Raw genomic sequence first — 224,289 nt, 5'->3', positions numbered from 1 at the left:
AGGTATCTCATGATCACTCCTTCTCGAGGGCGCCGGCGATGAGCCGGCGGAGCACCGCACGGGTCTCTTCGGCCGAACAGCCGAGATCGCGACGCAGCAGTTTCCAGGTGCCGACGTCGGTGGCGGCGTACAACGCGGCGATGGTCTCGTCGCGGGGCGCCTCGCCTGCGGGCAGGTGAGGGTCGAACACCGTCGCCAGCCACCGGCGATGCTCCCCCCGCGCGCTCTCGAGCAGCGAGTGGAGCACCGGCTGTCGATCGGCGTCGGCGACCGTGCGCCAATTGCCGTCGCCGAACGCCTCGTAGTGCCGCATCAGCGCGTCGATCGCACCGTCGAGGTCGCCCGGCGCCACGTCGCCCCGCAGGTCGGCCACCTCGCCGGCGAAGTGGGTGATCGCGGCGGTGAGCAGGCCCTCCTTCGAGCCGAAGTGGTTGAAGACCGTCTGCACCGTCACCCCGGCCGCCTCGGCGACGCCCGCGAGGGTCACGTCGTCGTAGTGTGCGTCCGCGAACCGCACGGCGGCCGCGCGCAGGATGCGCTCGCGTGTGCGCACCGCGGATGCCGACCGCGCCGTCATGTCGTACTCGCGAGCCATGCGCGCCATACCCGAAGCATCCTCGCCATTTGATGCCGGGTCAAGTGAAAACTTGGATGGCATGCAATCGATATGCGCCCATCCGGCCGTGCGCCCACGTGCATGCGCGATCGAACGAGGATCGGAGCGTGACCGATGGTCGCTCTCGCTGTGGGCCGCAGCCTCCTTCAGGCCAACCGCGCCCGGAAGCACCGCGTGACGTACGGCACGGCGAGGTCGACCGAGCCCGCGACATCCGGATGCGTGTCGAGCAGCACCTCGAGCGCGCCGAGCATGGCCTCCTGCTCGGCCGGCGACGCGGTGATGAAGTAGCTGCGCGAGCGCACGAGTTCGAGGAACCGCTCGCGCGTCATGCGCTCGATCCAGGCGACCTCGTGCTCCTCGATCTCGCCGAACGGCGCGCCGAGGTTCACGTACGCCTCGAACGTCGCGCTCGCGTCATGGCGTTCGTGCATGATCTCACCGGCCTCGCGCAGCCAGTCGGCGCGCAGGTCACGGCTGTTCCAGACCAGGCCGAGCAGCCCCCCGGGCCTGAGTACACGCGCGATCTCGGGCAGGGCGCGGTGCGGCTCGAACCAGTGCCACGCCTGCCCGGCGACGACCGCGTCGAACGAGTCGTCCTCGAGCGGGATCTCCTCTGCGGTGCCGAGGATGCGCGGCACGCCCGGGACCGCGAGCTCGAGTTCGTCGAGCATCTCCTCGACGGGGTCGACGGCGATGACGTCGCGGTCGAGCGCCACGAGCGCCTCGGTCAGCTTGCCGGTGCCTGCGCCGAGGTCGAGCACGTCGACCGCGTCGCCGATGAGCCAGGCGACGGCCTCGGCGGGGTACCCGGGCCTGGCACGGTGATAGACGGATGCCGCGGAGCCGAACGACCTCGCCGCCGCGATCGTGCTCGCCTCGGCCGGGTCGCCGAGCGGGGGCGCGGACGCACCGGTCGGGGCAGGTTCGGTGGTCTCGGTCATGGAGCCATTCCACGCCAGCGGCGAGGCATCCGTCAACCGTCGGCGGTGCATGGCACGATGCTGACGTGCCAGTGGACTTCACCGCGATCGACTTCGAGACCGCCAACCCGTCGAGTGCATCGGCCTGTTCGATCGGACTGGTGAAGGTGCGCGGCGGCATCGTCGTCGACCGTCTGCACCGCTACATCCGCCCACCCTTCCCCCACGACGAGTTCTCGGAGTGGAACGTGCGCGTGCACGGCATCACGCGCGGCATGGTGGCGCAGGCGCCGGGGTGGGCCGAGCTGCTGCCCGAGTTCCGCGCCTTCGCCGAAGACGACGTGCTCGTCGCGCACAACGCCGGCTTCGACATGCGGGTCATCGAGAAGACGAGCGAGGCCGTCGGCGTCGAGGTGCCGAACCATCGCTCGCTCTGCAGCCTGCAGGTCGCCCGCAAGACCTATCACCTCGAGTCGTACCGCCTTCCGGTCGCGGCGATGGCCGCCGGATTCGAGGGCTTCTCGCACCACGACGCGCTCGCCGACGCCGAGGCCTGCGCGGCCGTCATGGTGCACGCGGCGCGTCGGCACGAGGCCGACGACCTCGACCGGTTGGCGCACGTGACGCGCGTGCCGTTCGGCGCGATCGGCGTGGTCGCCGCGAAGACGCGCGCCGCTTCGCACGGCCCCATGGCGCTGCAGTAGCGCACTGCCGGGCACCGGCCCGCGGCCTCGCCGGGCCGCATCGCGAGCGATGTCGGTGGCCCCTGCCACACTGAGCGACATGGAGATCCTGCTGCTCGTCATCGGCCTCGTCGTCGGCATCGCGCTCGGCGCGCTCGCCACGTGGTTCCTCGCGTCCAAGCGGGCTGCGGAGACCTCGACCGACGTCCCGGCGACCGAAGACCCCGCGCTCGTCGAGGCCCGTCACCAGGCCGCGATCGCCGCGCTCCAGGCCGGCAGCTCGGCCGAGCAGGCGCGCATCCGCTCCGAAGAGCAGCAGGTGCAGGCGCAGCTCCGCGCCGAACTCGCGGCCGTGCAGGCCACCACGGTCGGGCTCCGCGAGCAGATCGAGTCCGCGCGCACGCAGTATCGCGAGATCGTCGAGCGCCAACGGTCCGAGCAGCAGCAGCGCGAGGCCCGCGAGGCCGCAGACAGCAAGGTGCTGCAGGCCCTCGCACCCGTCAAGCAGACCATCACCGAGATGCAGGCCAAGGTCACCGAACTCGAGACGCAGCGCCACCAGCAGCACGGCGAGCTCAGCCAGCAGCTCAAGATCGCGGCCGAGAACGAGGAGCGCCTGCGGTCCACCGCCGAGACGCTCGCGTCGGCGCTGCGCTCCAACAGCACGCGCGGCGTCTGGGGCGAGACCCAGCTGCGCAGCGTCGTCGAGGCGGCGGGCCTGCTCGAGCGCGTCGACTTCGACACTCAGGCGTCCATCACCTCCGACTCGGGTGCAGGTCGTCCCGACATGGTCATCCACCTGCCCGGCGGCAAGAACATCGCCGTCGACGCCAAGGTGCCGTTCAACGCCTACCTCGAGGCCAGTCAGATCCCGGCCACGGCGAGCGGACCAGAGGCGGCTCGCCGCGAGACGCTCATGAAGCAGCACGTCAAGGCCGTGCGAGATCACATCACGGCCCTCGGCGGCAAGACCTACTGGGCCGGGCTCGGCGCCTCGCCCGAGATGGTCATCGCCTTCATCCCGAGCGAGTCGCTCGTCTCGAGCGCGCTCGAGACCGATCCCGCCCTGCTCGACTACGCGTTCTCCAAGCGCGTCGCGCTCGCCTCGCCCGTCACGCTGTGGTCGGTGCTGAAGACCGTCGCGTTCAGCTGGCAGCAAGACGTGCTCACGAAAGAGGCGAAGACCCTCTTCGACCTCAGCCGCGAGCTCTACTCCCGCTTGTCGGTCACCGCCGGCCAGATCGAGAAGCTCGGCCGCACCATCGAGCGCACCGTCAAGGACTACAACGCCTTCGTCGGCTCGCTCGAGACCCGTGTCATGCCCACCGCGCGCAAGCTCAAGGCGCTCGACGAGACGAAGGTTCTCGCGCAGCTCGAAGGCATCGAAGAGAGCCCGCGTGAACTGACCGCCTACGAGTTCACCTCGGCGGCCACGGCCGAGCCCGCGGCCATCGAGTCGGTCCCGCTCGATGAGCCGGCGGCGTCGGTCGCCGACGCCGAGCTCGACCTCGGCTCCGACGACGCGAGCTTCGTCGCAGACATCGACCCCGAGATCCGCTCGATCTGAGCTCAGTCCCGGCGCTGACCCCGCAGCGCGCGCAGCACCTCAGGGTCGACGTTGCGGCGCCTGAGGCGCACCGGTCGAGCGGTCACGGTGCCGTCGACCACGGTGAGTTCCGCCGGTGCGTCGATGCGCAGCTCCTCCGGGGCATCCGAAAACCGCAGTCGTGCCGCCCGATCGGGCCCCGCCTCCTCGCGCAGCACTCGCTCCCGTGCGGCCTCGCCACCCGCCGCCGAGAACTCGTCGTCGACGCCGACGAACGTGTGGCCGTGTACCGCACGCCCGGTGCCGGGGTCGTAGAGGATGCTGGTCTGCTGGCGCGTTTCGGTCCGATCGCTGCTCGCCGTCTCGTCGATCATCGATCCGCTCCTCACCAGAAGTTGCGGGAGACGCGCCCGCGCGCGAACGAGTTGGCCACGAACATGCGCACACTCACGCTCGTGACGCCGTCACGGGCGACCACGGGCGGGCCGCCGTCGCCGAAGTTCTCGACACCACGGTCGCTCACGATCTGCGAGATGCCGAAGCGGGCGAAGGTGCCGTCGTCGTCATCGACGCTGTTCACCGACGTCAGTGCGACCTCGACGATCGTGCGTCCCGGATGCGTGACCTGGAACGTCCACGTGTGCGTGTAGACGCCGCTGCTCGACGCCCACGGCGAGTTCAACGATTGCCCGAGCATGACTCGGGTCTACCACTGGCCGCACACGACCGGAACGGCGCTTCACTGCCCGATGAGGCTCAGCACGTTGCCCGAAGGATCGCGGAACCACGCGATGTCGGGCCCCTGGCCCGACTTCGATCCCCACGCGATGCCGCGCTCGTCGGTGCCGAACGAATGCGGATCACGGTAGATCTTCGTCTCGACTCCAGCGGCGTTCAGCGCCTCGACCGCTGCGCCGATGTCGGGAACCTCGAAGTTCAGGATCGTGAACGACGCCGGTTCGTGGTCGTCCTTCGGATACACGAACACGCCCTGGCCCGAGGGCAGGGTGAGTCGCAACCCGCCCATCGAGTCCTGGACTCCCAGCCCGAGCGTCTCGCCGTAGAACCGCCGAGCCGCCTCGACGTCGTTCACGCTGAACCCCGGAAATGCATCGGCGATATCCACCATCGGGAACCCCTCTTCTCTGATGCGGCTCACTTTCGCACACGGCGACGTCGCCGTCGAGGGGTTGTGCCACCGCAGGTTGCGACCTCGTTCAATCGCGGGGGGCCTCGCCGTCGGCGACGACCGGATGGTCCTCATCGGCCGGCGGCGAGAACCCGGCTGCAGCGCCCGCTCCGGTGACGATGCCCGGCTCGAGCGACGCCGAATCGAGCGGATGCGCGAGCTCGTCGGCCCCGAGGCGTGCGATCGCCAGCGTCGCGAACGCGATCAGCGGAGGCACGAGTCCGGCGATGAGGAAGGCGGGCGCGAGGCCGATCACCTCGCCGATCGGCCCGGCGACCGCCATCGACACCGGCATGAGCGCGAGCGAGACGAAGAAGTCGAGGCTCGAGACCCGGCCGAGCATCGACGGCGGCACGCGGCGCTGCAGCAGGGTGCCCCACACGACCTGGGCGCCATCGAAGAGCACGCCCACGAGGAACAGCGCGATCACCATGACCCAGAGCTGGGACGTGTAGCCGATGATCGCGAGCGGCACGCATCCAACGCCCCACGCGAGGATCATGAGCGTGAGGTATCGGCGGGGCAGGCGGAATGACGCGACCGACAGCGATCCGACGGCCCCGCCCACGCCGAATGCCGCAAGCGCCAGCGCGAAGGCCCCGGCGCCTCCGCCGGTCTGGTCCTTCACGGCGAACGGCAGCAGCACCTCGATGGGTCCCATGATGAGGAACACGAGGAGGATCGAGAAGACGAGTGTCGCCAGGAGCCACTTGGTGCGCACGAGGTATGCGAACCCGTCGCGCAGGTCGAGGAACGACTGCCGCACGGGGTGCAGCACGATCTCGTTCGGGTCGCGCCGAACCGGGGTCGACCGCATGGCCACGAGCACGAGGGCGGCGACGACCTGCATGAGCGCCACGGCGGCGAATGCCAGCCATGGCCCCTGCAGCGCGATGAACGCGCTCGCGAGCGCCGGGCCGGCCGCCTGCATGACGGCGGGCCGCAGCACGCCCTCGATGCCGTTCGCGGCGAGCAGCTGCGAGCTCGGCAGGATCGCCGGCAGCCAGGCGGAGTAGGCCGGGTAGAAGAACCCGTCGGCGACGCCGAGCACGAACGAGATCGCCGCGATGTGCCAGACCTCGATGACGCCCGTCGCCGCGAGCACCGCCGCGACGGCGAACGCGGCCCCGCGCACGACCTCGACCGTGATGAGGATGCGTCGCTGCGGGATGCGGTCGGCGGCTACGCCGCCGATGAGCACGGCGAGCACGAGGCCGAGACTCGAACCCACCGCCACGAACGAGAGGTCGACCGGGCTGCCGTCGAGTTCGACGACCTGCCAGACCGCGGCCACGAGCCAAGCGCCCGCAGACAGCAACGACGCCGCGAGCGCGAGGGCGAGCAGCCGGTACTGGGCATCGCCGAAGGGGCGCAGGGCGCGCGGCAGTCGCTGGGGTTCGGTCACGCTCCCATTCTCGGGCGAGCCTCCGACGCGTGCGAGCCGAGGACGGTCAACGGTCGGTGTCGACCAGCCACTTCTCGACGAGGTGGTCGGCGACGATGCGACGGATCGTGCCGGACTTGCCGCGCAGCACGATCGACTCGGTGCGCACGATCGGGCCCTTCTTGCGCACGCCCTCGAGCAGTTCGCCGTCGGTCACGCCCGTGGCGACGAAGAAGGTGTTGTCGCCTCGCACGAGGTCGTCGAGCTCGTAGACCCGGTCGCAGTCGAGGCCCGCGGCCTCGCCGCGTGCCCGTTCGGCGTCGTCCTTCGGCGCGAGCACGCCCTGCATGAATCCACCGAGCGCCTTGATCGCGCAGGCCGTGGTGATGCCCTCGGGGCTGCCGCCGATGCCGACGCACATGTCGATGCGTGACTCGTAGCGGGCCGCGTTGATGCCGCCGGCGACGTCGCCGTCGCTCATGAGCCGCGTACCGGCGCCGGCCTCGCGGATGTCGGCGATGAGCTGCTCGTGACGATCGCGGTTCAGTACGGCGACGCGCAGCTCGCTCACGTCCTTGCCCTTGGCGGCGGCGAGCGCGCGCAGGTTCTCGCCGATCGGACGACGGATGTCGACGACGCCGATGCCCGTGGCATCCGTCACGATCTTGTCCATGTAGAACACCGTGGAGGCATCGAGCATCGTGCCGCGGTCGGCCACGGCGATGACCGAGAGCGCGTTGTGGCGGCCGGCGGCGGTGAGCGAGGTGCCGTCGATCGGGTCGACGGCGATGTCGCAGGCGGGGCCGCGCCCCGTGCCGACCCGCTCGCCGTTGAAGAGCATGGGCGCGGCATCCTTCTCGCCCTCGCCGATGACGACCACGCCGTCGAAGCTCACCGTGCCGAGGAACGCGCGCATCGCGTCGACCGCGGCGCCGTCGGCGCCGAGCTTGTCGCCCTTGCCGATCCAGGGGTACGAGCGGATGGCGGCCGCCTCGGTCGCCCGCACGAGTTCGAGCGCGATGTTGCGGTCGGGATGGCGGTACAGACTCTCGGCGTCCTGGCTCATCATCTTCGAGTGATCCTCCGGTGTCGGTGCGTGCGGCCCGCGCGGCCCGGTCGGGCCGTCGGCTCCGTTCGCGCTCCTCCTCAGCCTAGGCACGACGCTTACGGCCTCGTCGAAATCCGGGACAGTGCACGCAGAAAGAACGTTGTTTCTTAACCCGCTGTCAAGTCGGCGGCCACCAGCCCGAGCCCGCCACGGCCATCGAGACCGCCGTCGACGATGACGAGCGGCGCTGCAGCGGGGGCGAGCGCGCACGGCGTGACGGGGGCGATCACGATCAGGGCGGATGCCGTGCACAGCGCCTCGAGGCCGATGCCCGCCGCACGCGCGAGGCCGGCATCGGCATCCGATCCGTCGATGCGCTCGCGCTCGGCGTTCGACTGCGGCGCGAAGCGCGCGTGCATGACACCGCCGTGCGCGCGGACGAGCGCGGCCTCGAGCAGCCCTTCGGGCGCGCCCCCGATGCCGAGCAGCAGGTCGAGCGATCCGTCGGCCGAGGCCGCGTGCACGACGCGCTCGATGTCGCCGTGCTCGAAGCCGTGCACCTGCGCGCCCGCGGCGAGCACGGTCGCCGCGACGGCCGCGTTGCGCGGCCGCGTCTGCACGGCGACCCGCAGCGACGAGACGGGGCGTCCGTGCGCCGCGGCGAGCCGTGCGAGGTTCTCGGCGACCGGGAGGTCGAGCGCGAGGCCGGCATCGCGGCCGGCGGCGGTGCGCGCGTGCACGAGCTTGTCGAGGTAGAACGCGGGGCCGAGGTCCGCGAACCCGCCCGTCGGCGCGACCGCGAGGATCGCCATCGCCCCCGGCCTACCCGATGCCGCGAGCCGCGTGCCGTCGACGGGGTCGACGACGAGGTCGAGCGACGGCCCGTCGCCGGTGCCGAACCGCTCGCCCGGGTGCAGCATCGGGGCGTCGTCCTTCTCCCCCTCGCCCGAGACGACGCGGATGTCGGCGGGCACGCCCGCGAGCGCCGTGCGCAGCGCCTGCACGGCTGCCCCGTCGACCGCGTCGCCGTCGCCGCCGCCCACGAGGGGGCGAGCGGCGTCCGCCGCGGCGCGCACGGCGGCCGCGAGCGCCTGACGAAGCTCGGGCGAGAAGGTCGCCGCGGGCTGCTCGAATGCTGAGTCGGAGGTCACCGACCCATCTTCGCCCAGTCGCGGCATCCGCTGCTCGCAGCATGCAGGGGAACCCGCACGTGAGCACTCCTCGCGACCTCGGTAGACTTCACCTGAATCCTGTTGCCTTCCGAAGGAGCGCCATGCCCATCGCCACCCCCGAGCAGTACGCACAGATGCTCGACACCGCCAAGGCGAAGGCGTTCGCCTTCCCGGCGTTCAACGTCTCGTCGACGCAGACCCTCAACGCGGTGCTGCAGGGCCTCACCGAGGCCGGCTCAGACGGCATCATCCAGGTCACCACGGGTGGCGCCGACTACTTCGCCGGCCACACGGTCAAGGCGCGCGCCACCGGCGCCCTCGCCTTCGCCGCCGCCGCGCACGAGATCGCCAAGAGCTACCCCGTCACGGTCGCCCTGCACACCGACCACTGCCCGAAGCCCGCGCTGGAAGACTTCGTGTTCCCGCTGCTCGCCGCGTCCGAAGAGGCCGTCAAGGCCGGCGGCAACCCGATCTTCCAGTCGCACATGTGGGACGGCTCGGCCGTGCCGCTCGCCGAGAACCTCGAGATCGCGCAGCAGATCCTCCCCCGCATGAAGGCGATCAACGCCATTCTCGAGGTCGAGATCGGCGTCGTCGGCGGCGAAGAAGACGGCGTCAAGCACGAGGGCTCGAACGAGGCGCTCTACACGACCCTCGACGACGCGATCTCCACGGTCGAGGCGCTCGGCCTCGGCGAGCAGGGCCGCTACATGGCCGCCCTCACGTTCGGCAACGTGCACGGCGTCTACGCGCCCGGCAACGTCAAGTTGCGCCCGTCGCTGTTGAAAGACATCCAGGACGGCCTGCAGGCGAAGTACGGCACCGGCCCCAAGCCGCTCGACCTCGTCTTCCACGGCGGTTCGGGCTCGACCGACGCCGAGATCGCCGAGGCCGTGGCCAACGGCGTCGTGAAGATGAACATCGACACCGACACGCAGTACGCCTACACGCGGGCCATCGCCGACTACATGTTCAAGAACTACGACGGCGTGCTCAAGGTCGACGGCGGCGTGGGCAACAAGAAGCAGTACGACCCGCGCGCCTGGGGCAAGGTCGCCGAGACGGCGATGGCCGCTCGCGTGGTCGAGTCGACCCGTCAGCTCGGCTCCGCCGGCAACTCCATCTCGGCGTAGGGCGCACCGCATGACGCAGGACGAGGCCGCTCGCTCGAACGCAGCCGCAGGGCAGGATTCGCCCCCACCGGCTCGGCCGATCGACGAGCGGCCTCGTCCGCGCTACGGCGAGTACGCCCCCGAGGGGTGGACCTGGCAGCCGCCGGTCGATCCGAAGGCGGTTCCGGATGCCGCGACCGACGCTTCGGCGAACGGTTCGCCCGTGGCATCCGTGGGTGCACCGGGCGGGTCGCTCGCGCCGACTGCGGGCGCTGCCGGTGCCACCCCCGTCGTCGCGCACCCGAACGACCGGCTCTGGACCATCGCACTGCTCGTCTTCGGCGCGTTCGGGGTGGTCTACAACATCCTCACGCTCGTGCAGCTGCCCGCGACGGCCCTCGAGTCCGCGAAGCTGTCGTCCTCGATGCTCGGCGTCGACGGGCCGACGACGTTCACGCCCGGTCCGGCGGTGCCCGCGATCATCGCCGTGGGCGTGGCCCTGCAGTTGATCGCCTGGGTCGGGGCCCTGCTCTGGTCGCGCGCCCGCCTGCGTGCGGGGCGGCTCACCTGGTGGGTGCCGCTGCTCGCCGGCGTCGCGGCCTTCATCGTCGTCACGATCGTCGGCGTGCTGGTCTTCGCGAGCGACCCGGCCTTCCTGACCTCGCTCAGCACCGTCCCGCGGTAGGCCCCCCTCGACGGAGGCGCAGCCGCCCTACGCGGTGCGCGTGCGCCCGCCGAGGGCCCGCTCGTCGCGGTTGCCGGCGAGGTCGCGTCGCAGCTCCTTCGGGAGCGAGAACATCAGGTCTTCTTCAGCCGTCTTCACCTCGGCGACATCGGCGTACCCGGCATCGGAGAGCGCCTCGAGCAGCTCATGCACGAGCTCTTCGGGCACGGATGCCCCGCTGGTGACGCCGACCGTCTCGACGCCGTCGAGCCACTCCTGCTTCACCTCGCTCGCGTAGTCGACGCGATAGGCCGCCTTGGCGCCGTACTCGAGCGCGACCTCGACGAGGCGCACGCTGTTCGACGAGTTCGCCGAGCCCACCACGATGACGAGGTCGGCGTCCTGCGCGACCTTCTTGATGGCGACCTGGCGGTTCTGGGTGGCGTAGCAGATGTCGTCGCTGGGCGGGTCGGCGAGGTTCGGGAACCGCTCGCGCAGGCGACGCACGGTCTCCATGGTCTCGTCGACCGAGAGCGTGGTCTGCGAGAGCCACACGACCTTGTCGGGGTCGCGCACGTCGATGTTCGGCACGTCTTCGGGGCTGTTCACGATGGTGACGTGGTCGGGCGCCTCGCCCGCGGTGCCCTCGACCTCTTCGTGGCCCTCGTGGCCGATGAGCAGGATCTCGAAGTCGTCGCGCGCGAACCGCACGGCCTCGCGGTGCACCTTGGTGACCAGCGGGCAGGTCGCGTCGATGGCGTGCAGGCCGCGATCGGATGCCGCGTGCACGACCGCAGGCGAGACGCCATGTGCGCTGAACACGATGTGCGCGCCCGAGGGCACCTCGTCGACCTCGTCGACGAAGATCGCGCCCTTGGCCTCGAGCTCGGTGACGACGTGGATGTTGTGCACGATCTGCTTGCGCACGTAGACCGGCGCCCCGTAGTGCTCCAGCGCCTTCTCGACGGCGATGACCGCGCGGTCGACACCGGCGCAGTATCCGCGGGGGGCGGCGAGCAGCACACGCTTGTGTCCGGGGACGGGGATATCCTTGAGCCGGCCGCGCAGGCCGGGCACCCGCGGCATGCCGAGGCCGATCTTGGGGGTGGTGGTCGTCACGCTCCCATCCTACGCGGGGCCGGCTGGGCGACCGCCGACCACCACCCGCACGCAGACCCGAGGAGCCGACCCATGACGGATGCCGCGCCGACGCGAGACGCGCCATGGCCGGTCTCGACCCTCTCCGGCAAGCTCAAGGAGTGGATCGACCGGCTCGGCATGGTCTGGGTCGAGGGCGAGATCACGCAGTGGGGCGTCTCGGGCGGCAACGTCTACGGCAAGCTGAAGGACCTCGAGGTCGACGCGACCGTCTCGTTCACCATGTGGTCCTCGGTGCGGGCCAAGCTCTCCGAGCAGTTCAAGCAGGGCGATCACGCCATGCTGCTCGTCAAGCCCAGCTGGTGGGTCAAGGGCGGCTCGCTCTCGATGCAGGTCTTCGACATGAAGCACGTCGGGCTCGGCGACCTGCTCGAACGGCTCGAGAAGCTGCGCAGGCAGCTGGCCGCCGAGGGGCTCTTCGAGCTCTCCCGCAAGCGTCCGCTGCCGTTCCTGCCCGGCGTCGTCGGGCTCGTCACGGGCCGCGACAGCGACGCCGAGAAAGACGTGCTGCGCAATGCCAGGCTGCGGTGGCCGGCCGTGGAGTTCCGCATCGAGTACGCGACCGTGCAGGGCGACCGCACGCCCACCGAGGTGGCCAAGGCGATCCGGCTGCTCGACGCCGACCCCGAGGTCGAGGTCATCATCGTCGCGCGCGGCGGCGGCGACTTCCAGAACCTGCTCGGCTTCAGCGACGAGCGCGTGGTGCGCGCGGCCGCCGAGGCGACCACGCCCATCGTGTCGGCCATCGGGCACGAGGCCGATCGGCCGCTGCTCGACGAGGTCGCCGACCTGCGGGCCTCCACGCCGACCGATGCCGCGAAGCGCGTCATCCCCGACGTCACCGAAGAACTGGCCCGGGTCGACGCCGTCCGCGCCCGGCTCGGCATGCGCCTGGCCTCGATCCTCACCCGCGAACGCGACCGCATCGGGCACCTGCGTGCGCGGCCCGTGCTCGCCGACGGGTCGTGGATCGTCGACCGCCGCGCCGAAGAACTCACGCGCTGGGTCGCCCGCGGCTCCGAGCTCGTCGAACGCCACGTCGAACGTCAGAGCTCGCGCATCGGCGAGCTGCGCGGGCACCTCCGGGCGCTCTCCCCGCAGGCCACCCTCGACCGCGGCTACGCGATCGTGCAGGGCGGTGACGGCCATGTCGTGCGCGGCCCGCAGGGTGCGCCCGACGGCGCCGAGCTCGTCGTGACCCTCGCCGAGGGCACCATCGGCGCCCGCTCGCTCGGTGCGGTCGCCGCCGGCGCGACTCCGCAGGCGCCAGACGAGACCGGCACCGTGTCCGCACCCGATCCCGCCGCCGCCGAACCTGTCAGCGCCGCCGAATAGAATGGCCGACATGCCCCCCACCACGGATGTCTCCGAGCTGAGCTACGAGCAGGCGCGCGACGAACTCGTGCAGGTCGTCGCAGAGCTCGAGCAGGGCTCGGCCACGCTCGAGCACTCGCTCGCCCTGTGGGAACGCGGCGAGGCGCTGGCCGCCCGCTGCGAAGAGTGGCTCGTGGGTGCGAAGGCGCGGCTCGACGCAGCCCGCGCGAGCGCGAACGCCGGCGCCGCGGCATCCGACGGGGTCCACTGATGCAGACCAAGCCGCCGCCCGTCGTCGCCGAGCTCGGCCGACCTGAGACCGCCGAAGAGACGGCCGCCCGCAAGGCGAAGAACTCGCGCAACCATCGCGAGCGCCAGACCACGCGCAATCTCGTGTACGCCCTGATCGCGAGCCTCGCCGTGGTGCTCGTCATCGTGCTCGCGGTGCCGCGCAGCAACGACGCGATCGAGCGCGACGTCGACGTCGCCGCCGTCGCCGAGCAGGCGCAGGTCGCGACCGACGAATCTCTGGCCGTGCCCGAGCTGCCAGAGGGCTGGAGCGCGAACGCGGCAGAACTGCGTCGCAGCCAGACCGACGGCATCACCGCGTGGTACGCGGGCTACCTCACGCCGAGCAATGAGTACCTCGGGGTCTACCAGGGTCTCGACGCGAACCCCACCTGGGCCGCCGAACTGCTCGCCCGAACGCTCGCGACCGGCACCGTGCAGATCGACGGCGTCGACTGGACCATCTACGACAACCGCGACTCGACTGCCGACGTGGGCAACGCCCGATACGGGCTGACCACCGAGTCGGGCGACACGATCTTCGTCCTCATCGGCACCGCGACCGATGCCGAGTTCGCCACCATGGCCGCTGCGCTGACCTCCACGGTCGAGGCGCAGCGGTGAGCCGCCGCACGTGAACCGCCGCACTCCATGAGCCACCGCACCATCTGACCTTCGTCCATACCGAGGAGCCGCCGTGACCGAACCCTCCGCTCGACCCACCACCCCGGCCGACACGTGGCGCGAACTCCGCCGCGGCAACGAGCGGTTCGTCACCGGTGCCCCGGTGCACCCCCGCCAAGACGTCGAGCGGCGTGCATTCCTCAGTCAGGGCCAGCGTCCCCTCGTGGCCATCTTCGGGTGCAGCGACTCGCGACTTTCGGCGGAGATCATCTTCGACGTCGGCCTCGGCGACGCGTTCGTCGTGCGCAATGCGGGTCAGGTGATGTCCTCCTCCGTGGTCGGGTCCCTCGAGTACGCGGTCGGCGTGCTGGAGGTGCCCCTCATCGTCGTGCTCGGCCACGACGCCTGCGGAGCGGTGAAGGCCGCCATCGACTCCCAGGCCGCAGACGCCGAGCCGCTCCCGCCCCACATCGCGGGACTCGTCGACAACATCGTGCCGTCGGTGCGTCGCGTCGCCGGTGTCGACGCCGACGCGCCCGTCGATCCCTCCGAGGTCGACGCCGCCTACGTCGGACGCGAGCACCTGCGGGGCACCGTGTCACGACTCCTCGAGGAGTCCGAGATGATCAGCGACGCGATCGCAGCGGGTACGCTGGCCATCGTGGGCGCGAACTATCGCCTCGCAGAGGGCCGAGCCGACACCGACGTCGTCGTCGGACGGATCTGACGTCCTTCGAGGCATCCGCCCCTGATCACCCGCCCGCTGCACGAGACCCACGGGCACGCGAACCGGAAGGAAACACCCTGGTGGACAACACCGCCGACTACCGCATCGAACACGACACGATGGGCGAGGTGCGGGTGCCCGCGTCCGCCCTCTACCGCGCACAGACGCAGCGCGCCGTCGAGAACTTCCCGATCTCGGGCAAGGGCCTCGAGCCCGCCCAGATCGCCTCGCTCGCGCGCATCAAGAAGGCGGCGGCGCAGGCCAACGCGCAGCTCGGCGTGCTCGATCGCGACATCGCCGACGCCATCGTCGCGGCCGCCGACGAGGTCATCGCGGGCCGCCACGGCTTCGTCGAGCACTTCCCGGTCGACACGTACCAGACCGGTTCGGGCACGTCGTCGAACATGAACATGAACGAGGTCCTCGCGACCGTCGCCACGGCGAAGCTCGGCCGCGACGTGCACCCCAACGACCACGTCAACGCGTCGCAGTCCTCCAACGACGTGTTCCCGACCTCGGTGCACATCGCCGTCACGGCCGCGCTCATCGACGAGCTCATCCCGGCGCTCGACCACCTCGCGGTCGCGCTCGAGGCGAAGGCCGAGGCCTGGTCCGAGGTCGTCAAGGCCGGCCGCACGCACCTCATGGACGCGACGCCCGTCACGCTCGGCCAGGAGTTCGGCGGCTACGCCCGCCAGATCCGCCTCGGCATCGAACGCGTGCGCACCGCGCTCCCCCGCGTCGCCGAGGTGCCGCTCGGCGGCACGGCCGTGGGCACCGGCATCAACACGCCCGCCGGCTTCCCGCAGCTGGTCATCGAGCTGCTCCAGGCCGACACCGAGCTGCCGATCACCGAGGCGGCCGACCACTTCGAGGCGCAGGCCAACCGCGACGGACTCGTCGACGCGTCGGGCGCGCTGCGCACCATCGCGGTCAGCCTCACGAAGATCTGCAACGACCTGCGCTGGATGGGCTCCGGCCCCAACACCGGCCTCGGCGAGATCCTCATCCCCGACCTGCAGCCCGGCTCGTCGATCATGCCCGGCAAGGTCAACCCCGTCATCCCCGAGGCGGTGCTCATGGTCGCCGCCCGCGTCATCGGCAACGACGCCACGGTCGCGTGGGCCGGGGCATCCGGCTCGTTCGAGCTCAACGTGCAGATCCCGGTCATGGGCACCGCGCTGCTCGAGTCGATCCGCCTGCTGGCGAACGCCTCGCGCGTGCTCGCCGACAAGGCCGTCGACGGGCTCGAGGCGAACATCGACCGCGTCACCGCGCTCGCGGGCATGTCGCCCTCGATCGTCACGCCGCTGAACAAGCTCATCGGCTACGAGGCCGCCGCCAAGATCGCGAAGCACTCGGTCAAGCAGGGCGTGACGGTTCGCGAGGCCGTCATCGAGCTCGGCTACGTCGAACGCGGCGAGCTCACCGAGCAGCAGCTCGACACCGCGCTCGACCTGCTCTCGATGACGCGTCCGCCGCAGGCGAAGTAGGCTCGCCCACTCGCGCGCACATCACTCGAACGCCCGCCACGATCTCTCGTGGCGGGCGTTCGCGTGTTCGCAGGGCGGGCACACGCCGCATCACCCGAAACCGTTCACGACTCGAGCCGGAGCGGCGGCGGCAGGATGCGGAGCGCCGCAACGATGCCCGCCAGCATGCCCATGATCGACAGGGCGACGCCGGTGCCGGCGGCGTCCCCGCCGCTCGTCGCGAATGCGTCGGCGATGGACATGCCCATCGAGAACCCGGCGAGCCAGGCGCCGAGTCCGATGCCCGCGACCGCGACGAGCGCCGCGCGTGCCATCCGGCGTTCGTCGAGCCTGCGGAGGATGCCACGCGGCCCCACCAGGCCCGCGAGCAGGAGCACCAACGCCATCAGGATCCATCCCGACGCCCAGAATGCGACCATTCCGATCGCCGACGCGGGTGATTCGCCGCGCTCGGCCATCGTGGCGTAGATCCCGGTCAGCCCGAGCCCTGGCACCTTCGCGAGCGGATTCCACACGAGCACGTGCAGCACGACCGCCGCCGTCGCCGCAAGTACCGCTGCGGCACCGAGTACACCGGTGATGCGTCGCCCCATGCGTGCCGGAAGGCCCGGCGAGGTGCTGCGCCCACCGGGCCCTGCGGAGACCGGCGCCGTCATCGCCACCGCGAGCACGATGAATCCGAGCAGGAAGCCGAGCGTGAGGAATGCGGCGATGCCGGTGAACAGCACGACGACCACGAGCAGTGGCGCCGCGATCACGGCGATCACGCCGATCCAGGTCCTTCGACCGGTGGTGGCGCTCGCGCCCCTCGCACTCTGCACGATGCCGATCACGACGAGCGCGACGGTTCCGACGAGCAGGCAGACCCGCATGACCTCGGCCGAGGCGCCGGATGAGCCCGTCGTCAGGAACGTGCCGGTCGCGAGCAGCGCGGCCACGGTGAGCGCCGTCGCCGCCCAACGCAGGCGACGCCCTCCGGCTGCCGCGGACGGCATCTGGCGCGCCTCGGCACGCCGGATGCCCACGGCCGCCCGAAGGGCACCGAGCACGACGGGCGTGCGGCCGATGCCGAGTGACGCGGCGCCTTCGAGGTCTGCCCGCCACTCCTCGCGCCGCCGACCGGTCGAATCGCCGGACAGCGCCGCCGCGGCATCGACGAGGCGCTCCGAGGCGCTCATGCGCCGACGATCCGCGGCCGGGTGATCGAGCCCGCACTCGCCGCCGCACGCGACGCCGATGCGACCGCCTGCCTCGCTGCCGCGGCTCCGTCGGCCGAGAGCGAGTAGTAACGTCGCCTCGGGCCGCTCCGCGTGTCGTCCCGCTCCCACTCCGAAGTGAGCCAGCCTGCCCGCTCGAGTCGATCGAGCACGGGATACACGGTGCCCGCCGGCCGTTGCGCCGCCCGGATCACGGCGAGGCCCCAGACCGGGCCGTCTGCATCGAGCAGCGCGCGAAGCACGTCGCGCGTGGCATCCGTCATGCGGTTCAGCGGTTCCATGCCCGTACTCTAGCTATATCGAGATAGCGACGCCAGCCCCGCAACACGGCGACCGCACCGAATCAGGACGACGTCGCCGGATCAGGACGACGGCGCCGGATCAGGACGGGTTCGCGACATCCGTCCTGATCCGGGCACCTCGGCCTGATTCCGGGCCGCCAGGCCGCGGCCGCCCGGGCCGCCGGGCCGCGGCCTACGCCAGCTCGGCCCCGTCGAGCATCTCCGACACGAGCGCCGCGATGGCCGAGCGCTCCGAGCGGGTCAGCGTGATGTGCGCGAACAGCGGGTGCCCCTTGAGCGTCTCGATGACGGATGCCACGCCGTCGTGCCGCCCGACGCGCAGGTTGTCGCGCTGCGCGACGTCGTGGGTGAGCACGACGCGGGAGTTCTGGCCGACGCGCGAGAGCACGGTGAGCAGCACGTTGCGCTCCAGCGACTGCGCCTCGTCGACGATCACGAACGAGTCGTGCAGCGAACGACCGCGGATGTGCGTGAGCGGCAGCACCTCGAGGATGCCGCGATCGACGACCTCCTCGAGCACGTTGTCGGAGACGACCGACCCGAGCGTGTCGAAGACGGCCTGACCCCAGGGGTTCATCTTCTCGCCCTGGTCGCCGGGCAGGTAGCCGAGCTCCTGGCCGCCGACGGCGTAGAGGGGGCGGAACACCATGATCTTCTTGTGCTGCTGGCGCTCGAGCACCGCCTCGAGGCCGGCGCACAGCGCGAGCGCCGACTTGCCCGTGCCGGCGCGCCCGCCGAGCGAGAGGATGCCGATCTCGGGGTCGAGCAGCAGGTCGATCGCGAGCCGTTGCTCGGCCGAACGCCCATGCAGGCCGAACACGTCGCGGTCGCCCCGCACGAGCTTGACCTCGCGCTCGCCGACCACGCGCGCCAGCGCCGAGCCGCGATCGGAGTGGATCACGAGCCCGGTGTTGACGGGCACCCCCGCTGCCTCGGGCATCGTCAGGTGCTCGTGCTCGTACAGCTTGGCCATGTCGTTCGACCCGAGGGTGATCTCGCTCATGCCGGTCCACCCGGAGTCCAGTGCCAGCTCGGCGCGGTACTCCTGCGCGTCGAGGCCGATCGAGGCGGCCTTCACGCGCAGCGGCAGGTCCTTCGAGACCACCGTGACCGCGACGCCGTCGTTCGCGAGGTTCGCGGCGCAGGCGAGGATGCGCGAGTCGTTGTCGCCGAGCTGCAGCCCGCTCGGCAGCACCGAGGGGTTGGAGTGGTTCAGCTCGACCCGCAGCGATCCCCCGTCGCCGACGGGGATCGGGAAGTCCAGGCGCTCGTGCTCGATGCGCAGCTCGTCGAGGATGCGCAGCGATTGCCTGGCGAAGTACCCGATCTCGGGGTCGTTGCGCTTGGCCTCGAGTTCGGTGATCACGACGACGGGCAGCACCACCTGGTGCTCGGCGAATCTGAACAGCGCCCTCGGATCCGACAGCAGCACCGACGTGTCGAGCACGTACGTGCGCTCATCCTGCGCGGCACCGCTCGGCGACGCGGCATCCGGTCGCTGCTTGCGCCCGGTGGAGTTGGCGACGGACTTGGAGGTTTCGGTTGAGGCCACGACCGCTCCTGCCCCGAGCGTTTCCACTCGGCTCTCGCGCCGGCCGGCGAATCCTCCTACGAGCGCTTCACGAGCCGACTCGTTCGGGCACCTTGCCCGATGTGAGTGACGCTACGTCCGCCTGGCGGATTCCGGTCGACCGACACGCGCCATCGCCGACGACGACACGCAGTGTTCACATTCGAGCGGATGCCACGACCCGGCGGCACGGCACGAGCGAGCGGATGACACGACCCGGCGGCCGATCGTCGCGGGGTCGGCGCATCGCGGCTCAGTACGTCGCGACTCAGTACGTCGCGACCGTGCCGAACGAGATGAACGCCGCCCGCAGCATCTCGAGCGTCTCGCCGCCCGTGGCCGCGTGGGCGCTGAGTCGCACCTGGCCGAGCCGCGTGGTCGCGGTGACGCCGTGGTTGTGCAGCGACGCGGTGAGCAGGGTGACCTGGCTCTCTTCGGGCGGCTCGATGACGACGATGCCGGCCCGCTCGTGCTCGTTGCGGGATGAGACGACGGCGAACGCGAACTCGTCGGCGAGGTCGACGATGCGGCTGACGTTCTCGGCCACGGCCGCGTTCACGGCGGGCACGCCGACCTCGGCGAGCTCTTCCATGCCGGCGGCGAAGCGGGCCTGGGCGATCGGGTCGGGGTTCGTGATGCGGAACGCCTTCGCGCCGTGCGCCGGCGGCGGCACGAAGCCCCAGGGTTCCTCCTCCTCAGTGCCCGAGTACCCGGAGAACACGGGCGTGAGCCGGTCGATCGCGCGCTCGGAGAGCGCCATGAACCCGGTGCCCCAACCGGAACGGCACCACTTCTGGCCGCCGGTGACGACCACGTCGGCCGCCTGCCATGGGGCATCGACGACACCGAACCCCTGGATCGCGTCGACGATGAGGAGCCGGTCGCCGATGACCTGCCGGATGCCCTCGATGTCGCAGAGGTACCCGGTGCGGGAGTCGACGAGGCTGACGGCCACGGCGACGACGCCGGTCTCGATCTGGTCGCGGATCTGGCCCGGCGTGACCTTGCCGTGGTCGGTCTCGAGCCAGACGGGCTGCACGGTGTGCAGCGCCTCCTGCGCGCGCACCGCGGCGATCGGCACGCTCGGGAACTCGTCGGGCGAGAGCAGCACGCTGCCGGTGAGGCCGAACATCGCGTGCATGAGGCCGCTCGTCGTGTTCGGCGTGAAGACGATCTGCTCCGCCGGGAACCCCGTCAGGGCGGATGCCGCGTCGCGCACGCGCGCGTCCTGCTCGGCGAAGACGCCCAGTCCGCCGTGGCGGACGCGCTCGAGCACATGCGTGAGGGCATTGCCCTCCTCGGCCGCGGCCTTCGACAGCGGACCGAACCGGCCGTAGTCGAGGTATCCGGGTTCCTCGCCGAACCCGTCGACGAATGCGTCGATGCCCATTCGTTCCTCCTTCTCCGAGCGCTATCTTGGCAGACGCGCGGGTCGCGCGGTGGTGACCGGTCTCAGTGCCTGGTCAGCCGCCGAAGCGCCGGTGCCGGCGGGAGTAGTCGCGGATCGCCCGCAGGAAGTCGACCTGCCGCAGATCGGGGCCGAGCGCCTCGACGAAGTAGAACTCGCTGTGCGCCGCCTGCCAGAGCATGAAGTCGCTGAGGCGCTGCTCGCCGGAGGTGCGGATCACGAGGTCGGGGTCGGGCTGCCCCCCGGTGTAGAGGTGCTCGCCGATGAGGTCGGGCGTGAGGCGTTCGGCGAGATCGTCGAGGCTGCCGCCCTCGGCGTGATGCGCGGCGACGATCGAGCGCATGGCGTCGGTGATCTCTTTTCGGCCGCCGTACCCGACGGCGAGGTTCACGTGCATGCCGCGCTTGTCGGCCGTGCGGTGCTCGGCCGCGTCGAGCGCGGCGACGAGCGGTTCGGGCAGGCCTGCATCGGACCCCACGTGCTGCACGCGCCAATCGCGGTAGTGCGAGAGCTCCTCGGCGAGCTCGGCGATGATCTCGATGAGCGCCGAGAGCTCGTCGGGCGCCCGATTGCCGAGGTTGTCGCTCGAGAGCAGGTAGAGCGTCACGACCTCGATGCCGAGGTCGTCGCACCACTCGAGGAACTCGCGCATCTTCGCCGCGCCCGCGCGGTGGCCGTGGGCCGCCGTGTCGTACCCGAGCTGCTTGGCCCAACGACGGTTGCCGTCGATGATCATCGCGACATGCCGTGGCAGCGCGGCCGGCTCGAGTCCGCGTCGCAGCCGACGCTGATACAGGCGGTAGAGGATGCCGCGACCGAGGGGCTGATCGCTGGATTGCACGCCGCTACACTACCGCGCCGAGGGCCCGCACACTCACAGCCGCCCGTGACCCGGCTGGCTCTACGCTGTGACCATGAGCCCTGAGCGCCGCCGCGAATCCGACGATCTCGCGCACCAGCTGAGCGAGCCCGTCGCGCCTGAAGACACGGCCGACGCCTCGATCTCGCGTGCCGATCACGGACCCGACCTGCCGAACATCCCGCTGCTCGACGACGCGATCTCGCATCCCGCAGAAGAGATCAAGCCGACCTGGCGCGGCTGGATCCACGCCGGCACGTTCCCGTTCACGATCATCGCCGGCATCGTGCTCATCGTGCTCGCCGAGGGCGCTCCCGCGAAATGGGCGTCGGCGGTCTTCACGCTCACCTCGATGCTGCTGTTCGGCAACTCCGCGCTCTACCACCGCTTCGACTGGAAGCCGAAGACGAAGCTGGTCCTGAAGCGCATCGACCACGCGAACATCTTCCTGCTCATCGCCGGCACCTACACGCCGCTCGCGATCCTCGCCCTTCCCCCCGAGAAGGGTTGGCTGCTGCTCTCGATCGTGTGGGCCGGCGCCCTCGTCGGCATCGGCTTCCGCGTGTTCTGGATCACGGCCCCGCGCTGGCTCTACGTGCCGCTCTACCTGCTGCTCGGCTGGGCCGCGGTCATGTACCTCGGCGACCTGCTCGCCGTGAGCGTCGCGATGATGGTGCTCATCGTCGTCGGCGGCCTGCTCTACTCCGTCGGCGCGGTCGCCTACGCGTTGAAGAGGCCCAACCCGTGGCCGGGCCGGTTCGGCTTCCACGAGATCTTCCACACCTGCACGGTGCTCGCGTTCATGTGCCACTGGACGGCGACGCTCATCATCGCGATGGCACCGGCCTACCACCTCGGCTGAGGGCGCAGCACCCGAGCGGATGCCGCGTGCACGGCGTGAACCGCCCGCGGGCGTCGAGCCGCGTCGGCGTTCAGCGCCCGGGGTTCTCGCCGTCGTCTGAATCCGCGCCCGAGGCATCCGCGGTGCCATCGCCCGACACGTCGGCGCCCGACAGGTCGGCGGCGGCGCGCTCGGCCTCGGCGAGCTCGTTCTCGGCGATCTCGCGCGCGAGCTCCTCGCGCACCTCGGCACGGTAGTTCGTGCGACGGATGCGGCGCGTCATGTCGATGACGAGCAGGGTCACGGCGACCATGATGCCGAACGTGATGACGAAGCCCCAGACGCCCGGCGTGACGGTGTTGGGGTCGAATTCCTTGTCTTCTGCACGCACGACCGACGTGATCGCGAGCAGGGCGGTCGCAGCGCTCACCGGCTCGACCGGCCCGAGGTCGACGACCGGCCCAAGGTCGACGGGCACAGGCTCGACCTCTGGATGGAACTGACGGACACGGAGCGCATCGGGACTCTCTTCCACCGCGATTTCGGCGTCGCGGCGCGGGTTAGGCTTGGGTTGCAATCCTAGACGATCCGACCCTCGAGGAATCCGAGTGCCCTCCCCCGCAGCAGCCCAGCCGGCCGAGCCCGAGCGGCTCGCGGCACGGTACGGCCGCACGCGCAAACGCCGCACGCGCGAACTCGCCATGCTCATCATCGCGGGCGTCGCGTTCGCCGCCGTGCTCATCTCCTGGGTCGTCTGGGCGGGCCTCGACGGGCAGCAGGCGAGCGTGCAGGCCACCGACACCGAGCACGTCGTGCACAACGACGCACGCAACGTCGAGGTCACCTGGACCCTCTCGGTTCCCGCCGGCGAGACCACGGCCTGCGCGATCAAGGCGCTCGACGACGACTTCACGGTCGTCGGCTGGACGGTCGTCGAGATCCCCGCGTCCGAGCTCAACCTGCGCAGCCTCACCGAGACCGTGCGCACCGCGCGCGATGCCGCGACGGGTTTGATTTCGAGCTGCTGGCTCACCTAACATGGGTCATTCGCCTCGACAGTCGTCGGGGCGTCACGTCTATATGGACGCGGTCTCCGGAGCGCGTCACCCGCAGGAGGGCACCATGGCGCAGGACGCCACCGTCACCTGGCTCACGCAGGACGCGTACGACCGTCTGGCCGGCGAGCTCGAGCAGCTCTCGACCACCGGTCGTGAAGAGATCGCCAAGCGCATCGAGTCCGCGCGTGAAGAGGGCGATCTGAAGGAGAACGGCGGCTACCACGCCGCCAAAGACGAGCAGGGCAAGATCGAGGCCCGCATCCGTCAGCTGAAGGAACTGCTGCGCAACGCCGAGGTCGGCGACGCGCCCGAGTCGACGGGCGTCGTCGAGGCCGGCACGGTCATCACCGCGGTCATCGCCGGCGACGAAGAGACCTTCCTCATCGGCAGTCGCGAGATCGCGGGCGACTCCGAGCTCGATGTCTGGAGCACGCAGAGCCCGCTCGGCGCCGCGATCCTCGGCCTGAAGGTCGGCGACAAGACGAGCTACACCGCCCCCAACGGCCGCGAGATCGCGGTCGAGGTCACCGGCGTCGAGACCTGGGGCGGCCAATAGGCCCCCAGCTCTGCGCACCAACGCGAAACGGCCCGGCAACTGCCGGGCCGTTTCTGCATGACCTGAGCTACTTCGAGGCTCGCGCTACTCCGAGATGAGCCGCGGTTCGTACCCGGCGCGGCGCAGCACGTCGACCACGAGGGCGCGGTGCGCCGGCCCGCGCGTCTCGACCGAGAGCCGCAGCGCGACCTCCGAGATCTGCAGCCCGGATCCGTGCCGCGTGTGCAGCACCTCGATGACGTTCGCGTTGGCCTCGGCGAGCAGTTCGGCGATGCGCGCGAGCTGGCCGGGGCGGTCGGGCAGGCCGATCTCGAGCGTGAGGTACCGATCGGATGCCGCGAGACCGTGCGCGATGACGCGCTGCATGAGCAGCGGGTCGATGTTGCCCCCCGAGAGCAGCGCGACGATCGGGCCGTCGGAGTGGATCTCCCCGCTCAGCAGCGCCGCGACGGAGACGGCGCCGGCGGGCTCGACGACGAGCTTGGCGCGTTCGAGCAGCACGAGCAGCGCCCGCGCGATGTCGTCGTCGCTGACCGTGATCACCTCGTCGACGGCCGCGCGGATGACCTCGAACGTCAGGTCGCCCGGGCGGTAGACCGCGATGCCGTCGGCGATCGTCGGCACGACCGGCACCTGCACGGGGTGCCCGGCGGCGAGCGAGGGCACGTACGGCGAGGCGTTGGCGGCCTGCACCCCGATGACCCGCACCGTGCGCCCCTCGAGCGCCGCGCGCTGCTTGATCGCGCTCGCGACGCCGGCCGCGAGACCGCCGCCGCCGATGGGCACGACGATGGTCGCGGCATCCGGAACGTCGTCGAGGATCTCGAGGCCGAGCGTGCCCTGTCCGGCGATGACGTCGGCGTGGTCGAACGGCGGGATGACGACGGCACCGGTCTCGTTCGAGAACGCCTGCGCGGCCTCGAGCGTCTCGCCGATCGAGTCGCCGTGCAGCACGACGTCGGCGCCGTAGGCCCGTGTGGCGTCGAGCTTGGGCAGCGCGACGCCGACGGGCATGAAGATGGTCGCGCGGATGCCGAGCTCGCGCGCGGCGAACGCCACGCCCTGGGCGTGATTGCCGGCGGATGCCGCGACGACGCCGCGCTCGCGCTCCTCGGCGCTCAACGCGGAGAGCCGGTTGTAGGCGCCCCGGAGCTTGTAGGACCCGGTGCGCTGGAGGTTCTCGCATTTGAGGTGCACGGGGGCGCCCACGGCGTTCGCGAGGAACCGCGAGGACTCCATGGGCGTGTGGCGCGCAACGGCCTGGACCGTCTCGCGGGCGCGTTCGAAGTCCGCGAGGGCGGGCCCGGGGATGGTGCTGATCACGCGTTCATTCTCCTCGTTGGTAGCCGGGGCGTTGCGGCACGGTGCGCCAGAGCGGCGACGTGGGCACGACCGGTGGGCCGGCGGACTGCTTCCAACTGCCACCGGCGACGAAGTTGACCATGACGTTCAGCACGGCCGCGATCGGCACGGCGAAGAGCGCGCCCGGGATGCCGGCGAGGAAGGAGCCCGCGGCGACGGCCAGCACGACCCCGAGCGGATGCACCTTGACCGCGGTGCCCATGATGAGCGGCTGCAGCACGTGGCCCTCGATCTGCTGCACGAGCAGCACGACCGCGAGCATGATGACGGCGGGCCAGAAGCCGTTGTAGACGAGCGCCACGAAGACCGCGAGCGCGCCGGTGACGACCGCGCCCACGATGGGGATGAAGGAGCCGAGGAACACCAGGATGGCGATCGGCACGGCGAGCGGGACCTGCAGGAAGAACGCGCCGAGGCCGATGCCGATCGCGTCGATCGTGGCGACGAGGATCTGCACCTTCACGAAGTTCTGCAGCGTGGTCCACCCGGCGATGCCCGCGCCGTCGACCGCGGCGCGCGCCTTGCGTGGGAAGACCCGCACGACCCAGCCCCAGATGCCGCGCCCGTCGATGAGGATGAACAGGGTCGCGAAGAGCGCGAGCAGCGTTCCGGCGAAGAAGTGCCCGAGCGTCGACCCGACCGAGAGCGCCCCACTGACGAGGATTCCGCTGTCGGCCTGTGCCGCCGACACGATCTGGTCGGCGAACCCGTTGAGCTGCGCCTCGCTGTAGTGGAGCGGTCCGTCGGTGAGCCAGGCGCGGAACTCGTTCCAGGCCACGACGGACTGGGCGGCGAGCTCGTCGAACCCGCGGACGATCTGCCAGATGCCGAGCGTGAGCAGGCCCCCGACGACCGCGAGCGCACTCAGCATCGCGACCGTGATCGCGAGCCACTTGGGCCAGCCGTGCCGCCGCAGGAGGCTCGAGAACGGCACGAGCAGCGCGGAGATGAGCACGGCGACGAGCATCGGGATGACGATGTAGCGCAGCTGGATGACGAGGAAGACGAGCACGGCGACGACGCCGCCGACGAGCAGCAGGCGCCAGGACCAGGCGGCCGCGAGGCGCATGCCGTACGGGATCGCGGCACGCACGTCGTCGACCGGCGGTTGTGCGGCCGGTTCGGCCGAGGGCCGCTGCTCCGGCGCGCGTTCGATCGCGCGTCTCCTGCCGACGAACCTGCCCCGACCCTGGCCCATCGCTCCAGTCTAGGCGCGGGGCATGCGCCGGGCGGCATGCGTTCTGTCGGTGGCCGCCGGTAGTGTTCTGGCACCATGGTCGATTCCATCAGCCCGCAGCTCGCCCGTCGCATCGCCCTCGCCGCACAGGGGTTCGGTCGCCCCGCGCCCACGGCACCAGGCACCCGCCAGGTCGGCGCCGTGCTCGATCGACTCGGCCTCCTGCAGATCGACTCGGTCAACGTCTTCGAGCGCAGCCACTATCTTCCGGTGTTCAGCCGGCTCGGCGAGTACGACCGGGGGCTCCTCGACCGGGTCACCACCGGCCGTCGCGGGCGCACGCTCGAGTACTGGGCGCACGAGGCCGCCTTCGTGCCGCGCGAGATGTGGCCGTTGTTCGAGTTCCGTCGCCGCGAGTACCTGGCGAAGGGCGAGGCCTGGGGCGGATGGCTCGGCGAGAATCGCGAGCTCGCCGACTGGCTGCGGTCCGAGCTGGCGGCGAACGGCCCGATGCGGGCCAGCGAGATCGAGCACGACGCCAACGTGCGCCGTGGGCCGTGGTGGGGCTGGTCGGCCGTGAAGCGAACGCTGGAGTGGATGTTCCGCGTGGGCGAGGTCGTCTGCATCGAACGGCGACGCTTCGAGCGCGTGTACGCGCTGCCAGAGCAGGCGCTCGAACCCGAGCTGCTCGGCACGGCGCCCGACGAGGCCGATTCGGTGCGGGTGCTCGTCGAGCGCGCGGCATCCGCTCTGGGCATCGCGACCGAGGCCGACCTCGCCGACTACTGGCGCATGAAGCGCGCGCAGGTGCAGGGCGCGATCCGCGATCTCGAAGACTCCGGGGTGCTGATCCCCGTCGAGGTGCCGGGGTGGCGCAACGGCGCGCGCCCGGCACCGACGTGGCTGCACCGCGACGCACGGCGGCCGCGGCGCATCGAGGCGACGGCCCTCCTGTCGCCGTTCGATCCCGTCGTGTGGTTCCGGCCGCGGGCCGAGCGCATGTTCGACTTCCACTACCGCATCGAGATCTACACGCCCGAGCCGCAGCGCGTGTTCGGCTACTACTCGCTGCCGGTGCTGCTCGACGACGACGTCGTGGGCCGGGTCGACCTCAAGAGCGACCGCAAGGCCCGCGTGCTCAGGGTGCAGTCCGCCTGGACCGAGACGACGGCACCCGCCGAGACGGCCGCGCGCCTCGCACCCGTGCTGCGCAGCGCCGCCGCGTGGCAGGGCCTCGACGACATCGTGGTCGCCGACCGCGGCGACCTCGCGCATGCCCTGCGATCAGAGCTCGCCACGGCCTGACCGCCACCGGCGCTGGGTTCCTAGAACGAGCCGCCCATCTGCTCGAGCCGCTTGACGCGCTCGGCGATCGGCGGGTGGGTCGCGAAGAGCCGGTCGATGACGCCGGGCTTCAGGGGATCGGCGATCCAGAGGTGGGCCATCGAGGAGTTCTGCCGCCGCATCGGGCGGCCGTACTGCTCGAGCTTCACCAATGCGCTCGCGAGGGCGTCGGGATGCCGCGTGGTCATGGCGCCCGTTGCGTCGGCGAGGTACTCGCGCTGCCGCGAGACCGCGAGCTGCACGAGGCTGGCGACGAGCGGGGCGATGAGCATCGCGACGAGGCCGACGACCATCATGACCGGGTTGCCGTTGTTGTTGTTGCGCCCGAAGAACGCCATGCGCACGAACATGTCGGAGATGAAGCCCACCGCGACGACGAGGCCGAACACGATCATCGACAGGCGGATGTCGTAGTTGCGCACGTGCCCGAGCTCGTGGGCCATGACGCCCTCGAGTTCGGCGTCGTCCATGATCTCGAGCAGGCCGGTGGTCGCGGCGACGACCGCGTGCTCGGGGTCGCGCCCGGTGGCGAACGCGTTCGGCGCCGGATCGGACACGACGTAGACCTTCGGCATCGGCGTGCCGGTGGCGATCGAGAGGTTCTCGACCGTGCGCCACAGCCGCGGATGATCGGCCTTGCTGCGCAGCTCGACCGCACCCGACATCGCGAGCGCCTGCCGATCGGCGGTGAAGTACTGGAACGCCGCGTACGCGGTGGCGATGACCACGGTCACGACGACGATCGTGAGGTCTTGATAGATCACGGCCGCGAGCCAGCCCAGGCCACCGACGATGGCGAGGAAGAACAGGATGATGAAGAAGGTGTTGCGCTTGTTCTTGGCGATCGCTCGGTACATCAGCTGCCCCTGGGGGTCTCGATACGCGCCCCGCTACGCGCGGTGCTACTCGACCTCGATCGGTGCCTGACAGCACCCATCAAAACTGCACGCGAGGCGGCTCCGCGATGGCGGCCGGCTCGGTGACCTCGAAGAAGTCCCGCTCGTGGAAGCCCAGGCTGCGCACGAACAGCGTGTTCGGGAAGACCTTGATCTTGGTGTTGAGCTCGCGCACGCCGCCGTTGTAGAACCGGCGCGAGGCCTGGATCTTGTCTTCGGTGTCGACGAGCTCGGACTGCAGCTGAAGGAAGTTCTGGCTCGCCTGCAGCTGCGGGTACGCCTCGGCCACGGCGAAGATCGACTTGAGCGCCTGCTGCATGTGGTTCTCGGCTGCGGAGGCGTCGGCCGGCCCTTGGGCCTGCAGCGTCTCGGCGCGCGCGCGGGTGACCGACTCGAAGACCGACTTCTCGTGGGCGGCGTAGCCCTTGACCGTGTCGATGAGGTTCGGGATGAGATCGGCACGGCGCTTGAGCTGCACCGTGATGTCGCTCCAGGCCTCGTCGACGCGCACGTTCAGCGTGACGAGGGAGTTGTACGTGGCCCACAGGTAGATGCCGACGATCAGCACGAGCGCGACGACGATGATGACGGGGATGAGCCATTCCATGGCGGCGGACTCCTAGCGCTCTTGCGTGAACTGTGGGTGCCCTGACATCCTATCGATCGGCTGAGAGCTCCCCCGGGGTTCCCATGAGACTCGGAGCATCCGACCGGCGGACTCCCGGCGTAGGCTCTCGCTCATGGCAGAGGGCAGGCGCCCCGGGCGCCCGGCGGGCGCCCGGTCGGGCGAGACGAAGGCACGCATCCTCGAGGCCGCGACGGCCGAGTTCGCCGAGGTCGGCTACGAGGCCGCCTCGATCCGCGCGATCGCGCGGCGCGCCGGGGTGGACCCCTCTCTGGTGCACCACTACTTCGACGGCAAGGCCGAGATGGTCGCCGAATCCGTGCGGGTGCCGCTGCGTCCCGACCGCGTGCTGAGTGCGGTCATCGACGCCCCCTCCGACGAGCTCGGGGAGCAGATCGTGCGCGCGGTGGTCACGGCGTGGGACACGACGCCCGTGCGCACCGCCGCGACGGCGGCGTTACGCACGGCGATGGGGCGCGGCCCGGTCGCCCGCACGCTCCGCGAGTTCATCCACCGCGAGATCGTGCTGCGCATCGCCGGTCGCCTCGAGGGCGAGCAGCGCGAGCTTCGGGCCGAGCTCGCCCTGAGCCAGGTCGCGGGGCTGCTCATGGTGCGCTACGTGCTCGCGTTCGAGCCGCTCGCCTCCGCCGACGTCGAGCAGGTGGTCGCCGCGATCGCGCCCTCGGTGCAGCGCCACCTCGACGACTCGCCCGATGGCGCGCACGGCACCGACCGCGCCGCCCGGGACGACACTTGACTTCGCGGCGTCCGAGGCGAAGAATTCACCACATGATGAATAAACCGGATGCCGCCGGCGCCGCCGTCATCGTCCACGACCTGCACGTGCGTCGCGGGTCGACGCAGGTGCTCGACGGCCTCTCGCTCGCGGTGCCGAGGGGCGCGATCGTCGGCCTCCTGGGCCCGAGCGGCAGCGGCAAGACCACGCTCATGCGGTCGATCGTGGGCGTGCAGGTCGTGCAGTCCGGGTCCATCGAGGTGCTGGGCCTGGCCGCCGGAACGGCTCCGCTCCGCAGGCGCGTCGCCTACGTGACCCAGCAGGCGAGCGTCTACGACGACCTCACCGTGCGCCAGAACATCCGCTACTTCCGGCGCGTGCTCGGGGCGCCGGCCTCCGACGTCGACCGGGTGATCGAGCGCACCGACCTCACCGCGGTCGCCGATCGGCTGGCCGGTTCGCTCTCGGGCGGGCAGCGCGGGCGCGTGTCGCTCGCGGCGGCCCTGCTCGGCTCCCCAGAGGTGCTCGTGCTCGACGAGCCGACGGTCGGTCTCGATCCGGTGCTCCGCGTCGAGCTGTGGCAGCTCTTCCGCAGCCTCGCCGACGAGGGCGCGACCCTGCTCGTGTCGAGCCACGTCATGGACGAGGCCAAGCGCTGCGACCGCCTGCTGCTCATGCGCGACGGCGAGCTGCTCGCCGACGACACGGTCGAGGGCCTGCTCGCGTTCACCGGCACCGACGACGTCGAGACGGCCTTCCTCCGGCTCATCGAGCGCGGCGCACCCGACCTGCGCTCGAGGGCGTCCGCGATCGGGCCGGCCGAGCCCGGCGCCGACGCCGAGCCCGATGCCGACGCCGCGCCCGGATCGGACGCGACCCGATGAACCTCGGCCGCACCTTCGCAACGGCAGGGCGCGTGCTCTCGCAGATCCGCCACGATCCGCGCACGATCGCCCTGCTGCTCATCGTGCCCAGCCTGCTCATCGGCCTCGTCGCGTGGATCTTCAGCGACACCGAGGTCTTCGACGACATCGGCCCGGCCATGATCGCGCTGTTCCCGTTCATCGTCATGTTCCTCGTGACGAGCATCGCGACGCTCCGCGAACGCCGCAGCGGCACGCTCGAGCGGCTGCTCTCGATGCCCATGGGCAAGGGCGACTTCCTGCTCGGCTACGCGCTCGCGTTCGGGCTGCTCGCGATCGCGCAGACCGCGATCGCCGTCTCGTTCGCGATCTGGGTCTGCGGGCTCGACATCACCGGCTCGATCTGGCTGCTCTTCGCGGTGGCCGTCGCCGACGCCCTGCTCGGCACCGCGCTCGGCCTGCTCGCGAGCGCCTTCGCGCACACCGAGTTCCAGGTCGTGCAGTTCATGCCGCTGCTCGTGCTGCCGCAGATCCTGCTCTGCGGCATCTTCATCCCACGCGAGCAGCTGCCCGACGTGCTCGAGGCCATCAGCGAATGGCTCCCGCTCAGCTTCGCGATCGACGCGCTGCAGGCCGTGGCCGCCGACTCCGAGAGCACCGGGTGGATCGTGGCGAAGCTGCTCGTCATCGTCGCGTGGATCATCGGCTCGATCGTGCTCGGCGCGATCACCCTGCGGCGCCGCACACCCTGAATCCGGCCGACGAGCGAACGGCCGCGACCGGCCGTCACGCCCCGAGCACGCGCTCCAGGTACGGGTTCTGGAAGCGCCGCTCGGGGTCCAGCTCGTCGCGCACCGCGAGGAAGTCGTCGAAGCGCGGATACACCTCACGAAGCGAGGCATCCGTCTGCGTGTGCATCTTGCCCCAGTGCGGGCGACCGCCGTGGGCGCGCATGATCTGCTCGACCGCGGCGAAGTACTCCGTCGGATCCTCGCGGAAGTAGCGGTGCACGGCGAGGTAGCCCGTGTCGCGGCCATGTGCGGTCGAGAGCCAGTTCTCATCGGATGCCGCGGCGCGGACCTCGATCGGGAAGCTGATGCTCCACCGCTTGCGCTCGATGAGGTCGCGCACCTCGCGGAAGGCGGTCGGCACCTGCTCGAGCGGGATCGCGTACTCCATCTCGCGGAAGCGCACCGTGCGGTTGGTCACGAACACCTTCGGCGAGAAGTCGGTGAACTCCCGGTCGCCCGTGAGGCGGTCGACCTGGCGCGCGAAGAACGGCGTGGCCTTCGGTGCGGCCCTGCCGAGCGCGCAGATGGCGCGGTAGGCGCCGTTCGCGAGCAGTTCGTCGTCGATCCAGCGCGAGACGCGGCCGAGCGGATGCCTCGGGGCGTCCGCCGCGAGTCGCGTGTTCGTCTTCGTCAGCGCGGTGTCGGTATGCGGGAACCAGTAGTACTCGAAGTGGTCGGACTCGGCGACGCGCGCCATCCACTGCTGGAGCACCGCCTCGACCGGTTCGACGCGCTCGACGGCCTGCATCACGAACCGCGGCACGAGCTGGAGCGTGACCTCGACGAGCACGCCGAGGGCGCCGAGTCCGAGGCGCACGGCCGGCAGCAGCTCGGGGCGGCTCGTCTCGCTCACCTCGAGCAGCTCGCCCGTGCCGGTCACGAGCTTCGCGGCGACGATCTGCGTGGCGAGGCCGCCGAACCCGAGGCCGGTGCCGTGCGTGCCCGTCGAGGTGGCCCCGGCGATGGACTGGCGGTCGATGTCGCCCATGTTCGCGAGCGCGAGGCCGTAGGGCGCGAGCAGTTCGGGCAGGGCGTGCAGCCGGGTGCCGGCGGCGAGCGTGACGCGGCCGGTCGCGACATCCGCGTCGATGACGCCCGTGAGGTCGGTGAGGTCCAGCTGCACGCCGGGGGCGACCGCGATGCCGGTGAAGCTGTGTCCCGCGCCGACCGGCTTGATGCGGAGCCCGGATGCCGCGGCCGAGGCCACGGCCCGCTGCACCGCACCCGCCGACGAGGGGCGCTCGACACGGAGCGGCCGCACCTGCTCGGTGCGGCCCCAGTTGCGCCACGTCGCCCCGCTCGCCGTCACAGGAACACCTTTCCCTCACCGCGGTACGTCGGAAGCTCCTCGACGATGCGGCCGTCGTCGACGAGCTGGAAACCGTTCAGGTGCTCGGAGAGCTCGCCCGACTTCGTGTGCCGGAACCAGACGCGGTCGCCGACGCGCAGACGCGCGGCCGCAGCTCCGCCGACGGGGGTCTGCACCTCGCCCGCGGCCTCGCGCGGCAGCATCGAGAGGCCCTCGGGCCAGACGATGCGCGGCAGCCGGTCGGGCGCGGGCGGCCCCGACGCGATCCAGCCGCCGCCGAGGATCGTGGCATGGCGCGGGCTCGGCCGCCGCACGACGTCCATGGCGAACGCCGCGGCCGGTGCGGGCGAGAAGTGCTCGTAGCCGTCGAACAGGTGCCCGCCGAAGAGGCCGGAGCCCGCGGCGATCTCGGTGACCGAGCCGTCGGCCGACGTCGCCTCGAGCGAGCCCGTGCCGCCGCCGTTCACGAACTCGAGGTCGGCGTGCTCGCGCACGGCCGCGACGGCCCGCGTGCGACGCTCGACGAGCTCGGGCATCGAACGCGACTGCATCCAGCGGTTCACGGCACCATCGACGGGCTTGCCCGCCGGCCGGTTCGTGACGCCGGCGATCTGCGCCTCGTACCCCATCATGCCGACGAGGCGGAACCCGGGGCGCTTGACGATGTACGCGGCGAGCGCGCCGGCGTCGGCGGGCTCGTACACGGGCGAGCGGCGCACGCCGAGGTGACCGAGCACCGGGGCGTTCCACGAGGCGTCGAGCTCGAGCGCGACGCGGATCGGCTCGCGCTCGCCCGGCGCGATGACGGCGTCGATGAGGTCGAGCTGGGCGATCGAGTCGACCATGAGCGTGATGCGCGCGGCGAGCTTCGGATCGGTCGCGAGACGGCGGATGCTTCCGCGCTCGGCGGTCGGGTAGCCCACCACGAGGTCGTCGACCGTGTCGGCCAGCCAGATCGCCTCGGCGAGCGTGTAGGCGAGCACCCCGTGGTAGCCGGGCATGCGCAGGAGCGCCTCGATGACGCCGCGCACGCGGATCGACTTGGACGCCACCCGGATCGGTCGTCCGTTCGCCCGCCGCAGCATGTCGGCGGCATTGTGCCGCAGTGCGCCGAGGTGCAGCGCGCCGACCGGCGCATCGAGGTGCGCGGTGGCCTCGGTCAGTTCGGGCCAGTACCTCGACGGGGTCGTCCAGGGCGAGGCATCCACTCTGCTCGCGCCCCGCTCGGGCATCGACAGGGACTCTGCCATGGTGAGGTCGATCATCAGCGCACACTCCGAACTCGCGAGACCGCGATCGCACCCAGGAACGCACACACGGCGCTCAAGACGAAGACCAGGACGAACGACCCGGTCATGACCACCGCGGCCGCGCCGATGAGCGGTCCGATCGCCTGCGGCACGGCCGTGGCGATGTTCATGATGCCGAGGTCCTTGCCGCGCGACGCGGCATCCGGCAGCACCTGGGTGGCGAGGGCCTGGTCGACCGAGAGGAAGCAGCCGTAGCCGAGTCCGAGGATGCCCGCGGCGACGATCGCGACGGTGAGGTCGGGTACGAGGGCGAGCATGAGCGCCGCGACGGCCTGCAGGGCGGATGCCACGAACACGAAGGCCTTGCGACGACCGAGCCGGTCGGACAGCCGGCCGCCCACGAGCGAGGCGGTGATGACGAAGACCATGTAGACGAGCGTGAGGATGATCAGGTCGTCCTCGGCGTTCTCGTCGCCGAGGCCGAACATGAGGAAGTACAGCAGCAGGCTCGTGCCGAGCGCGTTGCCGACCGAGACGAGCACGCGGCTGAGCAGCGTCCACCCGAAGTCGGGGTGCTCGCGAGGGCTGATCCAGAGGCTCGCGATGACGCCCTTCGCGGTGACGCGCGTGCGCTCGGCGGCCGCGAGCGGCTGGTCGAACCGGAGGAGGAACGGCACCGCGAGCACGACGAGCGCGACCGCGAGCAGGACGTAGCCGAGCGCCCGGTCGGTCACGAGCTCGGTCACGAGCACGAGGCCGACGATGATGCCGACCGCCTGCGGCGCCGACATCCACCCCGAGACGAAGCCGCGCTGCCCGACCGGGACCTGGTCGGAGATCGTCGCGGTCAGGGCCGCCGTCATGATGCAGAAGCCCACGGATGCCGCGACCCACGCGGCCCCGATGGCCCAGATCTCAGTCTGCAGGCCGAGGATCACGAGCGAGCCGGCGAACACCAGCGCGCCGATCAGGATCCACGGGCGGCGACGCCCGAACCGCGAGGCCGTGCGGTCGCTGGCCGCACCCGTGAGCGGGTAGGCGATGACCGTGGCGACGGCCGCGACGCCCGAGATGAGACCGAACGCGAGCACGCTGTCGACCCAGTGCTCTGGATGCAGCACGGCATCGATCTGGGCGGGCAGCAGCAGCTGGATCGGCGTGAGCTGCGCCATCCAGATCGCGAACCAGACGGTCGCGAACGAGCCGATCCAGCCGGCGGAGACCCGCCTGACCGGTTCGGCGAGCGCGGCCGGCGTGCTCTGGTGGAGGCTCGTCATCGGGGTTCGGCCATTCTCGAGAGGGCGACGGCGGCCGCGTTCGCGACCGCCAGCGAGGCGTCGTCGTCGCGATCGACGAGCCAGGTGAGGGTGAGTCCGTCGGTGAACGCCACGAGCACGCGGGCGACGCGGGCGATGGGGACCGTCCACCTCGTTCCGGTGCGCTCGGCGGCGACCGCGAGCGACTGCTCGGCGAGTTCGACGTACCTCGCGTACTGGGCCCTCGCGAGCGGGTGCCGATCGGGCGAGCGCAGTGCGTACTGGGTGAGCTCGAGCATCGCCTGCTCGTGCTCGGGGTCGGCCTTGAGGTGCTCGAAGTACCGGACGATGCCGGCCTCGAGCATCTCGACGAGCGTGCCGTCGACGAGCACCTCTGGCATGACCGCGTGGCGGGCGTGCTCGATGACGGCCGAGATGAGCTCGTCGATGAGCTCGTCGCGGGAGTCGAACGCGTAGTGGAAGCTCGCGAGGCTCATGCCGGCCTCGGCGACGATCGCGCGCGTGGTGGCCTGGGCGATGCCGTTGCGGGAGATGACGCGCAGGGCGGCCTCGATGAGCGCTGCGCGGCGCTCTGGGGCGGGGATGCGGGTCACGGCGACTCCTCTCGACGACACTGCCGACCTCCTGGGCCGACGTCTCGGACGAACGGCGGCGGGAGGAACTGGGACGGGTGACCCAGTTGCAACAGTATGCACCAGAGCGGGCCGTCCGGCACACCCCGACCTGCTTCGGGTCGCATCCGCACCGGTTCGGGGCACGTTACGCTCGCAGCATGCGCCTCGGAGTCCTCGACGTCGGATCCAACACCGTGCACCTGGTCGTGGTCGACGCCCACCCCGGCGCCCGCCCGATCCCGGCGACCTCGCACAAGTCCGTGCTGCGCCTCATGCGCTACCTCGAGCCCGACGGCTCCATCGGCGCCGACGGGGTGGAGGCCATCCTCGCGGCCGTGTCCGGTGCCGCCGCGGCGGCGCGCGAGGCCGGCATCGACGAGCTGCTCGCCTTCGCGACCTCCGCCATCAGGGAGGCCGCCAACGGCGAGGCCGTGCTCGCCCGCGTCGCCGACGAGACCGGCGTCGAGCTCCAGGTGCTCTCGGGCGACGACGAGGCCCGCCTCACGTTCCTCGCGGTGCGCCGCTGGTACGGCTGGTCGGCCGACCGCATCCTGCTCTTCGACATCGGCGGCGGCTCGCTCGAGATCGCGAACGGCATCGACGAGTACCCCGACGTGGCGCGCTCGCTCCCCCTCGGCGCCGGCCGCTCGACCATCGCGTTCCTGCCCGACGACCCGCCCGCCGCCGAAGACGTGCAGCGCCTGCGCGAGCATGCCGCCGAGGTGCTGAGCGGTGCGGTCGGCGAGTTCTCCCACCTGCCCTCCGCCGACCACGTCGTCGGGTCGTCCAAGACCATCCGCTCGCTCGCACGCCTCGCCGGGTGGACCGAGGAGGGCGTCGGCTCTGGTGAACGCAGCATCCTGCGCCGCAAGGCCCTCGACGACTGGATCCCGCGGCTCGCACGGATCCCCGCCGACGCCCGCCCGGCGCTTCCCGGCATCACGGCCGACCGCACCTTCCAGATCGTCGCGGGCGCCGTCGTGCTCTCCGAGGCGATGAAGGCGTTCGGGGTGCCCGAGCTCGAGGTCTCGCCCTGGGCGCTGCGGGAGGGCCTCATCCTGCGTCGGCTCGACCGGCTGACCTGAGGCTCGGGCTCAGCCCGGGGCGCCGCCCGGTCCAGGCTCACCCGAACCCGGCTCGATCGGCTCGGGCTCGATGGGCGCCAGGTCGTACCCGACGGTGTACCTGCGGTTCGGGTCGAGGGCGTCGATGAGCGCGACGAGCGCGCGCTGGATCTCGATCAGGCGGCGGTGATCGCCGGCGGCGACGAGCTCCATGCCGCTGTCGACCGGGGTGAACCAGCTCCGGAAGTCGCGGTCGTCGCGGAACCGCGTGGCGAACGAGGCGTATCCCATGACGTGCGGGATGCGCACGCCCGGGTCGGCCGAGGGCTCCCAGCTCAGCATGAGCTCGCCGATCGCGCGCTGCTCGGTCGTGAAGAACAGGAATCCCTCGCTGTGCTCGCTGCGTCGCAGCGTCTGCAGCACGAGATCGATCAGCCGTTGCACCGCGATGTCCCGCCCGCCCTCGCCGCTCGAGGAGAGCACCGCCTGGCGCCTCGCCTCGATCCAGCCGAAGTAGTTCGCGAAGAGGTACGCCGTGCTGGTCACCGCGTAGTCGCCGTGGCTCTTGTAGCGCTGCACGAGCGGCACCCAGCCGGTCTCGACGATGTTGAAGATGCGCGACTGCAGTTCGGCGGACGCCATGGCGAGCGGTTCGTACACGCGCTCGGCGGCCTTGATGGCGGACTGCGTCTCGAGCCGTTGCTCGCGTTCGGCATCGAGCTCGGACCTGAGCCGGGCCGTGCGGATGGAGAACAGCCCGGTGATGATGACGCTCGCGCCGCTCAGCACGAGCGCGATGATCGTCACGACGGCATCGATGCCCATACCCGATGCTACTGCCGGGGCGCGCGGTGCTCCCGCTGGGATTCGAACCCAGACTCGAGCGAGTTTAAGTCGCCTGCCTCTGCCGATTGGGCTACGGGAGCGCGCGGCATCCGCCTGGAGACGAAGGGCATGACCGGTCAGGAGGACGACGCCGCGCGTCAACCCTACTTCGCGGCATCCGTCACCAGGTGCCGACGTACTCCGAGACCTGCAGCACCGAGCTCCGGACCACCGGCACGCCGCGCGAGATCGCCTGGTCGATGCGCGAGCGCAGTTCGGGCGAGTCCACCCGGTAGTCGAGGAAGTCGGTGTCGCTCGCGTAGACGCCGATCGGCAGGGTCAGCGCCTGGAAGAACGAGAACAGGGGGCGGAACTGGTGCTCGAGGATGAGCGAGTGGCGGTCGCTGCCGCCGGTCGCGGCGAGCAGCACGGGCTTGTCGATGAGCGCGTACTGCCCGACGAAGTCGAACACGTGCTTGAAGAGCCCGGTGAACGAGGCCCGGTACACGGGGCTCGCGACGATGAGCAAGGTCGCGGACTCGATGCGCCGCAGCGCCTCCTCGGCGGCCGGCGTCAGCGCGTCGCGGCTCAGGACCCCGGCGAACTCGGGGCCGATCTCGGAGAGCTCGATGAGGTGCGTCTCGACCTCGACCTCGCTGCCGACCCCGGGTTGGAGCGCGGCCGCGAACCCGTTCAGGATCTCGCGGGCGAGGACCGTGGTCTTCGACGGTGCGTGCAGGCTTCCGGAAACGGCGACGATGGTGATGGTAGGCATGCGCCGACGCTAATCCCGATCGATCGAGTCGGAAACCCGCGCCGACGCGAGCGGTAAGCGGGCGCAACAGGGCTTCACAGTGCGTCGCCCGAGGTCACGCGGGGCGACGACCCGAGGCGCGGATGTCGCAGCGTGACGTGCGACCCGACGCTCGACCTGCGGGCGCGCCGAGCGCCCGGCCCCGACGGATTCCTCCGCGGAGCCGGGCGTTCGCCGCGAGTGCGGTGCGGCGCTCCAGCCGGTCGGCGGCTACCCCGCGGCCTTCCACGCGGCCACGAGCGAGTCCAGGCGGGAGTCCGCGCCGAAGGTGACGCCGTGCACGTCGGTGGCCGCTCCGAGGATGGAGGTGAGCTCGTGCACCGGCACCTGGTGGAACTGCGAGACGATGCGTTCCTGCGCCTCGGCCAGCACCTCGTCGCGGGCGTCGGGGTCGGGCAGGGCGAGCTGCTCCTGCAGCAGGGCCTCGAGCTCGGGGTCGTCGAGGTGCAGTCGGTCGGTGGCCGTCTTCGAGTACGTCACGCGCAGCACGTCGCCGTCGGCCCTCGAGAGGTTCTGCCACGACAGGTCGAAGTCCCCGGTCTCCTGCAGCTTCAGGAACTCCGGCACCGACCCGCCGACCAGCTCGACCTCGATGCCGACCGCCTTCAGCTGCTGCTGGATGAGTTCGAGCGAGGTCTGGTTCGGACCGAAGTTCGTGATCCACGCGAGCTGCAGCGACAGCGGCACGCCGCCCTTCTCGCGGATGCCGTCGGCGCCGACCTTCCACCCTGCCCCGTCGAGCAGGGTCGCGGATGCCTCGGGGTCGAACCCTGCGACCTCGGTTCCGTCCGTGTACCCGGGCGTGGTCGCCGCGAGCGGGCCGGTCGCGACGGCGAAGAGGTCGTTCAGGGCCGTGTCGCGCACCTCCTCGGCGTCGACGGCGTGCGCGATGGCCTCGCGCACGACGAGGTCGGAGACGATCGGACGCGACTCGTTGAAGTACACGCCGAAGGTCGCACCGGGGTTGGCTCTGGACACGATCTGCAGCCCGCTCGCGTCGATCGTCTCGACGTCGATGGGCTGCACGCCGCCGATGACGTCCACCTGCCCGGAAGCGAGGCTGCCCGTCCGGACGCCCGCCTCGGGCACGACCTGGAAGGTCACGGTGTCCAGGTGCGCGGCGCCGTCGTTGCCGAGCGGCTCCGGCGCCCACGCGTAGTCGCCTCGGCGTTCGAGCACGGTCTGCACGTCCTTCGTGTACTCGGCGAGCGTGAACGGCCCGGTGCCGACGATCGCGGAGCCGTCGGCCCGTTCGGCGTACGGGGTCTTCACGGTGGCCGCGCCCACGATGCCGAGCCCGACGCTCGCGACCGAGCTCGGGAAGGCCGCGTTGGGTGCGCTGAAGTGCACCTCGACCGTGTCCTCGTCGACGGCCACGGTCTCGTCGTATCCGACGAACGCGGTGATCGCCGAGCTCTCGGCTCCCGCCGCGACGATGTCGTCGAACGTGGCCTTGACGTCGGCGGCGGTGAGCTCGGTGCCGTCCGAGAAGGTGACGTCGTCGCGCAGCTCGAACGTGAACGCCGTGGCATCCGCATTGCTCGACCACTCGGTCGCGAGCCAGGGTTCGAGCCGGCCGCTCGACGGGTCCTGGTAGAGCAGCGAGTCGACGAGCTGGCGGGTGACGTAGAGCGTGTCGTTGCCCGAGCCGTTGCCGGACGGGTTCAACGAGATCGGGTCGTTGCCGATCGCGAAGACGAGGTCGCCGCCGTCGACGACCTCGCTCGTGGATGCCTCTGGGCTGCCGGTCGTGCCCGCGCAGCCGGCGAGCGCGAGGCTCGAGGCGGCGATCAGGGCGACCAGTGCGGTGCTGCGGTGGATGCTGGACATGGGTGCTCCGTCCTTGGTGGAAGGGTGGTGGGGTGGTCGGTCGGATCGGCCGGGATGGGCCGCCGGGATCGGTTCTGCCTCGGTCACTGCGTGGCGGCGACCCCCCGACCCGGGATCGCCTCGAGGAGCGCTCTGGTGTACGCCTCGCGTGGCGCGGTGAACACCGCGTCGATGTCGCCCTGCTCGACGATGCGGCCCTCGCGCATCACGGCCACGTCATGGGCGATGCGACGCACCACGGCGAGGTCGTGGGAGATGAACAGGTAGCTCGGCCCGAACTCCCGTTGGATGTCGACGAGCAGCGTGAGGATCTGGTCCTGGATCGACACGTCCAGCGCCGAGACCGGTTCGTCGAGCACCAGCAGGTCGGGGGAGATCGCGAGGGCGCGTGCGATGGCGACCCGCTGACGCTGGCCCCCCGAGAGCTCGGCGGCCCGGCGCCCCGCCGCCGTGCGCGGCAGCGCCACGACGTCGAGCAGCTCCGCCACGCGGGCGCGCCGGGTCGCGCGCGTGCCGATGCGGAACGCCTCGAGCGGATCGGCGATGATCTCGCCGATGCTCAGCCGCGGGTTCAGGGACGCGTAGGGGTTCTGGTGCACGAGCTGGGCGCGACGCCGGAACTGGCGGAGCGCCCGGCCGTCGAGCGCCGTGATGTCGGCGCCGTCGAACTCGATGCGCCCAGACGTCGGTTCGGTCAGGCGGAGCGCCAGTCGCGCGGTCGTCGACTTGCCCGACCCGGATTCGCCGACGACCGCGAGCGTTCGCCCGCGCCCGATCTCGAGGCTGACCCCGTCGACGGCGCGGACGCCTGCCCCGCCCGCGCCGCGAGGCGCCGCGAACTCCTTGACGAGGTCGACGAGGCGGAGCACGGCGTCGCCTTCGCCTTCGCCCGGGACGCGGTCGGCCGTGCCGGAGGCATCCGCCCGTCGACTGCGCGACACCGCACGCGGATCGTCGAGGCTCGGCGCCGCCGCGATGAGCGCCTTCGTGTACGGATGCCGCGGAGCGCCGATCACCTCGGCGGGCGTGCCGGTCTCGACGACCTCGCCCTGCGACATGACCACGATCCGGTCGGCGCGGTCCGCGGCGACGCCGAGATCGTGCGTGATGAGCAGCACGCTCGTGCCGATCTCGCGCTTGAGCAGGTCGATCCGGTCGAGGATCTGGCGCTGCACGGTGACGTCGAGCGCACTCGTCGGCTCGTCGGCGATGACGAGCGCCGGCCGGGCGATGATCGCGATGGCGATCAGCATGCGCTGCCGCATGCCGCCCGAGAGCTCGTGGGGGTACTGTTCGGCCCGCAGTCCCGGCTCGGGGAGGCCGGCCTCCTCGAGCGCGGCGATCGCACGCGAGCGGGCGTTCCGACGGTCGGCGAGTCCGTGGATGCGGAGCACCTCGCCGACCTGCGCGCCGATGCGCTGCACGGGGTTCAGGCTCACGGTCGGGTCCTGCGGGACGAAGCCGATCTCGCGCCCGCGGATGCCGCGGAGCTCCGCCTCCGACACCCGCGCGAGGTCTCGCCCGCGGAAGCGCACCGATCCCGACGCGATCGACGCCGAGGACGGCAGGAGGCGCAGGATCGCGTGCGCCGTGGTCGACTTGCCCGACCCGGACTCGCCGACGATCGCGACGGTCTCACCGGCGCCGACGACGAGGGATGCCTCGCGGACGCCGTCGATGACGCCCCCGTCGACGCGGTAGCGCACGGCCAGCCGGTCGACCTCGAGGAGCGGTGGAGCCCCGAGGCCGGCGATGGCCTCGGGCGCGGGGAGGGTCGCGATACTCATCTGGTTCGTCTCCGTTCGGTGTCGAGCGCGCGCGAGATGCGGTTGGCCGAGAGCACGGTGACCGCGATCACCAGGCCGGGCAGCGTCGTCAGCCACCACGCGACGCGCAGGAAGTCGCGTCCGCCGGCGACGAGCGCGCCCCACTCCGGCGCGGGCGGCGGCGCGCCGTATCCGAGGAAGCTGAGGGCGGACACCGCGAGGATCGCGGCCGCGAACTCGAGCGTGGCGAGCACGACCACCGGGCCCGCGGAATTGGGCAGCACGTGCCGGAAGAGCACGCGCGACCATCGATCGCCCGACGCGCGAGCCGCGTCGACGTAGACCGAGGTGCGCACCCGCAGCACCTCCGAACGCATGATCCGGGAGACGGACGCGATGCTCGCGATGCCGACCGCGACCGCCACGTTGACCGTTCCGAAGCCGAGCGCGGTGATGATCGCGAGCGACAGCAGCAGCGACGGGATGGCGAGCAGCACGTCCGCGAAGCGCATGACGCTCGCGTCGACCCATCGGCCGACGAAGCCGGCGACCAGGCCGAGCAGGGATCCGACCACGAGCCCGACGGCCACGGCGATCGCGGCGCCCTGCAACGAGAGCGCCGTGCCGTGCACCACGCGCGTGTAGAGGTCGCGGCCGAGCTGGTCGGTCCCGAACCAGTGCGCCGGCGATGGCGCCTGCAGCCGTTCGGCCGGCACGCCCGCGAGCGGATCGCCGGGGGCGAGCAGCCACGGCGCGACGGCCGCGAGCACGACGAGCACCGACCACACGATCGCGAGCACGAGCGTCGGACGCGCGAGCACCCAGCGGAGGCGGCCGGCGGCCGCGATCGCGGTGTCCGCCGACCTGGCGCGCACGGCATCGCCGAATCGTGCGTCGGCGGTGGCGGCGAACACGTCGTCCGACTGCTCGCGCGGCTCGGGTGCGAGCACGGCGGTCTCGGTCATGCGGTCACCTGTCCTTCGTGACGGGCCGGTGCGGCGGCACGGGGGCCGGTGCGTCGGCGGGTGTTCGGCCCGAGGATGCGGGGGTCGAGCAGCGGGTAGACGAGGTCGACGACGAGGTTGGCGACCACGAACGCCGCCGCGGCGAAGAGCACGACGCCGAGCACGACCGGCACGTCCTGCTGCGCCACGGCGCTCGCCGTGACCCGGCCGAGCCCCGGACGCGAGAAGACCGTCTCGGTCACCACCGCACCCGAGAGCAGGCCCCCGACGATGAGGCCGGTGATCGTCAGCGCCGGGAGGGCGGCGTTCTTCAGGGCATGGCCCAGATGCACGCGAGCCCGGCCGGCGCCCTTCGCCCACGCCGTGTCGACGTACGGTTCGGTGAGCGTCGCGGAGACGCTGTTCGAGAGCAGTTGCGCGATCATCGCCCCGGTCGGCAGCGCGAGCGCGATCGCCGGGAGCACGATCGAGGCGAACCCGGCGTCGCCGACGGCGGGGAAGAGCGGCAGCCCGAACGAGAACCACTGGATGAGCAGCAGGCCGAACCAGAACGACGGGATCGCCACGCCGAGCGGCGGCAGGCCGAGCAGCACGTTCGCGAGCCACCGGCGACGGGTGAAGTTCGCCGCGATCGCGAGGCCCGCGCCGAAGAGCACGGCGAGCAGGAGGCCGGCACCGGCGATCGCGAGCGTCGGCGGGATCGCGTCGGCGAGCACGCGGCTCACCGGAACGCCGGTCACGATCGAGGTTCCGAGGTCCCCGCGGAGCACGCCGAGCAGGTGGCCGAGGTACTGCACGAGGAGCGGTCGGTCGAGGCCGAACCGGGCACGCAACGCATCGAGCTGCTCGGGGCTGACATCGTTCGCGTCGACGCCCGCCAGCAGCGACACCGGGTCGCCCGGCAGCACGTAGAGCACGAAGAACGCGACCGTGTAGGCGGCCCAGAGCACGCCGACCGCCTGCAGCACCCGACCGCCGAGGTACCTCGCCATCAGGCTGCTCCCCCGTCGGGCGACCAGCCGAGCGCGGGCGCCACGCGCGTCGCCACGTCGTGCAGGATCTGCACGTAGTCGTCGCCCGAGAACTCGTAGGGCAGTTCGAGGCGCAGGTCGGTCACCTGTGCGACGGCGGGGTCGGCCAGCAGCCGCTCGACGAGGTCGTCCGCGCGGCCGACGAGGTCGGGCGCGAAGAGGGTGCGTCGTTCGCCGTGCGGCGCCAGCGTGCGATCGACCCGGCTCGCGCGATACTCCTCGTACCGGGCGCGGGTGCGACGATCGGCGCCGTCGGTGGGCACCACGACGCGACCGAGGGCGATCCTCGGCGCGCCTCGACCGCCGAACGCGCGGCGGTACCGTTCGAGCACGGCGACCTGGGCGGTCGCGAAGTCGTCGCTCGTCTCGCCGGAGACGATGTTGCCGGTCAGCAGGCCGAGCCCGTGCGCACCGGCCCACTCCGCCGACCCGAGGGATCCGCCGCCGTACCAGACGCGATCGCGCAGGCCGGGGCTGTAGGGCTGCAGACGCGGACGCTGCACGTTTCCCGGCGAGTGGATGACCGTGTCCTCGTCGCCGATGAAGTCGCCGCCGAGGTTGTCCAGGAGCCGTTCGATGCGCGAGTGCGAGAAGTCCTGGGCGCTCCAGTCGCCGTCGAACACCCTCTCGCCGATGAGGTCGACATGCGGTGGCCGCCCCGCGCTCAGCCCGACCTGCAACCGTCCGCCGGACAGCACGTCGGCCGTCGAGAGGTCCTCGGCCAGCCGGAACGGGCTCTCGTACCCGATCGGGATGACCCCGGTGCCGAGGGCGATCCGCGACGTGCGCTGCGACGCCGCGGCCAGGAACACCGCGGCCGAGGAGACGCCGTGCTCGAGATGCCGCTGGCGCACCCATGCGCCGTCGAATCCCAGTCGCTCGCCGGTCTCGAACAGGAGGAGCGTCTCCTCGAGGCCGACCCCGGGGCGATCGTCGTCGTAGTTGCCCGGGCTCAGGAACGCGAGGCTCGAGAGCGCCGGACGACGCCCGTCACGCGGGAGGTCGTGCACCGCCTCAGTACGTGCAGCGCGATCGGTCTCGGTGATCGAAGTCATGGTCTCCCCTGTTTCTCGGCGATTCGCGACGGGCTCGGCGGTCTTCGCGTCGGCGGCTCGGCCACACTGTTCCCGGCCGCGGATGCCCCGGGCAACCCGCGTCACGCCCTGTGACCCGGGGTGAACGAGTGTTGCGATTGCGACGACCTGTGACGTGCGGATGACGACGTCGCGAGTCCTCCGGTGAAGGCGTGTTGCGAAGAGTTCGCGTGCGTGACGACGGTCCTTGCGAGCACCGCGCCCAGGGTCGAACGTGGTCGGCATGACACGAACGACCACCATCGCCGTCGCGCTCGACGGAGCCGGCTGGCACCCCGCCGCCTGGCGAGATCCCTCCGCACGCCCGGCCGAGCTGTTCGGCCGCCGATACTGGCGCGACCTCGTGCAGGCCGCCGAACGCGCCGACGTCGACGTCGTGACCATCGAGGACGCCCTCGGCCTGCAGTCCTCGACGCTCTGGACGCCCGACGACCGCACCGACCAGGTGCGGGGCCGCCTCGACGCCCTGCTCATCGCCTCGTTCGTCGCCCCGGTCACGAGCCGCATCGGCCTCGTGCCGACCGTGACGACCACGCACACCGAGCCGTTCCACGTCGCGACCGGCCTGCAGACGCTCGACTTCGCGAGCCGGGGTCGTGCCGGCTGGCGACCGCAGCTCTCGGGCTCGCCGCACGAGGCCGCGCATTTCGGCCGCCGCACCGTGCCGACGGTCGACGTCGCGGCGCTGCTCGCCGGCGACTCGGAGCAGATCCGCGCGGGGTTCGACGAGGCGCGCGACGTCGTCGAGGTCGTCCGCCGCCTCTGGGACAGCTGGGAGGACGACGCGATCATCCGGGATGCCGCGACCGGCCGCTTCATCGACCGCGAGAGGATCCACGGCGCCGAGTTCGAGGGCGAGTGGTTCGACGTGAAGGGCGCCTCGATCGTGCCGCGCTCACCGCAGGGCCAGCCGCTCGTGGCGGTGCTCGCCCACCAGACGATCCCGTACGAGCTCGCCGCGACGAGCGCCGACCTCGTGTTCGTCACCCCGCACGACGATGCACAGTCCACGTCGATCCTCGCCGAGGTGCGCGACGCCGAGGCCCGCACCGGTCGTTCCGGCCGGCCGCTCTCGGTGCTCGCCGAGGTGCTCGTCGTGCTCGAATCCACGCCGGCGGGCGCACGTGCCGCGCTCGAACGCCTCGATGAGCAGAACGGCTCGCCCGTGGCATCCGACGCCCTCGTCTTCGCAGGGACGCCCGACCAATTGCTCGAGCGCATCGACGCCTGGACCGCGCTCGGCTACGACGGCGTGCGCATCCGCCCGGCACGCCTGCCACGCGATCTCGAGCAGCTCGCCGACTGGGTGCTGCCGTCACTCGGGCGAGCGGATGCCTCGGGGCCGACCCTGCGCGAACGGCTCGGCTTCGAGCTGCCCGAGAACCGGTACAGCACCGCACGAACGATCGAGGAGACCGCCGCATGACCAGCGCCAAGCGCCAGGTGCACCTGGCCGCCCATTTCCCGGGCGTGAACAGCACGACCCTGTGGGCCGACCCGCTGCAGCGCAGCCAGATCGACTTCACCGCGTTCGAGCATTTCGCGCGCACCGCCGAGCGCGGCCGCTTCGACTACCTGTTCCTGGCCGAGGGCCTGCGCCTGCGCGAGCACAAGGGGCAGCTGCACGAGCTCGACGTGGTCGGTCGGCCGAACGCGCTCGCCGTGCTCACCGCCCTCGCCGCGGTGACCGAGCACATCGGCCTCGTCGGCACGCTGAACGCGACCTTCAACGAGCCGTACGAGCTCGCGCGCCAGCTCTCGACGTTCGACCACCTCTCCGACGGGCGCGCCGGGTGGAACGTGGTCACGAGCTCGGATGCGTTCCATGGTGCGAACTTCCGCCGCGGCGGGTACCTCGACCATGCCGACCGCTACCGGCGCGCGACCGAGTTCGTGAGCCTCGCGAAGGAGCTCTGGGACAGCTGGCCAGCCGATGCCCTCGCCGCCGACCGCGCCGCAGGGCGGTTCCTCGCCCAGGATGCCGCCGAGGTCGGCGCCTTCGCGCACCGCGGACCGCAGTTCGACGTGCACGGCCGGTTCACGACTCCCGCGAGCCCGCAGCGATACCCGGTGATCGTGCAGGCCGGCGACTCCGCCGACGGCCGCGACTTCGCCGCGGAGCACGCCGAGGTCATCTTCTCCCGGCACAGCGCCTTCGACGAGGCGCGCACGTTCTACGCCGACGTGAAGGGCCGGCTCGCCGGCCGGGGCCGCACCGAGGACTCCCTGAAGATCCTGCCCGCGGTCACCTTCGCGATCGGCGACACGCAGGCCGAGGCCGAGGAGGTCGCACGGGCGACCTCGCTCGCCCAGGTCACGCCGCGCAATGCGATCACGGCGCTCGAACAGCTGTGGGGCACCGACCTCTCGGAGTACGACGCCGACGGCCCGTTGCCCGCCTTCGATCCGGGCGAGGGCCCGGCCGACACGGTCGCGGGCACGATCACGAAGGGCTGGGCGCCGCGCTTCCCCAATGCCGTGCAGATCGCGCGAGCCTGGCGGGCGCAGTCCGAGGCCGAGGGGCTCTCGATCCGCGAGCTCGTCATCAAGGTCGCCGGACGCCAGTCGTTCATCGGCACGCCCTCGCACATCGCCGCCGAGCTCGACCGATACGTGCAGGAGCGCGCGACCGACGGCTTCGTCATCGTCGGCACCACCTCGCCGCACGGCCTCGACGAGTTCGTCGAGCGCGTCGTGCCCGAGCTGCAGGATCGCGGCGTCCACCGCACCGAATACGAACCGGGCGCGACGCTGCGGCAGAACCTCGAGCTGCCGGAGCCCGGCGCACGGGTCGCGGCCGTTCGCGATGCCGAGGAGGTGCGCCGTGCCGGTTGAGTCGCAGGAGCCCGCCCGCCGGGTGCCGCTCGCGGTGCTCGACCTCGTGCCGATCGCCGATGGCTCGAACGCCGGCGAGGCGCTGCACCGCTCGATCGACCTCGCCCGCCGGGCGGAGTCGTTCGGCTACGCGCGCTACTGGCTGGCCGAGCACCACCTCAACCCGGGCGTCGCGGGTGCCGCGCCGCACACCTTCCTCGGCATCCTCGCCGCCTCGACCGAGCGCATCCGCGTGGGCACGGCGGCGACGATCCTCGGCAACTACGAGCCGTTGCAGGTCGCCGAGGCGTTCGGCACGGTCGCGGCGCTCTGGCCCGGCCGGGTCGACCTCGGCCTGGGTCGCAGCGGAATTCCACCAACGAAGGCAAGCGCTGCGGATGCCTCGGGCGCGGCCGTGCCCGCGACCCCGCCGTCGCCCGCGTCGCCCGTGGTGCCGCTCGGCCCCGAGGCGCCGGCGCCCGCGCCGTCCGCGGTCTCCGTCGAGGCGCCGGTTCACGCACCGGTTCAGGCGCCGGCAGCCCCCGAGTCCGGGGCCGTCGTCGCCTCGCCGGCCCCCAACGAGGTGATCGACGGGCTCGTGGTGCCGCCGCAGCGCCCGTTCCGCTTCGATCGGGTCAGGTTCGCGCTGCAGGCGAGACTCCTGGGGCGCACGGACGGCGATGCCGGCCGGTTCGCCGACGACGTCGACGCGCTGCGCGACTTCTTCGCCGGCCCCGTGCGCTACGCCGACGACAACCGGCCCGACGGCGTCACCGTGCAGGCCCAGCCCGCGACCCGCAATCCCGTGGAGCTCTGGGTGCACGGATCGAGCGCGGGCGAGAGCGCCCGCCTCGCGGGGCGGCTCGGCCTTCGGTTCGGCGCGAACTACCACGTCGCGCCGAGCGGCGTGCTGGCCGCCGTCGCCGAGTACCGCGCGCATTTCCGGCCCTCGGCCGAGCTCGAGCGGCCGCACACGATCGTCTCGGTCGACGTGGTCGTCGCGCCGACCGACGACGAGGCCCGCCGTCTCGCGAGCGGTTATGCGGAGTGGGTGCTCTCGATCCGCGAGGGCCAGGGCGCCGTGCCGTACCCGCGCCCCGAGCAGGCGAGGCCCGAGGCCGAGCTCTCGAGCATCGAACTCGACGCCGTGCAGGATCGCCTCGACACCCGCTTCGTGGGCTCGCCCGCGAGCGTCGTCGCGCAGCTCGAGACGCTGCAGCGTGCGACCGGCGCCGACGAACTGCTCATCACGACGATCACGCACGACCACGAGGCGCGGGTCGCGTCGTACCGGCTGCTCGCCGAGGCGTGGGGCGCCGTCACGTCTGGAGTCGAGACCTCTCCGGCCGACGCAGCCGTCGACCACGGCGAGCGAGCGGATGCCTCGGGCGAACGCTCCGAGCTCGCGGGCGCCGCGGTCGGCGTGTGACCGCCGCGACGCACGGCGTGCGGATCGGTGCCCGGCCCACGACGCCGAGCACCCTGCACCTGGACGCCGTCGCCCGCGAGGCCGAACGCCTCGCGGGCGCGGCGCCGCCCATCGCCTCACCGCATGACGGGGCCCCGCCCGAACTTCGCGCCGCCCTCGCCGCGGCGGTCGACGACCTGGCCCCGGCGCTCGGCGCGCTCTCCGCGCACCTGTTCGCGCTCGCCGAGCCCGCGTTCGCCGAGGTCGAGAGCGCAGCCGCCGTCGCGGAGACGCTCGCAGCCCGCGGCATCCGCTCGGAGCTCGGCGCCTTCGGGCTGCCGACCGCGCTCATCGCCGAGCTGCCCGCGGTCGACCCCTCCGTTGCTCCCGGTGCCGTCACCGGCCCGACCGTCGCCGTGCTCGCCGAGTACGACGCGCTGCCCGGGGTGGGCCACGCCTGCGGGCACAACGTCATCGCCGCGGCATCCGTCGGCGCGTTCCTCGCGCTGGCCGAGGCGAGGCGGCAGGATCCCGCCTCGGTGCCCGGTCGGGTGCTGCTGCTCGGCACGCCGGCCGAGGAGGGCGGCAACGGCAAGGAACTGCTCGCACGCGTCGGCGCCTTCGACGACGTCGACGTCGCGGTCATGGCGCATCCGTTCGGGGCCGACCTCGCCGATCCCGTCTTCATCGGCCGCCGCATCGTGCGCATCGTCTACCACGGGGTCGCCGCGCACGCCGCGGCCGCGCCCTTCCAGGGTCGCAACGCGCTCGACGCCGCGGCGCTCAACTACCAGGCGGTCGGCCTGCTGCGGCAGCACCTTCCGCCGGGCGACCGCATCCACGGCGTCGTGATCGACGGCGGCGCCCGTCCGAACGTCGTGCCCGAGCGCGCCGAGCTCGAGTACTACGTGCGCTCGCACGAGACCTCGACCCTGCGCGAGCTCTCGGCGCGCGTCGACGACATCGCGCACGGCATCGCGCTCGCGACCGGCACCGGCGTGGAGGTCAGGTGGGACCCGCAGCCGTTCAGCCTGCCGATCCGCCACAACGCGCCGCTCGCGGCCCGATGGGCGCTCGCGCAGGCCGAGCGGGGCCGACGCGTGCTGCGCGCGGCGGACGCGCCCGGCGCCCAGGCCGCATCGACCGACTTCGGCAACATCAGCCAGCGCCTGCCCGGCATCCACCCGGTCATCGCGATCGCGCCGCCCGAGATCGCGCTGCACACGCGCGAGTTCGCCGAGTACGCCGGCTCCCCCGCGTCCGTCGAGGCGGTGACGGATGCCGCGTACGGCCTCGCGGCCACCGTCGCCGACGTGCTGGTCGACGCCGACCTGCTGACGGCGGTGCGCGAGGACTTCGCGGCGACGGGCGGCCCGGTCGACGTCGAGCGCACGTTCGCATGAACACGGCCTGCCTGAGCGCGGCCGGCGCGGACACGGCCGGCGCGGGCACGGCGCGCGTGAGCACGGCGCGCGTGAGCACGGCGCGCGTGAGCACGACCGACGTGAGCATGGCCCCCGCGAGCACAGCGTGAGGCCCGCGGCATCCGCGACCCCACTGGATCGCACGTCGGGGCGTGTGCTCGCGCTCGGCGTGTCGACGGGATTCGTGACGATCATCGACCAGGCGGCGTTCCCGTTCGCGGTGCCGGGACTCCGCGACGACCTCGGTGCGGACGCCGGGCAGGTGCAATGGCTCGTCGCCGGATACTCGCTCGCGTTCGGGGCGGCGCTCCTGCCCGGAGGGCGGCTCGGCGACGTGTTCGGGCGGCGGGTGCCCTATCTCGTGGGGCTGCTGCTCTTCGCGGTCGGCGGGCTCCTCGCGGCGGGGGCCGGCGACGCGAACGTCGCGATCGTCGGACGGCTGGTGCAGGGTCTCGGCGCCGGGCTCGTGAACCCGCAGGTGCTCGGGTACTTCCAAGACCTGTTCACCGGGCCGGCGCGGGCGAAGGCGATCGGCGCGTACACGGTCTCGGCCTCGATCGCCGGACTCGTCTCGCCGCCCGTCGCCGGCTGGATCCTCGCGGCGGCCGCGCCCGGTCTCGGCTGGCGGTTCGTGGTGCTGCTCTCGGTGCCGGTCGTACTCGCGCTGCTCGTGTTCAATCTCGCGGTGCTGCCGCCTGCACCGCGAACGGGCGATCGGCGGAATGGCTTCGACCTGACCGGCCTCGCCCTGCTCATGGCGGCGATCCTCGCGCTCATGCTGCCGGTCACCGCCGGCGTGCCGGGAGGGCCGCTCTGGCTCGTCGTGGCCGCGCTCGCCGGGCTGGCGTTCGCCGGGTGGGAACGCCGACTCGCCCGTCGCCGCGGGTCGCCCGTGGTCGATCCGTTGCTCCTGCGCTCACGCGGCTTCATGCTCGGCACCGGGGTCGCCACGCTCATCTTCGGCTCCGGGCTCGGGCTCGGCATCGTCACGACGCTCTTCCTCATCGACGGCCTCGGGCTGTCGGCGCTGACGGCGGCGCTCCTGCTCGCCCCGCGCGCACTCGGCATGGCCGTCGGGAGCATGCAGAGCTGGCGGGTCGCCACGCGGTTCGGGCGCCGCGGCATCACGTTCGTGCTCGGCGCCGGCGCGGTGGCCGTGGCCGTGGAGGCCGTGCTCGTCTCCACCGGCTCGCCCCCGCTGGTGCTCATCGCCGTCGTCGTCGGATCGGTGCACGGCGTGCTTTCCGGGCTGGCCATCCCCTCCAACCAGACGCTGACGCTGGATCATGCGCCGGCGGAGTCCGCGGGCGTCGGGGCCGGTGTCCTGGCGCTGGCCCAGCGTCTCGCGGGAGCCGTATGCCTCGCCGCCGGCATCGGCCTGTTCATCGGCGGTGCGACACCCGCCGCGGGCTTCGCGACGGCCGCCGCCGTGTTCGCCGCGCTCTCCGCCGCGGCAGTGGCGATCTCGGCGTTCGATCGCAGCGCCGTGCGTGTCGGCTGAGCCGGCCGGACGCCCTCCCGCGTCGCCGACCCCCAGCACCTGCCACACCTCCTGCTCCCACCACCTCCTGTTCGCCACCCCTCCTGCTCCGCCACCCCTCCTGCTCTCGCACGACCTCCTGCTCCCGCTTTCGTTCTTCTCCTTTCACCGCGACTCGTCCTCCTCCTTTCACCGCGACTCGTCCTCCACAGGGGGCGAACTTCACGAGTTCTCCACAGGCAATAGTCCAGATCAGACGTGATATTCGCCGACTTCGAATGTCGGTGGGTCCTGCCAGACTCGAGACATGACCAACCCGACGGCGGCCCTCGACGCAGCTCTCGCCGCGCTGCACGACGAGTGGTCCGCCGCGCTGCCCGCGCATGCCGGCGATTCGCCGCCGAGCATGACGACGGATGCCTCGTGGGGGCCGCCCACGATGACCGACGCCGGGCTCGTGCGTGCGATGCAGGCCGCGGCGCAACTCCGTCGCGAGGCCGCAACCGTTCTCGCGGGGCTCGCCGCCGAGGTCGCACAGCGATCGCGGGGCGGCTACGGCACCGAGGGCCTCGCGAAGCAGCACGGGCATCGCAATGCCATCCAACTCGTCGCAGCAGTCACCGCAGAATCGCTCGCCGACGCCGGCAGGCTCGTGCGCGTGGGCGAGTCCGCACGGCCCCGCGCATCCATCACCGGCGAGCGCCTCCCTGCCAAGCGACCGCAGGTCGCCGCAGCTCTCGCGAGCGCCTCGATCTCGATCGACGCCGCCGATGCGATCGCGACCATGCTCGACCGCGTCGCCATCCGCACGAGCACCGACCGACTCGACGCGTATGAGGCAGAACTCACACGGTTCGCCATCGGCACGCCGCTCTCGATCCTCACCCGCGCCGTGCGCGCGGCCGAAGCACGGCTCGACCCCGACGGCGTCGAACCGCGCGAGGAACACCTGCTCGCACAGCGCTCGGTCACGATCACCGAAGACGCATCGGGAATGGTGCTCATCCGGGCGCGACTCGATCCCGTCACCGCGGCGCCGGTCAAGGCCGCCCTCGAGACGATCGTCACCGAGGTGCTCGCCCGCCGGCGCGCGCACCCGAACGACGGCGCCGGCCCGATGCTCGCCGACGAGCGCAGCATCCCGCAGCTCCCGGCCGACGCGCTCGCCGATGAGTGCGGCCCCGTGCTCGCTGATGAGCGCAGCATCCCGCAACTGCAGGCCGACGCGCTCGCCGACCTCGCCAGGCATGCCCTCGGCTGCTCCTCGATGCCGAACGCCGCCGCCGCGACCGTGGTCGTGAGGCTCGACCTCGCGGCGCTCACCGACCAGCTCGGCACGGCCGAGGTCGACGGACTCGATCGACCGATCTCCGCCGCCGCGGCACGCCGACTCGCCACCGACGCCGATCTCATCCCGGTCGTGCTCGACGGCGCGAGCCTGCCGCTCGATGTCGGGCGAACGAAGCGGTTCTTCACCTCGGCGCAGCGCATCGCCCTCGCCGAGCGCGATGGCGGCTGCGCCTGCTGCGGTCGCAACATCGGCTACGTCCAGGCGCACCACATCCGCTGGTGGCATCGACACCGAGGTCGCACCGATCTCAGCAACGGTGTCCTGCTGTGCTCCTTCTGCCATCACGTCGTTCATCGTGAGGGCTGGCAGATCCGCGCCTCCGCCGACGCCGTCTGGTTCATCCCGCCTCCGCACGTCGACCCCGAGCAACGACCGAGGCTCGGGGGCCGCCGACGCTTCGAACTCACGACGGCCGACGCCGCCGCATGAACACCGCACAACACGCCTCCATGACGCGCGCGGCGCGAGCCCGCGACTCAAGCGACCCGGCTCATGCGCACCCATCCACAAGGCCCCGATCTCACTCGATCACACTCACACTCACACGCACACGCACACGCACACGCCCACTCCACACGGCGCCGATTCGCCCCACGCGCCCACACTGGTCCGCGAATGCCCGCGCGGCCGATCTCGCCTTCGCGCACGGAGTTACGCCCCGTGACGCCCGCCCGAAACCTTCCGTCACGACTCCCAGAAGCCCCTTGCGACCTGCCTAGCATTCCCACATGACCGACACGCTGAGCTCCACGAACGCCACTGCCGAGACATCCGGTGCCGAGGCATCCGGTGCCGAGGCATCCGCCACGGTGACATCCGCCCCCGTGACATCGGCCGCGCCCACGGCCGCGCCCCTCGACCGCGCCGCCTTCGCCCGCGAATGGGAGGAGTGGCACCGCGACCACGAGGCGGCCCGGGCGAACGGCCATGGCTTCCTCGCCGTGACGGGCCTGCATTGGCTGGGCACCGAGCCGCAGCGCCTGCCCGGCGCACCCGGCCGCTGGTCGACGAGCGACGCGGGCCCGGTCGTCGAACTCGACGAGGGCGACGTGCTCGAGCTCGACGGCGTCGCGCTCGAGGGGCGGCACGGATTCGGCGCGATCCCAGAGCGAGGCGGCGTCACGCTCCGTTCCGGCGAACTCGCCATCGAGGTCGCCCGCCGCGGCGGCAACGACATCGTGCGACCGCGAGACCCGGCCTTCCCGTTCCTCGCGGCGTATTCGGGCACGCCGACGTACCTGCCGAACCCGCGCTGGCTCGCGCCCGGCCGGTTCGTGCCGTTCGACGAACCGCGCGAGATCACGGTCGACGCCGCCGTCGAGGGTCTCCAGCACGTCTACGAGGCACCCGGCGAGGTCGAGTTCGTTCTGCGCGGCGAGACGTTCCGCCTGATCGCCTTCAACGGCAAGGAACCCGGCAGCCTCTTCGTGCTGTTCACCGATGCCACGAGCGGGCTCACCACGTACGCCGCGAACCGCAGCCTCGCGATCGCCGCGCCCGCCGAAGACGGCACGGTCGTGCTCGACTTCAACCGCGCGGTGAACCTGCCGTGCGCGTACACCGACTACGCGACCTGCCCGCTGCCGCCCTCCGGCAACCGTCTGCCGGTCGGCGTCGAGGCCGGCGAGAAGACCCCGCTCGCGCGGGTCGAGGCGACGAGCACGGGGGCCTGAGCCATGCGATTCCAGCTGCTCGACATCGTCCCGCACGTCGAGAATCCCATCACCGGGCGACTCGTGAGCACGGCGGACCGGCTCGACCAGACCGTCGAGTCCGCCAGGCGCGCCGAGCGCCTCGGCTTCGACGCGTTCTCGGTCGGCGAGCGTCACGCCGGGCACTTCCTGTCGTCCTCGCCTACGGTGCTGCTCGGCGCGATCGCCGCGACGACCTCGCGCATCCGCCTGCACACGGGCGTCACCGTGCTCTCGGTGCTCGACCCGGTGCGGGTCGCCGAGGACTACGCGACGATCGACCAGCTCTCGCGCGGCCGCCTCGAGCTGACCATCGGCAAGGGCAACGAGGCGGCCCAGTTCCCCCTGTTCGGGCTCGAGATCGACGATCAATGGGAACTCCTCGCCGACAAGTACGCGCTGCTGCGGCGCCTCTGGCGCGAGACCGACGTCGAATGGGCGGCCACGCCCTACACGCGCGCGCAGCACGCCACGACGACGCTCCCCCGGCCCTTCGACGGGGCGCCCCGAGTCTGGCACGGCTCGGCCACGACGCTCGCCTCGGCCGCCCTCGCAGCCAAGTGGGGCGATCCACTGTTCAGCGCCAACGCGATCCAGCCGCTGCAGAACTACGCGGTGCTCGTGCGGCACTACCGAGACGAGTTCGCCAGGCACGGCCACGACCCCCGCGTCGCCTACGTGGGCGCGGGATCGGGCTCGCTCTACCTCGCGGACACGACGCAGCAGGCCAAGGAGCTCTACGGACCCGTCTACGATGCGCTGGTGGCAGCCACCAACGTCCCGGGCAACAACACGCCCTTCCGCGACATCGATCACGCGATCGCCGAGGGTCCTGCCCTCGTCGGCAGCCCCCAGCAGGTCATCGACAAGATCGCCCGGTTCCACGAGGTGTTCGGTCACGACCTGCAGTCGGTGAGCCTTCCGACGACCCTGCCCGTCGAGCAGCAGCACGAGCAGCTCGACCGTCTCGCCTCCGAGGTCTTCCCGGTGCTGCGACGCGAGTTCCCGACGACGCTCTGGGGCGAGGGCGACCCGTACGCGACCCGACCCGCCTTCGCGGGCGGCGGCCACGAGTCCCGTTCCAGCCGCCACTCGGCCGCCCCGGTGACCCCGGTGGCCGCCTGATGGCCGGGTCGACCGCGTTCACGATCCGTGTTGCGCACGCCGACGAGTACCCCGCCGTGGCCGCGCTCACCGAGCGGGCGTTCGCGGCCGGCCCGTACGGGCACCTGCCCGTGCCTCCCGAGCGACGCGCGCTCGTGAACGCCGTGGCCGACCGCGCGGCCTCAGGCGCCGTGCTCGTCGCGGTCGACGGCGGGGCGCCCGACCCCGGCACGGTCGGCAGCAGCACGCCCGACCCCGGCACGGTCGGCAGCAGCACGCCCGACCCCGGCACGGTCGGCAGCAGCACGCTCAACCCCGGCACGGTCGGCAGCAGCACGATCATCGGCACCGTGAGCCTCCTGCGCGCGGGCTCGGCGCAGTCGCGACTGGCGGTCGACGAGGAGGCCGAACTGCGCCTGCTGGCCGTCGCGCCAGAGGGTCGCGGCCGTGGCATCGGCGAGGCGCTCGCCCTCGCGGCCCAGGAGGAGGCGCTCACCTGGGGCGCTCCGGCCGTCGTGCTCGACACGGGCACGCTGAACCTCCCCGCGCAGCGGCTCTACGAACGACTCGGCTACGAGCGGTTCACGCCGTCTGCCGGTGGTCCGAGCACCGAGCCGGCGAAGGAGCCGGCCCGCGCCGATCGAGAGATCGCCGATCGAGAGAGCGCCGATCGAGAGAGCAGCGCTGATGCCGCGACATCCGACGCCCGCATCGACCACGTCGACTATCGGCTTCCGCTGCACGACCGCGACGACCTCGTGATCCGGCTCGTGCGAGACGACGAGTTCGAGGCCGTCGCCGCGCTCTCACTGCGCGCCTACGAGCACGCGTACGAGCTCTCCGACGGATACCGCGCCTCCATCCTCGACGTCGCGCCACGCGCCCGCGAGCACCAGGTGTGGGTCGGCCGATCGCGAGACGGGCGAGCTGCTCGGCAGCGTCGCCACCCCTCGACGCGGCGGCACGATCTCCCCGCTCGCCCAACGGGGCGAGCTCGACTTCCGCCTGCTCGCCGTCGATCCGCCCGCGCGTGGGCGAGGCGTCGGTGAGGCGCTCACCCGCCTGGCGATCGAACTCGCCCGACTGCGCGGCCTCGAGCGCGTCGTGATGAACAGCGGCGAGCAGATGACCGGCGCGCACCGGCTCTACGGCCGCCTCGGCTTCGCTCGACTGAGCGAACGGGAGCGAGACATCGTCGACGGCGACCGGCGCATCCGGCTGTTCGCGTTCACGATCGACGTGCCGAGCACCACACGGTCGATCGCCGCCTGAGTCGATCCCCGCCCGAGTCGATCACCGCCTGACGGGCGTCACGAGTTCGCACTCGGCCGTGCAACGAGCGGCGCCCTGGCCGGTGCACCCTGCACTTCGACGCGACGGCAGGATTCGAACCTGCGAATGGCGGGCTATGAGTCCGCTCCCTTGGACCACTTGGGTACGCCGCGATGCATCACCGTTCGGGTGCACGTGCTCAGTCCGGCCGAAGGCCGGCGGTCAGTCTCAGTCCGGCCGAAGGCCGGCGGTCATCCGGGCGAAGACGCGGTCGACGCGCCGCTCGCTGAGCCGGTGGCACCCGGCCTCGCATGTTCCGGTTCCGCCTTGGCACGCACGCACCGCCTTCGATCGAGCGGCGCTCTCCTGGGCCAACACGAGCTCCGCAGCCGGCAGCATGAACGCCGCGGTGTATCCGCTCGCGCCGAGCATCAGCATGAATCGCTCGATGTCTCCCATGCGTCTCGCCTTCCGTCGGATGCGGCCGCTCGGTCCCGGCCTCGGTCAGGTGTCGGATGCTGCGGGGCCGACCAGCACCGGTCGATCGGCCCCGCGGCATCCGTCGTTCAGGTCGTGCTCCTCGGGTCGTGCTACTCGGACTTCGGGAGCCCGGGCGGGTTGATCTCCGAAGCGTCGATGCCCTCGCTCGTGAGCGCCCACCGCTCGAGCACCTCGTCGTAGGTGCCGTCGTCGATGATCGACTGCAGTACGAGCTGCACCGACTCGATGAGGCCGTTGCCCTTGGCCGTGCCGGCCGCGATCGGCGCGGTCTCGGGCCAGCCGCCGTTCAGGGTGCCGACGAGCTTGGTCTCACCGGTCGTGGCCGCGCGGTACGCGGCGGTGGCGTTCGGACCGAAGCTCGCGTCGACGCGACCCGACGAGAGCGCGAGGTCGGAGGCGGCCTGGTCGTCGTAGTACACGAGTTCGGCCGGTGCCTCGCCGGCGTCCTCGAGCTCCGTGTTCCAGGCGAGCAGGATCTTCTCCTGGTTCGTGCCCGAGCCGACGACGATCTTCAGTCCCGAGATGTCCTCGGAGCCCGCGATCTCGTCGATGTCGCTGTCGGCCTTCACGTAGAAGCCGAGCAGGTCCTGGCGGTAGCTCGCGAAGTCGTAGAGCTCCTTGCGCTCCTCGGTCACCGTGACGTTCGAGGCGATGAGGTCGTACTTGCCCGACTGGATGCCGAGCGGCCAGTCCGCCCAGTTGACGGCGACCGGGTTGTACTCGAGCCCGAGGCCGTCGGCGATGAGCGAACCGAAGTCCGCCTCGCTGCCGATGACGGTCTTGTCGTCATCGGATGCGAGCACGCCGAGCGGTGCCGCGTACGGCGAGACGGCGACGGTGAGCTTGCCGTCTTCGATCGGGGTGAACCCGCTCGCCTCGAGCGCGTCGACGGCGGCCTGCACCGGTTCGATGCTCGGCCGGTCGACCGCGTTCTGCGAGGTGAGGTCGAACTGCGTCGCGGCCGCCACCTGCTCCTCGGTCGTGCCGGTCGTGCCGGCCGCGTCGTCGTCGGCCGACGCGGAGGCGCCGGCGCCGACGGCCCACGCGATGCCGCCGCCGACCAGGGCCACCGCCGCGACGCCCGCGACGATCACCCAGACCTGCTTCTTGTTGATTGCCATGAGGGGACTCTCCTAGTGTTGTGCTCGTCCGATGGCCGGGTCGGTTCTCGGATATCCCGGCGCGGCACCGCAGATGCCGCGCCGGGTCTTGCTCGCCCCGGTGCTCGGTCAGAGCACCTTCGCGAGGAAGTCTCTGGTGCGCGGATGCCGCGGACTGCGCAGCACCTCGGCGGGGGTGCCCTGCTCGAGGATCTCTCCGTTGTCGAGGAACACGACGCGGTCGGCGACCTCGCGCGCGAAGCCGATCTCGTGGGTCACGATGATGAGCGTCGTGCCGTCGCGGGCGAGGCCCCTGATGACATCGAGCACCTCGCCGACGAGTTCGGGGTCGAGGGCGCTCGTCGGTTCGTCGAAGAGCAGCACCTTCGGCGAGAGCGCGAGTGCCCGTGCGATCGCGACGCGCTGCTGCTGCCCACCCGAGAGCTGGCGCGGGTAGTGGTCGGCCTTGTCGGCCAGACCCACTCGCGACAGCAGAGCCTCCGCCAGTGATCGGGCCTGCCCGCGATCCTGCCGGCGCAGGGCGACCGGCGCCTCGATGATGTTCTCGATCGCCGTGAGGTGCGGGAAGAGGTTGAAGTTCTGGAACACGAGACCGACCTGCGTGCGCCGGCGCAGGATCTCGGCCTCGCGGAGTTCGTGCAGCGTGTCGCCCTTGCGCTCGTAGCCGATGTACTGCCCGTCGACGGTGATCGACCCGCGGTCGACCGTCTCGAGGTGGTTGATCGTGCGCAGCAGCGTCGACTTGCCGGAGCCCGACGGGCCGATGAGGGCGACGACCTGCCCCGGCTCGACGGTGAGCGAGACATCCCGCAGCACCTGGTTCGCGCCGTACGACTTGGAGACGTCGGTGATCTCCACGCGGCCGACGGTCGCGCGTGCCGCCGGGGCGGCGACGGCGAGCCCGTCGAACGAAGGGCTGAGGGTCGTGGCGGTCATGCGGCACCTCCGGTTCGCGTCGCGGTGGGTTCGGCTTCACGTTCGGCTTCGGATCCGCCTGGCGCCGGCCCCGCGGCATCCGCCCCGTTCGGCGCGTCGCCGAGCCGCGCCCACTGCGTGCTCACCCAGCGCCTCGCCCGCTGCAGCGGGGTCGGCGGCAGTTCGCGCACGGCGCCGCGGGCGAAACGCCGTTCGACGTAGTACTGCGCGACCGAGAGCACCGTCGTGATGAGTGCGTACCAGACCACCGCGACGAGCAGCAGCGGGATGACGCGCTGGTTCCGGTTGTAGATGACCTGCACGGTGTAGAAGAGCTCGGGCAGCGCGACGATGAAGACGACCGAGGTGCCCTTGACGAGGCCGATGATCTCGTTGAACGCGTTCGGCACGATGGCCCGCGCCGCCTGCGGCAGCGTGATGCGGAAGAAGCGGATGCGTCGGGGCAGGCCGAGTGCGCCGGCGGCCTCGATCTGGCCCTGGTCGACCGACAGGATGCCGGCGCGGATGATCTCGGCCGAGTACGCGGCCTGGTGCAGCGAGAGGCCGATGGCGGCCGCCGCGAACGCGCTGATGAGGGTCGTCGTCTGGAACTCGGCGATCCAGAAGTCGGTCGTGAACGGCGTGCCCAGCCCGATCGTCGGGTAGAGGTATCCGAGGTTGTACCAGACGAGGATCTGCACGACGAGCGGCACCGACCGGAAGAACCAGATGTACCACCACGCCGCGGCGTTCAGCAGGGGCGACTTCGAGAGCCGGAACACCGCGAGCACCGCGCCGAGCGCGAAGCCCGCGACCCCGGCGACCACGGTCAGCCAGAGCGTGAGCCACAGTCCGTTGACGACCGACGGCCCGAAGAAGTACTCGGCGAAGACGTTCCACTCCCACTTCGGGTTCGACGCGAGCGACCACAGGAACTGGAGTACGAGGAAGACGACGACGGCCGACGCGATCCAGCGGCCCCAGTGCTTGACGGGAACGACCCGCAGACCGGCGTCCGGATGAGCGGGGCCCGACGGCGTTCCCGGCTCGACCGGGTCGGCCGCGGGTCGCCCGGGAGCGGATGCGTCCGCGCCGGCGGGTCGGCTCGAGGCATCCGTCTTCTCGGCGCGAGCGCCCACGACGGCGCTCATGCGAGCACCTCCGACGAGTTGAACGCGGTGTCGGGCGTGGCGTCGCGTGCGGTGTCGAGCGCGGAGTCGAGGTGCTTGTCGAACCCGTGGATGCCGATCTCCTCGGCGGGGCGCGACGGGTCGAAGCGCGGCACGTACCCGCTCGCGAGGTAGAGCGCGACGGCCTCGGGCTGGCGCGGTCCGGTCGTCAGCGTGATGTCGCGATATCCGCGCTCGTGCGCCGCCCGCTCGAGCTCGGCGACGACGCGCCTGCCGAGGCCCTGCCCTCGGTGCTCGGGGTGGGTCCACACGCGCTTCAGCTCCGCGGTGTGCTCGTCGTAGCGGCGGAACGCACCGCCCGCGATGGGCTCGCCGTCGGCGAGGAGCAGGAGGAACGCGCCGTGCGGCGGCGCGAAGTCGGCCGCCGGGTAGCGCAGCAGTTCCGTGCTCGCCGGCTCCCCGAAGAAGTCGCCGTACCGTCCGTCGTACTCGCGCTCGAGATCCGCGAGCAGCGGCTCGGCCAGCTCGTCGTCCACGCTCACGAATCGGACGCTCACCTCGGTGGTCATCGTTCGCTCCGTCCTGCTCGTCGTTCCGACCCGGCATTCCGGGGCGGATGTCTCGAAGCTAGAGAGCCGTGGCGACCAGGGCAATCGGGTGATTCACGCGGCGACCGATATCTTCATTCCGGGTAATCCGATCGGTTCACTCGGGATTCTTGAGGGCGCGGATGACGCCGAATGTCACGCCGATCGCGACGAGGCGGGACCCGCGACGTCACACTCGCCGGCGCGTGGCGCAGCGCAGTCCGGCGGCGCAGCGCAGTCCGGCAGCCCAGCGCACTCTGCCACCGCGACGCAGCACGACACGGCACGCGGCGGCACGGCGCGGCACGGGAACGGCGCAGCCCAGCGCAGCGCAGCCCAGCGCGGCGCAGCTCAGCTCAGCTCAGCCGAGCAGGTCGCGTGCGAAGCAGTGCGACATCGGCAGCACGTCGTAGGGCGCGTACACCGGGATGGGCCGGTAGCCCAGCCATTCGTAGAGGCGGATCGCCTCGGGCTGCCGGTTGCCGGTCTGCAGGATGAGGCGCGAGCCGCCGCGCTCGACGACGAGGTGCTCGATCTCCTCGATGAGCGCACGGGAGACCCCGCGCCCGCGGTGCGACGGCAGCGTGACGACGCGCTTCAGCTCCCATTCGTCACCGAGACGCCGCAGCGCCGCATGCCCGACCGGGACGCCGTCGAACGACGCGATGAGCGTCGCCTCGATGTGCGTGGGGTCGATGGCGAGGGCGGCGGAGGTCGCGGCCACGGTCGCCGGGTCGAGGTCGGCGAGGTCGGGGGCGTACCGCGCGCCGACCTCCTCGTCCATGGCCGCGCGCAACGCGACGGCCCGGGGGTCGAACCAGTCGACGAGCTCGAGGTCGAGCACTTCGGTGCCGGTCATGGGGTACTCCGTTCGCTCATCGTCACACCCCGGCGAAGCGGCGCAGGCCGAAGACGCCCGGGGCAGGCCGGCCGTCGACGAGGTCGGCGAGGATGCGTCCGACCGCTGGGGTGAACTTGAATCCGTGCCCCGAGAACCCGGCCCCGACGGTGATCGGGCCGGCGGAGTCGAGCACGAACACCTGGTCGGGCGTCGTGGTGTAGGTGCAGCTGATGGGCGTCGCGACCTCGGCGTCGACGCCGGGCAGCCACTCGCGGGCGTACCGGCGCAGCGCCGCGAACTGCACGGGTTCGGGCTCGTAGTCGCGCAGGTCGGCGTCGACGATCGGGCCGACGCCGTGCCAGCCGGCCTTGACCCCCTCGCCAGGGGTCAGCATGCCGTAGACGCCCGAGTACCACCAGTCGTCACCGGGGCCTGGACGATGGTTGAATCCCGGCCATGGGTCGTCGCCCGAGCGCACGGCGAAATGCGCGGGCTGCTCCTGGGTCACGACGAGCCTCGGAAGCGGCACGAGGTCGCCGAGGAGCTTCGAGGTCCAGCCGCCGACCGTCACGACGACCCGCCGGGCCGTGATCACGTCGGCATCGGTCTCGATGCGCACCCGATCGGGGCCTTCCACGCGGATGCCGCGCACCGGCGTGCGGTGGCGGACATTCGCCCCGTGCGCGATCGCGGTCTGCTGCAACGCCCGCACCGCGGCATCCGCGTGCAGCCGTCCGCCGGTCGGCAGGTGCAGCACCCGCGTCTCGAAGCGGATGCCCGGCCACCGGCGACGCGCCTCCTCTGGCGGGAGGAACTCGCCGGGGATGCCGACCGAGGCCAGGGCCGCATGCACCTCGTCGTCGACCGCGCCGTCGCCTCCGTGGTTGACGAGCCCCACCTGGTCGAGCACCGAGGCCCCGGTCTCGGCCTCGAGCTCACGCCATGCCAGGTGCGACTCCACGAGCATCGCGACATGCGAGGGCTCGACGTATGCGACGTTGAAGTTGCGGGATGCCCCGTGCGAGGCGCCGTGGCGATGGCCGGGCTCGAAGCGCTCGAGCAACGTGACCTCACGGCCGCGGGCGGCGAGCTGCCACGCGGCCGCGGAGCCCATGGCCCCGCCGCCGATCACGACGACGTCGGTGTCGACGGCGCTCATGTCGGGGTGCTCATGTCGGGGTGCTCATCTGATCAGGCCGTCTCGCGTTCGAGCGGTGTCTGCTCCCCGGCCTCGACGGCGATCGACAGGCGGTTGCCCGCGGGCGGCAGCGGGCACGTCGCGTGGTCGGTGTAGGCGCAGGGCAGGTTGACGGCGCGGTTGAAGTCGAGGAGGACCTTGCCGTCGGCATCTGGTGCGGCCACGTCGAGGCTGCGGTTCGCGGCATACGTCGTGACCCCGCTCGTCGCATCGGTGAAGAGCACGAGCAGCTCCCCGGGTGCGTGGCCGTTGAACGCGATCAGGCGATGCGTGGAGCCGTCGTGCTCGAACTCGAGCTCGCCCGGCGCCTCGTAGACGTGCTGGAGCCCCTCGGCCGCCGAGCCGACGGTCACCTCCTGCGGCGCGTCGTAGGCGATGAACCGGCCGGGGGTCGCCCACGTCTCGCTGGGCGCATAGGTCGGCGTGCCCCGGAATCGAGTGAGGTACGGATGCGCGGGATCGCGGGGACGGACGATGTCCTGGCCGCCGCGACGGGCGATCTCGATCACGACGTCGCCCGAGCGCACGGACACGCCGGATCGTTCGGCGACCGACCCGAAGGCGTGGCGACCGGTGAGGGCGGTCTCGCCGGACTGCAGGTGCTCGCCGTCGGCGAGCTCGACGACCGGACCCTGCTCACTCGTGGACCAAGCCCCGGGGATCCCGTCGATGCGCACGGGCGTCTCGGTGAGCCACGTGATGCCGGTGACCGCCAGGAATCCGTGCGGGTCGGCGCGGCGCGCCTCGTGCTCGCGGTGCCACGCCTGCCACTCGCGGGAGAAGTCGGTCTGCTCGGGCTGCGTCGTCAACGTGTCGATGGTCGTCATGCCTCTCACTGTGCGCGAAGTGCGGAAGGGTCGCCAGCGCCTCGGTCACGCGCCGAAGCAGAACGCAATCTGTGGTCACACAGCTGCGCCCATGCGCTTGGAGACGCCGAACGCGACGCAGCCCCAGGGGGTTGCGCCGCGTTCGAACCGCGAATCTACTTCGCCGCGGCTGCTTCGGCCTTCGCGGCCTTGGGCGCCTTGGCGGCCTTCGGGGCAGCCTCGACCGGCGCCGGCGCAGCGGCTGCCGGCGGCTTCGGACGTGCGGCGAACGCCTCGAACGCGGCGCGCGGCTGCTGCACGGCGCTCAGCGAGACGATGTCGCGGCCGAGGAAGAAGTTGTTGATCCAACCCCAGAACACGCGGAACTTGCGCTCCCAGCTGGGCATGGCCAGACCGTGGTAGCCGCGGTGCGCGAACCAGGCGAGGAGGCCCTTGATCGCGAGCTTGCCCGACTGGAACACGCCGGAGCCGATGCCGAGACCGGCCACGGCACCGAGGTTCTTGTGCACGTACTGCTTGGGCTCTTCACCGCGAAGCACGGCGACGATGTTCTTCGCGAGCAGCTTGCCCTGTCGCACCGCGTGCTGGGCGTTCGGCACGCAGTAGCCGCCGACGCCGCCGCCGGTGAGGTCGGGCACGGCCGAGATGTCGCCGGCCGCCCATGCGTCGGGCACGAACTCGTCGTCGTCTCCGACGCGGAGGTCGGCGCGGGTCTTGATGCGACCGCGCTCCTCGACGGGAAGGTCGCTCGTGCGCACGATGGCCGGGTTGGCCATGACGCCGGCGGTCCAGACGATGAGGTCGGACTCGAAGCTCTCGCCCGTCGACAGTTCGATCTTGCCGTCGACCGCGCTCTGCAGCTGCGTGTCGAGGTGGATCTCGGCGCCGCGCTGCGCGAGGTGCTTGATGACCCAGTGGCTCGTCTCGAGCGAGACCTCTGGCATGATGCGGCCCATGGCCTCGATGAGGTGGAAGTGCGTCTCGTCGAACGTGAGCTGCGGGTAGTACTCGAGCAGCGAGCTGGCGAAGGAACGCAGCTCGGCGAACACCTCGATGCCGGCGAAGCCGCCGCCGACCACGACGAACGTGAGCAGGCGCTCGCGCTCGGGACCGGGGGGCAGGTTCGAGGCCTTGTCGAAGTTGGTCAGCACGCGGTCGCGGATCGCGACGGCCTCTTCGATGGTCTTCAGGCCGATGGCGTTGTCGGCGATGCCCGGGATCGGGAACGTGCGCGACACGGCGCCGCCGGTGACGACGACCACGTCGTACTCGAACTGCCACGGCTCGCCGACCTCGGGCGTGATCGTCGCGGTCTTCGACGCGTGGTCGATGCCGGACACCTTCGCGGTGATGACGTTCGTCTTCTTGAGGTGGCGCCGCTGGGCGACCACCGCGTGGCGGGGCTCGATGGATCCGGCCGCGACCTCGGGAAGGAACGGCTGGTACGTCATGTAGGGCAGCGGGTCGACGATCGTGACCTCTGCTTCACCTGCACGCAGCCACTTCTCGAGCTTCCACGCCGTGTAGAACCCCGCATAGCCGCCACCGACGATGAGAATCTTGGGCACGGTGAATGGACTCCTCAGTTCTGGGTGATGGCGATCACAGCTCGTGTTTTCGAGCCATCCGCCTGGTATGCCGAGCGGCACCGATGCCCAACAGCGCTGCTAGCGTACCAAATCCCGCGACCAGTGAGAGCGGCAGGGTGATGTAGGCCAGCGTCCACGGAGTCGGCAGCAGCGTCTGCGCGTCGACGTCGTGCGGCGGGGGCGGGTCGGCGATCGGCACGATCTCCTGCTCTTCTGCGGGGTCGGTGCTCACCGGGGCATCCGCTCGCCGATGCAGGGTGATCCACTCCGCGAGGCTGCCGAGCGGGTTCTCGGTGACGGGTTCGACGGTCGCCGTGAGCGCCGGAACCGGGTCGATGAGCCCCCAGCCGTACAGCGGGTCGGGCACCTCGTGCCCGTGCGGGTCCGCCGTCTTGATGACGCGCTCGATCACGTTCGCGGCGTCGAGGTCGGGGTATTCCGCACGCACGAGCGCCACGAGCCCCGACACGAGCGGCGCCGCACCGCTCGTGCCGCTCCACACCTTGTACGAGCCGTCGGGCGCCACCCCGACCAGGTTCTCGCTCGGCGCCGCGACGGCGAGCGTGATGCCCTGCGAGCTCGCGTCGAAGCTCGCGTTCTTGTCCTTGTCGACGCCGGCGACCGCGAGCACGCCGGGGATCGTCGCCGGCGCGCCGACCTCGCTCGTGCCGCTGCCGCGGTTGCCGGCCGCGGCCACGACGACGACGTCGTGCTCGAACGCGTAGGTGAACGCGTCGTCCCAGCTCTCGGGCCAGTCGCGGGTGTTGCGCGTGAGCGACATGTTGATGACGTCTGCGCCGTTGTCGACGGCCCACTTCACGGCCTCGGCGATCTGGTCGTCGTTCGACTTGGTCGCACCGGTCTCGGTGCCGAACGCGACCGACACCGTGAGCAGGTCGGCCTCGGGCGCGACGCCGATGACGCCGTTGCCCGGTCCGGTGCCGCGCCCGGCCAGGAGGGAGGCCACCATGGTGCCGTGGGTGTCGTTCTCGCCGACTGGGGTCTGGCCGTCGGGTGAACCGAGGCCCGAGACATCCGTGCCGCCCTTGACGACCCCGCGCAGCTCGGCGACGTTGCCGTTGACCCCGGTGTCGATGACGGCGACCGTCACGCCCTTGCCCTTCGTGGTGTTCCACGCCGTCGTGAAGCCGTAGTCGGCCAGCCAGTACTGGTAGTCGCGCACCGTGTCGGCATGCGCCGCCGTCGCGCCCGCGAGCGCCACGACCACGCCGACCGCGAGCGCGGCGACGGCCTTCGGGAGCGTGGTGCGAAGCTTCACGCGACGCCGGGCTCTTCGCTGCCGGACTCTTCGACGCCGGACTCGTCCACGCCGTAGTCGGGACACTGGCAGACGTCGGGCGACCAGGTGGACCGCTCGAGCGCGAGATCGCCCATGGGGTTGGCGCCCGGTCCGGCCGACAGGGAATGCGCGACGACGGCGTGCAGGCATTTCACGCGCGTGGGCATGCCGCCCGCGGAGATGCCCGCGAGCTCGGGCACGAGGCCGAACGTCTCGCGATCGTCGAGGTAGTCGCGGTGGGCTCTGGCGTACTGCGCGGCGACCTCGGGATCTTCGGCGAGCAGTTCGTTGCACTCGACCATGAGCTGCGCCGCCTCGAGGAAGCTCATCGCCGCCGTGGCCGCCGGGTGCGAGAGGTAGTAGAACGTGGGGAACGGCGTGCCGTCGGCGAGCCGGGGCGCCGTCGCGACGACCGTCGGGGCACCGCACACGCATCGCGCCGGGATGCCCACCACGTCGCGCGCCTGACGACCCAGCTGCGCCGACACGATGCGGATGTCGCGCTCGCTCACGGGTTCGAACGGCGGTCGGGTCATGGGGCGTCTCCAGCGGCGGGCGCGAGGCCCGCGGTCAGCACGGAGGAGAGGATGGTGCTCATCCAGTCCCCCTTCGATTCGGTCACATCAGCGGAGACCTCGGTCGAGGCATCCGTCTTCGCGGTCTCTGCGCGGTCGTCGATCACGAGGTAGCTCACCTCGCCCGGCATCACGTACGTCAGCCGCTCGCGCGCCTGGGTCGTGATGAACGTCTCGTCGTTCCAGCGCTCGCGCTCGTCTCGCAGGCGCTGCACCTCGGATTCCTGCGCCGAGACGTCCGCCCGCAGGGCGGCGATCTTCGCCCGCTGCTCGGCGAACGACGCGACCGTCGGTGCGAGCACCACGACCGCGAGCACGAGGACCCCCATCATGATGAGCGAGAAACCTGAGAATCGGATGCCGCCGAGCCACCCCGAGGAGGCCTGAGCGGGTCGTCGTGGCGGGCGTCCGCCCCCGGCGGAGGACGCGACGGACTTGGACGTCGCTGCCTTCTTCGACGCCGGCTTCGCCGTCGTGGACGTCTTCGCCGTGGACTTCGACACGGCGGGCTTCGACGCGGCCGGCTTCGACACGGCCGGCTTGGACGCGGCCGGCTTCGACACGGCCGGCTTGGAGACCGCCGGCTTCTTCGGCGCCTTCGTCGGGTCAGCGGGGCGGCGTGCTCGCGGCGAATCCCTGGTCATCGCCCCCTCCTCTGCTCTCCCGGCACGAGAACCTCCCTGGAAACAGAACCGGCGGGGACGGCTGCGCGGCCGCCCCCGCCGGTCGGTACCGGCTCGAGCCGATCAGGCCGTGAACCGGGGGAACGCCGAGCGACCCGCGTACACCGCGGCCTCGCCGAGTTCTTCTTCGATCCTCAGGAGCTGATTGTACTTGGCGACGCGCTCGCTGCGGGCGGGCGCGCCCGTCTTGATCTGACCCGCGTCGGTCGCGACCGCGAGGTCGGCGATCGTCGTGTCTTCAGTCTCGCCCGAGCGGTGCGAGAGCACGGCCGTGTAGCCGGAGCGCTGCGCGAGCTTGACCGCGTCGAGCGTCTCGGTGAGCGTGCCGATCTGGTTGACCTTGACGAGGATCGAGTTGCCCGCGTGCTTGGCGATGCCGTCGGCGAGGCGCTTCGGGTTGGTGACGAACAGGTCGTCGCCGACGAGCTGCAGCTTGCTGCCGAGGCTCGCGGTGAGGTCGGCCCAGCCCTCCCAGTCGTCTTCGGCCAGCGGGTCCTCGATCGAGATGAGCGGGTACGCCTCGGCGAGCTCGGCGTAGTACGCGTTCATCTCTGCCGCGGTGCGCTCCTTGCCCTCGAACGTGTAGACGCCGTTCGCGAAGAACTCGGTGGCGGCCACGTCGAGGCCGAGTGCGATGTCGGTGCCGAGCGTGAAGCCGGCCTTGCCGATCGCCTCGGAGATGAAGTCGAGCGCCGCGCGGTTGTGCGCGAAGTCGGGGGCGAAGCCGCCCTCGTCGCCGAGGCCCGTGGAGAGGCCCTTCGACTTCAGCAGGCTCTTCAGCGCGTGGTAGGTCTCGACGCCCCAGCGCAGGCCCTCGGAGTAGGTGGGCGCGCCGATCGGCAGCACCATGAACTCCTGGATGTCGACGCCGGTGTCGGCGTGCGCGCCGCCGTTGATGATGTTCATCATCGGCACGGGCAGCACATGCGCGTTCGGGCCGCCGAGGTAGCGGAACAGCGGCAGGTCGGCCGAGTCGGCCGCGGCCTTGGCGACCGCGAGGCTCACGCCGAGGATCGCGTTGGCGCCGAGGCGGCTCTTGTTCTCGGTGCCGTCGGCCTCGATGAGGGCGGCGTCGACGAGGCGCTGGTCGCTCGCGTCGAGGTCTTCGATGGCGGGGCCGAGGTCGTCGAGCACGGCGTCGACGGCCTTCTGCACGCCCTTGCCGAGGTAGCGGTCGTTGTCGCCGTCGCGCAGTTCGTACGCTTCGAACGCGCCGGTCGAGGCGCCCGAGGGCACCGCCGCGCGGGCGAGGGAGCCGTCGTCGAGGAGCACCTCGACCTCGACGGTCGGGTTGCCGCGAGAGTCCAGGATCTCGCGTGCGCCTACTGCTTCGATGAATGCCACAGTGAACTCCTCTGTGATGGGTGTGTGCGGTGGACGACTCCGTCGTGATCCGCAGGCAAGTCTAGTGATGCTCATGACCGGCCCTCAGCCACGGCCGGTCGGTCGCATGACCGACCCGGCAGCGGGTCGGTCAGGCGCCGAGGTCGCGGAAGCTCAGCGACGCGGCATCCGTCGTCTCGGCGGTCACGTTGGCCACGGCGTCGAACCCGTCGGCCGTGACGCGCTCGAAGAGGGCGCGCGCGTTCTTCACGCGGCGCTCGAAGCGCACCCGGGTTCCGGATGCCACGAGTTCGTGCTTGAGCTTCAGCAGCGTGGCGGGCTCGACGACGGGATCGTAGACGAGCACGACCGCGCGGGGCCGCCCCTCGTCGCGCACCGCGAGCAGGTCGACGATGCGCTCGAACCCGATGGAGAAGCCGCAGGCGGGCACGTCCTGACCGAGGAACCGGCCGATCATGCCGTCGTAGCGTCCGCCGCCGCCGAGCGAGTAGCCGAAGTCGGGGTGCGCGATCTCGAAGATCGTGCCCGTGTAGTAGCCCATGCCGCGCACGAGGGTGGGGTCGAACTCGATGGCCGCGTCGGGCAGGGCCTCGCGCAGCGCGAGCAGGTCGGCGTACGCCTCGAGGTCCAGCCACGAGGGCGGCGGCACGACGCCTTCGGCCAGGCGCCAGTCGGCCGCCGTCAGCGCCTCGAGTTCGGCCGCGACATCCGCCCCCTCGGAGACGATGCCGAGTTCGCGGAGCTCCGCCGCCACTCCCCCGGTGCCGATCTTGTCGAGCTTGTCGATCGTGATCAGGGCGCGCTCGCGCAGCTCGTCGGCCACGCCCCACGAGGCGAGGATGCCGGCCAGCACGCGTCGGTCGTTGAGGCGGATGGTGCAGCCGCCGAGGCCGAGCGCGTCGAGCGCGGCCACGGTCGCGGTGAGCAGCTCGAGCTCGGCGAGCGCGCCGGCCTCGCCGATGATGTCGATGTCGCACTGCACGAACTGGCGGTACCGGCCCTTCTGCGGCCGCTCGGCGCGCCACACGGGCGCGATCTGGATCGAGCGGAACACCGGGGGCAGCGCCGCGCGGTGCGTCGCGTAGAACCGGGCGAGCGGCACGGTCAGGTCGTAGCGCAGGCCGAGGTCGGCGAGCGAGAGCGCATCGCCGGATGCCGCGGCCGCCGTCAGGTCGTCGGCCGTGATGCCGCGCTTCATGACCGCGAACGCGAGCTTCTCGTTGTCGCCGCCGAGGCCGGCGTGCAGGCGCGAGGCGTCCTCCATGACGGGCGTCTCGATCTCGTCGAAGCCGTGCGACGCGTAGACCCCGCGGATCACGCCGAGCGCGTGCTCGCGACGCGCCTTCTCGGCCGGGAGGAAGTCGCGCATGCCGCGCGGAGGAGTGACGGATGCAGCCATGCCGACCATTCTTCCAGCACGGGTCGGGTCCGCCGGTACGCCCGGCCTACTCCCCCGCCGCGGCCCGCGCCCGCTCGGCCTCGCGCACCTCGTCCTCGAAGCCGCGCAGCGCGACGCGCAGCGCCCGCTCCGCATCCAGCCCCTGTGCACGAGCGGATGCCGCGAGCTCGAACAGCAGGCGGCCGAGTTCGGCCTCGGTGGGCGGAGACACCGCGACATCCGGCCGGGTCGAGGCATCCGCCCGCCCCGAGGCATCCGCCGGCCCCGAGGCATCCGCCGGCCCCGCGGCATCCGCTCGGCTCACGCCCGCGACGCCGACGCCGACGCCGACGCCGACGCCGATCTTCTCGGCCTTGCCCAGCAGTTTCTGTGCGAGGGCGAGCGCGGGCATGCCGCGCGGCACGCCGTCGAGCACGCTCGTGCGGTGCGGCTTCTCGTCGGCCTTGAGGTCCTCCCAGAACGCCACGACGTCTTCGGCCGTGGACGCCTCGCGATCGCCGAAGACATGCGGATGCCGCGAGACCATCTTGGCCGTCATGTGGCGCGCGACGTCGTCGATGTCGAAGCGCTCGCCGTCGGTGTGCGCGGCGATGTCGGCGTGGAAGAGCACCTGGTAGAGCACGTCGCCGAGCTCCTCGATCATCTCGGCGCGGTCGCCCGACTCGATGGCGTCGATGAGCTCCCAGCTCTCCTCGACGAGGTACTGCACGAGGCTCTCGTGCGTCTGGTCGGCATCCCATGGGCAGCCGCCGGGCGCCCGCAGCAGCGCGACCGTGTCGATGAGTTCGTCGAGCCCGGGGTGCGACCCGCCGTCGCCGGTTGTGCGCGTCATCGGGCCAGCCTACGAGGCGCGGCTGCCGGTGGCGAGCGGGTCGACCAGTAGTATTCCGGGAGGGGTGCCGGGAAGTCTGGTCGGCCGGCGGGAGACCGCCGCAACCGCCCCGTCGACGCCGGAACCCCGCGGCCAGCCGCGAACGACGTCGCACTCGATGAACGGAGTGCCCGTGAACTTCCTTCGATCCGAGCGCTGGTCAGCCGTGCTGCTGCTCATCGCCGCCGTGCTCGGACTCGTGCTCGCGAACCTCTCGTTCGGCCCCGCACTGATCGAGCTGAACACCGCGCACCTCGACATCCCGTGGCTCGGCCTCGACCTCTCGATCGCGCACTGGATCAGCGACGGCCTGCTCGCCGTCTTCTTCTTCATCGTCGCCGTCGAGCTCAAGCGCGAACTCGTCATCGGCGAGCTCAACTCGCTCTCCAAGGCGATGCTGCCCGCCGTCGCCGCGATCGGCGGCGTGCTCGTGCCCGCGCTCATCTTCATCGCGTTCACCGCCGGCACCGACACGGTCGACGGATGGCCCATCCCGACCGCGACCGACATCGCGTTCGCCCTCGGCGTGCTCGCCGTCTTCGGCCGGTTCATCCCGACCCGCGTGCGGGTGTTCCTGCTCGCGCTCGCCGTGCTCGACGACCTGATCGCGATCCTCATCATCGCGTTCTTCTTCACCGACGACGCGAACCTGGCCTTCATCGGGTTCGGCGTGATCACGATCACGCTGTTCGGGGCGTTCAGCCGCATGTTGAAGCCGCGTTCGGCGTGGATCCTCGCCCGCAGGCCGCAGTGGCCGATCGTGCTCGTGATGTGGGTGCTCGCCGCGCTCAGCTGGTACTTCATCTACCAGTCGGGCGTGCACGCGACGATCGCGGGCGTCGCCCTCGGCTTCGTCATGGCCAGGCGCCCCGGCGGGCGCGCGGTGCACGGGCTCGAGCCGTTCTCGAACGGCGTCATCCTGCCGCTGTTCGCACTCTCGGCGGCGATGGTGCCGGTGCCGCAGGTCAGTCCGAGCGAGCTCGACCCGGCGTTCTGGGGCATCCTCGTGGGCCTGCCGGTCGGCAAGATCATCGGCATCGTGCTGATCGGCGGTCTCGGCGTGCTGCTCGTGCGGCGCCGAACGGGGTCGCCCCTCAAGATCGGCGACCTCGTCATGGTCGGCACACTCGGCGGCATCGGCTTCACGGTCTCGCTGCTCATGAACGAGCTCGCATTCGACGGCCTTCCCGAGGTCGCCGACGAGGGCACGCTCGCCGTGCTGCTCGGTTCGGGCATCGCGATCGTGTGCTCGGCGATCGCGGTGACCATTCGTTCGCGGCAGTACCGTCGCAAGGGCGCGCTCAGCGGGCCCGGCGGGCCGTTCTCGCGCTGACCCGCCGGGACCTCATCCGGGTGCGGATGCCACGACTCAGGCCGTGCGGATGCCACGACTCAGGCCGTGCGGATGTCACGACTCAGGCCGTGCCGGCAGCCGCCGCCTCGACGCTCGGCTCGGGCAGCGGGAAGATGTTCGCGATGAGCCGGGACACCCACTCGATGAGATCGGCATCGCCCGGAGCCTCGCCGCCCGGGGTCGGGAACGGCACGAGGATGACGTCGTTCTGCGCGAAGTGCTTCGCGCCCGGGTACATGCGCTCGAGGCGCACGCGACGCGAGTCGGGGATGTTCGCGGGTGCGAGGCGGAGCTTGGAGCCCGTCGCGATGACGTCGGAGAGCCCGGCGAGCTGCGCCTGACGGCGCAGGCGCGAGACGGCCACGAGGTGCTCGACCGCGTCGGGCGGGGTGCCGTACCGATCGGCCAGCTCGTCGACGACGAGGTCGATCTGCCCCTCCTTCGCGGCCGGGCCGCTCGCGGCCGAGAGCTTCTGGTAGGCCTCGAGGCGCAGCCGCTCCGAGTCGACGTAGTCCTCGGGGATGTGCGCGTCGATGGGCAGCTCGAGCCGGAGCTCGGTCTGCCCCTCGGCCACGTCGCCGCGGAACGCCGAGACGGCCTCGCCGATCATGCGCAGGTACAGGTCGAAGCCGACGCCGGCGATGTGCCCGGCCTGCTCGGCGCCGAGCAGGTTGCCTGCACCACGGATCTCGAGGTCTTTCAGGGCGACCTGCATGCCGGAGCCGAGGTCGTTGTTGGCGGCGATCGTCGAGAGCCGGTCGTGCGCCGTCTCGCTGAGCGGCTTGGCCGGGTCCCAGAGGAAGTACGCGTAGGCGCGCTCGCGGCCGCGGCCGACGCGGCCGCGCAGCTGGTGCAGCTGCGAGAGACCGTACTTGTCGGCGCGGTCGATGATGATCGTGTTCGCGTTGGAGATGTCGAGGCCGGTCTCGATGATGGTCGTCGAGACGAGCACGTCGAACTTGCGCTCCCAGAAGTCGTTCACGATCTGCTCGAGCACATGCTCGTTGAGCTGCCCGTGGGCGACCGCGATGCGCGCCTCCGGCACGAGCTCGGAGAGCTGAGCCGCGACCCGGTTGATGGAGGAGACCCGGTTGTGCACGAAGAACACCTGGCCCTCGCGGAGCATCTCGCGCCTGATGGCCGCACCGACCTGCTGCTCGGAGTACGGGCCGACGTAGGTGAGGATCGGATGCCGGTCTTCTGGCGGGGTCGCGAGGGTGGACATCTCGCGGATGCCGGTGACGGCCATCTCGAGCGAGCGCGGGATCGGCGTCGCGCTCATGGCGAGGATGTCGACGTTGGTCTTGAGCTTCTTGAGCGCGTCCTTGTGCTCGACGCCGAAGCGCTGCTCCTCGTCGATGATGACGAGGCCGACGTCTTTGAACATGACCTTCTCGGTGAGGATGCGGTGGGTGCCGATGACCATGTCGACGGTGCCGTCGGTCAGCCCCGCGATGGTCTCGCGGGCCTCTTTGTCGGTCTGGAAGCGGCTGAGCGCGCGCACGTGCACCGGGAAACCCGCGAAGCGCTCGGTGAACGTCTCGAGGTGCTGCTTGACGAGCAGGGTGGTCGGCACGAGCATCGCGACCTGCTTGCCGTCCTGGATCGCCTTGAACGCGGCGCGCACGGCGACCTCGGTCTTGCCGAAGCCGACGTCGCCGGCGAGCAGGCGGTCCATGGGGATGGGCCGTTCCATGTCGGCCTTGATCTCGTCGATGGTCTGCACCTGGTCGGGCGTCTCGACGAACGGGAAGGCCTCTTCGAGCTCGTGCTGCCACGGAGTGTCGGGGCCGAACGCGTGACCCTTGGCCGCCATGCGCGCCGAGTAGAGCTTCACGAGTTCGACGGCGATGTCTCGCACGGCCTTGCGGGCGCGACCCTTGGCCTGGGCCCAGTCGCTGCCGCCCATCTTCGAGAGCGAGGGCGCCTCGCCGCCGACGTAGCGGCTGAGCAGGTCGAGCTGGTCGGTCGGCACGAAGAGGCGGTCGCCCGCCTGCCCGCGCTTGGAGGGCGCGTACTCGATGACGAGGTACTCGCGAACGGCCTTGGGCTGCTGGGCGATGCCGGCCCTGCGACTCGGCCCCGTGGGCCGGGAGCCGGTGGCGACCTCGCGCTGCACCATCTCGACGAACCGGCCGATGCCGTGCGTCTGGTGCACGACGAAGTCGCCGGCCTTGAGCTGCAGCGGGTCGACGACGTTGCGCCGCCTGGACGCGAGCTTGGTGTTGCGGCGCGTGTCGTAGCCGACGGCGCGCCCGTAGAACTCGGTCTCGGAGAGCAGGCCGAGCTTGACCTCGGGCACCTCGAAGCCCCTGGCCGCGCCGGCCTGCACGAGGTACGCGACGCCGGCTTCGAGGTCGGCCGGCACCGTCTCGACGATGCGGGCGGCGAGGCCGGCCTCGGCGAGCACGTCGCGTGCACGCTCGACGAGACCGTGACCGGCGGATGCCACGACGAGGCTCCAGCCGTCTCGCAGGCGCTCGGCGACGTGATCGATGGCCCCGGCGACGTTGCCGGCGAAGGTCGGCATGGCCGTGGCGGCGACGCGGACGTAGTCGGACGCGACGCTCGCGGCGAGATCGGCGCCTTCGCCGTCGCCCGCGGCCGCGACGACGGAGGCCGCATCGCCGATGTCGAAGTTCGAGAAGGTCCACCAGACGCGCTTGGGATCGGGTTCGCCCGGCGCGCTGAAGAGCGTCGCGTCGCGGAACTCGCGCAGCGTGAGGAAGTCGCCCGCGGCCAGGTCGATGGGGGCATCGGCACCCACCGTGGCGGCACTCCAGGCGGCGCCCAGGAACTCGCGGTTCGTCTCGGCGAGGCTCGCGGCGCGACCCGTGACGCGCTCGGGCTGCAGCACGGCGACGGCCGCACCGAGCGGCAGGTAGTGGGCGAACGGCACGAGCCGGTCGAGCAGGGCGGGGGCCAGCGACTCCATGCCCTCGACGGGGATGCCCTCGGCGACCTTCTCGAGCATGCCCGACAGGCTCGGGAACTCGTGCACCATCTCGCGGGCGCGCTGACGCACCGATGGTGTGAGCAGCAGTTCGCGGCTCGGCGCGAGCACCACGCGCTCGACGACCTCTGGCAGCGACCGCTGGTCGGCGACCGAGAAGGCGCGCAGCTCCTCGACCTCGTCGCCGAAGAACTCGACGCGCACGGGGTGGTCGGCGGTCGGCGGGAAGACGTCGAGGATGCCGCCGCGGAGCGCGAACTCGCCGCGCCGGGAGACCATGTCGACCCGGGCGTAGGCGAGGTCGACGAGCGTGCGCGAGATCGCGGACAGGTCGTGGCCCCGGCCGCCGGCGACGAGCTCGATCGGCTCGAGGTCGGTGAGGTTGTCGGCGAGCGGCTGCAGCGCCGCGCGCACCGAGGCGACCACGACGAGCGGATGCCGCGACCCGTCGTGCTGCCAGTCGTGCATGCGCCGGAGCGCGTGCAGTCGCCGCCCGACCGTCTCGGCCGACGGGCTGAGGCGCTCGTGCGGCAGCGTCTCCCAGGCGGGGAACTCGAGCACCTCGACCTCGTCGAGGTACGGCTCGATCGAGGCGCGCACCTGTTCGCCCTCTCGGCTCGTCGCCGTGATCACGAGCAGTGCCGGCGCGAGGCCCGCGTCGGCCCGCCGCGAGAGCAGGCCCGCGAGCAGGGGCGCATCGACCCCCTCGGGCGCGGAGAAGTCGGCGTTGCGCAGGGCCTCGGCCAGCGCAGCGTCGATCGTCGAGGCGCGCGAGAGCGCCGTGTTCAAGCCCTGCAGGATCACCACGCGAGTCTACGCGCGGCCACCGACACGACCACGTCCGTCGGCGGCGCCCGATACGATGGGCGCCGCGCACCCGACACGACGGTGCCGCACACCGCAAGCCCGAGGAGACCCGTGATCACTGCCGCCGCCGACGGATCCGCACTCGGGAACCCCGGCCCCGCCGGGTGGGCCTGGTACGTCGACGACGACCGCTGGGCCGCCGGCGGCTGGAAGCACGCGACCAACAACCAGGGCGAGCTGCGCGCGGTGCTCGAGCTGTTCCGCGCCACGTCGCACCTCGACGACGAGCTCCTCGTGCTCTGCGACAGCCAGTACGTCATCAACTGCATCACGAAGTGGATGCAGGGCTGGAAGCGCAAGGGCTGGCGCAAGGCCGACGGCAAGCCCGTGCTCAACGTCGAACTGCTGAAGGAGCTCGACGAGGAGCTCGCCGGCCGGCGCTACCGCTTCGAGTGGGTCAAGGGCCACGTCGGGCATCCCATGAACGAGGCGGCCGACATCCGCGCGCGAACGGTCGCCGAGGCCTACCGCAGCGGCGGCCCGATCCCGTCCGGTCCGGGCTGGGTCGACGAGCACGGCGCTGCGCAGACGACGACGGAGGTCGCAGCCCGCGTCGAGGCATCCGTCGGCCCGGATGTCGAAGCCGACGTCATCGAACTCGATGTCGACGCGGCATCCGCCCCCGGCCTCGGCGAGGACGACGCGCTCTTCTCGCTCGACGACGCGCCCGACGCCTGGCATCAGCTCACGGTGGAGCTCTCCACCGAGGAGCACGACCGCCTCCTGCAGCTCGCGCGCGCGGCCGGCATCTCGCCCGAGGAGTACCTGCGCGGCCTGATCTGAGGCGCACGCGCGGGAGCGACGAGCGCCCGCCGCCGACTCAGGCCGGCGAGTGGAACCTCTGCTGCGCAGCGACGAGCCCGAGATCGGCGATGGCCTCGACGGCGTCGGCAGCGTCGGAGATGAGGTTGGGCAGGGTCGCCCGCTCGGTGCCCGAGAAGTCTTTCAGCACGAAGTCGGCGGCGTCCTGCCGACCGGGAGGGCGGCCGACGCCGACGCGCACGCGCGTGAAGTCGGCGTTGTCGGTGGCCTTCAGGATGTCGCGGAGGCCGTTGTGCCCGCCGTGCCCGCCGCCGGCCTTCAGCCGAACGGTGTCGAAGGGGATGTCGAGTTCGTCGTGCACGACGATGAGCCGGTCGGGCCCGAGGCCGTAGAACTTCAGCAGCGCCGAGACCGGGCCGCCCGACGTGTTCATGTAGCTGTTCGACTTGGCGATCACGAGCTTCGGGCCGCCGGGTCGAAGGAACCCCTCGGCGACGCGCGAGGGCGTCTTGTGGGTCTTGAAGGTCGCGCCGAAGCGCGAGGCGAGCTCGTCTGCGACCATCTGGCCGACGTTGTGCCGGTTCGCCGCATACTGCGCGCCGGGATTGCCGAGGCCCACGACGAGCCAGGTGTTCGCGGCCACGGTGTGCTCGCCTTTCGGACGGGATCTGAAGAGATCGAGGAAGCCCACTGGGTCGCTCCTCTCGTGTGCAGAACAGGACGGGCGTGTGCGGAACGGGCCCGCGGCCCGCATCCGAGCGTACCCGGATGCGGTGCCGCAGGCCCGATCGCCGTGCGTGGGCTGGGACTACTCCGCGGCGGCCTCTTCGGCGGGAGCCTCGGCGGCCTCGACGGCCTCGCCCTCGGCTGCCTCGGCCTCTTCGCCGAGGTCGGCCTTCTGCGGGGTGTGCACGTTGACGATGAGCGAGTCGCCGTCGGTGATGAGCGTGGCGCCCTTGGGCAGCTCGACGTCCTTGGCGTGGATCTGGGCGCCCTCTTCGAGGCCCTCGACCGAGACGACGACGCTCTCGGGGATGTGGGTCGCCTCGACCTCGAGCAGGAGGGTGTGCGAGTCGAGGTCGGCGATGGTGCCGGCGGCGGTCTCGCCCTCGACGTGCACGGGGATCTCGACCTGGACCTTCTCGCCCTTCTTGATGACGATGAGGTCGAGGTGCTCGATGACCTGGTGCACGGGGTCCTTCTGGACGTCCTTGACGAGCGCGAGCTGGCTCTTGCCCTCGATCTGGAGGTCGAGCACCGCGTTCGCCTTGCGGATGAGCAGCTGCACCTGGTGGCCGGGCAGCGTGACGTGCTGCGGGTCGGTGCCGTGGCCGTAGATGACGGCGGGGATCTTGCCCACGGCGCGGATCTTGCGGGCAGCGCCCTTGCCGAACGAGTCGCGGAGCTCCGCGACGACCTTGTTGTCTTCAGCCATGATGTGTCTCCTTGGTGGGGGCCCGGCTTTGTCGGCGCGGCGGCCCAGATCGTGTGTCTGATGTCTTCAACTCGAACGCGCGGCATGCAAGATGCGCGGATGCGTGAGGAATAGCCGTGGAGCCAGCTCCCACCGCGTCGATCACGGATGCCTCGTGCGCGATCTCTCGCGCTGCGGGCCTCCCTCGCCGAAGTTCAATCGCCCAGTCTAGCAGCCAACTGCGCGGCCGCCTGTTCGACGAGCGTCTCGACCGGGCCGGCGACGTCGACGACGATTCCCGGCTCGTCGGGCTCGAGCGGCTCGAGGCTCGCGAGTTGCGAATCCAGGAGACTCGCCGGCATGAAGTGTCCGGTGCGGCCCTCGGTGCGGGCGGCGAGCACCTCGCGGCTGCCGTGCAGGTGCAGGAACCGTGTCGAAGGCGCCTCTGCGAGGATCGCGTCTCGATACGCGCGCTTCAGCGCGGAGCAGGCGATGACGAGGCCTGTTCCCGTGCGCGCCGCCTCGGCGAGCGTCGATCCGACGGTCTCGAGCCAGGGCCGCCGGTCGTCGTCGTCGAGTGGCACGCCCGAGGCCATCTTCTCGATGTTCGCGAGCGGATGCAGGTCGTCGGCGTCGACGAATGGCACACCGAGTTCGTTCGCCACGAGCACGCCGATCGTCGACTTGCCGGACCCGGAGACGCCCATGACGACGACGATGGGCGAGCTCGCCATCGGATCTCCATTCGCCTGATTCGGTCGGCACCAGCCTAGCCAGCGCGTGCTGTCGGCCGCCCTCTCAGCAACACCGTGCAACGGTGAGGCCGCCTCACAGTACGCTTGAGTCGACCCCCAGAAATCTCACGAGGAGTGTGTTCGTGCCTGCAACCGGATCAGCAAACATCGGCGTCGTCGGACTCGCGGTTATGGGGTCGAACCTCGCCCGCAACCTGGCGAGCCGCGAGGGCAACACCGTCGCCGTGTTCAACCGCTCCCCCGAGCGCACGCGCACGCTGGTCGACGAGCACCCCGAGGCCGGCTTCGTCGCCGCCGAGAGCTACGACGACTTCGTGGCCTCGCTCGCGAAGCCGCGCACCGCGATCATCATGGTGCAGGCGGGCAAGGGCACCGACGCCGTCATCTCCGAGCTCGCGAGCCGATTCGAGCCGGGCGACATCATCGTCGACGGCGGCAACGCGCTGTTCACCGACACCATCCGTCGCGAGCGCGAGGTGCGCGAGACGGGCATCAACTTCGTCGGCGCCGGCATCTCGGGCGGCGAGGAGGGCGCGCTCAACGGCCCGTCCATCATGCCCGGCGGCTCAGACGAGTCATGGGTCACCCTCGGCCCGATCCTCAAGTCCATCGCCGCGGTCGCCGAGGGCGAGCCGTGCGTCACGCACATCGGCCACGACGGCGCCGGCCACTTCGTCAAGATGATCCACAACGGCATCGAGTACGCCGACATGCAGCTCATCGCCGAGGCCTACGACCTCATCCACCGCGGCACGGGCAAGTCCCCCGCCGAGATCGCCGACGTGTTCGCCGAGTGGAACCGCGGCGAGCTCGAGTCCTACCTCATCGAGATCACCGCCGAGGTGCTGCGCCAGGTCGACGCCGAGACCGGCGCGCCGCTCGTCGACGTCATCCTCGACGAGGCCGGCTCCAAGGGCACCGGCGTCTGGACCGTGCAGACCGCCCTCAGCCTCGGCACGCCCGTCTCGAACATCGCCGAGGCCGTGTTCGCCCGCGGCCTCTCGTCGCACCCCGAGCAGCGCGCGGCCGCCAAGGGCCTCTCCGGCCCCGATGAGGCCGAGCGCATCCCGGCCGACGAGGTCGACGCCTTCATCGAAGACGTGCGCCTGGCCCTCTACGCCTCGAAGATCGTGGCCTACTCGCAGGGCTTCGACGCGATCCGCGCCGGCGCCGTCGAGTACGACTGGAACATCGATCTCGGCGCGGTCTCCAAGATCTGGCGCGGCGGATGCATCATCCGAGCCCAGTTCCTGAACCGCATCGCCGACGCCTACGCCGAGACCCCGAACCTCGAGCTCCTGCTCTCGGCGCCGTACTTCGCCGAGGCGTTCACGCGCGCGCAGGCCGCCTGGCGTCGCGTCGTCGTGCGCTCGGTCGAGACCGGCATCCCCGCCCCGGCGTTCGCCTCGTCGCTCGCGTACTACGACGGCCTGCGCGCCGACCGCCTGCCGGCCGCGCTCGTGCAGGGTCAGCGCGACTTCTTCGGCGCGCACACCTACAAGCGCATCGACAAGCCGGGCGTGTTCCACACGCTGTGGTCGGGCGACCGCACCGAGATCGCCACGACGCCGTCGACGCACTAGCCGCGGTCCACGGCCGAGAGAGAGACCATCGGATGCCGCAGCCGAAGTGGCGACGCGAGGGCGACGAACCCGACTACCGGTTCACGCTCGCGAACGAGCGCACCTTCCTGGCGTGGATCCGCACGGCGCTGGCGCTGCTCGCGGGCGGCGTGCTGCTGTTCGAGTTCGCGCAGTCCATCGGACCGCGCGGGCTCGTGCTCGCCCTGGCGGTCGGGCTCGCCGTGGTCGCGGCGGTGCTCGGCGCGCTGTCCTACGTGCGGTGGCGCGCGAACGAGATCGCGATGCGCAACGGCCGTCCGCTCCCCGGCAGCGTCGTCATCCCGATCCTCGCGGCCGTCTCGCTGCTCGCGGCCGCGGTGATCGCGGTCATGATCCTCGTGTCCTGAGGCCGATATGTCCGACGCGTCGATCGAGCTCCCGCCCCGTGACCCCGGCCTCCAGGCCGAGCGCACCGCGCTCGCCTGGAGCCGCACGGGGCTGGCGATCGCCGTGAACGCGGTACTCGTGCTGCGCTCGGGCCTCGTGTCCGATCAGCCCGCGCTCGCGACGGCCGGCGTGGTGCTCTTCGCGATCTCGGCCGCCGCCGCGGCCTACGGCATGGTGCGCCGACGCGAGCTCGCGGCCGAACGCGGACCGGTCATGCCGTCGGCATGGCCGCTGCTCGTCGTCGCGGCGACGGTCGTGCTGGCGGCGGTCGCGGGCATGGTGTCCCTCCTCCTGGAGACGGCCCGATGAGCGAGGAGCACCCCGAGCTCGCGGGCTACGAGCCGGTCGACCGGCCGCGCAGGCCGGGCCGCCACCGCGCCCTGCGCATCCTGGTGATCGTGGCGCTCGCCGGCCTGGTCCTCCCGATCGTGCTCTCGACCCTCTCGGTGGCGAACACCACGGCGCGAACCGCGTGTGCGACATTCGCGACCGCCGCGATCCGCGGCGAGGTCGCGACCGACGCCCCGTTCGAGCTGTTCGCCGCGGGCGGGCCGGGCTGGCAGTGCTACGCGACCATGGAGAACGGCGACCATCGCCACCTCGCCAACTTCGGCCTCTTCCCGGCCGCCCCGCGCTACGGCGTCGGCACGCCCACCTGATCCACGTCAGTCGCCCGCGGCGCCCTCGTCTGAGAGATCCGCGAAGAACACGCGCTTGTATGCGCGCCCGTCGGGCAGCGTGATGGTGCGCGCCTCGACGAGTCCGCGCGTCACGCGCTGGTAGATCGCCTGCGGCGTGACGCCGAGCCGCTTGGCGGCCTCGGACACGCTCTCGCCGGGCAGGTCGGTCGGCACGCTCGACGGCCGCTCGCGCTTGCGACGACGACTCGCCTCCTGACGCTCCGCGATCTCGGCGTCCTCGCCGGCCCACCGGTACTTCGCGGCCGACGGGCTGAGGCCCGCGGCATCCGCGATCTCCTCCCATGAGGCGCCGGTCGCGACGGCGTCGCGTACGGCGGTGAGCGTCGCGGGCTCCGTCTCGAGCGCGGTCACGAGCGAGCGGATGCCTCGGAGCCGGTCGAGCGGCGCGACCTCATCGCTCGCCTCCACGGCGGCGAGCGCCGCGAGTGCGGCTGCGGCTTGCGAGGACAGGAACGGCATGGCGAATCCGGCCGTCGGCGTCAGTCCGCCAGCAGGCGGTTGCGCACCTCGCGGCGGATGACCTTGCCGATGAGCGATCGCGGCAGTTCGTCGGTCGCGAAGACGCGCTTGGGCACCTTGTAGGCCGTGAGCCCGTCGCGCGCGACGGCGCGGATGCCCTGCTCGTCGAGTTCGGCGCCGTCGCGGAGCACGACGACCGCGACGACCTGCTCGCCCGAGTGCTCGTCGGGCACGCCGACGACGGCGGCCTCGATCACGTCGGGGTGCGCGAGCAGGGCCTCTTCGACCTCGCTCGGGGCGACGTTGAAGCCGCCCGTGATGATGAGCTCCTTGATGCGGTCGACGATGCGCACGAACCCGTCGGCGTCGATCGAGACGATGTCGCCGGTGCGGAACCAGTCGGTGCCGCCGTCGGTCGCGGGCACGAACACCGCGGCCGTCTCGTCGGGCTTCTGCCAGTAGCCGGTGAACACCTGCGGGCCGCGGACGATGAGCTCGCCCTCGGCGCCGGCCGCGACATCCGTCTGGGGATCGTCGGGGTCGACGACGCGCGCCTCGGTCGAGGGCAGCGGCAGACCGACCGTGCCGGCGCGGCGATTGGGTGCGACGGGATTGGCCATGAGCACGGGCGAGCATTCGCTGAGGCCGTAGCCCTCGACGAGGTATCCGCCGGATGCCGCCTCCCACGGTTCGACCACGTCGGCCGAGAGCGGCATGGCGCCCGAGATCGCGATCTCGATGCCGTCGAGCGAGACGCCCGCCTCGGCGGCGGCCTTCGTGAGCCGGTCGTAGATGGGCGGCACCGCCGGGAGGAAGGTCGGCGGTCGGCGCTTGATCGACTTCAGCACGAGGTCTGGATCGAACTTGGGGAACAGCACGAGGCGCGCGCCCATGCTCATCGCGAAGGTCAGGCAGAGCGTGAGGCCGTAGGCGTGGAACATGGGCAGCACCGCGTGCACGACCGCGCTGCCGCGCTCGATCTGCGGCACCCACGCGCGCGACTGCGCGGCGTTCGCGACGAGGTTCGCGTGCGTGAGCGTCGCGCCCTTCGGGCTGCCGGTGGTGCCGCTCGTGTACTGGATGAGCGCGACGTCGTCGACCGAGGGCGCGAGGATGTGCGCGTCGACCGGGTCGGATGCCACGAGCTTCTGCCACGGCGTCGTGCCGCGCACCTTCGTGGTGAGCGCCTCGCGCGACTCGCGCGCCTTCGCGATCGGCAGGCGCAGCAGCGCGCGGGTGGCGAACGGCATGGCCCGGGTCACGTCGACCGAGACGATCTCGCGCACCGAGACATCCGCCGGGAAGGCCTGGATCGTGTCGACCACCTTGTCCCACGCGATGACGACGGCGGCGCCGTGGTCTTCGAACTGGTGGCGGAGCTCGCGCGGCGTGTAGAGCGGGTTGTGCTCGATGACGATGCCGCCGAGGCGCAGCACCGCGTAGAAGGCGACGATGTGCTGCGGGCAGTTCGGCAGCACGAGCGCGACCGGGTCGCCCGGCTGCACGCCGAGCAGGCGCAGGCCCTCGGCCGCGCGCTCGATCTGCGCGCCGAGTTCGCGGTACGTCGTCGTGCGGTCGAAGAACTCGAGGGCGACGCTGTCGGGGTAGGCCTCGACGGAGCCGCGCACGAGGTCGTAGAGCGAGTCGGTCTGCTGCTCGATGTCGTGCGGCACGCCGTCGGCGTAGCCGGCGAGCCAGGGGCGTGGCGTCTCGATCGTCATCGCGGCCTACGCCGCGCCGTCGAACATGCTCGTCACCGAGCCGTCTTCGAAGACCTCGTGGATGGCGCGCGCGAGGAGCGGCGCGATGGGCAGCACGGTGAGGCGCGGCCAGCGCTTCTCTTCGGGAACCGGGAGCGTGTCGGTGACGACGACGCGGTCGATGACCTCGGACTGCAGGATCTCGGTGGCCGGGTTGGAGAACACGGCGTGCGTCGCGGCGACGACGACGCCCGTCGCACCGGCTTCTTTCAGCGCCTCGGCGGCCTTCACGATCGTGCGGCCGGTGTCGATGAGGTCGTCGACCAGGAGGCACACGCGGCCCTTGACGTCGCCGACGATCTCGTGCACCGAGACCTGGTTCGGCACGAGCGGGTCGCGGCGCTTGTGGATGATGGCGAGCGGTGCGCCGAGCTTGTCGCTCCAGATGTCGGCGACGCGCACCCGACCCATGTCGGGCGAGACGACGGTGAGCGTCGACGGGTCGAGCGAGTTCTTGAACTCCTCGAGCAGCACGGGCATGGCGAAGAGGTGGTCGACGGGGCCGTCGAAGAAGCCCTGGATCTGCGCGGCGTGCAGGTCGATCGACATGATGCGGTCGGCGCCGGCGGCCTTGAAGAGGTCGGCGACGAGGCGTGCCGAGATCGGCTCGCGTCCGCGTCCCTTCTTGTCTTGACGCGCGTACGGGTAGAACGGTGCGACGACCGTGATGCGCTTCGCGCTCGCACGCTTGAGCGCGTCGAGCATGATGAGCTGCTCCATGAGCCACTCGTTGATCGGCGCGGTGTGCGACTGGATCACGAAGGCGTCGGACCCGCGCACGCTCTCATCGAACCTCGCGTAGATCTCGCCGTTCGCGAAGGTGCGCGCATCGGTGGGCACGAGCTCCGAGCCGAGTTCTTCGGCGATCTGCTCGGCGAGGGCGGGATGCGCCCGCCCCGACACGAGCACGAGCCGCTTCGATCCGGTGGTCTCGATTCCCGACATGTGCTGTGTCCTCTCCACCTGCGCCAAACGCGGTGTGTTCGGCCGCGGTGTGTTCAGTCGCGGTGTGTTCAGTCGGCGTCGGAACCGGATGCCTCGCGCGCGGCCTCGGCGGCGTCGGCCGCCGCAGAACCGGCCCGGTGCTTCTGGACCCACTCCTCGATGTTGCGTTGCGGTGCCACGTTCACGGCGAGCGCGCCGGACGGGACGTCTTTTCGGACGACGGTGCCGGCGGCCGTGTAGGCGCCGTCCCCAATCCTAACCGGCGCGACGAAGACGCCGTGAGAGCCGGTGCGAACATGCGAGCCGACCTCGGAGTGGTGCTTGCGCACGCCGTCGTAGTTGGCGAAGATCGAGCCCGCGCCGATGTTGGAATGCTCGCCGATCGTGGCGTCGCCGACGTAGCTGAGGTGCGGAACCTTGCTGCCGGTGCCGATCGTCGCGTTCTTCGTCTCGACGAAGGCGCCGATCTTGCCGTCGGCGCCGAGCACGGTGCCCGGGCGCAGGAACGAGAACGGGCCGACCGTGGCTCCGGCGCCGACGACCGCGAGCGTTCCATCGGTGCGTCGCACCTCGGCGCCCACCCCGACCTCGCAGTCGGTGAGCGTGGTGTCGGGGCCGATGAGCGCCCCGGTCTCGACGACCGTGGCGCCCTTGAGCTGCGTGCCGGGGCGGATGGTCACGTCGGGCGCGATGCGCACGGTGAGGTCGATCCACGTGGTCGCCGGGTCTTCGATCGTCACGCCGTTCAGCTGCCAGCCGCGCACGATGAGGGCGTTCAGGCGGGCGGCCGTCTCGGAGAGCTGGGCGCGGTCGTTGATGCCGGCCACGAGCCACGGCTCGGTCACGGGCACGGCCTCGACCTCGGAGCCGGCGGTGCGCAGCAGCTGGATCACGTCGGTGAGGTACTTCTCGCCCTGCGCGTTCTCGGTCGTGAGGTTCGCGAGCTGGTCGCGCAGCGCCGCGGCGCCGAACGCGTAGATGCCGGCGTTGATCTCGGAGATGGTGCGCTCGGCGTCGCTCGCGTCCTTCTGCTCGACGATGCGGTCGAACACGCCGACGCTGTCGCGCACGATGCGCCCGTAGCCGGTGGGGTCGTCGTAGAAGGCCGAGAGCACGGATGCCGCCGCATCGCGATCACGGTGACGCTCGAGGAAGCCGACGAGGGTGTCGGCGTTCAGCAGCGGCACGTCGCCGTTCAGCACGAGCACCTCGCCGTCGAAGTCGGCGGGCAGCGCGTCGATCGCCTGCTCGACCGCGCGACCCGTGCCCGGCACCTCGTCTTGATCGACGATGAGCGTACCGGGCAGCTCGGCCTCGACGGCCGCGGCGACCTGGTCGCGTTCGTGGCGCACGACCGCGATGACGTGGGCGGCTTCGAGACTGCGCGCGGTCGCGAGCACGTGCGCGACGATGGGCGCCCCGGCGAGGGGGTGCAGCAGCTTCGGCGTGGCCGACTTCATACGGGTGCCCTGCCCCGCGGCGAGGACGATGATGGCGAGGTTCTGATCGGTCATTCGCGTCTTCCTGTGGGGTTGGATCCGGCGGCTTCCTGCGTCGCCTCCGGCGGCGTTCCGGCTCCGCCACCAGGATTCGAACCTGGACCGAACAGCTCCAAAGGCTGTCGTGCTGCCGTTACACTATGGCGGACCGCTCGGGCGGGGTGCGCACGGGCGCCATCCAGTCTGCCAGACCTGCCGGGGTGACCGCGTCGTCGCGCTGTCGGCGTCGCGCTGTCGGCGACGTGCTGCCGCGGGATAATGGCGGGATGACGCATGCCGACGAGGTCGACCGCATCGTCGAGGACTGGGAACGCGAACGCCCCGACCTCGACTTCGCACCGCTGCAGGTGCTCTCGCGCGTCGCGCGACTGTCGAAGCACCTCGATCGCGCGCGCCGGCAGGCCTTCGCCCGCTCCGAGCTCGAGTCGAGCGAGTTCGACGTGCTCTCGGCCCTGCGCCGCGCCGGCGCGCCGTTCCGGCTCTCGCCGAAGCAACTGCTGCAGCAGACCCTCGTCTCGAGCGGCACGATGACCAACCGCATCGACCGTCTCGTCGAGCGCGGTCTCGTCACCCGGCAGACCGACCCCAACGACGGTCGCGGCATCCTCGTCGAGATGAGTCCGGCAGGCCTCACCCGGGTGGATGCCGCGATCACACGCCTCGTCGACGCCGAGGCGGAGTTGCTCGACAGCCTGCCGGCCGCCGAGCAGAAACGGCTCGCCGGGCTGCTGCGCAAGCTCAGCCTCGGTTTCGACTGACTCATTCGGGTGCCCGGCGTGGGCTCGCCGGTTCGCCGGGTGCTCGCGTTCTCGCGTTCTCGCGTTCTCGCGTTCTCGCGTTCTCGCGTTCTCGCGTTGTCGCGTTGTCGCGTTGTCGCGTTCGAGGACTGCGCTTCCCGGGCTCGGTGCAGCACATGGTCAGGCGCAATGCTGGTGCCGATTCCCTCCACAGTTCTCGAACATATCTTCGAATGTCGGCTGAATTCCGGTAGAATCGAGGTATGCGCAGCGACGGCCCGGCTCCCCATCTCGGTGGTGGTTCCGCGTCTTCGCCGCGGCCTGTCGATCACGTCGGGTCTGCTGCGGTCGGGGCTGCTGCGGACGCCGCGCATGATGCGCGTTCGCCGTATGCGGTGGCGCGAGATCAGCTCGCGGGGTTGGTCGATGCGGTGGTGCAGGCGCAGCGGGTCGAGGCGATGCAGGCCTCGGTCCGGGTCGAGGTGATGTTCCTCGCGCTCTCTCATGCGATCCGGGCCGAGGCCGCGTTCGTGGCGTCGTCGCTGTCGGCGTCCCGGCGTCGCGAGATGGCCCACCGCAGCGTCGTCGCCGAGCTGGCGACCGCGTTGCGGGTGCCCGAGCGCAGCATGCAACGTCAGCTCGACGAGGCGTGGACGTTGTCGACGTCGTTGCCGGCGACGTTGGCGGCGATGCGGGCCGGCGACCTGTCCCTCCAGCACGCGCGGGTCATCATCGAGGCGTGCGCGGTTATCGATGACGAGGTCGATGACGAGCACGGCGTGTTGTCCCGCCTCGATGAACGCCTCGCCGTTTTGGCCGCAACAGTGTCCGCGGCGACGTTGCGACGCAAGGCGCGAGCGCTTCGTGAAGAGCTGCTGGCCGAATCCCTCGCCGACCGGCATCGGGCGGCGCGGGCCACTCGTCGGGTCGAGCTCGAACCGGCGCGTGATGGCATGAGCTGGTTGCACCTGCTGCTGCCCGCGGCCGATGCCGCACTGATCGCCGACCGCCTCGACGGTGTGGCGCGGGTCGCCCTCACCGACGCGGCCTCGGGTGGTCGAGGCACTGCCGACCATGATCGTGCCGGACACGTCACACCCGATCAGGTGCGTACCGACACCGCGCGCGATCTGCTCCTCTACGGGGCGTTGCCGTCGGGGTCTGAGCTTGCTGCGGCGGTCGCGTCGGTGCGTCCGAGCGTGCACGTCACGGTCCCGGTGCTCACGTTGCTGACTGAGCCCGGCCGGGCCGCGCCTACCCCGACCGCGACCGCAGCACCTGGCGCCACCGCCGTGCCGGACGCGTCAGGCGCGCTGGGCGCGTCGAGCGCAACCGGCGATTCGGGCGCCTTGGGCGCATCCGCCATGCCCGACCTGCCTGTCGCGGCCGCCGTGCTCGACGGGTACGGCCCCGTCGACGACGACACCGCCCGCCGGCTCGCAGCGCACGCACCCTCGTTCATCCGCATCCTGACCCACCCCGTCACCGGCACCGTGCTCGACGTGGACCGCACCCGCTATCGCCCGCCGGCGGATCTCAAGCGGTGGCTCGAGGTCCGCGACGGGTCCTGCCGGTTCCCGGGCTGCAACCGTCGCGCGTCGCGCAGCGAGGTCGATCACACCCAAGACTGGGCGTACGGCAACGCGACCGCGTTCGACAACCTCGCCCACCTCTGCGCCGCACACCACCACCTCAAACACGAGACCTCCTGGACGGTACGACATCTCCCGGGCGCGGTCCTCGAATGGACCTCACCCGGCGGAAGCACCCACACCACACACCCCGAACACCACATCCCAACCGACACATCGGCCGCATCACCAGCATCACCGCCCGGTGCGCCAACCGGAGCTACACCCGAGGGCTCGAGAGATGAACGCGGTGGGCAAAGGGTCGATCCGGAGGAGGTCGCTCCACCATTCTGAGCGTCGGGATTCTGAGCGTCGACATCTTGAACGGCGCGAGTTGCATCGACTGCATCGCGCGATCGGCCGCGCCCGCGATCGGCAGCGCGCGCAATCGGCAACTCGCGCGATCGGCCGCGCACGCGACGAACACGTCTCAGGCGAGTTCGGTCGTGTGCTCCCGACGTGACCGCACCCGCGCATTGCCGAGCGCACGTACCCCGAACGAGAGCGCGAGGAAGCCGACCAGCATGCCCAGGCAGTAGAGGGCGACGGCCCCGTACCCACCGACCGCGTCGGGGTTGAAGAACGGGTAGGGATAGAAGCCGGTCGCAGCGCCGCGGATGATCGAGAACGCAGCATAGACGGCTGGGAAGACCATCCACCACAGGATCGCCTGCGCCGCGATGCGGTTCTTCGGCGGCCACACGAGCCAATCGACGATGCCGGCGATCGGCAGTACGAAGTGAAGGATGGCGTTCACCACGGGATCGAGGTCTCCGAGATCGACATCCCGCAGCAGCGTGTTGAACACGAGCCCGACGAACGCGATGTAGACGACCGCAGCGCCGCGGATCGCCGAGTCCGTCGGGGTCGGCGCGTTCCGAGCCCGCAACAGACGCAGCGCGCTGACGATGAACACGATGCTGATCAGGATGTTGGAGAGGTTGGTGAAGTACGCGAAGAAGTTGAAGACGCTGTATCCGTTGGGGATGTGCACCGCGAACAGTTGGAACGCGATGGCCGACAGCGCGGCGAGCGCGAAGACCAGACGGAACACGACTGCTGCGACGCGACGCTTCATTCCGCTGATCCTAGTGACGGCGCGACGACGCTCGATCGCGACCCGCCGCGCGCTCGATGGCTCGAATGCCGTTGCGCACCCGCACCTCACGCGTAGTCGTCGGGCGCGAACCAGCGAGCACCGCCGTCGTGGAGGTTGAGTTGCGCGCGCACCGCGACGCCCTCCGCCCGGCAGGCCTCCGACAGCGCGCGAGCCCGGGCCCGCTCATCGGGTCGCGTCGCGTCACGCGGGGCCGACAGGCCCCTCCCCGTGACCGACCGTGAGTCGGCGGTTCACCCCTCGGGCTGTGGAGGAGCAGTGAACCGCCCGAGCACGACGACTAGCGGCGCATGACCTTGCGCGCCAGCCAGTTGCCGAAGAACTGCAGGCTCTGCACGAATACGACGATGAGCAGCAGCGCGGCCCAGGTGATCGCCGGCTGGAACTGCCGGTAGCCGTAGACGAGGGCGAAGTTTCCGAGGCCGCCACCGCCGATGAAGCCGGCCATCGCCGTCATGTCCACGATCGCCACGAGGATGAAGGTGTAGCCGAGGATCAGCGGGCCGAGCGCCTCGGGGATCACGACGGTGCCGAGGATCCGGATCGGCCCGGCGCCCATCGCCCGCGCGGCCTCCACGGTGCCCGGCGAGACCGTGACGAGGTTCTGCTCGACGATGCGCGAGATCGCGAACGACGACGCGATGGAGAGCGAGAAGATCAGCGCGTCATTGCCGATGCCGATGCCGATCACGTAGCGCGCGAGCGGCTGCACCGCGGCGAGGAAGATGATGAACGGAATGGGCCGGAAGAAGTTGATCACGACGTTCAGGATGTTGAACACCGGCTTGTTCGAGAGCAGACTGCCGGGCCTCGTCGCGTAGAGCGTGACGCCGAGCAGCAGACCGAAGAAGCCGCCGATGAGCAGGGTGGCGGCGACCATGTAGAGCGTCTCGGCCGCGGCGATCCAGAACTCGCTGCCGAGCTCGAACAGGCGATCCATCACGCCACCTCCGTGACCTCGGCGCGCGCGCCGATCTTCGCGAGCACCGCGTCGATCGCGGCATCCGCCCCTCTGATCGCGAGCGTCAGATGGCCGAACGCGCGCCCCTGGATGTCGTTGATGCCGCCGTAGACGAGTTCGAACTCGAGGCCCGCGCTCGCGAGGTCGAGGAACACGGCGGACTGCGATGCGTCGCCGTCGCGGAACGAGATCGTGACGATGCGCCCCTCGTGGCGTTCGCGCAGCACGGCCGCCTCGGCCGGCGACGGCACACCCTTGACCACGGTCGAGACGAAGCGCGCAGACGAGGCGTTCTTCGGCGACGAGAACACGTCGAACACGTCGCCGGATTCGATGACCCGACCGCCGTCCATCACCGCGACCTTGGTCGCGATCGACTGGATGACGTCCATCTCGTGCGTGATGATCACGATCGTGACGCCGAACTCGCGATTGACGCGCTTCAGGAGCTCGAGCACCTCCTGCGTGGTCTCGGGGTCGAGCGCGCTCGTGGCCTCGTCGGCGAGCAGCAGCCGCGGCGAGGTCGCGAGCGCACGGGCGATGCCCACGCGCTGCTTCTGCCCGCCCGAGAGCTGGTCGGGGTAGTTCCTCGCCTTGTCGGTGAGGCCGACGAACGCGAGCAGCTCGTCGACGCGCGCCGTGATCTCGGCCTTCGACGCACCGGCGACCTTGAGCGGGTAGGCGATGTTCGCCCGCACCGTCTTCGAGTTGAAGAGGTTGAACTGCTGGAAGATCATGCCGATCTCGAGCCGGATGCCGCGGAGTTCGCGCTCGGGCATCGTCGTGATCGTGCGCCCGCCCACCTCGATGGTGCCCGACGTCGTGGGTTCGAGGGCGTTGATCAGCCGCACGAGCGTGGACTTGCCGGCACCCGAGTAGCCGATGATGCCGAAGACGTCGCCGGCCTCGATCTCGAGGTCCACCGATTCGACGGCGACGATCGGCGCCCCGTTCTTCTCCGGCGACGGGTAGGTCTTGGTGACGTCGGTGAGGCTCACGAGAGCCATGCGGTGCTCCTTCCAGAGCGATGTTCCAGGGCGACGGTGCGTACGATGGTGCCGGCGAACGCGTGAACGGGCGGCGGGACCGATGATACGGTTCCCGCCGCCCGCGTGGCGCGGACGGTCCGCGGTTGCGGACGTCGGCAGATCAGCCCTTGGCGGCCTTGGTGTCGGCCTCGACCTTGGCGAGCGAGTCCTGCAGGTCGGCGACCGGAATGCTCAGCGGCACCGCGGTGTCGCCCGAGGCCTCGAGCAGGCCCGCCTGCACGCCGGGGTCGGTCTGGAAGATGTCGACGAGCTTGAGGTACGTCTCGTTGTCGGCGTCTTCGGCACGCGTCGCGAAGATGTTCACGTACGGCAGCGCGTTCGGGTCGGACGGGTCGTCCTGCGCGATGGCGTCCTCGAAGGAGAGGCCCGCATCGGTCACGTAGTCGTTGTTGATGATCGCGGCCGCGACATCGGGCAGCGAGGTCGGCGTGAGCGAGGCCTCGAGCGCGGTGACCTTGACCTTCGACTTCGCCTCGTCGACGTCGGCGAGGTCGGAGAAGATCGATCCGCCGCTCTTCAGCTCGATGAGTCCGGCCGACTGCAGCACGAGCAGGCCGCGGGCCTGGTTCGAGGCGTCGTTCGGAACCGCGACGGTCTCGCCCTTCGGGATGTCCTCGACGGAGTCGTACTTGGTCGAGTAGAGACCGAGCGGGTAGATCGCGGTCGAGCCGATCGGCGTGAGGTCTTCGCCGGCCGACACGTTGTAATCGGCGAGGTAGACGATGTGCTGGAACTGGTTGAGGTCGAGTTCGCCCTCGGTCGTGGCCGGGTTCGGCTGCGCGTAGTCCGAGAAGTCGACGAGCTCGATGTCGATGCCCGCCTCGTCGGCGGCCTTCTCGAACGCGTCCCACTGGGCGTCGCCCTTGCCGACGACGCCGATCTTGATGACGTCGCCCGAACCGTCGCCGGAGGCGGAGTCCGAACCCGCGGAGGCGCAGGATGCGAGCCCGAAGACGAGCGGGATCGCGGCGAGGGCGGCGATGAGCTTGGTGCTGCGAACGTGAGAGCGGGGTGCCATTGGAGTTCCTTTCGTCGTCGCGCGCGTTCTGGTGCTGATGGCTGTGGAGCAGGCATGGCTCCGCCACGGTCTGTCACGGTGGGGGCTTCGATGCCGCGAACGCGGGCGCACTCCAACGTTAGGCGAAGATTCTTTGCACGCCCGCCGCCAGGGTCATGCGACGTCACAGAATCTGCGACGCTAGGCCTCGAGGGTCTCGGAAACTTCGAGCCAGCGCGTCTCGAGATCGGCGACGGATGTCTCGAGCGAACGCAGCTCGTCGCCGAGCGCCGCCAGCCCGACGTAGTCGCCCTGGTCGTGCACGGCCAGCCGCTCATGCGCCTTCGCGATCTGCGACGACAGCTTCTCGAGCTTGCGGTCGATCGACGCGAGTTCCTTCTCGGCGGTGCGGCGTTCGGCGCCGGCGAGTGCGGGCGTCGCCGCAACAGCCTGCGCCGCACTCGGCGCGGCCTCATCCGCCCGGCGCGAGGCATCCGTCGCCGTTCTGGGTTCGAGGGCCTTGCGAAGCTCGAGGTACTGGTCGACGCCCCGCGGCAGGTCGCGCAGGTGCCCGTCGAGGATCGCGAACTGGCGGTCAGTGACGCGCTCGATGAGGTAGCGGTCGTGCGAGACGACGAGCAGCGTGCCGGGCCAGGAGTCGAGGAGGTCCTCGATGGCGGCGAGCATGTCGGTGTCGAGGTCGTTCGTTGGCTCGTCGAGGATGAGCACGTTCGGCTCCTGCAGCAGGATGAGCAGCAGTTGCAGCCGGCGCTTCTGGCCGCCCGAGAGGTTCTTCACGGGCGTCGAGAGCTGCGCCGTCGTGAAGCCGAGGCGCTCGAGCAGCTGCCCGGGCGTCATCTCCTTCCCGCCGACCTCGTAGCTCGTGCGCTGCTCGGCCACGACCGCGGAGACGCGCTGCTCGGACCACTCGGTGAGCTCGTTCAGCTCCTGGCTGAGGGTCGCGATGCGCACCGTCTTGCCGCGCTTGACCTTGCCGCTCGTCGGCTCGACCGCGCCCGTCACGAGCCCGAGCAGGGTCGACTTGCCCGCGCCGTTGACGCCGAGGATGCCCGTGCGCTCCCCCGGCGCGATGCGCCACTCGACGTCGTGCAGCACGGTCTTGTCGCCGAACTGCACGCCGACGTCGATGAGGTCGACGACGTCCTTGCCGAGGCGCGAGACCGCGAGCCGGTCGAGTTCGACCTTGTTGCGCACCGGAGGCTCGTTCTCGATGAGCTCGTTGGCCGCGTCGATGCGGAACTTCGGCTTCGACGTGCGGGCCGGCGCGCCGCGGCGCAGCCACGCGAGCTCCTTGCGCATGAGGTTCTGCCGCTTCGCCTCGGATGCCGCTGCCATGCGATCGCGCTCGACGCGCTGCAGCACGTAGGCGGCGTACCCGCCCTCGAAGGGCTCGACGATGCCGTCGTGCACCTCCCACGTGTCGGTGCAGACCTCGTCGAGGAACCACCGGTCGTGGGTCACGACGACGAGCGCACCGGCGTCGGCCGACCAGCGCCGCTTGAGGTGCCCGGCGAGCCAGGCGATGCCCTCGACGTCGAGGTGGTTCGTCGGCTCGTCGAGGAACACGACGTCCCAGTCGCCCACGAGCAGCGCGGCAAGGCCCACCCGGCGGCGCTGACCGCCGGAGAGGCTCGCGATCTGCCCGTGCCACGGCACGTCGGCGAGCAGCCCGCCGATCACGTCGCGCACCTTCGGGTCACCGGCCCACACGTGCTCCTCGATGCCGCCGACGACGAACTCGGCCACCGTCTTGCCCGGGTCGACCACATCGGACTGGTCGAGCATGCCGATGCGGATGCCGCGACGCATGGTGACGCGTCCGCCGTCGGGTTGCAGGCGCGCCGAGAGCAGCTTCAGCAGGGTGGACTTGCCGTCGCCGTTGCGGCCGACGACGCCGATGCGGTCGCCCTCGTCGATGCCGAGGGTCACCTCGTCGAAGACGGTGCGCGTCGGGAACTCGAGATGCAGGCGCTCGGCGCCGAGAAGATGTGCCATGTCCTCTCGAGCCTAGTTGGCGCGGCTGTGGGCTTCGCTCAGCGAGCCAGAGCTCAGCTCGAGAGGATGCGCGCTCCGTGCACCGCGCCGTGCACGTGGATCGCCGTGAGCCTCGCGGCCGAGAGCGCGACCTGCAACTCGAGCGCGGAGTCGGTGTCGGCCGCGAGGAAGGCGACCGTCGGCCCCGACCCCGAGACGAGTCCGGCGAGCGCACCGTTCGCCATGCCGAGCTCGAGGATGCCGCCGAGTCCGGGCGCGAGGTGCAGCGCCGCCTCCTGGAGGTCGTTGTGCAGCGCCATCGCGAGCAGGCCGGGGTCTCCCGCGCGGAGCGCCTGCAGCACCTCGGCATCGACGACGGGCGAGGCGGACACGTGCCGTCGCTCCTCTTCGCGGATGCGGTCGAGCTCGCCGTAGACCCCGGGCGTCGAGAGCCCGAACTCCGCGACGGCGAGCACCCAGTGGAACGAGCCCGTCGCCAGCGCGGGGCTCAGGCGGTCGCCGCGGCCGGTGCCGATCGCGGTGCCGCCGGCGAGGGAGAACGGCACGTCGGCGCCGAGCTGCGCCGCGAGCGCGAGCAGTTCGTCCTTCGGCATCGCCGTGCCCCAGAGTGCGTCGCAGGCGACCAGCGTCGCCGCCGCATCGGCGGATCCGCCGCCCATGCCGCCGGCGATCGGAACGTGCTTCTCGATCTCGAGCCGCACGCCGCCGCGCACCCCGGTCGCCCTGGCGAGCAGCTTCGCGGCCCGGATCGCGAGGTTCGAGGCATCCGTCTCGAGGCCGGAGGTGTCGACGCTGCCGCCGAACGCGACGCTGAACTCGTCGTCGGGCCAGGCGCGGACGTCTTCGTAGAGCGAGACGGCCTGGTAGGCCGTGGCGACGTCATGATAGCCGTCGGGCTGCACCTGGCCGACGCGCATGAAGAGGTTGATCTTGCCGGGCGCGCGCACGTGCACGGACTCCTCGGTCCAGGCGATGGTCACGGCGTCACGCCCCCGCGGAGGCCGGCGGGACCGCCTGGGCGGGTGCCGTCGCGGCCCGGGCGATGCGCAGGAAGTCCTCGACTATGAGCTGCTCGCCACGCGACTCCGGCGCGACGCCGGCACGCTCGAGCACCCCGCTCGCTGCGGCCGCCGAACCGCCGAGCACGCCCGACAGCGACTGGCGCAGCATCTTGCGTCGCTGCTGGAACGCCGCGTCGATGAGCGCGAACGTGGCCCGCCGCTCCTCGACGGTGCCCGGCTGCTCGCCGCGCACGAAGCCGACGAGCACCGAGTCGACGTTGGGAATGGGCCAGAAGACCATGCGCGAGACCTGGCCCGCCGTGCGCCAGGTGCCGTACCAGGCGGCCTTGAGGCTCGGCGCGCCGTAGACCTTCGAACCGGGCTCTGCGGCGAGCCGGTGCCCGACCTCGGCCTGCACCATGACGATGCCCGTCTGCAGCGAGTCGATGTGCTCGAGCAGGTGCAGCAGCACCGGCACCGAGACGTTGTACGGCAGGTTCGCCACGAGTCGCACGGGCTCGCCCGGCAGCTCCGTCACGCGCAGCGCGTCGGCGGTGATGACCGTGAGCGAGGTGCCGGGCTGCATGATGTCGGCCGTGTGCGGCAGCTGCGCGGCGAGCCGCTTGTCGATCTCGACCGCGATGACGGATGCCCCGGCCTCGAGCAGTCCGAGCGTCAACGATCCGAGCCCCGGGCCGATCTCGAGCACGGTCTCGCCCGACTGCACGCCCGCCGTCTGCACGATGCGACGCACGGTGTTGCCGTCGTGCACGAAGTTCTGGCCGAGCTTCTTCGTCGGCGTGACGTCGAGGAGCTCCGCGAGGTCGCGGATCTCGGCCGGCCCCAACAGGCGCGCGATCGTCGGCGCGCCGTTCTCGGCCTCGTGCCGATGCGCGTTCACGCGACAGCCCCCACGTCGGCAGCCCCCATGTCAGTCCCCCACACGCGCTTCATCCTGCCATGCCCCGTACACCCGCTGCGTGTTCGACGCGAGATCCGCGCAGAGCTCGTCGAGGTCGGCGCCCAGCACGTCGGCCATGAAGCGCACCGTGTGCGGCACGAGGTAGGGCGCGTTCGGGCGGCCCCGCAGCGGCACGGGCGTCAGGTACGGGGCATCCGTCTCGACCAGGATGCGGTCGCGCGGCGCGACCCGCAGCGCATCGCGCAGGTTCTCGGCGTTCTTGAACGTCACGTTGCCGGCGAACGAGAGATACCAGCCCTCGGATGCCGCGAGCTTCGCGAGCTCGTCGCCGCCGGAGAAGCAGTGGAACACGGTGCGCTCCGGCGCGCCGACGCGTCGCAGGGTCGCGACCACCTCGTCGTGGGCGTCGCGGTCGTGGATCTGCATCGCGACGTCGTGCCGCTTGGCGATCTCGATATGCGCCTCGAACGAGCGGAACTGCGCGGGCCGGCCCTCGTCATCCGTTCGGTAGAAGTCGAGTCCGGTCTCGCCGACGGCGCGCACGCGCGGCTCGGCCGCGAGCCCGTCGATGACCGCGAGCGCGTCGTCGAGCGTGCCCGCCGCCTCGAGCTCGGGCGCCTCGTTCGGGTGCAGCGCGACGGCGGCGAGCAGGCGCGGCTCGCGAGCGGCGACCTCGGCCGACCAGCGGCTGGTCGCGACATCCGTGCCCACCTGCACCGCACCGATCACGCCGACGGATGCCGCGCGTTCGAGGTGCTCGTGCACGTCGAGCGGCAACGCGCCGTCGGCGATCTCGAGATGCGTGTGGTTGTCGTAGACGCCCACCGCGAGGGCCTCGGGCAGCGGCGGGTACTCGACGGGGCGTCCGCCGTCGTTGCGGGTGCGGAGGTGCTCTGCGCTCACGAAGACCGAGTCATTCAGCCGATTCGATGCGCGGGAAGAGCGCCTCGAGTGCGGCGACCCGCGTGCCGACGGCCCACTCGTTCGCCCGGTCGATGCGCTGCTCCTGCACGGTGCCGGGCGCGCCGAGCGCGGTCCAGAGCTTCGCCGTGGCCTTGGGCAGCACTGGCGAGAGCAGCACGGCGAGCGTGCCGAGCCCGTGGTACGCGGTCGCCAGCACGGTCTCGAGGCGGGCCCGGTTCGTCGGGTCCTTCGCGAGCACCCACGGCTCCTCGCTCGTGATGTAGCCGTTCAGCGCGTCGACGAGTTCCCACACCGACGCGATGGCCTCGTGGATCGCGATGCGATCGATGGCCGACCACGAGGCATCCGTCGCCCGCTGCTCGACCGCAGCGATGGCCTCGTCTGCCGCGGTCGCGGCATCCGCCGTCGAGGCGGGCACCACGCCGTCGCAGTAGCGCGTGATCATGGCGATGACGCGCGAGGCGAGGTTGCCGAAGCCGTTCGCGAGCTCGGCCTGGTAGCGGGCCGCCAGGTCTTCCCACGAGAAGGAGCCGTCTTGGCCGAACGCGATCGCGCGCAGGAAGTAGTAGCGGAACGCGTCGGAGCCGAAGGTGTCGGTGATCTGCTGGGGGGCGATGCCCGTGAGCTTGGACTTGGACATCTTCTCGCCGCCGACGAGCAGCCAGCCGTGGCCGAACACGCCGCGAGGCACGTCGAGCTCGGCGGCCATGAGCATGGCCGGCCAGATGACCGCGTGGAAGCGGAGGATGTCTTTGCCGACGATGTGCTGCGCGGGCCAGCGGCTCGCGAACTCCTCATCGTTCTGGCCGTAGCCGACGGCCGTGATGTAGTTCAGCAGCGCGTCGAACCAGACGTAGACGACATGCGTCTCGTCCCACGGGACCTTGACACCCCAGTCGAACGTCGAGCGCGAGATCGAGAGGTCGGACAGGCCGGAGCGCACCCAGCCGAGCACCTCGTTGCGCGCCGACTCGGGCTGCACGAAGTCGGGACGCTGCTCGTAGAGCGCGAGCAGGCGCTCGGCGAAGGCCGAGGTGCGGAAGAAGTAGTTCTTCTCGTGCAGCAGCTCGACGGGCTTGGAGTGGATCGCGCAGACGAGTTGGCCCTCGTACTCGCCCGTGCCGGGCACGAGATCGGACTCCTGCTTGTACTCCTCGCAGCCGACGCAGTAGTAGCCCTCGTACTCGCCCGTGTAGATGTGGCCGTTGTCGTAGAGCTTCTGCAGGAACTTCTGCACGTTCTCTTCGTGGCGCGGGTCGGTCGTGCGGATGAAGTCGTCGTTCGCGATGTCGACCGTCTCGAGCAGCGGCTTCCACGCCTCGTCGACGAGCTTGTCGGCCCACTGCTTCGGCGTGACGCCGTTGGCGGTCGCCGTGCGCAGGATCTTCTGGCCGTGCTCGTCGGTGCCCGTGAGCATCCAGGTGCGCTCACCGGCCTGGCGGTGCCAGCGCGCGAGCACGTCTGCAGCGACCTCCGTGTAGGCGTGCCCGATGTGGGGCACGTCATTCACGTAGAAAATGGGCGTGGTGATGTAGAACGAGGAGCCGTCGGCCATGCGTCCAATCCTACGGGCGAGCGGATGCCACGAATTCCGTGTTACCGAGCGTTCGCGTTACGGCACCGTCGGCGCCTGCCCGTCGATGCCGTGTTCGCGCGCCTCGCGGCGTCGGCGTCGCACGCTGCCGTCGCCGACCGCGGCCGGCACGGCCTCCTCGACCTCGAGCCGGTCGTGCTCGGTCGGCACGCCGATCGTGACGTCCTCCTCCTTGAGGGCGGGCTGCTTCATCTTCTGCATCGGGTAGTCGACGACGTGCATGCCGAGCACGATCTTGCCCGGCGCCTCGCGCCGATCGAGGGCGCGATACGCGTCGGCGACCTTCTCGAGCGGGAACACGTCGGCGATCGGCAGCCGCAGCCGCCGCGCGGACACGAGGGCGGCGACCCGTCCGAGCGCGACGATGTCGCCCGTGCCGGCGCGCACCGCCTGCTCGCGTTCGACCGCGTCCCAGTCGGTCAGCGTGAACACGCGGGCCGGCGGGACGCCGAGGGCCCGCGCCTGCTCGGCCTGCCCGCCGAGGAAGTCGAGGAACACGCTCACGGGGTGCGGCGCGAGGGCGCGCACCCGGTCGGCGAGCGCCGGGCCGTACTCGGTCGGGATCACGCCGAACTGGCGCAGGAAGTCGAAGCGCATGTCGGGCGCGGTGCCGATGACGGTGGCCCCGCGAAGTCGCGCGAGCTGCGCCGCGAGGCATCCGACGCCGCCCGCGGCCGCGGTGACGACGACCGTGTCGTTCGCGTCGAGGTGGAGTCCCTCGACGATCGACCAGGCCGTGGTGCCCGCCGTGTACAGCGACCCGGCGACCTCCCACGAGAGTGCGGGCGGGCGGCCGATCAGGTTCGCCTCGGGCACGACGACATCGGTCGCCTGGGCGCCGTGCTCGGCGAAGCCCATGACCTCGTCGCCGCGGTCGAACCGCATCGTGCCCGGCCCGGTCGCGATGACGGTTCCGGCGAGATCGCGGCCCTGCGACGCGGGCGGCGCGATGCGCCACCGCTCGGGATGCTCGCCGCGCCTGATGGCGCTCTCGACCGGGTTCAGTCCCGCCGCGTAGACCTCGACGAGCACCTCGCCCTCACCCGGCTCGGGCGTGGGAATCTCGGCGATCTCGAGCACCTCGGGGCCGCCGAACGTTGCGAACCTGACTTCGTGAGCCATGTCGCACCTCCTCGTGCGTGTCCCTCCATTGTCCGCCCTCTCCCCCCGAATGGGGGATGATTCTCAGGTTCGGGGTCGGTCGGCCTTGGCGGCCAACGCCGCCTCGTACAGGTCGCGCTTGCTGAGGCCGGTCTCGGTGCCGACGAGCGAGGCCGCGTCCTTCAGCCTGGTTCCGGATGCCGCGAGTTCGAGCACGCGGTCGAGTGCGGTCGAGGCATCCGCCCGCTGCTCGGCCGCGCCCTGCACGACGATGCAGATCTCGCCGCGCACGCCCTCGGCCGCCCAGGCGGCGAGCTCGCCGAGCCCGCCGCGCTTGACCTGCTCGTGGAGCTTCGTCAGCTCGCGGCAGACCGCGGCCGGGCGGTCGGCGCCGAAGGCCTCGGCGAGCGCGGTGAGGCTCGCGGCCAGCCGGGACGGCCCCTCGAAGAACACGAGCGTGCGACGGTCGCCCGCGAGTTCGGCGAGACGCCGTGCACGCTCCCCCGACTTGCGGGGAAGGAAGCCCTCGAACGCGAACCGGTCGGTGGGCAGCCCGGCGACGGCGAGCGCGGTGATCACGGCGCTCGGCCCCGGGATCGCGGTGACCTCGACGCCAGCGGCGACGGCCGCCTGCACGAGCGGGAAGCCCGGATCGGAGACCGTGGGCATGCCCGCGTCGCTCAGCACGAGCAGGTCGGCATCGCGTGCCAGCTCGACGAGCTCGGCGGCCTTCTGCCGCTCGTTGTGCTCGTGCAGGGCGATGAGCCGGGGCCGGTTCGCGATGCCGAGCCCCGCGAGCAGCCGCTGCGTGACCCGCGTGTCCTCGGATGCCACGACCTGCGCCTCTGCGAGCGCCTCGCGCAGTCGCACCGACGCGTCGCCGAGATTGCCGATGGGCGTCGCCGCGAGGATGATCATGTTCCCAGTGTCGCGCACGAGTCGCGACGCGGCCCACCCGTCGCTCCTCGGATACGCTGAAGCGCATGACTGCTGAGACGGATGCCGCCCCGACGGCGCCCGTCGCAACCGTCGAGCCCGAGGCATCCGACGCGCTGAACGAGCCGGCGGAGCGGCCCGCACCGGAACCCCGCGGAACCCGGCTCGACGCCTGGTGGGCGCGCACGCTCTCGACGCCGCGCCGGCGCGCCCTCTGGTACTGGGGCGGCCCGGTGCTCGTCACGCTCATCGCGGCGGTGCTGCGGTTCTGGAACCTCGGGCATCCGCAGGCGATCGTGTTCGACGAGACCTACTATGTGAAGGACGCGTGGACGCTCCTGCACCACGGCTACGAGTCGAGCTGGCCCGAGGGTGCCGACGAGGGCTTCGCCGACGGCGGCACCGACACGTACCTCGATGCGCCCTCGTACGTCGTGCATCCGCCGCTCGGCAAGTGGATGATTGCGCTCGGCATGGCCGCGTTCGGCGCCGACAGCGCATTCTGGTGGCGCGCCACGACGGCACTGGCGGGCACCGCCGGCGTCTTCGTGATCATGATGCTGGCGCGACGCCTCTGGCCGTCGACCGTGATCGCCGTCATCGCCGGCCTGCTCTTCGCCGTCGACGGCAACGCGATCGTCATGTCGCGTGTGGCGCTGCTCGACAACTGGGTCATGATCTTCGCCCTGCTCGGCGTCTGGTTCGTGGTCATCGATCGCGGCTGGGCGCGTGAGCGCCTCGAACGCACCCTCGCCGCCGCCCGCGCGGCCGGTCGCGATCCGCATTACGGGCCCGCCCTGTGGTCGCGGCCCTGGCTCATCGCCGCGGGCGCGGCCTTCGGCGCGACCTCCGCCGTCAAGTGGTCGGGCGTCTGGTTCCTCGCCGCGTTCGGCATCTACCTCATCGTCGTCGACGCCCTCGCGAGGCGCCGCGCCGGCGTTCCGCTCTACGTGACGTCGGCGATCCTCAAGCAGGGTCCGGTCACGTTCCTGCTCTACGTTCCCGTCGCCTTCGCGGTCTACCTGGCCTCGTGGACCGGATGGCTCGTCACCGACGGCGGCTACGACCGGCACTGGGCCGAAGACGCGGCCAACCGCGCGACCGGCTTCTTCTCGTGGGTGCCCACCGCCCTGCAGAGCCTCTGGCACTATCACTCCTCGGCGTACCAGTACCACATCGGGGTGCACTCCGAGCATCCGTGGCAGGCGAACCCCCTGACCTGGCTCGTCATGGGCCGACCGACGAACATGTGGTTCTCCTCGACCGACGACGGCTCGGGCGGCTGCGGCGGCGATACCTGCTGGTCGTCGATCATGGGCATCGGCAACCCGATCATCTGGTGGGCGGCCGCAATCGCCTGCCTCTACCTCGTGTACCGGCTCGCGCGCTATCGAGAATGGCAGGTGGGTCTCATCCTGCTCGGACTCGGCGCCGGGTACCTGCCGTGGCTCATGTACCTCGATCGCACGGTGTTCCAGTTCTACTCGATCGCGTTCGAGCCGTTCATGATCCTCGCCCTCGCGGCGGTGATCCGGCTGGTGCTCGGTCGGCCCGACGACGTCTGGTGGCGCAGGGAGCGCGGCATCGCGACCGTCGGCGTCTACCTCGTCTTCGTGGCGCTGGTCTCGGCGTTCTTCTACCCGCTCTGGACCGGCATCCCCCTCACGCCCGACTTCCGGCAGCTGCACTTCTGGCTGCCGAGCTGGGGGTGAGCGGCGTGCGGGCGCGGATGCCGGGACTCGTCGTCGCGGCATCCGCTGCGGCCGTCGCGTGGCTCGTGCACCTCGCGCTGCCCGCGCTGCCGCTGCTCACCGCGGCGGTCGCGATCGGCATCGTCGTCGGACAGGTGCCCGCCGTGCAGCGCCGACTCGACGGCGCGCTCGCACCCGGGTTGAAGATCGCCTCGCGGAGCCTGCTGCGCGTCGGCATCGTGCTGCTCGGGCTGAAGCTGAGCCTCGTCGACATCGCCCACCTCGGCTGGGTGACGATCATCACGACGGTCGCGGTGGTCGTGCTCACCTTCGTCGGCACGATCGGCCTCGGCCGCGCGCTCGGACTGCCGGGGCACCAGCCCCTGCTCGTCGCGAGCGGCTTCGCCATCTGCGGCGCCTCGGCGATCGGTGCGATGGGCTCGACCGTGCGGGCCCGTGACGACGAGCAGGCCGTGCCGGTCGCCCTCGTCACCCTGTGCGGCACGCTGGCCATCGCGGTGCTGCCCGCGCTGTGGCATCCGCTCGGCTTGTCTTCGGTGCAGTTCGGCCATTGGGTCGGCGCCGGCGTGCACGACGTCGGCCAGGTCGTCGCGACCGCGCAGCTCGCGGGCCCCGCCGCCCTCGCCGTCGCCGTCGTCGTGAAGCTCACGCGCGTGCTCATGCTCGCCCCGATGGTCGCGATCACCGCCGGCGTCGAGCGGCGCCGGCACGTGGCGACCAGCGGAGCGCGCCCGCCCGTCGTGCCGCTCTTCATCGTGGGCTTCCTCGCGGCCGTGCTGCTCACGACCTTCGTCTCACTGCCCGAACCGGTGCTCGCCGCCGCCGACGCGCTGCAGACGGCCGTGCTCGCCATGGCGCTGTTCGCCCTCGGCGCCTCGATCCGATTCGCCGACCTCGCGGCCACCGGATGGCGCGCACTCGTCGTCGGCCTGACCTCGTGGGTGCTCGTCGCGACGCTGGCGTACGGGGCGGTGCTGCTGGGCTGACGCGGTGCTGCCGGCCTGACGCGGTGCTGCCGGGCTGACCGGCACGCGCCATCGCCCGACTAGTGGCCGGCGCCGCCGTCGACGAACTTCAGGCCCACGACGCAGCCGACGAGGCCCAGCAGGAGCAGGACCTTCGCCCACGAGACATCCGTGTCGCCCGTGACCATCGCCCAGATGACGGTGAGCGCCGCGCCGATGCCGACCCAGACCGCATAGGCCGTGCCGGTGGAGATCTCGCGCATCGCGAACGCGAGCCCGCCCATCGAGGCGACGAGCGCGACGCCGAAGACGATCGACGGCCAGAGCTTCGTGAAGCCCTCCGAACGACCGAGGGCGGTGGCCCAGACGGCTTCGAGCACGCCCGAGGCGATGAGGACGATCCATGACATGACAGCTCACTCCCTGAGCCAGTCTTGTCGCGTTCCGGGTACTGGGTGCCCTCGTCCGGAGTCGCCGCTCGGGCGATCTGCCCTCAGGCTATCGGAGCGGCCTGATCAGGGGCTGGGCGTGTCAGGGGCTGTGCACGTCAGGGGCTGTGCACGTCAGGGCTGGGCAGATCCGGCGGGTGCAGCTGCGCGGGGGTCGCCGTGCTGCGGTACCGACGTGGCTTGCCCTCGCCGAGCTCTGCGAACCGCCCGACCCTGCGCACCGGCACCGGCCGGCCGAGCAGCGCTTCGAGTGCAGCGCGCACGCCCGCGGCGTCGCCGCCCGCGATCGTCGCCTCGACGCGACCCGCGGCATCCTGCTCCACCGCCCAGCCGAGCGCGCCGTTCGCCTGGAGCACCTGGGTGAGGTCGACGCACGGCACCGCGCGACCGTCGGCGGCCACGAACCGGGTGTGCTCTCGCCCCTCGAGGTCGGCGATGCCGACGCTGCCGTCGGCGAGTCGCACCAGCCGCCCGAAGTCGCCCGTGCGGTACCGCACCAGCGGCAGCAACGGGTTCTCGCCCGCGCTCACCACGAGCTCGCCGATCGCGCCGTCGGGTACCGCGTTCCCCGCGTCGTCGAGCGTCTCGACCAGCACTCGACGTGCGAGCAGCCGGAACGGCCCGTCGTCGGTGCGCACCGCGACGGGCCTCGTCTCATGCAGTCCGTACACGTCGAAGACGGGGCATCCGAATGCCTGCTCGAGCTCGGCGCGCAGCGGCGCCGACAGCGCCATGGCACCGGAGAAGAGCGCGAGCGGGCGGACCGCGTCGCGCAGGTCGGGCGCGAGCAGTTCGGCGAGGCTCGTCGGGTCGCCCGTGACGACCTGCGGGTCCTGGTCGAGCAGGAACGCCCGCCGCGAAACGGCCGTGGGCCACTGCGCCGGATGCAGGTTGACGCGCGCCATCGTGCGCTGATCGAACCCGCTGATCACCGACGCATAGGTGAACGCCTGTCGCTGGTGCACGGTGTGGGCGAGCGCCATCCGCTCGCCGTCGGGTCGCCAGTCCACGCCCTCGGCGCGCACCAGGTCGACCAGCAGGTGGAACCCGCGGGCGACCTCCTCGACGTCGTCGGGCAGCTGCACCGCCGCCCCCGTCGAGCCCGAGCTCGAGCCGTGCACCATCCGGGAGAGATCCGCATCGAGCGGCACGAACGCGGCGATGTCGCGCACGAGATCGGCGCGCGACACGGTCGGGAACTCCTCGAGGGCCGCGAGCTCGCCCAGACCCCGATAGTGCAGGAGGCGCCGGGCGACGGCGAGGTGCTCGTCGAGCCATCCGTCCAGTGGCAGCGGGTGCCGCGTGCGCTCGACCTGCTCGGCCGTCAACCGGTCGCCCGTCGCATGCACCCAGGCCGGGGCGTGCGGATGCCTGCGCAGCCGATCGAGTCGGGCAGCGCCGTCGGCATCGAGCGTCGGCCACCGCTCGGCGTCGCTGAGCACGGCCGTCGCGCCCGGCAGGTACTCGGCGAGCGCGAGCGGGTCGGATGTCTCGCCTCGGACGGGCTCACTCACGCGTGTACCTCGCCGCGGCCTCCTTCGCCCGCGCCTCCGCGAGGTGACGCGCGACCTCCGCGCGATGCCGGTGCTCGGCATACGCCTCGGCGAGCGCCCGGTTCTGCGCCAGCGAGTCGAGGGCGTCGAGCGTCGAGCGCGCGGTCGCGGCGTCCTCTCCGGCGGGCAGGTGGCCGCACCAGAGCAGGAACGTGCGCGCCGCCTCCTCGCGTCGTGCGTCGTCGGCGAGCCAGTCGAGCGGGTCGGTCGCGCTCGCCGTGCGCAGTGCGAGCGCGTCGATCGCCATCGCGCCCGCCGCGGGTGCACGGCCGGCCGCCAGCGCCGGCACGAGCGGCTCGACGAGCTCTTCGGATGCCACGAGCCAGAGGCCGATCGCCGCGCCGAGCCGCACCTCGCGCGTCGCGGCGAACGGCAGGCTCGCGAGGGTACCCGCCGGCCCGAGCGTGTCGGCGGCGAGCGCCGCGAGCTGCACCCGGTCGTCGAGGAAGGGACGGGGCGTGCTCGAGAGTCGCGCGGCGACGGATGCGACCGAGGGGCCGGGTTGCGCCCTCCGCCAGCGTTCGTCCTCGTCTCCGGCGAGCTCCGTCCAGCGGGCGAGCCGTTCGTCGGGTTCAGCCATGCAGCACCTCCGCCAGCCTGACGCACGCGGCCGGTGCATCGTCCATCGAGTCGAGGTAGATCACGTCGTACCCCGCATCGGCCGCGACCTGCTCCATGCTCCGCCGCGGGTCGAGCAGCAGCAGGGTGCCGGTCGTCAGCTTCGCGCGGACGGCCGCCGCGATGCCGGCGAACTTCTCGTTGCCGCGCCCGAACATCGAGTCCAGCCCCTCGTCGGAGAGCACGACGACATGGCGGCGTTCGTCGTCGCGCGGCGACGCGAGCCCGGCGTACCGCGAGCCGTACAGGTCGAGCGGGAACGACGTGCCGCCCGCGAAGAAGGTCGCGATGGCCTCGATGACCGCCGTCGGATCGCGGAGGAACCAGTGGGTTCCGGCGACCTGACCCGGGCCGGCGAAGCTCGTGACCCGCACCCGGCCGCCGCCGCGGAGCACCGAGAGCGCGAGGATCGTGCCGGCGAGCACGGCCGGCGACCCCTGCACCGGGTTCGGCATCGACCCCGAGGAATCGATGTACAGATCGAGCACGATGCTCGCCTCGACCGTCTCGGCGTCGCCCTCGATCCAGCTCCGCCTGCGGGTGGTGACCCCGGGTATCGGCACGATGCCGCCCTGCATGGTCGTCGGCCAGTCGAGGTCGGCGAGGTCGTCGCCGACCTCCCAGACCTCGGTCGGTCCGGGGAGCTCGATCGACGGCTGCGACGCCCGCCGCTCGGTGAACGGGCGCACCCACCGGGCGGCATCGCGTCGGTACCGCTCGGCGAGCGCGGCGGGGTCGAACGCGCCGTGGAGGCCGCGGGTGTCGGCGACGCCGTACCCCTGCCCAGCGGCCCGATCCTTCGCCGCCCCGGCGGAGTCACGGCCATAGGCCGCCTCACGCGGGTCGATCGGGGCATCGTGCAGGCGTCGATCGGCGAGCATCCGACCACGCTCGTCGCCGCTCGCCTCACCGCCGTCGGCGTCGCACACGCCCATGCCGAACCCGTCGAGCCCGCCAGTGCGACCGAGGAGCCGGTCGGCCTCGACGAGGTACGGCGCCGCGAGCATGCCGAACCGCAGCGCTCCCGAGACGGGGTCGGTCGCGAAGGTGCGCACGGTCTCCGCGACCAGCGTCGCGTCGGGCTCTGGGCGGGTCATCGCGAGTTCGATGAGCTGGTCCTCGATGCGGTCGGCCGCCGCGCGGGCCTCCTGGAGCCGCCGTTCCTGCTCGCTCCAACGATCGGGGACCGACGGCGATGCGTCCGGGCCGTCGACTCCGTGCGCGCCGATCGAGCCGATCGGTGCCGCTCGGCGCTCAGGCAGCGGTGGCGGGTCGGCCGGGCACATCGTGCCGGGCGCACGACGCCACAGCACCTCGTACGCGCGTCGGTACACCCACCAGAGCCGGTCCGGCGCGTCGAACGCAGTCCGGAACATCAGCCGCATCATGCGTGCGAGTCCGACCTCCCTCGCCTCGGGCTCGGCGCGCCGCTGCAGTTCCGCGACGCGGACGTTGACGAGCAGGTCGCTCCACAGGTTCGCGAGGTACGCCTGCCGCCGCGGATCCTCGCGCCCGCCGGACGCGACGAGCGCGCGGCCCATCTGATGGCGGATCTTGAGCGAGTCCATGCGCGTGCTCGGTGCGAGCACGTGGTGACCGAGTTCATGCGCGAACACCGAGGCGAGCTCGTCGCCGATGCCGTCGGCGACGAGCATCGCCGGGTCGACCGTGATCGACGGTGGGAACGCGAACCAGGCGGCCGCCCCGTGCTCCGCGCCCGCGCCCGGCCGCAGCTCGGGTTCGTGCATCTCGACGTGCCACAGCGCCTGCGCGGCGACCCACGCGGCACGGGCGGCCTCGTCCATCGGCACCGCGACCGCGTTCGGACCGGGCGCGGCATCCGCCGACCGGGCCGCACTCATGCGGGTTCCCGCACGTGCAGCCACGCGAGATGGGTCGCCGGGCGCAGCACGATCGACACGACCGGCGCCGAGGGCGGCTGTCTTGACGGCGGCTGGGTCGCGGTCATCTCCGGCACCTCGCCCGCGAGCGGTGCGAGCCGCGCACCCCAGACGTCGCCGTCGACGCGCCACCAGACCCCCGCGACCCGGATCGCGAACGCACCGGGTTCATCGAGCGGATGCCACGCGTCGGCCGGCTCGATCCACGCGTCGCCGAACCCCGCGAACCCGCCGATCGACCAGGCGTACCCGTTCGACGCCGCCCGGCCCGGCCACCAGTACCGGTCGAGCACCTGCCGCTCGAGGAACTTCGCGAGTTCGGGTTCCCCGATGCCGAGCACCGCGGCCGCGATGCCGGCGCGGTCGCGCTGCCGCATGACCTCGCATGCGGCGAGCGCGTGGTCGCGCAGCGCGAGCACCCCGGACCGCCACCCGGCGAGTGACACGATCTCGAGCAGGTCCTCGCGCGAGCCGGGCCCGTCCGAGCCGGACCCATCCGAACCGGGCCCATCCGAGCCGAGCGCGGCGACGCCCGCGCCGAGCGCCGCGCGGAACACCCGTTCGCGGCCGCCTCGGCGCACGACGTTGCGCACGGCGATCGCCGGATCGAGACCCGCCGCGGCGAGCGCATCGGTCGCCACGGCCTCGGCCGAGGCATCCGGCACGATCAGCGGACGGTACCGGTGATCGGCGACGGTGCTCGGGCGCGCGATCATCCGGCGCGCTCCGCCCAACGCAGGTAGGCCGTGTACCGCTGGTGCAGGTACTTGAGCGCGGTGAGGTCGTCGAAGTTGCGGCCGTAGAGCTTGCCGGTCGCGGCGATCGTGCGGATGCGCGATTCGATCTCGGTGATGCGACGGGATGCCTCGATGCTCGTGAGTCCGTCGAGGCCGGCGTCGAGTTCGGCGAGCAGGTCGACGACCGGATCGTCCTGGCCGAGCCCGAGCGCCGTGAACTGCCGCCGCGACTGCGCGAAGAGGTCGGAGAGCCAGCTCATCGGGTCGGTCGCGAGTTCGCGCTCCGCGCCCACGTCGAACCTCGGGTGGGTGGGGTTCGGCAGCAGCTTGCCGCGCAGCGCGAACGGCAGCACCGCGGCGACGTCGTCGAGGCCGACCTCGGCGCGGCCGCGGAACCACGCCATCGCCTTCGCGTACATGATCAGCGTCTGCAGCGGCCGCACCGACAGTCCGTTCAGGGTCTGCGCCCCGAGGTCGGCCTCGAGGTCGGCGCCGGAGTTCTGCTCGATGACCTCGTTGACCCGCCCGCCCGCGGTGGTCACCGTGTCCTTCGTGCGGTACTCGAACCGCCGCCCGCCGTGCTGCACGAACTCGAACTGCCCGAAGAAGAACTCGAGTTGGCGACGCACCGTCGACGGCAGCGACAGCGCGCGGATCTCGGCGCGCATCCGCGCACGCTCGTCGGCGGTGAACACGAGCTCCTCCGGCACGTGCTCCTCGGGCTTCTCGCCCGCCTCGACGCGGGCGACGAGTTCGTCGAAGAAATGCGCGTTGAAGCCCGCGGCGGGAACGGTGACGTCCATGCGGTCGCGCAACGCCTGGATGACGGGGAACGTGCCCCCGCCCGCGTCGTCGTTGGCGGTGAAGTACCAGCTCTCGACGCCGCCGTCGGCATTGGTGCGCAGCATCTGGTCGTGGCTCTCGACGTAGCCCTCGGCCACCATCGTGAGCAGCGCCGACTGCGTCTTCGTCGGGATCCGGTTGTACTCGTCGATGATCTTCACCGGGCGGCCGAGCCAGTCACGCCAGGCGACGCGGATGTCGGCCAGTCGTTCGGCGTTCACGAGATCGCGCGGCAGCGGGATGCCGACGAGGTCGCTCACGCCGAGCTGAGGATGCCCCTGCTGAACGCCTCGGCGCACCTCATCGCTCGTCGAGCCGGCGAGCACGCCCATGAGCACGGCCACGGTCGTCTTGCCGCGGCCGGGCCCTCCGATGAGCAGGCACTTGCCGCCGACGGCGAACGTGATGAGCGGCATCAGCACGTTCGAGGAGTACGACGCGTCGCTCGGCAGCGTGAGCTCCGCCCCCGCATCGCCAAGGGCGAACGTCACCGGCGCGCCGTCGGAGAACTCGAGGTCGTAGTACGGCGAGATCACGGCACGGTTGACGATCCAGTAGTACGCCTGGCGCAGCTTCTCGTCGAGCCGGGGCGCCGTCTCGCCGTCGGGCTCCAGGAAGAGGTCCTCGGCGGTGATGCCCGCCGTCGGGCCGCCCGCGCCGGGCGTGGTGGGTGAAGCGGAGACCCTGTGCCATCGATCGGACATCGCGCCAGCCTAACGGCTGGGTCGGTCGAAGCGATGGCGCTGCGTGCGGATCTGATTGCACTGCATTACGGCGGTGGGCGGAGGGCCCCGGCGGCACGGATAGCGTTGCTGCATGGCAGACCGCGAATACGGCTTCAAGACCCGCGCCATCCATGCGGGCAACATCCCCGATCAGGTGACGGGCGCGCGCGCCCTGCCGATCTACCAGTCGAGCGCGTTCGTCTTCGACGACACGGCCGATGCCGCGGCGCGGTTCGCCCTGCAGAAGTACGGCAACATCTACTCCCGCCTCGCCAACCCGACGGTCGCGAGCTTCGAGGAGCGCGTCGCGAGCCTCGAGGGCGGCCTCGGCGCCGTCGCGACCGCGTCGGGCCTGAGCGCGCAGTACATCACCTTCGCCTCGCTCGCCGGCTCCGGCGATCACATCGTCGCCTCCGCGAACCTCTACGGCGGCTCGATCACGCAGCTCGACGTGACCCTGCGCCGCTTCGGCATCGAGACCACGTTCGTGCGCTCCTCCGACCCCGCCGACTACGCGGCCGCCATCCAGGAGAACACCAAGGCGCTCTTCGTCGAGACCATCGCCAACCCGTCCGGCGAGATCGCCGACCTCGAGGGCCTCGCCGATGTCGCGCACGCCCACGAGATCCCGTTCATCGTCGACTCCACCATCGCGACGCCCTACCTCAACCGCCCCATCGAGTGGGGCGCCGACATCGTCACCCACTCGGCGACCAAGTTCCTCGGCGGGCACGGCACGACCCTCGGCGGCGTGGTCGTCGAGTCGGGCCGGTTCCACTGGCACTCCGAGAAGTTCCCGCTGTTCGGGCAGCCGGTGCCGAGCTACGGCGGGCTCGAGTGGTCGGGCAACTTCGGCGAGTACGCGTTCCTCACCCGCCTGCGCGCCGAGCAACTGCGCGACATCGGCCCCGCCCTCGCGCCGCACTCCGCGTTCCTGCTCGCGCAGGGCGTCGAGACGCTGCCGTACCGCATCCAGGCCCACATCGACAATGCGCGCGCGGTCGCCGAGTGGCTCGAGTCCGACCCGCGCATCGAGAACGTCTGGTGGGCCGGCCTGCCGAACCACCCGCACCACGACCGCGCGCAGAAGTACCTGCCAAAGGGCGCCGGCTCCGTCTTCAGCTTCGAGGTCAAGGGCGGCCGCGCCGTCGGCCAGAAGCTCATCGAATCGGTCAACCTCGCCTCGCACCTGGCCAACATCGGCGACGCGAAGACCCTCATCATCCACCCGGCGTCGACCACGCACGCGCAGCTGACCGAGCAGCAGCTCGTCGACGCGGGCGTGCTTCCCGGCGTCGTGCGCATTAGCGTGGGCATCGAAGACGTCGAGGACATCATCGACGACCTCGACCAGGCCCTCACGGCAGCGACGGGAGCAGCACGATGACCAGCGTGACCGACACCACGAGCACTGCGGATGCCACGACCGAGACGGATGCCGCCACCGAGACGGTCCGGCTCGTCAACGGCCTCTCCTGCGACCTGCCGGCGAGCTCACCGCTCGCGAAGCTGCTGAAGTCGCAGCGCACCTGGGTCGGACCCGATGCCAAGCAGCGCCTCGCGATCCTCCGCGCCGCGAAGTCGGTCGCGATCGTGGGCGCCTCGCCGAAGCCGCAGCGCTCGAGCTACTTCGTCGGCACGTACCTGCAGCAGTCGAGCGACTACCGCCTGTACTTCGTGAACCCCATGGAGACCGAGATCCTCGGCCAGCCCGCCTACGCGAGCCTCGCCGACCTTCCCGAGGTGCCCGACATCGTCGTGGTGTTCCGCCGCGGCAGCGACATCCCGAGCGTCATCGACGATGTCGTCGCGGTGGGCGCCAAGACCATCTGGGTGCAGCTCGGCATCTGGAATCAAGACGCCGCCTACTCCGGCGAGGAGCAGGGGCTCACCGTCGTCATGGACCGTTGCATCAAGGTCGAGCACGCCCGCTTCCACGGCGGCCTGCACCTGCTCGGCTTCGACACCGGGCAGATCACGGCCCGCAAGACGCTGCGCTGAGTCCGTGGCCGGCGAGGGCGCCGGCCACGGCCCTCGAGCCGCCGCCAGCGCCCGAGCGTGCATCAGCACGTCGGAACCTCGCTCACGTCCGAACCTCGCTCACGTCAGAGCCGCTGCAGCGCGGCGATGAGTTCACGGCGGTCGACCCCCGCGTAGGCGAGCGCCCGCGGCACGGTGCCGAGATCGGCGCTGAGCACGCCCACGAGCGTGTCGACCACGGCGAGCCTCTCGCGTTCGCCACGAGGCCGGCTGCGGTGCGCCCGGAAGTCCGCGCTCCGCAGCGCCTCGCGCAGTGACGCGCCCCAGATCGGGCGCCCGTCGCGGGTGGCCCGCAGCCGCTCCTCGGCGACCGGCTCGACACCGGCCGCCCGCAGGGCATGCGCCCGTTCGTCGCGCAGCGCCGCGTCGATGCGGTCGACGTCGAGCCCGAACCCGGCGAGCGTCTGTGCGGCGAGGTCGCCGCTGCCGGCGATGGAGAGCAGGAGGTGCTCCGCCTCGACCCTCGCCGCACCGCGCTCGGCGGCCTCGTCGATCGAGCCGATGACGACGGACTTCACGGTCGGGCCGAGATCTCTCTCGAGTGCTCCAGAAGGCTGCATGTCAGGCATTGCGTCTCCTCAGTTCGATACCCGCGGCTTCGAGGCGGCGGTGGTGCTTCTTGTGCACGGCCTGCCGGGTGACGCCGAGCGCCTCGGCGACCTGCGACCAGCTCCAGCCGGCTCGCATGGCGCGCTCGACGGCGGCGTCCTCGAGCCGATCCGCGAGGTCGCGCAGGGCGACGACGGCGGCGAGGTCGTCGGCCTCGACTCCGGTAGGGTCAGGGCCCAGACGATTCGGGCCCTGCGGGTTCGGTGCGGGCGTGTTCATGTAAGCAACCTACGTTGCTAACATGACGGCTGTCAACCCCAGTTGCTTATTCGGCGCCAGTCCAGAACTCCGAGAGTGCGAGCGCGATCGCGTCGCGCACCTCCCGATCCGATGCCGTGGCGACGCCGTCGCCGGGTTGCACGCCGTAGTCGCCGAAACTCGCGTGATTCGCACCCTCGATCTGCACGAAGGTCGCATCGCCTGGCAGCAGATGCGCGGCGCCCTCGATCTTGTCGGGGGTGCTGAGCCCGTCATCGCCGCCCGAGAGGCTGAGCACCGCCAGGTCGGTGCCGCTGAGATCGTTCGCGCAATAGGAGCCGAAGAAGACCACGCCCCTGATATCGACGACGCCCGGGACATCCGTGTCGGCCGCCATCATGCACGCGCGCACGCCGCCGAGCGAATGCCCGCCGACGTACCACTCGGTCACGGCGGGCGCATGCCGCGTGAACGTGTCGAGCGGTCGCTGATCGAAGAACGCGAGGTTCAGCGTCGGCTTCGTGATGACGACGGTCGTGCCGGTCTCGGCGGCCGCGTCGACGAGCTTGGCCAGGTAGGCGTACGGATCGACCCTGGCACCCGGAATGAAGACGAGCCCCCGATCGGATGCCTCGTGCACGGGTGCCATCACGACGGCGTCGTCGAACGACTCGAGGCTCACGCGCGCATCGCGCCACGCCTCGAGGGAGGCCGGGCGCTCGCCCTGGAACACCGTGTTCGCCCAGACGAGGAAGCCCACGACGAGCAGCGCGAGCACGGCGACCACCGCGACGATCACGCGGAGCGTGCGGGATGCCGCGGTCAACGGCGCTCCACGGTGTTGCCGTTGCCGTTCAGCCGCACGGGCTGCGGGTCGTTGTCGGCCTCGATGCCGTTGTCGTCTCCCGACACCTCGACCGACCCGACCTGGGGCGCCTCGACGTCGTTGCCGTTGCCCTCGATCCTGATCGAGGCGATGGTGCGCGCCTCGACGTCGTTGTCGTCGCCCCTGATCGTGACCGCGCCGAGCCCGGCACGGGACTCGATGTCGTTGTCGCGCCCCTCGATGCGCAGGGAGGTGCTCGCGCCCATGCGCACGTCGAGGTCGTCACCGCGCACGATGACCTCGGCGCAATCGCCCTCGACCTCGTACCTCACGCGCGTGCCGTCGAGCGTGATGCTCGCCGCCTCGGCGCACGAGACCTGCTGACGGCCGCCTGTCGCGGATCCGTCGCCGCCGGGTGCGACGCAACCGGCGAGCAACAGGATGCCCGCCAGCCCGATCAGTGCTCCCGCATGCGTTCTCACGCCGGCCTCCCTCGCTCGGTACCCCTCCGCCTCAGCCTAGACACCCGCGGCGAACCGCACAGGTAGGCTCGTGCCGTGCACAACGCCCCCGAGCCGCCCCGCGTCACGGTGCTCGGCCCGATCTCGGTCGAGGGCCGCGACGGCGCACCGCTCGAACCCGCCGGGTCCCTGGCGAAGGCGCTCATCGCCGTGCTCGCCGTGCTCCCGAGGGAGCCGGGCGGCGCCGTGGGCGTCGAGACGATCGTCGACGAACTCTGGGGCGAGGCGCCGCCCCGCAACGCCAAGGCGGCACTGCAGACGCTCGTCAGCCGCCTGCGGGCCGTCACGGCCGACGGCCTGCTGCGCTCCGCCCCCGGCGGGTATGCGCTCGGCATCGACGGCGGCCAGCTCGACCTGACCAGGGCTGCACGGGTGTCGGAGGATGCCGCGACCGATCCGGTCGCCCTCGATCATGCCCTGGCGCTCTGGCACGGCGAGCCCGGCGCCGACCTCGGCGAGGCCCCGATCGCCGAAGCGCTCGCCGAACGGGCGTCGGCCGCACGGTCGGCCCTGCTCCGGCGCCGGGCGCACCTGCGCTCCTCCGCCGGCGACCACGCCGGCGCCGCCGACGACCTCGGCGTGCTGCTCGCCATGAACCCGCTCAACGAGCAGCTCGTGGCCACCCAGCTGCGCGAGCTCGCGGCATCCGGTCGCCGTGCCGATGCCCTGGCCGCGTTCGCGGGGTTCCGTGAACGGCTCGCCGACCAGCTCGGCGTCTCGCCGTCGGCCGAGCTCATCGCCGTGAACGCCGAGCTGCTCCGCGACGAGGCGCCCGCGGCGGGTCCGGCCGAGCCCCGCCACCGCATCGGCGTGCGTGCCGCGCCGAACGAGCTCATCGGGCGAGATGCGGATGTCGCGGCCATCGAGCACCTGCTCGCCGGGCACCGGCTCGTCACGATTCTCGGGCCCGGCGGTCTCGGCAAGACGCGGCTCGCACAAGAGATCGCGCTGCGCTCCGACGCCGCCTCGGTCGTCGTGGTCGAGCTCGCGAGCGTTCGGTCCGACGGCGATGTCGGGCTCGCCCTGGGCTCGGCGATGGGCATCCGCGAGTCGAGCGCGAGCCAGCGCCTCGCCGAGGCCGCCGTGACCAGACGCGATGCGCGCACCCGCATCATCGAGCTGCTCGCCGAACGTCCGACGCTGCTCGTGCTCGACAACTGCGAGCAGATCGTCGATGGCATCGCGGCCTGGGCGGCCGAGCTGCTCGCCGCGGTGCCGACGCTGCGACTGCTCGCGACCAGCCGCAGCCCGCTCGCCATCGCCGCCGAGCAGGTGTACCCCCTTCCGACGCTCGCCGCGATCGGCTCCGACGCCATGCCAGGGCCCGCGGCCAGGCTGTTCCTCGAGCGCGCCCGCGCCGCCAGGCCGTCGGCCTCGCTCCCCCTCGAGGTCGTGGAGCGCCTCTGCGACCGCCTCGACGGCCTACCGCTCGCGATCGAGCTCGCCGCGGCGAGGGTGCGCTCGATGAGCGTCGAGCAGATCGAGACCAGGCTCGCCGACCGGTTCGCGCTGCTGGCCGGCGGCGACCGCACCGCCCCCGAGCGCCAGCGCACCCTGGCCGCGGTCATCGAGTGGAGTTGGGCACTGCTGACGCCCGCCGAGCGTGCCGCCCTGCCGCGGCTCGTCTGGTTCGTCGACGGATTCGGGGCGGACGCCGCCGAGGCGGTGCTCGGCACCCCCGACGCGCTCTGGGTGCTCGACGGACTCATCGCGCAGTCGTTGCTCGCGGTCACCGACGATCCGCTCGGACGCCCGCGATATCGGATGCTCGAGACGGTGCGCGAGTTCGGACAGCTCCGACTCGACGAGGCCCGACGTGCCGAGGTCAGGGCGTCGATGGCCGAGTGGGCGTCGGCGTTCACGGCCGACGCGATGCGGAACGTGCGGGGGGCGGCGCAACTCGCGACCTTCGCCGGCATCGCGATCGAGCAGGACAACCTCGTCGCCGTGCTGCGCGAGGCCATGGAGCGCCGCGACGCCCCCACCGTGTTCCGCGTGTTCGCCGCGCTCGGGTACTTCTGGACGGTGCGGAGCGCGCACTCCGAGATCATCGCGCTGAGTGCCAGCGTGCTCGAGGCCACCCGAGGCTCGCGTCCCGACGCCGAGCATGCCGAAGCCGCCATGCTCACGTACACGCTCATCGCCGGCACCGGCTTCGCGTCGGATGCCACGACCGGGCTCCGGGCACTCGCCCGCCTTCGCGGCGTGGCCAAGCTGAGGCATCCGGTCGCACCCTGGATCGCGGCGCTCGCGAGCTTCCTCATGAGCCTTCCCGACCTGAAGCGGGCGGAGGCCCAGATCAGGACGATGTCCGACGCCGCCGACCCCGAGACGGCCCTGCTCGGCAGCATCTTCTGGACGCAGTTCGCCGAGAACGAGGGCGAGCCCGATGAGGCCGCCGAGTTCGCGCTTCGCGCCCACCGCCTCGCGGCGAAGGTCGGCGATGCGTGGGCGTCCGCGATGTCGGCGCTCATGCTCGCCGAGCTGGCGGGTCAGCGGGGCGAATCGCAGGAGGCGCTCGACTGGGCGACCGAGGCGTACACCGGCATGGCACGACTCGAGGCGAGCCAGGACCTGCTGCAGATCGACTGGATGATCACGAGTCACCTGATCTCGCTCGGACGACTCGACGAGGCCGAGAGCCGGCTCCTCGCGCAGGCGGCCGACGACCGCGTGACGAGCGACGGCATCCCGCAGGCGATGACCGCCGAGCTCGGCCTGGCCGAGCTCGACCGCATCCGCGGCGAGACCGAGCGCGCTTTCGAGCGCACGTCGCGAATCGTGGGCATGTTCACCGCGGGCACGCAGCGCTCCTCGCCCTGGTACCAGATCATGCTCGCGACGCTCGTGGCCCAGGGTGCGCTCTCCGACTGGCCCGAGACGACGATCGCCGCGTGGGCCGAGACGATGCGCCGACGCATGGTGGCCACCCTCCGCGCGCGGGCGGGGTTCGTCGATCGGCCCGTGCTCGGCACGGTGGCGGCCGGATGGAGCGCATGGGCGGTGCGGCATCCGTCGCTGTCCGATCGCGCCGTCGAGCTCTTCGCCCTCGCCGAGGTGCTGCACGCCCGACAGGACCTGCCCGCGCTGCGGCTCGACACGCTCGCCGGACTCATGGCCGAGCATGTGGGTGATGAACGGCTCGCGTCCGCCCGCGCCGCGGCATCCGCTCTCAGCAGGGCCGAACGCACCGAACGGGCTCGCGCGCTGATCGCGGAGCCCGTTCGGGTGGGGTGAGGCCGGCCGAAACCGTCTCGGCTCAGGCCTTGCGCATGTACGCCCTGACGGTGAGCGGCGCGAAGATCGCCACGATGACGGCCGCGCCGAGGAGCGTGAGCCAGGCATCGGCACCGAAGACGCCCGTGTTCATGAGCTCGCGCGCCGCGTTCACCAGGTGCGTGACCGGGTTGTAGGCGACGACGGTCTGCAGCCAGTCGGGCATGGTGTCGGTCGGTGCGAACGCGCCCGACAGGAACGTGAGCGGGAACAGCACGAGCATCGAGATGCCCTGCACGCTCGAGGCGGTGCGCGCGATCACGCCGAAGAAGGCGAAGATCCAGCTGAGGCCCCACGCGCAGGCGATGACCAGCAGCGAGGCGACGAGCACCCCGGCCGGGCCGCCGTCGGGGCGGAAGCCCATGAGGAAGCCCATCAGGAGCGTGATCGCCGTGGCGATCGCATACCGCAGGGTGTCCGCCAGCAGCGCGCCGGAGAGCGGGGCGATCCGCGCGATCGGCAGGGAACGGAACCTGTCGAACACGCCCTTGTCCATGTCCTCGCGCAACTGCACGCCGGTGACGATCGAACCGGTGATGACGGTCTGCACCAGGATGCCGGGGATGATGATCGGCAGGTAGCTCGGGATGTCGCCCGAGATGGCCCCGCCGAAGATGTACACGAACATCACGGTGAAGATGATGGGCTGCAGCGTGACGTCGAAGAGCTGCTCGGGCGTGCGCTTGATCTTCAGCAGGCCGCGGTACGCCATCGTCAAGGTGTGCGAGACGGTCTCGGAGATCGAGACGCGATTCTTGAGGCTGCGCTCCACGCCCGGGGTGATCGTGGTCGTGCCGACGGCGCTCGGAGCGTTGGTCTTCGTGTCGGGTGCGATGGTGGTCATGCGCGGCTCCCTTCGAGCTCGGCGTCGCTTTCGAAGCTCGCCTCGGTGGTCTCCTCTTCGACGCCGTGGCCGGTGAGGGTGAGGAACACCTCGTCGAGCGTGGGCTTCTGCACGCTCATCTCGGCCAGGTGGATGCCCTCGTCGCGCAGCGTGATGAGCAGGTCTGCGATGCGGTCGGGTTCGTGCATGGGCGCGGTGATGCGGCCGGCCTCGGGCGAGAGCGTCGGCGAGACGCCGAGCACCCGCTCGATGGCGACGCGGGCGTCCTCGCGGTCGCCCGCGTTCACGAGCCGGAGCTCGAGGCTCGACTCGCCGACGGAGGCCTTGAGCTCGTCACCCGTGCCCTCGGCGACGACGCGGCCCCGATCGATGACCGCGATGCGGTCGGCGAGCTGGTCGGCCTCGTCGAGGTACTGGGTCGTGAGCAGCACCGTGGAACCGGTCGCGACGAGGCGGCGGATCGTGTCCCACATCTGTGCTCGGGTGCGCGGATCCAGGCCCGTGGTGGGCTCGTCGAGGAAGATGAGCGGCGGCTGCGCGATGAGGCTCGCGGCGAGGTCGAGGCGGCGGCGCATGCCACCCGAGAAGTTCTTCAGCGGGCGCTTGGCGGCCTCGGTGAGGCCGAACTCCTCGAGGAGTTCGGCGGTCTTGCGCTTGGCGGCCGAGTGGCCGAGCCCGAGCAGGCGGGAGAAGAGGATGAGGTTCTCGTTGGCCGAGAGCGTCTCGTCGACCGAGGCGTACTGGCCCGTGACGCCGATGAGCTGGCGCACGACCTGGCTCTCGCGCTGCACGTCGTGGCCGAAGATGCGGGCGCTGCCGGCGTCGGGCTTGAGGAGGGTCGCGAGCATGGAGATCGTCGTGGTCTTGCCGGCGCCGTTCGGGCCGAGAACGCCGTAGACGGTGCCCGTCGCGACGCGGAGGTCGACGCCGTCGACGGCGCGGTTGGATCCGAAGGTCTTCACGAGGCCCTCGGCCTCGACGGCCCAGCCGCGACCGGCGGTGGTGTCGTGTGAAGTGAATGTGGTCATGACGACCATGCTCCGCGCCGACGCTCACACGGCGCTTGCACGCCGCTGTCATGTGCGTTTGCACCGTGAAAGCGCAAGAACTTGCATCAGGACGCCGATTCCATGCAGGGCCTTCGACGTACGCTGGAATCGTGACAGCGTTCGTCTCAGCCCTCGATCTCTTCTCGATCGGCATCGGGCCATCGAGCTCGCATACGGTCGGTCCGATGCGGGCCGCACGGGCGTTCGCCGAGCTGCTCGCCGAGCACGGACTCCTCGATCGGGTCGACCGGGTCGCCTGCACGCTCTACGGCTCGCTCGGCGCGACCGGGCTCGGGCACGGCACGCCCGACGCCGTCGTCGCCGGCCTCCGGGGCCTCCAACCGCACGCGTGCGATCCCGACGAGGTGCGGGGTGCGTGGTCGAGCCTGGGCGACGCCGGCGCGACGGTTCTGCTCGCGGGGCGGCATCCGATCGCCATGACGAAGGACGACGTGGCCTTCGCGCCGCGCACGCGGTTGCCCGGCCACCCCAACGCGATGACGCTGCAGGCGTGGCACGACGGCGACGCCCTCCCGCTCGCCGAGGAGACGTACTACTCCGTCGGTGGCGGCTTCATCCGCCGCGACGGCGACCCGCCGCAGGAGTCCGAGGTCGTGCGCTACCCGCTCCCCTACTCGAGTGCCGCCGAACTGCTCGAGCTCTGCGCGCGGTACGACGTCTCGTTCTGCGACGTCGTGCGCTACAACGAGGTCGCGCTGCACGGCGAGACCGGCATCGACGAGGGCCTCGACGCGATCTGGGCCGCCATGGCCGACTGCGTCGAGCACGGCCTCGCGACCGAGGGCACGCTCCCCGGCGGGCTCGGCGTGCGCCGTCGCGCACCGAACGTGCGCCGCCAGCTCGAGCAGTACGAACGCGAGCTGTTCACCGGCGTCGGAACCGCGAATCCGGGCGCACGCGACACGTCGACCGAGTGGCTGCACGCGTACGCCCTCGCCGTGAATGAAGAGAATGCGTCTGGCGGCCGCGTGGTCACCGCGCCCACGAACGGCGCCGCGGGCATCATCCCGTCGGTCGGCCACTACTACCTGCGGTTCGTGCCGGGTGCGGATGCCGCCGGCATTCGCCGCTACCTGCTCACGGCCGCCGCGATCGCGTCGCTCGTCAAGCGCAACGCCTCGATCTCGGGCGCCGAGGGCGGCTGCCAGGCCGAGGTCGGATCCGCCTGCGCGATGGCCGCGGGCGCCCTCTGCGCGGTGCTCGGCGGCACGCCCCGGCAGATCGAGAACGCCGCCGAGATCGCGATGGAGCACCATCTCGGCCTCACCTGCGACCCCGTCGGCGGGCTCGTGCAGGTGCCCTGCATCGAGCGCAACGCGATCGCCTCGTCGACGGCCGTCTCGGCCGCGCGCCTCGCCATGCACGGCGACGGCACCCACCTCGTCTCGCTCGACGCCGCGATCGAGACCATGCGCCAGACGGGCCTCGACATGAAGACGAAGTACAAGGAGACGAGCCTCGGCGGGCTCGCCGTCAACGTCGTGGAGTGCTGAGGTTCTTCTCGGCCGCGTTCCTGCCGGGGCGAGCGTCAGCAGGCGCAGCTGATGCCGTGGTCGATCGCGGTGACGGATGCCGCGGGGCCGGCGCTTGCGCTCGCGTGCGCTGCGACCGACCCGACGATGCCGCCCGGCACGACGTTCGTGAGCCCGTCGGGCGCGCGCTGCGCGAGCCCCGCGTCCGTGTCGAAGGCGAACCCCTCGCGCACCCAGTACTCGAACCCGCCGATCATCTCCTTCACGGGGTACCCGAGCGCCGCGAACTCGAGTGCGGCGCGCGTCGCGCCGTTGCATCCGGGGCCCCAGCAGTAGACGACCACGGGCGTGCCGACCGGCGCGATCGACGCGGCGCGCGAGGCGATCTCGCGGCGGGGCAGGTGCACGGCCCCCGGAACGCGACCCTGCGTCCAGGCCTCATCGTTGCGCGTGTCGATGAGCACGAACGCCTCGCCGTCGACGAGCGCGGCCTGTACGTCGGAGACGTCGGCCTCGAAGCCGAGGCGGCCGCGGAAATGCGCGATCGCGTCGGCGGGCGAGGCGACGTGGTCGAAGAGGGTCTGCGTCGTCGTGAGCTGGGTCGCGAGTTGGGTGGCCGTATCCTGCGTCATGTCTCGACCCTGCCATCGGCGCGCGCCGACGTCATCGTGAAATCCGGACGCCGATGCGCGAGATCCTGACAGGGTTCGGTCGTTGACGATGCGGGTCGTCGCGATCAACCTGAGAGCGTGACAGACTCCTCAGCCCCCATCGCCGCGTCGCCCGAGAAGAACCCCGGCTTCGCTTCGACGAGTTCCACGGTGTTCGGCCGTGACATCTCCTACATCGACGCGGTGTACGGCTTCGCCGCGACGTTGCTCATCTCGAACGTCGACGCGCCACCGGCAGCGGCCTGGAAGTCCTTCGACGCGCTCGTGGCCTCGGGCGTGGTCTTCCAGGCGTCCGGGTTCGTGCTGAGCTTCACCGTCATCGCCGTGTTCTGGCGGCTGAACGTCAGGTTGACCCGACAGTTCACGGGCCTCGACTCGGTCACGACGATCTTGAACCTGGTCGCCGCCGGGGGCGTGATCTTCCTCGCCTTCACCACGCAGGGCATCAGCGACCCGGCGTCCTCCCACCTTCCGATACCGACCGTCCTGTACGCCCTGAACGTCGCCCTCGTGTCGATCTGCGTGAGCACGATGTACGAGGTGGCGCGGGCACGAGGACTCCTGCGGCATCCCACCACTCGACGACAGAACGCCGCCGACCTCGTCGCCGGCCTCGTGACCCCGGTCGTGTTCCTGGCGTCGATCCCGGTCACCCTCGCGTGGGGAGCCGTTCCGGGCAGGTGGTGCTGGGCGACGCTGATCGTGCTCTCGCCGATCGCGGGCATGCTCGCCGCGCGAACGGCCCGTCGGGCTCGCACGCGGAGTGAGCCCCGCTGAGCGAGCCCCGCTCGGCGAGCCCCGCTGAGCCCGCGTCAGGCCGGCGCGAAGAACGCCGTGGCGGCCGACGCCAGTGCAGCGAGGTCGTCGACATGCGAGAGCTCGCGGGCGGAGTGCATCGAGAGCAGCGGCGTTCCGACGTCGACCGTGCGGATGCCGAGGCGCGTCGCGCTCAGCGGCCCGATGGTCGAGCCGCACGGGATCGCGTTGTTCGACACGAACGGCTGGAACGGCACGCCCGCCTGCTCGCAGGTGCGCGCCCACAGCGCCGACCCGAGGGCGTCGGAGGCGTACTTCTGGTTCGCGTTGAGCTTCAGCAGCGGACCGCCGCCGAGCTGCGGCCGGTTCACGGGGTCGTGGCGCTCGGGGTAGTTCGGGTGCACCGCGTGTCCGGCGTCGGAGGAGAGCAGCCACGACTGCGCGAATGCACGGCTGCGGTCGACCTCGTCGGCGCCGAGGCCCGCCGCGATGCGCGCGAGCACGTCGGCGAGGAACGGCCCGCTCGCGCCCGACCGCGATTCGGAGCCGAGCTCTTCATGGTCGAACGCGGCGAGCACGCTGATGTGATCAGACGGCGTGCCGGTCGCCCCGCCATCGGATGCCGCGGCGAGCAGCGCCACGAGTCCCGCGTGCACCGAGGTCAGGTTGTCTTGGCGGCCCGCGGCGAAGAAGACGTCGTCGAGTCCGAACCGCGCGGGGGCGGCGGTGTCGGCGACGAGCACGTCGTGCCCGGCGATCGCGTCGACGTGCAGCCCCGCGACGCCCGCGAGATGCGCGAGCACGTCGCGCGCGGCGCCCGAACCCCAGATCGGCTGCAGGTGGCGCTGCCGGTCGAGCGTCAGGCCCTTGTTGACCTCGCGGTCGAGGTGGATCGCGAGCTGCGGGATGCGCAGCAACGGCCCAGTGCGCACGAGGTGCACGGTGCCGTCGGTCGTGACGACGCGACCGGCGAGTTCGAGTTCACGGTCGAGCCACGAGTTCAGCAGCGGACCGCCGTAGACCTCGACACCCGCCTGCAGCACGCCCTCGGAGCTCGTCGAGGCCCCCGGCTTCAGCTTGAACGACGGCGAATCGGTGTGCGCCCCGATGATGCGGTACGGGCTCGTCGCGGTCGCCGGCTCGGGCTGCACCCACGCGATGACGGCGCCGTCGCGCACGACGACCCGGCGGCCCGGGCCGGTCGGCCAGGCATCCGCCTCGTCGAGCCGCTCGAAGCCGGCGGCCACGAGCCGATCGGCCACGGCCGAGGCCGCGTGGTACGACGACGGCGATTCGCGGATGAACGAGGCGAGGTCTTCGACATGGGCGTCACGATCAACGAGGGGCATGGGTCAATCCAACACCGGATCGCCGGCTCAGGCGAACCGGCGGTCGCGTGAGCTCAGGCGAAGCGCACCGTCTGCTGCAGCCGTGTGCGCACTTCCATGACCTCGGAGCCGCCGAGGTGCGGCGAGCCCGGGATGCCCTCGAACACGGCGCTCGCGAGGCGCGACGCCCGCACGAGCGCGACGACCGCACCGCGGTGCGAGCCGCCGATCTGCAGGGGCTCGTCGGCGAACTCGTCGGGCACGACCACGACGAGCGCGGTGGGCTTGACCTTCGCGGCTCGGCCGATGGCCTTCGCGCGGGCCGCCAGTGCGCGCACCGGCCGTTCGCCGGCGAGCGCCTCGCCGATGAGCTCCCCGCGCCGGAACCGCACGGGCCCGCCCCAGTCTTCGGACTGGATCGCGAACAGGCCCGTGGGGCCGAGCACGAGGTGATCGAGCTTGGGCGGCAGACCCGGTCCCGCGGCATCCGTCGCCACGTCGTGCCAGACCGTGAACGCGATGCCGAGCGTCGAGAGCGAGCGCGCGGTCGACTCCTCGGCGAGCGCGTCGGCGAGCAGGTGCCGGATCTCGCGGGGTGCGCGCCGCACGAGCGACGGTTCGTAGGGGTCGGGGATCTCGTCGCCGTAGCCGACCCATTCGCGGATGCCGTCGAGGTACTTCTGGCGCGTCAGGCCGCCCGGGTGGCCGTACGAGCGGGCGAGCGGGCGCGAGTCGCGGCGCGGGCGCGGCGCGGCGGGCGCCCAGGTCTCGTGCGTCGGCTCGGGCGACGCGCTGCGGCCGTTGCGATCGAACGCCGCCCTGGCCTCGGGAGTTCCGACCTGCGTCCAGGCGCGTTGCACGGCGTCGAACTGCGCGGTCGAACCGCCCGTGTCGGGGTGGGCGCGGCGCAGGGCACGGCGGTACCCCTGGCGGAGCTCTTCGAGGTTCGCGTCGGCACGGACGCCGAGGACCTCGTACGGTGAGGCGGAGAGCGGACTGTCGGGCATGGGCTCGCTTTCGGTGTGCGCAGACGAGACTACCGCCGCCCTCCTTCGAGGCGGCTCAGGCGCAGCTGTCGCGCCGGTGTGAGCGCGCCTCCCGGTGCTGAGCTTTCCTCGTCGATAGACTCCGGGCGAGCGGTTCCGGGCGAGCGGCGCGCCGCAGGCCATGTCGCAGGCCATGTCGCAGGTCATGTCGCAGGTCATGCCGCAGGGGGAAGGTGATCGATGTCGATCGAGGTCAACTACTGGGCGGTCGCGCTCGCGACGATCTCCACGATGATCGTGGGATCGATCTGGTACACGCCGAACGTGTTCGGCAACTACTGGATGCGCGTCGCGAAGGTCGACATGGAGGACCGCAGCGCGGTCGGCCCGATCCTCACGACCCTCATCGTGAGCTTCATCTCGGCGTGGGTGCTCGCCATCGCGACGTACGTCACCTGGACGGCATTCGGCGGCAACTACCTGAGCGTCACGCTGACCGTCGCCGTCGTCGCGTGGGCCGGCTTCACGGCGGCGCGCTTCGTCACCCACGACGCGTTCGAGGGGCGGCCATCGGGTCTCACGATCCTGAACATCGCGCACGAGCTCGTGACGTTCGTGGTCATGGCGCTCATCATCGGCGTCTGGCCGCCGGCCGGCACGGTGTAGCCCCGCCCGACCGACCGAGCCCGCTATTCCGCGAAGCGCAGCACGCCGTCGTCGACGAGCGTGCGCACCGCGGGCAGCAGTTCCGCGGCGAGCGCGACCGCGTCGACCTCGAGCAGGTGCGCGATCGCCGCGATGATCTGCCCGACCTCGAGTTCGCCGTCGCAAGCGCCCACGAGTGCCGCGAGCCCCGTGTCGAGCGTGATCGCGCGCCCGAACCCGCCGCCCTGCCGCAGCAGCATGGCCGTGGGATTCTCGTCGCCGGGCCAGTGGTGTCGCTCCTCGGTCACGTCGGGCGCGACCGCGAGCCGCGATCCGGCGAGATCCGCGTCGTCGAGCGCGGCCTGCCGGTCGTGCGCCGCGAGGCACTCCGAGAGGTGGCCGCCGAGCGTCGCACCGTCGGAACCGAGGGGTCCGTGCAGCCGTTCGAGGCGGGCAAGGCGAGCGGATGCCTCGAGCGCATCGCCTTCCGGCCGGCGCAGCAGCACGTAGCCGAAGCCGACCTCGCGCACGCCTCGCGCGGCGAAGTCGTCGAGCCAGGCGTCGTAGAGCCGGTCGAAGTCCTCGCCCGAGCGCGTGCCGCCGTCGCGGATCCAGGTCTCGGCGTACTCGGTGACGTGCTGCACGTCGCGTTCGATGATCCAGTGTTCGAGACCGCTGCGGGCGAGCCACTCGTCGACGCGGTCGAACGCGTCGCCGCGCCCGCGGTACTCCCAGTTGCCGAGCAGCTGGGCGATGCCGCCGGGCTCGAGGTGCGCGCCGACGCCGGTGATCACGGCCTCGACGATGCCGTCGCCGACCATGCCGCCGTCACGGTAGTCGTACTCGGGCACGCCCTCGCGGCGCGGCGTGATGACGAACGGCGGGTTCGAGACGACACGGTCGAAGCGCTCCCCCGCGACCGGTTCGAACAGGCTCCCGAGACGGAACTCGACGCCCTCGATGCCGTTCAGCTCGACGTTCATCGCCGCGATCTCGAGCGCCCTCGCCGAGATGTCGGTGGCCACGACGCGATCGGCGAACCGCGAGGCGTGCATGGCCTGGATGCCGCATCCCGTGCCGAGGTCGAGCACGCTGCCCGCGGCATCCGGGATCATGAGGCCCGAGAGCGTCATCGACGCACCGCCGACGCCCAGCACGTGCTGCTCGCCGAGCGCATGCCCGAGGGCGAGTTCGCCGAGGTCGGAGGCGATCCACCACTCGCCGGTGCCATGCGCGTCGTCGAAGGCGTACGGGCGCAGGTCGAGCAGGGGGCGGATGCCGCGGGCCTCGCGCTCGTCGGAGACCTCGGCGTCATCGCCGGGGCTGCCGCCGACGAGGCCGAGCTCGATCGCGCCGTCGACGCCGAGCGCCGGCAGCGCACGCGCCAGGTCGTCGCGGTCGACCGGGATGCCGAGCACGAAGAGCTCGGCGAGCGTCGCCAGTTCGGCCGATGCCGCACGCTCGGCGCGCCTGGCGTCGAGCACGCGCCGGGCGGGAACGCGCTGCCCGCGATGCAGGGCCGCCGCGGCCTCGGCGCCCCAGAGCGACTCGAGCGAGGCGACGGCGAACCGCGCTGAGCGCAGGTCGGCCGCGAGCAGGGCGAGCAGTTCGCGGCGGCGAACGGGGGCGGCGGTGCCGATGGTGCCGCTGCGATCCTGGGCCGAGGCGTCGTTCGCGTTCATCCGTCCATTCAAGCGCACCCCTCGTCGAGCCGGGGCGGCCACGGGCACGATACGGGGCGTCACCCGCATGTCATCGGGCGGCCATCTGGGGTCATCCCGCGTAACCCGCGCGACACACGGGCCACGTAGCGTTGACTAGCATCGAGACAGCGAGGGGAGGTCGCCAATGACACACGCGACGACGCTGGAGAACCTGCGGCAGGACGCACGCGACGAGCTCTCCGCGCTCATCGAGCTGCGGTGTCGCATGGGTGAAGACCCGTGGGTCTTCCTGCCCGACCTGCCGTCGGTCGACGAGCAGGTCGTCGCCACGCTCCGCGAGGAGCGCATCCATTCCGAACGGTGGAGCCTTCCGAGAGCCCGCGCCTACCACCCGGCAGCCCGCGCGGGCGATGCCGAGAAGTTCGAGTTCGAGGTGCTGCGCGAGATCGCGCTCGAGCTGCCCGAGCTCAGCGCCGCGGTGTGGAAGGTGCTCGACCGGGTTCCGTCAGCCTGGTGACCCTCAGCCCGGCAGCGCCTGCTCGGCGGCCCGGCGCTGCACGCGCATCCAGGTGAAGAAGCCGAGCAGCGTGAACGCCCCGTAGAAGACGTACATGAACGCCGACGCGTAGTAGCCCGCGCTGATGAGCAGTGGAACGCCCACGAGGTCGACCGCCACCCAGATGAGCCAGAACTCGGTCCATCCCTTGGCCATGCCGTAGGTCGCGAGCAACGACCCGACGAAGATCCACGCGTCGGCCCAGACCGGCTCGAACGAGCCGAGCGCCCGGAAGAGCGGCGTGAGCAGCAGCGTGCCGCCGACCATGCCGAGGCCGAGCGCGATGCGCACCTTCCATCCGGCCCACCGCGGTTCGACGGCGGGCGTGTCGCCACCGCCCGCGCGCTGATGCTGCGACCACCGCACCCAGCCGTAGATCGACACGATGATGAACATGACCTGCCGCCCGGCCTGGCCGAGCAGGTTCACCGGGTTCGGGGTGTCGAACACCGCGCCGAGGAACACCGTGAACAGCAGCGCGTTGCCGACGATGCCGACGGGCCACGCCCAGATCTTGCGCCGCAGCCCGCCGAGCGCGCTCGCGAGACCGAAGAGGTTGCCGACGATCTCGCGCCACAGGATCACCTGGTCGCCGATCACGAGCTGCGCGTCGAACAGCCACTCGATCGGGTTCACGGGGTGGTGCTTCCGGATGCCTCGGTGCCGGCGGATGCCTCGGTGCCGGCGGATGTCGCAGTGCGATCGGATGCCGCAGTGCCGGCCCTTCGGCGTCGCAGGCGGAGCACGAGCGTGGCGATCGCCCGCCAGCCCACGAGCAGGAGGCCGAGCGTCAGCGTCGCCACGATGATGAACGCGAGGGCGGTGCCCTGCCCGGTGACGGCCCGGAGCAGCATGCCGAAGAGCACCGACGCAGCCCAGATCACGACGCCGGTCGGCCACACGGCGAACGGTGCACGCCAGGCGCGGATCGCCAGCCACCCGAGTGCGGCTCCGGCGAGGAACGGCCACGCGGTCCCCCAGAGTCCAACGGGGTCGAGCGCTTCGGCATGGCTGCTGCGCCCCGTGAGCGCGAACACGATCACGAGCACCACGTCGATCGCCGCGGCGAGCACGACCGCGCCGGTGCCGGCGCTCGTGGCTGGGCCTGTGCCAGTGCCTGCGCCTGTGCCTGCGGCCGCGCCTGTGCTTGTGCCTGCGGCATTCGAACGCGGCTCGCCAGAACGCGGCGCAGCAGAAGGAGGATTCACGCCCTCATCGTACGTCTGGGGTCGGGGGGTCAGTTTCAGAACACCGGCTACACGGCTACACGGCTACACGGCTACACGGCTACACGGCTACACACGATTCTGGAGGCACCCCCCCTCTCCGGCGCATCGCCGGCCTGCGATCGTGCAAGGGAGGAGTCCGTTCCCGGAGTGGCACCACTTCACCACTTCACCACCGCGTTTCCGACGGGAACCCTCCGTCGGGCGAAGGCCCCCGGGAGGCTGCGCGTGTCAGAGATCGACGTCTGGGGCGGCCTCTGCGGCTGCAGCGGCGGTCGCGAGATCCGCGGCCGAGTGCACGGGCAGCGCGCAGATGAACGACTCGCAGCGATATGCGGTGACCTCGCCGCCGAGCGCGGCGCGTCCCTCGAAGAGCTCGAAGCCGGCATCGGCGAAGGCGCGGGCCTGCGATTGCGTGATGATCGCGGTGACGGAGGCCGCGTGTCGGCGCGTCGCATCGATGAGTTCCACGGTCGGGTCGAATGCCGGGCGGAACTGGGCGCCGAGCACGGGGTCGAACACGGTGACGGGCTCGGTGAGCTCGACATCGCCCGGAAGGTCGACGTCGGCAGCACTGGCGTCGGCAGCACCGTCGGTCGCGGCATCCGGAACCACCGTCACGAGTTGCACGAGCGGGGAGGCGAGACGACGCATGAGCGCGAGCGAGCCGCCGAAGGCGATCGGGCGCTGCACCGCGATGCCGGCGACCGTGCGCATCGCCGCCCGAGCGGCCTCGAGGTACCGGTCGCCCGCGCCGAGCGCCGCGAGCCGCCAGGCGGCGTCGGCGCAGGAGGTGAGGCCCGAGGGCGTGGCGCCCTCGGCGGGGTCGTCGGGCATGGCGAGTCCGCGGGCTGCGAGCACCGGGTCGGCTCCGCCGGGCGAGGCGAAGACGAGCGACCCGCCGGATGCGCCGGACGCGCCGCCTGCGGCGAGCGCGCCGTCGATGAGGGTGCGCGCCGTCACGGCGTACGACACCTCGCCCGTGGCCAGCGCGAGGTCGATGAGCCCGCCGGCGAGCATGCCGAGGTCTTCGAGCGTGGCACGGGCGTCGGAGACCTCGGCGCCGAGGGAGGCGCGCACGAGTACTCCGTCGTCACGAAGGTGCAGGCCGAGCACGTGCCGGGCGGCACGGGTCGCCGCTACGAGCGCGTCAGCGCCGGCTCCCGCATCGCCGACGACGGCGGCGTACCGGGCGAGTGCGCCGATCGCGAGTCCGTTCCATCCGGCGAGCACCTTGTCGTCGAGGGCGGGCGCGGGCTGCGACCTCCGCTCCTCTGCCGTGAGCGCGTAGTACCCGCCCTCGGAGCGTGCGCCGTCGACGTCGCTCTCGGAGTCCTGCGCACTCGCGAACCCGCCCGACGGCAACTGCAGCACATCCTGCAGGAACGCGGCCACGCCGGATGCGAGATCGGCGAGATCGGCGAGATCGGCGGAGCCGGCCGCCGGAGACGCCGGGACCGAGGCATCCGCCCCCGTCATGAGCTCGGCGAGCACCCGCAGCAGCAGCGCGTTGTCGGTGAGCATGCGCTCGTAGTGCGGTTCGCTCCAGTCGGCGCGCGTCGCGTAGCGGAAGAAGCCGCCCTCGACCGGGTCGCGCAGCGGCGACCGCCCCATCGCGAGCAGCGTGCGTTCGGCGAGCGCGCGGCCGGAGCTGACGGCACCGGGGGCGCCGGGGACACCGCCGGAGGCCGCGAGGAAGTCCAGCACGGGCGCCACCGGGAACTTCGGGGCTCCGCCGAACCCGCCGTGCACGTGATCCTCTTCGGCCGCGAGCAGCGCGACGGCCGCGTCGAGCGCGGCGGCGTCGGGCAGGTCGCCGCGGGTCGAGGCGACGGATGCCGCGCCCAACGCCTCGGCGACCGCAGCGGCCGTCTCGTCGAGTTCGCTCCGGCGCTCGCGCCAGGCATCCGTCACCGCCGCGAGCACGTCGACGAACGCGGGCACGCCCTGCACCGCACGCGGCGGGAAGTACGTGCCGGCATGGAAGGCGCGACCCTCGGGCGTCGCGAAGACCGTGAGCGGCCAGCCGAGCTGCTTCGTGAACGCGGAGGCCGCGGCGAGGAAGCTCGCATCGACGTCGGGATGCTCTTCACGGTCGACCTTGATCGCCACGAACCGCTCGTTGAGCACGGCCGCGACCGCGGGGTCGCTGAAGCTCTCGCGGGCCATGACGTGACACCAGTGGCAGGTGGCGTAGCCGATCGAGACGAGCACGGGAACGTCGCGCTCGCGCGCCGCCGCGAACGCCTCTTCACCCCACGGAAACCAGTCGACGGGGTTGCCCGCATGCGAACGCAGGTACGGGCTGAGCGCGCCGGCGAGTCGGTTCACGAGATCACGACCTCGCTCAGTTGACCTCGTCGGGGTGCGAGCTCACGCGACCCTCGCGCTCGAGGCCCGTGATCGCGTCGACCTCCTCCGCGCTCAGCTCGAAGCCGAACACGTCGAAGTTCTCGACCATGCGCTCGCGCCGGTTCGACTTCGGGAACACGATGTGGCCGCGCTGCAGGTGCCAGCGGATGAGGACCTGCGCCGGGGTCACGTCATGCGCGGCGGCCGCGCCGGTCACCTCGGGCAGGTCGAAGAGCGGGTACTTGCCCTGCCCGAGCGGACCCCAGGCCTCGATGCCGATGCCGTGCTCCTCGGCGAAGGCCGTCGTCGCCGGCTGCTGGTGGTACGGGTGCAGCTCGATCTGGTCGACCGCGGGCACGATCTCGGTCTCGGCGAGGAGACGCTCGAGGTGGTGCACGAGGAAGTTCGAGACGCCGATCGAACGCACGCCGTCGGTCTCGCGGAGCTGCTCGAGCGCCTTCCAGGTCTCGACGTAGAGGTCGCGCGCCGGCGTGGGCCAGTGGATGAGGTAGAGGTCGACGTACTCGAGCCCGAGGCGCTCGCGGCTCTGCTCGAAGGCGGTGCGCGCCGACTCGGCGCCCTGGTCGTCGTTCCAGAGCTTGGTCGTGATGAAGAGCTCTTCGCGGGGGATGCCGGAGGCCGCGATCGCGCGCCCGACACCCTCTTCGTTGCCGTAGATGCGGGCCGTGTCGAGGTGCCGGTAGCCGACCTCGAGCGCGTCGCTCACGATGCGCTCGGTCTCGCCCGGATCGACCTTGAACACGCCGAACCCGAGCTGCGGGATCGAGTAGCCGTCGTTGAGCTGGACACGGGGAATGAGCTGATCGGTCATGACTCCATCCCACCACGCCGGTCGTGGCATCCGACAGGGGGTTCGCCATGCGCGAAGACCGCTCGCCGTACGATGGAGGGCTGATGACCTCGACCCCTGCGACCCAGAACGCGACCGCCGCCCCGGCGATGCCCGTGATCACGTATCCCCCCGAGCTGCCCGTCTCCGGTCAGCGCGAGGAGATCGCGCGCGCCCTGCGCGATCATCAGGTCGTCATCGTCGCGGGCGCGACCGGCTCGGGCAAGACGACGCAGCTGCCGAAGATCTGCCTCGAACTCGGCCGCACCTCGATCGCGCACACCCAGCCGCGACGCATCGCCGCGCGCACCATCGCCGAGCGCATCAGCGACGAGCTCGGCGTCGAGCTCGGCGGCCTCGTCGGCTACCAGGTGCGCTTCACCGACCAGGTGAGCGAGGCCACGCGCATCAAGGTCATGACCGACGGCATCCTGCTGAACGAGATCCACCGCGACCGGGACCTCCGCAAGTACGACACGATCATCATCGACGAGGCGCACGAGCGCAGCCTCAACATCGACTTCCTGCTCGGCTACCTCAAGCGGCTGCTGCCCCGGCGCCCAGACCTCAAGGTCATCGTCACGAGCGCGACGATCGACCCCGAGAGCTTCGCGCGGCATTTCGCGAGCGCGACGGATGCCTCGGGCGCGCCCCTGCCCGAACCCGAGCCCGCCCCCGTCATCGAGGTGTCGGGCCGCACCTATCCCGTCGAGGTGCGCTACCGGCCGCTCGTCGCCGAGTCCGGAGCAGGCGCGGGCGGAGACGACAGCGACGACGAGGGCGCCGCGGCCGACGATAAAGACGTGCAGCGCGGCATCCTCGACGCGCTCGACGAACTCGACCGCGAGTCATCCGGCGACGTGCTCGTCTTCCTCTCGGGCGAGGGCGAGATCCGCGACGCCGAGGCCGCGGTGCGCGCGCACTACGCGACCGCGCGCGGCGGCCGCGGCGGCGAGACCGAGGTGCTCCCCCTCTATGGGCGCCTCTCCTCGGCCGACCAGCACCGGGTCTTCGAACCGTCGAAGGTGGCCGGCCTGCGCCGACGCGTCGTGCTCGCCACGAACGTCGCCGAGACCAGCCTCACGGTGCCCGGCATCCGCTACGTCGTCGATGCCGGAACCGCGCGCATCAGCCGCTACTCGGTGCGCTCGAAGGTGCAGCGCCTGCCCATCGAGCCGATCTCGCAGGCCTCTGCGAACCAGCGCTCTGGCCGATCGGGGCGCACGAGCGACGGCATCGCGATCCGCCTCTACTCCGAAGAGGACTTCGGGCGCCGCCCCGAGTACACCGACCCCGAGATCCTGCGCACGAACCTCGCGGCCGTCATCCTGCAGATGGCCTCGCTCGGGCTCGGCCCGATCGAGGAGTTCCCCTTCCTGACGCCGCCCGACGGCCGCGGCATCCGCGACGGCCTCGACCTGCTGCGCGAGCTCGGCGCGATCGACGACGGGCCGAGCGAGCGCAGCGACCGCGCGAGGCGCGACGGGCGAGCGGATGCCACGGCCGCACGCGGCCCCCAGCTCACCCGCATCGGCCGCCAGCTCTCGCGCCTGCCGATCGAGCCCCGCTTCGCGCGCATGGTGCTGGAGTCCAAGGCGCAGGCCGTCTCGCGCGAGGTGCTCGCCATCGTCGCGGGCCTCACCGTGCAGGATCCGCGCGAGCGCCCGCTCGAGCGGCGCGAGCAGGCCGACCAGTTCCACGCGCGCTTCGTCGACCCGACGAGCGACTTCCTCAGCCTGCTCAATCTCTGGAACCACCTCGAGGCGAAGCAGCGCGAGCTCTCCGGCAGCGCGTTCCGGCGCATGTGCAAGAGCGAGTACCTCAACTACCTGCGCGTGCGCGAGTGGCAGGACCTCGTGCGCCAGCTCGTGCGGCTCGCCAAGCCCCTCGGGCTGGCTGTGTCGAATGAGCCTGGCGCGAAGGAGGCCGGCGAACCCAATGGCGACGGCATCCACCGCGCCCTGCTCGCGGGCCTGCTCTCGCAGATCGGCCTGCGCGACGACAGCAAGACCTCGTCGGGGCGCGGCGGCGCCGGCACGGCCCGCGAGTCCGAGCGCAAGGGCCGCCGCCAGCAGGCCGAGTTCGTCGGCGCGCGCAACGCGCGGTTCGTCGTGTTCCCCGGCTCGGCGCTCGCGAAGAAGCCGCCGGCCGCGATCATGAGCGCCGAGCTCGTCGAGACGAGCCGGCTCTTCGGCCGCACCAACGCCGCGATCGACCCCGCGTGGGCGGAGCAGCTCGCCGGCCCGCTCGCGAAGCGCACGTTCAGCGAGCCGCGCTGGGAGCGCCGCCAGGGCTCGGCCGTGGCCGACGAGAAGGTCACGCTCTTCGGCGTGCCGATCGTCGCGAAGCGGCGCATCCTGCTCGGCCGCGTCGACCCGCAGCTCGCGCACGAGCTGTTCATCCGGCATGCGCTGGTCGAGGAGGACTGGGACGCCGACCGGCTCGACCGTCGCGTGTTCGGCTTCGTGCGCGCCAACGCGGCCCTGCGCCGCGAGCTCGGCGAGGTCGAGGAGCGCACGCGCCGCCGCGACCTGCTCGGCGGCGACGAGACCGTCGTGCGCTTCTACGAAACGCGGGTGCCGGCCGAGGTCTCCGACACGCGGTCGTTCGAACGCTGGTGGCGCGGCGAGCACCGAAAGCGCCCCGAGCTGCTCACGATGACGCGTGCCGACCTGCTCGGCGAGGAGGCCGTGGCCGACACGGGCGACGCGTTCCCCGACCGCTGGGTGCAGGGCGACCAGACCTTCTCGCTCTCGTACCGCTTCGAGCCGGGCACCGAAGACGACGGCGTGACCGTGGTCGTGCCGATCGTGCTGCTGCCGCGCATCTCGCCGAGCGGCTTCGACTGGCAGGTGCCGGGCCTGCGCGACGAGCTCATCACGGCGATGCTGCGCACGCTGCCCAAGGTCATCCGCCGTCAGGTCGTGCCGGCCGCCGAATGGGCCGCGAAGATCGCCGCGGAACTGCCCTCGGGCCCCGAAGGGGGCGAGCAGCGCGAACCGTTCGCGGCCGCGCTCGGTCGCATCATCCGCTCGTTCACCTACGCCACGGTCGACCCGGGCGACTTCGACCTCGAACGCGTGCCGCCGCACCTGCGCGTCACGTACCGCGCGGTCGACGAGCGCGGCCGAACACTCGGCGCCTCGAAGGACCTCGGCGCGCTGCAGCTCCAGCTCGCCGCGCGCACGCGGGAGGCCGTCGCGAAGGCGGTCACCGGCGGTGCCGTCTCGGGAGGGGCGGATGCCACGGGGCGGCGTCGGCGCGGCGGTGCAGTGCCCGCGCGACCCGATGCCGCCGCCGCGCGTGAGGCGCGCACGCCACCCGCCGCCGTCGACCCCGCCCTTGCCGAGCGCTCGGGCATCACGACCTGGGAGTGGGACGAGCTGCCGACGCACCTCGACACCCGGCAGGCCGGCAACGTGATCCGTGCGTACCCCGCGCTCGTCGACGAGAAGACCGGGGTGTCCCTGCGCCTCGTCGCGACCGCCGAGGAACGCGATCGGGCGACGCGCCGCGGCATCCGTCGCCTGCTCGTGCTCGCCACGCCGACACCCGTCGCCTACGTGCAGGAGCACCTCTCGAACGAGGAGAAGCTCGCGCTCGCGGCGAGCGCCTATTCGGGCCCCCGCGCGCTGCTCGACGACTGCCTCGCGGCCTGCGTCGACGCCGAACTGCGCGCCAGGCATCCCGACGGCCTGCTGCGCACCCGCGCCGAGTTCGACGCCGTGCGCGACGCGATCGCCGCCGGCGTGCTCGACCGCATGTTCGAGACCGTCGCGCTCGTCGCACGCATTCTGCGCACCGCGCGCGAGGCCGACCGCGCCATCGCGAAGGCGTCGAGCATCCATCTCATGGCCGCGCTCGGCGACGCCCGCACGCAGCTCGACGGGCTCGTGCCCGCCGGGTTCGTCTCGGCGACCGGCCTCGACCGGCTGCGGCACCTGCCCCGCTACCTCGACGCGCTCGTCGCGCGCATCGCCAAGCTCGTCGAGAACCCCGGCCGCGACCGCCAGGCCATGAACCAGTTCGAGCCGGCGCTCGAGGCGTTCGAAGCCGCAGGCGGGCGCATCCCGATCGACCCCGAGGCATCCGACCGGTTGGTGCGCGTGCGCTGGATGCTCGAGGAGCTGCGCGTCAGCCTCTTCGCGCAGGAGCTGCGCACCGCCGAGCCCGTCTCGCCGCAGCGCATCGCGAAGGCGCTGGCCGCGCCGGTCAGGTAGCGACGAAGGAGCGCGCCCCGCCGGTCGAGTAGCGACGAAGGAGCGTATCGAGACCAGCCCCTCAGGCGGGCTGATGCGGAGAGCTGTGGCGAGGCCCTGGCTGAAGAGGAACAGCTCTCCCAGCCTGGGCAGGAATCCGCGTATCCGAGAACCCCTGCGGATACGTCCTCAATGTTGGCCTACCTTCACCCGCCCGGGGACTCAGGTCCTCCGCGAAACCAGGGGCGATTCAATCGCTCCTTGGCTCAAATGCCCCGACGCGGTAAAGGCGGACTCAGCCGACTCGCGAGCTAACTGTTGCGCGAGCCTGCCGCTGTTGGCGACGTTGTCCGCTCCTGCGTGCGCCGCGGCCGTCCCGATTCGGGCGGTGTCGGCTACAAAGTCCGTGGCAGTCGCGCCGGCCTTCAACACCGACTTCCCGGCATTCACCCCAGCACCACCGGGAATCGCGCCGAACGCGCCACCGATCGCGGTCTCCGTGGCGAACCCGCCCCAGTCCCACCGCTTCGTCCCAGCATTCTGGACGCTATACGTAGCAGCGCCAGCAGCCAACCCGATCCCGACACCGATCGCGATACCCGCACCGATCCCGCACACCACCGACGCGATACACGCCGCACCCGCAACGATCGCACCAGCACCCGCGAGCACCGCGATCCCGATCGCCCCGGCCGTACGCCACCCCTCATCGCCGCCGCAATCCACCGGCGGGTCGACGCTCTTCGGTGGTGACGCCTTCACCGTCCCGTTCGCCGTCGACGTGAACGACTTGCCCTTCACATCGACATCATCCGTGGCCCCGAGGGCGAGCAACCCCGACGGATCCGACCGGCTCACCGGATTGCTCCCCGCATACGCATACGCGTTCCACTGCTGCGGGTCAGCAAGATCGATGATCGGATCCGGGCTGAGGAACCCACCCACGACCTCGTCGTAATACCTCGCCCCCAACAACGTCAGCCCCGTCGACTCATCCCTCGTCTTGCCCAAGAACTGACCATCACCAGGAACCGTGCCCGCAGCCGAAGCCCCACGCCTGCCACCGAACGGATCCGTATACAGGCGCTTCACCGGCGTCACCGCTGGATGCCCACCATTGGAAACCGCCGCAACCGGCGTCCCATGCGCATCGCTGACCAACGACGTGACCGCGGACCCGAGACCGCGCCCGGTGCGCACCGCAACCGTCTGCCCCGCGAACTGGTAGTAGCGGGTGACTTGGACGTCACTGCCGCTGATACGGATCTCCTGACCGCCCAGATACACCGTCGTCCCCGACGCATCCGCACGCACCAACCGGTCCCCGCCCGCGTCGTACACGAACGAGGCGTCACCGGTCGCGGTCAGCTCACCCTCAACGTCCCACTCGTACCCGGTCGCCGTGCCCGTGCCGACCTGCCTCGACACCCGGTTGCCCGCATCATCGTAGGTGTACGTCGTGGTGGCGCTGCCGGTGCTCGCCGACACCAACTGATGCGGGCCGGCGCCGCCGGTCCCGTACGCCAGCGTGGTCGTGATCGTGCCACCCGCGGTCGTGTGAGCGGTCTGCCCGATACGGTTGCCGAGCACGTCATACGTGCAGTCCGTCCAGTACGGTGCCGCACCGCCCATCGCACCCGTCGAGGGCGCCTCTGGTCTCGATACGGCGCCGGCGCGCCGACTCGATCGACCCTGCCAGGGCGTACAGACGAGCGCCCGCGAAGCGCCTCGATGTACGCCCATTCGCGGCATCCGGATCGATAGAGTGGTGCCACCGTGGGAAGCTACACCGACCTTCTGAAAACCTCGGGCGTCGCTCGCATCATCGCCGCCCAGCTCACCGCACGCTTCCCGTCGGGCATGCTCTCGCTCGCGTTCCTGCTGCACATCGAACGCGAGACCGGCTCCTACGGCTCGGCGGGCCTCGTGCTGGCGGCGACCTCGATCGGCCAGGCCATCGCCGGCCCGCTCACGAGCCGGCTCATGGGCCGTCTCGGCATGCGACCGGTGCTCATCCTGACGACCATCGTGTGCGTCATCGGCATCGTCTCGATCGGGGTGCTGCCGCTGAGCGTGCCCATGTACATGCTCGTCGGGTTCGTCACCGGCCTCGCGACGCCGCCCGTGCAGCCCGCCGTGCGCACGATCTACCCGAAGATGGTCAACTCGCGCCAGCTGACCCCGCTCTTCTCGCTCGACGCCTCGGCGCAGGAGATCATCTGGGTCGTCGGGCCGGTCATCACGACGCTCGTCGCGACGCAGGTCGGCACGATCTGGGCGATCATGCTGGCCGCCGTGCTCATGGTCGGCGGCGGCGCGTGGTTCATCAGCTCGCCCGAGCTCGGCCGCGTGCGCATCCCGCGCTCCAAGCGCAAGTTCGGCGTGGTGCTCACCCGGCCGGCGGTGCTGCTCGCGACCGTCGTCGGATTCCTCCTCATCGGCGCCTGCGCCGCGGTCGAGGCCGGTGTCGTCGCCGTGTTCGGACACGGCGGCCCGGAGGCCGGACTCGTGCTCGCGATCTTCTCGGTCGGCAGCCTCGCCGGCGGCCTGCTGTTCGGCCACATCCCGATCGGGCCGTGGGCCACCGCCCGCCGCATGTTCATCGTCTTCGCGGGCATGGCGCTGGCCGCGTTCGTCATGGACTTCTGGTGGCTCTCGATCACGCTCTTCGTCGCGGGCATCGGCATCGCCCCGGCGCTGGCGGTGCTCTTCTCGATCGTCTCGTCGAGCGTGAAGTTCTCCGACACCGCCGAGGCCTACGGCTGGGTCGGCACCGGCCAGCTCATCGGCGCCGCGCTCGGATCCGCGCTCGCCGGCTTCTTCATCGACGGCTACGGCGCACAGGGCGCGTTCTGGATCGCCGCGGCCTTCGCCTTCGTCGGCGTGCTCGTGCCGACGTTCGGCCGCCGCTGGCACCCAGACCTGCGCGGCCGCGACGCGAGCCCGATCCCCGACACCGAGCCCGTACCGCTGCAGCCGAGCTGATCGGAGCGAACAGATGACCTCGCAACCCGCACCGCTCCTCGACCTCGCCGACGGCGCGCGCATCCCGCAGCTCGGGTTCGGGCTCTACAAGGTGCCTGCAGCGGATGCCGCGGGGCTGGCGCTCGCGGCCATCGAGGCCGGGTACCGGCATCTGGACACCGCCGCGTTCTACGCGAACGAGGCCGAGGTCGGGCGCGCCGTGCGCGAGTCGGGCGTCGCGCGCGACGAGCTCTTCGTCACGAGCAAGGTCTGGATGGACGACAACGGATACGATTCGACGCTGCGCGCGTTCGACGCCTCGATGGCGCGCTTCGGGCTCGACGCGCTCGACCTCTACCTCATCCACTGGCCCGTGCCGTCGACCGACCTCTACGTCGACACCTGGCGTGCGCTGATCCGTCTGCAGGCCGAGGGACGCGTGCGCTCGATCGGGGTCGCGAACTTCCACGTGCACCACGTCGACCGCATCATCGCCGAGACCGGCGTCGCTCCCGTGCTCAACCAGGTCGAGCTGCACCCGTGGCTGCCGCAACGCGAACTGCGTGAAGATCATGCGGCACGCGGCATCCGTGTCGAGGCGTGGTCGCCGCTCGCACGCGGACGGGTGCTCGGCGACCCGACCCTCGCGCGCCTCGCCGCGAAGCACGATCGCTCGCCGGCCCAGATCGTGCTGCGCTGGCACGTGCAGCAGGGCGTCATCGCCATTCCGAAGGCGTCCTCGCCCGCGCGCATCCGCGAGAACCTCGACGTGTTCGGCTTCGCGCTCGACGAGGCGGATGTCGCGGCGATCGCCGCCCTCGAGTCCGGCGAGCGCACCGGGCGCGACCCCGATCTGGACTGATGGGGCGCAGCCGCCTGACGAACGGCGGAGGCGGTTCGTCGGGCTGATTCCGCGAACGATCCCGGGTTTGTGAACGAGCGGCGAACCGGGTTCGTTGGGGCCGCTCGGCGACTCCCAGCGAACCGCAATTCGATCGTGATCGCACTCCCAGCCGGGGCCCAGACATCGACCTCGTGCCCGACGCTACCGTGAGCGCATGAGAGCCCAGCAGCGCAGCACCTCGCCCCGCGTCCACCGCAGATTCGCGGCCGCAACGGCCGTCGCCCTCACCGCCGCAGCCCTGCTCGCCGGCTGCAGCATGGGCGCCGGCGGCAGCGATTCGACCGCCGTCGCCCCCGAGCAGATGCATGGCGAGGTCGCGTTCGACGGCGCCGTCGAGGGTGCCGCCGGCGGCGACGCCGCGCAAGCCCCCGACGTCGACCGCAGCGTCGTCACCACCGGCTGGGTCGCGATCACCGTCGAGGATCCGGTGGATGCCGCGGCCGAGGCCGTGAAGCTCACCGAGCAGGCCGACGGGCGCGTCGACGCCCGCACCGAACGCCCGGGCACCGCCACCGAACCGGCCTCGGCCTCGCTCCTGCTCCGCATTCCGGCCGACGCCCTCGACGACGTGCTCGACGAGCTCCGCGAGCTCGGCGACGTCACCTCGGTGCAGCTCGACGCGACGGACGTGACGCAGCAGCACCAGGACCTCGACGCCCGCATCGGCGCCCTCACCGCGTCGGTCACCCGCATGAAGGCCCTGCTCGCGGAGGCGGCCGACATCGGCGACCTCATCGCGATCGAGTCCGAGCTGACGACGCGGCAGGGCGAGCTCGACGGGCTCACGCAGCAGCGCGACCAGCTCGACGACCAGATCGCCTACTCGACGCTCTCGGTCGAACTGCGCACCGCGGAGGTCGCACCCTCCCCGGCGCCCGACGGCTTCTGGGGCGGGCTCGTCGCCGGATGGACCGGGCTCGTCTGGTTCCTCGGGTGGCTCGGCGTCGCCCTCGGCGTCGTGCTGCCGTGGGTGCTCGCGGCCGCCGTGGTCGTCGCGATCGTGCTCGGCATCGTGCGACTCGTGCGCGGCGCGCGCCGCCCCTCCGCGCAGGGCGCGCAGGCAGGAGAGCAGGTCGGAGCGCCGGCGGCTCGACCCGACGACGAGCACCCTCCCCAGGCGTAATCTGGCGACGTGACCACGACGCCTGAAGCACTGCTCACCGACGACCTGCTCGCACGCTTCCGCGAACGCGCCGAGCGCTACGACCGCGAGAACGCCTTCTTCGACGAGGACCTGGCCGAGCTCCGCGAGATCGGCTACCTCCGCGTCCTCGTGCCGACCCGCCTCGGCGGGCTCGGCTGGGGCCTCGACGACGCCGTGCGTGCCCAGATGCGCCTCGCGGGCGCGGCACCGGCGACCGCGCTGGCGGTCAACATGCACCTCGTGTGGACCGCGGTCGCGAAGATCCTCGCCGACCGCGGCGACGACTCCCTCGAGTTCCTGCAGCGCGAGGCGGGCGCCGGCGAGGTGTTCGGGTTCGGCATCAGCGAGGCCGGCAACGACCTCATGCTGTTCGGCTCCCGCACGCTGGCCGACCCGCAGCCCGACGGCGGCTACCGGTACACCGGCCGCAAGATCTTCACCTCGCTCTCACCGGCCTGGACGCGGCTCGGCACGATCGGCCTCGACGAGGCCTCGGCCGACGGCCCCAAGCTCGTGTACGGCTTCATCGACCGTGAAGACCCCGACGTCAAGATCCTCGACGACTGGAACACGCTCGGCATGCGTGCCAGCCAGAGCCGCACCACCGTGCTCGACGGCGCGTACGCCGCGCCCGACCGCATCGTGCGCCGGCTCGACCCCGGCCCCAATGCCGACCCCCTGGTGTTCGGCATCTTCGCGAGCTTCGAGCTCCTGCTCGCCTCCGTCTACGCCGGCATCGGCGCACGGGCGCTCGACCTCGCCGTGGCCGCCGCGCACCGCCGCACCTCGATGAAGCGCGACGGTGCGCCGTACGCGCATGATCCCGACATCCGCTGGCGCATCGCGGATGCCGCGCTGGCGCAGGACGCCCTCGAACCGCAACTGCTCGCCGTCGCGCGCGACCTCGACGGGCTCGTCGACCACGGATCGAAGTGGTTCGCGAAGCTCGTCGGCGTGAAGATCCGCTCGACCGAGACCGCGAAGCAGGTCGTCGACCAGGCCGTGCGCGTCTCGGGCGGGTCGAGCTACTTCGCCGGCTCAGAGGTCGGGCGCCTGTACCGCGACGTGCTCGCGGGTGTCTTCCACCCGTCCGACGACGAGTCGGCGCACGCGACCGTCGCGAACGCATGGCTCGGAGTCGTCCCCGACTGACGCCGCTCGCTAGACTGGCTGGGTCAGCGGCGGCCGGGTGCCGCCAGATCTTGGGAGTTGAGGCATGAGCGGCATCGCGTTCATCATTTCGATGGCAATCTTCGTCTTCGGCATGTGGCTGATGGGCAGCGCCACGCACATCGCCGGGTTCGAGGCGATCGTGTTCTTCGCCGGCATCCTCTGCGTGGCATTGGCCGTCGCGATCCCGATGAACATCCTCGGCCGCAGCGACAAGGCCTGAGCGCCCGGGCGATGACGCTCCCCCAGCAGGACACCCGCGTCTCCTACCCCGTCGGTGAGCTCGCGCAGCGCGCGAAGGTGCTGCACGTCGAGGCCGCCGGCGACGGCCTGCTCGCGGTCGTCACCGACGCCACGTGCTTCCACCCCGTCGACGCAGCCTGGCCCGACCAGCCGGCCGACACGGGCGTCATCGAGGCCGGCGACGCCGAACTCCCCGTGCGCGACGCGGTCGTCGCGGCGACCGACGGCACGACGCTGCACCTCGGCGCCGACATCCCGGTACGCAAGGGCACCGAGGGCTGGGCGTTCCTCGTCGCGCATCTCGTCGACGACACGGCCTCGATCGCCGAGGGCGACGAGGTCGTCATCACGGCAGATTCCGCGGCGCGCCGCGCCCTGTCGCTCGGGCACACGGCCTGCCACGCGGCATCCCTCGCCCTGAATCTCGCGCTCGCGTCGCGGTGGTCCAAGCCCGCCCGCCCCGACGCGCTCGAGAACCCCGACTTCGACGGCTCCGCCATCGCCTCGAGCCGCATCGAACCCGGCGGCTCGCTCGACCGCTACCGGCTCAACAAGTCGCTGCGCCGCGCCGGATTCGACGTGGCCGGCCTGCTCGACGACGATCTCGACGCACTCGCGCAGACCGTCTCGGCGACCGTCGGCGGCTGGATCGCCGCGGGTTCCCCCGTGCACATCGACCGCGACGGCGACCGGCTCACCGACCGGCGCAGGTGGGTCGCCGAGTTGCCCGTCGGCACGGCGACGATCCCGTGCGGCGGCACCCATGTCGGCTCGCTCGGCGAGCTCGGGCAGGCGAGCATCGAACTGCTGATCCTCGACGACGCCGGCACGCCGGTGCTCGAGATGCGCACCCGCGTCACTGGCTGATCGCATCGCCGTCCGACGCGTCGACCGCAGGCGGACGGCAGGCGCGTCAGCGGGGTTACGATATCCGCTGTGGGTATTCGCATCGAGAAGGTCGACCTGCCGGGCATCGGCGTGCGTCACGACCTCATCACTGAAGGTGGGCGGCGCATCAGCGTCGTCTCGCACCGCGACGGCGAGCGCGATCTCGGCGTCTTCGACCGCGACGATCCCGACGCGTGCCGTGACTCGGTCCAGCTGAACGACGACGAGGCGGCGGCGCTCGCCGACGTGCTCGGCGCCTCGGTCATGCTGAGCCGGCTCACGAGTCTCAGCGACGAGACCGCCGGCCTGTACACCGAGCAGATCGCCCTGCCGACCGATTCGCCGTACCTGAATCGCACCCTCGGCGACACGAAGGCCCGAACCCGCACGCACGCCTCGATCGTGGCGATCGTGCGCGACGGCGGCATCATCCCTTCCCCGACGCCGTCCGAGAACCTGCGGGCGGGCGACGTCATCGTCGTCGTCGGAACACGAGAAGGACTCGACGGAGTAGCCAAGCTGCTCGCCAACGGCCCCGACTGATCGCCGGGCGCCGCCGATGCACGACACCACCCTGCTGCTGATCGAAGTCGGCGCACTCCTGCTCATCATGAGCCTTGCCGGGCGCCTCGCGGCGCGCATCGGCATGTCCCCCATCCCCTTCTACCTCGTCATCGGCCTCGCATTCGGCAACGGCGGCATCGTGCCGCTCGACGCGAGCGCCGAGTTCCTCCAGGCCGGTTCCGAGATCGGCGTCATCCTGCTGCTCGCCCTGCTCGGGCTCGAGTACACCGCGAACGAGCTCTTCGACAGCCTGAAGTCCACGCGGGCCGCGGGAATCCTCGACGCCCTGCTGAACGCCGTTCCGGGCGCACTGCTCGCGCTCATGCTCGGCTGGGGCCCGCTCGCCGCGGTCGCGCTCGCCGGTGTCACGTGGGTCTCGTCCTCCGGCGTGGTCGCCACGCTGCTGCGCGACCTCGGCCGCCTCTCCAACCGCGAGACGCCGGCGCTGCTCGGCGTGCTCGTGATCGAAGACCTCGCGATGGCGTTCTACCTGCCGGTGCTCTCGGCGCTCGCGGTCGGCGCGACCATCCTGCAGGGCGCCATCGGCGTCGGCATCGCCGTCGGCGTGGTGTGCGTCATCCTGTTCGTCGCCCTCCGTCACGGGCATCTCATCTCGCGCCTGTTCCCGGCCGACCAGTACGAGCCGCTGCTGCTCGGCGTGCTCGGGCTCACGATGCTCGTCGCGGGCCTCGCCGCCCAGGTGAACGTGTCCTCCGCGGTCGGCGCGTTCCTCGTCGGCATCGCCCTCTCGGGCCGCGTGGCCGCGAATGCGAGCCGGGTGCTGACCCCGCTCCGAGACCTGTTCGCAGCCACGTTCTTCGTGTTCTTCGGCATCACCTCCGACTCCTCCGAGCTGTGGACGATGGTGCTCCCGGCGGCGCTGCTCGCCGTCGTCACCATCGCCACGAAGGTCGTCACCGGAGCGTTCGCCGCCCGCAGGGCCGGCGTCGGCACGCTCGGTCAGTGGCGTGCCGGGTTCACGCTCGCGCCGCGCGGCGAGTTCTCGATCGTCATCGCGGGCATCGCGGTCGCCTCGGGCGCAGCCCCCGAGCTCGCCTCCCTCGCGACGAGCTACGTGCTCATCACGATCATCGCGGGCACGTTCCTCGCGAGGCTTCCGGATGCCGCGTGGTTCCGCGCGCTCGTGCGCCGCACCGCGCGGGCATCCGCCCCCGTCACGCCGAGCTGAGGGCTACGGCCCCGTCGTCGTGCCGACCTCGTCTGCCGCGGTCTCGTCGTCGGCGAGGAGCTCGCGCACGCGCGGCACGACCTGCGTCGCGTAGCGCTCGATGCTGCCCATGATCGCCTCGTGCGAGAGGCCGCCGTTGGAGACCTTGAGGTCGAACCGCGTCGCGCCGGTGACGCGCAGCGCATCGGCGATGCGCTGGGCCACGCGCTCGGGCTCGCCCGCGTAGAGCGCACCGCCGGCCGCCTCGTCCTCGAAATGCGCCCGGCTCGTCGGACCCCAGCCGCGCTCGGCGCCGATCTTGTTCATCATGGCCTCGTAGTTCGGCCAGAGCGTGTCGAGCGCCTGCGCGTCGGAGTCGGCGATGAAGCCGGGCGAGTGCATCGCGATGGGCTGCGGCGCCTGGCCGAACTGGTCGAGCGCGCGTCGGTAGAGATCGGCGAGCGGCGCGAACCTGGCCGCGCTGCCGCCGATGATCGCGAGCACGAGCGGGAGCCCGTAATGCGCGGCGCGGATGACCGACTCGGGGCTGCCGCCGACGCCCACCCAGGTCTTGAGGCGGCCGTGCTCGACCGGCGGGAACACGAGCTGGTTCTCGAGCGCCGGGCGCAGTTCACCCGACCAGGTGACCGGCTCCTGCGGCAGCAGCGCGGCGAACAGGTTGAGCTTCTCCTCGAAGAGCTCCTGGTACTGGTTCAGGTCGTAGCCGAAGAGCGGGAACGACTCGATGAACGAACCCCGTCCGAGGATCACCTCGGCGCGCCCGTTCGAGAGTCCGTCGAGCGTCGCGAAGCGCTGGAACACCCGCACCGGGTCGTCGCTGCTCAGCACCGTGACGGCGGAACCGAGGTGGATGCGCTCCGTGCGGGCCGCGATCGCCGCGAGCACGACCTCGGGCGCGGAGACCGCGAACTCGTGGCGGTGGTGCTCGCCGACCCCGAAGAAGTCGAGCCCGAGCCGATCGGCGAGCACGCCCTCCTCGACCACGTTGCGCAGCACCTGCGCGTGCGACAGCTTCACGCCGTCGGCGTCGAGGGTGACGTCGCCGAACGTGTCGACGCCGAACTCGTACTGGGTCATGCTCTTCCCGCCTTCTGATTCCGCGTATTCGTATGCATTCGCATAGGTCTGGTCACAGGCGTCAACCCGTCTCGAACCGAGGCTATTCCCCGGGTGGCCGGGAATGCGGCATCCGCTCGGTCCGTTGACTCTGATGCGCATGCATGGATCCCCGGCGGTCGCCCGGGGCGAGGCGCGAGAATGGAGGCATGCACGTGGCAGACCGGCCGACGATCGGCATCTTCGGAGCGGGCAAGGTGGGCACCGCCCTCGCCCGCCTGCTCGTGGGGTCCGGCTACGACGTCATCATGGCGGGCTCGCCGCGTCAGACCGCGCTCGCGTTGCTCGTGTCGGTCGTCGCGCCCGGCGCGCGTGTGGGCACGCCCGACGAGCTCGTCGCACAGGCCGACGTCATCATCCTCGCGGTGCCGTTCGGCAAGGCCCCATCCGTACCCTGGTCGGCGTTCGACGGTCGCATCGTGGTCGACGCCATGAACTACTGGCCCCCGGTCGACGGGCACATCGACGAGATCGATGCCGACGAACGCTCGACGAGCGAGATCATGGCGGCCCGCAACCCGGCCGCACGCGTCGTGAAGTCGCTCAATCACGTCGGCTACCACGAGATGGAGGACGACAGCATGGACGCCGGGTCTCCCCTGCGACGCGCCATGGCCGTCGTCGGCGACGACGCCGAGGCACGCGCCGTGCTCGCCCGCATCATCGACGACCTCGGCTTCGACCCCGTCGACGGCGGGCCGCTCGCCAACGGACGCGCCCTCGAGCCCGGGCACCCGGCGTTCGGTCGCGAGCTCGGCGCCGCGGAGCTGAGCGCCCTCGTCCTGCCCGACCCCGAGAAGGTCGGCGCGCACCTGGCGGCCTGAGCGGTCGACGTCACGACCCGCCGCCCGGCCGTCGTACGCTGGTTCGCATGCCCGACTCCCCCACCGTCCGCGCCGGCGCGCCCGAGCGCCTCTCCCGCATGGTGCAGCTTCCGACGGTCTCGGCCGAGCTCGACGAACGCGGCATGGCCGACTTCGACGCGTTCCGCGACCTGCTCGCCGAGCTCTACCCGCTCGTGCACGAACACCTCGAGTTCGAGCAGCCGCATCCGCTCGGCCTGCTGTTCCGCTGGCGCAGCCTGGGCGATGCCGACCCCGTCGTGCTCATGGCGCACTACGACGTCGTGCCCGCGGTCGAGGCCGACGGTTGGAGCTTCCCGCCCTTCGAGGGCCGCATCCACGACGGCTCCGTCTGGGGGCGTGGCACGCTCGACGACAAGGGCCCGATGCTCGTGCTGCTCGAGGCCGTCGAGAACCTGCTCGCCGACGGGTTCACGCCCGCGCGCGACGTGTACCTCTCGTTCGGCGGCAATGAAGAGGACCACGGCAGCGCCGGCAAGGCGATCGCCGACCTCTTCCACGAGCGCGGCATCACGCCCTGGCTCGTGCTCGACGAGGGCGGTGCGGTCGTCGACGCCCCGTTCCCGTTCGTCTCGCTGCCGTCGGCGATGATCGGCGTCGGCGAGAAGGGCATCGTGTCGCTTCGGCTCGAGGCCTCGAGCAAGGGCGGGCACGCGTCGGCGCCGCCGCGCGACACCCCGACCGACCGCATCGCGCGCGCCGTGCACCGGCTGCACCCGAACCCGTTCCCGAAGCGCGTGCCGGCCTCGGCGAGGGCCATGCTGAAGAGCTTCACACCGCACACGAAGGGCGGCCCGCGGCTGCTGCTCCGCGCGCTCACGGCGATGCCGTGGGTCACCGCGCGCGTGTTCGCGAAGCTCGGGGGCGAGCCGGCGGCCATCGTGCACACGACCGTCGCGGCCACGATGCTCGAGGGCGGCACCGCGCACAACGTGCTGCCGGCGCAGGCGGCCGCCGTGCTGAACCTGCGCATCGCCCCGGGCGAGACCGTCGAGGGCACCGCCGCCCGGGTGCGCCGCGTCATCCGCGACCGGCACGTGAGCGTGACCGTGCTCGACGGCAACGACCCGTCGCCCGAATCGGCGACCGACGGCCCTGCGTTCCAGGCGATCGAGGCCGCCGTCGCCGCGTCCTACCCCGAGGCGATCACCGCACCGTACCTCGTCATGGCGGCGACCGACTCGCGCTGGTTCCACCGGTACTCGCCGTCCGTGTTCCGCTTCGCGCCACTGGCCATGACGGCCGCGCAGCGCGCGGCGATCCACGGCGTCGACGAGTCCGTCACGTTCGACAGCCTCGAGCGCGGCGAACGCTTCCACCGGTCGCTCATCGAACGGCTCGCGGCATCCGGAGTCTGATGGCCCGAACGACGGATGCCTCGACACGGCCGGCGCTCGATCGAAGCCGGGCTCGCGGCATCCGCGGCTGCTCCTCCTGTCGTCGTGATCGAAGCGTGATCCGCCGTGATCGAAGCGTGATCTGCGGGCGCCCGAGACGACCCTGAAGCGCCCGCACGAAGGTTTAGGGTGATTCCACCCCAACCCGAAGGAGTCCCGATGTCGCGTGCCACGAGGCTCGGCCCGGTCGCCGCGATCGTCGGATTCCTCGCGTTCGTGGAGTTCACGAGCGGCATCATCCAGGGCTACTACACGCCCCTGCTCACCGACATCGCCCGCAACCTCGGCATCCACGACGCCGACGTCAACTGGCTCGAGGGCACCCAGCTCATGCTGTCCGCGCTCGTCGTGCCGGCCTTCGCCAAGCTCGGCGACATGGTCGGCCACAAGCGCATGCTCGTGTGGTCCACGGCGATCACGGCGATCGCCTCCATCTCGCTCGCCTTCACCGACCAGTTCTGGGTCTTCCTCGTGGCGTGGGCGCTGCAGGGCTTCTACGTGGTGTGGCTCCCCCTCGAGATCGCCCTCATCTGGTCGCGCAGCCGAGGGTCCGCGAGTCCGGCGGCCATGACCCGCACCGCCGCGGGCCTGCTCGTGGCCTCGCTCGAACTCGGCGCCATCGCCGGCGCGCTCTCGGCCGGCGCACTCGCCGAGGTGCTGCCGATGACCGTGCTGCTCCTGGTCCCCGCGGTCGCGGTCACCGTCTGCTTCTTCGTCGTGCTGTTCGGGGTGAAGGAGTCGCCCGACCTCACGGGCGGCACGCTCGACACCGGCGGCCTCGTGCTCATCTCGCTCTCGCTGCTCTCCCTCACCGGCGGGCTCAGCTTCATGCGCCTGAACGGCCCCGACGACCTGCTGAGCTGGGGCCTCGTCGCCCTCGGCGCCCTGCTCATCTGGCCGTTCGCCCGGTACGAGCTGCGCCACCCCGACCCGCTCATCGACGTGCGCATGTTCCGCTCTCCGATGCTGTGGCCGGTCTTCCTCACGGCGGGCCTGTTCGGTGTCAGCGTCCTCGGCGCGCAGGCGCCGCTCTCGACGTTCGCGCGCACCGATCCGAGCACCGTCGGCTACGGCCTCGGTGCCACGAGCTTCCAGACCTCGCTCCTCATCGGTTCCTACGTGCTGTCGATGGTCGTCGGCGCGATGCTGTTCCCAGTCTTCGCCCGCAGGCTCACGCCTCGCGTGACGCTCATCGGCGCGAGCACGATGGTCGCCGTGGGCTTCCTGCTGTTCCTGCCGTTCCACGACGGCTACGGGCAGGTGCTCACGAACATGATCGTCGTCGGCATCGGCTCGGGCGCCCTGGTCGCCGCACTCCCGGCCGCGGCCGCGGCGGCGGCACCGCCCACGCAGACGGGTGTCGCCACCGGCCTCACGAACTCGGTCAAGACCGTCGGCGGGGCCATCGCGTCCTGCGTGTTCGGCATCGCCCTGCTCGGTACGGCCGGTGAGGCGGTGCACGGCACGGCCGGATCGTTCGCGGGCTACATGACGGTCTGGCTCATCTGCGGCGTCACGGCCGCCGTCGCCGCAGGCCTGCTCGCGCTCGTGCCGAAGCTGGCGTTCTCCGATCCGGTCGACGCGCCGGCAGATGCCACGGTCGACACGGGTGACATCGAGGAGAGCACCGCCGTACGCTGATCCCTGCGGGCGACGGTCGCCCCGAGGAGGCATCGACCATGACGGATGCCGCGACGCTCATCGCCGCGCTCGAGGGCATGGCGACCCCGGCCGAGCGCGAGAAGTACACGCGCTACTTCCCGCCCGACGAGTCCGCGCCGTTCATCGGAGTGCGCATGGGCGCCGTCTTCGACCTCGCCAAGACCGCGCTCGACCTGCCCTCCGCCGAGCTCGAGGCGCTGCTCGAGCTGCCGACGCATGAGGTGCGGGCGCTCGCCTGCAGCATCATGGGCAAGTCCGCCGCCCATCGACGCACCGGCGAGGGGCGCCGGGGCGAGCTCTACGACCTCTACCTTCGCCGCCACGACCGCATCGACCAGTGGGATCTCGTCGACCTCGCCGCACGCGATGCCGTCGGCGCCTGGCTGCTCGAACGCGACCGCGCGCCGCTCGGCCGGCTCGCGGCATCCGGCTTCTGGCCTGAACGGCGCACGGCACTCGTCGCGACGTTCGCGTTCCTGCGGCGCGGCGAGGTCGACGATGCGTTCTCGATCGCCGAGACACTCGCCGACGACCCGCAGCCGTACGTGGCCAAGGCGCTCGGCTGGGTGCTCCGATCCGCGGGCGACCTCGATCGGGCGCGCCTGACCGCATTCCTCGAGCGCCGCGCAGCCTCGATGCCGCGGGTCGCGGTACGTGCGGCCGTCGAGCACTACGACCAGCCCGAGCGGGCGCGCATGCTCGCGATCGGCTGATTCGCCGGCTCGAGGCGCGCCTGGCGCGACATCTCAGGCGTGTCCGGTGGCGGCGTCGTCGTCGGTGTCATCCGCGCCGCCATCGGCCTCGCGACGTCGACGGCGCCGTGAGCCGAGGTCGGCCACGGCGATGCCGAACGCGGCGGCGACGAGCACGGCGACCGCGAGCATGCCGTACGCATAGGCGTGGTGGTAGACCGCGAGATCGGGGTCTCCGCCCGACTCGCGGTAGATGGTCGAGTAGAACAGCGAGAGCGTGACCGCGGTGCCGATGGCCGTGCCGATGCGCTGCCCGAGCTGCCCGACCGAACCGGCGAGACCGCCCTCGCGCACCGGGATGTCCATGAGCGTCAGCGTCTGGTTCGGCGAGACGACGAGTCCGCCGCCGGCGCCCGCGATCACCATCGCCCCGGCCATCGCCCACGGCGTCACGCCGGCCGGGGTGGTGATCGCGAGCAGCACGAGCAGCCCGATGCCGACGAGCAGCGCCACGAGGCCCCAGACCACGAGCGGGCGCCCGATGCGGTTCACGAGGTTGCCGCCGATCCAGGAGCTGAGGGCGCTGACGAGCGCGAAGCCGATGCTGACCATGCCCGCGTACACGGCCTCGAGGCCGAGCCCGTCCTGCAGGTACAGCGTCGTGAGCAGGAACATCGACGGTATGGCGGCGAAGTACACGCTCGCGAGCGAGATGCCGTTGCGGAACGATCCGATGCGGAAGAGCGTGAGCGGCACGAGCGGTTGCCGGCCGGATGCCGCGTAGCGGCGTTCCCACGCGAGGAACGCCGTGAACGCCAGCACGAACACGACGAGCACCCACCAGCGGGCGGGGTTGTCGCTCGGGGAACCCGTGGTGAACAGGAACGGCCACATGAGGGCGAGCACCGTCACCGCGAACAGCACGAGCCCGACCGGATCGAGCGAGAGCGGCTCGCCCGAGGGGCGGCGGGTGACCGGGAGGAACCAGATCGCCAGCACGAGCGCGATGATGACGAGCGGCACGTTGATGAGGAAGATGCCGCGCCAGCCGTCTTCTGGGCCGCCGATCGCGATCATGAGCCCGCCGAGCGTCGGCCCGAAGGCCGTCGCGAGGCCGATGACGGCACCGAACAACCCGAACGCCTTGCCGCGCTCCGGCCCGCGGAAGAGTTCCTGGATCATGCCGAGCACCTGTGGCATCTGGATGCCGGCGCCGACCCCCTGCAGCAGCCTGGCGACGAGCAGTACGGTGATGTTCGGCGCGAGCGCCGCGACGAGGCTCGTGACGAGGAACAGGCTGAGCCCCACGACGAAGAGCGTCTTGCGCGAGCGCTGGTCGCCGATGCGGCCCGCGGGAACGAGCGCGAGCCCGAACGTCAGCACGTACCCCGCGACGATGAGCTGCAGTTGCGTGGCGGATGCATCGAAGGCGGCCTCGATCGACGGCAGGCCGACGTTCACCTTCGACAGGTCGAGGATCGTGAGGGCCGCGACGCCCACGCAGATCCAATAGGCACGCCACCGATGCCGCTCGGAGACGGGGAGGGACCTGGTGGCCGGTTGCTGCGTCATCCCCGCCAGACTATGCCCGGCTGAGCACTTGCGGGCCCGTCAGTGGCGCCTCGTCACCGATCGACGCGCGTGATCGCGGGAGTCTCGTACGTGCCGTCGAGCACCTCGGCCTCGGGCTCGTACATGCGCAGCACGGGGCGGAAGTCGCCTGCGGGTGCGGGGAGCCAGTTCGCGAGGGCCGCGGCATCCGTCGGTGCCTCGTGGCTGATCGTGATGACCAGCGACCCGTCGGGCTCGAAGACGATGCCGGGCGTGCGGTCGCCGATCGAGTACCGGTCGATCGGGTTGGCCACCATGAAGAAGTTCGGCACGTCGTACATGGTCAGCGACCAGAAGGCCCCGACCGGCGGAGTGGGGTTCAGGTGCAGCGTGTACGTGCGCGAGCCGGTGAGCTGCTCGCCGCGGTCGTCGACGTACGTCATGATGTACGCCGCCTCGTAGGCGTGGTTGCCCCAGAGTCCGCCGGCCGCGGCCGCCGCGCGCTCGACGATGCGCATCTTCGGGTCCGTGATCTTGAAGCCGGGGTCGTCGAGGGCGCCGACCCGGAAGTAGTCGAGGTTGTAGTCGAACGCGTGGAACGTCAACTTCCATCCGTTGACCACGGGGCTGGTGCCGCCCGAGTGGAGCACCTTCTGCAGAACCTCCTGGCCGCGGGCGTATGCCGCGGTGAGCGCCTCGGCGACCTGCGCGTCGGCGGTTGCGACGGAGTGCTCGGGGTCGTTGATTCCGAGCGGTGCGAGACTCTGCTGCAGCGGCCGGTCGCGCTCGGCGCCGGGGAACGCCCGGCTCCACAGGCGCAGCTTGTCGAAGAAGACGAGCGCCTCGGAATCGGATGCCTCGGGCTGCGGGATGCCCGCGGGCTCGGCGTCCGGATCGAGCGGCGTGAGCGTCGTGGCGTCCTGCAGCGCCGTCACCACGGCGAGGTCGTCGTCGCCGCTGCACGCCCAACGTCCGACGATGGAGGCGACCCGGGTCGGGAACTCGATCACGGTCGCACCGGCCGGCGCATCGCCTGCCCACCCCGGCGGCACGAGCAGGAAGTCGCCGGCGGCCGTGCCGGTGGCGCGGTGGCCGACATAGGCGAAGTTGTTCGTCCACGCGTCGACGAACTGCAGCACGTAGTAGCGGCCGGCGGTGTCGGGCACGTGCAGGTGCAACGCGCCGACGCTCAGATCGAGCTGCGCCATCGAGTAGACCGTGTCGTTGTTGATGGTGACGAAGGTGTCGGCCGGCCCGGCCATCGTGCGGGCGTGGCTGAACGCATTGAACGGGGCCGCTGGGTTCGCGCCGATGCCCTCGTGCACGTACCGCAGCACCTGGTCGAGGTTGAAGACGAGCGGGAACCCGTACAGGTACGCCTCCGTCGCCAGGGCGGTGAGGTCGGTGCTGGTCTGTTCGGCGTCGGTCATGTGCGAATCCGATCGTTCGGGTACGGGCAGTCCTTCCAGACTAGCTTTTGCCCGATGCATCTCGGCGGAGCCATGGCGGCCGGCGAGAGCGGGGCGACCGAGAGGAATCCTCCTGAAGCACGAAACGAGAAAAGCGCCCGACGACGGGGCGCTTCTTCTCGGTTCAGTGGACCCAGGGGGATTCGAACCCCCGACCTTCTCATTGCGAACGAGACGCGCTACCAACTGCGCCATGGGCCCGAGCGAGTACGAGCCTATCATCTCCGAAAGGGTGGTTCAGACCACCGGATGCCGCGGCTCAGCCCGCCTGACGGCGTCGACGCAGCACCGCATCGAGGTCGTCGAACCGACGCTGCGGCGACCCGACGACACCCATGCCCGCGTAGGGGCTGACGGGCTCGGCCACCTGCTGCTCGGGCTCGGCCTGCGCGGGCACGGATGCCGCGGGCGCGATGGTCGGAACCGGCGTCGAGATCTCGTCGATGCGCTTGGCGCGCTCCGCCTCCTGCGCGAGACGCTGGAGCTCTGCGGCGGCCTCGATCGAGGCCATCGCCGTCGCCGCGATCGTTCCACGCGAGAGCGTCAGCGGCCGAGGCAGCGGCTGCGGCACCCAGCCCTCGGGCGCGGTCTCGGCTTCGGCGAGCTCGACCGGTTCGAACGTCTGGGCGACGGTCGGCGCCGCGGTGCGGACCGCCGGCCGCGCGACCCGTGCACGTGCCAGCACGACGAGGGCGCCGAACGCGGCGAGCACCAGGGCGCCGCCCGCGATCGTCACGGCGACCGCGGCCGTGGACGACGCGAACGCAAGCATCACGGCACCGACGAGTGCGGTGACGAGCCCGACGAGCAGGCCCAGCGAGCACAGTGCGCGGCGTCGGCGCAGCATCCGCGCGGTGAGCTTCGCGGGCGCCGTGCCAGGCGCGGATGCGGACGCACTCGGACGTTCGACGTTCGCGACCGCTTCGGCCGCGGCATCCGCCCGCATCTGAGCCTTGACCTCCGCCTGCGCGGTGCGACGCTCGGCGATCGCGAGTCGTTCACTCGCCTGCGCACTCAGCCGCGCGGCACGCTCCTGCTCGTGCAGCACCCGCTGCTGCGCTGCGACCTGCCTCGCCGTCGCCTCGAGCACGACGGGTTCGGGGGTCTCGGCCGTCTCGGCGAGGATGCGCAGCGTCTGCTGCAGCCGCACCGCATTGCGCTCGGTCGCCATGTACTGGCGACGACGCAGCCAGATGGGCATGAGGTACGCGAGCCACAATGCCGCAGCCACAGCTACGAGCAGCCCCCCGCCGATCACGCCCATGCGTCAACGCTAGGACACGCGGCACGGATGGGACGACGCGGGGCGGGCGTGTCAGCGATCGGACACCCGCAGCGGCTGGGCAGCGGCGGCGCGGTCCTCGGGGTGCACCCGGGCGGCCTCCGCCGGAGCGCGGCCGTCGCGCCAGCGCCGGAGCACTCCCCCGGGCACCTCCTCGGCGACGAGGGCGAACGCGAAGTGATCGCACCAGGCGCCGTCGATGTGGATGAACCGACGCCGGAGCCCCTCGTAGCGGAAGCCGAGCTTCTCGACCACGCGCAGCGACGGACCGTTCTCGGGTCGGATGCAGATCTCGATGCGGTGCAGGCGCAGCGTGCGGAAGCAATGGTCGGTCGCGAGCGCGACCGCCGTCGGCGTGATGCCCCGGCCGGCGGCGCTCTGGGCGACCCAGTAGCCGATAGAGGCCGATGAGAGCGAGCCGTGCGTGATCGACGACACGTTCAGCTGGCCGACGATCTCGCCGTCGACCTCGATGAGGAAGGGCAGGGCCGTGCCGTTGCGCGCATGCGCGAGCAGGTTGCGGATGCTCGCCCGCGCATCGATGACGGTGCCGCCACCGGGATAGGTCGCCTCCCAGCGCCGGAGCCAGGCCCGGTTCTCGAGCAGGACCCGCTCGAGCTGCTTGGCGTCGCGCACGCGGATGGGGCGCACGATGAGGTCACCGTCGCGCAGGGTCGGGATCCCGGCGGCGGACATGCTCAGTCGCGTCCGAGTCCGGCGACGTACTCGGTCAGCCAGGGCTTGAGCTCGGGGCCGAGGTCGTCGCGGTCGGCCGCCAACTGGATGACGGCCTTGATGTAGTCCAGCTTGTCGCCGGTGTCGTACCGGCGCCCGCGGAAGATCACGCCGTACACGCCGCCGGTGCCCTCGACGTCGGCGGCCATCTCCATGAGCGCGTCGGTGAGCTGGATCTCGCCGCCCTTGCCCGGCTCGGTGTGCTCGAGCACGTCGAACACCTCGGGCTTCAGCACGTAGCGCCCGATGACCGCGTAGTTGGAGGGCGCGTCCTCTTTCGCGGGCTTCTCGACGAGACCGGTGATGCGCACGACATCGTCTTCGTCGGTCGTCTCGACCGCCGCGGCGCCGTAGAGGTGGATGCTGTCGGGGTCGACCTCGAGCAGCGCGACGATCGACGCGTCGCGGGCGATCTGCTCCTCGAGCATGCGCGCGAGCAGCACGTCGCGGGCGTCGATGATGTCGTCGCCGAGCAGCACGGCGAACGGCTCGCGACCGACGTGCATCTTCGCGCGCAGCACCGCGTGGCCGAGGCCCAGCGGGTCGCCCTGGCGCACGTAGTGCATGTCGGCGAGGTCGGTCGACTCGTTGACCTTGGCCAGCTTGACGGTGTCGCCCTTGCGCTCGAGGGTGGCCTCGAGCTCGCCGACGCGGTCGAAGTGGTTCTCGAGCGCGTTCTTGTTGCGGCCGGTGACCATGAGCACGTCGGTGAGACCGGCGTTCACGGCCTCTTCGACCACGTACTGGATCGCGGGCTTGTCGACGACGGGGAGCATCTCCTTCGGCATCGCCTTGGTCGCCGGGAGGAATCGGGTTCCGAGGCCGGCGGCCGGAATCACAGCCTTCGTGATGCGTTCAGTCATGCGCCTCAGCGTAACCGGACGAGCGGCGACGTGCAGACCGGCGGGTTCCGGGCGCGCCTTAGGATGAATGCCATGTCCGACGATCCGTCCGTCCAGAAGCGGATTCTGCGCGCCGAACTCCGCGAGCGTCGCCAGAACATGCCGGACCACGAGCGGCGGCTCGCGACCGAGGGCTTCACCGCACGGCTCGAGGAGCTCGTCGGCTCCACCGAGGCGACCTCGCTCTCCTGCTACCTCTCGATGCCGAGCGAGCCCGACACCCGGCCGTTCGTCGAGTGGGCCGAGGCCCGAGGCATCCGCGTGCTGTTCCCGGTCACCCGTGAAGACGGCCTGCTCGACTGGACCATCGGCGAGAGCGAAGACGAGATCCTGGGGCTGCACGGCACGCCGGAGGCGGTCGGCGAACTGCTCGGCCCGATGGCCATCAACGACGTCGACCTGATCCTCGTACCCGCCGCCGCGATCGACTCGACGGGCATGCGATTGGGCTGGGGCCGGGGCTATTTCGACAAGACCCTCGGTTCGATGGGAAAATGTCCCCCGGTGTACGCCGTGGTGTTCGACAGCGAGTTCGTCGAAGAGGTTCCACGCGAGGTGCACGACCAGCCGGTGAACGGCGTCGTGACCCCGACGCGCATCCACGCGTTCTAGCAGCGATGCACCCCCGAACCGAAAGAGCTCCATGCCAACCTATTCCTACCGTTGCACCGTGTGCGACAACGCCTTCGACATCCACCAGGCCTTCACCGACGACACGCTCACGACCTGCGAGGCCTGCGGCGAGCCCCTCCGCAAGCTCTTCAACACGATCGGCGTGACCTTCAACGGATCGGGCTTCTACCGCACCGACTCGCGCGCCGGCGGCTCGGGCGGCGGCCCGAAGGGCGGCTCGGGCGGCAGCTCCCCCTCGTCGAACCCGGCATCGTCGTCATCGTCGGGCTCGTCCTCGGGCTCGTCCTCCGGCTCTTCGTCATCGGGCTCGTCTTCGAGCGGTTCCGCCGCTAGCGTGGCCTAGGTCGGGCCGACCCGCGGCCCGGGGTGGGAGAAGCAGCATGCTGCGCGGATTCAGGGACTTCATCACACGGGGCAACGTCATCGACCTCGCGGTCGCGGTCGTCATCGGCGCCGCGTTCACCGCGGTCGTCAACTCGATCGTCGCCGACCTGATCGACCCGCTCATCGGGTTGCTGTTCAACGCCGACAGCCTCGAGAGCGCCATGGCGCTGACCGTGCCCGGCACGGATGCCACGTTCCGCTTCGGCGCCGTGCTCTCCGCGGTGATCACGTTCCTGATCGTCGCTGCGGTGGTCTACCTCGTGTTCGTCCTGCCGATGAACACCTACCGCGATCGACGGGCCAAGGCGGCTGCGGCGGGCGAACCGGTCGACGAGGCCGCGCCCACCGAGACCGAGCTGCTCACGCAGATCCGCGACCTGCTCGCCGAGGCGTCGTCGAGCACGTCGGGCGGCGGTCACTCCAAGCACTGATCCGAACGCACCGACGCGAGCGGATGCCGCGGGCCGGCGCTTCGGCGGGCGCGTCGAGCCCACCCGCGGCCGGTGCCGTTCAACCCCAGTGCGGCGGCTTCTCGCGGGTGAGGCGTTCGTCGTCGGGGCGCGCAGGACCGCGCGGGGCCTCGTCGTCGGACCCGGTCTCGCGGCCGGGCACGGGCGCCTCGGGCGACGGGTCTGTTCCGGGAGCAGGGGTCAGTCGTGCGCGACGCGACCGGCCTGCGGCCCGCTCGACGCGCTGACGACCGTGCCCGGCGCCCTCGTCGTGCGGGGGCTCGACGTCGGGATGTTCGGAGTCGGAAGGTCCGTCGTTCATTCGGCCGGGGCATCCGCGGGCAGCACGGGCGGCTTGCCGAGCAGCGTCGCGACCCGGTCGGCGACCGCCTCGGGGTTGCCGAACAGCTCGAAGCTGTGCACGCGCAGGTAGTGCCAGCCGAGCCGGCGCAGCACGTCGGGCCGCAGGCGCAGCGACTCGCGCAGGCTGTAGCCCGTGAGCACCTCGTCGGTCTCCACCACGACGGCCTTGCCCGCGTTCGCGGCGGCGAGCGCCAGGCGCCCGCGGTGGCCGGGTGAGACGCGGATGCCGCGGCGTTCGAGTCGTGCGGCGAGGTCGTCGAGCATCGACGACCCGCTCGAGCCGTTCGCCCCCTCGGCGGCGCGTTCCTCGGTCTGGCTGAGGATGCTCGCGAGCGCCAGCACGCCGTGCGACTGGCGGTCGGCGTCGATGTCGTCGGGGCGGAACGCCGAGACCAGGTCCATCGAACGCCGCGCACGCGTCATGCCGACCGCGAGCAGGCGATCGCCGCCCGGTTCGCCGAGCGAGCCGAAGTTCGACAGGAGTCGGCCGTGCGGGGTGCGACCGTATCCGACCGAGAAGATCACGCGGTCGCGGCTCTGCGCGACGGACTGCTCGAGCGTGAGCACCGTGAACGGCTCCGCCCGGTCCTTCAGGATGAAGTCCGAGAGGTCCGTGCGCTTGGCGAACGCGGCGAGCACCGCCTGGTGCACCCTGGCGGCGTGACGCGTGCTGGCCGTGATGACCATGAGCGATTCGCGCGGTCGCTTCACGGCATGCTCCATGACGAGCTCGACGACCTTCGCGACCTCGGAGTCGATCGACTCGACCGTGCCGGTGACCTGGTCGGGCAGTCCGTTGCCGCGCACGTAGTGCAGGCCGAGGCTGCCGTGCCCGAGGAAGCTGCCGGCCCACGGCAGCGACTCGATGCGGCCGCCGTAGAAGCGCCGGTTCACGAGCTCGGCGAGGTCCTCGCCGCCCGCGCGGTAGCTGCGCGTGAGCGTCATGGTCGGCAGCAGCTCGCCGAGGCGCGCGAGCGCGGAGTCGGCGTGCAGCGCGTCGACGCCGTCGACCTCGGCATCTGCGTCGGTCGCGGCATCCGTGACATCGGGGTCGTCGAGTCCGGTCTCGAACAGCGTCGGCGTCTGCGTGACGGGGTCGCCGAAGGCCACGACCTGCCTGGCGCGCTTGATGGCGCCGAGGTTCTCGGCCATGGTCGTCGAGCCGGCGTCGACGAGCACGACCGTGTCGAACGTGATCGACGGGTCGATGGCGGCGACGTCGTAGGGCGAGGCGAGCCAGATCGGCGCGAGCGCGCGGAAGAGGTGCGGGGTGTCGCGCTGCAGCGAGCGGCCGTCGACGCGGTCGGCGCGCAGCATGCGCTTCAGCCGTTCGGCCTCGTCGGGGTGGTCGACGAGCGCGACCTTCCAGTTCTCGCCGAGGTGCCAGGCGAGCTGCGGGCCCGCCGATGAGGCGTGCGCCTCGTCGACGAGCCGGAAGTCGCCCTCGAGCCGGTCGAGGAGCGCGGTGTCGGCGCCGAGGAGTGCGGTGTCGGTCGCGAGCATCTGCTCGAGCACAGACTGCCACCACGCGAGCTCGAGTTCGGATGCCACGACGTGCTCGGGCACGTGCCGCTTGGCCAGGTCGACGAGCAGCGGGTCGAGCCCGAGGTCGCGCAGGCTCGCGAGCAGCGCCGTGCGCTCCTGCAGGTTGGCGAGCACCTCGGACTCCGCGGCGAGGCCCGTGAGCATCGTCGTGAGGTCGCGCACGGGTCGGGCCGCAAGGCGTCGAGCGGTTCCGGTCAGCCCGAGCGGGGCATCGAGCACGGCGAGGTCGCCCTCGACCGATCGGTAGGCCACGTGCACGTCGTCGAGCCCGACCGGGACGGCGGGGATCGACCCGGCCTCGGAGTAGCGCTGCCAGAGCGTGCGCTGCTGCTGGATGCCGCGCAGGGCGGCGTTCAGGTCGGTGACGTGCACGCCGGGGCGCACGTACTCGAGTGCGTGGCGGCGGAGCCTGCGGCGGTTCGCGCCCGACATGCCGGGAGAGTCGCGCCGGGGCGCCGTCGCCGAGATGAGTTCGCCGAGCGGCCGGTCGAAGACCGACGGGCGGAACTTGTCGAGCGTCTCGCGCACGTCGAGGAGGAGTCGCAGGAACACGCCGAGTTCGGCCACCGACTCGAAGGTGCGCAGCCGTGTCTGCCCGATGAGCGTGCGCCCGCGGTCGATGAGGCGCGGCACGTCGGTTGCGCTCAGGCGCTTGGCCAGGTCGTGGGCGGTCGTCGCCTCTTCGGAGGAGGTGAACGAGGCGCCGTACCAGGGCGAGTCTCCCGGCCCGTACTTGAACTCGCCGAGCGCGGCGGCGCGCACGAGGTCGCGGGACACGGCCTCGCGGCCGTCGGCGAGCGCCGTGAGCGAGACGTGGCCGAGCCGTGCGGTGGTCGACGGCGCCTGCGGCAGGAGTGCGAGGCGGGCGAGTTCGCCGAGTGCGTCGAGCACCGCGACGTGCAGCGCCGGATCGCGGCGCGTGAGCGCGGCGCGGTAGTCGACGAGCGCCTTGCGGAGGCGCACGAGCGCATCGTCGACGTCGGCGACCCGCGGCCGCTCGACCTTCTCGTTGCGCGAGATCGACGAGATGAGATCGCGGCGGAGGGCCGCGGTCGTGACTGCTGCACCGCCGAGGCCCACCTGGCCGAGCCGGTGGGCGATGCCGTCGAGGCTGGCGCGCCGCGCGCCCACCACGAGCACGCGCTGGTCCTTCGCGACGAGGGACCCCACGGCGTTGACGATGGTCTGCGTGCCGCCCGTGCCGGGGAGCGTCTTCACGACCATCGAGGTGCCGGCCTCGATCTCGGCTATCACGCGCTCCTGCTCGGGATCGGCGTCGAGCAGCAGGGTGTCGGTCGAGGGCGGACGCTCGTCCTGCGGCACCGGACGCGCCCGCTGGCCGGAGTCGGTGAACCGCGCCTTGGCCGTCGGGTTTCCGGCGATGGCGTCGATGAGGGGGTGCTCGAGGTTCGCGGCATCCACGGCCATCGAGGGCCCGACCTCGGCGAACGAGGAGACGACGAGACGCGGAGCGACCTGGAACCACGGCAGGTGGCTGGTGAGTCCGCGCAGCCGGTCGATGACCGGTTGCGGCTTGAAGACGCCGTTCGTGATGGCGAGCGCGACGAACGCCTCGGCGTCCAGCGTGATCTGGAACTGCTGCCGCAGTTCGCGCGCGAGCGCCGGGTTGAGGAAGGGCTGCCCCTTGAGCTTCAGCTCGAAGTCGCGCCCGTAACGCCGGATCGCGAGGGGCCGCAACAGCACCGGGGCGAGGAACTCCTCGCCGCCGTTGCGCCAGGACGCGAGCCCGATCGCGAGGTGCACCGACTCGATGCCGCGCACCGACCGGAGCTCCACGCCCTTCTGGGTGATCTGCGCGGCGGCGAGCTTGGCGTTGCGCAGCGCGAGCTCGTCGCGGATGAGGCTCGACAGCAGCGTCGAGCGGCCGGTGATGAATTGCGGCAGCCCGCCGGGGTGGGTCGTCGAGAGCTCGATGCGCGTGCGCGGCGTGTCGACGAAGCGCGCGAGGGGCGATCGCCCGCCGACGCGCTCCAGCTCGCGCTGCCACCGGTGCCACGCTGGCTCGGCGACATTGCCCGCGACGAGGTCGGGGTCGCCGAGGCTCAGGCTGTGCGGGCTCGTGAGGTTCTGACTCGTGAGGTTCTGGGGCATGGCTTCCGGGGTGAGTGCTTCGGCCGCGGCATCCGACTGGTCATCGAGACCGCGGGCACGGCGGTCGCGCGCGCTGAGGAGCACATCCTCTTCTTCGTTCCGATCGAGCCGCCGCACACGGACACGATAAGGCCCGAACGGCCGTTTCGTGGGATGCAGCGCCGTCGGATGCCGGTTCAGATACCCCATGGGTATCGTGCTAGCCTCGCTGCGCTGGTACACAGAGCCGGCCGAGCACCGAGCGACCCGAAGGAGCCATCAGGCATGCAGGAGATCACCCCCGCCGAGGTCGAGGCGCTCGACGCCCCCGTGATCCTCGACGTGCGCGAACCGCACGAGCTCGAGCAGGCCCGCATCGAGGGGGCCCTGCACATCCCGCTCGGCGAGCTCGTCGCGCGCATCGACGAGGTGCCCCGCGACACGACCGTCTACACGCTCTGCCATGTCGGCGGGCGCAGCGCGCAGGCCACCGCCTACCTCGAGAGCCTCGGCATCGACGCCGTGAACATCTCGGGCGGCATCCTCGAGTGGCACCGGCAGGGCCTCCCGCTCACGCGCGGCGGGGAATGATGCGCGAGGCGTCGGCATGACGAGCGAGGCGGATGCCGCGCAGCGGCGCATCCTCAACCGGTTGAAGCGCGCTCGGGGTCAGCTCAACGCCGTCATCGACGCGGTGGAGTCCGGCGCGGACTGCCGCACGGTCGTCACGCAGCTCTCGGCGGTCTCGAGCGCGCTCGACAAGGCGGGCTTCGCGATCATCTCCACGGCGATGCGCGACTGCCTCGCCGAGCAGGTCGCCGAAGGCGACGCCCACGAGGCATCCGGCACCGCGAAGGACCGCCTCACGGTCGACGAGCTCGAGCGGCTGTTCCTCACGCTCTCCTGAGGCGCGCCGGTCGAGTAGCGAAGCGTTTCGAGCCCCGAGCGCAATCAGCCTCGATACGGCGCCGAGGCGCATGGCTACCCGACCGACGCGGCCGCTCAGCCCGCCGTCTGCAGCTCCAGGCCGTGGGCGAGCGCGACGCCCTCGTTCGTGAGTCGGCCGGCCGTCGCGTTCAGCCCCTTCGCCAGCGCGGGATCCGCGGCGAGGGCGGCCTGCCAGCCGAGGTCGGCGATGCGCACGGCGTACGGGAGCGTCGCGTTCGTGAGCGCCGGCGTCGAGGTCGCGGGCACCGCGCCCGGCATGTTCGCCACGCAGTAGAAGATGGCGTCGTGCACGCGGAAGGTCGGATCGGCGTGCGTGGTCGGGTGCGAGCCCTCGAAGCATCCGCCCTGGTCGATGGCGATGTCCACGAGCACGGAGCCGGGCCTCATCTCGGCGACCATCCGGTCGGTCACGACCTTCGGCGCCGCGGCACCGGGCACGAGCACGGCGCCGATCACGAGGTCGGCGTCCTTCAGCTGGCGGGCGATCTCGTACGGGGACGACGCGAGCGTGTGGATGCGGTGGTCGTAGCGGGCGTCGAGCTCGCGCAGCTTCGGCAGCGAGATGTCGAACACGGTGACGTCGGCCCCGAGGCCGAGCGCGGTCGCCGCAGCCTGCTCGCCGGCGACGCCGCCGCCGACCACGACGACCTTCGCGGGCGAGGTGCCCGGCACGCCGGCCAGCAGCACACCGCGTCCGCCCTTCGAGGCGAGCAGCTCGGCCGCGCCGACCTGGGGCGCGAGCCGGCCGGCCACCTCGCTCATGGGCGTGAGCAGCGGCAGCGAGCGGTCGGGCAGTTGCACCGTCTCGTAGGCGATCGCCGTGACGCCGGAGTCGAGGATCGCGCGCGTGAGCGGCAGGTCCGCGGCGAGGTGCAGGTAGGTGAACAGCGTCAGGTCTTCGCGGAGGAAGCCGTACTCGGCCTCGATGGGCTCCTTGACCTTCAGCACGAGTTCGGCCGACCAGGCCTCGGCGGCCGTCGCGGCGATCTCGGCCCCGGCCTCGAGGTACTCGGCGTCGGTGAAGCCGGCTCCGGCGCCCGCACCGGCTTGGATCGCGACGCGGTGCCCGCGCTGCACGAGCGTGTGCACGCCTGCGGGGGTCATCGCGACGCGGAATTCGTTGTTCTTGATCTCAGCGGGTACGCCGATGTACATGAGGTGCTCCGAACGAAAGTTGGTGTGTTCCCCAATCGTCGCCCTTTATTCGCCTTCACGGAAGAACCTCCGCATGGAATTCGGTAGACTCGCGACATCCGTTGCAATTGTTCGAGAGGATGCCGCGACATGGCCGATGCGCCGCAGATCAGCGAGACGAGGGCGAACGGCCCTGCACCGTCGAGCGGCCCCGCCGTGCTCGACGAGCTCGACCGGGCCATCATCGCCAGGCTGCACGAGAACGCCCGCATCCCGAACATCGACCTCGCGCGGGCCGTCGGCGTCTCGGCCTCGACATGCCTCGCCCGGGTCCGGTCGCTCCGCGAACGCGGGGTCATCGTGCGCTACACCGCCGAGATCGACCCCGTCGCGCTCGGCTTCACGCTGCAGGCCCTCGTGAGCGTGCGCATCCGGCCGGGCGCGAGGCACCTCATGGAGCAGATCTCAGACGAGCTGCGCCGCGAGCCCGAGGTCGCCCAGCTCTTCTTCCTCGGCGGCACTGAAGACTTCCTCATCCACGTGCGGGTGCGCGACAGCGATCACGTGCGCCAGTTCGTGCTCGAGAACCTCTCGGCCAATCCCGCGGTCGCACTCACCGAGACGAACCTCGTGTTCGAGCACCACACGGCGCTGTCGGCGGGGTTGCGCGCCGTCATCTGAGGCGCCGCGCCCCTGGCCGGCCGCGGGCCGTCAGCGCACCGGCAGGATCTGCGACAGATCGAGTCCGTCGGGCGACTCGAGCTGCTCGTACGTGCACGACGCGGCATCCCGGTCGGTGCGCCACCGCTTGAACTGGGCCGTGTGGCGAATTCGGTCGCCCTCCATCTGGCTGTACCCGACCTCGACGACGAGCTCGGGCCGCAGCGGCACGAACGAGAGGTTCTTGCCGGCCGACCAACGGCTCACCGCGCCGGGCATGCGCGACCCCTGATGCGCCTCGGGGTCGGCCCATTCGCCCCACGGATGCCGCGACGGGTCGGTCTCGATGTACGGCTCGAGCTCGGCGACGAGGCTCGCCCGCCGCGCCATCGGAAAGGACGCCGCGACGCCGACATGGTGCAGCCTCCCCTCGCCGTCGTAGAGCCCGAGCAGCAGGGAACCGACGATGCCGCCGGTCTTGTGCCAGCGGAAGCCCGCGACGACGCAGTCGGCCGTGCGCTCGTGCTTGACCTTGAACATCGCGCGCTTGTCGGGCTGGTAGGTGCCGTCGAGCGGCTTGGCCACGACGCCGTCGAGCCCGGCCCCCTCGAACCGCGTGAACCACTCCCGCGCCTCGTCGAGGTCGGCCGTCGCCGGGGTGACGAACACCGGGTCGGATGCCGCGGCGAGCGCGGACTCGAGCCGTCGACGCCGCTCGCCGAACGGCTGCTGCGTCAGGTCCTCGTCGCCGAGCGCGAGCACGTCGAACGCCACGAACGACACCGGCGTCTGCTCGGCGAGCAGCTTCACCCGCGACGCGGCCGGGTGGATGCGCTGCTGCAGGGCGTCGAAGTCGAGGCGGCCCTCCCGCACGAGGATGATCTCGCCGTCGACCACGCACCGCTCGGGCAGGTTCTCGCGCAGGGCCTCGACGAGCTCGGGGAAGTACCTGGTCATCGGCTTCTCGTTGCGGCTGCCGAGCTCGATCTCGTCGCCGTCGCGGAACACGATCGTGCGGAAGCCGTCCCACTTGGGTTCCGTGTGACCGAGATCGGGGATCTCCTTCACGGCCTTCGAGAGCATGGGAGCGATGGGCGGCATCACCGGGAGGTCCATCCGACCATCATGCTCCGGGTGCGCCGACCGGCGCATCCCCGCCGGCGCATCCGTAACACTCCGCCCGGGTCGGGACAAGCCCCACGCGAAGTTCGGGTTGGTGGCGTATGGTCTATCTCGGTCGCCCCCGACGACGTGGCCGACCGGAACGAGGAACCACACCATGCACGACCACATCACCGCCGATCCACGCGCCCGCACCATGCTGCCCGGCCGGGGCCTTCCGCCCATCGGGCTCCCGCCCATCGGGCTCCCGCCCATCGGAACCTGGTGGACGCTGCTCGACCGGGGCCTGCAGCGCGAGATCCTCGCCGCCCCGGCCGCTCCCCTGCGCCCGTTCGTGGCCCGCCGGGTCTTCGAGATCTGCGGACTCGACGTCGGGACGGCACCCGCCGGTCTGAAGCTCGGCGCGAACGAGCGCGCCTACATCGCCGGATGGGCGCACGCCGTCGACTGGACCTGAGTCCGGGTCAGCTGCCCGCCCGCACCAGGGGCAGGAACACCTCGTCGACGATCGCGACGATCTCCTCGTCGGAGATCGGCTTCATCGTCATGAGCAACTGGTGGCGGAACAGGTCGAACGGCAGCGCGGCGACCCGGGGCGTCAGGCCCGCGGGGTCGATCTCCCCTCGCACGATCGCCCGCTCGACGATCGTGTCCATCGCGCTGACCGGCCGGTCGCCGAGCATGCCGGACCTGAGGTCGGCGAAGCTCGCCCCGGTGTCGGCGAAGTACGAGCCGACGAGCACGCTGATGACGGGGATGATGGGCGCACGCGCCGCGTTGGACCGCCGCAGCAGCTCGATGACGTCGTCACGAAGCGACCCGGTGTCCGGGATCTCGATGCGCCCCTGACGCAAGCCGTGCTCCATCGCCGCGCGCACGAGCGACTGCCGATCGGGCCAGCGCCGGTAGAGCACCGGCCGGCTGGTCCTGGCCCGCTCGGCGACGGCCTCGATCGTGAACGCGTTGTAACCACCGTCGAGCAATTGCTCCCAGGCAGCGTCGAGGATCGCCTCCTCCAGTTCGCTTCCGCGGCGGCGACGCGTCGTCTCAAGATCCATTTGCGTATCTTATCGCGTGAGCGTATCGTGCTGTTTTAGATACATACGAGTATCTTATGAAGGGAAGCACGCCGTGTCCGAGTCATCCGCCGCCCGACCTGCGCAGAGCGCACCGAAGCCCGCCATCGACCGCGGGGTCATGACGACCGCGCTCGTGCTGGTCGTGGGCGGTCTCGCGGCCATCTTCGATTCGACGATCGTCAGCGTCGCGCTGCACACGCTCGCGACCGAACTGCATGCATCGGTCGCCACCATCCAGTGGGTGAGCACCGGCTACCTGCTCGCGCTCGGCGTCGCGATCCCCCTCGTCGGCTGGGCGCAGGCGCGCATCGGCGGCAAGCGGCTCTGGATGATCGCCCTCGCCGTCTTCGGCATCGGATCGATCGCGGCGAGCCTCGCCTGGAGTGCACCCAGCCTCATCGCCTTCCGCGTGATCCAGGGGCTCGGCGGCGGCATCATGCTCCCGCTCATGGCGACCCTCGTCATGCAGCAGGCGAAGGGCAAGGGGCTCGGCCGCATCATGGCGGTCGTGAGCCTGCCCGCGGCGCTCGGCCCGATCCTCGGCCCGGTGCTCGGCGGCGTCATCCTCACCTGGCTCGACTGGCGGTGGATGTTCTGGGTCAACGTGCCCTTCGTCGTGGTCGGGCTCGTGCTCGCGTGGAAGTTCCTGCCGGCCGACGGCCCGCGTACCCCGGTCAAGCTCGACCTCGTGGGCCTGCTGCTGCTCTCGCCCGGCCTCATCGGGGTGCTCTACGGCCTCTCGAACGTCGGCGCCGATGGCGGGTTCGCCCGCCCGGACGCCTGGGGACCGATGGCGGCCGGAGCGCTGCTCATCGCCGGCTTCGTCGTCTGGGCCCGACGTCGCGGCGGCGGCGCCCTCGTCGACGTCGCCCTGCTCGGGCGGCGGGCCGTGGCATCCGGCTCGACCGTGCTCTTCATCTCGGGGGCCTCGCTCTACGGCTCGATGCTGCTGCTCCCGCTCTACTTCCAGTCGGTGCGCGGGTTCGAGCCGCTCGTCGCGGGCCTGCTCCTGATCCCGCAGGGCGTCGGCGCGCTCCTCAGCCGCACGCTCGCGGGGCGACTCACCGACAGCGTCGGCGCCCGGGCCGTGACGATCGGCGGATTCCTCGTGCTCGGCCTCGCGACGGTCCCACTGGCCCTCGCCGACACCACGACGAACCTCTGGTGGCTGATGGCGGTGCTCGTCGTGCGCGGCCTCGGCCTCGGGGCCGTCATGATCCCCGTGATGACGGTCGCCTTCGTCGGCCTCGACCGCGCAGAGGTGCCGCACGCGAGCATCATCACGCGACTCGCGCAGCAGATCGGCGGCGCGTTCGGCACCGCGATCCTCGCGGTGATCCTCGAGACCTCCATCGCCGCGGCGACCTCACCGGCCGACGTCGCCGCGGCCTTCGACACCGCCTTCTGGTGGGCGATCGGCTTCACGGTCGTCGCGATGGGCGTCGCACTGTGGCTGCCAGGGCGGGCTCAGGTCGAGCGGCCCGAGCCCGAGCCTGTGGCGGATGCCGCGGCCGACGAGTCTCGTTCCGAGGTCGGGGCCTGAGGCGGGCCGGCCGCGATGCACGCATGGCGAGAAACTGTGCCCCCGGCAGGATTCGAACCTGCGCTTCCGACTTAGGAGGTCGGCACTCTATCCCCTGAGTTACGGGGGCGGCTTGAAGAGTCTACTGACTTCTCGCGATGGCTCGTTTCGGTCGGAGATCGGCATGCCGCGCGGCTCACGGCGACGCAGGCGTGGCGTGCACACAACCCGGCGGATTCGAGTTGCCGCTCAGCGCGAAGTCCTCGCAGGTCAGGAAGCGCGCCTGGTTCAGGCCGAGCACGAAACTGGCGATCGCGATGACGACGAGGGCCATGATGCCGATCGAGGCGGCGCGGCGGGAGAGACCCGCGCCGAGGTCGGGCCAGAAGATGCCCGCGAGCACCCAGAGCGTCAGCGGCATGCCCACGAGCGCCACGGCGATGCCCAGCAGGTCGAGGAACCGGATCACCGCGTTGTCGCCCGAATCGTCGAGGAACGACAGCACGAGCCAGAGCGACGGCACCGCGAGGGCGATCAGGCGCCAGACGCGGTGACGGAACGGCTTCGGCTGGAAGGCGACCACGAAGAACGCCGCCGTCGCCGCGACCCACACCATGAGGATCTGGTCGAAGAAGAGTTCGCCCCACGCGCCGAGGGTGAACGCCGGCCACCAGATCGACAGGCTCGCACCCACGATCACGAGGCCGTGCAGCGGCCTCGGGCCCTTCACCGCCCTGCTCGCATCGCCCTGCGCACCCATCGCGCCTCCTCGGGAGCCATTGTGCCGATGCCACGGCCGGCAGCGGCGACGGCACGCGGCACCGTCCGGTGGATCGGTCCGCGATAGCCTGTCCGACGGCGTTCCGCGCACCAGCCCCGCAGATCCGGCACGCACCACGACGAATACGCCACGACGAAACGGAGCACCATGAGCGACGGCACGAGATTCTGGGTCGGCGCGTCGACGATCGGCGCGCTCGGTTCACCGGCACGCGGCATCCGCCCGCTCGACGTCGCACCCGACGGCACCTCGACGCTCGGCGAGCCCGTCGAGGTCGGCGAGAACCCGATGTTCCTCGCGGTCTCCCCCATCGGAGTCCTCGGCATCGTGCACGAGCTCGCCGAGGGCCGGCTCTCGACGTGGACGGTCGACGGCGACGCCGTTCACCCGTTCGGGCCTGCCGGCCGCACCGACGCCGGCGACCCGTGCCACGTCGCGTTCGACGCGACCGGCGACTGGGCGTTCGCCGCCAACTACTCGGGCGGCCGGGTCACGGCCCATGCAGTGCGAGCGGATGCCGCGACCGACGCCCTGCTCAGCGCCGCGTTCACCGGCTCGGGGCCCGACCTCGCACGACAGGAGTCCCCGCACCCGCATCAGGTCGTGCTCGACGCCGCAAGGTCGCGTCTGCTCGTTCCCGACCTCGGATCCGACCGCGTCCGCGTCATCGGCCTCGACGCCCTCCCCGAGGCACTCGGACGCGACGCCGGCGAGGCGGCCGACATCGTGATCCACGCGGGCGCCGGCCCCCGCCACCTCGTGATCGCCGGCGATCTCGCCGTCGTCGCGAACGAGCTCGACCGCACCGCGAGCATCGTCGACCTCGTCGAGGGGCGCGAGCTCGCGTGGTTCCCGATCGACGAGCGCGTGGAGCCCCGCGGCCTCGGGCTCTCGGCGATCCGGCTCACGTCGGCGGGCACCGTGCTCGTCGGCGATCGCGACGCCGACGCCCTCGTCGCGCTGCGGTTCGACGCCGATGCCCGCACGCTCGAACGCATCGCGTCGGTTCCGACCGGGGGGCGGCATCCGCGAGACCTGCACGTCACGCACGACGAGCGCCACGCGCTCGTGGCCGATCAGGCGTCGGACACCATCGCCGTGATCGCGCTCGACTCGGGCGTGCCGGTCGGCGTCGTCGCGACGCTGTCGACGCCGGCGCCCGCATGCCTCGCACGCCTGCCGTGATGCGGCACGGGGCGACGGTGCGGCGCGGCTCGCGCCCGGCTCGCCGGCAACGTCAGTTGTAGCCGAGCACCACGATCGCGGAGGTCGTCGGCGAGAGCTCGTCGACGAACGCGATCTCCTCGAGTCGTGCTTCGTTCGATGGCGGCATCTCGAAGGGCTGCGTCATCGCGGTCACCTGCCTCTGCGTGGGGCCTCTGCTTCTGAGGAATGGCACCAACGCTACGGGAGACGCCCGCCCCGGTCATTGTCCGTGCCGTCCAACTTCGCACGGGTGTTTCGCCGCTTCGGCACAATCGGCACGATGCCGGCCGAACCGGTCGGCATGCGGGAGCCGATCCGAACGCTCAGGCGGGCGGGTAGAGGTACAGCGCACTCCCGGCGGGGATGGTGCGCTGGTGATACGAGTGGTCGGAGTTCTGGTTGTACTCCTCGATGTTCACGGTGCCGTCGCCGTTGACCGACTGCACGTACGCGACGTGGTTGTACGGGAACCACGCCACGGCCCCGACGACCGGCACGTCGCTGGTCGGCCAGCCGTGCGAGACCCACTCGTCGGCCCAGGCGTAGGCGCTGCCCGAGGCGAGGTTCGACCAGTCCCACTTCCATGGGGCGCTGGTCACGCCGGCGTCGCGGTTGAGGCGCCACGCCACGAAGTCGACGCATTCGCGGTAGTAGTACTTCAGGGGCGAGAGCCCGCCGCCGAAGTCATCGGGGATCTGGTCCCACCAGGGGTAGTCGTCGCCCTCGGCCTTGACCGTGTAGATCGCGTAGGCGCCCGAGCCGCGTGAGGCCAGTTCGGCCGCCCATGCGGCCTGCGCCTCCTCTTCGGCGGAACGTGCGGCCTCGTCGATCTCGGCCTTGGTCGTGACCGAGTAGGCGTCGGTCGACAACGGTGCGCCGGAGGCCTGCGCCGGGACGTCGATGGCCTGCGCCTCGGCCACGGCGAAGCTGAACGCACCCGAGGGCTGGAACAGGTCGCCGCCGGGCATGAACGCGTAGGCGGGCATCGCGACGGTGCCGACGATGGCCGGAACCACGAGCACGGTCGCGAACACGCGCAGCGGGCCGACACGACGCACCGTGGCCGGTGCACGGGTCGCGCTCGTCGCCGCGGGAGCGGCATCGGGGTTCTGCCTGATCGGTGCCGGAGCCGCCCCGCGCCGACGAGAACGGCCGGACGCGCCTTCGCGGACGCGTGACTGCCGAGGGGATGCCGATCGTCGCGAATTCGCGGACTCGGCCGCGCGCCGCTGCGAGCGCGATCGCTGCTCGGCGTTCTCACCTTCGTGCAAAGTCGATCCTCCGGACACCGTTCGAGGCCGCGTTCAGGCCAGGTTCGGGTGACGTGCGTCGTCGCATCGGCCGGGTCGTCCGGCGACTCGATCCACCATAGGGCAAGCGAACGGCGAAGTCACCCCGGCACGGCCGAGGTTCGGGCACGCACGGCGATCGGGGTCGGAGGCCCCTCGGGGTCAGGCGACGTTCGCGAGGTACTCGTCCCACTGCGGCAGCGGGCGCTCGAAGCCCCGCACGACCCAGCTGCGGCCGTGCGGCATGCGCGGGGTGAAGCGCAGCTCCCAGCCCATCTCGGCGGGCGTGTGATCGCTCTTCAGGTTGTTGCAGCGCAGGCAGCAGGCGACGAGGTTCTCCCACGTGTCGCGTCCGCCGCGCGATCGCGGCAGCACGTGGTCGATGGTCGCCGCCGAGCGCCCGCAGTACGCGCACCGGTGCTCGTCGCGCCGCAGCACCCCTCGCCGGCTCACGGGCACCGCGTGCACGCGTGGCGTGCGAACGTAGCGGGTGAGCACGATCACGCTCGGTCTCTGCCACGATCCGCTCGCGGCGCAGACGGGGTTGCCCTCGTCATGCTGGATGACGGTCGCCTTCTGGTTCATGACCAGGAGGAGTGCCCGCTTGAAGGAGACGACGGCGAGGGGTTCGTAGCCCGCGTTCAGCACGAGTGTGCGCATGGAGTGCCTTTCGATCGGGGCTGGATGGCTTCCAGCCGCGTGAACGGATCGACGCTCCGGCGACGCACTGGTCGCGTGAAGCCATGGAGGGGGCGGATGCCGCGGGCCGACGTCGAACCGGCCGGAGAACGCAGAACGGGCACCGTCATGAAGACAGTGCCCGTCGAAGGTTCGGCTCGGCTGGTGATCGGCTGACTGCTGCGCCGTTGGGAGAACGCGCGCCGTTGGTGCGTCGCGCGCGGTTGGTGGTACCCACGCCGGTGGTGGAATTGCGCGCGCGCATCCGTGGAATGGATGCTGCACGTGCGAACCATCGGCGTCCCCTCGCCCGGATCTCGGATCGTCAGGGCTACAGGTTACGGCATGAACGACGCGCCGAGGCATCCCGGCGCGTCGTTCACAGCTCGTGTCACGTGATGTTCACGTCTCAGATGCCGATGCGGACGATGGTGTAGCTGCTCGTCCAGATCGGCTGCACGCGAACCGAGGCGCCTTCGTACGGCGCGTGCAGGATCATGCCGTTGCCGGCGTAGAAGCCGTCGTGGCCGTCCATGATCACGAGGTCGCCCGGCTGTGCGTCGGCCTCGGAGATGACCGTGCCCATGGCGCCCTGCCCCGCGGAGGAATGGGGCATGCCGACGCCGAACTGGGCGTAGACGTACATGACGAAGCCCGAGCAGTCGAAGCCGGCGGGCGTGGCACCGCCATAGACGTAGGGCGTGCCGATGTACTGCGTCGCGACGTTGTACACGCTCGCGAGGTCGAAGCTCGGGTACGGCGGGTTCGCGAGGAAGTCGCCCACCGAGGGGCCGGAGTACGACGCGGCGTACGAGGTCATCTCGGCCTCGGCGGCGACGCGGGCGGCCTCTGCGGCGGCCGCGGCCTCCTCCTGGCGCTTCGCCTCGGCGGCGGCCTCGATCTCGACGGCCGTCACGGCCTCGAACCCGTCCTTCGTGACGGGCGCGGCGATCACGTCATCGGCGACCTCGACGGACTGGGCCTGCGCGTTGGTGAGTTCGGTCTCGGCGCTGGTGCCGAACTGCGGCTGGTTGCTGCCGGGTGCGAACGCATAGGCCGGGATGGCGAGCGTGCCCACGATGCCGGCCGCGAGGGTCATGACCGCGACGTTGGCGACCGCGCCGCGTCGGAGCGGCCTGGTCGAGGCGAGCGGCTTGGCCGCCGCCGCGTCGACGGCGGGCGCGACCGCTCGTTCGCGGGTCTTGCGTGCGGCCGCCTTCGGGGCGTTCCTCTTGAGCTGTGCGTTGGGACGACGGGGGGTGAATCGAGCCAAATCGGGTTCCTCCACCGCCCCACGGAAACCTGCTCCGTCCCACCTGGTGCGCTCGAGGCGCGTCTTCGTCCTGGGCCGGGCGGTGGGTGCTGAGAGGCGATCCCGGTCCTGGTCCGGCGACCGGCTTCGTGCCGTCGGACTCGACCGAGGATACGTGAGGATGCGACGAATGTCACATTCTGATCACGGTTCGGCGAGATTACTTGCGCGATGACACCCGAACGGGGGACGGATTCACCGGCTCAGTGCGGCGGCGTCGCCGACGAGGCAGGCGGCCTACTCGCCGATGAAGATGTGGCCCGCGACATCCGTAGGCAGCTCGAGCCCGCCGTCGACGCCGTCGACCTCGACGAGCACGTAGCCGCCGCTCTTCGCGAACGTGGCGGAGGCCCCGGGCAGGATTCCGGCCTGCTTGAGCTGCAGCAGCAGCTCGGGATCGAACTGCACGGGCTCGCCGAGCCGGCGCACGACGCCGCGGACCTCGGTCTCGCGCTCGGCGAGGGCGTCGGTGACCCGGACGACCCCCGTCATGAACGGCGCGGCCGGCTCGAGGCCGAGCTCGTCGAGACCGGGGATCGGGTTGCCGTAGGGCGAATGCGTGGGCTCGCCGAGGATCTCGACGAGGCGACGCTCGACCTGCTCGCTCATGACGTGCTCCCAGCGGCAGGCCTCGTCGTGCACGAACTCCCACTCGAGTCCGATGACGTCGGCGAGCAGGCGCTCGGCCAGGCGGTGCTTGCGCATGACGTGCACGGCCTTGCTGCGCCCCTCTGGCGTGAGCTCGAGGTGGCGGTCTCCGGAGACGACCACGAGCCCGTCGCGCTCCATGCGCGCCACGGTCTGCGAGACCGTGGGGCCGGAGTGGCCGAGCCGCTCGGAGATGCGGGCGCGCAGCGGCACGATGTGCTCTTCTTCAAGGTCGAGAATCGTGCGAAGGTACATCTCCGTGGTGTCGATGAGATCCGTCATCAGCAAGCCCTCCCTGTCGCAGCCCGTCATCAAGCCTAGCCCGATGCGGACCCTCGGTAGACTCACCTGCATGCCGAGCCTCGTCATCCCCAGCGACCTCCTGCCCGCCGACGGAAGATTCGGCTGCGGCCCGTCCAAGGTTCGGCCCGAGCAGCTGGCCCACCTCGCCGCAGAGGGGCCCGCGCTGCTCGGCACGAGCCACCGCCAAGCGCCGGTCAAGAACCTCGTCGGGCGCGTGCGCACCGGCCTCTCCGACCTCTTCGCGCTCCCCGACGGCTACGAGGTCGTGCTCGGCAACGGCGGATCCACCGCGTTCTGGGATGCCGCGGCCGCAGGCCTCATCGAACGTCGGGCGCAGCTCTGCTCGTTCGGCGAGTTCGGCCAGAAGTTCGCCGGCGCGGCATCCGCCCCCTGGCTCGAGGCGCCCGACGTGCGAAAGGCGGCGCCCGGCACCCGTTCGAACCCCGAGGCCGTCGCCGGCGTCGACGTGTACGCCTGGCCGCACAACGAGACCTCCACCGGCGTCATGGCGCCCGTGCAGCGCGTCGCGGGCGACGAGGGCGCCCTCACCGTCGTCGACGCCACGAGCGCGGCGGGCGGCGTCGCGGTCGACCCCGCGCAGTTCGACGTCTACTACTTCGCGCCGCAGAAGAACTTCGCCTCCGACGGCGGCATCTGGTTCGCGCTGTTCTCGCCGGCCGCGCTCGAGCGCGTCGAGCGCCTCGCGGCCTCCGACCGCTACATCCCCGAGTTCCTGTCGCTGAAGAACGCCGTCGACAACTCGCGCCTCAACCAGACGCTGAACACGCCGGCCCTCGCGACCCTGCTGCTGCTCGAGAACCAGCTCGACTGGATGAACGCCTCCGGCGGTCTCGCCTGGGCCGATGCCCGCACGCGCGAGTCGTCGTCGGTGCTCTACGACTGGGCCGAGCGCACCTCGGTCGCCACGCCGTTCGTCGCCGACCCGGCCGACCGCTCGCAGGTGGTCGTCACGATCGACTTCGACGAGACGACGGATGCCGCGAAGATCGCGTCCGTCCTCCGCGAGAACGGCGTCGTCGACACCGAGCCCTACCGCAAGCTCGGCCGCAACCAGCTGCGCGTCGCAACGTTCACGGCGATCGAACCCGACGACGTGCGTGCGCTCACCGCGTCGATCGACTACGTGCTCGAGCGGGTCGGCTGAGCCGCATGAGGCTCTGGCTCGCGGAGTCCGAGCGTCGGCCCGACCCGGCGCCGGCACGGGCCGACGCGCGCAAGGCGGTGCTGGCCGGCACGGCGCTCTGGATCCTCGCCCTCGTCGTGTGCCTCATCGTGCGCGAGCCGCTCGCCGCGGCCGGCCTCGACTGGCTGATCTGGGCGTGCGCGGTCGGCGTCGTGCTCGGCGTGATCGCACTCTTCGCGGTGCAGGCGATCAGGCGTCGCGCGTCGCGGCGCGGCATCGCTGCGGACGACTCCGCAGGCCCGGATGCCGCGGGTCAGGCTTCCTCGTCGTGATCCTCGGTCTCGTGGCCGTCGAAGTCGTCGTCGGGCTCGTCGTCGTCGGCTGAGTCGTCGTCGAGGTCGAACTCGTCGTCGGAGTCGTCGGCGTCGTCCTCTGCATCATCGTCGTCTGCATCATCGTCGTGATCGGCGTCGTCGTCGTCGGAGTCGTCCTCTGCATCATCGTCGTCGTCATCGAAGTCGTCGTCGGCGACGATCTCGAGCTCCTCGGACGCGTCGTCGAGGTCGTCGTCGTGCTCTTCGCCGGCCTCGCGTGCGGCCTCCGCGGCAGCGGCCTGCGCCGCGCGGTAGTCGGCGAGACGCTCGGACCACGGGATCCACGCGGGCGCGAGCAGGGCCCGCTCACCCGGGAGCAGTTGCGTCTCGACGATCGTCGGCTCCGCGTCGTCGACGCGCACGAGCGTCACGCTCCAGTGCCACCCCGGGTAGCCCGCGAGGTCGGAAGCGAAGTGCAGCGTGAGCACGTGCTCGCCCTCGACGAGGTGGCCGAGCACCGAACCCACCGTCTCGGGCGCCGTGGTCTCGAGCAGCGCGCGCCGGGCGAGGTCGACGGACGCGAGCAGCACCGCGTCGGGCTCGTAGGTCGCCGTTTCAGGGGTTTCCATCGCGTCGGGCGCCACGACGTCGGTCGCGGCATCCGCGCGGGTCTCGGAATCGGGAAGCTCAGGCATCCAGGTCGTCAGCCACCTTGCGCAGCACGGCGGCGACCGTGCGCGCCTTGGACTTCTCGGGGTAGCGGCCCCGTCGAAGGTCGGCACCGATGCCGTCGAGCACCTTGACGACGTCTTCGACGATGATCGCCATGTCGTCGGCGGGCTTGCGGTTGATCTTCGCGAGGCTCACGGGCGCGTCGAGCACGCGGACCGAGAGGGCCTGCGCGCCGCGCTTGCCCTCGGCGACGCCGAACTCGAGGCGAGAGCCCGCACGCACGGTCGCGCCGGCGGGAAGAGCGGAAGCGTGGAGGAAGACCTCCTGGCCGTCATCTGAGCTGATGAAGCCGAACCCCTTCTCGTCGTCGTAGAACTTGACCTTGCCGGTGGGCATCGTGTGGACCTCGCTCGTGTCGGAGGCGCGCCGAATGCGCGCGCTCTGCAACCACCAGTCTAGAGTCCCGTCCCCCGGTGCGACGCCGCTGCCGGTATCCTTGAGGCGTGAGTGAACCCGTGCAGGCCGACAGCCAGCGCCTCGAGCGCATCCTGGCGTACATGTTCACGGCGATGGTGCTGCTGTCCGTGGCCGCGTTCATCGCCGTGATGATCGGCACGAGCGCCGGTGCCGCCGAGAACGACGGCTTCAGCCAGGGCGTCTGGCCCGTCGTGATCATGCTCCCGTGGTTCGCGCTCCCGCTGGGCTTCCTGCTGCTCATCTCCCTGCTCATCGTGCACGCGGTCAAGCGCGCACGATCCACTCGCCCTCGAACGAACTGATCGGAGACGATGCTCGAACTCGCCGCGCGACTTCGCGCGCTGCCCCGACCACAGCTCGCGGCCGCGCTGCAGACGCGCGAGTTCGACACGGCCGGCATCCGCGACCTGTTCGACCTGGCCGAGGTGCTGCTCGCGCCCGACTCGCTCGACCACGTCATCTCCCGGCTCGACCGACCGCGCCTCGCGGTGCTGGCCGCGACCGCCGAGCTGACGGCCGATCACGCCGACACCACGGTCGACGCCGTGGCCGACGAACTGCGCCGACTCGGGGCATCCGCCGACCTCACGGCCGCGGCGCCCGAGCTGCTCGGCCGGTTGGCCGAGGTGCTGCTCCTCGTGCTCGACGGCGGCCGGGTGCACCTGCCCGCCGCGGTGTCGGGCCGGCTCGCCGTGCGCATCGGCCGTGACGTGCCGGATGCCGCGGAGCTGGCCGCCCCCGCGCCGCCCGTGCTCGTCGGAGTCGACGAGGTCGACCGCACCATCGTCGATCGCCGCGCCTCCGAGACGGCGTACGCCACGGTCGCCGCGACGGCCGAGCTCCTCGCGGCGCTCGGCGTGCAGCCGGCGCGCGAGCTCGCGAAGGGCGGCCTCACGCTGCCCGACTCCAAGCGCCTCGCCGAAGTGTGCGGCATCGATCTCGACGCGCTGCCGCGCCTGTTCCACCGCGCCGACGAGGCCGGCCTGGTGCTCCGCGACGGCGCCTACTGGCTCGAATCCGACATCGGGGCGAGCTGGACCCAGCGAAGTGCCGCCGAGCGGTGGCAGCGCCTCGCCGAGCAGTGGCTCGCCCGCATCCCGCCGACCTTGCGCGAGCTCGTCGCGCGCCGAAGCGAGGCGCTCTCGGCCACCGATCTCCGCGACGACGTGCGGTGGCTCTACCCCGCCGGCGGCCGTTGGCTCGACGACGGCCTCGATCGCCTGGTCGACGACGCCGAGGCGCTCGGACTGGCCGTGGCGGGCGAACCCGTCGAATCCGGGCGGCTCGTGCTCACCGGCGACGTCGAGCAGGCGGCGGCCATTCTCGCCGCGCACTTCCCCGCCGAGGTGTCGAAGGTCTACCTGCAGCACGATCTCACGCTCGTCGCCCCCGGTCCGCTCGAACCCGCGCTCGACGCGAGGCTCCGCGGGTTCGCCGATGTCGAGGCCCGCGACCTCGCCTCGACCTATCGCGTGAGCGCGGCATCCGTGAACCGCGGGCTCGCCGCAGGCGAATCGGCCGAGACCATCCTCGAGTTCCTGCGGGGCATCTCGCTCACCGGCATCCCCCAGCCCGTCGCCTACCTCGTCGAAGAGGCCTCCAAGCGGTTCGGCAGCGTCCGCGTCGCGTCGGCCGACGACGCGGAGCTTCCGGCCCGCACGGTCGTTCGATCAGACGACGAGCAGATCGTGCGCACGCTCGCGGTCGACCAGGCGCTGAGCGCCATCGGGCTGCGCCAGGTCGGCCCGTACCGGCTGCTCTCGAGGTTCGCCCCCGACGTCGTCTTCTGGGCGCTCTCCGACGCCAGGTACCCCGTGGCCGCCGAAGACCGTTCGGGGGCCATCGTGCGCCTGCGCCGCCACCACCTCGCGCAATCGCCGCCTCCGCAACCGACGACCGACCCCGTCGCCGCGCTGCTCGATCGCGTACTCGTCGAAGCCGACGACGACGCCACCGAGGTCGCCTGGCTCGCACGGCAGCTCGAGGCGGCGGCACGCGCGAAGGAGACGCTGACCGTCACGGTGCGCATGCCGGGCGGCGCCACGGCCGATTACCTGCTCGCACCCGCGAGCGTCGCGAACGGCCGGTTGCGGGCACGCGACCGCAAGGCCGACATCGAGCGCACGCTCCCGCTCTCGGCCATCGCCGCGGTCACGCCGGCGCCGTCGAACGTCTGACGCGGGCCGCTCGATCGCGTGACCTCGATCATCGCACGGGCGGCCGCCCTCACATGAACCGGGCGTAGACTCGACGGTTATGTCAGACGGCCCCCTCATCGTGCAGAGCGACCGCACCGTGCTGCTCGAGGTCGCGCACCCCCTCGCCGAAGACGCGCGACACGACCTCGCGATCTTCGCCGAACTCGAGCGCGCACCCGAGCATGTGCACACCTACCGCATCACGCGGCTCGGACTCTGGAACGCCAGAGCCGCGGGGCACACCGCCGAAGACATGCTCGGCACGCTCGAGCGGTACGCGAAGTTCCCGGTGCCGCAGACGGTCTCGGTCGACATGCGCGAGACCGTCGCCCGCTACGGACGGCTCGTGGTCGACCGCACCGACGACGGCGATCTGCGCCTGCGTTCCGACGACCTCGCGGTGCTCACCGAGGTGGCCGGCGCCAAGCGCATCGCGCCGCTGCTGACCGAGCGCATCGACGAGTCCGGCTTCCTCGTCGAGGCGTGGGCGCGCGGCGCCCTCAAGCAAGAACTGGTGAAGCTCGGCTGGCCGGCCGAGGACCTCGCCGGATACACGCCGGGCACGCCGCATCCGATCGACCTCGACGAGTCCGACTGGCACCTGCGCGACTACCAGCAGAAGGCCGTCGACAACTTCTTCGACGGCGGCTCGGGCGTCGTCGTGCTGCCCTGCGGCGCGGGCAAGACCCTCGTCGGTGCGGGCGCGATGGCCACCGCGAAGACCACCACGCTCATCCTCGTCACCAACACCGTCTCCGCACGCCAGTGGCGCGACGAGCTCCTCAAGCGCACGTCGCTCACGGCGGAAGAGATCGGCGAGTACTCCGGCCAGACGAAGGAGATCAAGCCGGTCACCATCGCGACCTACCAGATCCTCACCGCGAAGCGCAAAGGCGAGTACGCCCACCTCGCACTGCTCGACGCGCTCGACTGGGGACTCGTGGTCTACGACGAAGTGCACCTGCTGCCCGCACCCGTCTTCAAACTCACCGCCGAGCTCCAGGCGCGCCGCCGTCTCGGGCTCACCGCGACGCTCGTGCGCGAAGACGGACGAGAGGGCGACGTGTTCAGCCTCATCGGGCCCAAGCGCTTCGACGCCCCCTGGAAGGAGATCGAGGCCCAGGGCTTCATCTCCCCCGCCGCCTGCTACGAGGTGCGCATCGACCTCCCGGCGTCCGAGCGGCTCGCGTACGCGGCATCCGCCGATGACGAGCGGTACCGCCTCGCGGCGACCGCGCCCGCCAAGCTCGACGTCGTGAAGGAGCTCGTCGCCAAGCACCGCGGCGAGCGCATCCTCGTCATCGGCCAGTACCTCGACCAGATCGACGAGCTCGCCGAGGCGCTCGATGCCCCGCAGCTCACGGGCTCGACGCCCGTCGACGAGCGCGAGCGCCTCTTCCAGTCGTTCCGCGAGGGCACCACGCAGGTGCTCGTCGTCTCGAAGGTCGCGAACTTCTCGGTCGACCTGCCGGAGGCGACCGTGGCGATCCAGGTGTCGGGGTCCTACGGCTCGCGTCAAGAGGAGGCCCAGCGCCTCGGCCGCCTGCTGCGACCGAAGGAGTCGGGGCTCACGGCGAACTTCTACACCCTCGTCTCGCGCGACACCGTCGACCAGGACTTCGCGCAGAACCGGCAGCGGTTCCTCGCCGAGCAGGGCTACAGCTACACGATCCTCGACGCGCACTCCCTCGAGGCGGCCTGACCCCACCACTCGCTCTTCTCAGGAGTTTTCGGGCCGATCGCGCCGAAACCGCCAGAAACCTCCTGAGAAGCGCACTGATTCCGGGTGCGGTTCCTGAGAAACGCGTTTGGGGTCAGCCGCGCGCGTAGCGCAGCAGCACCAGGTCGCCCGCAGGCATCGCGTGCACCAGTCGCATGCGCCGCGCGGCCTCGCGCGCACCCCGCGTGATGCGCCCCGCCGTGCCGCCGACGAGCGTGGGCGACAGGCTCAGGCACACCTCGTCGACGAGGCCGGCGTCGAGCAGGCTGCCGAACAGGTGGGGCCCGCCCTCGCAGAGCACCTGCACGAGACCTTCGGCGGCGAGCGCGAGCAGCATCTCGTTCGCATCGACCTCGTCGTCACCGCACACCAGCACGTCGGCGACCTCGGCGAGTGCCCGCCGCCGAGCCTCGGGTGCTGCCGCGTGCGTCACGACGAGGGGCCGGCGCACCGCCTCCGCGAAGAACGGATGCCTCGGGTCGAGGTCGAGCCGCGACGAGACCACGCCGACGCGGGGCTGGTCGTCGAGCGCGTGGGAACGCCGCCACGCGGCATCCGCCTCGTCGACGGCGAGCCCGCCGTAGCCCTCGGCCCGCACCGTGCCCGCACCGATGAGCACGACGTCGGCGAGCGTGCGCAGCACCTGCATGGCGAGGCGATCGGTCGCGTCGCCGAGGCCGCCGCTGCGGCCGGCGAGCGTCGCGGAACCGTCGATGCTCGCGACGAAGTTCATGCGCACACGCGGAACCGACCGGTCGGGCAGGGCGTACGCGGCGAACAGCGTCTCGCGGTCGACGGCGGCAGGTTCGCTCATGCGCTGTGCCCCCTTGTCGGTCGCGCCCCGGGAGCGCTCATCGGTTGTGCTCCAGGAACACGGGCTCGCGCCACCCCTCGATCGCGCCGATCATGCGCATGGCGTCGACGGTCTCGCGCACGTTGTGCACGCGCACGATGCGAGCGCCCTGCAGCACGGCGTAGACGGCGGCGGCGATCGACCCCTCGACCCGTTCGCCGCGATCGCGTCCGAGGCTCTCGCCGACGAAGTCCTTGTTCGAGAGCGCCACGAGCGTTGGGTAGCCGATGTCGACGATCTCGCCGAGCCTGCGGGTGAGCTCGAGCGAGTCGAGGGTGTGCTTGTTGAGGTCGTGGCCCGGGTCGATGATGATGCGATCGGATGCCACGCCCGACGCCTCGGCTCTCGCGACGCGGTCGCGCAGGAACGCCGCGACCTCCCCGACCACGTCGTCGTAGCGCGGCGACGGCAATGGGGTGCGAGGCGGTGCGAGGCTGTGGGTGATGACGACCGCGGCCCCCGTCTCGACGAGCACCGCCGCCATGCCGGGGTCGCTGAGGCCGGTGGTGTCGTTCACGACATGCGCGCCCGCGGCGATCGCCTCGCGCGCCACCTCGGCGTGGAACGTGTCGACCGAGATGACCGCGCCCGAGCCCGCGAGCGCCGCGACGACGGGCACGACGCGGTCGACCTCCTCGGCGACGGGGATCGGCGGCCCTGGGGCGAACTTCGCCCCGCCGATGTCGACCCAGTCGGCGCCGTCGGCGATCGCGCGTTCGGCGGCGGCGACGGCGGCGTCGAGCGCGTCGGTGCGCCCGCGGTCGTAGAAGGAGTCGGGCGTGCGGTTGACGATGGCCATCACGGCCACCTCACGGGAGAAGTCGAACATGCGCGCGCCGAGGCGCATGGCGGTCGTGCTCAGGCGGGGCGTGCTCATGCGGGGATCAGGCTCTCGAGCGCCACCGATGGGTCGGCGAGCGCCGCCGAATCGACGGCGGCCTCCGAGCGGATCAGGGCCTGCACGGTCTCGTTCACGTCCCACACGTTGACGTTCATGCCCGCGACGACCCGGCGGTCGCGCACCCAGAACGCCACGAACTCCCGCGCGGCCACGTCGCCGCGGAAGACCACCGACGCGCCGTCGGCGAGCGGGCCGTAGCCCGAGTACTCCATGCCGAGGTCGTACTGGTCGGTGTAGAAGTACGGGATCTCGTCGTACGCGACCGCCGTCCCGGCGAGCGCCCGCCCGACGGCACGGCCCTGGTTCTCGGCGTTCGCCCAGTGCTCGACGCGGAGAGGCCTGCCGAGCACCGGGTGGTGCACGTTCGCGACGTCGCCCGCGGCGAACACGTCCGCGGCGCTCGTGCGGAATCCTGCGTCGGTCGTGACGCCGTCGTCGACCGTGAGCCCCGCGGATGCCGCGAGCTCGACGTTCGGGACGGCCCCGATGCCCACGACGACGAGGTCGGCGTCGAGCTCCTCGCCGGCGCCGAGGACGACGCCGTCGACCCGGTCGCCGCCGCGGACCGCGACGGCGGCCGCGCCCATGCGCAACTCGGCCCCGTGGTCTGCGTGCAGCGCCGCGAAGACCGCGCCGACCTCTGGGCCGATCGCCGACGCGAGCGGCACCGCGCCCGGCGCGATGACGGTCACGTCGTTGCCGTATCCGCGTGCGGCGGCCGCGACCTCGAGCCCGATCCATCCGGCGCCCATGATCGCGACACGTCGACCGCCCTGCTTCAGCGCGGTGCGCAGCCGCGTCGCGTCGTGGAGCGTGCGCAGCGTGTGCACCCCGGTGAGCTCCGCGCCCGGACCGGTGAACCGGCGCGGCCGCGCGCCGGTCGCCAGCAGCAGTCGGTCGTACGGGACGCGTTCGGCGCCGAGCGTCACGACGTGGGCGGAGACGTCGAGGGCCGTGGCCGTGGCATCCGTTCTCAGCTCGACGTCGTGCTCGGCGTACCACCGCTTCGACAGGGGAATCGTGCTCGCCGCGGCATCCGTGCCGAGCAGGTAGCCCTTCGACAGCGGAGGCCGCTCGTACGGCGCACGGTCCTCGGCGGTGGCGACGAGCACGTCGCCCTCGAAGCCCTCCGCCCGGATGCTCTCGGCGGCGCGCGCCGCCGTGAGCCCTCCGCCGATGATCACGATGCGTTCCGCCGCTGCCATGCTGCGAGTCTCGCACGAGCGAACCGCGCTCGAAAGGCGGTGTCCGCGAGTCGGCGCGCCCGATGCAGCAACCGCTCCGGCTTCTGTCGCAATGTTCACAGCCGGCATCCAGCAAACCTGCAGCACACTGAAAACATGGCTGACGGACCCAGAATCCTCATCGTCGACGACGAGCCCAACATCCGCGATCTGCTCACGACGAGCCTGCGGTTCGCCGGGTTCGCGGTGCGTGCCGTGGGCAACGGCGCGCAGACCATCTCCGCGGTTCTCGAAGAAGAACCCGACCTCATCATCCTCGACGTCATGCTGCCCGACATGAACGGCTTCGGCGTGACCAAGCGCCTGCGTTCGGCCGGGTACACGGCACCGATCCTCTTCCTCACCGCCAAGGACGACACCGAAGACAAGATCACCGGGCTCACGGTCGGCGGCGACGACTACGTCACCAAGCCGTTCAGCCTCGACGAGATCGTCGCGCGCATCAAGGCGATCCTGCGCCGCACGATGCACGCCGAAGAAGACGCGGTCATCCGCACGGGCGAGCTCATGATGGACCAGGACACCCACGAGGTGCTCGTCGGCGACGTGCCGGTCGAGCTCTCCCCCACCGAGTTCAAGCTGCTGCGCTACCTCATGCTGAACCCCAACCGGGTGCTCTCGAAGGCGCAGATCCTCGACCACGTGTGGGAGTACGACTTCAACGGCGACGCCGGCATCGTCGAGAGCTACATCTCGTACCTGCGCCGCAAGCTCGACCAGCACTCGGCCGAACCGTTGATCCAGACCAAGCGCGGGTTCGGGTACATGCTGAAGTCCTCCTCCAAGCCCTGACTCAGGCTTCGCCGCCTAGACTCGCTCCGCTATGCATCAGACGATCTCCGAGCGGTGGAACCGCATCTCCCTTCGCACCAAGATCACGGGTGTGACGGTGCTGATGCTGACCCTCGGGCTCCTCGTCTCCGGCATCGGCACGGCGGCCATGCTGCGCTCCTACGTGGAAGACCAGATGGCCGCGAAGCTGACCAGCATCGCGAGCGGCAGCCTCGACCGGTACTTCCTCGACCAGAGCGCCTCCGATGAAGAGGATGCCGACGAGCGCAAGTTCTCCGAGAGCGACCAGGTCTTCGTCGCCGTCTACGATGAGGACACCGGCGAGTTCCTGGCCCAGAACTGGGAGGGTCGAGCCGAAGAGTACCTTCCGCGCATTCCCGACAGCCTCACGCAGGGCGAGGTCAGCGCCCTGAACGCGAAGTCCGACGGGTACGCCGTCTTCCAACTCAAGGACGCCAACGGCGACAAGACCTTCCGCGCGGTGGCCGCCCTGATGGTCGCCGACAGCCACGGCAACCTGTCGCCGATCATCATCGCGATCTCGTCGAAGGACACCGAGTCGCTCATCGCGGTGTACCTCACCATCTTCCTCGGCTTCGGCGTCGGCGTCGTGCTCGTCGGCGCGCTGCTGACCCGCATGCTCGTCACCACGACCTTCACCCCGCTGCGCGAGGTCGAGGCGACCGCCGCGGCCATCGCCGACGGCGACTTCAGCCAGCGGCTCGGCGGGGCGACCCCGAACACCGAGGTCGGCCGGCTCAACCGGTCGCTGAACACGATGCTGAACCGCATCGACCGCGCGTTCCGCGACCGCGCACGCACGATCGATCAGATGCGCCGATTCGTCGGCGATGCCTCGCACGAGCTGCGCACCCCGCTGGTCTCGGTGCGCGGCTATGCCGAGCTCTACCGCATGGGCGCGCTGCAGACCCCAGACGACGTCGCGCAGGCCATGGATCGCATCGAGAAGGAGGCCATCCGCATGGGCGGCCTGGTCGAGGACCTCCTCGCCCTCGCCCGGCTCGACGAGGCGAAGCCGCTCGAACTCGCCGAGGTCGACCTCGTCCCGCTGGCCCGCGACGCGGCGCTCGACGCCATGGCCGCGCACCCGACCCGCACGGTCACGGTCATCACCCCCGACGACGTGCACACGGCGGATGCCGCGGGCGCACCTCTCGGCTCGAGCACGAGCTCCTCGGGCAGCGCGTCCGATCGTCCATCGACCGGGGCGATCTCGTTCGCGGGTGCGACGCTCGCACGCCTTCGCGGGCGGCGCCCTCGCACCGAGTCCGGAGGCAACGGACGCCGGGGCACGGGCCCGATCCCCCAGCCGGCGAACGCCGAGCTCGAGGCATCCGCGTCCGAGCAGGTCTCCGCGACCACCGCGTCACCGACCGGCACCGCGTCGACCGCGGCGGCAGGTCGGCAGCAGGCCGTCGTGCTCGCCGAAGAGAACAAGATCCGCCAGGTCATCACGAACCTCATGGGCAACGCCGTGCGCTTCACGGCGCCCGACAGCCCCATCGACATCCGGGTCAGCGCGGATGCCTCGACCGAGCGCGCGATGATCGAGATCGTCGACCACGGCGAGGGCATCCCGCCGCAGATCCGCGAGAAGATCTTCCAGCGGTTCTGGCGAGCCGACACCTCCCGCACGCGCGAGACGGGCGGGTCCGGGCTCGGCCTCGCGATCGTGTCCTCGATCGTCGCGGCGCACAACGGCAGCGTCGACGTCGTCGAGACCCCCGGCGGCGGCGCGACGTTCCGGGTGCAGCTGCCGCTCGCAGGCAGTGCCGCGGCCCCCCAGCCCGTCGCGACCGTCTGACCCGTCCTCCACACCGGGCGGCGGCACCGCATCGATGCCGTGGCGCCTGAGCGGCGGCCCCGCGGCACCCGCCCACGCCTAGCGTGACCCTCATCACCGAATGAAGGGATCCCATGTCCAGCTATCACGTCGATGCCGCCCAGGTGTCTGCCGCGACGCAGACCGTCAAGGGCACGATCGGGCGCATCCAATCCGAGGTGTCGTCGCTCCTCGGCCAGCTCACGGGCCTGCAGTCCTCGTGGTCGGGTCAGGCGGCGACCGCGTTCCAGGGCGCCGTCGCCGATTGGCGCGAGACGCAGTCGCGGGTCGAGCAGAGCCTCGACAGCCTCAACCAGGCGCTCGGGCTCGCCGCCGCCCAGTACGCCGAGGCCGAGCAGGCGAACGCCAGGCTCTTCCTGCGCTGACCCGCCGTGTGTACGACGAAGGGCGCCTCCGTGAGGAGGCGCCCTTCGCGCTGATCAGGCCGTGACGGCCGAGGATCGGTTCGGACTAGAAGTCCATGCCACCCGTGGGGTCGCCGACCGGAGCCGGGTTCTTCTCGGGCTTGTCGGCGACGACGGCCTCGGTGGTGAGGAAGAGGCCGGCGATCGAGGCTGCGTTGAGCAGGGCCGAACGGGTCACCTTCACCGGGTCGTTGATGCCGGCGGCCAGCATGTCGACGTACTCGCCGGTCGCGGCGTTGAGGCCCTGGCCGACCGGGAGGTTGCGCACGCGGTCGACCACGACGCCCGGCTCGAGGCCGGCGTTGAGGGCGATCTGCTTGAGCGGGGCGTCGATCGCGACACGCACGATGTTGGCGCCGGTCGCCTCGTCGCCCGTGAGCTCGAGCTTCTCGAAGGCCGTCTTGCCGGCCTGGATGAGGGCGACGCCACCACCGGCGACGATGCCCTCTTCGACGGCCGCCTTCGCGTTGCGGACGGCGTCTTCGATGCGGTGCTTGCGCTCCTTGAGCTCGACCTCGGTGGCCGCGCCCGCCTTGATGACGGCGACGCCGCCGGCGAGCTTGGCCAGACGCTCCTGGAGCTTCTCGCGGTCGTAGTCGGAGTCGGTGTTCTCGATCTCGGCACGGATCTGCGCGACGCGACCGGCGATGCCCTCTTCGTCACCGGCACCCTCGACGATGGTCGTCTCGTCCTTGGTGATGATGACCTTGCGGGCCTGGCCGAGCAGGTCGAGGGTGACGTTCTCGAGCTTGAGTCCGACCTCCTCGGAGATGACCTGGCCGCCGGTGAGGATCGCGATGTCCTGGAGCTGCGCCTTGCGACGGTCGCCGAAGCCGGGGGCCTTGACGGCGACCGACTTGAAGATGCCGCGGATCTTGTTGACGATCAGGGTCGCGAGCGCCTCGCCGTCGACGTCTTCGGCGATGATGAGCAGCTGCTTGCCGGTCTGGATCACCTTGTCGACGATGGGCAGGAGGTCCTTGATGTTCGAGACCTTGCCGTTGACGATCAGGATGTACGGGTCTTCGAAGACCGCTTCCTGACGCTCGGGGTCGGTGACGAAGTACGCCGACAGGTAGCCCTTGTCGAAGCGCATGCCCTCGGTGAGCTCGAGCTCGGTGCCGAAGGTGTTCGACTCCTCGACGGTGACGACACCCTCCTTGCCGACCTTGTCGATGGCCTCGGCGATCAGGGCGCCGATGGTCTCGTCGGCGGCGGAGATGGAAGCGGTCGCAGCGATCTCCTCCTTGGTCTCCACCTCCTTGGCGTTGGCGATGAGCTCGGCCTCGACGGCCGCGACGGCCTTCTCGATGCCGCGCTTGAGCGAGATGGGGTCGGCGCCTGCGGCGACGTTGCGGAGGCCCTCGCGCACGAGCGCCTGGGCGAGCACGACCGAGGTCGTGGTGCCGTCACCGGCGACGTCGTCGGTCTTCTTGGCGACCTCCTTGACGAGTTCGGCGCCGATCTTCTCGTACGGGTCGTCGAGCTCGATCTCCTTGGCGATCGACACGCCGTCGTTCGTGATGGTGGGGGCGCCCCACTTCTTCTCGAGCACGACGTTGCGACCGCGCGGGCCGAGGGTCACCTTGACCGCGTCGGCGAGCGTGTTGAGGCCACGCTCGAGACCACGGCGGGCCTCCTCGTTGAAAGCAATGATCTTTGCCATGTGTGTTTCTCGTCCCTTCTCGGACGTCTCAAAGATTCGTGTTTAGCACTCGATTCGAATGAGTGCTAAAGCGATTCTGGCACTCGACCGCCACGAGTGCAAGCGAGCGCGACCCGTTCCCGCCACTGCTCGCCGTGCGTTCGCTCAGGGCGCGAACGTCACCGATCCCTCGTTCGGCACGAGTTCGATCCACGTGTTGCCGGGGGCGAGCGGCAGCGGCTCGCCGTTGTCGGCCGTGAGCACGATGGGCGAGGTCGCGGCATCCTTCGACCAGGTGCCGTGGGCGGTGCGACCGGCGACCGAGACCCAGGCCTCGCCGGTGCCGATCATGGTCGTCTTCGGCACCTCGCCGTATCGCCAGTCGATGGCGACCCGCAGCGTCACGACGTTCACGGCGTGCACGCGATCGCCGGAGGCCTCCGTGTCGGCCTGCCCTTCCTGCGAACGCAGCCACGAGGATGTCGCGGCGTCCCAGTCCCACGACGGGAACCGCTCCTCGGAGAACACCTGCGCGATGCTCGACGTCGCCGCGGCCTCGAAGGCCGGGTCCGCGAGCGGGTCGGAGTTGCCGTAGACGAACTGCACGGGCGGCGGCGGGACGTCGGGGTACCGGCCGACCGCCTCGGATGCGGCGAGGATCACGTCGTGCGGTCCGGGGCGGTCGTCGGCGCGCGTGAACAGGCCGGTGTCGTCGTAGTCGAAGACGATGTTCACCACCGGCGCCGCCTGCATCATCGCGACGAACTGCTCCTGGCCGCCCGAATAGGCGACGATGCCGCCGAACGAGGACACGATGTCGGGATCCATCGGGCGGATCGACCGCACCGGGCCGATCTCATCGGGCACATCCGAGTGCCACACGGCGACGTACCTCGTGAGCCCGCCCTCGACGAGTTCCTCGAACACGACGTCGGTGCGGTTCAGCGCGATCTGGGGTCGCGCCTCCTCGTGATTGTCGATCTTCGCCGCGAGCGACGGGTGCTGCATGGCCGCCCAGTCGGCCATCGTGCCGCGCAGGGGCGCGAACGCGACCGCGGCGGGTTCGGCCGAGGCGCCGACGGGGCGCGGCTCCGGCGTCGCGGTCGCGTCTGGCGGGCTCACGTCGGTCGCGCCGGTGCAGCCTGCCAGCAGGATCACGGATGTCGCCAGCAGCACGCCGAGCGCACGCCTGCCCCCGGCCGAACGATTGCCCCTCGCCATGGCGATCAGCCAACCACCGCGACGCCTCGGTCGACGTGCGACGCGCCGAGGCGCCGAGGCGCAGCTCACGCTGCCGCGCGCAGCCGACCCGATGCGACCCGAGGTGCGGAACGGCGAAGCGCCGCCCGTCCATCGACGGGCGGCGCTTCGCCGAGGCGTTCAGCTGCACCTCGGTGCGTTCGAGTGCACTAGGCGGGACGCACCGCCTCAGCCTGGGGGCCCTTCGACCCCGTGCCGACCTCGAACACGACGGCCTGGCCCTCTTCGAGGACCTTGTAGCCGGCCATGTCGATCGCGGAGTAGTGGACGAAGACGTCCTGCCCTCCCTCGTCGACGGTGATGAATCCATAGCCTTTTTCAGCGTTGAACCACTTGACGGTTCCGTTCGCCATGCGTTGCTCCCATACAGCTGTGTGTCGTTCAGCACGTGCCTGTCGCCTGTACCGGGCCTCTGATTCGTGCCGACTGGAACCACTGGTGGTACCGGCCCTCACACGGGTTTCGAGCGACCAATTCCAGATACTAATGACGCCGACACGGCGAAGAGAAGGGGTTCGGGGGCCCGCAATGTCGCGGAATGGCAACGATTCGCCGCGCTCAGCCCGCGGCGCTCTCCTCGGCGTAGTCGGAGCCGACCACGAGCACGAGCGGGGTGCCCATCTCGCCGAACTTCGCGTCGAGCCGCACATCGGTTCCCGGGATGGCCTGGGCGACCCCGCGCGCGGCACCCTCGAGGTCTTCGCTGGCGTAGTAGACGACCGTCTCCGTGATGTCGTTCTCGCTCGCGTTCGCGGTCGCGCTGACGGGGATGCCGGCGGCCGTGAGCGTCTCCTGCGCCGTTGCGGCGAGCCCGGACGTGTCGGTGCCGTTCAGCACGGTCACCGGCACATCGGGCGCGATCGTCGGCTCAGCTGTCACCACCGGGGTCGCGGGCGTCGACGGCGAGGCCTCGGAGAAGTCGAGGCGGTCATTGACCAGCACGACGCCGACGATGCCGACGCCGGTGAGCACCGCCGTGGCGAGCGCCGCCCACCCGAACGCGATCCACCGCGCCCCGCGGCGCCGTGGGGCGCGGTGAGCGCCCACCCGCTCGATGCCGTGCGGAATGGAGTCGAATCGGTCTCGTGGATAGTTCTGCGCCATGGGTCCAGTCGGGGTCGGGTCGAGCTCAGCCGAGCGGGCGGGGGTTCGAGAGGGAGCGACGGGCGCGATCGGCGGCACGCGCCTCCCGCAGGCGCAGCAGCCGCTTGACGAGCATCGGGTCGTGCCGGAGTGCGGCCGGCGAATCGAGCAGCTCGCCGAGGATCCGATAGTAGCGGGCGGCGGAGATGCCGAACTCGTGGCGGATGCCCTCGGCCTTCGTGCCCGGTCGCTGCCACGATCGCGATTCGAACGCGAGCACCCGCACGGCGAGGTCGTCGAGCGGAGCGTCGGAGGAGGGACGGCGGTGCGCATGCTCTGCGCTCATGTTCCTCCTCGTTGCTGTCGGACGCCTCGTGGTCGTCGCGGATGGTCGTCGCGGGCGTCGCTTGGGTGACATCCTAGGGATCGGCGCCCGTGAGGGAGCCGAGCGTCCGCGGCGTGTGCCCGCGGGCGGTGCGGATGCGGCCGGGCCCGGACGCACGCACGGGGTCGTCGTGCGCTGTCACAGCGGGCCCGGCCTCTCTGCGACGTGCGACGATGGAACGACCCGACAGTTCTGGAGGAACCGCGATGGCGTATCGAGTGGAGAAGTCCGAAGGCGAGTGGCGCGAGCAGCTCGGCGACGAGCAGTTCGCGGTGCTTCGCGAAGCATCGACCGAACGCCCGTGGACGGGCGAACTGCTCGACGAGGAACGCGCCGGCGTGTATGCCTGCGCCGCATGCGGTGCCGAGCTGTTCAAGAGCGGCACGAAGTTCGACTCCGGTTGCGGCTGGCCGAGCTTCTACGAGTCGGTGCGGCCCGAGGCCGTCGAGCTCATCGAAGACACGACGCTCGGCATGGTGCGCACCGAGGTGCGGTGCGCGGCGTGCGGTTCGCACCTCGGCCACGTCTTCCCCGACGGATTCGGCACGCCGACCGGCGACCGCTACTGCATGAACTCGATCGCGCTCGACTTCACGCCCGAGTCCTGAAGATGCGGCCGGTCCTGGCCGCGGTGGGCGCGCGGCGCTCGGTCTCGAAGGTGACCGACGCCACGCCGACCGACGCGGAGATCCTCGAGCTGCTCGAGGCGGCCGGGCACGTCGCCGACCACGCATCGCTGCGGCCGTGGCGCGTCATCGCGCTCCGCGGGGCGGCGCGCGAGCGGCTCGGAGCCGCGCTCGTCGATGCGGCGGGCATCCCGCCGGCCGACCGCGCGGCCGAGAAGCTCGCGGGCAAGCCCCTGCGTGCACCGGTGCTGCTCGCCGTCGTGGCCGTGCACACGCCCGATCATGAGAAGGTCCCCGAGTGGGAGCAGGATGCCACGGCCGCAGGCGTCGCCCACCTGCTCGAGCTGCTGCTCGACGAGGCGGGATGGGGCGTCATGTGGCGCACGGGGCCGCACACGCGGCATCCGGCCGTCGAGGCGATGCACGGCCTCGACGCACATGAGCAACTGCTCGGCTGGCTCTACGTGGGCGGCAGGCCCGATCGCCGGCGCTCCGAAAGCCGTCGGCCGAGCGACGTCGCGGCGAGGTTCACGACCCTGGACTGACCACGGGCGCGTCCGGCGCGGCGGCGGGATCGACGACGTGCCGGCTTCTCGACCACCGCACGCTCGCGACGACGACCGCGACGAGCGCCAGCACGGTTCCGGCGACGGTCGCCAGATCTACCGTCGCATCGCCGATCGGCCAGAAGAGGTCGAGCGCGAGCGCCGCCGTGAGCTGGCCTGCGACGCCGCCGAGCGCGAGCACGAGCACGCCGATGACGCGCACGACCACGGCCTGCACCGCGATGAAGATGCAGCCGATCGCGCCGCCCGCGTACAGCCAGGGCTCGGTCGGCAGCGAAGTCGGCCAGCCCGCGGATGCCGCGTGCACGAGCATGACGGCGACCAGCAGGGTCGTGCCCACCGCGAAGTTCACGACGGTCGAGGTCAGCGCGCTCGACGCCGCAGCCCGGACCCGGCCGTTGACGGCCTGCTGCCACGCCGAGCCGAGGCCGGCGGTGAACGGCAGCAGGATGAGCAGCACCGGCGCATCGCCGGCGACCTCGGAGGACACGGTCCAGATCACCGCGCCGAGGGCGATGACGGCGCCGATCGCCCGCGGGGCGGTGAGCGGCCGACGCCCGGCCGGCCCGAGCCCGACGAGGTCGAAGACGACGCCGCCGACGGTCTGCCCGGCCACGATCGACACCGTGAAGAGGGCCACGCCGATGACGCCGGCCGAGAGCCCCTGCGTGACCACGAACCAGGCGCCGGCGACGCCGCCGAGGAGCATCCACCACGAGACGCGTCCGGCGCGGAGCTCGCCGACGACCCTCGCGAACCCGGTTCGGCCCGGCCGCCAGAACACGAGCACCACGAGAAGGATCGCCAGGCCGCTGCCGAACGAGATCGCCGCGGTCGTGTACGCATCGTCGAGGCGGGCCGCGAGCTGCCCGTTGATACGGGACTGCCCTGCGGTGCAGGCGCCCGCGAACACCGCCAGGACGATCGCGATCCAGCCCGGCATGAGCCGTGGCTCCACGTGGGCATGCCGGTGCCCGGGTTCGACCGGATGCTCGGGTTCGGTCGACGCGGCCCGCGGTGCGGTGGGGGGCGTGAGGTCGTCGCTCAAGTGCCGGCTGCGAGACTCGAACTCGCAACCCCCGCTTTACAAGAGCGGTGCGCTACCAATTGCGCCAAGCCGGCGAGGGGCGGACCCCCGGGCAATGCTACCGGTCGTGCGGTGGCCCGCCGGTTCGGGAGGCCACCGCACGGACGGTGCCGTCTACTCGGCCGGGGTCGGCTCGGGCGACGGAGTCGGGGTCGACTCGGACTCGTTGAACGTGGCGCTCGTGGCCTGCACCACGAACGACTGGAACTCCTGCGCGTCGGTGAGCGAGCCGCTGTACTGCTGGCCGTTCACGAGCACCGTGGGCGTTCCCTTGACGGCGGGCAGGTCGGAGTTCGGGATCGGCTGCGTGAGCGCACGGGTCGTGGAATCCTGCACCCACGACTTGAACCGGGTGTCGTCGATGCACGCGCCGACCGACGAGGCCGCGCCGGCATCGGTCGCGAGCTTCTTCAGGTCGGAGTTCGCGAGTCCGGTCGAGCCCTCTTCGGGCTGGTTCTGGAAGAGCAGCTCGTTGAAGTCGAAGAACGCGTCGGGCGAGAGGTCGGCGACGCACGCAGCCGCATTCGCCGCACGCAGCGAGTACTGGGTTCCGGCCGACTGGTTCGTGAGGAGCGCGATCGGGTGGACCTCGAGCGTCGCGGCCCCTGACTCGACCATCGTGCGCATCGCCTCGGAGTTCGTCGTCTCGAAGTCGCCGCAGTAGGGGCACAGGTAGTCGATGTACGTGACGATGTTCGCGACCGTGCCGCTGTCGTCGGGCACGGTCGGCGTGGGCTCCTCGCCCGCCGCGAGCGCGGGGGTCTCGACGGCCGTGATCGCGCCGTCGTCGCCGGCCACCAGGAGGATGCCGTCGCTCGCCATGTTCGCGGGGCCGGGACCGGCCGGCTTGATGCCGTTGTAGATGAGGAATCCGATGAGGCCCGCGACGACCAGGACGGCGACGATGACGCCACCCTGGATCAGGAACTTGTTGCGCTTCTCGCGCTTCTTCTGCTCCTCGCGCAGGATGCGGGCCTTCTCACGGGCCGCCTCCCGGCGTTCGTTACGGGTGGCGCGTGGCTGATTGGATCCGCCGTTGGTCATCGATGGTCACTCCGGTCGCTGTGTGGGCGCGCGCGTACTGCGAACGCACCCACGATAGTAGGAACGATGGCTGTGAATCCGCCACACGGGCGGCACAGACGGCTCTCGGCCGGCGTGCACTGCGCTCCGGGCCGGTTCCCAGACGACATCGGGCGGATGCCGCATGGTCGGAGTGCGCGCGGACGCATGAGATACTGAGGGATGCGTCACCGTCGACGCGAGTCCATCACTACGGATCGTCCGGCACGTACCTGCCGGTGAAGGAGAAGAACAACCATGGCGTCAGTCACGTTCGACAAGGCCACCCGCCTCTACCCCGGCGGCACCCGCCCGGCCGTCGACCAGCTCGACCTCGATGTCGCAGACGGCGAGTTCCTCGTGCTCGTCGGCCCCTCCGGCTGCGGCAAGTCCACGTCCCTCCGCATGCTCGCCGGCCTCGAAGAGGTCAACGACGGCAACATCTTCATCGGCGACCGCAACGTCACCGACGTGCCGCCGAAGGACCGCGACATCGCGATGGTCTTCCAGAACTACGCGCTCTACCCCCACATGACGGTCGCCGAGAACATGGGCTTCGCGCTCAAGATCGCCGGCGTCGGCAAGGACGAGCGCGCAGCCCGCGTGCTCGAGGCGGCGAAGCTCCTCGACCTCGAGCCCTACCTGAGCCGCAAGCCGAAGGCGCTCTCGGGCGGCCAGCGCCAGCGCGTCGCCATGGGCCGCGCCATCGTGCGCCAGCCCCAGGTGTTCCTCATGGACGAGCCGCTGTCGAACCTCGACGCCAAGCTCCGCGTGCAGACCCGCACCCAGATCGCGTCGCTCCAGCGCCGCCTCGGCGTCACCACGGTCTACGTCACGCACGACCAGACCGAGGCGCTCACCATGGGCGACCGCATCGCCGTGCTGAAGGACGGCCTGCTGCAGCAGGTCGGCACCCCGCGCGACCTCTACGAGAAGCCGCAGAACGTCTTCGTCGCCGGCTTCATCGGCTCCCCCGCCATGAACCTGTTCCACGCCGACCTCGTCGAGAACGGCGTGCTCTTCGGCACCGCCACGGTCCCGGTCGACCGCGACGTGCTCGCCGAGAGCACCGCCACGAGCGCAACGATCGGCGTGCGCCCCGAAGACATCACGGTCTCCGCGATCGAGGGCGAGGGCCTCGCGGTCGACGTCGACCTCGTCGAGGAGCTCGGCGCCGACGGCTACCTCTACGGCCACTCCACGGTCGAGGGCAAGCGCACCGACATCGTCGCCCGCGTCGACGGCCGCAGCCACCCCAACGCCGGTGACCGCGTCTACCTCACGGCGACCCCGAACCACGTGCACCTGTTCGACATCGAGTCGGGCCTGCGCCTGGGCAACAAGGCCGTCGTCAGCTGACGCCTCGCACCATCCACGATCGACGCCGGTCGGGCTCAGGCCCGGCCGGCGTCGTCCGTTTCCAGGGCGGCTCGTCGCGGCATCCGCTCGCCCTTCGCGCCCGAACCACCGCGGAGTTCGTCGGCTCGGCCCGGCCACGGCTACGCTGAAGCACGATGAGCGGCTCACTTTCGATCACGTCGGCGATGACCGATCCGGCACTGCTCGACCTCCCGTGGCACCTTCCGCTCGAGGCCTGGCCCAACGAGAACATCGCGACCCTGCCGAAGGGCATCTCGCGGCACCTCGTGCGCTTCGCGCACCTCGCGGGCCACGTCGTGGCGATCAAGGAGACCACTGCCGAGATGGCGCGCGGCGAGTACGAGATGCTGCGCACGCTGGCGAAGCTCGAGATCCCGTGCGTCGAGCCCGTGGCCGTGATCACGAACCGCACCGACGACGAGGCCGAGCCGCTGAAGCCCGTGCTCGTCACCCGGCACCTGCGCTTCTCGCTCCCCTACCGCGCGCTCTTCTCGCAGACGCTCCGGCCCGACACCGCGACGCGGCTCGTCGACGCCCTGGCGGTGCTGCTCGTGCGCCTGCACATCGTCGGCTTCTTCTGGGGCGACGTGTCGCTCTCGAACACGCTGTTCCGCCGCGACGCCGGCGCCTTCGCGGCGTACCTCGTCGACGCCGAGACCGGCAAGCTCTACGAGGGCGGCCTCTCCAACGGCCAGCGCGAGAACGACCTCGAGATCGCCCGCGTCAACATCGCCGGCGAGCTGCTCGACCTCGAGGCGGGCGGCAAGGTCGCCGACGAGCTCGACCCGGTGCGCATCTCGAACGGCATCGTCGAGGCGTACCGCAGCCTCTGGAGCGAGCTCACGGGTTCCGAGTCCTTCTCGTCGGCCGAACGCTGGCGCATCAACGAGCGCGTCAGCCGGCTGAACGACCTCGGGTTCGACATCGAAGAACTGGCGATCCGAACCTCCGACGCCGGCACGACCGTGCGCATCCAGCCGAAGGTCGTCGACGCCGGGCACCACCAGCGGCGCCTGCTGCGCCTCACCGGCCTCGACGCGGGCGAGAACCAGGCCAGGCGCCTGCTGAACGACCTCGACTCCTACCGCGCCTCCTACGGCAAAGAGGCCCTCGATGAGGAGATGGTCGCCCACGAGTGGCTCGTGCGCGTGTTCGAGCCGGTCGTGCGCGCCATCCCGGTCGAGCTGCGCGGCAAGCTCGAGCCGGCAGAGGTCTTCCACCAGTTGCTCGACCACCGCTGGTTCCTCGCCCAGCAGGCCGGGCGCGACATCCCGCTCGCCGAGGCCGTCGGCTCCTACATCAACACGGTGCTGCGCCATCGCCGCGACGAGGCGACCGTCATCGGGCCGCAGACCGGCGCGATCACGACGTCCATCGACGTCGTGCCGCTCGACACGGCCGCGATCGCGGTCATCGACCCCGACGACGAGAACGACTGGCGCGCGAAGGTCTGAGGGCCCCGCCCCGAGCTCGGGCTGCCACGAGCTTCCACGTGCTTCAGAATTCAGGAGCGCGCCGCGATGCTGCCCTGGGATCACGCGGCCCTCGCGCGCGCCGCCGTGGCATAGCCACGACATGTTCCTGAATTCTGCCGGCACCCTCGGGCGGGCAGAGGTCGACGGGCGGACTACTTCTCGGCGCGGAGCTTCGAGATCTCGTAGAGCGTGACGGATGCCGCGATGCCGGCGTTCAGCGACTCGGTGGCCGCGTTGATCGGGATCGAGACGATGGCGTCGCAGGTCTCGGCGACGAGCCGGGAGAGCCCCTTGCCCTCGCTGCCGACGACGATGACGATCGGCCGGTCGGCCCACGAGAGCCCCGGCAGCGAGACGTCGCCGTCGCCGTCGAGCCCGAGCACGAACACGCCGCGCTCCTTCAGCGCCTTGAGCGTCTGCGTGAGGTTCGGGGCCATGGCGACCGGCACGCGGGCGGCGGCGCCCGCCGAGGTCTTCCAGGCGCCGGCGTTGACGCCCACCGAACGACGCTGCGGCACGATCACGCCCTGCCCGCCGAACGCGGCCGTCGAGCGGATGATCGCACCGAGGTTGCGCGCGTCGGTGATGCCGTCGAGCGCGACGAAGAGCGGCGTCTCGTCGCTCGCGATGACCTCGTCGAGCAGCTCGATCGGGTGCGCGTACTCGTACGGCGGAACCTTGAGCGCGAGGCCCTGGTGCACGCCGCCCTCGCCGGCGAGCCGGTCGAGCTCGGGCCGCATGACCTCGAGGATCGGGATGCCGCGGTTGGTGGCGATCTTCATCGCCTCCTTCACGCGGTCGTCCATCTCGATGCGCGAGGCGACGTACAGGGTCGTCGCGGGGATGCGCGTGCGCAGCGCCTCGACGACGGAGTTGCGGCCCGTCACGATCTCGGACTCGTCGCCCGACTTCGAGCGCCGCGCGGCACCCGAGGCGCCACGGGGTGCGCCGGCGCGCGACGCCTGCCCGGCGACCTTGCCGCTCGACTTGCCCCCGGGCTTGCCGCCCTTGCCGCCGGATGCGGCGTACCGATCCTGAGCGGCCTTGCGCTTGCCGGCCGGGTGCCAGGCGCGATCCTCGGCCTTCGGCGTCGGTCCCTTGCCCTCGAGCGCCTGGCGCCCCTGGCCTCCGGATCCGACCTGCTTCGCCTTCGATTTGCGCACGGCTCCGGCGCGCGGCTTGCTGCTGCCCTTCATGATTCCAAGCTCCAATGCGTGCCGGTCTGGCTGTCTTCGATGGTGATGCCCGCGGCCGAGAGTTCGGCGCGGATTCGGTCGGCGGCGGCGAAGTCCTTGGCTGCGCGCGCCGCGTGGCGGTCTTCGATGAGTCGGTCGACGAGCATCTCGAGGGCGGATGCCGCGGGGCCGGCGTCTGCCGCCCACTTCGCGTCGCGCGGGTCGATGCCGAGCACCCCGACCATGGCGGAGACCTGCCCGTGCAGGACCGCCGCGTCGTGGAGTTCGTCGGAGTCCAGCGCCTGGTTGCCGGCGCGAACGCTGTCGTGCAGCACGGCGAGCGCCTGCGGCACGCCGAGGTCGTCGTCCATGGCCGCGCCGAACGCGTCGGGGATGACGGGCGCGCCGACGCCGGCGTACCTCGTGTCGGCGAGCCGACGCTCGACACGGTCGAGGAACGTGCGGATGCGGTCGACCGCGGCCTCGGCCTCGGCCAGCGAGGTCGGTGCGTAGTCGAGCGTGGAGCGGTAATGGGCCTGCCCGAGCAGGTAGCGCACGGCGAGCGGTGAGGCGAGTTCGAGCAACTGACCGGCGTAGACGGAGTTGCCGAGCGACTTCGACATCTTCTGCCCGCCGATGTTCACGAGGCCGTTGTGCACCCAGTAGCGCGCGTAGCCGTCGCCGGCCGCCGTCGACTGGGCGAGCTCGTTCTCGTGGTGCGGGAAGCGCAGGTCGAGCCCGCCGCCGTGGATGTCGAACTCGGCGCCGAGGTACCTGGTGGCCATGGCCGAGCATTCGATGTGCCATCCGGGGCGGCCGTCGCCCCACGGCGACGCCCAGGACGCCGACTCGGGCTCGTCGGCCTTGCGGCCCTTCCAGAGGGCGAAGTCCCTGGGGTCGCGCTTGCCACGGGGATCCGCGTCGGCGGCGGCCTCCATGTTGTCGCGCGCCTGGCGGGTCAGTTCGCCGTAGGCGGGCCAGCTCGCGGTGTCGAAGTAGACGTCGCCCGAGGCATCCGGCGCGGCGTAGGCGTGTCCGGCGTCGATGAGGCGTGCGATCAGCTGCTGCATCTGCTGCACGCTCGCGGTCGCCCGCGGCTCGTAGGTCGGCGGGGCGATGCCGAGCGATGCGTACGCGGCCTGGAACTCGAGTTCGACGCGATAGGCGAGCGCCCACCACTGCTCGCCGCCGCCCTGCTCGTCGCCGTGGGCGGCGTCGAGGATCTTGTCGTCGATGTCGGTGACGTTGCGCACGAACGCGACCTCGTACCCGCGGTACGAGAACCAGCGGCGCAGGATGTCGTAGACGAGCGCACTGCGCAGGTGCCCGATGTGCGGGCTGGACTGCACCGTCGGACCGCAGACGTACATGCCCACGTGCCCCTCGCGGAGGGGCACGAAGTCACGCAGGGCCTGAGCCTTCGAGTCGTAGAGTCGCACGGTCACCTCGCAAGCCTACCGGCGCGCGCCCGCGCATCCGCTGTGCGGCGGCGCCGGAGGCGACTCGGCGGCGATGCCCGGGTCAGGATGCCGAGAGCATGGCGGTCGCGATGGCCTGCACGCCCTCGCCCCGACCGGTGAACCCGAGCCCGTCGGTCGTGGTGGCCGCGACCGACACCGGTGCGCCGAGCACGCCGGAGAGCAGCGCCTCGGCCTCGGCGCGGCGCGGCGCGAGCTTCGGCCGGTTGCCGACCACCTGCACGCTGACGTTGACGATGCGGAATCCGGATGCCTCGACCAGGCGCCTCGTCTCGGCGAGGAACACCTCGCCGTGCGCGGCGGCGAAGCGCGGGTCGGCCGTGCCGAAGATCGCGCCGACGTCGCCGAGACCCGCGGCGGCGAGCAGCGCGTCGCAGATCGCGTGCGCAGCCGCGTCGCCGTCGGAGTGCCCCGAGAGCCCGCGTTGCCCCGGCCACTCGAGGCCGGCGAGCCAGAGCGGCGTGGCGGGGTCCTCGTCGAACGCGTGCACGTCGATGCCGGTGCCGATGCGGAATCCGGCGGGCCCCGCGGCATCCGTCTGTGCTGCCTGCGTCGGCGCTGCCCGCGTCATGTCCGCTCCCTCTGCATGGACGATGCGCTCGGCGCGCCTGAGGTCTTCTGGCACGGTGATCTTGAAGGCGCGCGCGTCGCCGGGCACGAGGTCGACCGTGACGCCGACGGCCGCCGCGAGCGAGGCGTCGTCGGTGAACTCGGCGACCGACGCGACCCCCGCGTACGCCTCGTCGAGGGCCTCCCGCGGGAAGCCCTGCGGCGTCTGCACCGCCGCGAGCTGGGCGCGATCGACGGTCTCGACCACCCGGCCGGATTCGACGCGCTTGATCGTGTCGACGACGGGCAGGCCCGGCACCACGCCGTGACCGCGCGCCCGCACGGCCGCAAGCACCTCGTCGAAGAGCGCCGAAGGGGTCAGCGGCCGCGCCGCATCGTGCACGAGCACGGTGTCGACGAACCGCGGAAGCACCGCGAGCCCCGCGGCGACCGACTGCTGCCTGGAGGCGGCGCCGGGCACGACGTCGAAGGGGGCGGATGCCGCGGCCGCGACCGGTGCGAATCGATCGCGCACCTCGTCGACGCGCTGGTCGGGGGCGACGACGACGACATGCGGAGGCTCTCGCATGCCGAGCACGGCATCGAGCGCGACCCCGAGGATGCTCGAGTCGCCGAGCGGCACGAGGGCCTTCGGCTCGGCATGGCCGAGGCGGGTGCCGCTGCCTGCGGCGACCAGGATGACGGCGACCGTCGACGACGCGCTCATGGATCGAGCGTATCGGCTCGAGGCGACCTCGTTACGGCATCGTTCGGATACGACGAAGGCACCGCGGTCGGGGTCGACCGCGGTGCCTTCGGGAGACTAGGACGCGAGGACCTCGTCGAGCACGGTCGACGCGGCCTCTTCGTCGGTCTTCTCTGCGAGCGCGAGCTCGGAGATGAGGATCTGACGAGCCTTGGCGAGCATGCGCTTCTCGCCCGCGGACAGGCCGCGGTCCTGATCGCGGCGCCACAGGTCGCGGACCACTTCGGAGACCTTGATCACGTCGCCGGAGGCGAGCTTCTCGAGGTTCGCCTTGTAGCGGCGCGACCAGTTGGTCGGCTCCTCGGTGAACGGGGCGCGCAGCACCTCGAACACCTTGTCGAGGCCGTCCTGGCCGATGACGTCGCGGACGCCGACCAGATCGACATTCTCGGCAGGGACCTCGATGACGAGATCACCCTGCGTGACGTTCAGCTTCAGGTATTTCTTGGTCTCGCCCTTGATGACGCGGTCTTTGACTTCGATGATCGTCGCGGCACCGTGGTGCGGATACACGACGGTTTCGCCAACCTCAAAAAGCATGAATGTATGTCCTTCCGGCAACTTTCAGGATATCACATTCGCGTTCGTGCTAAGGTTCCGCCGCTGACGCCCAGGCCACGTCACGCCGTTAGGCTACACTCGGATTCGATTCCCGTGCTCGCCTCGACAGCTGCGTGCACGCCCGTACTTGGAGGTTCTGTGAAGGCGCGTCTCGCGGCATCCGCTGTTCTGGCCCTGGGTCTCGCCATCGGCGCGACCGGCTGCTCGATGGTCACCTACCAGGCGACCACGGAGCACTACGACGCGAGCGACGGCGTGTCCGTCACCATCGGCGACCTTGCCCTGCGCAACATCTTCGTCGTGAGCGACGACGGTGAAGACGGCAACCTCGTGATGACCGTCGTCAACGCCGGCGACCGCGACCAGACGCTGCAGATCGAGCCCACCGGCATCGACGCCGTCGAGCTCGAGGTGCCGGCGCACGAGACCGTCGTGCTCGGTTCGGAAGACACCGACCCGGTGCTGCTCGAGGGCCTCGACGCCGAGGTCGGCGGCCTCACGCCCATCTACTTCCACTACGCGGGCGAAGAGGGCGTCGAGAAGCAGATCCCGGTGCTCGACAGCCGGCTCTACCCGGACCTCGAGCCGTAGTCCCGAGGGCGGCTCGCGGCCGCCCTCCCCTACGCCTCGAAGCGGTACCCGAGGCCGCGCACGGTCACGAGCTGCACCGGCTCCGACGGCTGCCGCTCGATCTTCGAGCGGATGCGCTTGATGTGCACATCGAGGGTCTTGGTGTCGCCGAAGTAGTCCGATCCCCACACGCGGTCGATGAGCTGACCGCGGGTCAGCACGCGCCCGGGATTGCGCATCAGCAGCTCGAGCAGCTCGAATTCCTTCAGCGGCATGGGCACCGGCTCCCCGTCGACCTCGACCGTGTGGCGGTCGATGTCCATGCGCACCCGGCCGCCCTCGAGCAGGGCCTCGTCGAAGTCCTCGGCGTCGAGTCGGCGGCGCAGCACGGCCCGGATGCGGGCGAGCAGCTCACGCGTCGAGTACGGCTTGGTCACGTAGTCGTCGGCCCCGAGCTCCAGCCCGACGACGATGTCGATCTCGGAATCCTTCGCCGTGAGCATGATGATCGGCACGTTCGAGCGTGCGCGGATCTCACGGCAGACCTCGGTGCCCGGCAGGCCGGGCAGCATCAGGTCGAGCAGGATCAGGTCCGCCCCGCCCCGGTCGAACGCGGCGATCGCGGCCGGCCCGTCGGCGGCCACCTCGATCTCGTAGCCCTCGCGTTCGAGCAGGAAGCTCAGCGGGTCGCTCAGGGCGATCTCGTCTTCGACGAGCAGGATGCGGGTCACGGGGTTCTCCTTGGATGGGGACCGGCGTTCCGCGCCGGCAGGTGATGGGTCGGGAAGTCTGTGGTTCGGGAAGTCTGTGGTTCGGGAGGTGTGTGTCGCCGGTGCCTGCTTCGAGGTCACCGCACCGGATGCGGGGTGCGTCGTGCCGCGGCATCCGTCGCACTCTCGGCGGGCTCGGAGCCGGCCGGGCCGTCGGCAGGCGGTGCGACCGGGGCCTCCTCGGCGATCGGCAGGCGGATCATGAAGGTCGACCCGCGCCCGGGCTGGGACCAAACGCGCACGTCGCCGCCGTGGTTCTGCACGGTGTGCTTCACGATGCTGAGGCCGAGCCCCGAGCCGCCGGTGTTGCGCGAGCGCGCCTGATCGACCCGGAAGAACCGCTCGAACACGCGGTCGAGGTCCTCGCCCTCGATGCCGATGCCCTGATCGGTCACCGCGATCTCGACCGCGCCGTCCTGCACCTTGACGCCGACGCCGACGCGGCCGCCCGCGTTGGAGTAGGCGATCGCGTTCGAGACGAGGTTGTGCACCGCGACGATGAGCAGCGCACGGTCGCCGTACACCTCGGCGCCGGCCTTCGCCCGCACGGCGACCTCGACCTGCTTCGCCCCGGCGACGATGCGGTTCTGGTCGACGGCCTCGGCGACGACCTCGTCGATCGAGACGAGCCGGTCGGGCCGGAGCGCATCGCGCGCCTGCAGCCTCGAGAGTTCGATCACCTCGCTCGTGATGTGCGCGAGTCGCGTCGCCTCGGTGGAGAGCCGGCCGGCGAAGCGCCGCACCTGGTCGGGCTCGTCGGAGGCCTGCTCGATCGCCTCGGCGAGCAGGCTGACCGAGGCGATGGGCGTCTTCAGCTCGTGGCTGATGTTGGCCACGAAGTCGCGCCGCACCTCGTCGAGGCGGTGCGCCTCGGTGCGGTCCTCGGCCAGCAGCAGCACGAACCGCGTGCCGAGGCGGGCGACCAGCACGTGCAGCCGCATCGTCGACTCGCCGTACGGACCGCGGGTCAGCGTGACCTCGTCGGCGACGGTCTCGCCGTCACGGCGAACGGATGCCGCGAGCGCGAGCAGTTCGGGATGCGCGAGCGCCCCCGAGTGCACGAGGCCGAGGGCGAGGGCTCCGGGCGAGGCCTTCAGCACGTTGTTGGACGGGTCGAGCACGATGCCCGCCGACTCCAGCACCTCGAGCACCTGCTCGACCCCGTCGGGGATGCTGGGTGCGATGACCTTCGCCGCCCGCGCACCTCGCCGCTCGGCCACGTAGAGCATCAGGAGGAAGCCGGCGCCGAGGAACACGCCGAGGGCCAGCGCGACGAGCACCAACCAGATGGAGTCCATGTCTGTAGCGTAACCACACGGCGAACGGCCCGATCGCCGCTTCCCCCCGGCCTCGGCGGTAGGTTAACGAGTGTTCAGGTCTGCGGCACCTGCCGTTCACCTTGGAACGCGACGATGTCGGAGCCTGGCGCGAACCCGGGCGCTCAGGCGTGCGCTCCGCGCATCGCCGCCGCCGAGAGAAGGAAGAGTCATTCATGCGTGAGGTGTTCCAGCAGGAACTGCGGGAGGTCCAGGAGCGACTCGTCGAGATCGCCGAGCTCGTCGCGACGTCGATCGAGAAGGCCACGCGCGCGTTCAACGAATCCGACGTCAGCCTCGCCGAAGAGGTGATCGCCGAGGACCACCGCATCGACCAGGGCACCGTGGCGCTCGACGAACTCGCCATCACCATCCTGGCCAAGCAGCAGCCCGTGGCCCGCGACCTCCGCATCGTCGTCAGCGCGCTGCGAATCAGCGCCTCGCTCGAGCGCATGGGCGACATGTCGACCCACATCGCGCAGCTCGCCCGCTACCGGTTCCCCGACAAGGTCGTGCCGAAGAAGCTCCGCGGCACCTTCGCCGACATGGGGGCGCTCGACGTCGAGATCGCGCAGAAGCTCGCCGAACTGCTCCGCACCGAAGACGTCAAGCTCGCCGAAGAGATCCGCAATGAAGACGACAAGGTCGACGACCTGCACCTCTCGGTCTTCGACACCGTGCTCGGCGAGAAGTGGAAGGGCGAGGCCGCCGACACCGTCGACGCGACCCTCGCGAGCCGGTACCACGAGCGCTTCGCCGACCACGCCGTCTCGATCGCCAAGAAGGTGCAGTACCTCGTGACGGGCGACTGGGACCCCGACATCAACGCGGGCGTCTGACGCCGGATCGCGGCATCCGCTCGCGGCATCCGCTCGGCTCGAGGCAGCCGACATGACGAAGGGCGGGGGATCACTCCCCCGCCCTTCGTCGTCGTCTCGGTGCGAGCTGCGACTACTTCTTGCCCTGCGCGGCGACCGCGGCGGCACCGGCGGCGGCGGCCTCGGGGTCGAGGTAGCGGCCGGGAGCGAGCGGCGTGAAGTCGTCGCCGAGCTCGTAGACCAGCGGGATGCCGGTCGGGATGTTCAGCTCGGCGATGTCGTCGTCGCTGATGCCGTCGAGGTGCTTGACGAGCGCGCGCAGCGAGTTGCCGTGCGCGGTGACGAGCACCGTCTTGCCCGCGGCGAGGTCGGGCACGATGCCCTCGTGCCAGTACGGCAGCATGCGCTCGATGACGTCTTTCAGGCATTCGGTGCGGGGCAGCTCGGCGTCGTCGAGGCCGGCGTAGCGCGGGTCGCCGACCTGCGAGTACTCGGCGTCGTCGGCCAGCACGGGCGGGGGCACGTCGAACGAGCGGCGCCAGAGCTGGAACTGCTCCGGCCCGTACTTCTCGAGCGTCTCGGCCTTGTCGAGGCCCTGCAGGGCACCGTAGTGGCGCTCGTTGAGGCGCCACGTGCGGCGCACGTCGATCCACGCGCGGTCGGCGACGTCGAGCGCGATGTTCGCGGTCTGGATCGCACGGGTGAGCACCGAGGTGTGCAGCACGTCGGGCAGGAGGCCGGACTCGGCGAGCAGCTCGCCCGCGCGGGCCGCCTCGGTGCGTCCGAGTTCGCTGAGTCGCACGTCGACCCAACCGGTGAACAGGTTCTTCTGGTTCCATTCGCTGTTGCCGTGGCGAAGCAGCACGAGGGTGTGAGGCATGCCTCCAGCCTAGCCGTGAGGCATCCTCCGCCTTGGCCGCGCGTCGATCGGTGACGCACCGGGCCGGCGGGGCCGGGAGAGCGGACGCCTCGCCCCGGCCGCGCTGGCAGACTTGGGGCATGCCAGCCGACGCCTCGCCCCACCCGCGGCGTCTGCGACCCGGCCAGCGCGTCGGCACGGTCACGCGCGGCACGACGAACACGAACCGGCTGCGGCGCGTGGATCGCTGGATCTGCGTGCAGCCGGCCCTGCTGCACGCCGCAGATCCGCTCGTCGTCGACCTCGGCTACGGCGCGAGCGGGGTGACGGCGCTCGAGCTCGCCTCGCGACTGGCCCACGCGCGTCCCGACGTGCGGGTGCTCGGGCTCGAGATCGAACCCGAGCGCGTGCGCACCGCGAACGAACAGCTCGCCGGCGTCCGGGCCGGCGAGACCCATTTCGACCCGGCGCTCGACGTGGCGTTCTCGGTCGGCGGTTTCGAGGTGCCGACGCCCGGCGATCGGCGGCCAGCGGTCATCCGCGCGTTCAACGTGCTCCGCCAGTACGACGAGGGCGACGTGCCGGGCGCCTGGGCGATGATGACCTCCCGCCTCGCGCCGGGCGGACTGCTGGTCGAGGGCACCTGCGACGAGCTCGGCCGCGTCTCGAGCTGGGTCGGGCTCGCGGCATCCGGCCCTCGCACCTTCACGATCAGCCTGCGGCGTTCGGGCCTCGAGCGCCCGTCGATCGTCGCCGAGCGGCTGCCGAAGGCGCTCATCCACCGGAACGTGCCCGGCGAGCGCGTGCACGAGTTGCTCGGCGCGCTCGACCGGGCCTGGCAGGTGCACGCGCCGATGGCGGTCTACGGGCCGTCGCAGCGGTGGATCGCCACGGTCGCGACCCTGCGGCACGAAGGCTGGCCCGTCATCGGCGGCCCGCGTCGCGCGCGGCTCGGCGAGCTCACGGTGCCGTGGTCGGCGGTCGCCCCCGCCTGAACGCTTTCGCTGCGGTCTCAGGAAGCTGGGCGCTCAACCGTGCCCTTTTCAGGAGGTTCTCGGCCGGAACGCGCTTTCTGGTCAGAACTCCCGAGAAGGGCGGGGGTTGCGAGGGAACTGCTCAGGGGCGTGCGCCGAGGCGCGGCAGGCGCGGCACGTCGACGGCCGCACGCGCGTCGGCCGGCACGATCTCGACCTGCGCCGCCGCGACGTCGACGCCGTGGCTCTCGACGATGAGCGGCAGGTCGCCCGGAACCGCGCGCTTGACGACGGCCAGCGCGACCGGACCGAGTTCGTGGTGCATGGCGCTCGACGTGATGCGGCCCACGACCTTGCGCTCCGGCGCCTCGCCGTCGGCCGGCTCGGGGCGGACCTTCTCGCCGATGACCTCGTCGCCGGGGGCGGGCAGCACGGTGTCGCTGCCGTCGAGATGCAGCAGCACGAGTCGCCGGGGCGGCCGGCCGAGGTTCAGCACCTTCGCGACGGTCTCCTGGCCCTTGTAGCAGCCCTTGCCGAGGTCGACCGCGCTCTGCAGCCAGTCGAGCTCATGCGGCAGGCTCTTCTCGTCGACCTCGGTCGCGAGCCGCGGCCGCCATGCGGCGACCCTGAGCGCCTCGAGCGCGAGCGCCCCCGCCACGTCGACCTTGCCGGCACGAACGGCGGTCGCGGCATCGGCCAGCGCCGAGCGCGGCACGATGCGCTCGATGGCGTGCCATTCGGATGCCGGGTGGCCGGCGTCGTTCGCGTAGCGATGCGTTCCGGGGATGCGGGTCGACCACGGATCCACCCAGTCGAGCGCGACGCCGGCGGGCGACGCCGCCGGGGCTGCGGCATCGAGCGCCTTCGCTGACATCGCCGCGATCACGGCGAAGTCGGCCGAGCGATCGGCGACCTCGACCCTGAGCATGAACCGCATGCGGTCGAGGAACGACGCCAACGGCGCGGCATCGTCGCGCTCGCAGATGAGCCAGGCGGTCTCGCCGTCGTCGACGACATGCACGACGTGCTCGATGTGACCGGCCGCGTCGAGGAAGAGCGCCTCGGCGCTCTCACCCGGGCGAAGGCGGGCCAATGACTGGCTGGCCATCGAGTGCAGCCAGGTCAGGCGATCGGGGCCTGCGACCGTGACGATGCCGCGCACCGAGAGGTCGACGATGGCCTCACCGCGTTCGAGGCGACGCTGCTCGACGATCGGGTTGCCGTAGTGGCCGGCGACACCCTCGTCGATGCCATCGGCCGCGACGGCACCCGGGAGGGAGAGGAACGGCGAGTCGGTCATCAGTCCACCTTCGCGAGGCGTGCGGACGCGTGGGTGCGCAGCTCCTGCCCGAGCGCGGCGATGTCCCACGCCCAGAGCAGGTGCTCCTCGACGAGCCCGTAGAGCCTCGTCGCCGCGGCGTATTCCTTCGCGCCCGCGCCGCGCATGACGGCATCGGTCGCGAGGTCGATGCGGGGGCCCTTGACCTGACCGAGGTAGAGCTCGGACACTCCGCCGGGATGCACGAGCGAGACCTCGAGGTCGAACCCGCCGTCGCCGTTGCGCAGCGCCTCGACGTCTTCGGCCGTGCGGTAGCGCGGTTCACCGATGCCGGGGAGCATCGCCGGACCGGGATCGGCGTCGCCGAGCTCGCGGGCGATGCGCCAGTACCCGGTCTCGGTGGCCAGCGGGCGCGGGTCGCCGTCGGGGGCCTCGGCATAGAGCCAGGTGTACGACGTGTAGTTCAGGTGCGGCAGGCCGTCATGGCTGAAGCTGACGCGCTGGCCGAACTCGTGCGTGATCTTCTCGTCGCCGACGGCGTAGTCGATGACGCCCGAGCCCTCCCAGACCCCGAGGAGCCAGGAGAGCGGAACGAGCTCGGCCGGGAGGCCCGCTGGCAGGTCGATCATGCGCTCAGCGCTGCCCCTTGAAGAGCTTGTAGACGACGACACCGCTGATCCACGCGATCGAGAGGCTCGCGAGACCGAGCAGACCGATGAAGAGGAGTTCGAGGGCGAGCAGCTGCGACATGCTCCGAGTCTATCCGGTCGGGAGAGGTCGCGGGTCGGGCCGCCCGCGTCAGGCGAAGGCCGTGGGCGCGACGACGGCGGCCGCGACGGCGAGCACGAGCGCCGCGCCGCCGACGCTCGCGCTCGCACGGGCGACGAACCCCTTCGGCCGGCGCGTCATGAGCTGGGCGAGCAATGCCCCCAGCACGGATGCCGCGAACACGACGCCGAGCGCGTCGTAGACCCCGAGCGGGCCGGGCTCTCCGAACCAGTCTTCGGTGCCGCCGAACGCGAGCGCGAGCACGATGACGGCTCCGACGACGGCGAGCGCCCACACCACCGCGACGGTGACGGCTCCACCGCGTGTATCGTTCTGCGTCTGCATGTCGTCCTCGTTCGTGTCGTTCGGCACGTGCTGTCCCGTAGTATTGACGAACTTACTCCTGGAGGGGTGTACGTGGCGCAGCTCTTGATCCTGTCGCCGGCGGCAAACGACGAAGTTCTCCCGGCGCTGTCCCTGTTGTCTCACCGAACGCGGATCATTCCCGCATCGCCTGAGCAGTTGGTCAGAGCGCCCGAATCGGATCTCGTGTTCCTCGACGCCCGCACGAACCTCGCCGGGGCGAAGGCGCTGTCGCAGATCCTTCGCACGACCGGGCTCTCGTCACCGCTCATCCTCATCGTCACCGAGGGCGGCCTCACGGCGGTCACGCCCGACTGGGGCATCGACGACGTGGTGCTCGAGCACGCCGGCCCGGCCGAGGTCGACGCGCGCATCCGCCTGGCACTCGGTCGCGCCCAGGCGACCCAGCCCAACGAACGCATCCAGACCTCCGGCGTCGTCATCGACGAGGCGAGCTATTCGGCGAAGGTGCACGGGCGCACGCTCGACCTGACCTACAAGGAGTTCGAGTTGCTCCGCTTCCTCGCCGCGCATCCGTCGCGCGTCTTCACGCGCGAGCAGCTGCTCAGCGAGGTGTGGGGCTACGACTACTTCGGCGGCACCCGCACGGTCGACGTGCATGTGCGGCGCCTGCGCGCCAAGCTCGGCGACCTCGACAGCCTCATCGGCACGGTCCGCAACGTCGGGTATCGCTTCAACGTGCACGAAGACGACGAGGGCGCCCCCGTCACGACCCGTTGACGCCCCGTTCACCGGCCGAAACAGCGCGAATGGCATGATGTCAGGATGACCGTGGACAGCACTCTCGACGACGGCTCGACGCTGAGCGATTTCGACGACGACTTCGAACCGTTCGACATCGAGGGCGCCCCCGAGCTGCCGGCCGAGCGGTACCTCGATCGCGAGCTCAGCTGGCTCGCGTTCAACAAGCGCGTGCTCGAGCTCGCCGAGGACCCGAACGTCCCGGTGCTCGAGCGCGCGAACTTCCTCGCGATCTTCGCGTCGAACCTCGACGAGTTCTTCATGGTGCGCGTCGCCGGCCTCAAGCGCCGCATCCTCACGGGGCTGGCCGTGCCCACGAACGTCGGCCGCGCGCCGCTCGACGTGCTGAGCGACATCTCGCAGCAGGCGCACGAACTGCAGGAGCGCCACGCGCTCGTCTATCAGGACCTCGTGAAGCCGGCGCTCGCCGACGCGGGCATCCGCATCGTCACCTGGGAGGCGCTCGGCGACGACGCCCGAAACCACCTGCACGGGTACTTCTCCTCGCAGATCTTCCCCGTGCTCATGCCGCTGGCCGTCGACCCAGCGCATCCGTTCCCCTACATCTCCGGGCTCTCGCTCAACCTGTCGGTGCGCGTACGCAACAGCCGCACCGGCCGACAGGAGTTCGCGCGCGTCAAGGTTCCGCAGATGCTCCCCCGCTTCGTGCGCGTCGACCCGACGGAACCGATCGAAGACGCACGGTACATCGCCCTCGAAGACCTCATCGCCAACCACCTGGGCGACCTGTTCCCCGGCATGGAGATCCTCGCGCACCACGTCTTCCGCGTCACGCGCAACGAAGACGTCGAGATCGAGGAGGACGAGACCGAGAACCTCATCAAGGCGCTCGAGAAGGAGCTGCTCCGCAGGCGATTCGGCCCGCCGATCCGGCTCGAGGTGACCGACGACATGGACGAGGTCACCCTCGGCCTGCTCGTGCGCGAGCTCGACGTGACCGATCAGGAGGTCTTCCGGCTTCCGGCCCCGCTCGATCTCGGCGGACTCTTCGTGCTCTTCAAGCTCGACCGACCCGAACTGCACTACCCGACCCACGTGCCCGTCACGGCGTCGCAGCTGCAGCCGTCCGACACGAACCTGCGGGCCGACATCTTCAAGGCGGTCTCCCGCCAAGACGTGCTGCTCCACCACCCGTACGAGTCGTTCGCGACGAGCGTGCAGGCCTTCCTCGAGCAGGCGGCCGCCGACCCCGACGTGCTGGCCATCAAGCAGACGCTCTACCGCACCTCTGGCGACAGCCCCATCGTCGAGGCGCTCATCGACGCCGCCGAGTCCGGCAAGCAGGTGCTCGCCCTCGTCGAGATCAAGGCGCGCTTCGACGAGCAGGCGAACATCACCTGGGCGCGCAAGCTCGAGAAGGCCGGCGTGCACGTGGTCTACGGGCTCGTCGGACTGAAGACGCACTGCAAGCTCGCGCTCGTGATCCGCCAGGAGAAGGGCACGCTGCGCCACTACAGCCACATCGGCACCGGCAACTACAACCCGAAGACCAGTCGCATCTACGAGGACCTCGGCCTGCTGACGGCCGACGACCAGGTCGGCAAGGACCTCACGCGGCTCTTCAACGAGCTCTCGGGCTACGCGATCGAGAAGAAGTTCAAGCGACTCCTCGTGGCCCCGCTGCACCTGCGCAAGGGACTGCTCAAACTCATCGCCGCCGAGGTGCGCAACGCCGAGCAGGGCAAGCCCGCCGGCATCCGCATCAAGGTCAACTCCATGGTCGACGAGGCCATCATCGACGCGCTCTACCGCGCCTCGAACGCCGGAGTGAAGGTCGAGGTCTGGGTTCGCGGCATCTGCAGCCTGCGCCCCGGGTTGCCTGGGCTCAGCGAGAACATCACGGTCCGCTCGATCCTCGGCCGGTACCTGGAGCACTCGCGCATCTTCTCGTTCGTGAACGACGGCGACACGCAGATCCACATCGGCTCGGCCGACATGATGCACCGCAACCTCGACCGCCGCGTCGAGGCCCTCGTCCGGCTGACCGAACCCGCGCACGTCAGCGAGGTCTCCGCCATCTTCGACCGGGCGATGAACGAGCGCACGAGCTCGTGGCACCTCGACGGCGAGGGCGTCTGGACCCGGCACACGACCGATGACGCCGGCAACCCCCTCGACGACCTCCAGGCCGCACTCATGCTCGAGATCGGACAGCGCAGCACGCGATCGGGGCACCGCCGGTGAAGGCCGAGACTGCGGTCTACGCAGCGGGAGCGGTGTGCTGGCGCATGATCGACGGCCGCATGCACGTGCTCCTCATCCACCGCACGGTGCACGGCGACGTCACCATCCCCAAGGGCAAGGTCGACCCGGGCGAGTCCCTTCCCCAGACCGCCGTGCGCGAGATCGCCGAAGAGACGGGGCTCGAGATCGCGCTCGGCGTGCCGGTCGGCGTCTCGCGCTACGTGATGCCGAACGGGCGCGAGAAGGTCGTGCACTACTGGGCGGGCGAGGTCAGCGACCACGCGCTCCAGCGTTCGACGTTCAAGCCGAACGGAGAGGTCGCGGCGCTCGAGTGGGTCACGATCAAGCGGGCCCGCACGTACCTCTCGTACGCGCCCGACGTCGAGATCCTCGAGAACTTCGCCGCGCTGGTCGAGCAGGGCGTGACGAGCACGTTCCCGCTGATCCTGCTGCGTCACGGCAAGGCCGTGTCCCGCGGGTCCTGGAAGGGCGCCGACACCGCGCGACCGCTGAGCGCGCACGGCGTGCAGCAGGCCGCCGCGCTCGTCGAGACCCTTCGGGCGTGGCATCCGACCCGCATCGTCTCCAGCCCGGCCATCCGCTGCGTCACCACGGTGCGTCCGCTCTCGGCGACGACCTCGGTCAAGGTCAAGCTCGACGACCGCATCAGCCAGGACGCCTGGTCGACGGGCGACGCCGACGTACGCCGGGTCATCGGCAAGCGCGTGCGGTCCGGTCGCGCGGCGGTGGTCTGCAGCCACGGGCCGGTGCTGCCCGAGATCGTGCGCGAGGTCGCCCTCGCGACCTCGACTCCGCTCGGCTCCTATGTGACGGATGCCGCGGAGCTGGAGCCGGGCGGGTTCAGCGTGGTGCACCTCTCGGCGACGAACTCCGGCTCCGGCATCATCGCGATCGAGACCCACGCACCCCGCGTCTGACTGCCGGGATCGCGTCGCCGATGGGCCGCGATCCGCATCGGACAGCGGTCGTTCACCTTCCGTTCACCACTTCAGCGCAAGCTCGTAAGGCGCGCTGATTAGCGTCGCAGGCGGGTCGGCACCGGCCCGGTACCTGCAATCGAATCCCCGGAAGGGAACCTCACGTGAACCTCAAGCGTTTCGGCGTGCCAGCCGTCGTCGCCGTCACTGCGGCGCTCGCGCTCAGCTCCTGTGCCACGAACGAAGGCGGCGCGGCCGCACCCGAGGAGTCGACCTCGACGCTCTCCGGCAACCTCGTCGGCGCCGGCGCATCCTCCCAGGACACCGCACAGCAGTCGTGGATCGCCGGCTTCCAGACCGAGAACCCCGACGTCACGATCGACTACGACCCCTCGGGTTCGGGTGCCGGCCGCGACACGTTCCTCGCCGGTGCGAGCGACTTCGCCGGTTCCGACCGCGCGTTCAACGACGAGGAGATCGCCGCGGGCGGCTTCACCGCCTGCGCCCCCGACTCGAGCATCGTCGAACTCCCCGTCTACATCTCGCCGATCGCGGTCGTCTTCAACCTCGACGGCATCGACAGCCTCGACCTCGACGCCGCGACGATCGCGGGCATCTTCGCCGGCACGATCACGAACTGGAACGACCCGGCCATCGCCGCGACGAACCCCGACGCGACGCTGCCCGACCTGGCCATCACGGCCGTGCACCGCTCCGACAAGTCGGGCACCACGGGCAACTTCACCGACTACCTGGGTGCCGCGGCTCCCGACGTGTGGACCGAGGGTTCGGTCGAGGAGTGGCCGCTCGAGGGCGGCGAGGCCGCGCAGGGCACGTCCGGCGTGATCGACGCCGTCACCGGCGGCTCCGGCACCATCGGCTACGCCGACGCCTCGCGCGCCGGTGACCTCGGCACCGTCTCGGTCAAGGTCGGCGACGCGTTCGTGCCGTACTCCCCCGAGGCCGCGTCGGCCGTCGTCGACGCGTCGCCGTTCGCCGAGGGCCGCGCCGATGGCGACCTCGCGATCGAGCTCGACCGCAACGCCGAGGACACGGGCGTCTACCCGATCGTGCTCGTCAGCTACCTCATCGCCTGCGGCGAGTACGCCGACCCGGCCAACGTCGAACTGCTGAAGTCCTACCTCGCCTTCACGGCGAGCGAGGCCGGCCAGGAGGTCGCCGCGACCGACGCCGGCTCGGCACCGATCTCGGACTCGCTCCGCGACAAGATCAACGCTGCGATCGACTCGATCAAGTAGTAGGTTCGTGCCCGACCCCTCCGTGCTCTTCACGCGGGGTCGGGCACGATCATGTCTCTCAAACACCGACTCCCCGATTCGAGGATTTCGACACACATGAGTTCCCCGGCCACCACGATCAAGGCCAAGCAGCGGCCCGGCGATCGGGTCTTCTCAGGTTCGGCGGTCTTCGCCGGATCGATGATCCTCGTCACGCTCGCTGCCGTCGCCGTCTTCCTCATCGTGCAGAGCATCCCCGCGCTGTTCGCGACGAGCGAGGATGCGTCGATCCTCACGACGAACTTCTGGGAGTACGTCGGTCCCCTGCTCTTCGGCACCATCTGGGCCGCCGCGCTGGCACTGCTCATGGCGCTGCCGGTCTCGATCGGCATCGCCCTCTTCATCTCGCACTACGCACCCCGTCGCCTGGCATCGGTGCTCGGCTACATCGTCGATCTGCTCGCCGCGGTGCCCTCGGTGGTCTTCGGCCTCTGGGGCATCGGCGTGCTCGCCCCGGCGGTGCAGCCCGTGTACTCCTGGCTCGTCGAGAACCTCGGCTGGTTCCCGCTCTTCGCCGGCCCGGTCTCGGGCACCGGCCGCACGATCCTCACGGCGGCGGTCGTCCTCGCCGTGATGGTGCTGCCGATCATGACCGCCATCTGCCGCGAGGTCTTCCTGCAGACCCCCGTGCTCCACGAGGAGGCGGCGCTCGCACTCGGCGCGACCCGGTGGGAGATGATCCGCATGGCCGTGCTGCCGTTCGGCCGCTCCGGCATCGTCTCGGCCTCCGTGCTCGGACTCGGTCGCGCCCTGGGCGAGACCATGGCCGTCGCCATGGTGCTCTCCGCTTCGGGCGTGATCAGCTTCCAGCTGCTGACCTCGGTGAATCCGTCGACCATCGCCGCGAACATCGCGCTCAGCTTCCCGGAGGCCTACGGACTCAACGTCAACGTCCTGATCGCCACCGGCCTCATCCTCTTCGTCGTGACCTTCGCGGTCAACGCGCTCGCCCGCTGGATCGTCAGCCGCCGCAAGGACTTCTCGGGAGCCAACTGATGACCGTCACGACCCCTCAAGAACCCCGCACCGCGACGCCCATCGCGAACTCGCTCACGGCGGGCCGCCTGCCCACGCCGGCGCCGTGGATCATCCTCGGTGCCGCGCTGGCGGTCTCCGCCGCCCTGTTCGCCGTCGTCGGGCTCGCGGCCGGCTCCGCCTTCAACTGGGGCGGTGCGCTCGCCGTCGGCGGCGTGCTCTACATCCCCTCGATCTGGATCTTCTCGCGCCTCGTCGAGGGCGCCCGGCGTGCGAAGGACCGCTTGGTCACCGCGCTCGTCACGGCCGCATTCGTGCTCGCGATGATCCCCCTCATCTCGCTGGCCGTCACCGTCATCACCCTCGGCGCCGCACGGTTCGACGCGGAGTTCTTCACGTCGTCGATGCGCAACGTCACGGGCGAGGGCGGCGGCGCACTGCACGCGATCGTCGGCACCCTGCTGATGACCGGCGCGGCGGCGATCATCTCGATCCCGATCGGCCTGCTCACCTCGATCTACCTCGTCGAGTACGGTCGCGGCCGGCTCGCGCAGGGCATCACCTTCCTCGTCGACGTCATGACCGGCATCCCCTCCATCGTCGCGGGCCTGTTCGCCTACGCCGTGTTCGCGATCTTCTTCGGCCCCGGCGTGCGCCTGGGCATCGCCGGCGCCATCGCGCTGGCCGTGCTCATGATCCCCGTCGTCGTGCGCTCGAGCGAGGAGATGCTGCGACTCGTGCCGAACGAGCTGCGCGAGGCCGCGTACGCGCTCGGCGTGCCGAAGTGGCTGACGATCCTCAAGGTCGTGCTGCCCACCTCGATCGCCGGCATCACGACGGGCATCATGCTCTCGATCGCCCGCGTCATCGGCGAGACCGCGCCGCTGCTCATCGCCGCCGGCTTCACGCAGAGCATGAACTACAACCTCTTCGAGGGACGCATGAGCTCGCTGCCCGTGTTCGTCTACACCCAGTACGCCAACCAGGGCAATCCGCCTGAGGCGTACCTCGATCGCGCCTGGGCGGGCGCACTCACCCTCATCCTCATCGTCATGGCGCTGAACCTCATCGCCCGACTCATCGCCCGCTTCTTCGCCCCCAAGTTCGGTCGCTGAACCGCGAGCCAGTAAGGAAACCCGTGTCAAAGCGCATCGAGGTCCGTGACCTCAACGTGTACTACAGCAAGTTCCTCGCGGTCGAGGGCGTCGGGCTCGAGATCGAGCCCCGCAGCGTCACCGCCTTCATCGGCCCGTCCGGCTGCGGCAAGTCGACGTTCCTGCGTACGCTCAACCGCATGCACGAGGTGATCCCCGGCGCCCGCGTCGAGGGCGAGGTGCTCATCGACGGCAACAACCTCTACGACCCCGACGTCGACCCGGTGCTCGTGCGCCGTCAGGTGGGCATGGTCTTCCAGCGCCCGAACCCGTTCCCGACGATGTCGATCAAGGAGAACGTGCTCGCCGGCGTGAAGCTGAACAACGCGCGGATCTCCAAGACGGACGCCGACGACCTCGTCGAGCGTTCGCTGCAGGGCGCCAACCTCTGGAACGAGGTGAAGGACCGCCTCGACCGTCCGGGCTCCGGGCTCTCGGGCGGCCAGCAGCAGCGACTCTGCATCGCCCGTGCGATCGCGGTCTCCCCCGAGGTCATCCTCATGGACGAGCCGTGCTCGGCGCTCGACCCGATCTCGACGCTCGCCATCGAGGACCTCATCGAGGAGCTCAAGCAGCAGTACACGATCGTGATCGTGACGCACAACATGCAACAGGCGAGCCGCGTGTCCGACAAGACCGCGTTCTTCAACATCGCGGGCACCGGCAAGCCCGGCAAGCTCATCGAGTACGACCAGACCACGACGATCTTCTCGAACCCGACGGTGAAGGCGACCGAGGACTACGTCTCGGGCCGATTCGGCTGATCGGATGCCGCGGCCGCCGCGGGCGCCGCATGCAAGACGGATGCCCCGGAGCGAAGTTCGCTCCGGGGCATCCGCGTCTCATCTGATCAGGCGATCACTGGAGCTCCCAGGGGCCCCACTGCTCTGCGCCGGGCTCGTTGCCCTGCGTCCACCACTTCGCCTTGTAGGTCGCGCCCTTGTGGCTGACCGTCTGGCCGCCCGTGTAGACCGTCGTCGCGCTCCAGGCTGCGACGCCGGGGTCGGTCGGGTCAGTGGGATCGGTCGGGTCGGTCGGGTCCGTGGGATCCGTCGGGTCGCATGCGTCGATCTTCGCCCACGGGCCGCCCGCGGTCGGGACGTCGCCCTGCGTCCACCACTTCGCCGTGTACTCCGAGCCGTTGTACGAGACCTTCGCTCCGCCGGTGTAGACCGCGGCCGACGACCACGCGGGAGCCGTGCAGGCGCCCGGGTCCGTCGGGTCGGTCGGGTCGGTCGGGTCCGTCGGGTCCGTCGGGTCCGTCGGGTCGGTGGGGTCCGTCGGGTCCGTCGGATCGGTCGGGTTCGTCGGGTCGGTCGACGGGCCGGTCGGGGCGGCGCGCAGCTTCGACGCCATCGCCTTGACGAGCTCGCCCTCGCGGTCGCCGTCGAGCTCCCACCACATCGAGCCGCCGAGGCCCTTGGCCACGATGTAGTCGGCCTTCTGGTTGACCGTCTTGGTGTCGTCGAGGCTCCACCACTGGTTGCCGTCGTAGCGCCACGAGGCGCCGACTGCGGCGTCGTAGTAGGCCGTGCCGCGGTTCTTCAGCTTCGAGTAGTCCTCGAAGCCCGCCTCGAACGTGCCGGGAGCGGCCTGCGTCGCAGGCCCCCAGGCGTTGGACGAGGTGGCACCCTGCCAGCCGCGACCGTAGGCGGCGAGGCCCAGGCCGAGCTGGGCGGGCGGGATACCGGCGTTGAGGTACGTGCGCACGGCCTTGTCGGCGCTGAACTGCTCCCCGGCGGGACGCGTGTCCTTCGGGTCGTCGTACAGGTTGATCTGATGACCGGTGAGCGTCGGGTTCCAGGCACCGTGCAGGTCGTAGCCCTGGATGTTGCCGAAGTCCAGGTAGTCGAAGATCTGCGGGTCGTTCCATCCGCCGGCGCTGATCACGGCCGGGCTCGCGGGCAGGAACGCCGAGAGCTGGTAGGCCTTGCCGTTCGTGGCGCCGTAGGCGTCGAGCTGGGTGCGGAACTCCTTGAGCAGCGCCTTGAAGTTCGCCTTGTCGTTCACGGGGTCGACGTGGTTGCCGACCTCGCCCGCGTCGGTTCCGGGCCACTCCCAGTCGATGTCGATGCCGTCGAAGACGCCCGCTGCGGCACCGGCGCCACCACGGCCGTCGATGACGGGCAGGTTGCCCTTGAGGTAGAGGTTGACGCAGCTCGAGACGAACTTCTTGCGCGAGGCATCCGTCGCCGCGACCGTCGAGAAGTTCTTCGACCAGGTCCAGCCGCCGATCGACAGCATGACCTTGAGGTCGGGGTGCTTCGCCTTCAGCTGCTTGAGCTGGTTGAAGTTGCCCGCGAGCGGCTGGTCCCAGGTGTCGGTGGTGCCCGAGACCGAGTTCGCGGCCGTGTAGCCCATGCCGAAGTCCGCCCAGGCATCGCCCGCGCCGTCGGAGCCGTTGGGGCCGGTGCCCTGCGCCTTGTTCGCGATGAAGCACTCACCCGACTGGTAGTGGATGTTGCCGAACGCGTAGTTGAGGTGGGTGAGGTCCTTCGCGGCGCCCGAGGTCTCCAGGTTCTTCACCTGGAACGCCCGGTCGTAGACGCCCCACTGGGCGAAGTAGCCCACGTTGCGATATCCGTTCAGGGTGCTGGGCGCCGGTTCGGCGGCAGCGGCGGGGGCGGCGGCGCCGACCGCGGCGAGACCGGCGACCATCGCACCGGTGGCGAGGGTGGCGAGCGCCGTGCGCAAGCCCCGTCGCGTGCTTCTCTGTCTCTGCATGGTGTCCTTCTTCGAGGGAGGAACGGGCGCGGGTGCGCCCCTCATCGCAAAGCTACGAGCGGATGCCGCGGCTCGTCGTCCGCACGATCCACATGGTCGGGCGGACGCGACGGAGCCGAGTACGTAGTGCTACGTACTCGGCTCCGCTCGGGCCTCGGATCCGCATTGAGGGGACCTCGGCCATGGGGCATCCGGTCGACGGTGAAGGGGCACCGCCGACCGGATGTGGTTCAGCAGGCGGCGGCGGCACCCCACACGTCGTTCGATCCGGGCGTGTCGCCGCTGGTCCACCACTTCGCGGTGTACTCGGCGCCGTTGTACGAGACCTTCTGGCCTCCGGTGTAGACCGCCGTGGCGCTCCAGGCCGGCGCATCGCATGTGCCCGACCCGCCGCCACCGGGGCCGCCCGAGCCGCCGCCCGGCGCGACGACGCTCACGCCACGGGGCAGGTCGTAGAGCGTCGCGAACGTCTGCGAGCCGATCTGCACTCGCAGGTTCGAGAGCTGCGCCATCGGCATCGACCACGACAACTTGGTGTACGCCGAGCCGCCCGCGGGGATTCCACCGGAGGGCACCGTGATCGTGTACGTGTGGAAGTCGCCCTTGAGGCCGCCGACATTGCTGCCGGTGTGGTCGCTCTTGACCTTCGTGATGCCCCAGCCGTTCTGCTCCTTGAGCTCGCCCGTGTCGCTCGTGGCCGTGTCGAAGGTGATCTTCGCACCCGCCGGGATCGCCGCCGTGGAGTTGTTCGTGAACGTGACCTTCGGGTTGATCGGGTAGTTGTTGTCGCCCAGCGCGAACTCGCTGTACGACACCTGCAGGTCGATCGCCTCGGTCGGCATCGGGACGTTCGCCTTCGCCGCCTTGTACGGCTGCGAGGCCGACAGGGTCGCGTGCAGCTTGTTCACGAGGGTCGAGCCCATCGTGTACTGGGCCTTCGCCGAGTCGTAGCCGTAGTCGCCGGCGAGCTCCCAGATCATGACGCCGCCGAGGCCGTTCTGGGCCACGTAGTCGGCCTTGGCCTGGATCGCCTGGTCGCTGTCGCCCGAGAGGAAGGTCTTCGTGGTCGAGTTCCACCACCACTCGG

Annotated in this window: 213 protein-coding genes, 6 tRNA genes, 1 pseudogene and 1 riboswitch (2 of these 221 running past the window's edge); of the genes and pseudogenes, 88 read left to right on the top strand and 132 right to left on the bottom strand. The window is 71.1% G+C overall.

The genetic code is table 11. The annotated features are described in order from the left end of the window. The 3 genes from AC3IPY_RS07170 to AC3IPY_RS07160 all read right to left on the bottom strand — a co-directional run. Window positions 1–11, bottom strand: the 5' portion of a protein-coding gene (locus AC3IPY_RS07170) for a nucleotide disphospho-sugar-binding domain-containing protein (RefSeq protein WP_489187675.1). The gene continues 1,252 nt to the left of window position 1, outside the view; 11 of the gene's 1,263 nt are visible here — the first part of the coding sequence; it begins with the start codon at window positions 9–11; its stop codon lies off the left edge, out of view. Between the two features lie 2 nt (window positions 12–13). Beyond that, complete coding sequence (locus AC3IPY_RS07165) at window positions 14–604, bottom strand: TetR/AcrR family transcriptional regulator (RefSeq protein ID WP_489187674.1); 591 nt, start codon at window positions 602–604, stop codon at window positions 14–16. A 158-nt stretch (window positions 605–762) separates the two neighbouring features. Next, the gene (locus AC3IPY_RS07160) at window positions 763–1,560 is read right to left on the bottom strand and encodes a class I SAM-dependent methyltransferase (protein WP_489187673.1); all 798 of its coding nucleotides are present in this window, start codon (window positions 1,558–1,560) and stop codon (window positions 763–765) included. 65 nt (window positions 1,561–1,625) lie between these two features. Between AC3IPY_RS07160 and AC3IPY_RS07155 the strand changes: the two genes are divergently transcribed. Continuing rightward, entirely contained in the window at window positions 1,626–2,243 is a 618-nt protein-coding gene (locus tag AC3IPY_RS07155; RefSeq protein ID WP_489187672.1) for an exonuclease domain-containing protein, read from the top strand. A 79-nt stretch (window positions 2,244–2,322) separates the two neighbouring features. Further along, on the top strand, window positions 2,323–3,789 hold the full coding sequence (locus AC3IPY_RS07150) for a DNA recombination protein RmuC (protein ID WP_489187671.1): 1,467 nt from the start codon (window positions 2,323–2,325) through the stop codon (window positions 3,787–3,789). A gap of 2 nt (window positions 3,790–3,791) precedes the next feature. On the opposite strand, the gene AC3IPY_RS07145 is transcribed toward AC3IPY_RS07150, so the two are convergent. The 6 genes from AC3IPY_RS07145 to AC3IPY_RS07120 form a co-directional block, all read right to left on the bottom strand. Further along, window positions 3,792–4,142: a hypothetical protein gene (locus AC3IPY_RS07145; RefSeq protein ID WP_489187670.1), complete on the bottom strand. Its 351-nt coding sequence runs from the start codon at window positions 4,140–4,142 to the stop codon at window positions 3,792–3,794. 11 nt (window positions 4,143–4,153) lie between these two features. Beyond that, the gene (locus AC3IPY_RS07140; protein WP_489187668.1) at window positions 4,154–4,465 is read right to left on the bottom strand and encodes a hypothetical protein; all 312 of its coding nucleotides are present in this window, start codon (window positions 4,463–4,465) and stop codon (window positions 4,154–4,156) included. Window positions 4,466–4,507: 42 nt separating this feature from the next. Continuing rightward, a complete protein-coding gene (locus tag AC3IPY_RS07135) occupies window positions 4,508–4,897 on the bottom strand; it encodes a VOC family protein (RefSeq protein WP_489187667.1) in 390 nt (129 codons plus the stop codon). Between the two features lie 88 nt (window positions 4,898–4,985). Further along, entirely contained in the window at window positions 4,986–6,362 is a 1,377-nt protein-coding gene (locus AC3IPY_RS07130) for an MFS transporter (protein ID WP_489187666.1), read from the bottom strand. 46 nt (window positions 6,363–6,408) lie between these two features. Continuing rightward, window positions 6,409–7,410 (bottom strand): class II fructose-bisphosphatase, encoded by a 1,002-nt coding sequence (glpX, locus tag AC3IPY_RS07125; protein ID WP_489187664.1) that lies wholly within the window; start codon window positions 7,408–7,410, stop codon window positions 6,409–6,411. A 146-nt stretch (window positions 7,411–7,556) separates the two neighbouring features. After that, window positions 7,557–8,540, bottom strand: coding sequence for a fructose-bisphosphatase class II (locus tag AC3IPY_RS07120; RefSeq protein WP_489187663.1), 984 nt, complete (start codon window positions 8,538–8,540; stop codon window positions 7,557–7,559). A gap of 122 nt (window positions 8,541–8,662) precedes the next feature. Here AC3IPY_RS07120 and fbaA point away from each other — a divergent pair, with 122 nt between their 5' ends. Further along, complete coding sequence (gene fbaA, locus AC3IPY_RS07115; RefSeq protein ID WP_489187662.1) at window positions 8,663–9,694, top strand: class II fructose-bisphosphate aldolase; 1,032 nt, start codon at window positions 8,663–8,665, stop codon at window positions 9,692–9,694. A gap of 10 nt (window positions 9,695–9,704) precedes the next feature. Next, complete coding sequence (locus tag AC3IPY_RS07110) at window positions 9,705–10,358, top strand: DUF6264 family protein (protein ID WP_489187661.1); 654 nt, start codon at window positions 9,705–9,707, stop codon at window positions 10,356–10,358. A 27-nt stretch (window positions 10,359–10,385) separates the two neighbouring features. Here AC3IPY_RS07110 and AC3IPY_RS07105 read toward each other — a convergent pair whose 3' ends face one another. Continuing rightward, entirely contained in the window at window positions 10,386–11,423 is a 1,038-nt protein-coding gene (locus AC3IPY_RS07105; RefSeq protein WP_489188270.1) for a 4-hydroxy-3-methylbut-2-enyl diphosphate reductase, read from the bottom strand. 105 nt (window positions 11,424–11,528) lie between these two features. On the opposite strand from AC3IPY_RS07105, the gene xseA reads away from it, so the two are divergent. From xseA to AC3IPY_RS07080, 5 genes are all read left to right on the top strand, one after another. Next, window positions 11,529–12,830: an exodeoxyribonuclease VII large subunit gene (gene xseA / locus AC3IPY_RS07100; RefSeq protein WP_489187659.1), complete on the top strand. Its 1,302-nt coding sequence runs from the start codon at window positions 11,529–11,531 to the stop codon at window positions 12,828–12,830. A gap of 10 nt (window positions 12,831–12,840) precedes the next feature. After that, entirely contained in the window at window positions 12,841–13,080 is a 240-nt protein-coding gene (locus AC3IPY_RS07095) for an exodeoxyribonuclease VII small subunit (protein ID WP_489187658.1), read from the top strand. Then, window positions 13,080–13,721 carry a DUF4245 family protein gene (locus tag AC3IPY_RS07090; RefSeq protein ID WP_489187656.1) on the top strand — a complete coding sequence of 214 codons (642 nt, stop codon included), beginning with the start codon at window positions 13,080–13,082 and terminating at the stop codon, window positions 13,719–13,721. Before AC3IPY_RS07095 ends, AC3IPY_RS07090 begins: the two co-directional genes overlap by 1 nt. 73 nt (window positions 13,722–13,794) lie before the next feature. Continuing rightward, complete coding sequence (locus AC3IPY_RS07085; protein WP_489187655.1) at window positions 13,795–14,448, top strand: carbonic anhydrase; 654 nt, start codon at window positions 13,795–13,797, stop codon at window positions 14,446–14,448. 119 nt (window positions 14,449–14,567) lie between these two features. Further along, window positions 14,568–15,941 (top strand): class II fumarate hydratase, encoded by a 1,374-nt coding sequence (locus AC3IPY_RS07080; RefSeq protein ID WP_489188268.1) that lies wholly within the window; start codon window positions 14,568–14,570, stop codon window positions 15,939–15,941. Window positions 15,942–16,045: 104 nt separating this feature from the next. On the opposite strand, the gene AC3IPY_RS07075 is transcribed toward AC3IPY_RS07080, so the two are convergent. The 5 genes from AC3IPY_RS07075 to AC3IPY_RS07055 form a co-directional block, all read right to left on the bottom strand. Then, the gene (locus AC3IPY_RS07075; RefSeq protein ID WP_489187653.1) at window positions 16,046–17,119 is read right to left on the bottom strand and encodes a hypothetical protein; all 1,074 of its coding nucleotides are present in this window, start codon (window positions 17,117–17,119) and stop codon (window positions 16,046–16,048) included. Then, window positions 17,116–17,439 carry a PadR family transcriptional regulator gene (locus AC3IPY_RS07070; protein WP_489187652.1) on the bottom strand — a complete coding sequence of 108 codons (324 nt, stop codon included), beginning with the start codon at window positions 17,437–17,439 and terminating at the stop codon, window positions 17,116–17,118. The genes AC3IPY_RS07075 and AC3IPY_RS07070 overlap by 4 nt, the downstream gene beginning before the upstream one ends. 193 nt (window positions 17,440–17,632) lie before the next feature. Next, on the bottom strand, window positions 17,633–19,012 hold the full coding sequence (gene phoH2 / locus AC3IPY_RS07065; protein ID WP_489187651.1) for an RNA 5'-3' helicase PhoH2: 1,380 nt from the start codon (window positions 19,010–19,012) through the stop codon (window positions 17,633–17,635). 286 nt (window positions 19,013–19,298) lie between these two features. After that, complete coding sequence (locus AC3IPY_RS07060) at window positions 19,299–20,420, bottom strand: aminotransferase class V-fold PLP-dependent enzyme (protein WP_489187650.1); 1,122 nt, start codon at window positions 20,418–20,420, stop codon at window positions 19,299–19,301. A gap of 73 nt (window positions 20,421–20,493) precedes the next feature. Continuing rightward, a complete protein-coding gene (locus tag AC3IPY_RS07055; protein ID WP_489187649.1) occupies window positions 20,494–21,279 on the bottom strand; it encodes an isoprenyl transferase in 786 nt (261 codons plus the stop codon). A 73-nt stretch (window positions 21,280–21,352) separates the two neighbouring features. Here AC3IPY_RS07055 and trhA point away from each other — a divergent pair, with 73 nt between their 5' ends. Continuing rightward, complete coding sequence (gene trhA / locus AC3IPY_RS07050; protein WP_489187647.1) at window positions 21,353–22,159, top strand: PAQR family membrane homeostasis protein TrhA; 807 nt, start codon at window positions 21,353–21,355, stop codon at window positions 22,157–22,159. A gap of 70 nt (window positions 22,160–22,229) precedes the next feature. On the opposite strand, the gene AC3IPY_RS07045 is transcribed toward trhA, so the two are convergent. Beyond that, on the bottom strand, window positions 22,230–22,616 hold the full coding sequence (locus AC3IPY_RS07045) for a hypothetical protein (RefSeq protein ID WP_489187645.1): 387 nt from the start codon (window positions 22,614–22,616) through the stop codon (window positions 22,230–22,232). Between the two features lie 130 nt (window positions 22,617–22,746). On the opposite strand from AC3IPY_RS07045, the gene AC3IPY_RS07040 reads away from it, so the two are divergent. After that, entirely contained in the window at window positions 22,747–23,175 is a 429-nt protein-coding gene (locus AC3IPY_RS07040; protein ID WP_489187643.1) for a DUF4307 domain-containing protein, read from the top strand. Between the two features lie 85 nt (window positions 23,176–23,260). Next, window positions 23,261–23,752, top strand: coding sequence for a transcription elongation factor GreA (gene greA / locus AC3IPY_RS07035; protein WP_489187641.1), 492 nt, complete (start codon window positions 23,261–23,263; stop codon window positions 23,750–23,752). A gap of 84 nt (window positions 23,753–23,836) precedes the next feature. On the opposite strand, the gene ilvA is transcribed toward greA, so the two are convergent. Next, window positions 23,837–25,075, bottom strand: a complete 1,239-nt coding sequence (gene ilvA, locus AC3IPY_RS07030) for a threonine ammonia-lyase (RefSeq protein WP_489187639.1) — start codon at window positions 25,073–25,075, stop codon at window positions 23,837–23,839. A gap of 4 nt (window positions 25,076–25,079) precedes the next feature. Beyond that, window positions 25,080–26,312 (bottom strand): AI-2E family transporter, encoded by a 1,233-nt coding sequence (locus AC3IPY_RS07025; RefSeq protein WP_489187638.1) that lies wholly within the window; start codon window positions 26,310–26,312, stop codon window positions 25,080–25,082. 75 nt (window positions 26,313–26,387) lie between these two features. Here AC3IPY_RS07025 and AC3IPY_RS07020 point away from each other — a divergent pair, with 75 nt between their 5' ends. Next, entirely contained in the window at window positions 26,388–27,596 is a 1,209-nt protein-coding gene (locus AC3IPY_RS07020; protein WP_489187636.1) for a winged helix-turn-helix domain-containing protein, read from the top strand. A gap of 20 nt (window positions 27,597–27,616) precedes the next feature. Here AC3IPY_RS07020 and AC3IPY_RS07015 read toward each other — a convergent pair whose 3' ends face one another. Both AC3IPY_RS07015 and AC3IPY_RS07010 read right to left on the bottom strand, forming a co-directional pair. Beyond that, window positions 27,617–28,492 carry a M48 family metalloprotease gene (locus AC3IPY_RS07015; protein WP_489187634.1) on the bottom strand — a complete coding sequence of 292 codons (876 nt, stop codon included), beginning with the start codon at window positions 28,490–28,492 and terminating at the stop codon, window positions 27,617–27,619. A 79-nt stretch (window positions 28,493–28,571) separates the two neighbouring features. Further along, complete coding sequence (locus AC3IPY_RS07010; RefSeq protein WP_489187633.1) at window positions 28,572–29,138, bottom strand: LemA family protein; 567 nt, start codon at window positions 29,136–29,138, stop codon at window positions 28,572–28,574. Window positions 29,139–29,271: 133 nt separating this feature from the next. Between AC3IPY_RS07010 and AC3IPY_RS07005 the strand changes: the two genes are divergently transcribed. The 3 genes from AC3IPY_RS07005 to AC3IPY_RS06995 are packed head-to-tail and all read left to right on the top strand — an operon-like array spanning window position 29,272 to window position 31,507. Next, window positions 29,272–29,913 carry a TetR/AcrR family transcriptional regulator gene (locus tag AC3IPY_RS07005; RefSeq protein ID WP_489187632.1) on the top strand — a complete coding sequence of 214 codons (642 nt, stop codon included), beginning with the start codon at window positions 29,272–29,274 and terminating at the stop codon, window positions 29,911–29,913. 35 nt (window positions 29,914–29,948) lie between these two features. Then, window positions 29,949–30,776, top strand: coding sequence for an ABC transporter ATP-binding protein (locus AC3IPY_RS07000; RefSeq protein ID WP_489188266.1), 828 nt, complete (start codon window positions 29,949–29,951; stop codon window positions 30,774–30,776). Next, a complete protein-coding gene (locus AC3IPY_RS06995) occupies window positions 30,773–31,507 on the top strand; it encodes an ABC transporter permease (protein WP_489187630.1) in 735 nt (244 codons plus the stop codon). The genes AC3IPY_RS07000 and AC3IPY_RS06995 overlap by 4 nt, the downstream gene beginning before the upstream one ends. Window positions 31,508–31,541: 34 nt before the next feature. On the opposite strand, the gene AC3IPY_RS06990 is transcribed toward AC3IPY_RS06995, so the two are convergent. Genes AC3IPY_RS06990 through AC3IPY_RS06975 form a run of 4 tightly spaced genes read right to left on the bottom strand, consistent with a single transcriptional unit; the run spans window position 31,542 to window position 35,975 of the window. Further along, complete coding sequence (locus tag AC3IPY_RS06990) at window positions 31,542–32,855, bottom strand: D-arabinono-1,4-lactone oxidase (protein ID WP_489187629.1); 1,314 nt, start codon at window positions 32,853–32,855, stop codon at window positions 31,542–31,544. Continuing rightward, on the bottom strand, window positions 32,852–34,120 hold the full coding sequence (locus AC3IPY_RS06985) for an amino acid deaminase/aldolase (RefSeq protein ID WP_489187627.1): 1,269 nt from the start codon (window positions 34,118–34,120) through the stop codon (window positions 32,852–32,854). Before AC3IPY_RS06985 ends, AC3IPY_RS06990 begins: the two co-directional genes overlap by 4 nt. Next, window positions 34,120–35,382: an MFS transporter gene (locus AC3IPY_RS06980; RefSeq protein ID WP_489187625.1), complete on the bottom strand. Its 1,263-nt coding sequence runs from the start codon at window positions 35,380–35,382 to the stop codon at window positions 34,120–34,122. Before AC3IPY_RS06980 ends, AC3IPY_RS06985 begins: the two co-directional genes overlap by 1 nt. After that, window positions 35,379–35,975 (bottom strand): TetR/AcrR family transcriptional regulator, encoded by a 597-nt coding sequence (locus AC3IPY_RS06975; protein ID WP_489187623.1) that lies wholly within the window; start codon window positions 35,973–35,975, stop codon window positions 35,379–35,381. Before AC3IPY_RS06975 ends, AC3IPY_RS06980 begins: the two co-directional genes overlap by 4 nt. Before the next feature lie 179 nt (window positions 35,976–36,154). On the opposite strand from AC3IPY_RS06975, the gene AC3IPY_RS06970 reads away from it, so the two are divergent. Continuing rightward, complete coding sequence (locus AC3IPY_RS06970; RefSeq protein WP_489187622.1) at window positions 36,155–37,081, top strand: Ppx/GppA phosphatase family protein; 927 nt, start codon at window positions 36,155–36,157, stop codon at window positions 37,079–37,081. Window positions 37,082–37,090: 9 nt separating this feature from the next. Here AC3IPY_RS06970 and AC3IPY_RS06965 read toward each other — a convergent pair whose 3' ends face one another. The 8 genes from AC3IPY_RS06965 to AC3IPY_RS06930 all read right to left on the bottom strand — a co-directional run bounded on the left by AC3IPY_RS06965 (window position 37,091) and on the right by AC3IPY_RS06930 (window position 45,346). Beyond that, window positions 37,091–37,885, bottom strand: coding sequence for a hypothetical protein (locus tag AC3IPY_RS06965; RefSeq protein ID WP_489187620.1), 795 nt, complete (start codon window positions 37,883–37,885; stop codon window positions 37,091–37,093). Window positions 37,886–37,912: 27 nt separating this feature from the next. Then, window positions 37,913–37,986 (bottom strand) — tRNA-Leu (locus tag AC3IPY_RS06960). 80 nt (window positions 37,987–38,066) lie between these two features. Continuing rightward, the gene (gene msuE, locus AC3IPY_RS06955; protein WP_489187618.1) at window positions 38,067–38,660 is read right to left on the bottom strand and encodes an FMN reductase; all 594 of its coding nucleotides are present in this window, start codon (window positions 38,658–38,660) and stop codon (window positions 38,067–38,069) included. Window positions 38,661–38,909: 249 nt separating this feature from the next. Next, window positions 38,910–40,529, bottom strand: a complete 1,620-nt coding sequence (locus tag AC3IPY_RS06950; RefSeq protein WP_489187617.1) for an ABC transporter substrate-binding protein — start codon at window positions 40,527–40,529, stop codon at window positions 38,910–38,912. 83 nt (window positions 40,530–40,612) lie between these two features. Next, entirely contained in the window at window positions 40,613–42,316 is a 1,704-nt protein-coding gene (locus AC3IPY_RS06945; RefSeq protein ID WP_489187616.1) for a dipeptide ABC transporter ATP-binding protein, read from the bottom strand. Then, on the bottom strand, window positions 42,313–43,260 hold the full coding sequence (locus AC3IPY_RS06940) for an ABC transporter permease (RefSeq protein WP_489187614.1): 948 nt from the start codon (window positions 43,258–43,260) through the stop codon (window positions 42,313–42,315). The genes AC3IPY_RS06945 and AC3IPY_RS06940 overlap by 4 nt, the downstream gene beginning before the upstream one ends. Continuing rightward, window positions 43,257–44,252, bottom strand: a complete 996-nt coding sequence (locus AC3IPY_RS06935; protein WP_489187612.1) for an ABC transporter permease — start codon at window positions 44,250–44,252, stop codon at window positions 43,257–43,259. Before AC3IPY_RS06935 ends, AC3IPY_RS06940 begins: the two co-directional genes overlap by 4 nt. Beyond that, on the bottom strand, window positions 44,252–45,346 hold the full coding sequence (locus AC3IPY_RS06930; RefSeq protein WP_489187611.1) for an LLM class flavin-dependent oxidoreductase: 1,095 nt from the start codon (window positions 45,344–45,346) through the stop codon (window positions 44,252–44,254). The genes AC3IPY_RS06935 and AC3IPY_RS06930 overlap by 1 nt, the downstream gene beginning before the upstream one ends. Before the next feature lie 262 nt (window positions 45,347–45,608). Between AC3IPY_RS06930 and AC3IPY_RS06925 the strand changes: the two genes are divergently transcribed. The 10 genes and pseudogenes from AC3IPY_RS06925 to AC3IPY_RS06880 all read left to right on the top strand — a co-directional run bounded on the left by AC3IPY_RS06925 (window position 45,609) and on the right by AC3IPY_RS06880 (window position 57,929). Continuing rightward, window positions 45,609–46,811: an LLM class flavin-dependent oxidoreductase gene (locus AC3IPY_RS06925; RefSeq protein ID WP_489187610.1), complete on the top strand. Its 1,203-nt coding sequence runs from the start codon at window positions 45,609–45,611 to the stop codon at window positions 46,809–46,811. Beyond that, on the top strand, window positions 46,808–48,220 hold the full coding sequence (locus AC3IPY_RS06920) for an NtaA/DmoA family FMN-dependent monooxygenase (RefSeq protein WP_489187608.1): 1,413 nt from the start codon (window positions 46,808–46,810) through the stop codon (window positions 48,218–48,220). Before AC3IPY_RS06925 ends, AC3IPY_RS06920 begins: the two co-directional genes overlap by 4 nt. Then, entirely contained in the window at window positions 48,210–49,628 is a 1,419-nt protein-coding gene (locus AC3IPY_RS06915) for an LLM class flavin-dependent oxidoreductase (protein ID WP_489187606.1), read from the top strand. Before AC3IPY_RS06920 ends, AC3IPY_RS06915 begins: the two co-directional genes overlap by 11 nt. Continuing rightward, window positions 49,625–51,010: an amidohydrolase gene (locus tag AC3IPY_RS06910; RefSeq protein WP_489187605.1), complete on the top strand. Its 1,386-nt coding sequence runs from the start codon at window positions 49,625–49,627 to the stop codon at window positions 51,008–51,010. The genes AC3IPY_RS06915 and AC3IPY_RS06910 overlap by 4 nt, the downstream gene beginning before the upstream one ends. 205 nt (window positions 51,011–51,215) lie before the next feature. After that, window positions 51,216–52,532, top strand: a complete 1,317-nt coding sequence (locus tag AC3IPY_RS06905) for an MFS transporter (protein WP_489187603.1) — start codon at window positions 51,216–51,218, stop codon at window positions 52,530–52,532. 286 nt (window positions 52,533–52,818) lie between these two features. Then, window positions 52,819–54,291: an HNH endonuclease signature motif containing protein gene (locus AC3IPY_RS06900; protein ID WP_489187601.1), complete on the top strand. Its 1,473-nt coding sequence runs from the start codon at window positions 52,819–52,821 to the stop codon at window positions 54,289–54,291. Window positions 54,292–54,590: 299 nt separating this feature from the next. Beyond that, window positions 54,591–55,535, top strand: a complete 945-nt coding sequence (locus AC3IPY_RS06895) for a DUF1684 domain-containing protein (protein WP_489187599.1) — start codon at window positions 54,591–54,593, stop codon at window positions 55,533–55,535. Window positions 55,536–55,538: 3 nt separating this feature from the next. Continuing rightward, complete coding sequence (locus AC3IPY_RS06890; RefSeq protein WP_489187597.1) at window positions 55,539–56,678, top strand: LLM class flavin-dependent oxidoreductase; 1,140 nt, start codon at window positions 55,539–55,541, stop codon at window positions 56,676–56,678. Beyond that, window positions 56,678–57,178, top strand: a pseudogene (locus AC3IPY_RS06885) (GNAT family N-acetyltransferase); the annotation flags it as partial. The gene AC3IPY_RS06890 and the pseudogene AC3IPY_RS06885, both read left to right, overlap by 1 nt. Window positions 57,179–57,584: 406 nt before the next feature. Next, on the top strand, window positions 57,585–57,929 hold the full coding sequence (locus tag AC3IPY_RS06880; protein WP_489188265.1) for a GNAT family N-acetyltransferase: 345 nt from the start codon (window positions 57,585–57,587) through the stop codon (window positions 57,927–57,929). Between the two features lie 99 nt (window positions 57,930–58,028). Here the strand turns inward: AC3IPY_RS06880 and AC3IPY_RS06875 are convergent. From AC3IPY_RS06875 to AC3IPY_RS06800, 16 genes are all read right to left on the bottom strand, one after another. Next, a tRNA-Met gene (locus AC3IPY_RS06875) sits at window positions 58,029–58,102 on the bottom strand. Between the two features lie 55 nt (window positions 58,103–58,157). Further along, complete coding sequence (locus AC3IPY_RS06870) at window positions 58,158–58,388, bottom strand: hypothetical protein (RefSeq protein ID WP_489187596.1); 231 nt, start codon at window positions 58,386–58,388, stop codon at window positions 58,158–58,160. A gap of 131 nt (window positions 58,389–58,519) precedes the next feature. Further along, complete coding sequence (locus AC3IPY_RS06865; protein WP_489187595.1) at window positions 58,520–59,551, bottom strand: ABC transporter substrate-binding protein; 1,032 nt, start codon at window positions 59,549–59,551, stop codon at window positions 58,520–58,522. Window positions 59,552–59,659: 108 nt separating this feature from the next. Next, a complete protein-coding gene (locus AC3IPY_RS06860; protein ID WP_489187593.1) occupies window positions 59,660–60,487 on the bottom strand; it encodes an amino acid ABC transporter ATP-binding protein in 828 nt (275 codons plus the stop codon). Beyond that, the gene (locus tag AC3IPY_RS06855; RefSeq protein WP_489187592.1) at window positions 60,484–61,617 is read right to left on the bottom strand and encodes an amino acid ABC transporter permease; all 1,134 of its coding nucleotides are present in this window, start codon (window positions 61,615–61,617) and stop codon (window positions 60,484–60,486) included. The genes AC3IPY_RS06860 and AC3IPY_RS06855 overlap by 4 nt, the downstream gene beginning before the upstream one ends. After that, window positions 61,614–62,165 carry a GNAT family N-acetyltransferase gene (locus AC3IPY_RS06850; protein ID WP_489187590.1) on the bottom strand — a complete coding sequence of 184 codons (552 nt, stop codon included), beginning with the start codon at window positions 62,163–62,165 and terminating at the stop codon, window positions 61,614–61,616. The genes AC3IPY_RS06855 and AC3IPY_RS06850 overlap by 4 nt, the downstream gene beginning before the upstream one ends. Window positions 62,166–62,544: 379 nt before the next feature. Beyond that, on the bottom strand, window positions 62,545–63,042 hold the full coding sequence (locus AC3IPY_RS06845) for a GNAT family N-acetyltransferase (RefSeq protein WP_489187589.1): 498 nt from the start codon (window positions 63,040–63,042) through the stop codon (window positions 62,545–62,547). Between the two features lie 22 nt (window positions 63,043–63,064). After that, on the bottom strand, window positions 63,065–64,183 hold the full coding sequence (locus AC3IPY_RS06840; protein ID WP_489187588.1) for an FAD-dependent oxidoreductase: 1,119 nt from the start codon (window positions 64,181–64,183) through the stop codon (window positions 63,065–63,067). A gap of 32 nt (window positions 64,184–64,215) precedes the next feature. Further along, a complete protein-coding gene (locus AC3IPY_RS06835; RefSeq protein ID WP_489187586.1) occupies window positions 64,216–65,049 on the bottom strand; it encodes a DUF1684 domain-containing protein in 834 nt (277 codons plus the stop codon). A 155-nt stretch (window positions 65,050–65,204) separates the two neighbouring features. After that, entirely contained in the window at window positions 65,205–66,617 is a 1,413-nt protein-coding gene (locus tag AC3IPY_RS06830) for an NAD(P)/FAD-dependent oxidoreductase (protein ID WP_489187584.1), read from the bottom strand. A gap of 34 nt (window positions 66,618–66,651) precedes the next feature. Then, on the bottom strand, window positions 66,652–67,917 hold the full coding sequence (locus AC3IPY_RS06825) for a S8 family serine peptidase (RefSeq protein WP_489187582.1): 1,266 nt from the start codon (window positions 67,915–67,917) through the stop codon (window positions 66,652–66,654). Beyond that, window positions 67,914–68,474, bottom strand: coding sequence for a DUF501 domain-containing protein (locus tag AC3IPY_RS06820; RefSeq protein WP_489187581.1), 561 nt, complete (start codon window positions 68,472–68,474; stop codon window positions 67,914–67,916). Before AC3IPY_RS06820 ends, AC3IPY_RS06825 begins: the two co-directional genes overlap by 4 nt. Beyond that, window positions 68,471–69,157 carry an FtsB family cell division protein gene (locus tag AC3IPY_RS06815; protein ID WP_489187579.1) on the bottom strand — a complete coding sequence of 229 codons (687 nt, stop codon included), beginning with the start codon at window positions 69,155–69,157 and terminating at the stop codon, window positions 68,471–68,473. The genes AC3IPY_RS06820 and AC3IPY_RS06815 overlap by 4 nt, the downstream gene beginning before the upstream one ends. A gap of 102 nt (window positions 69,158–69,259) precedes the next feature. Beyond that, a complete protein-coding gene (gene eno, locus AC3IPY_RS06810; RefSeq protein ID WP_489187578.1) occupies window positions 69,260–70,540 on the bottom strand; it encodes a phosphopyruvate hydratase in 1,281 nt (426 codons plus the stop codon). A 130-nt stretch (window positions 70,541–70,670) separates the two neighbouring features. Next, window positions 70,671–71,939, bottom strand: coding sequence for a histidine--tRNA ligase (gene hisS / locus AC3IPY_RS06805; RefSeq protein ID WP_489187577.1), 1,269 nt, complete (start codon window positions 71,937–71,939; stop codon window positions 70,671–70,673). A 46-nt stretch (window positions 71,940–71,985) separates the two neighbouring features. After that, window positions 71,986–72,771: a MazG family protein gene (locus AC3IPY_RS06800; protein ID WP_489187575.1), complete on the bottom strand. Its 786-nt coding sequence runs from the start codon at window positions 72,769–72,771 to the stop codon at window positions 71,986–71,988. A gap of 172 nt (window positions 72,772–72,943) precedes the next feature. Between AC3IPY_RS06800 and AC3IPY_RS06795 the strand changes: the two genes are divergently transcribed. Beyond that, entirely contained in the window at window positions 72,944–74,143 is a 1,200-nt protein-coding gene (locus AC3IPY_RS06795) for a Na+/H+ antiporter NhaA (RefSeq protein ID WP_489187574.1), read from the top strand. 82 nt (window positions 74,144–74,225) lie between these two features. Here AC3IPY_RS06795 and mfd read toward each other — a convergent pair whose 3' ends face one another. Next, complete coding sequence (gene mfd, locus AC3IPY_RS06790) at window positions 74,226–77,921, bottom strand: transcription-repair coupling factor (RefSeq protein ID WP_489187572.1); 3,696 nt, start codon at window positions 77,919–77,921, stop codon at window positions 74,226–74,228. Between the two features lie 114 nt (window positions 77,922–78,035). Between mfd and AC3IPY_RS06785 the strand changes: the two genes are divergently transcribed. Further along, complete coding sequence (locus tag AC3IPY_RS06785; protein WP_489187570.1) at window positions 78,036–78,767, top strand: RNase H family protein; 732 nt, start codon at window positions 78,036–78,038, stop codon at window positions 78,765–78,767. A 37-nt stretch (window positions 78,768–78,804) separates the two neighbouring features. Here the strand turns inward: AC3IPY_RS06785 and pth are convergent, their stop codons facing one another. The 3 genes from pth to AC3IPY_RS06770 form a co-directional block, all read right to left on the bottom strand. Continuing rightward, a complete protein-coding gene (gene pth / locus AC3IPY_RS06780) occupies window positions 78,805–79,389 on the bottom strand; it encodes an aminoacyl-tRNA hydrolase (RefSeq protein ID WP_489187569.1) in 585 nt (194 codons plus the stop codon). Window positions 79,390–79,554: 165 nt separating this feature from the next. After that, the gene (locus AC3IPY_RS06775; RefSeq protein ID WP_489187568.1) at window positions 79,555–80,181 is read right to left on the bottom strand and encodes a 50S ribosomal protein L25/general stress protein Ctc; all 627 of its coding nucleotides are present in this window, start codon (window positions 80,179–80,181) and stop codon (window positions 79,555–79,557) included. Window positions 80,182–80,375: 194 nt separating this feature from the next. Then, a complete protein-coding gene (locus tag AC3IPY_RS06770) occupies window positions 80,376–80,894 on the bottom strand; it encodes a gluconokinase (RefSeq protein WP_489187567.1) in 519 nt (172 codons plus the stop codon). A gap of 191 nt (window positions 80,895–81,085) precedes the next feature. On the opposite strand from AC3IPY_RS06770, the gene gndA reads away from it, so the two are divergent. Genes gndA through AC3IPY_RS06750 form a run of 4 tightly spaced genes read left to right on the top strand, consistent with a single transcriptional unit; the run spans window position 81,086 to window position 83,583 of the window. Beyond that, window positions 81,086–82,498 (top strand): NADP-dependent phosphogluconate dehydrogenase, encoded by a 1,413-nt coding sequence (gene gndA, locus AC3IPY_RS06765; protein ID WP_489187566.1) that lies wholly within the window; start codon window positions 81,086–81,088, stop codon window positions 82,496–82,498. A gap of 32 nt (window positions 82,499–82,530) precedes the next feature. Then, the gene (locus tag AC3IPY_RS06760) at window positions 82,531–82,884 is read left to right on the top strand and encodes a YidH family protein (protein WP_489187565.1); all 354 of its coding nucleotides are present in this window, start codon (window positions 82,531–82,533) and stop codon (window positions 82,882–82,884) included. 7 nt (window positions 82,885–82,891) lie between these two features. Further along, on the top strand, window positions 82,892–83,233 hold the full coding sequence (locus tag AC3IPY_RS06755; protein ID WP_489187564.1) for a DUF202 domain-containing protein: 342 nt from the start codon (window positions 82,892–82,894) through the stop codon (window positions 83,231–83,233). Continuing rightward, window positions 83,230–83,583, top strand: a complete 354-nt coding sequence (locus AC3IPY_RS06750) for a hypothetical protein (RefSeq protein WP_489187563.1) — start codon at window positions 83,230–83,232, stop codon at window positions 83,581–83,583. Before AC3IPY_RS06755 ends, AC3IPY_RS06750 begins: the two co-directional genes overlap by 4 nt. Before the next feature lie 6 nt (window positions 83,584–83,589). Here AC3IPY_RS06750 and AC3IPY_RS06745 read toward each other — a convergent pair whose 3' ends face one another. From AC3IPY_RS06745 to AC3IPY_RS06725, 5 genes are all read right to left on the bottom strand, one after another. Continuing rightward, window positions 83,590–84,084 (bottom strand): hypothetical protein, encoded by a 495-nt coding sequence (locus AC3IPY_RS06745; protein ID WP_489187561.1) that lies wholly within the window; start codon window positions 84,082–84,084, stop codon window positions 83,590–83,592. A gap of 20 nt (window positions 84,085–84,104) precedes the next feature. Continuing rightward, a complete protein-coding gene (locus AC3IPY_RS06740) occupies window positions 84,105–85,805 on the bottom strand; it encodes a long-chain-fatty-acid--CoA ligase (protein WP_489187559.1) in 1,701 nt (566 codons plus the stop codon). Between the two features lie 6 nt (window positions 85,806–85,811). Next, window positions 85,812–86,789: a ribose-phosphate diphosphokinase gene (locus tag AC3IPY_RS06735; RefSeq protein ID WP_489187558.1), complete on the bottom strand. Its 978-nt coding sequence runs from the start codon at window positions 86,787–86,789 to the stop codon at window positions 85,812–85,814. A gap of 68 nt (window positions 86,790–86,857) precedes the next feature. Continuing rightward, window positions 86,858–88,303 (bottom strand): bifunctional UDP-N-acetylglucosamine diphosphorylase/glucosamine-1-phosphate N-acetyltransferase GlmU, encoded by a 1,446-nt coding sequence (gene glmU, locus AC3IPY_RS06730; protein WP_489187557.1) that lies wholly within the window; start codon window positions 88,301–88,303, stop codon window positions 86,858–86,860. Between the two features lie 61 nt (window positions 88,304–88,364). Beyond that, window positions 88,365–88,436, bottom strand: a tRNA-Gln gene (locus tag AC3IPY_RS06725). A gap of 118 nt (window positions 88,437–88,554) precedes the next feature. Here AC3IPY_RS06725 and AC3IPY_RS06720 point away from each other — a divergent pair. Both AC3IPY_RS06720 and AC3IPY_RS06715 read left to right on the top strand, forming a co-directional pair. Further along, window positions 88,555–89,046, top strand: coding sequence for a MarR family winged helix-turn-helix transcriptional regulator (locus AC3IPY_RS06720; protein ID WP_489187556.1), 492 nt, complete (start codon window positions 88,555–88,557; stop codon window positions 89,044–89,046). Window positions 89,047–89,288: 242 nt separating this feature from the next. Then, a complete protein-coding gene (locus AC3IPY_RS06715) occupies window positions 89,289–90,950 on the top strand; it encodes an HNH endonuclease signature motif containing protein (RefSeq protein ID WP_489187555.1) in 1,662 nt (553 codons plus the stop codon). A gap of 136 nt (window positions 90,951–91,086) precedes the next feature. Here AC3IPY_RS06715 and AC3IPY_RS06710 read toward each other — a convergent pair whose 3' ends face one another. The 11 genes from AC3IPY_RS06710 to rsmI all read right to left on the bottom strand — a co-directional run bounded on the left by AC3IPY_RS06710 (window position 91,087) and on the right by rsmI (window position 103,256). After that, window positions 91,087–91,734, bottom strand: a complete 648-nt coding sequence (locus tag AC3IPY_RS06710) for a Pr6Pr family membrane protein (RefSeq protein WP_489187553.1) — start codon at window positions 91,732–91,734, stop codon at window positions 91,087–91,089. 319 nt (window positions 91,735–92,053) lie between these two features. Continuing rightward, window positions 92,054–92,713 (bottom strand): methionine ABC transporter permease, encoded by a 660-nt coding sequence (locus AC3IPY_RS06705; RefSeq protein ID WP_489187552.1) that lies wholly within the window; start codon window positions 92,711–92,713, stop codon window positions 92,054–92,056. After that, window positions 92,713–93,741 carry a methionine ABC transporter ATP-binding protein gene (locus AC3IPY_RS06700; RefSeq protein WP_489187550.1) on the bottom strand — a complete coding sequence of 343 codons (1,029 nt, stop codon included), beginning with the start codon at window positions 93,739–93,741 and terminating at the stop codon, window positions 92,713–92,715. The genes AC3IPY_RS06705 and AC3IPY_RS06700 overlap by 1 nt, the downstream gene beginning before the upstream one ends. A 142-nt stretch (window positions 93,742–93,883) precedes the next feature. Further along, a complete protein-coding gene (locus AC3IPY_RS06695) occupies window positions 93,884–94,801 on the bottom strand; it encodes a MetQ/NlpA family ABC transporter substrate-binding protein (protein WP_489187549.1) in 918 nt (305 codons plus the stop codon). 180 nt (window positions 94,802–94,981) lie between these two features. Then, entirely contained in the window at window positions 94,982–96,796 is a 1,815-nt protein-coding gene (locus tag AC3IPY_RS06690) for an ABC-F family ATP-binding cassette domain-containing protein (protein WP_489187548.1), read from the bottom strand. A gap of 53 nt (window positions 96,797–96,849) precedes the next feature. Continuing rightward, window positions 96,850–97,776 carry a 4-(cytidine 5'-diphospho)-2-C-methyl-D-erythritol kinase gene (locus AC3IPY_RS06685; protein WP_489187546.1) on the bottom strand — a complete coding sequence of 309 codons (927 nt, stop codon included), beginning with the start codon at window positions 97,774–97,776 and terminating at the stop codon, window positions 96,850–96,852. Between the two features lie 4 nt (window positions 97,777–97,780). After that, complete coding sequence (gene rsmA, locus AC3IPY_RS06680; RefSeq protein WP_489188263.1) at window positions 97,781–98,656, bottom strand: 16S rRNA (adenine(1518)-N(6)/adenine(1519)-N(6))-dimethyltransferase RsmA; 876 nt, start codon at window positions 98,654–98,656, stop codon at window positions 97,781–97,783. 72 nt (window positions 98,657–98,728) lie between these two features. Further along, window positions 98,729–99,622: a TatD family hydrolase gene (locus tag AC3IPY_RS06675; protein ID WP_489187545.1), complete on the bottom strand. Its 894-nt coding sequence runs from the start codon at window positions 99,620–99,622 to the stop codon at window positions 98,729–98,731. Window positions 99,623–99,632: 10 nt separating this feature from the next. Next, the gene (gene metG / locus AC3IPY_RS06670) at window positions 99,633–101,198 is read right to left on the bottom strand and encodes a methionine--tRNA ligase (protein WP_489187543.1); all 1,566 of its coding nucleotides are present in this window, start codon (window positions 101,196–101,198) and stop codon (window positions 99,633–99,635) included. 57 nt (window positions 101,199–101,255) lie between these two features. Beyond that, a complete protein-coding gene (locus AC3IPY_RS06665; RefSeq protein WP_489187542.1) occupies window positions 101,256–102,359 on the bottom strand; it encodes an NADP-dependent oxidoreductase in 1,104 nt (367 codons plus the stop codon). Window positions 102,360–102,422: 63 nt separating this feature from the next. Further along, complete coding sequence (rsmI, locus tag AC3IPY_RS06660) at window positions 102,423–103,256, bottom strand: 16S rRNA (cytidine(1402)-2'-O)-methyltransferase (RefSeq protein WP_489187541.1); 834 nt, start codon at window positions 103,254–103,256, stop codon at window positions 102,423–102,425. 65 nt (window positions 103,257–103,321) lie between these two features. Between rsmI and AC3IPY_RS06655 the strand changes: the two genes are divergently transcribed. Both AC3IPY_RS06655 and AC3IPY_RS06650 read left to right on the top strand, forming a co-directional pair. Further along, window positions 103,322–104,986 (top strand): dolichyl-phosphate-mannose--protein mannosyltransferase, encoded by a 1,665-nt coding sequence (locus tag AC3IPY_RS06655; protein ID WP_489187540.1) that lies wholly within the window; start codon window positions 103,322–103,324, stop codon window positions 104,984–104,986. A gap of 17 nt (window positions 104,987–105,003) precedes the next feature. After that, complete coding sequence (locus tag AC3IPY_RS06650) at window positions 105,004–105,972, top strand: YeiH family protein (protein ID WP_489187539.1); 969 nt, start codon at window positions 105,004–105,006, stop codon at window positions 105,970–105,972. Window positions 105,973–106,031: 59 nt separating this feature from the next. On the opposite strand, the gene AC3IPY_RS06645 is transcribed toward AC3IPY_RS06650, so the two are convergent. The 6 genes from AC3IPY_RS06645 to AC3IPY_RS06620 form a co-directional block, all read right to left on the bottom strand. Next, a complete protein-coding gene (locus AC3IPY_RS06645) occupies window positions 106,032–106,361 on the bottom strand; it encodes a DMT family transporter (protein WP_489187538.1) in 330 nt (109 codons plus the stop codon). 14 nt (window positions 106,362–106,375) lie between these two features. Beyond that, a riboswitch (guanidine-III (ykkC-III) riboswitch) is annotated at window positions 106,376–106,442 on the bottom strand. A gap of 56 nt (window positions 106,443–106,498) precedes the next feature. Next, window positions 106,499–107,914, bottom strand: a complete 1,416-nt coding sequence (locus tag AC3IPY_RS06640) for an AMP-binding protein (protein ID WP_489187537.1) — start codon at window positions 107,912–107,914, stop codon at window positions 106,499–106,501. Continuing rightward, window positions 107,907–108,533 carry a phosphohydrolase gene (locus tag AC3IPY_RS06635; RefSeq protein WP_489187536.1) on the bottom strand — a complete coding sequence of 209 codons (627 nt, stop codon included), beginning with the start codon at window positions 108,531–108,533 and terminating at the stop codon, window positions 107,907–107,909. The genes AC3IPY_RS06640 and AC3IPY_RS06635 overlap by 8 nt, the downstream gene beginning before the upstream one ends. Beyond that, on the bottom strand, window positions 108,526–110,433 hold the full coding sequence (locus tag AC3IPY_RS06630) for a VWA domain-containing protein (protein WP_489187535.1): 1,908 nt from the start codon (window positions 110,431–110,433) through the stop codon (window positions 108,526–108,528). The genes AC3IPY_RS06635 and AC3IPY_RS06630 overlap by 8 nt, the downstream gene beginning before the upstream one ends. After that, window positions 110,430–111,188, bottom strand: coding sequence for a potassium transporter Kef (locus AC3IPY_RS06625; RefSeq protein ID WP_489187534.1), 759 nt, complete (start codon window positions 111,186–111,188; stop codon window positions 110,430–110,432). Before AC3IPY_RS06625 ends, AC3IPY_RS06630 begins: the two co-directional genes overlap by 4 nt. Continuing rightward, window positions 111,185–112,756, bottom strand: coding sequence for a MoxR family ATPase (locus AC3IPY_RS06620; RefSeq protein WP_489187532.1), 1,572 nt, complete (start codon window positions 112,754–112,756; stop codon window positions 111,185–111,187). Before AC3IPY_RS06620 ends, AC3IPY_RS06625 begins: the two co-directional genes overlap by 4 nt. A gap of 112 nt (window positions 112,757–112,868) precedes the next feature. On the opposite strand from AC3IPY_RS06620, the gene AC3IPY_RS06615 reads away from it, so the two are divergent. Both AC3IPY_RS06615 and AC3IPY_RS06610 read left to right on the top strand, forming a co-directional pair. Next, the gene (locus AC3IPY_RS06615) at window positions 112,869–114,164 is read left to right on the top strand and encodes an O-acetylhomoserine aminocarboxypropyltransferase/cysteine synthase family protein (RefSeq protein WP_489187531.1); all 1,296 of its coding nucleotides are present in this window, start codon (window positions 112,869–112,871) and stop codon (window positions 114,162–114,164) included. Window positions 114,165–114,259: 95 nt separating this feature from the next. Further along, window positions 114,260–114,778: a CoA-binding protein gene (locus tag AC3IPY_RS06610; RefSeq protein WP_489188261.1), complete on the top strand. Its 519-nt coding sequence runs from the start codon at window positions 114,260–114,262 to the stop codon at window positions 114,776–114,778. 104 nt (window positions 114,779–114,882) lie between these two features. Here AC3IPY_RS06610 and AC3IPY_RS06605 read toward each other — a convergent pair whose 3' ends face one another. The 4 genes from AC3IPY_RS06605 to AC3IPY_RS06590 are packed head-to-tail and all read right to left on the bottom strand — an operon-like array spanning window position 114,883 to window position 116,932. Then, window positions 114,883–115,386 (bottom strand): Clp protease N-terminal domain-containing protein, encoded by a 504-nt coding sequence (locus AC3IPY_RS06605; RefSeq protein WP_489187530.1) that lies wholly within the window; start codon window positions 115,384–115,386, stop codon window positions 114,883–114,885. Then, window positions 115,379–115,645 carry a helix-turn-helix domain-containing protein gene (locus AC3IPY_RS06600; RefSeq protein ID WP_489187528.1) on the bottom strand — a complete coding sequence of 89 codons (267 nt, stop codon included), beginning with the start codon at window positions 115,643–115,645 and terminating at the stop codon, window positions 115,379–115,381. Before AC3IPY_RS06600 ends, AC3IPY_RS06605 begins: the two co-directional genes overlap by 8 nt. A 46-nt stretch (window positions 115,646–115,691) precedes the next feature. After that, window positions 115,692–116,450: an alpha/beta hydrolase gene (locus AC3IPY_RS06595; RefSeq protein WP_489187526.1), complete on the bottom strand. Its 759-nt coding sequence runs from the start codon at window positions 116,448–116,450 to the stop codon at window positions 115,692–115,694. After that, a complete protein-coding gene (locus tag AC3IPY_RS06590; protein ID WP_489187525.1) occupies window positions 116,447–116,932 on the bottom strand; it encodes a DUF3060 domain-containing protein in 486 nt (161 codons plus the stop codon). Before AC3IPY_RS06590 ends, AC3IPY_RS06595 begins: the two co-directional genes overlap by 4 nt. A 75-nt stretch (window positions 116,933–117,007) precedes the next feature. Here AC3IPY_RS06590 and AC3IPY_RS06585 point away from each other — a divergent pair, with 75 nt between their 5' ends. After that, complete coding sequence (locus AC3IPY_RS06585) at window positions 117,008–120,208, top strand: ATP-binding protein (protein ID WP_489187524.1); 3,201 nt, start codon at window positions 117,008–117,010, stop codon at window positions 120,206–120,208. Between the two features lie 22 nt (window positions 120,209–120,230). Here the strand turns inward: AC3IPY_RS06585 and AC3IPY_RS06580 are convergent, their stop codons facing one another. Together AC3IPY_RS06580 and AC3IPY_RS06575 are read right to left on the bottom strand one after the other, a co-directional pair. Further along, window positions 120,231–121,091 carry an ABC transporter permease gene (locus AC3IPY_RS06580; protein ID WP_489187523.1) on the bottom strand — a complete coding sequence of 287 codons (861 nt, stop codon included), beginning with the start codon at window positions 121,089–121,091 and terminating at the stop codon, window positions 120,231–120,233. Next, a complete protein-coding gene (locus AC3IPY_RS06575; RefSeq protein WP_489187521.1) occupies window positions 121,088–122,119 on the bottom strand; it encodes an ATP-binding cassette domain-containing protein in 1,032 nt (343 codons plus the stop codon). The genes AC3IPY_RS06580 and AC3IPY_RS06575 overlap by 4 nt, the downstream gene beginning before the upstream one ends. Window positions 122,120–122,250: 131 nt before the next feature. Here AC3IPY_RS06575 and AC3IPY_RS06570 point away from each other — a divergent pair, with 131 nt between their 5' ends. Beyond that, entirely contained in the window at window positions 122,251–123,654 is a 1,404-nt protein-coding gene (locus AC3IPY_RS06570) for an L-serine ammonia-lyase (protein ID WP_489187520.1), read from the top strand. 35 nt (window positions 123,655–123,689) lie between these two features. Here the strand turns inward: AC3IPY_RS06570 and AC3IPY_RS06565 are convergent, their stop codons facing one another. Beyond that, entirely contained in the window at window positions 123,690–124,265 is a 576-nt protein-coding gene (locus AC3IPY_RS06565) for a rhodanese-like domain-containing protein (RefSeq protein ID WP_489187518.1), read from the bottom strand. A 117-nt stretch (window positions 124,266–124,382) separates the two neighbouring features. Between AC3IPY_RS06565 and AC3IPY_RS06560 the strand changes: the two genes are divergently transcribed. Then, window positions 124,383–125,081 (top strand): TMEM175 family protein, encoded by a 699-nt coding sequence (locus AC3IPY_RS06560; protein WP_489187517.1) that lies wholly within the window; start codon window positions 124,383–124,385, stop codon window positions 125,079–125,081. Window positions 125,082–125,116: 35 nt separating this feature from the next. Here AC3IPY_RS06560 and AC3IPY_RS06555 read toward each other — a convergent pair whose 3' ends face one another. Then, window positions 125,117–126,409 carry a M18 family aminopeptidase gene (locus AC3IPY_RS06555; protein WP_489187515.1) on the bottom strand — a complete coding sequence of 431 codons (1,293 nt, stop codon included), beginning with the start codon at window positions 126,407–126,409 and terminating at the stop codon, window positions 125,117–125,119. A 53-nt stretch (window positions 126,410–126,462) separates the two neighbouring features. Continuing rightward, window positions 126,463–127,395 carry a J domain-containing protein gene (locus AC3IPY_RS06550; RefSeq protein WP_489187514.1) on the bottom strand — a complete coding sequence of 311 codons (933 nt, stop codon included), beginning with the start codon at window positions 127,393–127,395 and terminating at the stop codon, window positions 126,463–126,465. Between the two features lie 219 nt (window positions 127,396–127,614). Between AC3IPY_RS06550 and AC3IPY_RS06545 the strand changes: the two genes are divergently transcribed. Then, on the top strand, window positions 127,615–128,040 hold the full coding sequence (locus AC3IPY_RS06545; protein ID WP_489187512.1) for a DUF1761 domain-containing protein: 426 nt from the start codon (window positions 127,615–127,617) through the stop codon (window positions 128,038–128,040). Window positions 128,041–128,063: 23 nt separating this feature from the next. Here AC3IPY_RS06545 and AC3IPY_RS06540 read toward each other — a convergent pair whose 3' ends face one another. Beyond that, the gene (locus AC3IPY_RS06540; RefSeq protein ID WP_489187511.1) at window positions 128,064–129,701 is read right to left on the bottom strand and encodes a DUF7059 domain-containing protein; all 1,638 of its coding nucleotides are present in this window, start codon (window positions 129,699–129,701) and stop codon (window positions 128,064–128,066) included. A 166-nt stretch (window positions 129,702–129,867) separates the two neighbouring features. Here AC3IPY_RS06540 and AC3IPY_RS06535 point away from each other — a divergent pair, with 166 nt between their 5' ends. After that, window positions 129,868–130,200, top strand: a complete 333-nt coding sequence (locus tag AC3IPY_RS06535) for a hypothetical protein (RefSeq protein ID WP_489187509.1) — start codon at window positions 129,868–129,870, stop codon at window positions 130,198–130,200. A gap of 3 nt (window positions 130,201–130,203) precedes the next feature. On the opposite strand, the gene pnuC is transcribed toward AC3IPY_RS06535, so the two are convergent. The 4 genes from pnuC to AC3IPY_RS06515 all read right to left on the bottom strand — a co-directional run bounded on the left by pnuC (window position 130,204) and on the right by AC3IPY_RS06515 (window position 134,649). Continuing rightward, entirely contained in the window at window positions 130,204–130,875 is a 672-nt protein-coding gene (gene pnuC, locus AC3IPY_RS06530) for a nicotinamide riboside transporter PnuC (RefSeq protein ID WP_489187508.1), read from the bottom strand. Then, on the bottom strand, window positions 130,872–131,312 hold the full coding sequence (locus tag AC3IPY_RS06525; RefSeq protein ID WP_489187507.1) for a DUF3054 domain-containing protein: 441 nt from the start codon (window positions 131,310–131,312) through the stop codon (window positions 130,872–130,874). The genes pnuC and AC3IPY_RS06525 overlap by 4 nt, the downstream gene beginning before the upstream one ends. Window positions 131,313–131,696: 384 nt before the next feature. Next, window positions 131,697–133,796, bottom strand: a complete 2,100-nt coding sequence (locus AC3IPY_RS06520; protein ID WP_489187506.1) for a thioredoxin domain-containing protein — start codon at window positions 133,794–133,796, stop codon at window positions 131,697–131,699. A 16-nt stretch (window positions 133,797–133,812) separates the two neighbouring features. Further along, complete coding sequence (locus AC3IPY_RS06515; protein ID WP_489187504.1) at window positions 133,813–134,649, bottom strand: aldo/keto reductase; 837 nt, start codon at window positions 134,647–134,649, stop codon at window positions 133,813–133,815. A gap of 83 nt (window positions 134,650–134,732) precedes the next feature. Here AC3IPY_RS06515 and hrpA point away from each other — a divergent pair, with 83 nt between their 5' ends. Next, window positions 134,733–138,887, top strand: a complete 4,155-nt coding sequence (gene hrpA / locus AC3IPY_RS06510; RefSeq protein WP_489187503.1) for an ATP-dependent RNA helicase HrpA — start codon at window positions 134,733–134,735, stop codon at window positions 138,885–138,887. Between the two features lie 201 nt (window positions 138,888–139,088). Here the strand turns inward: hrpA and AC3IPY_RS06505 are convergent, their stop codons facing one another. Further along, window positions 139,089–140,498 carry an RHS repeat-associated core domain-containing protein gene (locus AC3IPY_RS06505; protein WP_489187501.1) on the bottom strand — a complete coding sequence of 470 codons (1,410 nt, stop codon included), beginning with the start codon at window positions 140,496–140,498 and terminating at the stop codon, window positions 139,089–139,091. A 144-nt stretch (window positions 140,499–140,642) separates the two neighbouring features. On the opposite strand from AC3IPY_RS06505, the gene AC3IPY_RS06500 reads away from it, so the two are divergent. The 8 genes from AC3IPY_RS06500 (at window position 140,643) to AC3IPY_RS06465 (ending at window position 147,932) form a co-directional block, all read left to right on the top strand. Next, complete coding sequence (locus AC3IPY_RS06500; protein ID WP_489187499.1) at window positions 140,643–141,851, top strand: MFS transporter; 1,209 nt, start codon at window positions 140,643–140,645, stop codon at window positions 141,849–141,851. 13 nt (window positions 141,852–141,864) lie between these two features. Continuing rightward, window positions 141,865–142,692, top strand: a complete 828-nt coding sequence (locus AC3IPY_RS06495; RefSeq protein ID WP_489187497.1) for an aldo/keto reductase — start codon at window positions 141,865–141,867, stop codon at window positions 142,690–142,692. A 196-nt stretch (window positions 142,693–142,888) separates the two neighbouring features. Further along, window positions 142,889–143,857, top strand: a complete 969-nt coding sequence (locus tag AC3IPY_RS06490; RefSeq protein WP_489187496.1) for a DUF4349 domain-containing protein — start codon at window positions 142,889–142,891, stop codon at window positions 143,855–143,857. A gap of 9 nt (window positions 143,858–143,866) precedes the next feature. After that, window positions 143,867–145,030, top strand: a complete 1,164-nt coding sequence (locus tag AC3IPY_RS06485) for an acyl-CoA dehydrogenase family protein (protein WP_489187495.1) — start codon at window positions 143,867–143,869, stop codon at window positions 145,028–145,030. A 64-nt stretch (window positions 145,031–145,094) separates the two neighbouring features. After that, complete coding sequence (locus AC3IPY_RS06480; protein ID WP_489187494.1) at window positions 145,095–145,271, top strand: hypothetical protein; 177 nt, start codon at window positions 145,095–145,097, stop codon at window positions 145,269–145,271. Window positions 145,272–145,282: 11 nt separating this feature from the next. Continuing rightward, on the top strand, window positions 145,283–146,158 hold the full coding sequence (locus tag AC3IPY_RS06475) for a metal-dependent hydrolase (protein WP_489187493.1): 876 nt from the start codon (window positions 145,283–145,285) through the stop codon (window positions 146,156–146,158). A gap of 69 nt (window positions 146,159–146,227) precedes the next feature. Further along, entirely contained in the window at window positions 146,228–146,722 is a 495-nt protein-coding gene (locus AC3IPY_RS06470) for a cation:proton antiporter regulatory subunit (RefSeq protein ID WP_489187492.1), read from the top strand. A gap of 16 nt (window positions 146,723–146,738) precedes the next feature. Then, complete coding sequence (locus tag AC3IPY_RS06465) at window positions 146,739–147,932, top strand: cation:proton antiporter (protein ID WP_489187491.1); 1,194 nt, start codon at window positions 146,739–146,741, stop codon at window positions 147,930–147,932. Between the two features lie 3 nt (window positions 147,933–147,935). Here AC3IPY_RS06465 and AC3IPY_RS06460 read toward each other — a convergent pair whose 3' ends face one another. Continuing rightward, window positions 147,936–149,009 (bottom strand): LLM class flavin-dependent oxidoreductase, encoded by a 1,074-nt coding sequence (locus AC3IPY_RS06460; protein ID WP_489187490.1) that lies wholly within the window; start codon window positions 149,007–149,009, stop codon window positions 147,936–147,938. Between the two features lie 188 nt (window positions 149,010–149,197). Between AC3IPY_RS06460 and AC3IPY_RS06455 the strand changes: the two genes are divergently transcribed. The 4 genes from AC3IPY_RS06455 to AC3IPY_RS06440 all read left to right on the top strand — a co-directional run bounded on the left by AC3IPY_RS06455 (window position 149,198) and on the right by AC3IPY_RS06440 (window position 153,683). Beyond that, on the top strand, window positions 149,198–149,872 hold the full coding sequence (locus tag AC3IPY_RS06455) for an NADPH-dependent F420 reductase (RefSeq protein ID WP_489187488.1): 675 nt from the start codon (window positions 149,198–149,200) through the stop codon (window positions 149,870–149,872). Between the two features lie 47 nt (window positions 149,873–149,919). Beyond that, window positions 149,920–151,269, top strand: a complete 1,350-nt coding sequence (locus AC3IPY_RS06450; protein ID WP_489187486.1) for a M20/M25/M40 family metallo-hydrolase — start codon at window positions 149,920–149,922, stop codon at window positions 151,267–151,269. A 198-nt stretch (window positions 151,270–151,467) separates the two neighbouring features. Next, window positions 151,468–152,949, top strand: a complete 1,482-nt coding sequence (locus AC3IPY_RS06445; protein WP_489187485.1) for an MFS transporter — start codon at window positions 151,468–151,470, stop codon at window positions 152,947–152,949. 38 nt (window positions 152,950–152,987) lie between these two features. Continuing rightward, window positions 152,988–153,683, top strand: a complete 696-nt coding sequence (locus AC3IPY_RS06440) for a DNA alkylation repair protein (RefSeq protein ID WP_489187483.1) — start codon at window positions 152,988–152,990, stop codon at window positions 153,681–153,683. 33 nt (window positions 153,684–153,716) lie between these two features. Here the strand turns inward: AC3IPY_RS06440 and AC3IPY_RS06435 are convergent, their stop codons facing one another. The 6 genes from AC3IPY_RS06435 to galU all read right to left on the bottom strand — a co-directional run bounded on the left by AC3IPY_RS06435 (window position 153,717) and on the right by galU (window position 159,562). Continuing rightward, window positions 153,717–155,234: an MFS transporter gene (locus AC3IPY_RS06435; protein WP_489187481.1), complete on the bottom strand. Its 1,518-nt coding sequence runs from the start codon at window positions 155,232–155,234 to the stop codon at window positions 153,717–153,719. Window positions 155,235–155,287: 53 nt separating this feature from the next. Further along, a complete protein-coding gene (locus AC3IPY_RS06430) occupies window positions 155,288–156,643 on the bottom strand; it encodes a DUF1254 domain-containing protein (RefSeq protein WP_489187479.1) in 1,356 nt (451 codons plus the stop codon). Between the two features lie 167 nt (window positions 156,644–156,810). Then, window positions 156,811–156,883, bottom strand: a tRNA-Ala gene (locus AC3IPY_RS06425). A 58-nt stretch (window positions 156,884–156,941) separates the two neighbouring features. Further along, a complete protein-coding gene (locus AC3IPY_RS06420) occupies window positions 156,942–157,946 on the bottom strand; it encodes a hypothetical protein (protein WP_489187477.1) in 1,005 nt (334 codons plus the stop codon). Window positions 157,947–157,997: 51 nt separating this feature from the next. Next, window positions 157,998–158,660: a GNAT family N-acetyltransferase gene (locus tag AC3IPY_RS06415; protein WP_489187475.1), complete on the bottom strand. Its 663-nt coding sequence runs from the start codon at window positions 158,658–158,660 to the stop codon at window positions 157,998–158,000. A gap of 2 nt (window positions 158,661–158,662) precedes the next feature. Then, window positions 158,663–159,562 (bottom strand): UTP--glucose-1-phosphate uridylyltransferase GalU, encoded by a 900-nt coding sequence (gene galU, locus AC3IPY_RS06410; RefSeq protein ID WP_489187473.1) that lies wholly within the window; start codon window positions 159,560–159,562, stop codon window positions 158,663–158,665. Between the two features lie 72 nt (window positions 159,563–159,634). On the opposite strand from galU, the gene AC3IPY_RS06405 reads away from it, so the two are divergent. The 3 genes from AC3IPY_RS06405 to mscL are packed head-to-tail and all read left to right on the top strand — an operon-like array spanning window position 159,635 to window position 161,049. Continuing rightward, complete coding sequence (locus tag AC3IPY_RS06405; protein ID WP_489187471.1) at window positions 159,635–160,213, top strand: 5-formyltetrahydrofolate cyclo-ligase; 579 nt, start codon at window positions 159,635–159,637, stop codon at window positions 160,211–160,213. 58 nt (window positions 160,214–160,271) lie between these two features. Beyond that, entirely contained in the window at window positions 160,272–160,577 is a 306-nt protein-coding gene (locus tag AC3IPY_RS06400) for an FmdB family zinc ribbon protein (RefSeq protein WP_489187469.1), read from the top strand. 37 nt (window positions 160,578–160,614) lie between these two features. Then, window positions 160,615–161,049, top strand: coding sequence for a large conductance mechanosensitive channel protein MscL (gene mscL, locus AC3IPY_RS06395; RefSeq protein WP_489187467.1), 435 nt, complete (start codon window positions 160,615–160,617; stop codon window positions 161,047–161,049). A gap of 79 nt (window positions 161,050–161,128) precedes the next feature. On the opposite strand, the gene AC3IPY_RS06390 is transcribed toward mscL, so the two are convergent. Further along, window positions 161,129–161,389: a hypothetical protein gene (locus tag AC3IPY_RS06390; protein ID WP_489187465.1), complete on the bottom strand. Its 261-nt coding sequence runs from the start codon at window positions 161,387–161,389 to the stop codon at window positions 161,129–161,131. Next, entirely contained in the window at window positions 161,386–165,087 is a 3,702-nt protein-coding gene (locus AC3IPY_RS06385) for an AAA family ATPase (RefSeq protein WP_489188259.1), read from the bottom strand. Before AC3IPY_RS06385 ends, AC3IPY_RS06390 begins: the two co-directional genes overlap by 4 nt. 264 nt (window positions 165,088–165,351) lie before the next feature. On the opposite strand from AC3IPY_RS06385, the gene AC3IPY_RS06380 reads away from it, so the two are divergent. Both AC3IPY_RS06380 and AC3IPY_RS06375 read left to right on the top strand, forming a co-directional pair. Then, window positions 165,352–165,657, top strand: coding sequence for a rhodanese-like domain-containing protein (locus tag AC3IPY_RS06380; RefSeq protein ID WP_489187463.1), 306 nt, complete (start codon window positions 165,352–165,354; stop codon window positions 165,655–165,657). 16 nt (window positions 165,658–165,673) lie between these two features. Beyond that, the gene (locus AC3IPY_RS06375; RefSeq protein WP_489187462.1) at window positions 165,674–165,973 is read left to right on the top strand and encodes a metal-sensitive transcriptional regulator; all 300 of its coding nucleotides are present in this window, start codon (window positions 165,674–165,676) and stop codon (window positions 165,971–165,973) included. Between the two features lie 95 nt (window positions 165,974–166,068). Here AC3IPY_RS06375 and ald read toward each other — a convergent pair whose 3' ends face one another. Then, entirely contained in the window at window positions 166,069–167,169 is a 1,101-nt protein-coding gene (gene ald / locus AC3IPY_RS06370; RefSeq protein ID WP_489187460.1) for an alanine dehydrogenase, read from the bottom strand. Between the two features lie 129 nt (window positions 167,170–167,298). On the opposite strand from ald, the gene AC3IPY_RS06365 reads away from it, so the two are divergent. Further along, window positions 167,299–167,829: an Lrp/AsnC family transcriptional regulator gene (locus tag AC3IPY_RS06365; RefSeq protein WP_489187458.1), complete on the top strand. Its 531-nt coding sequence runs from the start codon at window positions 167,299–167,301 to the stop codon at window positions 167,827–167,829. Window positions 167,830–167,859: 30 nt separating this feature from the next. Here AC3IPY_RS06365 and AC3IPY_RS06360 read toward each other — a convergent pair whose 3' ends face one another. Then, on the bottom strand, window positions 167,860–168,924 hold the full coding sequence (locus AC3IPY_RS06360; protein ID WP_489187456.1) for an ATP-dependent DNA ligase: 1,065 nt from the start codon (window positions 168,922–168,924) through the stop codon (window positions 167,860–167,862). A gap of 163 nt (window positions 168,925–169,087) precedes the next feature. Between AC3IPY_RS06360 and AC3IPY_RS06355 the strand changes: the two genes are divergently transcribed. Beyond that, window positions 169,088–169,387 carry a hypothetical protein gene (locus AC3IPY_RS06355; RefSeq protein WP_489187454.1) on the top strand — a complete coding sequence of 100 codons (300 nt, stop codon included), beginning with the start codon at window positions 169,088–169,090 and terminating at the stop codon, window positions 169,385–169,387. Window positions 169,388–169,394: 7 nt separating this feature from the next. Here the strand turns inward: AC3IPY_RS06355 and AC3IPY_RS06350 are convergent, their stop codons facing one another. After that, the gene (locus AC3IPY_RS06350; protein ID WP_489187452.1) at window positions 169,395–169,988 is read right to left on the bottom strand and encodes a TetR/AcrR family transcriptional regulator; all 594 of its coding nucleotides are present in this window, start codon (window positions 169,986–169,988) and stop codon (window positions 169,395–169,397) included. 73 nt (window positions 169,989–170,061) lie between these two features. On the opposite strand from AC3IPY_RS06350, the gene AC3IPY_RS06345 reads away from it, so the two are divergent. Further along, a complete protein-coding gene (locus AC3IPY_RS06345) occupies window positions 170,062–171,552 on the top strand; it encodes an MDR family MFS transporter (RefSeq protein WP_489187450.1) in 1,491 nt (496 codons plus the stop codon). Window positions 171,553–171,589: 37 nt separating this feature from the next. On the opposite strand, the gene AC3IPY_RS06340 is transcribed toward AC3IPY_RS06345, so the two are convergent. Together AC3IPY_RS06340 and AC3IPY_RS06335 are read right to left on the bottom strand one after the other, a co-directional pair. After that, window positions 171,590–171,661, bottom strand: a tRNA-Arg gene (locus AC3IPY_RS06340). 66 nt (window positions 171,662–171,727) lie between these two features. After that, window positions 171,728–172,291 carry a hypothetical protein gene (locus AC3IPY_RS06335; RefSeq protein WP_489187448.1) on the bottom strand — a complete coding sequence of 188 codons (564 nt, stop codon included), beginning with the start codon at window positions 172,289–172,291 and terminating at the stop codon, window positions 171,728–171,730. A gap of 168 nt (window positions 172,292–172,459) precedes the next feature. On the opposite strand from AC3IPY_RS06335, the gene AC3IPY_RS06330 reads away from it, so the two are divergent. Continuing rightward, window positions 172,460–173,497, top strand: a complete 1,038-nt coding sequence (locus AC3IPY_RS06330; protein ID WP_489187446.1) for a lactonase family protein — start codon at window positions 172,460–172,462, stop codon at window positions 173,495–173,497. Between the two features lie 344 nt (window positions 173,498–173,841). Here the strand turns inward: AC3IPY_RS06330 and AC3IPY_RS06325 are convergent, their stop codons facing one another. The 4 genes from AC3IPY_RS06325 to AC3IPY_RS06310 form a co-directional block, all read right to left on the bottom strand. Then, window positions 173,842–174,576 (bottom strand): CHAP domain-containing protein, encoded by a 735-nt coding sequence (locus AC3IPY_RS06325; RefSeq protein ID WP_489187445.1) that lies wholly within the window; start codon window positions 174,574–174,576, stop codon window positions 173,842–173,844. 393 nt (window positions 174,577–174,969) lie between these two features. Beyond that, window positions 174,970–175,467 (bottom strand): HNH endonuclease, encoded by a 498-nt coding sequence (locus AC3IPY_RS06320; protein WP_489187443.1) that lies wholly within the window; start codon window positions 175,465–175,467, stop codon window positions 174,970–174,972. A 427-nt stretch (window positions 175,468–175,894) separates the two neighbouring features. Then, window positions 175,895–176,758 carry a C40 family peptidase gene (locus tag AC3IPY_RS06315; RefSeq protein ID WP_489187442.1) on the bottom strand — a complete coding sequence of 288 codons (864 nt, stop codon included), beginning with the start codon at window positions 176,756–176,758 and terminating at the stop codon, window positions 175,895–175,897. Between the two features lie 276 nt (window positions 176,759–177,034). Further along, on the bottom strand, window positions 177,035–177,727 hold the full coding sequence (locus AC3IPY_RS06310; protein WP_489187441.1) for an iron-dependent transcriptional repressor DtxR: 693 nt from the start codon (window positions 177,725–177,727) through the stop codon (window positions 177,035–177,037). Between the two features lie 70 nt (window positions 177,728–177,797). On the opposite strand from AC3IPY_RS06310, the gene serC reads away from it, so the two are divergent. Together serC and AC3IPY_RS06300 are read left to right on the top strand one after the other, a co-directional pair. Then, complete coding sequence (gene serC / locus AC3IPY_RS06305; RefSeq protein ID WP_489187440.1) at window positions 177,798–178,913, top strand: phosphoserine transaminase; 1,116 nt, start codon at window positions 177,798–177,800, stop codon at window positions 178,911–178,913. Between the two features lie 5 nt (window positions 178,914–178,918). After that, window positions 178,919–179,224, top strand: a complete 306-nt coding sequence (locus tag AC3IPY_RS06300; RefSeq protein WP_489187438.1) for a DUF2530 domain-containing protein — start codon at window positions 178,919–178,921, stop codon at window positions 179,222–179,224. Here AC3IPY_RS06300 and AC3IPY_RS06295 read toward each other — a convergent pair. Both AC3IPY_RS06295 and AC3IPY_RS06290 read right to left on the bottom strand, forming a co-directional pair. Then, window positions 179,206–179,901: a DUF3027 domain-containing protein gene (locus AC3IPY_RS06295; RefSeq protein ID WP_489187436.1), complete on the bottom strand. Its 696-nt coding sequence runs from the start codon at window positions 179,899–179,901 to the stop codon at window positions 179,206–179,208. The two genes, AC3IPY_RS06300 and AC3IPY_RS06295, sit on opposite strands and share 19 nt — an antisense overlap. Next, complete coding sequence (locus tag AC3IPY_RS06290) at window positions 179,894–180,274, bottom strand: cold-shock protein (RefSeq protein ID WP_489187434.1); 381 nt, start codon at window positions 180,272–180,274, stop codon at window positions 179,894–179,896. Before AC3IPY_RS06290 ends, AC3IPY_RS06295 begins: the two co-directional genes overlap by 8 nt. 107 nt (window positions 180,275–180,381) lie before the next feature. Here AC3IPY_RS06290 and AC3IPY_RS06285 point away from each other — a divergent pair, with 107 nt between their 5' ends. The 3 genes from AC3IPY_RS06285 to AC3IPY_RS06275 all read left to right on the top strand — a co-directional run bounded on the left by AC3IPY_RS06285 (window position 180,382) and on the right by AC3IPY_RS06275 (window position 184,255). Next, a complete protein-coding gene (locus tag AC3IPY_RS06285; RefSeq protein ID WP_489187433.1) occupies window positions 180,382–180,657 on the top strand; it encodes a multidrug ABC transporter ATPase in 276 nt (91 codons plus the stop codon). A gap of 9 nt (window positions 180,658–180,666) precedes the next feature. Beyond that, window positions 180,667–182,532, top strand: a complete 1,866-nt coding sequence (locus tag AC3IPY_RS06280; RefSeq protein ID WP_489187432.1) for a helicase-associated domain-containing protein — start codon at window positions 180,667–180,669, stop codon at window positions 182,530–182,532. Window positions 182,533–182,611: 79 nt separating this feature from the next. Then, window positions 182,612–184,255 carry a DNA repair helicase XPB gene (locus tag AC3IPY_RS06275; RefSeq protein WP_489187430.1) on the top strand — a complete coding sequence of 548 codons (1,644 nt, stop codon included), beginning with the start codon at window positions 182,612–182,614 and terminating at the stop codon, window positions 184,253–184,255. A 112-nt stretch (window positions 184,256–184,367) separates the two neighbouring features. Here AC3IPY_RS06275 and AC3IPY_RS06270 read toward each other — a convergent pair whose 3' ends face one another. From AC3IPY_RS06270 to AC3IPY_RS06260, 3 genes are read right to left on the bottom strand one after another with little or no spacing between them, the layout of a single operon-like run. Beyond that, entirely contained in the window at window positions 184,368–185,087 is a 720-nt protein-coding gene (locus AC3IPY_RS06270; protein WP_489187429.1) for a pyrimidine reductase family protein, read from the bottom strand. Window positions 185,088–185,124: 37 nt separating this feature from the next. Next, window positions 185,125–186,003, bottom strand: a complete 879-nt coding sequence (gene folP, locus AC3IPY_RS06265; protein ID WP_489187428.1) for a dihydropteroate synthase — start codon at window positions 186,001–186,003, stop codon at window positions 185,125–185,127. Then, window positions 186,000–187,232 (bottom strand): NAD(P)/FAD-dependent oxidoreductase, encoded by a 1,233-nt coding sequence (locus tag AC3IPY_RS06260; protein WP_489187427.1) that lies wholly within the window; start codon window positions 187,230–187,232, stop codon window positions 186,000–186,002. Before AC3IPY_RS06260 ends, folP begins: the two co-directional genes overlap by 4 nt. 135 nt (window positions 187,233–187,367) lie before the next feature. Between AC3IPY_RS06260 and AC3IPY_RS06255 the strand changes: the two genes are divergently transcribed. The 3 genes from AC3IPY_RS06255 (at window position 187,368) to AC3IPY_RS06245 (ending at window position 190,292) form a co-directional block, all read left to right on the top strand. Continuing rightward, window positions 187,368–188,063, top strand: coding sequence for a response regulator transcription factor (locus AC3IPY_RS06255; protein WP_157427308.1), 696 nt, complete (start codon window positions 187,368–187,370; stop codon window positions 188,061–188,063). A 31-nt stretch (window positions 188,064–188,094) separates the two neighbouring features. Then, window positions 188,095–189,888 carry a sensor histidine kinase gene (locus AC3IPY_RS06250; RefSeq protein ID WP_489187425.1) on the top strand — a complete coding sequence of 598 codons (1,794 nt, stop codon included), beginning with the start codon at window positions 188,095–188,097 and terminating at the stop codon, window positions 189,886–189,888. Window positions 189,889–190,001: 113 nt separating this feature from the next. After that, complete coding sequence (locus tag AC3IPY_RS06245) at window positions 190,002–190,292, top strand: WXG100 family type VII secretion target (protein WP_489187423.1); 291 nt, start codon at window positions 190,002–190,004, stop codon at window positions 190,290–190,292. Between the two features lie 85 nt (window positions 190,293–190,377). On the opposite strand, the gene groL is transcribed toward AC3IPY_RS06245, so the two are convergent. The 5 genes from groL to AC3IPY_RS06220 all read right to left on the bottom strand — a co-directional run bounded on the left by groL (window position 190,378) and on the right by AC3IPY_RS06220 (window position 194,665). Continuing rightward, window positions 190,378–191,997: a chaperonin GroEL gene (gene groL, locus AC3IPY_RS06240; RefSeq protein WP_157427311.1), complete on the bottom strand. Its 1,620-nt coding sequence runs from the start codon at window positions 191,995–191,997 to the stop codon at window positions 190,378–190,380. Window positions 191,998–192,141: 144 nt separating this feature from the next. After that, complete coding sequence (locus tag AC3IPY_RS06235; RefSeq protein WP_489187420.1) at window positions 192,142–193,197, bottom strand: DUF3048 domain-containing protein; 1,056 nt, start codon at window positions 193,195–193,197, stop codon at window positions 192,142–192,144. 188 nt (window positions 193,198–193,385) lie between these two features. Continuing rightward, window positions 193,386–193,589: a cold-shock protein gene (locus AC3IPY_RS06230; RefSeq protein ID WP_434069949.1), complete on the bottom strand. Its 204-nt coding sequence runs from the start codon at window positions 193,587–193,589 to the stop codon at window positions 193,386–193,388. Window positions 193,590–193,794: 205 nt separating this feature from the next. Next, on the bottom strand, window positions 193,795–194,340 hold the full coding sequence (locus tag AC3IPY_RS06225) for a LytR C-terminal domain-containing protein (protein WP_489187418.1): 546 nt from the start codon (window positions 194,338–194,340) through the stop codon (window positions 193,795–193,797). A 25-nt stretch (window positions 194,341–194,365) separates the two neighbouring features. After that, on the bottom strand, window positions 194,366–194,665 hold the full coding sequence (locus tag AC3IPY_RS06220; protein WP_489187417.1) for a DUF3263 domain-containing protein: 300 nt from the start codon (window positions 194,663–194,665) through the stop codon (window positions 194,366–194,368). A gap of 245 nt (window positions 194,666–194,910) precedes the next feature. On the opposite strand from AC3IPY_RS06220, the gene msrB reads away from it, so the two are divergent. Both msrB and AC3IPY_RS06210 read left to right on the top strand, forming a co-directional pair. Continuing rightward, the gene (gene msrB, locus AC3IPY_RS06215) at window positions 194,911–195,312 is read left to right on the top strand and encodes a peptide-methionine (R)-S-oxide reductase MsrB (RefSeq protein WP_489187415.1); all 402 of its coding nucleotides are present in this window, start codon (window positions 194,911–194,913) and stop codon (window positions 195,310–195,312) included. Between the two features lie 2 nt (window positions 195,313–195,314). Next, window positions 195,315–195,875 carry a nitroreductase family protein gene (locus AC3IPY_RS06210; protein ID WP_489187413.1) on the top strand — a complete coding sequence of 187 codons (561 nt, stop codon included), beginning with the start codon at window positions 195,315–195,317 and terminating at the stop codon, window positions 195,873–195,875. Here AC3IPY_RS06210 and AC3IPY_RS06205 read toward each other — a convergent pair. From AC3IPY_RS06205 to AC3IPY_RS06195, 3 genes are all read right to left on the bottom strand, one after another. Beyond that, window positions 195,859–196,944, bottom strand: coding sequence for a DMT family transporter (locus AC3IPY_RS06205; protein ID WP_489187411.1), 1,086 nt, complete (start codon window positions 196,942–196,944; stop codon window positions 195,859–195,861). The two genes, AC3IPY_RS06210 and AC3IPY_RS06205, sit on opposite strands and share 17 nt — an antisense overlap. A gap of 1 nt (window position 196,945) precedes the next feature. After that, window positions 196,946–197,018, bottom strand: a tRNA-Thr gene (locus AC3IPY_RS06200). A 79-nt stretch (window positions 197,019–197,097) separates the two neighbouring features. Then, the gene (locus AC3IPY_RS06195) at window positions 197,098–198,027 is read right to left on the bottom strand and encodes a DsbA family protein (protein ID WP_489187409.1); all 930 of its coding nucleotides are present in this window, start codon (window positions 198,025–198,027) and stop codon (window positions 197,098–197,100) included. Between the two features lie 276 nt (window positions 198,028–198,303). Here AC3IPY_RS06195 and AC3IPY_RS06190 point away from each other — a divergent pair, with 276 nt between their 5' ends. Both AC3IPY_RS06190 and AC3IPY_RS06185 read left to right on the top strand, forming a co-directional pair. Next, window positions 198,304–199,404, top strand: a complete 1,101-nt coding sequence (locus tag AC3IPY_RS06190; protein WP_489187407.1) for an ABC transporter ATP-binding protein — start codon at window positions 198,304–198,306, stop codon at window positions 199,402–199,404. 155 nt (window positions 199,405–199,559) lie between these two features. Further along, a complete protein-coding gene (locus tag AC3IPY_RS06185; protein WP_489187406.1) occupies window positions 199,560–200,879 on the top strand; it encodes a DUF4032 domain-containing protein in 1,320 nt (439 codons plus the stop codon). Window positions 200,880–201,052: 173 nt separating this feature from the next. Here AC3IPY_RS06185 and rlmB read toward each other — a convergent pair whose 3' ends face one another. From rlmB to AC3IPY_RS06165, 4 genes are all read right to left on the bottom strand, one after another. Further along, the gene (gene rlmB, locus AC3IPY_RS06180; RefSeq protein WP_489187404.1) at window positions 201,053–202,096 is read right to left on the bottom strand and encodes a 23S rRNA (guanosine(2251)-2'-O)-methyltransferase RlmB; all 1,044 of its coding nucleotides are present in this window, start codon (window positions 202,094–202,096) and stop codon (window positions 201,053–201,055) included. Next, on the bottom strand, window positions 202,093–203,520 hold the full coding sequence (gene cysS, locus AC3IPY_RS06175) for a cysteine--tRNA ligase (protein WP_489187402.1): 1,428 nt from the start codon (window positions 203,518–203,520) through the stop codon (window positions 202,093–202,095). The genes rlmB and cysS overlap by 4 nt, the downstream gene beginning before the upstream one ends. Before the next feature lie 76 nt (window positions 203,521–203,596). Next, window positions 203,597–204,829: a 2-C-methyl-D-erythritol 4-phosphate cytidylyltransferase gene (gene ispD, locus AC3IPY_RS06170; RefSeq protein WP_489187400.1), complete on the bottom strand. Its 1,233-nt coding sequence runs from the start codon at window positions 204,827–204,829 to the stop codon at window positions 203,597–203,599. 96 nt (window positions 204,830–204,925) lie between these two features. After that, window positions 204,926–205,408, bottom strand: a complete 483-nt coding sequence (locus AC3IPY_RS06165) for a CarD family transcriptional regulator (protein WP_156997324.1) — start codon at window positions 205,406–205,408, stop codon at window positions 204,926–204,928. A 159-nt stretch (window positions 205,409–205,567) separates the two neighbouring features. Here AC3IPY_RS06165 and AC3IPY_RS06160 point away from each other — a divergent pair, with 159 nt between their 5' ends. Continuing rightward, a complete protein-coding gene (locus tag AC3IPY_RS06160; protein WP_489187398.1) occupies window positions 205,568–206,020 on the top strand; it encodes a DNA modification methylase in 453 nt (150 codons plus the stop codon). 29 nt (window positions 206,021–206,049) lie between these two features. Here AC3IPY_RS06160 and AC3IPY_RS06155 read toward each other — a convergent pair whose 3' ends face one another. Beyond that, complete coding sequence (locus AC3IPY_RS06155; RefSeq protein WP_489187397.1) at window positions 206,050–206,730, bottom strand: winged helix-turn-helix domain-containing protein; 681 nt, start codon at window positions 206,728–206,730, stop codon at window positions 206,050–206,052. 116 nt (window positions 206,731–206,846) lie between these two features. Further along, window positions 206,847–208,067 carry a sensor histidine kinase gene (locus AC3IPY_RS06150; protein WP_489187395.1) on the bottom strand — a complete coding sequence of 407 codons (1,221 nt, stop codon included), beginning with the start codon at window positions 208,065–208,067 and terminating at the stop codon, window positions 206,847–206,849. A 194-nt stretch (window positions 208,068–208,261) separates the two neighbouring features. On the opposite strand from AC3IPY_RS06150, the gene phoU reads away from it, so the two are divergent. Further along, a complete protein-coding gene (gene phoU, locus AC3IPY_RS06145) occupies window positions 208,262–208,924 on the top strand; it encodes a phosphate signaling complex protein PhoU (protein ID WP_489187393.1) in 663 nt (220 codons plus the stop codon). Window positions 208,925–209,036: 112 nt separating this feature from the next. Here phoU and AC3IPY_RS06140 read toward each other — a convergent pair whose 3' ends face one another. Continuing rightward, window positions 209,037–209,783, bottom strand: a complete 747-nt coding sequence (locus AC3IPY_RS06140) for a phosphoglyceromutase (protein WP_489187391.1) — start codon at window positions 209,781–209,783, stop codon at window positions 209,037–209,039. 119 nt (window positions 209,784–209,902) lie between these two features. Here AC3IPY_RS06140 and AC3IPY_RS06135 point away from each other — a divergent pair, with 119 nt between their 5' ends. After that, window positions 209,903–210,757, top strand: coding sequence for a class I SAM-dependent methyltransferase (locus tag AC3IPY_RS06135; RefSeq protein WP_489187389.1), 855 nt, complete (start codon window positions 209,903–209,905; stop codon window positions 210,755–210,757). Window positions 210,758–210,878: 121 nt separating this feature from the next. On the opposite strand, the gene ygfZ is transcribed toward AC3IPY_RS06135, so the two are convergent. The 3 genes from ygfZ to AC3IPY_RS06120 all read right to left on the bottom strand — a co-directional run bounded on the left by ygfZ (window position 210,879) and on the right by AC3IPY_RS06120 (window position 213,128). Beyond that, on the bottom strand, window positions 210,879–212,036 hold the full coding sequence (gene ygfZ, locus AC3IPY_RS06130) for a CAF17-like 4Fe-4S cluster assembly/insertion protein YgfZ (protein ID WP_489187388.1): 1,158 nt from the start codon (window positions 212,034–212,036) through the stop codon (window positions 210,879–210,881). Next, window positions 212,036–212,644, bottom strand: a complete 609-nt coding sequence (locus AC3IPY_RS06125; protein WP_489187387.1) for a nitrobindin family protein — start codon at window positions 212,642–212,644, stop codon at window positions 212,036–212,038. Before AC3IPY_RS06125 ends, ygfZ begins: the two co-directional genes overlap by 1 nt. A gap of 169 nt (window positions 212,645–212,813) precedes the next feature. Continuing rightward, window positions 212,814–213,128, bottom strand: a complete 315-nt coding sequence (locus tag AC3IPY_RS06120) for a hypothetical protein (protein ID WP_489187385.1) — start codon at window positions 213,126–213,128, stop codon at window positions 212,814–212,816. A gap of 72 nt (window positions 213,129–213,200) precedes the next feature. On the opposite strand from AC3IPY_RS06120, the gene AC3IPY_RS06115 reads away from it, so the two are divergent. The 7 genes from AC3IPY_RS06115 (at window position 213,201) to pstB (ending at window position 221,242) form a co-directional block, all read left to right on the top strand. Further along, on the top strand, window positions 213,201–213,887 hold the full coding sequence (locus tag AC3IPY_RS06115) for a response regulator transcription factor (protein WP_489187383.1): 687 nt from the start codon (window positions 213,201–213,203) through the stop codon (window positions 213,885–213,887). Between the two features lie 45 nt (window positions 213,888–213,932). After that, on the top strand, window positions 213,933–216,113 hold the full coding sequence (locus AC3IPY_RS06110; protein ID WP_489187382.1) for an RNA degradosome polyphosphate kinase: 2,181 nt from the start codon (window positions 213,933–213,935) through the stop codon (window positions 216,111–216,113). A 44-nt stretch (window positions 216,114–216,157) separates the two neighbouring features. Further along, complete coding sequence (locus AC3IPY_RS06105) at window positions 216,158–217,051, top strand: NUDIX hydrolase (RefSeq protein ID WP_489188257.1); 894 nt, start codon at window positions 216,158–216,160, stop codon at window positions 217,049–217,051. A 164-nt stretch (window positions 217,052–217,215) separates the two neighbouring features. Beyond that, on the top strand, window positions 217,216–218,310 hold the full coding sequence (locus tag AC3IPY_RS06100; RefSeq protein WP_489187380.1) for a phosphate ABC transporter substrate-binding protein PstS: 1,095 nt from the start codon (window positions 217,216–217,218) through the stop codon (window positions 218,308–218,310). Window positions 218,311–218,406: 96 nt separating this feature from the next. Beyond that, window positions 218,407–219,345 (top strand): phosphate ABC transporter permease subunit PstC, encoded by a 939-nt coding sequence (pstC, locus tag AC3IPY_RS06095; RefSeq protein ID WP_489187378.1) that lies wholly within the window; start codon window positions 218,407–218,409, stop codon window positions 219,343–219,345. After that, complete coding sequence (gene pstA, locus AC3IPY_RS06090; protein WP_489187377.1) at window positions 219,345–220,439, top strand: phosphate ABC transporter permease PstA; 1,095 nt, start codon at window positions 219,345–219,347, stop codon at window positions 220,437–220,439. The genes pstC and pstA overlap by 1 nt, the downstream gene beginning before the upstream one ends. Before the next feature lie 23 nt (window positions 220,440–220,462). Beyond that, window positions 220,463–221,242: a phosphate ABC transporter ATP-binding protein PstB gene (pstB, locus tag AC3IPY_RS06085; RefSeq protein ID WP_489187375.1), complete on the top strand. Its 780-nt coding sequence runs from the start codon at window positions 220,463–220,465 to the stop codon at window positions 221,240–221,242. A 94-nt stretch (window positions 221,243–221,336) separates the two neighbouring features. Here pstB and AC3IPY_RS06080 read toward each other — a convergent pair whose 3' ends face one another. After that, window positions 221,337–223,202 (bottom strand): glycosyl hydrolase family 18 protein, encoded by a 1,866-nt coding sequence (locus AC3IPY_RS06080; RefSeq protein WP_489187374.1) that lies wholly within the window; start codon window positions 223,200–223,202, stop codon window positions 221,337–221,339. A 230-nt stretch (window positions 223,203–223,432) separates the two neighbouring features. Continuing rightward, window positions 223,433–224,289, bottom strand: the end of a protein-coding gene (locus AC3IPY_RS06075) for a glycosyl hydrolase family 18 protein (RefSeq protein ID WP_489187373.1). It continues 1,693 nt past the right edge of the window; the window shows 857 of its 2,550 coding nt (coding positions 1,694–2,550); the start codon falls outside the window, past its right edge; the stop codon is at window positions 223,433–223,435.

Source organism: Agromyces sp. GL_144 (genome assembly GCF_057834305.1).
Note: the sequence above shows the minus strand (reverse complement) of the source record. Positions and strands in the feature narration are given on the sequence as shown.

Bases quoted from the DNA above. Each gene is read 5' to 3' on its own strand.
- AC3IPY_RS06405 (WP_489187471.1), top strand. From the start codon at position 159,635: ATGTCCGACGATCCGTCCGTCCAGAAGCGGATTCTGCGCGCCGAACTC.
- AC3IPY_RS06605 (WP_489187530.1), bottom strand. From the start codon at position 115,386: ATGCCTGACATGCAGCCTTCTGGAGCACTCGAGAGAGATCTCGGCCCG.
- xseA (WP_489187659.1), top strand. From the start codon at position 11,529: ATGACGGATGCCGCGCCGACGCGAGACGCGCCATGGCCGGTCTCGACC.
- galU (WP_489187473.1), bottom strand. From the start codon at position 159,562: ATGACTGAACGCATCACGAAGGCTGTGATTCCGGCCGCCGGCCTCGGA.
- AC3IPY_RS06655 (WP_489187540.1), top strand. From the start codon at position 103,322: ATGACTGCTGAGACGGATGCCGCCCCGACGGCGCCCGTCGCAACCGTC.
- AC3IPY_RS06290 (WP_489187434.1), bottom strand. From the start codon at position 180,274: ATGCCCACCGGCAAGGTCAAGTTCTACGACGACGAGAAGGGGTTCGGC.
- AC3IPY_RS06850 (WP_489187590.1), bottom strand. From the start codon at position 62,165: ATGACCACCGAGGTGAGCGTCCGATTCGTGAGCGTGGACGACGAGCTG.
- AC3IPY_RS06980 (WP_489187625.1), bottom strand. From the start codon at position 35,382: ATGACGAGCCTCCACCAGAGCACGCCGGCCGCGCTCGCCGAACCGGTC.
- AC3IPY_RS06190 (WP_489187407.1), top strand. From the start codon at position 198,304: ATGGCGTCAGTCACGTTCGACAAGGCCACCCGCCTCTACCCCGGCGGC.
- hrpA (WP_489187503.1), top strand. From the start codon at position 134,733: ATGACCTCGACCCCTGCGACCCAGAACGCGACCGCCGCCCCGGCGATG.
- AC3IPY_RS06270 (WP_489187429.1), bottom strand. From the start codon at position 185,087: ATGAGCGAACCTGCCGCCGTCGACCGCGAGACGCTGTTCGCCGCGTAC.
- AC3IPY_RS06950 (WP_489187617.1), bottom strand. From the start codon at position 40,529: ATGTCCAGCATCCACCGCAGCACCGCACTGGTCGCCCTGATCGCCGCC.
- hisS (WP_489187577.1), bottom strand. From the start codon at position 71,939: ATGGCTGCATCCGTCACTCCTCCGCGCGGCATGCGCGACTTCCTCCCG.
- AC3IPY_RS06490 (WP_489187496.1), top strand. From the start codon at position 142,889: ATGAGAGCCCAGCAGCGCAGCACCTCGCCCCGCGTCCACCGCAGATTC.
- mscL (WP_489187467.1), top strand. From the start codon at position 160,615: ATGCTGCGCGGATTCAGGGACTTCATCACACGGGGCAACGTCATCGAC.
- AC3IPY_RS06515 (WP_489187504.1), bottom strand. From the start codon at position 134,649: ATGACCGATCAGCTCATTCCCCGTGTCCAGCTCAACGACGGCTACTCG.
- AC3IPY_RS06925 (WP_489187610.1), top strand. From the start codon at position 45,609: ATGACACGAACGACCACCATCGCCGTCGCGCTCGACGGAGCCGGCTGG.
- AC3IPY_RS06970 (WP_489187622.1), top strand. From the start codon at position 36,155: ATGCGCCTCGGAGTCCTCGACGTCGGATCCAACACCGTGCACCTGGTC.
- AC3IPY_RS07080 (WP_489188268.1), top strand. From the start codon at position 14,568: ATGGGCGAGGTGCGGGTGCCCGCGTCCGCCCTCTACCGCGCACAGACG.
- AC3IPY_RS06350 (WP_489187452.1), bottom strand. From the start codon at position 169,988: ATGGATCTTGAGACGACGCGTCGCCGCCGCGGAAGCGAACTGGAGGAG.
- AC3IPY_RS06390 (WP_489187465.1), bottom strand. From the start codon at position 161,389: ATGAACGACGGACCTTCCGACTCCGAACATCCCGACGTCGAGCCCCCG.
- AC3IPY_RS06750 (WP_489187563.1), top strand. From the start codon at position 83,230: ATGAGCGAGGAGCACCCCGAGCTCGCGGGCTACGAGCCGGTCGACCGG.
- AC3IPY_RS07140 (WP_489187668.1), bottom strand. From the start codon at position 4,465: ATGCTCGGGCAATCGTTGAACTCGCCGTGGGCGTCGAGCAGCGGCGTC.
- AC3IPY_RS07025 (WP_489187638.1), bottom strand. From the start codon at position 26,312: ATGGGCCAGGGTCGGGGCAGGTTCGTCGGCAGGAGACGCGCGATCGAA.
- AC3IPY_RS06385 (WP_489188259.1), bottom strand. From the start codon at position 165,087: ATGCCCCAGAACCTCACGAGTCAGAACCTCACGAGCCCGCACAGCCTG.
- AC3IPY_RS06165 (WP_156997324.1), bottom strand. From the start codon at position 205,408: ATGCTTTTTGAGGTTGGCGAAACCGTCGTGTATCCGCACCACGGTGCC.
- fbaA (WP_489187662.1), top strand. From the start codon at position 8,663: ATGCCCATCGCCACCCCCGAGCAGTACGCACAGATGCTCGACACCGCC.
- AC3IPY_RS06365 (WP_489187458.1), top strand. From the start codon at position 167,299: ATGGCCGATGCGCCGCAGATCAGCGAGACGAGGGCGAACGGCCCTGCA.
- AC3IPY_RS06945 (WP_489187616.1), bottom strand. From the start codon at position 42,316: ATGAGTATCGCGACCCTCCCCGCGCCCGAGGCCATCGCCGGCCTCGGG.
- AC3IPY_RS07015 (WP_489187634.1), bottom strand. From the start codon at position 28,492: ATGTACCGAGCGATCGCCAAGAACAAGCGCAACACCTTCTTCATCATC.
- AC3IPY_RS06355 (WP_489187454.1), top strand. From the start codon at position 169,088: ATGCACGACCACATCACCGCCGATCCACGCGCCCGCACCATGCTGCCC.
- AC3IPY_RS07165 (WP_489187674.1), bottom strand. From the start codon at position 604: ATGGCGCGCATGGCTCGCGAGTACGACATGACGGCGCGGTCGGCATCC.
- AC3IPY_RS06865 (WP_489187595.1), bottom strand. From the start codon at position 59,551: ATGGCAATCAACAAGAAGCAGGTCTGGGTGATCGTCGCGGGCGTCGCG.
- AC3IPY_RS06940 (WP_489187614.1), bottom strand. From the start codon at position 43,260: ATGACCGAGACCGCCGTGCTCGCACCCGAGCCGCGCGAGCAGTCGGAC.
- AC3IPY_RS06455 (WP_489187488.1), top strand. From the start codon at position 149,198: ATGCACGTGGCAGACCGGCCGACGATCGGCATCTTCGGAGCGGGCAAG.
- AC3IPY_RS06870 (WP_489187596.1), bottom strand. From the start codon at position 58,388: ATGGGAGACATCGAGCGATTCATGCTGATGCTCGGCGCGAGCGGATAC.
- AC3IPY_RS06310 (WP_489187441.1), bottom strand. From the start codon at position 177,727: ATGACGGATCTCATCGACACCACGGAGATGTACCTTCGCACGATTCTC.
- AC3IPY_RS06120 (WP_489187385.1), bottom strand. From the start codon at position 213,128: ATGCAGACGCAGAACGATACACGCGGTGGAGCCGTCACCGTCGCGGTG.
- AC3IPY_RS06275 (WP_489187430.1), top strand. From the start codon at position 182,612: ATGTCAGACGGCCCCCTCATCGTGCAGAGCGACCGCACCGTGCTGCTC.
- AC3IPY_RS06620 (WP_489187532.1), bottom strand. From the start codon at position 112,756: ATGTCCGATCGATGGCACAGGGTCTCCGCTTCACCCACCACGCCCGGC.
- AC3IPY_RS06705 (WP_489187552.1), bottom strand. From the start codon at position 92,713: ATGGATCGCCTGTTCGAGCTCGGCAGCGAGTTCTGGATCGCCGCGGCC.
- pstC (WP_489187378.1), top strand. From the start codon at position 218,407: ATGAGTTCCCCGGCCACCACGATCAAGGCCAAGCAGCGGCCCGGCGAT.
- serC (WP_489187440.1), top strand. From the start codon at position 177,798: ATGCCGAGCCTCGTCATCCCCAGCGACCTCCTGCCCGCCGACGGAAGA.
- AC3IPY_RS06460 (WP_489187490.1), bottom strand. From the start codon at position 149,009: ATGACCCAGTACGAGTTCGGCGTCGACACGTTCGGCGACGTCACCCTC.
- AC3IPY_RS06505 (WP_489187501.1), bottom strand. From the start codon at position 140,498: ATGGGCGGTGCGGCACCGTACTGGACGGACTGCACGTATGACGTGCTC.
- glpX (WP_489187664.1), bottom strand. From the start codon at position 7,410: ATGATGAGCCAGGACGCCGAGAGTCTGTACCGCCATCCCGACCGCAAC.
- AC3IPY_RS06465 (WP_489187491.1), top strand. From the start codon at position 146,739: ATGCACGACACCACCCTGCTGCTGATCGAAGTCGGCGCACTCCTGCTC.
- AC3IPY_RS06895 (WP_489187599.1), top strand. From the start codon at position 54,591: ATGACCGACACGCTGAGCTCCACGAACGCCACTGCCGAGACATCCGGT.
- AC3IPY_RS06220 (WP_489187417.1), bottom strand. From the start codon at position 194,665: ATGAGCGCAGAGCATGCGCACCGCCGTCCCTCCTCCGACGCTCCGCTC.
- groL (WP_157427311.1), bottom strand. From the start codon at position 191,997: ATGGCAAAGATCATTGCTTTCAACGAGGAGGCCCGCCGTGGTCTCGAG.
- gndA (WP_489187566.1), top strand. From the start codon at position 81,086: ATGGGGTCGAACCTCGCCCGCAACCTGGCGAGCCGCGAGGGCAACACC.
- AC3IPY_RS06665 (WP_489187542.1), bottom strand. From the start codon at position 102,359: ATGGCTCACGAAGTCAGGTTCGCAACGTTCGGCGGCCCCGAGGTGCTC.
- AC3IPY_RS07145 (WP_489187670.1), bottom strand. From the start codon at position 4,142: ATGATCGACGAGACGGCGAGCAGCGATCGGACCGAAACGCGCCAGCAG.
- AC3IPY_RS06575 (WP_489187521.1), bottom strand. From the start codon at position 122,119: ATGACCACATTCACTTCACACGACACCACCGCCGGTCGCGGCTGGGCC.
- AC3IPY_RS07160 (WP_489187673.1), bottom strand. From the start codon at position 1,560: ATGACCGAGACCACCGAACCTGCCCCGACCGGTGCGTCCGCGCCCCCG.
- AC3IPY_RS07075 (WP_489187653.1), bottom strand. From the start codon at position 17,119: ATGAGCGCCTCGGAGCGCCTCGTCGATGCCGCGGCGGCGCTGTCCGGC.
- AC3IPY_RS06195 (WP_489187409.1), bottom strand. From the start codon at position 198,027: ATGACCAACGGCGGATCCAATCAGCCACGCGCCACCCGTAACGAACGC.
- AC3IPY_RS06550 (WP_489187514.1), bottom strand. From the start codon at position 127,395: ATGCCCGACAGTCCGCTCTCCGCCTCACCGTACGAGGTCCTCGGCGTC.
- AC3IPY_RS06245 (WP_489187423.1), top strand. From the start codon at position 190,002: ATGTCCAGCTATCACGTCGATGCCGCCCAGGTGTCTGCCGCGACGCAG.
- AC3IPY_RS06840 (WP_489187588.1), bottom strand. From the start codon at position 64,183: ATGAGCGCCGTCGACACCGACGTCGTCGTGATCGGCGGCGGGGCCATG.
- AC3IPY_RS06135 (WP_489187389.1), top strand. From the start codon at position 209,903: ATGCCAGCCGACGCCTCGCCCCACCCGCGGCGTCTGCGACCCGGCCAG.
- AC3IPY_RS06920 (WP_489187608.1), top strand. From the start codon at position 46,808: ATGACCAGCGCCAAGCGCCAGGTGCACCTGGCCGCCCATTTCCCGGGC.
- AC3IPY_RS06835 (WP_489187586.1), bottom strand. From the start codon at position 65,049: ATGACGACCATCGACACGTTGACGACGCAGCCCGAGCAGACCGACTTC.
- AC3IPY_RS06630 (WP_489187535.1), bottom strand. From the start codon at position 110,433: ATGAGTGCGGCCCGGTCGGCGGATGCCGCGCCCGGTCCGAACGCGGTC.
- AC3IPY_RS06295 (WP_489187436.1), bottom strand. From the start codon at position 179,901: ATGCCTGAGCTTCCCGATTCCGAGACCCGCGCGGATGCCGCGACCGAC.
- ispD (WP_489187400.1), bottom strand. From the start codon at position 204,829: ATGAGCGCGTCGTCGACGGTCGCCGTCATCCTGGTCGCCGCAGGCAGC.
- AC3IPY_RS07070 (WP_489187652.1), bottom strand. From the start codon at position 17,439: ATGGAACCGCTGAACCGCATGACGGATGCCACGCGCGACGTGCTTCGC.
- phoU (WP_489187393.1), top strand. From the start codon at position 208,262: ATGCGTGAGGTGTTCCAGCAGGAACTGCGGGAGGTCCAGGAGCGACTC.
- AC3IPY_RS06995 (WP_489187630.1), top strand. From the start codon at position 30,773: ATGAACCTCGGCCGCACCTTCGCAACGGCAGGGCGCGTGCTCTCGCAG.
- AC3IPY_RS07095 (WP_489187658.1), top strand. From the start codon at position 12,841: ATGCCCCCCACCACGGATGTCTCCGAGCTGAGCTACGAGCAGGCGCGC.
- AC3IPY_RS06745 (WP_489187561.1), bottom strand. From the start codon at position 84,084: ATGCCGTTCCTGTCCTCGCAAGCCGCAGCCGCACTCGCGGCGCTCGCC.
- AC3IPY_RS06260 (WP_489187427.1), bottom strand. From the start codon at position 187,232: ATGGCAGCGGCGGAACGCATCGTGATCATCGGCGGAGGGCTCACGGCG.
- AC3IPY_RS06580 (WP_489187523.1), bottom strand. From the start codon at position 121,091: ATGACCACCATCGCACCCGACACGAAGACCAACGCTCCGAGCGCCGTC.
- rlmB (WP_489187404.1), bottom strand. From the start codon at position 202,096: ATGAAGGGCAGCAGCAAGCCGCGCGCCGGAGCCGTGCGCAAATCGAAG.
- AC3IPY_RS06690 (WP_489187548.1), bottom strand. From the start codon at position 96,796: ATGGCACATCTTCTCGGCGCCGAGCGCCTGCATCTCGAGTTCCCGACG.
- AC3IPY_RS06650 (WP_489187539.1), top strand. From the start codon at position 105,004: ATGCCGGGACTCGTCGTCGCGGCATCCGCTGCGGCCGTCGCGTGGCTC.
- AC3IPY_RS06185 (WP_489187406.1), top strand. From the start codon at position 199,560: ATGAGCGGCTCACTTTCGATCACGTCGGCGATGACCGATCCGGCACTG.
- AC3IPY_RS06900 (WP_489187601.1), top strand. From the start codon at position 52,819: ATGACCAACCCGACGGCGGCCCTCGACGCAGCTCTCGCCGCGCTGCAC.
- AC3IPY_RS07000 (WP_489188266.1), top strand. From the start codon at position 29,949: ATGAATAAACCGGATGCCGCCGGCGCCGCCGTCATCGTCCACGACCTG.
- AC3IPY_RS06230 (WP_434069949.1), bottom strand. From the start codon at position 193,589: ATGGCGAACGGAACCGTCAAGTGGTTCAACGCTGAAAAAGGCTATGGA.
- AC3IPY_RS07090 (WP_489187656.1), top strand. From the start codon at position 13,080: ATGCAGACCAAGCCGCCGCCCGTCGTCGCCGAGCTCGGCCGACCTGAG.
- trhA (WP_489187647.1), top strand. From the start codon at position 21,353: ATGAGCCCTGAGCGCCGCCGCGAATCCGACGATCTCGCGCACCAGCTG.
- AC3IPY_RS06545 (WP_489187512.1), top strand. From the start codon at position 127,615: ATGTCGATCGAGGTCAACTACTGGGCGGTCGCGCTCGCGACGATCTCC.
- AC3IPY_RS06775 (WP_489187568.1), bottom strand. From the start codon at position 80,181: ATGGCTGAAGACAACAAGGTCGTCGCGGAGCTCCGCGACTCGTTCGGC.
- AC3IPY_RS06415 (WP_489187475.1), bottom strand. From the start codon at position 158,660: ATGTCCGCCGCCGGGATCCCGACCCTGCGCGACGGTGACCTCATCGTG.
- AC3IPY_RS06255 (WP_157427308.1), top strand. From the start codon at position 187,368: ATGGCTGACGGACCCAGAATCCTCATCGTCGACGACGAGCCCAACATC.
- AC3IPY_RS06820 (WP_489187581.1), bottom strand. From the start codon at position 68,474: ATGACCCGACCGCCGTTCGAACCCGTGAGCGAGCGCGACATCCGCATC.
- AC3IPY_RS06890 (WP_489187597.1), top strand. From the start codon at position 55,539: ATGCGATTCCAGCTGCTCGACATCGTCCCGCACGTCGAGAATCCCATC.
- AC3IPY_RS07135 (WP_489187667.1), bottom strand. From the start codon at position 4,897: ATGGTGGATATCGCCGATGCATTTCCGGGGTTCAGCGTGAACGACGTC.
- AC3IPY_RS06710 (WP_489187553.1), bottom strand. From the start codon at position 91,734: ATGAAGCGTCGCGTCGCAGCAGTCGTGTTCCGTCTGGTCTTCGCGCTC.
- AC3IPY_RS06300 (WP_489187438.1), top strand. From the start codon at position 178,919: ATGAGGCTCTGGCTCGCGGAGTCCGAGCGTCGGCCCGACCCGGCGCCG.
- AC3IPY_RS07005 (WP_489187632.1), top strand. From the start codon at position 29,272: ATGGCAGAGGGCAGGCGCCCCGGGCGCCCGGCGGGCGCCCGGTCGGGC.
- AC3IPY_RS06360 (WP_489187456.1), bottom strand. From the start codon at position 168,924: ATGGACCTCCCGGTGATGCCGCCCATCGCTCCCATGCTCTCGAAGGCC.
- ald (WP_489187460.1), bottom strand. From the start codon at position 167,169: ATGTACATCGGCGTACCCGCTGAGATCAAGAACAACGAATTCCGCGTC.
- AC3IPY_RS06740 (WP_489187559.1), bottom strand. From the start codon at position 85,805: ATGACGATCGAGACGCCACGCCCCTGGCTCGCCGGCTACGCCGACGGC.
- pstA (WP_489187377.1), top strand. From the start codon at position 219,345: ATGACCGTCACGACCCCTCAAGAACCCCGCACCGCGACGCCCATCGCG.
- AC3IPY_RS07110 (WP_489187661.1), top strand. From the start codon at position 9,705: ATGACGCAGGACGAGGCCGCTCGCTCGAACGCAGCCGCAGGGCAGGAT.
- AC3IPY_RS06250 (WP_489187425.1), top strand. From the start codon at position 188,095: ATGCATCAGACGATCTCCGAGCGGTGGAACCGCATCTCCCTTCGCACC.
- AC3IPY_RS06140 (WP_489187391.1), bottom strand. From the start codon at position 209,783: ATGCCTCACACCCTCGTGCTGCTTCGCCACGGCAACAGCGAATGGAAC.
- AC3IPY_RS06420 (WP_489187477.1), bottom strand. From the start codon at position 157,946: ATGGGCGTGATCGGCGGGGGGCTGCTCGTAGCTGTGGCTGCGGCATTG.
- AC3IPY_RS06105 (WP_489188257.1), top strand. From the start codon at position 216,158: ATGATCGACGGCCGCATGCACGTGCTCCTCATCCACCGCACGGTGCAC.
- AC3IPY_RS07020 (WP_489187636.1), top strand. From the start codon at position 26,388: ATGGTCGATTCCATCAGCCCGCAGCTCGCCCGTCGCATCGCCCTCGCC.
- AC3IPY_RS06445 (WP_489187485.1), top strand. From the start codon at position 151,468: ATGTCGCGTGCCACGAGGCTCGGCCCGGTCGCCGCGATCGTCGGATTC.
- metG (WP_489187543.1), bottom strand. From the start codon at position 101,198: ATGGCCGACGGCTCCTCGTTCTACATCACCACGCCCATTTTCTACGTG.
- AC3IPY_RS06235 (WP_489187420.1), bottom strand. From the start codon at position 193,197: ATGGCGAGGGGCAATCGTTCGGCCGGGGGCAGGCGTGCGCTCGGCGTG.
- AC3IPY_RS06695 (WP_489187549.1), bottom strand. From the start codon at position 94,801: ATGGCACCCCGCTCTCACGTTCGCAGCACCAAGCTCATCGCCGCCCTC.
- AC3IPY_RS06435 (WP_489187481.1), bottom strand. From the start codon at position 155,234: ATGACGCAGCAACCGGCCACCAGGTCCCTCCCCGTCTCCGAGCGGCAT.
- AC3IPY_RS06965 (WP_489187620.1), bottom strand. From the start codon at position 37,885: ATGGGCATCGATGCCGTCGTGACGATCATCGCGCTCGTGCTGAGCGGC.
- AC3IPY_RS06770 (WP_489187567.1), bottom strand. From the start codon at position 80,894: ATGGCGAGCTCGCCCATCGTCGTCGTCATGGGCGTCTCCGGGTCCGGC.
- AC3IPY_RS07060 (WP_489187650.1), bottom strand. From the start codon at position 20,420: ATGGGCATCGACGCATTCGTCGACGGGTTCGGCGAGGAACCCGGATAC.
- AC3IPY_RS06430 (WP_489187479.1), bottom strand. From the start codon at position 156,643: ATGACCGACGCCGAACAGACCAGCACCGACCTCACCGCCCTGGCGACG.
- AC3IPY_RS06800 (WP_489187575.1), bottom strand. From the start codon at position 72,771: ATGACGCGCACAACCGGCGACGGCGGGTCGCACCCCGGGCTCGACGAA.
- AC3IPY_RS06600 (WP_489187528.1), bottom strand. From the start codon at position 115,645: ATGAACACGCCCGCACCGAACCCGCAGGGCCCGAATCGTCTGGGCCCT.
- AC3IPY_RS06150 (WP_489187395.1), bottom strand. From the start codon at position 208,067: ATGGACTCCATCTGGTTGGTGCTCGTCGCGCTGGCCCTCGGCGTGTTC.
- AC3IPY_RS06125 (WP_489187387.1), bottom strand. From the start codon at position 212,644: ATGATCGACCTGCCAGCGGGCCTCCCGGCCGAGCTCGTTCCGCTCTCC.
- AC3IPY_RS06475 (WP_489187493.1), top strand. From the start codon at position 145,283: ATGACGCTCCCCCAGCAGGACACCCGCGTCTCCTACCCCGTCGGTGAG.
- AC3IPY_RS06495 (WP_489187497.1), top strand. From the start codon at position 141,865: ATGACCTCGCAACCCGCACCGCTCCTCGACCTCGCCGACGGCGCGCGC.
- AC3IPY_RS06335 (WP_489187448.1), bottom strand. From the start codon at position 172,291: ATGGGTGCGCAGGGCGATGCGAGCAGGGCGGTGAAGGGCCCGAGGCCG.
- AC3IPY_RS07150 (WP_489187671.1), top strand. From the start codon at position 2,323: ATGGAGATCCTGCTGCTCGTCATCGGCCTCGTCGTCGGCATCGCGCTC.
- AC3IPY_RS07105 (WP_489188270.1), bottom strand. From the start codon at position 11,423: ATGCCGCGGGTGCCCGGCCTGCGCGGCCGGCTCAAGGATATCCCCGTC.
- rsmI (WP_489187541.1), bottom strand. From the start codon at position 103,256: ATGATCATCCTCGCGGCGACGCCCATCGGCAATCTCGGCGACGCGTCG.
- AC3IPY_RS06635 (WP_489187536.1), bottom strand. From the start codon at position 108,533: ATGGCTGAACCCGACGAACGGCTCGCCCGCTGGACGGAGCTCGCCGGA.
- AC3IPY_RS06855 (WP_489187592.1), bottom strand. From the start codon at position 61,617: ATGAGCGCCGTCGTGGGCGCTCGCGCCGAGAAGACGGATGCCTCGAGC.
- AC3IPY_RS06375 (WP_489187462.1), top strand. From the start codon at position 165,674: ATGACGAGCGAGGCGGATGCCGCGCAGCGGCGCATCCTCAACCGGTTG.
- AC3IPY_RS06645 (WP_489187538.1), bottom strand. From the start codon at position 106,361: ATGTCATGGATCGTCCTCATCGCCTCGGGCGTGCTCGAAGCCGTCTGG.
- AC3IPY_RS06755 (WP_489187564.1), top strand. From the start codon at position 82,892: ATGTCCGACGCGTCGATCGAGCTCCCGCCCCGTGACCCCGGCCTCCAG.
- AC3IPY_RS06080 (WP_489187374.1), bottom strand. From the start codon at position 223,202: ATGCAGAGACAGAGAAGCACGCGACGGGGCTTGCGCACGGCGCTCGCC.
- AC3IPY_RS06440 (WP_489187483.1), top strand. From the start codon at position 152,988: ATGACGGATGCCGCGACGCTCATCGCCGCGCTCGAGGGCATGGCGACC.
- AC3IPY_RS06700 (WP_489187550.1), bottom strand. From the start codon at position 93,741: ATGGCTCTCGTGAGCCTCACCGACGTCACCAAGACCTACCCGTCGCCG.
- AC3IPY_RS06760 (WP_489187565.1), top strand. From the start codon at position 82,531: ATGCCGCAGCCGAAGTGGCGACGCGAGGGCGACGAACCCGACTACCGG.
- AC3IPY_RS07010 (WP_489187633.1), bottom strand. From the start codon at position 29,138: ATGGAATGGCTCATCCCCGTCATCATCGTCGTCGCGCTCGTGCTGATC.
- AC3IPY_RS06930 (WP_489187611.1), bottom strand. From the start codon at position 45,346: ATGACTTCGATCACCGAGACCGATCGCGCTGCACGTACTGAGGCGGTG.
- AC3IPY_RS06615 (WP_489187531.1), top strand. From the start codon at position 112,869: ATGGCAGACCGCGAATACGGCTTCAAGACCCGCGCCATCCATGCGGGC.
- msrB (WP_489187415.1), top strand. From the start codon at position 194,911: ATGGCGTATCGAGTGGAGAAGTCCGAAGGCGAGTGGCGCGAGCAGCTC.
- AC3IPY_RS06720 (WP_489187556.1), top strand. From the start codon at position 88,555: ATGACGCATGCCGACGAGGTCGACCGCATCGTCGAGGACTGGGAACGC.
- AC3IPY_RS06715 (WP_489187555.1), top strand. From the start codon at position 89,289: ATGCGCAGCGACGGCCCGGCTCCCCATCTCGGTGGTGGTTCCGCGTCT.
- AC3IPY_RS06845 (WP_489187589.1), bottom strand. From the start codon at position 63,042: ATGACCGGCACCGAAGTGCTCGACCTCGAGCTCGTCGACTGGTTCGAC.
- msuE (WP_489187618.1), bottom strand. From the start codon at position 38,660: ATGCCTACCATCACCATCGTCGCCGTTTCCGGAAGCCTGCACGCACCG.
- AC3IPY_RS06535 (WP_489187509.1), top strand. From the start codon at position 129,868: ATGACACACGCGACGACGCTGGAGAACCTGCGGCAGGACGCACGCGAC.
- glmU (WP_489187557.1), bottom strand. From the start codon at position 88,303: ATGACCGATCAGAACCTCGCCATCATCGTCCTCGCCGCGGGGCAGGGC.
- AC3IPY_RS06280 (WP_489187432.1), top strand. From the start codon at position 180,667: ATGCTCGAACTCGCCGCGCGACTTCGCGCGCTGCCCCGACCACAGCTC.
- AC3IPY_RS06540 (WP_489187511.1), bottom strand. From the start codon at position 129,701: ATGAACGCGAACGACGCCTCGGCCCAGGATCGCAGCGGCACCATCGGC.
- AC3IPY_RS06565 (WP_489187518.1), bottom strand. From the start codon at position 124,265: ATGACGCAGGATACGGCCACCCAACTCGCGACCCAGCTCACGACGACG.
- AC3IPY_RS06110 (WP_489187382.1), top strand. From the start codon at position 213,933: ATGACCGTGGACAGCACTCTCGACGACGGCTCGACGCTGAGCGATTTC.
- AC3IPY_RS06225 (WP_489187418.1), bottom strand. From the start codon at position 194,340: ATGGCGCAGAACTATCCACGAGACCGATTCGACTCCATTCCGCACGGC.
- AC3IPY_RS06555 (WP_489187515.1), bottom strand. From the start codon at position 126,409: ATGCCCCTCGTTGATCGTGACGCCCATGTCGAAGACCTCGCCTCGTTC.
- AC3IPY_RS06815 (WP_489187579.1), bottom strand. From the start codon at position 69,157: ATGACCAGGGATTCGCCGCGAGCACGCCGCCCCGCTGACCCGACGAAG.
- AC3IPY_RS06210 (WP_489187413.1), top strand. From the start codon at position 195,315: ATGCGGCCGGTCCTGGCCGCGGTGGGCGCGCGGCGCTCGGTCTCGAAG.
- greA (WP_489187641.1), top strand. From the start codon at position 23,261: ATGGCGCAGGACGCCACCGTCACCTGGCTCACGCAGGACGCGTACGAC.
- AC3IPY_RS06985 (WP_489187627.1), bottom strand. From the start codon at position 34,120: ATGATCGACCTCACCATGGCAGAGTCCCTGTCGATGCCCGAGCGGGGC.
- AC3IPY_RS06450 (WP_489187486.1), top strand. From the start codon at position 149,920: ATGCCCGACTCCCCCACCGTCCGCGCCGGCGCGCCCGAGCGCCTCTCC.
- AC3IPY_RS06625 (WP_489187534.1), bottom strand. From the start codon at position 111,188: ATGATCGCGCGCCCGAGCACCGTCGCCGATCACCGGTACCGTCCGCTG.
- AC3IPY_RS06320 (WP_489187443.1), bottom strand. From the start codon at position 175,467: ATGCGCACACTCGTGCTGAACGCGGGCTACGAACCCCTCGCCGTCGTC.
- AC3IPY_RS06480 (WP_489187494.1), top strand. From the start codon at position 145,095: ATGAGCGGCATCGCGTTCATCATTTCGATGGCAATCTTCGTCTTCGGC.
- AC3IPY_RS06330 (WP_489187446.1), top strand. From the start codon at position 172,460: ATGAGCGACGGCACGAGATTCTGGGTCGGCGCGTCGACGATCGGCGCG.
- AC3IPY_RS06735 (WP_489187558.1), bottom strand. From the start codon at position 86,789: ATGTCGGGAATCGAGACCACCGGATCGAAGCGGCTCGTGCTCGTGTCG.
- AC3IPY_RS06860 (WP_489187593.1), bottom strand. From the start codon at position 60,487: ATGACCGCCACGACCCTCAGCCCTTCGTTCGACGGGCTCGCCGTCGCC.
- AC3IPY_RS06935 (WP_489187612.1), bottom strand. From the start codon at position 44,252: ATGGCGAGGTACCTCGGCGGTCGGGTGCTGCAGGCGGTCGGCGTGCTC.
- folP (WP_489187428.1), bottom strand. From the start codon at position 186,003: ATGAGCACGCCCCGCCTGAGCACGACCGCCATGCGCCTCGGCGCGCGC.
- AC3IPY_RS06380 (WP_489187463.1), top strand. From the start codon at position 165,352: ATGCAGGAGATCACCCCCGCCGAGGTCGAGGCGCTCGACGCCCCCGTG.
- ygfZ (WP_489187388.1), bottom strand. From the start codon at position 212,036: ATGACCGACTCGCCGTTCCTCTCCCTCCCGGGTGCCGTCGCGGCCGAT.